Origin of the sequence: Comamonas testosteroni, from assembly GCF_014076415.1 — a bacterium.
GTDB classification, from domain to species: domain Bacteria; phylum Pseudomonadota; class Gammaproteobacteria; order Burkholderiales; family Burkholderiaceae_C; genus Comamonas; species Comamonas testosteroni_F.
The window spans coordinates 3,645,209-3,869,838 of the sequence record NZ_CP043568.1; the positions used below are offsets into that span (position 1 = coordinate 3,645,209).

Here is a 224,630-nt window from a genome sequence, read left to right on the forward strand (position 1 = left end):
GGCACGGCTGTAGTTGTCGGTCCAGATCTTGGTGGTCACAAACAGATCGCTGCGCGCCACACCGCTGTCGGCGATGGCCTGGCCGACTTCGGCTTCGTTACCGTAGATCTGGGCCGTATCGACAGCGCGGTAACCCACATCGAGTGCGTTGCGCACGGAATCGATTACGACCTGGCCGTTGAGGCGGAAAGTGCCGACGCCGAAGGAAGGAATATGGCTCATGAAATCACTCCTGGATGAGATTGAGGACTGCAGCCCGTCCGGAGCTTGCATGTCTGCTGTCCGCACCGACTTTCCCGATGCCTGAAGTTTGCCGCGTTCATATTCGCGGATTAAGCCTTGTATTTCACAAATACTCTTGAAACCAAATCAAATATAAAACCAGAATCTTGCACCGGCAGCCGCCAATTTTCCTGATCTGCGACCACCGCACACGCCATGCCCCCCTGCAGAACGCTGATCTGCGCGCCACCGGCAATCACTGGCATTAGCTCCACAGGGATGCATCCGGCAATACGCCGGTGACCAGGGCGGACCTCGCCACCGACGAGCTCCCAGGGCAGTGCACTCGGGTAATATTTGCAGATAAAGCTTGGTATTCCCTCAATTTTCTTGATCTACATTCAACAATGAAGACCACGCTCGACGAATTGCAGGCCTTTGTGGCCGTCGTGGACACAGGGTCCATCACGGCCGCTTCGGAGCTGCTGGGCCTGACGATTTCCGCCACCAGCCGTACCCTGGGGCGTCTGGAAGAAAAGCTGCAGACCACGCTGCTGCGCCGCACCACCAGACGCCTGGAGCTGACCGAGGAAGGCGCCACCTTCTTGCAGCACGCCCGCTCCATTCTTGCATCGGTCGACGAAGCGGAGGAGATGATGGCGGCGCGGCGCATGCGGCCGGCGGGAAGATTGCGTGTCGATGCTGCCACCCCCTTCATGCTGCATGTGCTGGTGCCGCTGATTGCAGGATTTCGTACGCGCTACCCCGAGGTGGAGCTGGAGCTGAATTCCAACGAAGGCATCATCGACCTGCTCGAAAGACGCACCGACGTGGCATTTCGCATCGGCGTGCTCAAGGACTCCACACTGCACGCCCGCCCAGTGGGCATCAGCCGCATACGCGTGCTGGCCAGCCCGGCCTATCTCAGGCGCCACGGCATGCCTGCCAGTCCGGCACAGCTCAGCCAACACAGCCTGCTGGGCTTTACCCAGCCCGAATCGCTCAACGACTGGCCGCTGCGCGACGCCGACGGCAACGCCGTGCATATCCGCCCGGACATTGCCTCCTCCAGCGGCGAGACACTGCGGCAAATGGCGCTGGCCGGCCTGGGCATAGCCTGTCTGTCGGACTTCATGACCCGAGCAGACCGCGAGCAAGGAAATCTGGTGCAACTGTTTGGCAAGCAGACACTGGACATCTGCCAGCCCATCAATGCGGTCTACTATCGAAACACCGCATTGGCGGCGCGCATCACCTGCTTTGTGGACCATGTGGTGGAAACGCTGGGCAGCCGCCCCTTCGGGACCTGAGCGGCGCAAGCCGGCGAATCAGGTCAGCCTGGGCGGCTTTGTCATCGCCTACTTTCCGCTGTTCTTGCTGGGCGCGGTCTTCGGCAAGCTGACGGAGGCGTCGGGGGCAGCTCACATCATTGCCCAGGGCATTGCGGCAGCACTGGGCGAGCAGCGCGCCATACTCGCCGTGGTGCTGGCCCGCGCCGTTCTCACCTATGGTGGCGTTTCCTTGTCTGTCGTGGCCTTTGCAGTGTATCCCATCGCCCAGGCGCTTTTTAGGCGTGCCGACATCCCGCGCCGTCTCATGCCGGCCACGATTGCGCTGGGAGACTTTACCTTCACCATGACGGCGCTGCCCGGCACGCCGGCCATCCAGAACGCGCTTCCCATGCCCTATTTCGGCACCACGCCGTTTGCCGCACCGGGACTGTGCCTGATCGCCACAGCCGTGATGCTGATGCCCGGCCTGTGTTGGTTGCACTGGCGCAGCGCGCAGGCGCGCTCCAGAGGCGAAGGCTTTACCGCCGAGGATGAAGCACAGCAGCTGGCAGACGAACTTGCTCCCGCGGCAGAGGCCCCCAGCCATCTGGAGCTGGGCAGCCTGCTTGGCAGCTTCTGGCCTCAGGCTCCCGGGATCAGGACCCAGGTATTTGCGCATCACGCAGGCCCGTTGGCTGCGGGAACTCCGGCCGCACCCGTATGATCCCAACCCCTATGCCTCAAAACACCGTCCAAGCATCCTCCTCGCAACATGGCTTGCGCGCCCTCTGGCGCCGGCGTGGAGCGGGTGCCTGGCTGCTGTGGCCGCTATCGCTGCTCTATGGAGTGCTGCAGGCCTGGAATGCCAGGCGCATGCTCGGCCGCCAGCAAAGCGCCGGCCTGCCTGTCATCGTTGTCGGCAATGTGATTGCGGGCGGTGCGGGCAAGACCCCTGTGACCCAGGCCGTGGTGGCCCACCTCAAGGCCAGGGGCTGGCAGCCGGCTATCATCTCGCGCGGCTATGGCCGCAGCATAGAGAGCGGGCAGGATTGCCGCGAGGCCCTGCCGGACAGCCCCGCCAGCGAGGTCGGCGACGAGCCTGCCCTGCTGGCACGCAGCACCGGCGTGCCGGTCTTTGTCGCCTCCAGGCGTCTGGAGGCGGCGCAAGCGCTGCGCCAGCGCTACCCGCAGGTCGACGTGATCGTGAGCGACGACGGCCTGCAACATCTGGCCATGGCACGCGATGTGGAGCTGTGCGTCTTCAATGATGAAGGAGTTGGCAACGGCTTTCTGCTGCCCGCAGGCCCGTTGCGCGAGCCCTGGCCTCGCCCGGTCACGGCCACACTGCATGCAGGCCAGCCGCCCCGGCCACTGGGCTCTTCACCGGCGTTCGCGCTGCAGCGCAGCCTGGCCGAGACCGCCCACAACGGTCATGGCCAGAGCATCCTGCTGCACAGCCTGGCCGCGCAGAGCCCGGAGGCCGTGGCCGCCGTGGCACGCCCCGAGTCCTTTTTTGCCATGCTGACCGCCCAGGGCATCACTCCGGCAGCAACCCAGGCCCTGCCCGATCACTATGATTTCGAGAGCTTCTCGCGCACGCTGGAAAACGACAAACCCTTGATTTGCACCGAAAAAGATGCCGTCAAACTCTGGCGCAGCCATCCTGAAGCCTGGGCCGTGCCCCTGCAGTTGCAGCTGCCGCAGGCCTTCTGGGAGCTGCTGGATGCGCAACTGGCCAAGGCCAACGCCAATATTCGCCGCGATGGCAAGCCAGCCTGACTATCATTGAGCCTACGGATCAACAGCGTTTGATCACCTCTTTTTGCAGCGCCAGCCCCCTGCTGGCGCCCTCATCCCGTTTTGCAGGAATACTCCATGGACGCCAAACTTCTCGAACTGCTGGTCTGCCCCGTCACCAAGGGCCCGCTGCGCTTTGACCGCGAGCATCAGGAGCTGATCAGCCACAGCGCGCGTCTGGCCTATCCCGTGCGCGACGGCATCCCGGTGCTGCTGGAAAACGAAGCCCGCACCCTGTCCGACGACGAGCTGGAAGAAGAAAAGCAATAAGCCATGAGCTATACGGTACTGATCCCCGCCCGCCTGTCCTCGACCCGTCTGCCCGGCAAGCCCCTGGCGGATATTGCCGGCCTGCCGATGGTGGCGCGTGTGGCCCAGCGCGCGGCTCTGGCCGGCGCAGCCCGCTGCGTGGTGGCGGCCGACGACGAGAGCATTGTGGCGGCCTGCGCCCAGCATGGCGTCCAGGCCATCCTGACGCGCAAGGATCATCCAAGCGGCAGCGACCGTCTGGCCGAAGCCTGTGCTCAACTGGGCCTGTCCGGCGACGATGTGGTCGTCAATGTGCAGGGCGACGAGCCGCTGATCGACCCCAAGCTGATCGAGGCTGTGGCACAGCTGCTGCTGGCCCGCCCCGAAGCCAGCATGGGCACGGCGGCTCATCCTATTGATAGCTTGACGGATTACCGCAACCCGAACGTGGTGAAGGTGGTCTGTGACGCCAAGGGTCTGGCCAGCTATTTCAGCCGCGCACCCATCCCCTGTTCACGCGACCACGGCGATGAAGCCTGGTGGCAGACGGCGGCCCCCAAGGCCGGTCACCCAGGTTTCACACCGCTGCGCCATATTGGCATCTACAGCTACAAGGCCGGTTTTCTGCGCGAGTTCCCGCAACTCTCGCCCGCCCCCACCGAAGCCATGGAGCAGCTGGAGCAGTTGCGCGCCCTCTGGCACGGCCACCGCATTGCCGTGCATATCACGCCCGATGCACCGGGTGCCGGCGTCGACACACCCGAAGATCTGGAGCGCGTGCGCGCCGTTTTCGCTGGTTGAAAAAAAGACCTGCGCACTTTGGCGACACCGGTGCGCAGGCTGTCTTCATCCAGGACTGCTCACGCATCAAGCCGGCAGCTGCGCAGTCCGCGCGCGCAGTCCTAAAGGGCCCTGGGCCAGTCCAGGAAAGCGCTGATCGCTATACTTTCCGCATAGTCCGAATAGCATATGTAACGGCTTCGGCACCTGGATTACAACTACAGCAATCGCGTTTGCAGCGGATACATGCCTTCAATTGGCCGCACTTGTGACAGCCTTGACTGAATTGTGTAAGCCTGTGTTGGTCTTGTGCGTGCTATCCTTGCCCGCGAAAAAATACGGCCTGGGGACTACGGACGACCACCCGTCTGCCTGGGCCAGCAAGAATTTCTACTCTCCTCAAGGATTTCCATGAAACTGATTTTGTTGGGTGCACCCGGCGCCGGCAAAGGCACTCAGGCGGCCTTTATTTGCCAAAAGTACGGTATCCCTCAAATCTCCACGGGCGACATGCTGCGCGCGGCCGTCAAGGCTGGCACCCCTCTGGGTCTGCAAGCCAAGGCCGTGATGGACGCCGGCCAGCTGGTCAGCGACGATCTGATCATCAACCTGGTCAAGGAACGCATTGCTCAGCCGGACTGCGCCAAGGGTTTCCTGTTTGACGGCTTCCCCCGCACCATTCCCCAGGCCGATGCCATGAAGGCTGCCGGCGTGAAGCTGGACTATGTGCTGGAAATCGATGTGCCCTTCGACGCCATCATTGAACGCATGAGCGGCCGCCGCAGCCACCCCGCCTCGGGCCGCACCTACCACGTCAAGTTCAACCCTCCCAAGGTGGAAGGCAAGGACGACGTGACCGGTGAAGACCTGGTGCAGCGCGAAGACGACAAGGAAGAAACCGTCAAGAAGCGCCTGGACGTCTACAGCAGCCAGACACGTCCCCTGGTGGACTACTACAGCAACTGGGCCAAGGCCGATGCAGCAGCGGCCCCCAAGTACCGTGCCATCAGCGGCACAGGCAGCGTTGAAGAAATCACCGAGCGCGCTCTGGCCGCTCTGGCTTCCTGATCGCCCAGATCACTCGCGCGTGGAGCCTTGCCGCCTTTTCGCGGCCAGGCATCTCTGGGCAAAAAAGGCCGGTGTCCTCACCGGCCTTTTTTGTTCTTGAAGCTCGTGCTCCCGCCCTTCCGGCCGACATCAGTCCGGTGCGAAAAAGCTGCACCGAGGATGGCATTGGAGCCATCAATATTCATAGCTGCCTGCGCCTACACTCATTGGATTTCAGACCCAAACAGCATAAATACTCTGTATCAATGAAGGCCAGCAGCTCTCATAATAAGAGCATCAACCTAATGCGCGAGGCCAGCCCATCAGCTCCAGCATCAGGCTGATTCTGGCCTTGGCCGCCGGCAGGCTGCTCATAAGGCTATCTCGCGCTCCCTCGGCATGCACCACCTGCCCCTCCTCGCACCGGGTCGTGATGCGCAAAGCCATGCCCTGCGCCTGCGCCCAGTCCAGGGCTGGCCCCAGCGCCTCATGGATAGTGCCATTGCCCGTGCCGACCACCACCACGGCACGCACGCCTGCCGAATTCCAGGCCTGCATCACCGCCAGCGCCACGGCGCTGCTGCAGCCCGCATGGCTATGAAGCAGCTCCACCAGGGGCCAGTGATCTGCGGGCGGTAAAGCGATTGCAGTGGAGCTGGCCGCAACGACCCGGGGCAGGCCGCCCGTTGCCCAGCGCAGCCGCCCCTCCTCCACCCAGCCCTGCGGGCCGGCGCCACTGCCATCAAAGGCATCCACACGGTAGGGATGCACCTTGCGCACCTGGCGTGCACTGAACACCCGACCCGCCACCACGGCAAGCACACCGCGGCCAGCAGCCTGCGTGTCGGCCGCACAGGCCACGGCATCGCGCAGATTGCCAGGGCCGTCGGCCGAAATCGCTGTCGCCGGGCGCATGGCGCAGGTCAGCACCACGGGCTTTGCCGGGTGCAGAACACATTGCAGAAACCAGGCGGTTTCCTCCAGGGTGTCGGTGCCGTGGGTGATGACAATACCGCTCACATCATCACGCGCGAGCAGCTCGGCACATCGCAGCGCGAGTGCATGCCAGGTCGCGTGATCCATATCCTTGCTGTCCAGCTGCGCCAGCTGCTCCGCCTGCAGCGACGCCGCAGCAACGCCTTCCAGGTCCGGCACGGCCTGCAGCAGCTGAGCCACGCCCAGCTGGGCCGCACGGTAGCCCACACTGGTGCCAGCCTGCTCGGCAACTCCGGCAATCGTGCCACCGGTGCCCAGGATGACGATATTTTTGTCACGTTCCACTTGCAGTCCTCTTCAAACTGATTAAAAATACAGGTACTGGATGAACACACAGTATTCATCATCGATCGATCAAGGAATGCCCATGGACCACCCCAAGCTCACTCCCCGCCAGCAGCAGATTCTGGACCTCATCCAGTCCACCATCGCTCGCACGGGTGCGCCCCCTACCCGGGCCGAGATTGCCAGCACCTTTGGCTTCAAGTCGGCCAATGCTGCAGAAGAGCATTTGCAGGCACTGGCACGCAAGGGCGTCATAGATCTGGTCAGCGGCACATCGCGCGGCATTCGCCTGCGCGCCGATACCGTGCGCACCATCAATGCGGCACGCGGCGCCAGCTTTGCGCTGCCGCTCACGGCCCTGGCCCCGCTGGTGCTTCCCCTGGTCGGCCGCGTCGCTGCCGGCTCGCCTATTCTGGCCCAGGAACATATCGATCAGAGCTATTCGGTCGAGCCCAGCCTGTTTGCCGCCAAGCCCGATTACCTGCTCAAGGTCCGCGGGATGTCCATGCGTGACGCGGGCATCATGGACGGCGACCTGCTCGCGGTACAGGCTACGCATGAAGCGCGCAACGGCCAGATTGTGGTGGCCCGCCTCGGTGACGACGTGACCGTCAAGCGCTTCAAGCGCACGCCTCAGGGCATCGAGCTGCTACCCGAGAACCCAGACTACAAGATCATTCACGTCGATCCTGAAGAGCCGTTCGCCATCGAAGGCCTGGCCGTAGGCCTTATCCGCAACAGCATGTTCATGTAACGGGCAGACGGCGTCCCTCCGTCTATGCAGCCGAGGCACCGAGCCTCCTTCCCTCTCAAGCCCAGGTGGTAGGCGCGAAGCCGTTGAGCTTCGCCCTGGGCGGAGCTTTGCCGAAAGAACGCAATCCTGCCCTTATCCATGCCGCGAGGTCATCAAAAGGAGTTGCCAAATGGGATTCGCCACATCACTGCAGGCTTTGACACGCCTGACCATGAAAGGCCTGCCTGCCACGCTGTCGCCCAATCCGAACTTCAGCTCCGATGACGCAAGCGAAGCCGCTGCAGAGCCCGTATCCTTCACTGCCAATCGTCCAATGGCGAAGCAGATCGGCATCCCTGTCATGCGCGCCAACCGCGGCCGCAGTCGCCTCGGCAGCAATACACTTCGCCCGCAGGCCTTTGCTGCGACCCCAGAGCTTCAATCGCCAATAATCGACCAGTCGACACAAGCAGCTTCTCCACGACTTCTCAAAATCGTGCAGCGAGAACCGCGCAGGCAACCCGAATGCCTGCTGATCTGCGGACGCATGGCCGATGTCTGCGCCGCGCTGGAGCGTATGGCACTCCATGAGCAAACGGCCCCGCAAGTCTGAAAGCACAATGAGGTTTGCCTGCCTGCACTTATGCAGCCCCGAACCCGACCCGAAATAGGCCTGCAGGCAATGTAACAGGGCTTCCATATGCATCCAACAAGAAGCCATCGCAACGCTCTTGGCCCATCGGCCGGCAGATATGGCGCCAGACAACGCTGCCAACAGTGCATAGGCGAAAAACTCGATGTCGCCAAAACAGACCCTCAGTATTGGCGCCGAACGATCTGGATCGCCATGTAAATTATTTGCTGATGCTCTGCCTGCCCCTGCCCGCCGGAGCGCATTTTGCACAAGCCTCGCAGCCTTCTAAACTCCTTGTCAGGCACGAATATCCGTCAGAACAGATACCCGGATCAGGGTATTGCGGCACCTCTTCGACAGTGGAAACATTCATATACACATGTCAACGAGGGCGTCTTATGAGTGCCTACCGCAAGCTCTTGCAGCACATACAGGCCAAAGACGCCAATGGAGACCTGCGCCTGATTCTGGTCTATCAGAGTTTTGATGAGATCGACATGCCGCATGGCGTCTCCATACGCCCGTCTGCCATTTACTTTGAAACTGCCGATCACCAGGAGGTCAACTGGCTCAATCCACAGCAGTTCGAGATAGAGGCCACTGGCGAAATCCTCAATCGCGTTCCTCCTTCGCCCGAGGAATGAGACGATTCGACGAGACCGCCCCTTGTTACAGAGTCTTACCTCCTGTCTGCAACTCTGCTGCATTCAAAAACTAGGCATTGCGCGGCTCCAGGTATTGGAATAAATTGATTTCCAGGCACATCTTCCGGCATCAGGAGGTTGAACATGTTCAAGCACCTGCTCATTCCCACCGATGGCACCAAACTGTCAGAGGCTGCCGTGCGTGCTGGCGTTCTGCTTGCGCGTGAACAAGGCGCCAAGGTGACCGGCCTGTATGTCATGCCCGATTACCGCGCCATCATCTACGGCGCAGACGCACTGCTGACTTACAACAGCGCAGAGTTCGAGCGCAGTGCCAACAGCGATGCAGATGCGGCTTTGCAGTTCGTTGACCAGATTGCCAGACCTGAAGGCGTACCCTGCAACTTTGTGCGAGTCACCCACGCCTCTGTTTACCAAGCCATTGTTCAGCAGGCGCAGGAATTGCAATGCGACCTGATTTGCATGGCTTCACACGGTCGCAAAGGTATCGGCGGAATTTTGCTGGGCAGCGAAACCCAGCGCGTTCTGACCCACAGCCATGTCCCGGTGCTGGTACACCGGCCTGCCTCAACCGGCAAACATTAAGGAGCCAGAAATATCGAATGGCAGTCCTGCCTGTCGCACGCTCGCCTCGATACAAGGCGGGCACAAGCGACTTGCAAGTCATGGCTGCAAAATGCAGGCCCGCAAGTCAGAAGTTGCTGGCCGCACCCGATGGGGCAACCTGTCAACCGTTCAAACGCGTCAGCAACAGTGCAAGAGCGATAAACGGCGATTGAGGCCAAAGTAACGCCTCTGCCAACTATTCAAATGCATTGACTGTGTGAGCTGCAGAACCGGATCGAGAGGACCCCGAAACTTGCCCGCCTTGCGCGGGCATTTTTTTGGCTGCTAGGCACATCGCTCCGATACTTCTCCCAATCGCTCACGATGCCCAGGCAAGGTGAACAGAATCTGGAGATTCTGCGAGTCCATTTGCTGCACCACGATGGAGCCGTCTTCGTGCAGATAGATCCGCACAGTGTGTTCATCATCCAGATCCCAGTGCGCAACGCTCGTATTCACCCCCCGCCAGCCATGCTCCTCGCACAGCCGACGCCGGCGCAAGGCCTTCAAAAATTCCTGCGAAGCACCAAGCTCTGCATTGGTTTGCACCCAGCTGTCGATCACCAGCTCATAAGCCATCTGCTGCGTATGGCAAGGCTTGGCCAGCTTCATATGCCTGATCCAGGCATCTAGACGGGAGGCAAAAGTGTATTGCAGGTGGTGGGACATGGGCTTTTTTTGAATTCAGTAGTGCATCGGGCCAGATCGCCGCTTGCACATCAAAATCAGAATTTTCCTACGCCCAATTTACCGAAAAGTGCAGCAGAAACAAAATCTACATCACCAAAAGGTTCAGGGTTTAACACTGCTTGATGACTGACCTGAGAGACAACTGGCAACGCGAGACTGGCCAGAGCCACGGTGAACCCTGAGCCTGCACGATGACATATCTCAGGATTGGATAAGCTGGCTCCGGGACGCTTGCCAACTGCTCAGCCACCGCATTGCCAAGTATTTCGTGAGTACCTACCGGTGACTTGCTTGTTGAAATTCAGGCAAGGCGTTTCAGCCCTGCTTTCGATGACTCAGGCCTAGAGCATCGCCATCCGGAAATTCAATGCGCCTCTCTAAAAATTGTCATCATCAGGCAATTTTTACCCTCAAGCCCATACCGGCTCAGGATAGATTTCATTAAAAAAATCTATCTTTTCACTCAGTTACTTAGCACGGCCACTTCATCAAGAAAAGATGACAGCGGCACCGGCAAAGCACCTCCTCGGCGCTTCAAAGAAGCTCACACATCAGATCTGTCCTATCCATTGGCACGATCTGTAAGTGCCTACATACTTCCTTACATCCTCTTGATACAACATCAGTCAAATGCAATGAAATGTCAGCTCGCAGGTCCTGCGGCAAGTCGTTGAGCAACAGGGAGTTTCGTCATGAGAAAAGTTAATCCTGCCGCCAAGAACGCGAACCGCGCTTTTGTCCGTCTGCACACGTATGTGACCAAGCAATTCGACTGGGATCTCTTCACCAAGGACTACCGGGTAGTCCTGCACACAGACGAGGATGGAGGCGTCACGCTCTACATCGTCAAGGTCTTCGACAAGGATGGACAGCCTGCCGCACTGGGACCAAAGATCCCTAACCAGATTACGTTCTCTTACCGCCAAGCTCCCATCATGTCGGTATGGACAGAGTTCTTCAACGACGGCAAATTCAGTTGGCGCAATGTCTCCTGCCGCTAGGGCGCGGCGGTGGTGGATGGAGGCCCGGCTGTCGGCATAGACACCCGTCGCTGCGCCAGGAGCGCCATCCTGCCCAACACATTCAGGAGAGTTGCATGACCCGCTTCCAACCGATGCTTGCAACTGCTGCCCTGCTCAGTCTCATGACGCTACATCTCAGCAGCAGCTCCATGGCACAGGCCGCCTTTACAACCCCGGGCGGCTACACCAACTCCTACAGCGGCCAGATCACGGGCAACGGTATCGTGCAATACGGGCTCGAAACTCGGCCCTTCCAGCGCATGACCGTCACGCTCAACACCAACAACCCATCCAGCCAGATGAACGTCTTCAAGGACGGCTCTGCCCAGCCTCTATGCCAAGGCTCGGCCAACAACAACATCTGCACCTTCCGCATCGAGCGTGGTGCCAGCTACCGTGTGCTGATCTTCCTCACGCGTGAAGCAGCCCTGCGCGGCGAAAGCGCACGCTTTACGCTCACCACCGAAGAAAGCACCTGACGGCCTGACGGCCGTCAAGAGCACCTCAGTCCGTAGCTTGTAAACTGGTTTCAACAGATTCAAAGTGAAAGCCCGTGACACGATATGGAAAACTTTCCCAAAGACATCTACACCGAGCCCACGCCCGATGTGAATACCCTGGCCAACCTCGGTCCCCTCACCGGCATGGCCGGCATCTGGACCGGCAAGCGCGGCCTGGACATCAACCCCAAGGCTGACGGCCCCGAGAAGCAGGCCTTTATCGAGCATATGGAATGCCAGCCCATCGATGCGCAAACCAACGGGCCGCAGCTCTTCTATGGCCTGCGCTACCACACGCGCATCGTCAAGCCCGACGACGTGGAAACCTTTCACGACCAGGTCGGTTACTGGCTGTGGGAGCCTGCCACCGGCAACATCATCCAGACCCTGACCATCCCGCGCGGGCAGACCGCCATGGCCACGGGCAAGACCACGGCCGACGCTACCAGCTTCACCCTCAGGGCCGAGCGCGGCTCCACCGTCAACGGCATCTCCAGCAACCCCTTTCTGGAGCACGCATTCAGAACCGACGCCTATACCATCACCGTCACCAAGCACTCGGACGGCACATGGTCGTATGAGCAAGAAACCACGCTGACCATCCCCGGCCGCAGCGAGCCCTTTGCCCATACCGACCGCAACACCTTGCACAAGATTGGCGAGCCAACTCCCAACCCCACGGCAAGGGCTGCAGTTGAAATCTGATTAGCGCCATCCAAGGACTCCATGCCCCGGCCGAATTCGCTGGCTCCACAGGTTGCACGCTCCTTGACTACCGCATGGCCCGCGATGGCCTTACGCTGCTGGTCATGGCCCTTATGTGCAAGAAGGCGCTTGCCTTCAAACTGGCCTGTATGGATGCCCTCAATCTGGTCGCGAAGGCTGCGGCGCACTGCGTTCAAGACCTTGATACAGGGCAATGCTCACAGATGAGCGCATAGCAGCCATTTGCCGAACCTGAATTGCGGTCGCCCACCCTGCGCCATGTACAGCCGATCGTGACCGAGCTCAGGCAGGCCTCCTTCGACAGCCTGCCGACCGGCAACAGCCGCAGGGAATGCTGCGCATGACCTTCGGTTAGTCTGCTTTTGATAGCTTCTAACGCTTTATGGATAAGGGCTTTAGGCGGCTTTTATCTGCGACTTCATGAATTTGATTTCCATCAAGAAACCGTCTGAATACTCATTTCAAGGTGTTGCATTAGCAGCCCTGGAGTGTGAGTATGAGTTCAGTGATCGATCGAATTGATTTGGCAACAAGACGCGCACCTATGCGCAAGGAGGCTGGATATGTTCAAGCACATTTTGATTCCTACGGACGGCTCTAAGCTCTCTGAGGCCGCGCTGCGCGCGGGCATACAACTGGCCAAGGAACAAGGCGCACAGGTGACGGCGCTGTATGTGATGCCGGATTACGCAGCCATGATTTACGGAGCCGAGGCGCTGATCGCCTACAACTCTGCAGAGTTCGACAAGAGCGCCCAGAAGGAAGCAGATCAGGTGTTGCAAGCTGCCCTGGACATTGCCAAGACCGAGGGCGTGGCCTGCCAGACGGTGCGGGTAACGAATATCTCCATCAATCAGGCCATCATCAAGCAGGCGCAGGAGGGTAACTGCGATCTGATCTGCATGGCATCACACGGCCGCAAGGGCATTGCCGGCATTTTGCTGGGCAGCGAGACCCAGCGCGTACTGGTCAACAGCAGCATTCCGGTTCTGGTGCATCGCCCGGTTCAAGCCTGATTGACTGCGGCGCAGCCACTTCCCGGCCGCTCTCATAATACAAACAGCGCCCCATCGCCCTCGTGCGGTGGGGCGCTTTTTCATGGCCGATCGTCGTGTAGCATCGGTGCATCAAATTGTGAGCCTTTGGTTCCATTTGTCACGCCGGCAGCGGCGTCTCTTGTTCATTTTGAAAAAAGGGAAAAGCAGATGAGTCACGCAATCGCAACCGATGCCGGCCTGACGTGGCAGACCGGCCCGATTCGCCCCAGAGCCTGCACCTGCGGCAGCGTGGTGTGCCAGTTGCTGCATGAGCGGGTGATGAGCGATATGTCGCGCCGCATGTTTGTCGGTGGTGTGGCAGCGACGATGGCTCCGTTTGTAGGCCTGCATGCGGCCGAGCCCGGTGCCGGCGGCACGCCCCAGCAGGCCGACCGCCCCGTGTTGCTGACCAATCTGCGCCTGTTTGACGGTACGGGCAAGTCGGTGCGCCAAGGCGTGCAGGTGCTGATCCAGGGCAAGCTGATTGCCGCCCTGCCCTCTGCCGGCGAGAAGGTAGAAGGTGCGCAAGTGATCGACTGCCAGGGCAAGCTGGTGATGCCGGGCATGATCGATACGCACTGGCACACCATGCTGGCGGCCGTGCCGCAAATGACGGCCATGACGGCAGATCTGGGCTATCTGTACATCTCCGCCGCACAAGAGGCGCAGCGCACGCTGATGCGCGGCTTCACTGCGGTTCGCGACGCGGGCGGCCCCGCCTTTGCGCTCAAGCGCGCGATCGACGAGGGCATGATCCCGGGCCCGCGCATCTATCCGAGCGGGGCGATGATTTCTCAGACCTCGGGCCATGGCGACTTCCGCCTTCGCAGCGATATTCCACGTGCAGCGAACGAGCCGCTGAGCATGGTGGAGCAAACCGGCGTGTCCATGATTGCGGACGGCGAGGCCGAGGTGCTGCGCCGCGTGCGCGAGCAGTTGATGCTGGGGGCATCGCAAATCAAGATGCTGGCAGGCGGCGGCGTGGCATCGCTGTACGACCCGCTGGACAGCACCCAGTTCACCGAGAAGGAGCTGCGCGCCGGCGTGGAAGCCGCCGCAGACTGGAACACCTATGTAATGTCGCATGTTTACACGCCCAAAGGCATCAAGCGGGCCATCAAGGCGGGCGTGAAGAGCATCGAACACGGCCAGTTGGCCGACGAGGAAAGCGTGCGCATGATGCGCGACGAGGGCGTGTGGTGGAGCCTGCAGCCGTTTCTGCAGGACGAGGACGCCAACCCCTACACCGATGCGGTGCGCCGCGAGAGCCAGTCGCGCGTGGCCCAGGGCACGGTGCGCGCCTATGAGATGGCGCAGAAGTACGGCATCAAGACGGGCTGGGGCACGGACATTCTGTTCAGCCCCAGGGGCACTGTCACACAAGGCAAGCAACTGGCCAAGCTGACGCGCTTTTACGACCCGATGACGCTGCTGAAGCAGGCCACAGGCACCAACGGCGAACTGCTGGCCCTGTCGGGCGAGCGCAACCCCTACCCCCAGCCTCTGGGCCGCATCGCCCCTGGCGCATTTGCCGATCTTCTGGTGGCCGATGGCGACCCGACGGTGAATCTGGACTTCCTGAGCCACCCGGAACAGAACCTGCGCCTGATCATGAAGGACGGCAAGGTACACAAGAACACGCTGTAAGGAAGACAAATGACCCAGCACATCAACACCACTCCGGGCATGGCAGCGGCGGCGCTGGCCGTGGGACTGCTGGCAGGCACGCAGGCCTGGGCGCAGGACAAGGCGGCGGCCGATGCATGGCGCTATCAGCTCACGCCCTATGTATGGATGACGGGGCTGGACGGCAGCGTCCGCCCGTTCAGAGGCGCGCCCACGGTCGACGTGAACAAGTCGTTTTCGGACATTCTGGAGAATCTGGACGCAGCAGCCTTTGTGAACGGCACGGCGCGCAAGGGAAGCTATGTGCTGCAGGGCGACTTCAGCCATGCAGCCACATCGGACCAGGCCGCCCTGCCCCTGGGTCTGAGTGCCAATGCCAAGATTCGTCAGACCTCGCTGACTATGACCGGCGGGCACAACTGGATGCTGAGCCCCCAGTCGAGCTTCGACCTGATGGCGGGTCTGCGCCTGTGGCAGATCAGGGCCGAAGTGAATGTGCCAGGGGTGGCGTCCGCGCAGTCCAACACCTCGTTCATCGACCCCGTGGTCGCCGCACGCTGGCGCTACGACATTGCGCCGCGCTGGTCCGGCTTGCTGTATGCCGATATGGGCGGGCTGGATGTGGGTTCGAAGTTCACCTGGCAGGTTCATGCCTCGGTGAACTACCAGGTCAAGGAAAACATTTTTGTGTCCATAGGCTACCGCCACCTGAGCGTGGACTACCGTGACAATGGCAAGCGACTGGACTTCAGCCAGAGCGGCCCGATCGTCGGAGCGACGCTCAGGTTCTGATCACCACCGGCGGCTGCATTGCCACATACAGCAATCGCTGCGGGCGAACTGCGCTGCGTCAGGCCCTCAATAGCGCTGGATTAACCGGTGCGCGATCTCACTCAGTTTCAGCGCATGGAGTCTCCTCAACGACATGAGGAGACTTAGCCTGAAAAAGCGCTCGCAACACCACCGCAGCGTAACTCCGGGGCGTGGGCACTCATTGCTGCAGTCCGCCTTTAGCCGCCCGCGCCGGGCGACAATGTCAAAGCCGCACCAACTGAGCAAAACAGGAAATCCGACAGGCCACGAGGCGTCAATGAATCGCACCGAATTTCTGCAACAGCCCGAAGTCATCGGCTTTACCGACTGGCTTGCAGCCACACTCCCCCAGCGACAGATTCAGTTGAACATTCGCTCTTCCAGCTACGTACCCAAGGGTTTGGCAGCCACCACCCGTTTTGCCGATCTGGTACCTCGCCACTACCGCTGGCGAGCGACCGGCCTGGCAACGGGCGACTGGGCCGAATCCTGCATCAAGACAAGCGCTCTTTCTGCCAAGCTGCGCGCTGCCGTGCAGGCCAACGATGCGGCAGCCACCCTGGCCGCCTGTAGCGATGTGCTGGACTGGGGCGGCGAACGCAACCCCAAAGAAGGCGCGCGGCCCTTTCTTGTGGGCCTTGGCACGAACATCTGCCACTACATTGCCCAGACCCATCAGGAGATGGCGCTTGGCTCGGCCAGCCTGTGCACCGGCTTTCCGACAGTGCAGCTCATGAACTCCATGCTCACCAAGGTGCACGCCTTTTATTCGGCCGAAGGCTTGCCCATCTATGACTCGCGGGTCAGTGCTGCAGCGGCTGCACTGGTGGAGTTTTGGCGCCGCAGCAGCGGCACGCGTCACCTGCCCGATACGCTGAGCTTCCCGCTGGCCGGCGGCAGCCAGAAGCCCCAGCATAAACTGGCTTGCCTCTTTGACCAGCCACCGTCGCCGGGCACCCTGCTCTACACCAGCCAGAGCACGCCCCAGCGCTGGGCTGGCGCCAAGGTACGGCTGGCCTGGGTAATGGCCGAAACCCTGCGCAAGACCCCTAGCCTGTTTTCAGGCCAGCCCGATCGCATGCGCGCCATGGAAGCTTCACTCTTCATGGTGGGTTACGACCTGAACTGCCTGGCCTGAACAGAAAAACCCCTGCCAAGCAGTAGCTGCGGGGGCTTTTTTCTCCGCACCCAGGAATCCGCGGTAAACAGGCCTCCGGCGCTTATCCATCAAGCGCCGGAAGCTATCAAAACGGCTAGTTCTGGGAAAAGCCAATGGGGCCTGTCGAATATGGACAAGGGCAAAACAGCAAGGCTGGCAGGAATCACGGCAGCGCCCTCCGCCAAAGCACAAGACCAGCCGGTGGACCCGATCCAGGGTACTGCGATTGACACGACTTGCATCAGGGCGGCAGAAACCGCAACCCTGAATGGGCCCGTAACCCACCGCATCCCGCTGCGTGTCCTGATGAATACTGTGAGGAATATCGAGAGTTCCGCCTCAAACGTAAACCAAATGCTACGTAATGGCCATGAACTCACAGAATTCAGCGTTGCGCCACCTTCTCCTACAGAAGGGTTTTCCATGACTCGGCGACCATGCACCCACAGCAAGCCAACCCGGTTTGCTGGTCACCAACCTGAAGGAGTGAAGGAAATGACGCAACAAGCGAACCAGCAGCACAGCCCCAGCCAGCAGGACAAGCAGCAACAGCAGCAGCAAAACCCCGGGCAACGCCAACCAGGCCAGAGCACCAGTCAGCCCGGCCAGCAGCAACAGCAAACCCCAGGACAGCAGAAGAACCCTGCTCAGCAACAGCAGCCAGGGCAGCAGCACAAAACTCCCCAGCAGTGAAAGGGAGCGCCTCAGCGCTGGCCCACCTAACCAGCGTTGTTATGTACCACGCAAAGAAAGGAGCAGGAATGCAATTAGCCTCACCTGTCATCTCATCCGATCGTGTCAACGGCACCAACGTCTACAACCCCAACGGCGACAAGCTGGGAGCTATCGACTCTCTGATGATCGACAAGCTCACCGGCAAGATTCGATATGCAGTGATGCAGTTTGGCGGTTTCCTGGGCATAGGCTCAGATCTCTACCCACTGCCGTGGGATAGCCTCAAATACGAACCCAGCCAAGGCGGGTACGTGGTCTCCGTTACCAAGGAGCGGCTTGAAGACGCCCCTCACTACAAGGGAGGCACATTGCCCGAATACACCGACGACTATGGCCGCCGTGTTTATGACCACTACGGTGTGCCCTTTGTCTAAACTCGGCACGCAGCCACACATGCGCTAGTGCCCATACTCAAGAAGAACCGCAGGCCGGTCAATGCCGGCCGCCAACCAGTCAAAGTTCAGCCCACCTCGCGGTCGGCTTTTTTTTCGCGGAGATTTTCAAATGTAGCCTCCTGGCCCCGCGGGCCTCAAGCGCGACCTCTCCCCGCAGGGTCAAGCGGGGCCATCCGGTGTGATTGTTCCTGGTACAAGGTATTGCCCAAAATCGAGGCTGGAAATACGCTTTGCCAATACCGTAGTGCACAAGCTGTGAGCTGCACTCTGAGCGGTCACACCAGATGGTGACGTTACCCATCGCTTTCTGCCGAGCCTGAGGTTCTCTATCCTCCCTCCGCTTCCCCAGGCACGCCGCAAGGCATCGGCCTTTACGCATAAGCCCACCCGCCAACGCCGGTGGGCTTTTTCTTTGCAGGCAGACACTCGGTGCGGCCACGCAACACATGGGGTCGACGTCTGTTGACGCGCTGTACAGGGCAAAATTAAACTACTGTACAAATGAACAGCACTGATGAAAATAACAGTAAAATTCAAAGCAACAGCTTGCTGCGCCAGAGCGCGAAGCGCATTCCCTCCATACCTTTGTTGATTTCGCCTGCTCTCAAGAGCGCTGGACTTTTTTATCCGCCCCCGCCCATCCAGCGGGCCTGCTTCTCGCCAAAAGGAGACTCCATGCTGTACAGCACCGTTCCTCAACCCGTTGATGAAGACCTCGTGCAGCGCCTGCGCGAGAAGGGAGGCCTGTGAAATGGCCACACATCCCCACCGCCCTGCTCGCGCTGCTCCTGACAGTCCTGCTTTTGATCGCCCCGGCCTTGGAGCAAAGCTACTGACCGCCGCGCAATGGGGCCTCGGCCTTCTGGGGATCATTGGCCTCATCGGCGTGGCCGTCGTCATTGCCACCACCCCGGAAGCCTGGCCGCTGTGAACGGTCAACCTCATCGATTTTGATAGCCACAGGCGTTTTCCTGACAAGCGCCAGACCGGAGAAATATCATGGAAAAGATCATCGAATCCCTGATCCTCGTCGCCGCCATCTTCATGGGCGTACTGTGGCTTGCCACCCCCAACGCCCAGGCTGACGAACCCACCACTCTCACCAAATCCGTGCGCGACGAGTTCGCTTGCCCGGGTATGCATGCCGAATGGCTGGACGCCCACACCGTCCAGTGCCTGCGTGAAAAGCCCTGATCGACTGCCCCGCTGCCCCCGCGAACAGCCCGTGCCCCATCGACACCGTACGGCAACAGCTACAGCACCGCGACAGCCAACACGGGCGACTGCTGCCTGCTATGGAAAGCAAAGCTGCTAGTTCAATCCAGACAATGCCATCAGTAGCAGCACACTTTCAAATGCAGATAGGGCAAGCGCAACGCGATCACCAATTCAGAAGTTCGGAAGCGCCCGCCAAGCAGACAAAAGCCCGCAAGGCTCAAGACCTAGCAGGCTTTTTGCCAAGTGGTTGGCATGTACTACCGCTACCTCAATCTGCTATGGCAGGCCGCAAGCACTTGAGCGAGCCTTACTCGGAAGGTTTTGCGTAGACCTCTGCACTCAGCACCTCAAGGCCGACAAAGGGTTCTGTCCCTTCGACCCAGGCATCGTGACCGGGTGGGATGGCGTAGGACTTCCCTGCGCTGAGCATTTTCTGAGAGCCGTCCTGCATTTGAACAGTGAGCTTTCCCGAGACGACGGGCCCCACATGCGAGAGTTGCCAGTATTCGGTCTTCACCACGGGCTTGATGCATTCGGACCAGCGCCATCCGGGCTCAAAGTTGAAGCGTCCAATCGTGTAGACTTGGAGCTTTGCTAGGTGTGCGAAGTTCATCGGGCTCGCTGTGTGACCTGACTTCTAGCTTCTCAACGCTGACTGGAGTGGCCATGACCTTCTCCTTCATAAGAGCTGCACCTTGAGCCCCCAAGGAATTCTTCAGGTATAGCTGGTGAGCCGAAGGACAGGTGAAAAAATTCATCACTACGTCATTCGCATGGCATTGCCAGAAGTACTTATCAGTTACCAATTGCTGCATGCGGCACGGCACTGCCCGCGCCGCCCAATCCACGGCTGGCAGCAAAAAGCATGCTTTGACATACAGGGGGCCTACGCGGCCCATCTAAAGCGCTACAAGTTCGCACAAGTTTCAACGCCCTACCCATTGCTAAAGCTGGCTGAACTGTCCAGACCCCGCCCACCCAGCCTGCGCCATATGGGCTTTTTTGTTTGCTGTTCGCGGAGGCACGATGGGACGCACCGACCCCTTGGCCTCAGCGAGGCACATGCCCGAGTCATCCGCCGCGCACCAAGAGCCTACTAGCACTTGAGCCCGCCGGCTCGGCTACTGTGCAGGGTGGTCGCGGCGGAACAGCTCCCACTCGTCGATTTCCGTGCCGTTGGGCAGCACGCAGATGCCGCGCTCTCCGGCAGCGGTCTTCTCGATGCGGGACTTGCCGTCCAGCTTGGCGCAGTACACCGATGCGGAGTTGGCCATGCCGATCACAGGCGCAGCGGACTGAGGCTGGGCGCAACCGCTGATGGCAAGTGCAGAAAGTACTGCGCTGGTGGTTCCAAGTGCTTTTTTCATGGACTCAATGTAGCAAATGCCGCCTTTTTTCATTGAGCTGCAAGAAATCCTGACTCACATCAATCCCTCGTTTCCTTCATACATATGGGCTAAGGGTTGGCACCGACGATGCTGGCGGCACTCTGTCAGCAAATGTCACTTTTAGTTATTTCACCTCCAAAAGAGGAAAAGTGAACTGTCGGAAATCGCAGGAAGTTGTTAATTTCTAATCCGGAAGATGAGCGGCTGACACATTACAGGCCGCCTTGGCATTTAGATTTGACTAGAGATATGGCCAGTCTGGCCTGTCTGTTGGTGATCACTAGCAGAAGGGCTGTGTGTATGCATACGAGCTACGACCACATCTTTGTGTTGATGCCATCTCTGTCCCTGCTCTTCCTGGCCGGCCTGCTGGGAGTGTGCTGGGCAATCCAGCCCAAGCAACGCTTTCTACTCTGGCTGTGCGCCTCTTTCCTGCTAACCGCAATGTCCATCAGCATTCGCAGCGTGCTGAAGTTTGAAGTCCTCAATCACTATGTGGTTCTCGTCAACGCACTGTTTCTGGCGGGAGCCTGGTGTTTTTCCAAGAGCTTTTCGGAGCGTCGAAGCGTACCCACATATCCGCTTGCAGCCCTTGTCTTGTGTGCCGCGACGCTGGCCTCGCTCTACTATTTCGCCAATGTGGTACAGAATCAGGCGGGTCGGCTGCACACATTCGGTATAGGCGTAGCTCTGATGCTCTTGCTGCCTGTGCCGGCAGTTCTCAAACGAGGCCTCACCAACGACTGGCTGGATAGGATTTTGCTGTGGTCCTATATATCTTATGCAGTCTTTACCATGCTGCGCCCGACGCTGATCGCAACTTTCGCGCATAACGGTCTCGGCGATGCCATGGATGCCAGCTCAACCTATTGGCTGACAACGTTGGTGAGTATTTTACTTTTTGCATTGCTCTTCACGGTTTTAGTCTGCGCAGTCACCATCAGGGACATAGTCCGTCAACTGCGCACTGAACGCGACCTGGATGCCCTGACCCAGATACTGAATCGCCGCGCATTCAGTGAAGCCGCACAGCATCGCCTGGCCGACCAGCGCCTGTATCCCATGGCGCTCCTGGCCAGCGATATTGATCATTTCAAACGCATCAACGACAACTGGGGGCATGACAAAGGTGACGAGGTCCTGCAGTTTGTCGCCAGAGCGATGCAGCACAATGTGCGCAGCAATGATCTGGTTGCACGCTTTGGCGGTGAAGAGTTTATGGTTCTACTGACAAAGATCGATTTGCAAGGCGCCGAGCAAGTCGCCAAGCGTATTGGCCTGGAGTTGAGAAATGACCAGGAGCTACTGCCGAAAGGGCCGGCCCTGACGCTGAGCTTTGGCATCACGTCAATCAGCAATGCCGACCAGCTTGAAGGTGCACTGAGGCAAGCCGACCAGTTGCTGTACAGCGCCAAAAATGCTGGCCGAGACCGCGTTCATGTGGAGGGCCGCACTTACCCAGACATCAGCTTTGAACACACCTTACCGGCAGACCACCCCATGGCATTGCTGATGTAAGCCGGTGAATTCGCTGACCAATGCCATCGCGCACTAGGCAGCTCACGTATCCAAGTTGGCCCACAATGATTCCTGCATGGTCGCTGGCAAACCAATTTGTCAGCATTGATGCACCCCGTCATGGGTGCACTTTTGTCAGTGGAATCCTTGATGCGCAGACTTCGCCATCTCACCAACCGGCATCGTACGCCGTCCACCAATATCGCACTGGGTCTGCTGCTGGCCTTTAACGCGGGCGCGGTCAACGCTGGCGGCTTTCTTGTGCTGCGGATGTATACCTCGCACATGACGGGCTTTGCCTCTCAACTGGCTGACGGCCTGGTGCTTGAGAACGCCAAGCTGCTGCTGAATGCGCTTGGTGCCATCATCGCCTTTACAACGGGCGCGGCCGTTTGCGCGTTGCTGGTGAACTGGGGGCGCAAACGCCATCTGTACAGCGTCTATGCCCTGCCGCTGATGCTGGAGGCCGTCATGCTGATTGCCTTCGGCCTGATGGGCACAGTCACCTTGACATGGAACACGCCCTTCGCAGTGCCGCTGACCGTGCTGCTGCTGTCCTTCATGATGGGTTTGCAGAATGCCGTGGGTTCCAAGACATCCGGCGGCAGCACTCGCACCACGCACATGACCGGCAATTTCACGGATCTTGGCATGGAGCTGGGCAAGATGTTCTTCTGGAGGCGCCACGCCCAGGCCGGCCTTCCATTGCCGTCCCAGATCAGACACGACTGGCGCCGCATGAAGGTTTCGGCAGGTCTGATCGTGATGTTCGTGCTGGGCGGCGTCACCGGCGCACTGGGCTTCAAGCACATAGGCTTTATCTGCGTGGTGCCGCTGGCGGCACTTTTGCTGGCGCTGTCCGTGCCGCCATTTCTGCGCGATGCCGCGCAGGCGGCCGAGCGACCGTCACTCTTCGGCAAGAAGAGCTGAGTGGATCCGGCATCTCACGCCGCTGCCGCAACGCCCTCTGCTCGATGCACGACGACCTGATCGCGCCCGAGCTCCTTGGCCTTGTAGAGTTGCTGGTCAGCCCGCATTACGGCTTCGCGCAGATCGCTGCCGAATGGACAGGCCACGATACCCATGCTCAAGGTCACGCGCTGACCATCGGGCAATGGCGCAATGATCTCGACCGCTCCGGCACGAATACGCTGTGCCACACGTTGTGCAGTCTCGATGTCTGTTTGGGTCAACAGCAGCACAAATTCTTCGCCTCCAAAGCGAGCTACTAGGTCGGCACCGCGGACACTTGCCTGCATGACTTCCGCGACGGCCTTGAGTACTCCGTCGCCATACTCGTGTCCCCAGCTGTCGTTGACCCGCTTGAAGTGATCCAGATCCGCCACCACGATGGAAAACGGTTGCGCTTTTCGATCCCGGGTCAGCGGGTCTGCAAACTCCCAGAAGCCGCGACGATTCAACACGCCAGTCAGCATGTCGTGATTGCGCTCGTCTCTGAGTGTTGCCATTGCATCCCTCATCGAAACGATGAGCATGAGGCCCGAGAACACCAGGCTGAACAATAGCGAGCCCAGCATGGTGACCAACCAGTATATGGAGCTGAGCATGTCCTGGAGCTCAGTGAATCCAAGAAACAGCACCATGATGGGCCTGAGCACCGTATAGATCGCAAAGGCCCCGTAGGACCGGTATAGCAGCTTATCCAGACCGTCACGTCTGACTTTTTTGAGCGCGATGGCAGGAAACGGAATGAAGTGAATGATGCCAAGCCCTGTGTTCAGCCACAGCACGCGCGCAGCAATGTTGTCCTGCACGATGCTGTACTCATAAAGAGCAGCAACCACAATGAACGATACCAGGGCCGAGATCTTGGGATATGAGGAGACGGAAAACTTTTGAGCGACGCCCCAGGTACAGAGCCAGGCACCAAGCAGATAAATGAGCCCGGTGTAAACAGCCCACCGAACCAGTTGTCCGTGAGGTGTCAAGCATTGCCAAGCCAAGGCAAGCCCCGTAAGTGTCAACCCACAAGCCGTCGAGAGCAGAAACACTGAGCGGCGCTGTGCAAGCCAGCAAAAAGCCATGAGTGCGCCCAGTGCCGTTATGCATACCGGCGCGACCAACAAGTAGAGTTGCAAATTGCTAGGCATGAGTCAGCCGATCAGTAAAGCTCATTCGCGCGGCTACACATTGGTGGCTATCCATGCTCTGAGGTTAGGAGGAGCAGCCCGTTTGATCAGTGGACTGTTGAATTCGGGGCGATGTTAGCAAGTGTCCAAAAGCCGAGAAATCAATTTCCCGACAAATATCAGTTACCGGCTCCGGTGCGCGGGACGGGCCAGGCGTCACGAGAGCCATCCCTGCTGCGCTCGAGTTCGTCGCCCCGGCCCGGATAGCGAGCCCTCCGGACCTGATTGCGGCCAGAACTCTTGGCTCGATACAAGGCCATGTCGGTGCGGCGCAGCAGTTGCGCAGAGGTTTCACCAGCCTGCCAGCCGCCCACGCCGAACGACATGGTGATGGTTCCTGCCGCCGCGTAGCTGTGCGATGCGATGCTGCGGCGCAGCCGCTCGGCCAGCTCCAGGGCCGCCTGCAGGCCGACGCCCGGTACGATGATCAGGAATTCCTCGCCACCCCAACGCGCAACATGCTCCGAGGACCGTACGGTGCTCCTGAGGACTTTTGCGATCTGCTGCAGAACCTGGTCGCCAGCCTCATGGCCGAACTGATCGTTGACCTGCTTGAACAGATCGACGTCGCACATGATTAGTGCATAGGGAACGCCTTGACGCTCAGCAATTCGCTGGCAATTTTCCAGTTCATAACTTCCGGCACTGCGGTTGGGCAAGCCGGTCAGATCATCCCGGTAGGCCCGTACCAGCAGTTCCTGTTCACGCTGAACCAGGTCGCTGATGTCTTTGGAAATGCTCACATAGTGCGTTATCCGGTGCCTGGCATCGCGCAGCGCCGAAATACTCTGGGCGGCATGGTAGAGCTCGCCATCCTTGCGCCGGTTGACAAAAGTCCGGCTGAAGTTTTCTCCGCGCGCCAAGGCATCGCGCAACTCGGCATAAAACTGTGCCGTATGTGAGCCGGAGTGCAGCATGGCCGGCGTGCGACCCATTACTTCGGCTGCGCAATAACCCGTCTGATGCTCAAAAGCATGATTGACAAACACGAGATAGCCATTGCGATCGGTAATGAATACCGGCGCATTGGCCGAGTTCAATGCCTGGATCATCAAATCCCGCTGCCTTTCGCCTTCCACCTGCCGCGTCACATCCTGCTGCACGGATACAAAATGCGTGATCTTCCCGTCTACATCCCGCACGGCAGAGATATTCCAGGACACGTGGTATGGCGTTCCATCCTTGCGGTAATTGACTGCACTGCCTTGAAAAAAACGTCCCTCGGCCAGGCATTGGCGCAATTGCTCAATCACCTGCGGATCCGTCTCGGGGCCTTGCAATATGCGCGGAGACCGGCCCAGCAGCTCCTCTGTGGAGTAACCGGTCATGCTGGTAAATGCCTTGTTGCAATAGCTGATGAACGGGCCACCGCCAGCCATTTCGGCATCGGTTATCACCACGGCATTAAATGCCTGGGCCACAGCCACCTCAAGCAGTTGCGATTGGGTATCCAGGCGAGAATCAGAAAGTGACGAAAGATAACTATTCTTCTCCATCGCCACATTTTCACCTTGATCGGGAACGCAGCGATATATTAATTTCTGACCGGCCCTGACACGCCCGCGCAGTCACCGATATCTGTGCCGGTATTGAGCAGGCGGCCGGCTGAGTTTTAGATGATTGGACATATATGCAATATATGGCCAGCGTTTTGCCTCCATGACCCGGTTTGCGACCGGGCTGCATTTGGCAGCGCACCGGAAATGGCTGCACGACCAGCCGACCGGACGCGCCTCCGGCTCAAGCAGAAGAGATTGCCAAGCCAGGTCACATCGGCCGGGCTCGAAAGGTCGGGCCTGGAACAGCCATGCCGCAGATGCCACGAGTGCCCGGCAGCCTGGCATTTGCGGATCGTGCTGCCTCGATGCGCTGACGCACCGGTTGTCTGCGTACCGGCGCGGGCGTACCGGCGCGGGCGTACCGGTAAACCCCAGTTTTGCCGGTCACAGCCACTGCAAGCCACAGACCGTCTCCGGCCTGGATCACAATGACATTGCAACCCTGAGCTTTTTGCTGCATCGCCATCAAGCGCCTGCAAATACCATGCGTCAGCCTGGCTTTCAAAACCGGTGCCCAACCTGAGCTAAGCTCTGGTATGTGTAGGGTGTGCACGCAGGGAATCTGGTGGCGTCGATTTGGCGTAAGTTTTCACGAGAGCAATCCTAAGCCTTTGATCGCATTGAATTTCATTCAATAAACTCAGCCACTTACTTAAGGATGCCAGTGGTGAACATCGTTATCCTGGACGATTACCAAGACGCGGTTCGCAAGCTCGATTGCGCCAAGCTGCTAGATGCCTTCAACGCCAAGGTCTACACCAACACCATCAAGGGTGTGGGACAGCTATCAGTCCGGCTGCGCGATGCGGATGTCATCGTCCTGATTCGCGAGCGCACCCAGATCTCGCGCCAGCTGCTCGATAAATTGCCCCGGCTCAAGCTGATTGCCCAGACGGGCAAGGCTGGCGCCCATATCGATGTGCAGGCCTGCAGCGAGCGTGGCGTGGCGATTGCGGAAGGCGTGGGCTCTCCCATTGCTCCGGCAGAGCTGACCTGGTCGCTGATCATGTCGGCCATGCGCCGCCTGCCGCAGTACATCTCCAATCTCAAACATGGTGCATGGCAACAGTCCGGTCTCAAGGCTGCCTCCATGCCGCCCAACTTCGGACTGGGCAGCGTGCTGCGCGGACGCATGCTGGGTATCTGGGGCTACGGCCGCATCGGGCAACTGGTGGCGGGTTATGGCAAGGCCTTCGGCATGCAGGTCTGTGTCTGGGGCAGCGAAGCCTCGCGCCGCAAGGCCGAGGCCGATGGTTACCTGAGCGCCCCGTCCAAGGAAGCTTTTTTTGAACAATGCGATGTGCTGTCGCTACATCTGCGCCTGCACGATGCGACGCGCGGTATTGTGACGGCGCAGGACCTGGCACGGATGAAGCCGACCGCCCTGTTCGTCAACACCTCGCGCGCCGAGTTGGTGGAGCCCGAAGCCCTGCTCTGCGCCCTGAACCGCGGCCGCCCCGGCCTGGCCGCCATCGATGTCTTCGAAAGCGAGCCGATACTGCAAGGCCATGCCCTGCTGAGGCTGGAGAACTGCATATGCACACCCCATATCGGCTATGTGGAACAGGACAGCTATGAGCTGTATTTCCGCGCGGCGTTCGAGAACGTGGTGAACTTTGCCAACGGCCAGCCCAGCAATATTCTGAACCCCGAGGTTTTCAACGGTCCGCTGCGCCTGAACCGCTAGGCCGGGATGCCGCGGCCAGCGGCTATCGGCTATTTCCGGGTCTGCTGAGCAAGCTCGGCCTCCACGGCCTCGTAGACCGATTGACGTACCACGGTCTCCACCTCTTCACGCAGGCGCAGCACCATGGATCGGGTCTGCGCTTCCACGACCTGCGCTATCGCTTCCCTGAGCTTCTGCTCCAGCACCAGATCCACCCGCTGCATGAGTCTGTGGACCAGATACTCTTCGGTCACCACGGCACCGTGCGCATCCGGTGTCTGCTGCAGGCCGGCTGCCCCAAAGACCGGGGCGGGTTCAACGACCTGCTCCACATCCTGTGCCTGGACGAGTGGCTCGGCAGCTTCCTCATCGAGTGCCTCAGACCCGGATTGAAGTCCTTCATCCCGGGGTTGGCCAGCGTCCGTAACGGATGGCTGCTCCGCCTGGTCTGCAAGCGGCAATGCCTCCACGAGTTCGGCAGCTACCAACTCAGTCTCAGGCTCCACCTGCCCGGCCGATATGGCTTCTACCACCTCCCCAGCCATGCTCTGCGCAAATGACTGCTGCGGCGGCAAGGAGTCCGGCAAAGGGGGCAACTGATGCGGAATACCTGCAGGCCGGCTGCGGCCGTAGAGACCATCCGCCAGCCATGAGGTGTGAAATGACGGCCTCGCCAGAGGGACAACGCTGTCTCCCAGCGTCCGCGGGCCTAGCACCTGCTGCGCAGCTACCTGAGACTGCTGCGGCGGCGCCGACTGAGCGCTGTCCGCAGTGTCTTCGAGCGCGGCAGCTTCGGGCTGAACCACCTCGGTCAGGGTAGGGACGAAGCGTGGCGGAACTTTGGATGAAGAGTTCATGACCTAGCCCTTGAGATTCAGGTCGTGCCGGACGATGGAAAAACCACGCGCTGCATAGTCGCGCCAGCGGGCACGCGCATCCTGGCGATCCATCTCATCGCCGGAAGACACGATTTCCACCACGCGCGCGAAGCGCTCAAACCCCGACGGCACCTGCGGCGTGAGATTGACCAGCACATCGTAATGAGGCAAGTCCTGCAGGTGTTCGGTCAGGATGACGGGAGAAGCAGCAAGCATCTGCGCGCCATCAGACTCAGAAGCATGCGCAAGAAAATCCGTGGCCGACACGCTCCACAAACGGGGCGAAAGCCGGCTCAGCGCAGCTCCATCGCCCAGAACCACGATGCGCGCACCATGACGCAGGGCCTTGCGCACGAATCGGCACACATAGCCCAGCTTGTCTGGTGCATTGAAATGAAAGGCAATTTCTGTCACAGCTCTTGGCGGCAGAGACGCCCTGAAATCAGGCCGCCCCTGCCGGCTTTTCTTAAGCCGAAGCCTTGGCGGTCACACGCGTGCGGCGCGAAGCTGCAGGCTTGGCAGCACTCTTGCGAGCAGCCGGGGTCTTGGCAGCCGCCGCTGCTGCAACGGCAACCCGGCCTTCCTGGCCCAGCAGATATTGCAGCAGCAGGCCTACGGGGCGACCCGTAGCTCCCTTGGCAGCACCGCTCTTCCAGGCCGTACCGGCGATATCCAGGTGCGCCCAGGGAATATCGCCCACGAACTTCTGCAGGAACTTGGCGGCCGTCACCGCACCTGCGGCGCGCCCGGCCACGTTGCCCATGTCCGCAAAACTGCTCTTGAGGCCATCGGCGTACTCCTCGTCCAGAGGCATGCGCCAGCAAGGGTCGAGCGCCGTATCGCCGGCGGTCTGCAACGCGGCTGCCAGCTCGTCGCTGGTCGAGAACAGGCCGCTGCGCAAACCGCCCAGGGCGATCACGCAGGCACCGGTCAGCGTGGCCATATCGACCAGCGCGGAGGGCTTGAAGCGCGCCGCGTAATGCAGCACATCGCACAGCACCAGGCGGCCTTCTGCGTCCGTGTTGAGGATCTCGATGGTCTGGCCGCTCATGCTGGTCACCACATCGCCGGGCTTGACGGCTGCGCCGTCGGGCATGTTTTCGCATGCAGGGATCAGGCCCACGACATTGATGGCCGGCTGCAGCCTGGCCAGCGCCTGGAACACGCCCAGTACGCTGGCAGCACCGCCCATGTCGAACTTCATCTCGTCCATCTCTGCCGCAGGCTTGAGAGAAATGCCACCGGTGTCAAAAGTAATGCCCTTGCCTACCAGCACAATGGGGGCCACGTTCTTGGCCGCACCGTTGTAGTGCAGTTCGATGAAGCGCAGGGGCTCACGCGAGCCCTGGGCCACCGCCATGAAGGCGCCCATGCCCAGCTTGGCCACTTCGGCAGGGCCGTGGATCTTGCAGCTCATGCGTGCAGCCTTGGCAATGCTCTTGGCCGCATTGGCCAGCAAGGTGGGCGTTGCATGGTTGGCCGGGCGGTTGGCCCATTCGCGGGCCGTGTTCACGCCTTCCTGCTGCGCCACGGCGGTATTGAAAGCAGCGGTAACCACAGCGGCCTTGGACGATACGCCCAGCACAACCTTGGTCAGCGCAATAGGCTTGGCCTGGGATTTGGTGTGGGTATAGAGGTAGGTCGCATCGGCAACCGCCTGCACGGCAGCCGCTACAGCCTGGGCATCGGCATCAAAGGCAAAGCTCACAACGGCCTTGGCAATGCCCTCGGTCTTGAGCACCGCACCGCAGCCGGCCAAGGCATTGCGCACGTCCTTGGGAGTACCAGCTCCCACGCCCAACAGCACCACACGACGTGCGGCAATGGCGGGCACTTGGTACAAAGGCAATTGCTTGCCGCAAGACAGGGCAAAATCACCCTGCTTCACCGCATGAGCCACCATGGCTCCGATGGCGTCGCTGCCGAATGTGCCCGATGCTGTCTGTTCAGAAACCAGCACCAACAGCAAATCACATTTTTCGCGCGCTGCAGCGGCAGCGGTCAGAGCCTTCAGTTCAAAGTTCATAATCGGTGTTTTCCTTTTAGCCAATGTTATTCGATTCATCCATACGCAAAGAGCTGGCCCGCAGCTTTGGTGCGACGGCCGTGGTTCTGATCACTGTGGTGATGACCATGATGCTGATCCGCACCCTGGGCCAGGCTTACAAGGGCAGTGTCAGCCCTTCCGACGTGATGCTGGTCATGGGTTTCACCGTGCTCGGACAACTCCCGACCATTCTGGGCCTGAGTCTGTTTGTTGCCATTGTGGGATCTCTTTCCCGCATGTACCGCGACAGCGAGATGGTCATCTGGTTTGCCGCCGGCCAGGGTCTGGCCAGTTTACTCAAGCCTCTGCTGCGCTTTGCCTGGCCGGTGATCCTCATCACGGCCGTCCTGGCCCTGGGCGTGCTGCCCTGGTCCTATCAGCAAATCGAGCAGATCAAGACCCAGTTCCAGCAGCGCAGCGACCTGGACCGCATCGCTCCCGGCGAGTTCCAGGAATCGGCGGGCGGCACACGCGTGTTCTTCGTCGACAAGGATTCCCCTTCGGACATGGCTGCCAGCAACGTCTTCGTGGTCTCGCGCGATCCCGGCAAGGAATCCGTGACCTCGGCCAAGGGTGCGCATCTGGCCGTCATCAAGGGCCAGCGCATGGTGATTCTCGAGGACGGCCAGCGCATGGAGACACGCAGTGACGACGGCTCGGTACGTATCACCGAATTCAAGGAATACGGCGTGCAGGTCGACAACGACAACCCCGTCACCATCGAAGAAATGGCTGCACGCAGCATGCCCACCAAGGACTTGATCGGCAAGGACGAACCGATTGCCCGCTCCGTGCTGGCATGGCGCCTAGGCCTGCCCTTTGCCGCGCTGAATTTTGTCATCCTGGGCCTGGCCATCTCCAGCGTGAACCCGCGTGCGGGCAATAGCAGCAGCCTGATGATCGCCCTTTTCGCCTTTATCGTTTACTACAACCTCATGACCCTGGGCGAGAGCTGGGTCAGCGCCAACAAGATAGGCATGTGGGGCCTGCTGGGCGTGCTGCACGGCAGCATCCTCACGGTCAGCGTGCTGGTGCTGCTGGCGCGCCATTTCCGCTGGTCGCCGCGCGATCTGCTGCAGCGCTCGGGCACCCGCAAGGAGGCCGCACGATGAAAGTCCTGCGCAACCTGATCTATCGCGAAGTCATACAGGCCGTCCTGTATGTCTCGCTGGCCTTTCTGGCGCTGTTCTTCTTCTTTGACCTGGTCGATGAAATGCGCTGGGTGGGCAGCGGCAGTGCCGGCTACACCGCCACGCGCGCGCTGCTGTTTGTGGCCCTGTCCATTCCGGGCCACCTCTACGAGCTGATGCCGATTGCCGTGCTGATCGGCGCCATCTTCGTGATGGCCAAGTTCGCCCAGAGCTCGGAATTCACCATCATGCGCACCAGCGGCATGGGCCCCTGGCTGGCATTGCGCACGCTGCTGATTCTGGGCATGAGCTTTGTGCTGCTCACCGTGCTGGTGGGTGACTATATTGCCCCTGCTGCCGACAACTTCAGCCAGAAACTGCGCGTGGTCAGCAAGGGCCAGATCTCCCGGGGCGCCACCGGTGCCTGGCTCAAGGAGAAACAGGGTGATCACTCCGTCGCCATCAACGTCGGCGCCGTCAAGAGTCCTGGCGATTTCGTCAATGTGCGCATCTTCGAGTTCGACAGCAAGGGCCGCATCGCCGCGCAGATCAATGCTCAATCAGCCCAGGTCGATGAAGACAATGAACAGTGGACGTTGAAGGGTGTGCAAGGCAGCAAGGTCGCTCAAGAAGGCGATGTCACCAAGCTCAGCCCAATCAGCGAAGCCAGCATGAACTGGCCCACCAAGGTCACTGCGGCCATGGTCTCGGGCGCGCTGCTCAAGCCCGATCGCATGACCACGATTGCACTTTTCCAGTTCGTACGTCACCTGCAGGACAACGGCCAGGCGGCGCAGAAGTACGAAATCGAGTTCTGGCGCAAGGTCTTCTACCCGTTGAGCTGCCTGGTGATGGTGGTTCTCGCCCTGCCTTTTGCCTATCTGCATTTCCGCTCGGGCGGTATCACGGCCTATGTGTTTGGCGGGGTGATGGCCGGCATCAGCTTCTTCCTGCTCAACAACGTGTTCGGCTATATCGGCACCCTGCAGTCCTGGTGGCCCTGGCTGGCCGCCGCAGCGCCGGGCATGCTCTACACCGCGCTATCGCTCTCGGCCTTTGGCTGGCTGGTACTGAGGCGCTAGGCCATGGTTGATGCTGCCAACCACTCTCCAGGCCGGGCCGGTCTGATCTTGCTGGCCCATGGCTCCAGAGACCCGCTCTGGCGCCAGCCCATAGAGGCCGTGCACCAACTGCTACAGGCAATGCAGCCCGGCCTGCCCTGCATCTGTGCCTATCTGGATGCCTGCGCCCCGGATCTGCCTGCCGCCACGCAGACCCTGATTGCCCAGGGCGTCAAACATCTGATCGTGCTGCCGCTGTTCCTCGGTACCGGCAAACATGCGCGCGAAGACATTCCGCGCCTGCTGGACGAATTGCGCCGCCAGCATCCTGGCTGCCGGTTCGATCTGCAGACTGCGGCGGGTGAGAATCCGCGCGTCACGGCCCTGTTGGCGCAGCTGGCGATAGAGGCCGCCTGCGGCACCGAAACGCTCAAACATACAGATTTCAAATAAAAAATAGCTTCTTTAGATATTTGAAGCATAATGATGCAAGTTCTTAGTCCATGCCGTCATGAACCTGCATCAATTCCGCTTCGTCCAGGAAGCCGCCCGCCGCAACCTCAATCTCACCGAGGCAGCCAAGGCCCTGCACACCTCCCAGCCCGGAGTCTCCAAAGCCATCATCGAGCTTGAGGAAGAACTGGGCATCGATATCTTTGCGCGCCACGGCAAGCGCCTCAAGCGCATCACCGAGCCAGGGCAGGAAGTCCTCAAGAGCATAGAGCTGATCATGCGCGAAGTGGGCAATCTCAAGCGCATCGGCGAGCAATACAGTGCCCAGGACAGCGGCACGCTGAGCATCGCCACCACCCACACCCAGGCCCGCTATGTGCTGCCGCCCGCCGTGGCACGCCTGCGCGAGCTCTACCCCAAGGTCACCATCAGCCTGCACCAGGCCACGCCCGCCGAAGTCGCGCGCATGGTGATCGACGAAGTGGCCGAGATCGGCATGGCCACCGAATCGCTGGCCGACTACCCCGATCTGGTGACCCTGCCCTGCTACGAATGGCAGCATGTGCTGGTCATCCCCACGGGCCACCCGCTGGCTCAGAAAGAGCGCATCACGCTGGAGGACATCGCCCAGGAGGCCCTGATCACCTACCACCCGTCCTTTACCGGACGCGGCAAGATCGACCATGCCTTCGAGATGCGCCGCCTGCATCCGCATATCGTGCTGGAGGCCATCGATGCCGACGTGATCAAGACCTATGTGCGTCTGGGCCTGGGCATCGGCATCGTGGCCGAGATGGCCATGCGCGACGACACCGTCAACGACCTGGTGGTGCGCCCCGTCGGCCATCTGTTCGGCACCAGCGTGGCCCGTGTTGCCATCAAGCGCGGCGCATACTTGCGCAACTTCGTCTACCGGTTTGCCGAGTTGCTCAGCGATCGTCTCTCGCGAGACCTCATCATGCGCGCCATGAACGGCAGCGTGGACGACTTCGGGCTCTGATCCGGCCCTGCCTAAAGGGCCGGCGCCTGTGCGCCCGGCCCATGCATTGCAAGACTATCGTGACTCCCAACTTCCCCAGCAAGCTGCCCAATGTGGGCACCACCATTTTCACCGTCATGTCGGCGCTGGCCGCCGAGCACCAGGCCGTCAATCTGGGCCAGGGCTTCCCCGACTTCGGCTGCGACCCCAGGCTGCTCGACGCTGTCAACGATGCCATGCGCGCCGGTCACAACCAGTACCCGCCCATGGCGGGCTGGCCCGCGCTGCGCGAGGCAGTGGCTGCCAAGATCGAAGCGCTGCACGGCCGCCGCTATGACGCGGGCAGCGAAATCACCATTACCGCCGGCGCCACCCAGGCCATTCTCACCGCCATCCTGGCCACCGTGCATGCAGGCGACGAAGTCATCGTGCTCGACCCCTGCTACGACAGCTATGTGCCCAATATCGAGATGGCCGGCGGCGTGGCCGTGCGGGTGCCGCTGACGCCCGGCAGCTTCCGCCCCGACTTTGCCTCGATCGCGGCCGCCATCACGCCGCGCACGCGCCTGCTGATCATCAACAGCCCGCACAATCCCAGCGCCACCATCTGGACCGATGCGGAAATGCGCCAGCTCGAGGCCCTGCTGGCACCCACCAATGTGCTGCTGATCAGCGACGAGGTCTACGAGCACATGGTCTTCGACGGCGCCCAGCATCTGAGCAGCGCCCGCTACCCGGGCCTGGCCGAGCGCGCCTTCATCGTCTCCAGCTTTGGCAAGACCTACCATGTCACGGGCTGGAAGGTCGGCACCGTGGCAGCGCCCGCTGCCCTCAGCGCCGAATTCCGCAAGGTGCACCAGTTCAATGTGTTCACCGTGAACACTCCCATGCAGGCGGGCCTTGCGCAGTACATGCAGGACCCTGCGCCCTATCTGGAGCTGTCGGCCTTCTATCAGGCCAAGCGCGATCTGTTCCTCGGCGGCCTGCAGGGCTCGCGCCTGAAGCTGCTGCCCACGGCCGGCACCTATTTCCTGTGTGCCGACATCTCCTCGGTCTCGGATCTCAACGAGGCCGAGTTCTGCCAGTGGCTGGTCAAGGAAATCGGCGTGGCCGCGATTCCGCTGTCGGCCTTCTACGGCGACGGTTTCGATCAGCGCGTGGTGCGTTTTTGCTTTGCCAAAAAGGACGAAACCCTGATCGAGGCTGCCGCGCGCCTGCGCCAGCTCTGAAACGCTGTGGCCCTTAAAAAAGGAGCGCCTACCGCGCTCCTTTTCTCGTTTTCAACATGTTTTCATACTGAATCTGTTTATCAGCAAGCGCAAGCAGCTATCAAAGTTATTAGGCTTCATGCCGTCTCTGCCAGATGGCGCAGCATCAGCACCGCCCCCAGCACAATGCCGGCCAGCGCCACAAAGCTGCCCAGGCTGAGCATGGAAATCGCACTGATGCCCTGGCCCACGGTGCAGCCCATGGCCGTCACCCCGCCCACGCCCATCATCAGTCCTCCCAGCAGATGACGGGCCAGATCGCCGCGATCGGCAAAGCCCTGCCACTGGAAGTCCCGGCGCCACTGCGCATGGACAAAGCTGCCCAGGACCACGCCTGCCACCGAGGCAATGCCCCAGGTCAGCACCTTGTTGCGGTCGCTGAAGAACATCAGCCAGTCCAGCGTGTGCGCCACCGGCGTGACAAAGCTGAAGGCCTCGATGCGCCCGCTATAGGTCGCGGCATAGACCTGCTCCAGCGTCTCGGGGTGTTCGGCCACCAGCGCCAGATGGCCGCCTAGCCACCAGGCCGCCGTCACGCACAGGCCAACCAGCAGCCCGCCCAGCAGCACGACCCGGCTGCGCTCGGCGCCGGGCCGGGGATCGAAGGCCAGCAGCAACAGCAAGGCCCCCAGACCCAGGCCCAGCACGCCGCGCAGCAGCGTCAAGGGCCAGGCCATATGGCCGGCCAGCCATTCGGGCAGCAGGGCCGGTGCCGCGAATTCCAGATGCACGCTGTCCAGCCAGCGCACCCGAGCCACGGCGGTAATGCCCTTGAGCGTGGCAAAGGCGGCCACGCCCATGACCAGCAGCACCACCAGCGCCTTGAGGCTGCCGCTGCCCAGCCGGGTCAGATTCCTGGCCCCGCAACCCGATGCCAGCACCATGCCGCCGCCAAACAGCAACCCTCCGGCCAGGGCCGACAGCCACAGCAGGCGGCGGCCGGCATACAGGGCATCGCCCACCTGCAGCTGGCCGTACAGCGCCAGTACCGTAAAACCCAGCATGCTCACGGCGATGGCCATGCACCATTGGCGCGCCCGCCCCCAGTCCTGCAGATAGACCACATCGCTGATGGCGCCCACGGTGCAAAAGCGGGTCTCGCGCATCACAAAGCCCAGCACGGCGGCCAGCAACAAAATGGCCACCAGAACGGTGGCCGTCAGGGAATCAAACTCGGCAGGACTCATGCGGGCATTGGACGGCGCGGTCCGACTTCAAGGCAATGGCATATACCCCAGCCCGCGCGCTAACACTGTCTTAATCGGCTTTCTAATAGGCTCTCCTCAGGCCTTGGCCAGCCCCTGATTGCCGCCGACATTGATCAGTCTGGGCTCGTCAAGCCGGCGCGGCCCCAGCGTCTTGCGGTCCTTGAGCCAGGGCTCGACCAGCTCCCAGATAGGCTTGTTGCCGGCAGTCCTGGCTTCTTCGGCCACCGGCGCCCAGCCGGCCACCTTGTATTTCTTGTCCGCCTCCAGCAGTTGACCGTTCAGGCGCATGTCGCTGATGCGCCGGCCCGCGCCGGCCACCGGGTCGCACTGGTATTGCAGGCCGCCCACGCGCACCATGTCGCCGCCCTGCTGGTAGTAGGGATCGGGATTGAAGAGATTGTCGGCCACGTCCTCGAGCACGGTCTTGATCGTGGCGCCCGTCATCTCGGTCACCGTGGCGTAGGAATAGGTGGTGGCCGTCATGTCCATCAGCCATTCGCGCGTGATGTCCTGCCCGGCCAGCAGCGACGTCCCCCAGCGAAAGCCCGGCGAGAAGGCAATCGGCGCATTCTGCATCTCCATCATGGCATCCAGCAGCAACTGGTCGCCCGTGCCGTTGAAGTTGCCACGGCGGTACAGCGTGCCATCGGTACGTGCCAGCACTTCGCCCAGCCGGCTTTCATAGGGCGCGCGCACCCGGGTGATCAGCGCCTGCATCTGGGCATCGGCAGGCAGGATGCTGGCGAACACCGGCAGCAGCCGGTACTGGAAGCCGCGCACCTGGCCATCCCGGACATCGAAGTCGAGCACCCCGAGAAACTTGCCGTTCGAGCCCGCGTTGGTGACGATGGTCTTGCCGCCTGCGTTCTGCACCAGCGTGGGCACGGGCATGCCGTCATGCGTGTGGCCGCCCAGGATGGCGTCCATGCCGCGAACGCGGCTGGCCATCTTGAGGTCCACATCCATGCCGTTGTGCGAGAGCACGACCACCACCCTGGCGCCCTTGGCGCGAACCTCGTCCACCATCTTCTGCAGATTGTCGTCCTGGATGCCGAAGCTCCAGTCCGCCACCATATAGCGCGGGTTGGCGATCGGCGTATACGGAAAGGCCTGGCCGATGATGGCCACGGGCACGCCGTTGATCTCGCGGATCACATAGGGCTTGAACACCGGATCGCCGAAATCGGCCGTCTTGACGTTTTGCGCCACAAAGTCGAGCTTCGTGCCGAAATCCTTGTCGATGATCTCCTGCACGCGCTGCATGCCGTAGGTGAATTCCCAGTGGCCCGTCATCACGTCCACGCCCAGCAGCTTGCAGGCATCCACCATGTCCTGGGCATTGGTCCATAGCGAAGTGGCCGAGCCCTGCCAGGTATCGCCGCCGTCCAGCAGCAATGCCCCGGGACGCGAGGCGCGCATGCGCTTGACCAGCGTGGACAGATGGGCAAACCCGCCCACCTTGCCGTAGCGCCTGGCCGCCGCCTCGAAGTCCAGATAGCTGAAGGCATGAGCCGACGCCGTGCCTGGCTTGATGCCCACCGAACGCAGCAGATGCTCGCCCACCAGATGCGGGCGCTGGTTCTTCATCGCAGCGATACCGAGATTGACACTGGGCTCGCGGAAGTGAATCGGGTTGAGCTGAGCATGGCAGTCCGTCATATGCAACAGGGACACATTGCCGAACGGCGCCACCTCATACAAGGCCTTGTCGGCCAGCGACTGATCGGCGTAGGCATAGCGCTGCAAGCCCATGCCCGAGACACTGGCGGCAGCCAGCACTTGCAGAAATTCACGTTTGGAAAGACTCATGGTGATATCCGTTGGTACTTGTGCCGACCAGGGGCAGGCACGGGCATTTCCGTCGGCAGGACGCCCCGCGCTATCCGAACTGGCACAAGCCATGTCCGCAATGCTGCATCGCCCGGTCTCGTCCCCTTGCCGGACGGCTCGGCACGGCGAGGCGGGCAAGCAGCGGCGCCGCTTCAAGAAAGCTACTTGTTGACGGGAGAGGCCGGATCGACCAGCAGCGCGACAAGATCCCGCGTCTGCGCTTCGGTGAGGATGCCGGAGTGACCAAAGCGGGGCATGCCCGAGCAGGCGTTGTAGGCCTTGGCGTTCCAGATCTTGCCCCAGGTGTACTCGACGATGGCTCTGGATTCGGGGCTGGCCGGATCCTTGATGCCGCGAATCTTGCCGTAGTTGTAGAGACTGGGGCCCAGCGTGCCAAAGGAGATTTCTTCCTTGCTGATCTGGTGGCAGTTGTAGCAGTTGCCGCCATTGGCACTGCCAGCCTTGTCGCTCCAGGTCATGCCTCTACCGTTCTGGGCGATTTTTTCTCCCTCCTTCCAGTCGCCGAGCAGCTTGCCATCCCGAGGCCATTTGACGGTCTTGAGGTTGGCAGCTTCGATGGCTTGCGCACGCGCAGGCACCAGCGGCTTGCCGGATGCATCGGCAGCGCTGCAGGCTGCATTCGATTCGTCCTGCTGCAGGCGATCGACCTTGGCGATGCCCTGATCGCGGAAAGAGGCCTGCACCATCTTGGCCGTCAAGGCATCGATGTCCGCCGCCCCGTCGACGGAGGCACAGCCCAGCACCAGCAACGATGCGGCCACGGCCAGGTACGGCATGTGTTTTTGCTTGCGCATAGGGCCTCCTTATCGCTTGATGGCCGGTGCGGTCGACATCCCGCCCTTGCCGTTGACGCCCATGAACACGCCCAGCGCCACAGTCACGTCGCTGGCGTAGCCGGGATAGGGAAAGCGCTGCTGACGGAAGCAGTCGTTGAGGCGGCGCTGCATGCTCCAAAGCTCGCCCGATGAGACCCGATAGGCGGGCCAGGCGCCAAAGCCTTCCGCTGCGCCGGGGTTCCTGGTCAGATTGGGCAGATCCTGCATGCGGATGCGCTTGCCATCCGCACCATGGCAGGAGGCACAGGCAAAGTCATGCGGGCCACCGCGCATGTAGAACATGCGCTTGCCCGCCTCGTACATCTGCCTTTCCTGCACATGGCCCTGGGGCAGATTGAACTTCATGCCTTTGGACTGCGATGAAATCCAGGCCACCAGCCCTTCCATGTTCTTTTGCTCGTCCTTGCCGAACGCTGTTGCCGCAATCTTTTGCACATCCAGCCCCTGCAGCCTGTCCATGCAGGTCAGCAGGCGCGACTCCAGATCCTGCACCTTGCCCGTGTCGGCAAAATAGCGCGGCAACTCTACAAATGCGCCCTTGACCACGCCCGGCCCCTTGCCCAGATCGCACTGCTCCATGGACGCCTTGCGGGGGCCGCGCTTTTGCTTCCACAACTCCTCGCCCTTCATCTCGAACAGCTCGGCGGGGTTGCCGTCCTGCAGCATCTCGCGGTACTCGGCAATGCCGTCGGCCGTGGACTTTTGCGCCAGCACCGGCGCGGCCATGCACAAGGCCAGCACGGCGGCAGCCGCCTGGCCCGGGGAGGAATGTCTCATGGGGCACCTCTCTGTTTTTTGATTGATTCTGGACTGGGGTGAAGGCTGGCCGGCGGCCAGCCACTGTCTGCGCCGTGCTCAGCTCACGGTCGCTTCATCCGTACGGGTCTCGCCCTTGTTGTCCTTCCAGCTCACCGAGATCTTGTCTCCCGCCTTGGCACCCTTGACCACGAACTGCAGAAACGGGTTCTTGGAAACCGCCGGCCCCCATTCGGCCTGCAGCACCTGCTTGCCGTTGTGCGCGGCCGTCACCTCCTGGATAAACCAGGCGGGCACGGTCTTGCCTTCCGCATCCTTGCGCTGGCCGGTCTCCATCTCATGGGACATCAGCACGCGCACGGTGGTCTTGTCACCCGCAGCCTGGGCACGAATACGCATTGGATCAGCCATGTTCTTCTCCTGATTCAGATGATTGCTTGCCATCAGCCGCCGCAGCCACCGAGGGTGACCTTGACTTCCTTCTTGGCATAGAAAGCCTTGCCGTCATTGGTGATGGCCACGGCATAGACATCGGAGGACTGGCCCAGCTTGGCGCGGGTCAGGAAATTGGCTTCCAGCGCCTCGTTGACGGTGAAGGCCGCCACCAGCGTGTTGGGGTTCTTTTCCACCAGCACCAGCATCTGCTTCACATTGGGCAGGCTGGTCGCTGCGCCCAGGGGCACGACGGCACCATTTTCGGCAATGTCGGGCGCCGTCAGCGTCACGTCCTTGCTCTCGACAGGTGCAGCGGCTCCCATGGCCTTGAGCACATCGGCCACGGTCTTGGCGTCGAAAGCGGCCTTGTTATAGGCCGCCTGCGCAGCCTGCGGCAGCAGGCCTGCGGCCATCAGCATGCCGAGCACGGCCGCGCTGTTCTTGAGGGCGTCTCTACGTTTCATCGTTGTCTCCTTTTCATTCACATCACACAAGCGGGCTCAGGGCTTGGCCCCGGCAGCCAGCCACTGGGCAATCACCCTGGCATCAGCATCGCTGAGATTGGGCTGGGGCGGCATGGGTGTTGATCCCCAGACGCCCGAGCCTCCTGACTTGACCTTGCCGGCCAGATAGTCCGACTGGCCGCCGTGCTTGCCGGCGATGTCGCTGAAGGCCGGGCCGACGAGTTTCTGCGTCATGCCATGGCAGGCCATGCAGGCGTTCTTTTCCAGCAAGGCCGTCGGTGCCGCACTGCCCGATTTCCCGGCGGCCGCTGGCTGCGCGGCCTTGCTGGCACCGCCATCGGTGGCGATGCCGCGCTGGGCACCGACCAGCCGGTTCTGCTGGGCCAGATTGCCGTGGTTGTTGCTGGCATGCTCGGGCAAGGCCGAGCGCAGCGTGGGTGCGGGGCCGCAGTTGCTCATGCAGGCAGTGGCCAGCACATCGGGCCTGGCGTCTTTGCCGAACTCGTTGCCGGGCCACAGCGCATGCCGGGTCGTCATGCCATTGCGGTTGGGCAGCTTCTGCTGTACTTCGGCGATATTCCTGTCGCTGAGCGTGAAGTTCTCGGGCACCACGCCGCCGAGGTTGAGCAGATAGGCCGTGACGGCATACACCTCTTCGGTGGACAGCGACTTGGGCGCATTCCAGGGCATGGCACGATTGATGTAATCCCACAGCGTGGAGACCGTGGCCACCTTCATCAAGGTCGTGCGGCCCGGAAAGGCCGGATCCTTGAGCCGCGCCACATGTCCTGTCCTGATGTCCTCGGCCGTGGTGCCGCCGATCAGCGGACTGAACACCTCGTTGGATTCGCCGAACACCCCGTGGCAGGACGCGCACTTCGCCTCCCACACGTCCATGCCTTTTTGCACGGACCCCGAGCCCGGAGGCAGCCCCTTGAAATCCGGGCGCACGTCGATATCCCAGGCCAGAACCTCCTTGCCCGTGGCATTGCGACCCACGCCGGGATAGCGGTCTTCGGCAGACTTGCCCTGCGCCGCAGCGGGCCCGGCAGCCACGCCCATGGCCAGCAGCGCCAGCAGCGCCAGCGGTTTACGCAAGCTGAACATTCGCGACCTCCCCGTTGGCACGTACCGCCCAGGACTGGATGGAATTGTTGTGATAGATGGAGCGTGTGCCGCGCGCAGCACGCAGCTGCTGGTAGCTGGGCTGCACATAGCCCGTCTCATCCATGGCGCGGCTCTGGATGATGCATTCCTCGCCATTCCAGACCCAGTCCAGATGAAAGCGCGTCAGGCACTTGTCCATCACCGGCCCTTCGAGCCGGGCCGTGCGCCAGTTGCGGCCGCCGTCCACGCTCACATCCACGCGCCTGACCTTGCCGCGCCCCGACCAGGCCAGGCCCGTGATGTTGTAGAAGCCCTTGTCCAGCAGCATCTGCCCGCCGGACGGCGTGGTGACCACGCTCTTGCATTCCTGAATGCTCGAGTACTGGCGGTGCTGTCCGTCCGGCATCAGATCGACATAGTGGATCGCCTCGTCCTTGGCTGCATAAGGCATGTCGCCCACTTCGATGCGGCGCAGGTATTTCACCCAGCTCACGCCCTGCACGCCCGGCACCACCAGGCGCAGCGGATAGCCCTGCTCGGGCCTCAGCATCTCGCCGTTCTGGCCATAGGCGACCAGCACCTCGCCGGAAGTGATCAACTCCACGGGAATGGTGCGCGTCATCGACGAGCCGTCCGCCCCCTCGGCCAGGATGAAACGGCCTTTTTTCAGATCGGCCCCGGCCATCTCCAGCAGGGTGATCAGGGGCACACCCGTGAACTCGCTGCACGACAGCATGCCGTGCGTGTACTGCACCGTGGGCACGGCCACATTGCCCCACTCCATGCCGGTGTTGGCGCCGCATTCGATGAAGTGAAAGCGCGACACCGAAGGCAGACGCATGATCTCGTCCATGGTGAAGACCTTGGGATTCTTCACCAGACCGTTGATCATCAGCCTGTGCTTGGAAGGGTCGATATCCCACCAGCCCTGATGGTGGCGCTCGAAATGCAGACCGCTGGGCGTGACGATGCCAAACAGCGACTGCAGCGGCGCAAACGATACCGAGGCCTGCTTGGTCTGGGTCAGACCAGGGCTCTGGCGGCGCTGCACATTGGCCTCGTATCTGGAGGGCTTGCCGTAGCCGTCGGTGACCACCGGCTGGCCCAGGCCCTTGCTGTGCGCGGGCAGCTCCAGAATATTGGGGTCTCCCTCAGCACTCACGGCCTGCCTACCCTGCGCATGGACGGCTGAAGCGCCGGCCGCTGCGGCTGCGAAAGCCCCGCGAATGAAGTCACGCCGACCTGCCCTGGCTTCGGCAAACACCGTACCTACATCGTCCGCCCGCACAAAATTCTCGGGTGCCTTGCGCACCTTGCCCGTCAACTGGCTTTGCATAAGCTCTCTCTTTGATCGTTGATGGCGCTTACCGGGAAAGCACGACACGCCTGTTTCATTTGGAACCCTTGAGAATCCAGGCTGCCAGCGTCTGGGTGTCGGCCTCGCTGAGTGCTGGCTGAGCGGGCATGGGCACCGGCCCCCACTTACCGGAGCCACCGGCCTTGATGCTTTTGACCAGATAGGACTGGGCATCGGCCTGGGCCGCATATTTTCTGGCCACATCCTGGAACGCCGGGCCCACCAGTTTCTTGTCCGCCGCATGGCAGGCCATGCAGGCGTTCTTCTGTGCCAGCGCCTGATCTGCCTGCGCCATTGCAGGAACAGCCAGCCCCAGCAACACCGTCAAGCCACCCAGCCAGGATGCAGTCTTCATCGCTTCGCCTCCTTATATTTATATATAAGCATGTTGTTATTTAAAGTATCCAACAGCTCGTCAGATTTGAGATCCCGCGCTAACCCTTGTTATTCCAAATAGGAACAGCGATACCCATCCCCGGCTCAGCGCCCCTGCACCGCAGCCCGGGCAATCTTCATGCGCCCATCCAGATAAGCGCCATAGAAATCGGGGATGGAGCTGCCAATCAGGCGATCAGCCACTTCCCGCCGCCCTGCCCCATAAAAAAGCACGGTGGGAGCAACCTCGATCTCCAGTTGCCTGACCATGCCGCCATGCGTGGTCGCCACGCCATTCCAGTCCCGCAAAGGCTCCGGCGACAAAAAATGAATCTGGGTCACCACAGCCCCGGACTGCTGCAACGGCAGCAGGTAATGCTCGCGCACCAGCTTGCAGAACGGGCAGCCGTGCAGGCTTGCCATCACCACCAGCGGCTGCTTGCCAGCCTGCGCCAAGGCCAGGTCGTGCTGCAGGCTCTGGCTGGTGGGCAGCAGGCGCTCCGAGGCATCGAGCGCCGCCCACGCCGGGGCCGCGCCCGCCAGCAGCAACTGCAAGCACAGTCTTCTACGGGCACGAAAGGAGCTGGCTGTTTCCATCACGGCTTTTCCTGCTCCATCAGCAAGAAGGTGTTGTAGGCATTCATGCGATTGGCTTCCTTGAATAGCGGGTAGACCGAGAACCTGGACCAGTCCGTCGCCTGATAGGCCTCGTCGAATGGGTCGAGGTTGGCTGCGGCCTTGCCCATGGCCTCGCGCAGATAGTGCAGATAGTCTCGCGTCAGCTGCATATCCTGGCGCGGCTGCTCGGAGGCCGGACCGTGGCCCGGCACCATGACCTTTACGGGCAGCTTGAGCAGCTCATCAAGTGCGGCAATCCAGTGGCGACTGTCGGCCTGGCCCACATAGGGAATGCGGTTGCGAAACACCACATCGCCAATGAACAGCACACCGCTTTGCGGCAGGAAGATGGCCGTATCCTCCGGCGTATGCGATGGCCCCATATGCTGCAGCACAAAGTCCACGCCCCCCACCTTCAGCGTGGAACTGTCGCCCGACACCCATTGACTCGCCGGCACCAGGCGCGTGCTCCGGTCGACCCAGGGTGCCAGATCCTTGCGCGAAGCCTCAAGCCGCAGATGCGCGGTTTCCGAGTTGATGTATTCACGCGCCTGAACATGGGCCACGATCTTTGCGCCCAGCGCCTCGAACACCTGCAGGCCATAGATGTGGTCGGCGTGATAGTGGGTCAGCAGCACATGGCTGATGGGCTTGGGCGTCAGCGTACGGATTTTCTGCACCAGCTCCTCGGCCAGTGCGGGCGAACCCAGCGCATCGATCACGACCACGCTGTCATGGGTGATGACAAAGCCTGCATTGGAGATGAAGTTGCGATTGGCCGGACTGCCCAGCGCCGATACACCCTGCACAAAAAACACATTGGCAGCCACCTGTTGCAACTCCATCATGTGCTTGCTGACCGCTTGCGGCATGAGCGGCCGGGGGGCTGCATCATGCGCTGCCGCTGTACCTGGCGCTGCGATGGCCGCTGCGATTGCCATTCCTGCAAAGCTCCTCAGCGCCGCCCCTGCCCAGCTTGTCATGGCTTTGTCTCCCTTGCATGGGCAGCGCGTCATGCATGAATGCCGCCACTAATGTCGCCACTAGCGCTTGCCCTATTTTTGAATGTTTGCGTCATCGTTAATATAAGCAAGTGGCAATATTTAACCAGCAGCATCTTCCCTGATGCCTACAGACACCACAGGAAACCTTCGATGAAGCGCCAACTTGTTGCCCTGAGCTTTGCCCTGTGTACGGCGATTGCCGCCGCTCAGGATGTGAAAGTGGTCTATCACGTCAACACCGGAGTGGAGACCGCGGCCGCCATACTCGCTAATATCACCAACGAACTCAATGCCTCGCCCACGGACAAGATCGTGGTGGTCACCCATGGGCCCGGCATAGACTTTCTGCTGAACAATGCCAAGGACAGCAGGGGCCGCGAGTTCAGCGGCCAGGTCAGCGCACTGGCGGGGCGCGGCGTGGAGTTCAAGGTCTGCAACAACACGCTGCAGACACGCAAGCTCGAAGCCTCCAGCCTGCTGATGGAAGCCTCGGTCGTCCCCTCCGGGGTGGCCGAAGTGGCGCGCCTGCAGGCCAGGGAGGGCTTTGTCTACCTCAAGCCCTGAGGCGCATACGGCCATGAAAAAAGGCGCCTGGTGCGCCTTTTCTTTTTCAGGGGTCAAGCCATCAGTTCTGTTCGATGGCAATCTGCACGCAGATGGTGCGGCACATATGGACGACCTTCTCGTTGGCGATGAAGTAGTAGATGCTGACCCCTTCGCGCCTGCGCCCCAGAATGCCGGACTGGTACAGCGTGTTCAGATGCTGCGACATATTGGGCTGGGTCGTGTCTATGGAGGCCAGCAGCTCGGAGACGTTTTTCTCTCCGTTGCACAACGCGCTGATGATCTTCAGCCGCATGGGCGCGGCCATGGCCTTGAACAACTCGGCCGCACTCTCGAAAACGCTGTCATCCTCAAGCTCTGACGATTCCATGAAACACTCCTGAACACCGCTTCAGACTGCAACCTTCATTCAAATAGAGGTGGCACGCCATGGTGCATGGCACCAGTTTATAGGAAGGTCATGCTGTGTCTGTCATCACCCGACGACAAACACTGGCCGGTATCAGGCAATCCCGAAAAAGAAGCAGCTAGCGCCTGACCGGCATGAATTTCAGGCACTTTCATAGCTGAAACCCATTTTTAACGTACGCAAGCAGCTATCAAAAAGTCAAGCCGGCTTCCACTCCAGGGACCAGGCACCGCTTTGCACATTCTGCAGCCACAGACAGCAGCTCAAGGTCTTGGCATCGGTGACCTGGCCGCTACGCACGCCGTCCAGCAGCTCGGCAGCCGTCATGCTGCAGACATCGAGAAACTCGTCGGCATCGAGCTGGCGCTCGCCTGCAGTCAGGCCGCGCGCGAAGAAGATGTGAATGATCTCGTCGGAGTAGCCGATCGCCAGGTGCATGGGCCCGGCATAGGCCCATTCGCGCGCGCTGTAACCGGTCTCCTCCAGCAGCTCGCGCTGGGCGCAGAGCAGCGGCTGCTCGCCCGCATCGAGCTTGCCTGCGGGAAACTCCGTCATGACCCGGCCCACGGGGTAGCGGAACTGCCGCTCCAGCAGCACGCGGCCATCGTCGAGCAGGCCTATCACCACCACGGCGCCGGGGTGCACCACATACTCACGCGTGGCCTGCCCGCCATGGGGCAGGCGCACGGTATCGAGCCTCACCTGCAGAAAACTGCCCTGATGCACCAGCTCGCTTTTGATGGGGTGCTCGATCAGATGGGCTTCCTGAGCCTGTTTGTCCTGTTGGGTCATCTCCGACTCGTCTTTCAAAGCGCTGTGGTGACAGCGCAAATACATCCAAGGTCTTAATCTTCGCAGAAGCCGGCTTCACTTTCCTGCTCTCAGACCATGATGCATCCCATCGACACAGCCCAGACAGACATACGGCGCCACCAGTTTGGCCGCGTGACGGTGTTTCGCGGCGCCAAGGGCGGCAAGTATCCGGACGGCAACCAGATCATGATTCGCGGCAGCGATACGCTGGCAGCGCTGGATACGCCTATCGTTGCCAACCATATCGGGGCCGAGTTCGATGCCGCCGAGCTGGTGGTGATGGGCCATGTGCATGAGGACCATATGGCCGGCCTGCACCGCCTGCCAGACGCACAGGTCTTTGCTCACGTCGGCGATCTGGCGGCCTTGTAAAGCTGGGAGGGTCTGGTTGCCACCTTCGGCTGGGCCGATTCTGCGCAGGCCAGCATCATGCGCAGCAAGCTGGAGAGCGATTTCTTCTACGCCCCCAGACCCGATGCCTGCGGCTACGAAGATGGAGCCGTCTGGGAGCTGGGCCAGTCGCAGATTCACGCTATTCATATGCCTGGCCATACCGCCGGCCATACCGTGCTGCTGATCGAGCCCGAGGGTGTTGCCTTTATCGGCGATATCGACCTGACGGGCTTCGGGCCCTATTATGGCGACGCCTGCTCCTGTCTGGCGGACTTTCGCCGCAGCCTGGCACGGCTGCCGGAGATCGATGCCCAGGTCTGGGTGACTTCTCACCACAAGGGCATTTACACCGAGCGTGAGACGTTTCTGCGAGACCTCAAGCGCTTTGCTGCGGTCATTGACGAGCGCGGTGCACGCATTCTCGAATGGCTGGCGCAGCGGCCCCTGACGCTCTCGCAGATGGTGGAGCAGCGCCTGCTCTACCCGCAAGGCTTTGATGCGCCCTGGGTGCTGGGGGCCGAGAAGCGCAGCATCTCCCAGCATCTGGACGAGCTGCTGGCGGCCGGAGAAATCCTGCGGGAGTGCAATGTGCGTGGCGAAGACCTTTATCTGCGGGCTTGAATCCAGAAGAATAAAAAAGCCGACTTCTCAAGGAAGTCGGCGGGGCCAGGCGCCTGGCCACGCATCCACCAGGCAAGCGTGACAAGCGCACAGCGGCTAGCCCTTGGCTGATGAGCCGGGCCCAGTCATCCGAGCTTTGAGACTCAGGCCATAGCGTCCATGGGCTTGCGCAGAAAGCCCTGGTTGGCGCCCTTGCGGTTGGGCGCGAAGCCGTTCCTGGCCAGGGTTTCGTCGGCGGTTTCGTAGAACACGCCGATCTGCTTGATCTCGCGGGCCTGCCGGGCCGTGGCAATCGGGCGACCAAACTCGCCCGCAATGCGCACCAGCTGCCTGATCTGCTCCACAGTGCTCATCTTGCCGGTGCGGGTCTGGTTCCACAACACGTCTTCGATACCGCAGCGCACATGCAGACCCAGGGCCATGCCGATCATGTTGATGGGCAGCACGTTCAGCACCGAGCTCTCCACGGTCACGATGGCGTTGTCGGGCACGGCGCGCAGCATATTGGCCAGGTTGTAGATATTGGCCTGGTCCATGCCGCCGCTGATGGCGACCCAGTTCATGACCAGCGGGCCCTTGTAGACGCCGCGGCGGATCATGCGCTCTATGGTCTCGAAACTGTTGATGTTGTAGACCTGGAAGGCGCTCTGGATGCCCTTTTCGGACAGGCGGCGGATATGTTCTTCGACAAAGCTGGGGTTCGAAGGAACAATCATGTCCTTGTAGGTCTTGTGCAGATGCGGGAAGCCGCGCGAGACACCGCGGAAGTCATCTTCGCCGGCATGCTCGGTCACGTTCATCTGCGTGGTGTTGACGGTCACCGTCACCTGATCGGGCACGGGTGTCAGCTCGGCCAGCATATGGCGGGTATCGTCGGAGAGCCACTTGGCTTCGCCGTCCGGGCCTTCAGGCGCAAAGCTGATGGAGCCGCCCACCTGGATGATCATCTCGGGCACACGCTCACGCACACCGGCAATCAGCTCGTTGAACTTGGACAGACGCTTGCTGCCCTTGCCGTCGTCTTCACGCACATGCAGGTGCAGCACGGTAGCGCCTGCCTCATAGCAGTCCACGGCCTTCTGGATCTGCTCTTCCATGGTGATGGGGATGTCCTCGGGAAAGTCCGAGGGAATCCAGCCCGGCGCGTAGGGAGCCGCAGTGATGATCAGCGGCTGCTGGTTTTCGGGATACAGGTGACCGTCGAGAAAGTTCATGGTTGTTGTCTCCGGTTTGAGTGCGAAAAATCAGTGTCTGGACAAACTGCATCAGCCGATTTCAGGCCATTGCCGATGCGTGATGCCAGTATCAAATGCCGTGTGAGATGCCACTTTGCATTTCAAGACACGCGCTTTCTCAAACGCGACAACACCGGCAAACCATGCCTGAAGGTGATTGGGGCAGGCAACAGAGAGACGACAGCGGTTCATGCACTGCAAAAGCCCAGACAAGTGCTGCGCAGCATCGGCAACCTGCTATCTCCCCCTCCTCGCAGCTCCGATTGCAAGGCGCCCATACCGCGCCTCAAGCACGCTCGAAGCCATGCAGGCTGCAGCCCAGCATCGGGTAAGTGCGGAGTACTGCAGTCATCAAATGCGAAGTCGCAGGCATGAAACGCCAAGTCACCGAACTTGCGGGCCTCCATCATGAATTGGTGCATTCCTACACCCCAAGCACAAGAGCGCAGGGACATGCCGGCAGCTTCAGCGGATCAACTATTTGTTGGGTCTGCCCCCCTGCGAGACAGAGATCGGCGTCATGCCGAATGTCTGCCCCCATGAAAAACGACAGGAGACCTCAATGACAAGCGCTGTGAATCTCGCAGACCCCGCCACACCATCACGCAAGCACCCCATGCGCAGCGTGGTTCAAAACCTGCGTTCCTGCGCCACCGTTCTATGCGCCGGCATGATGGCCATCACGGCGGCACAGGCCCAGACCCCAACACCTGTCTGGCCTACCAAACCCATTCGCCTCATCGTTCCAGCGCCTCCAGGTGGCATCACCGATGGTGTGGCGCGCCTGGTGGCCGATCATCTGCAGACCAATCTGGGCCAGCCCGTGGTCGTCGACAACAAACCCGGCGGATCGGCCGTGATTGCCGAGCGCGCCGTGATGAACGCACCTGCCGACTGGCACACGCTGATGATTGCGCCCTCCAGCATCTGGACCGACTTTCCACTCACCGTGAAGACGCCGTTTGACGTGCGCAAGACATTCACCTATGTCTCGGATGTTGCCTCCATGGTGCATATGCTGGTGGCCAACAACAGCTTCCCCCCCAACAGGATTCAGGAGGTGCTGGACTATGCAAAAAAGAGCTCCGGCACTATCAATGTCGCCAACCTGAGCCCCGGCACCCGTTCCGACATGCTGGGTGAGCTGCTGAGCGAGAAAAGCGGCGGCAAGATCACCGCCGTACCCTACAAAGGCTCGGCCCCTGCCATCGTCGACCTGATCGGCAATCAGGTACAGCTGACCTTTGAAGTGGTGACCAATGCAGCCCCGCTGGTCAAGGCCGGCAAGGTCAAGGCCCTGGGCGTAGTCTCGCCCAACCGCTCGCGCCTGCTACCCGATGTACCCAGCTTTGCCGAGCAGAACATGCCCGACTTCGTGCTGCCCGATGCCAGTGTGGGACTGTTCGTGCTCAGCAGCACGCCCCCGGCCCTGATCCAGAAGGTGCGCCAAGAAATGGACAAGGTGACTCAATCCGCCAGGTTTCAGGCGCAGCTCAAAACCCAGGGCTTTGACGCACCCCAGCCCAGCACGATGACGGAGCTGCAACAGAAAATGCTGAACACGGTGGAGCAGAACCGCAAAATTCTGAGCAAGCTCAGAATCGCCGGCACCTGAAGGACGCTGGCGTAGCCGCCCTCTCCCTGGGGGCGGTACTTTGGTAGTGTGTTTGGCGGGCCCCTGCGGCCCGCTTTTTTATGCGCCGCCTGTGCCTTCCGTCTGCCCCTTGGCACGGCTGTCCTTGGCACTGCAGCCAAACTGGCTCAGATACCAGCGTGAAAAACTGCTGGGAGCGGTAAAGCCCAGCAGCTCTGCCACTTCGGTCAGAGAGCGGTTGGTCTCGAACACATAACGCACGGCCAGCTCCTTGCGGATATCGTTCATCAGCGAGGAAAAGCTCTGGCCCTTTTCCATCAGCCGGCGCTGAATGGTGCGTGGCACCACACCCAGGTGCTCGCTGACTTTCTCAATGCTGCAGCGACCACTGGGCAACAGCAGCAAGATGGTGCGGCGCACATCGTCCAGCACTGCTTCCTCGCTGATGGGAGCCACGGACTCCAGCAGCTTCTGGGCGTAGCGCACCATGGCGGGGTCGGCAAACTCGTTGCGCGTATCGAGATCGGCCTTGGCGCAAACAATGCAGTTGAACTCTTGATTGAACTCCACGCGCGGGCCGAACATCAGGTGATGCATGCTCAGGTCCTTGGGCGCCGCGTGCTCGAAACACACCATGCGAGGCTGCCAGTCGCGACCTATCAGCTGCCGAATGGCGCGCACCATCACGCCCAGCGCCAGCTCCACGCGCTGACGCGTAGGCTCATGGGCACGGCCGGCCAGCAACAGCTCACGGATCAGCACCGTGTCGGCCTGCTCGTCCAGCTCCAGCGTCATGGCGCCGTTGAGCAGGGCCAGATGACGCACCAGCAGATTCAACGAATCGCGCAGCGTGGCCTGATCGCGAATCAGCAGGCCCACCGGCCCCATATTCGACAGCAGGCGCGAGCGCGCCATGCACAGACCGAAGCTTTCATTGCCCGACTGCGTGGCCGAGGCCTGCAGCAAACGCCCCACCTTGTCCACCGGAATCATCAGATCCGGCTCGTCGAGCACACCAGGGCTCAGGCCGGCATCGAGCAGCATGCGCGCGCCATTCAGCCCCGAAGCCTGGGCGACTTCGGCGTAATTGGTCAGGCAGGCTGCGCGAACGAGAGAGGCCATGGGGTTTCACTAACTTGGCACTAATTGCAAAGCACCAGTCATGTAATGACAAGCGCCGATCGAGGGGAGTTTTCACACTGGCGACATTGATTCTATAAGGAGACTTCCCCATGAAAAACGAGGTTGGCGCAGCACCCGCCCTTATCCGCTCCAGCTCTTTGACCCGCTCGCTGGAAGTCAATCCTCTGACCTGCTCCATCGGTGCGGAGCTGTCCAATGTTCACCTGGGAGCAGCCGCCGAGGACGAAGGCCTGATGGCCGAAATCCGCCAGGCACTGCTCAAGCACCGCGTGATCTTTTTCCGCGACCAGGACATCACACGCGCCGAGCATGTGGCGTTTGCGCGCAGATTTGGCGAGCTGGAAGACCACCCGGTGGTGGGAAGCCACCCCGAGTACCCTGGCCTGGTGCAGATCTACAAGACTCCCGACAATCCTCTGGACCGCAACGAGAACTCCTGGCACACCGATGCCACCTGGCGCGAGCAGCCCCCCATGGGTTGCGTGCTGCGCTGCGTTGAATGCCCGCCCGTGGGCGGCGACACCATGTGGGTGAACATGGTGATGGCCTATGAGAACCTGCCAGCCGACATCAAGGTCAAGATCGAGCATCTGCGTGCCCGCCACAGCATCGAAGCGAGCTTTGGTGCCGTCATGCCTATCGAAAAACGCCTGGCACTCAAGGCCCAATACCCCGACGCCGAGCACCCCGTGGTCCGCATCCACCCCGAAACCGGCGAGAAGATTCTGTTCGTCAACAGCAGCTTCACCACCCATTTCACCAACTACAACACACCTGCCAATGTGCGCTTCGGCCTGGACAAATCGCCCGGCTCCTCGCAACTGCTCAATTACCTGACCAGCCAGGCCATGATTCCCGAGTACCAGGTGCGCTTCAAATGGAGCAAAAACAGCGTGGCCTTCTGGGACAACCGCTCCACCCAGCACTACGCCGTGATGGACTACCAGCCCTGCCACCGCAAGATGGAACGCACCGCCATCATCGGCGGCCCCACGGACTGAGCCAGGAGACAGAAGATGACCTTGAAGCACACGATTCTCATCATCCCCGGCCTGCGCGACCATGTGGAAGAGCACTGGCAGACGCTGCTGGCCAAGGAGCTGACTGCGCAGTCCGTCCCCTGCGTCACCGTGCCACCGCTGGAGCAGGACAAGCTCAGTTGCCAGGCCCGCCTGGACGCGATCGACCGCGCACTGGACGGTATCGACGGCCCCGTCATCATCGTGGCACACAGCGCCGGATGCATGATGGTCGCGCACTGGGCGCTGCGCCGGGCCCGCCCCATTCTCGGAGCCTTGCTTGCAGCCCCAGCCGATGTGGAAACCCAGATGCCTGCCGGCTACCCCACCAAGGATGTGCTGGCAGCGCACGGCTGGACGCCCATCCCGCGTCAGCGCCTGCCATTTCCCACACTGCTGGCAGCCAGCAGCAATGACCCGCTGACCCAGTTGGAGCGCGCGCGTGGCTTTGCGCGCGACTGGGGCAGCGAGCTGGTGGAGCTGGGCCCCCAGGGCCACCTGAACCCGGCCTCGGGCCACGGCCCCTGGCTGCAGGCAAAACAGCTGCTCGAGGATTTGCAGGCTCGGATCGAAGCCCGACAGCCCGAGCCAACGGCCTGAGCCGCCTGAAGACCATCACGATGAATGCGCAGCCACCCACAAGATATAAAAGGTGCGCGCAGATGGGGAGCCAGATCTCCCCATTGAAGGAGACAAGCAATGAAGGCAACGACACCCGCCTCACGCAATTCAGTGGACACCGCAGGTTCTCGCGCACTGCGCCGGAAACTAGGCCTGGCCGTCATGGCCGTGGCCGCCAGCCTGGCCTTGCCCGCACAGGCCGAGCAGAACGTGGACTGGCCGACCAAGCCCATACGCCTGATCGTCACCGGGCCTGCCGGCGGCACGGCCGACACCCTGGCCCGTCTGCTGGCAGAGGGCATGCAGCAAGAGCTCAAACAGCCCGTGATCGTGGAATCCAAGGCCGGTGCCTCGGGGGCCATCGGCATCCAGGACCTCAAGTCGCATGGAAAGAGCGGCTATACCTTCCTCGTGATCCAGGACGGAGCGCTGAGCGAGGCGCCCCTGGCCCAGAAAGTCAGTTTCGACCCGTTCAAGGACCTGACGCCGCTGGCCCAGCTCACACGCACCGGACTGGTCATGGTCGCCAACAAGGATCTGCCGTTCCAGACCCTGCCCGAATTCGTCAGCTACGCCAGACAGCAACGCGACGGCGTGGACTTTGCCTCCTACGCCACGGGCCTGAAGGGTCACACCTCGGGCATGCTGCTGGGGCAGTTGGCCAAGATCAATATGCGCCATGTGGGCTACAAGGGTTCGCCCCCTGCGCTGGTCGACCTCATGGGGGGTCATATCCCGGTGATGTTCGATGGCGTCACTACTTCGCTGTCCCTGATTCGCAGCGGCAAGATCAAGGCACTGGCCGCCGTCTACCCGACCCGCCTGCAGGCCCTGCCCGACGTGCCGACGTTCACGGAGCTGGGCTATTCCCAGCTGTCCAAACCCGGCTGGTTCGCCCTGTGGTCCCACCCTCAAACCCCGGCCGTCATCCAGCAGAAGCTGCAGGATGTGGCGCTGGCACATTTCCGCAAGGAGTCCGTGCTCAGACAGCTCGCCACGGTGGGCATGGAGCCCGGCCAGCCCCTTACCACGGCAGAAATGACGGCCGACCTCAAAGAGGCCAGCCGCAAGCAGGCAGCCCTGCTCAAGTCCATAGGCTACAAGCCCGGAAACTGAGGCCCGGGCCCTTGAGCAGTTGCTCTCAAGCGGCTCCATTACTTATCTGATTCAAGACCTCTGTCCGGTGCCCCCCTTGGCACCGTGGGCAGTTGCACCCGGCTCAAGTCCTTTTGCGGGATTAGCGCTGGAGGCTTGCCTGCGCCCTCAACCCATCCCCAGGCCCGACCTTTCCATGCTGTGTTTTTCGTCGGTTTGCCATCAGGCATCTTTTTTCAACGGTTCAAGGAGACATGAATGACTACAAAAAAAATGGCTTTCAATGCACTGAGCGCTATCGCATGCACGCTGGCGCCGCTGGCGGCCTCGGCACAATCGTCCGTGCAGGTCTATGGCGTGGTGGATATGGCCGTATCCAATTACCGCGGCGCAGGTGCGGGCTCGCGCCAGATGCTGACCTCCAGCGGCAATCAGGCCAGTCGCCTGGGCTTCAAGGGTCGCGAAGACCTCGGCAGCGGCCTGGCCGCCGGCTTTGATCTGGAAGCAGGACTCAACACCGACAACGGAACCGGCCAGGCCTCCAACACCAACAACCAGCCTTCGGGAGCAGGCAGCAGCAACGGCCTGAGCTTCAACCGCAAGGCCCTGGTCTATCTGCAGAGCAAGCAATGGGGCGAAGTGCGCCTGGGCCGCGACTATGTACCCGCCTTCTGGAACATGTTCAACTACGACCCTTTCCGCCTGGGCGTGGGCATGAGCCTGCATGTGCTGCACGGCACCACGGTGACGGGCTTTCGGGCATCGAACAGCATTGGCTACCTCTCGCCCGGCTGCTCCAGCTCCAGCTGCAAGGGCCTGTTCTATCAGTTGATGACGGCATTCGGCGAAAACGATGCCGACCCCAACCGTCAGGACGGCCGCGTCTATGGTGCACGCCTGGGCTATGGAGGCGATAACTGGGATGCCGCCGTCGCCATCACGACCACCAAGAACCGCGCCGCAGACGATTACAGGCAGATCAATGCCGCCGCCTCCTACCTCTGGGAAGGCCACCGCCTCATGGTTCTGGCTGCCGATCACCGCACCGGCAACCGCCTCGCAGGCCTGGACAATGCCGACCATGTCCGCTACTGGCAGCTGGGTGCCATCTGGAAGGTCGGCAACGGCAACATTCCCATGAGCTTCATGCGCCTGACCCGCAATGACAACAGCGGCAGCAGCTCCAACAAGTACGCCGTGGGCTATGTGCACAACCTCTCCAAGCGCACCGCACTCTACGGCACCTATGCCTATGTAGACAACCGCGGCAGCATCAACCTGCCGGTAGCCACGGGCGCACTGCAAGGCCCGATTCCAGTCGCAGGCGGCAATGCTTCGGGCTTTGACATCGGCATTCGCCACACGTTCTGAGCCCCATCCATGGCAACCGGCGCCTGCCGGTTGCTGCCAGAGGACATCAATCCTGAAACCATGGAAAAAGGCCCGCAGAGAAAATCCGCAGGCCTTTTCATCGCACATCAGCGCTCGATGGCTTATCGGCAGTTGTCAGGCGGCTTGAGCCAGAGCAGTCCCTGTCTGACAAGAACTTCGTAGAGAGGGATCGTCATCTGCGGCGATGCCGTGCACTTGCCGCTGCGGATATCGAACTTGAGTCCATGCGCGGGGCAGCTCAGCACATGCGCATCGCAATTGCCGCCGGCCATGGAGGCACCCGCATGCGGGCAGCTGTTCTCCAAGGCATAGAACTCGCCTTCGACATTCAGCAGCAAGATGCTCTGGCCACCAGGCGTGAAGACCAGCTTTCGCCCGCCCGGCGGCAAATCCCGCACGGCGCCGGCGGCCAGCAATGCGGAATCAGGCGAAGATGCTGTCGGCAACACGGGCATGCTCCATGGCGCGCAGCAGCTCTGCGGGCGCCACAGCGCCCGTCACCTGCAGGCGCTGGTTGAACACCATATGCGGTACGCCGCCGGTATGGCCGGCCTCGCTTTGGTAGCGCAGCGCATCAAAGCGGGAAGGATTCCAGTCCAGTGCTGCCGAGTGCGCCAGCTGCTGCAGCACCATGACCGAGCCTATATCGCGGCCCTGCACAAAGTAGGCGGCAAAGATGGACTCCACAAAGCGGATCATGGATTCGCCGTCGAGCAGAGTCTGGGCGTAGTTGACCAACGCACAGACCAGGCGCGTGCTGGGGAAGGTCTCAATCAGCGCATGATTGATCTGCAGGCCCGCCGCGTGGGCCGCCGAGCGCACCTGGGCACGGCGAACCTCCACGGCCCTGGGACCGCCCAGTCTCGCTTCGTAGAAGGCCTGGTAAGGCACTCCATGCTCCGGGATCTGGGGCAGCAGAGCATCTGCATGCCAATGGATGGTCAGCGGCTGATCAGGGTATCTGGTCAGCAACATTTCGCGGGCGGCCAGCAGATTGCGCAGACCGATCCAGCACCAGGGGCAGATCAGGTCCAGCGAAAAGTCGACCTGCAATGTCGTTGCAGCAGAGCTTTGAGTCATGGCATTTATTTCTTTGGGCAATCACCGGGGTTGATGCAAAAAGGGCTGAATGGCTCAGCCCTTCTCATATCGCCCTGCTGCCTTCGGTATCTCAGAGCGTGAAGATGGCCGATCCCACAATCTTGCGGGCTTCCAGGTCGCGGTGAGCCTGCACGGCGTCTTCCAGCACATAGCGCTTGCTGATGTCCACCTTGATGCGGCCTTCGGCCACATGGGCGAACAGCTCGTTGGCCAGTTCTGCACGCTCCAGAGGGTCGGCGATGTAATGCGCCGATGCAGGACGCGTCAGGAAGAGCGAGCCTTTGCCGGCCAGAATCTGCGGGTTGAATGGCGCAATGGAGCCCGAGGCCGTACCCAGACAGACCATCAGCCCGCGCACCTTCAGGCTGTTGAGCGAACCCTCGAAAGTGTCCTTGCCCACGCTGTCGAAGACGGCATTCACACCCACACCGTCCGTCAGTTCACGCACGCGCTTGGCCACGTCTTCATGGCTGTAGTTGATGGTGTGAACGCAGCCGTTGGCCTTGGCCACTTCGGCCTTGGCATCGCTGGAGACTGTGCCGATCACGTTCAGGCCTTCCAGCCTTGCCCACTGCGACACCAGCAGGCCCACACCACCGGCCGCAGCATGCAGCAAAATGGTGTCGCCCTTCTTGAAGTCCCAGATGCGACGCATAAGGTAAGCCGCCGTCAGCCCACGCATGGTGATCGCTGCTGCAGTTTCAAAGCTGATGTTGTCAGGCAGACGGATCAGGGGGGCAGCAGAAATCAGGCGCTCCGTGGCGTAAGCGCCGATGGTGTTCAGTGCGCCGGTATAGGTCACGCGGTCGCCGACCTTGAAATCCGTCACGCCGTCGCCCACGGCCGTGATCGTGCCGCAAGCCTCGCTGCCCACACCCGCGGGCAAAGGAGCGGGATACAGGCCTGAGCGGAAATAGGTATCGGCAAAGTTCAAGGCCACAGCGCCTTGCTTGAGACGGACCTGGCCCGGACCGGGTTGGCCGACTTCAATTTCTTCCTGTCGCAACACCTCGGGGCCGCCAACTTCGTGATAGCGGATTACTTTAGCCATACAAACTCCCAGTCAGATACCAATCAAAAGGTGATACGGCACACGGCCTCACCTCGAACAGAAGCAATACGAATCAATGACTTAAGCCATATCCCCGGTATTCCTCCATTCAGACTGGGTTGAATTTAAGGGAATTCGTCTCCAGGACATTTCCCGGGAACGCCGCTCTCTTGTCTTTACGCGACACCACGGGTAAATACCAGGCGCAAAAAGTTAACTTCAAAGTTTCTCTTTGATTGAAAGCTTGCCGCAAGCGTTGGCCACCATATTGCGCGTCTGCGACTGCGACAAGCCCGTCTCAGCCTCTAGAATCATTCCGTTTACGTAAACGTCAAACCAATGCGAGGGCCTGGCATTCTTGTCAGGCACCGGACATGAAGTCGAGGGAAGCCCCTGCCGTCGGTGGCAGGCAACATCCCCAACAATCCAAGGCACAACCCAGGTCTGGCAGCCAGCCGGGCCAGTATTCAAGGAAACAGAGACGATGACCTACAAAGCGCCCATCAAAGACATGCTGTTCGACATGGAGCACCTGGCCCAGATCGAGCAGGTCGCCCAGATTCCCGGCTTTGAAGATGCAGGGCTGGAAACCGCGCAGGCCGTTCTCGAAGAATGCGCCAAGCTTTGCGAAGGCGTGGTCGCCCCCCTGAATGTTCCCGGCGACCTCAACCCCTCTTCCTTCAAGGATGGTGTGGTCACGACGACTCCCGGCTTCGCCGATGCCTTCAGGCAGTACGCCGAAGGCGGCTGGCAGGGTCTGCAGCATCCTGCCGACTTTGGCGGCCAGGGCCTGCCCAAGACCATTGGCGCGGCCTGCATCGAGATGCTCAACAGCGCCAACCTGAGCTTTGCGCTGTGCCCGCTGCTGACCGACGGCGCCATTGAGGCGCTGCTGACTGCGGGCAGCGACGCGCTCAAGTCCACCTACCTGGAAAAGCTGGTCACCGGCGAGTGGACCGGCACCATGAACCTGACCGAGCCCCAGGCCGGCTCCGACCTGGCCCTGGTGCGCACCAGGGCCGAACCCCAGGGCGACGGTTCTTACAAGGTCTTCGGCACCAAGATCTTCATCACCTATGGCGAGCACGATATGGCGGACAACATCGTCCACCTGGTGCTGGCCCGCGTGGCCGGCGCCCCCGAAGGCGTCAAGGGGATCAGCCTGTTTGTCGTGCCCAAGTTCCTCGTGAACCAGGACGGCTCCCTGGGCAAGCGCAACGATGTGCACTGCGTCAGCATCGAGCACAAGATGGGCATCAAGGCCTCGCCCACGGCCGTGCTGCAATTTGGCGACAACGGGGGAGCCATCGGCTACCTCGTGGGCGAGGAGAACCGCGGTCTCGAATACATGTTCATCATGATGAACGCCGCGCGCTATGCCGTGGGCCTGCAGGGCCTGGCCGTGGCCGAGCGGGCCTACCAGCACGCCGTGGCCTACGCCAAGGAGCGCGTGCAAAGCCGCCCCGTCGACGGCTCGGTCAAGGCCAGCGCCACCATCATCCACCACCCCGATGTGCGCCGCATGCTGATGACCATGCGTGCCAGCAACGAGGGCTGCCGCGCCATGGCCACCACGGCTGCTGCCGCCTACGATGCCGCCCACCACCACCCGGATGCCGAAGTGCGCCAGGCCAACCAGAGCTTCTATGAATTCATGGTGCCCCTGGTCAAGGGCTACAGCACCGAGATGAGCCTGGAGGTCACCAGCCTGGGCGTGCAGGTGCATGGCGGCATGGGCTTCATCGAGGAGACCGGCGCCGCCCAGTACTACCGCGACGCCAAGATCCTGACCATCTATGAAGGCACGACCGCCATCCAGGCCAATGACCTGGTCGGCCGCAAGACCGCACGTGATGGCGGCCAGACCGCCAAGGCCATTGCCGCCCAGATCGAGAAGACCGAGGCAGCCCTCATCGCCAGCGGAACCGATACGGCCAAGGCCGTTGCCAGGAATCTGGCCCAGGCCCGCCAGGCCTTTGTGCAGGTGGTGGACTTCATCGTGGCCAAGGCCAAGGCCGACCCCAATGCGGCCTATGCCGGCAGCGTCCCCTATCTGATGCTCACCGGCAATCTGGTCGCCGGCTGGCAGCTGGGCCGCTCGGTGCTGGCCGCGCAGGACCTGCTGACCAAGGGCCAGGACACGGCCTTCATGCAGGCCAAGCTGGCCACGGCACAGTTCTACGCCGAACATATCCTGACCCGCGTGCCCGGCCAGGCCGATGCCGTGATCAACGGCGCCGCCAGCGTGATGGCATTGCCCATGGATCTGTTCTGATCAAGCCCCTGACGGCGGGGCGGCAACGCCCTGCCCCATCATGAAATGCATGGAAATAGCGGCTGGCGCTTATGGATAAAGCGCTAGCCGCTATTTTTTTGAATCTCTACAACGCACCTGCCAGGACTTGTGCAAACAAGATTGCAGCAACGACCTGCTCCTGAGGCAGTCATCCTGCCTGAACCCGTTTTGTGTAAGTCGTGACTATGCTGCAGCCTGCTCTACCCATGCCTGCGCCAGCTGGGTTTGGGTGCGGCGCGCCTGGGTGAGCTTGTCGCGCAACCGCTGGCACAGGGCGCGTAGCTCGGTGACACGGGCGACGATGCGGGATTGTTCGGCGAGGGGGGGAATAGGAATCCGTATTGACTCAAGGATTTCTAAATTGATATTTTTCTGAGCTGTTGCAGGTGCGTAAGCACTAATTTCTGCTTTTGCCGTTTCCATAAATGCCAAGTAATAATTATTCGTCTCTTTCTCTGAAAATGGGATAAAACCAACAACACTATCCGGAAAACAAGCATCAAACCCAAGTATTGCTGCATCTGCAATATTGGCAGCGATTGTTATGCACAAAGTCCCTTTAGGCCAAAGACGACTTTGCGCTAGGCCGAAATCACTGTATTTTGAGTGAACCTCATTAATAATTCTTTTTGCTCTAGCCACCTCACCCGTTTGAATCAGTGGATATATTGGAGGATCAAAAAGCTGTGGGTCATTTCTTGGACGATGCTTTGACTTACCACGACCAAACTCACCAAGCTCAGGAAAGCTTGCCCATACCCAACCATTAGGCAAAGGGAATGGCTTTACCGATTTATCGTTCAAGCTAGTTTTTTTATCTTTCTTGATTTTCCCCTCGGTAATCAAGCGATCCTTCTCAGCCCGAATCTTCTTCAATAGTTCACTCGCAGGCTCATCGCTCGCATCCTGTTCCACCAGCAAGCCGCGCACCGCGAGTTGAAGAATGGTTTGCTCCAGCGCGTCCACGGCTTCGGGGCGGTCGATGAGCAGGTCAAAGTGCTGCGCCAGCCGCTGCCAGTGGCGCGCCAGCTCATGGGCATTGGTGGTTTGGGTAAGGCTATCCAGCAAGGCTTGCAATAGTTGCTGGTGCTGGGTGTGTTCCAGCCGGCCTTTTTCCTCCAGCGCATCGCACAGGCGCATCAGTTCTTCGACACGAGCGACGATGCGGGATTGTTCGGCTAGAGGGGGAAGTGGAAAAGCCAATGGCCTTAATTTCGCCAGTGAGATATTTGCAATATTTGTTGTTTGAGATGCGCTATCAATCAATATTGATCGTGCATAAGAGGTTCGCAGCACATTCATTACATATACCGGAGCCAAGAAATATGGCCTCAATACAGATAAAAAACCGCCAAAAGTTGCCAAGCCAGTTGGAATTCCTCGTACTAATGCAACTTTCCCAACAAGCTCCCTACTATTTGCCATTGACATGACAATATCTGCGTCTTTAAGCTCTTGTTCTTCACGAGATATAAAATCGTTTGATACATAAAGCATGTCATGCCATTCAACTTCTTGTTGAATGTTCGCAGTTCTTAGGCAAGCTATTCTTCCTTCTGCAGGCTCTCTTGTTTTTTCATTCGCTGGAAATGTTATTCCGCGAATGACATCAATTACTTCGCCCAGCGGTGTCCACTCCCACCCCACCGGCATTTCAAACGGCTTTTCCTGTTCTGTAATTGCCGCCAGCGGCTTGTCCCTTTTAATCTTGCCTATTGCAATCAGCCGGTCTTTTTCCGCCCGAATTTTCTTCAGCAACTCACTCGCAGGTTCATCATTCGCATCCTGCGGCACCAGCTTGCCTTGTACGGCCAGCGTCAAAATCAGCTCGCGCAGGCGGGCCACGCCGCCGGGGGCCTGGGCCGTGGTGGCAAATAGTTGATCAAAGTTTGGTAGCAGCTTGCGCTGGTCATTACTGGTATTCAGCATGGATTAACCTTGAAATCCTTATCTATCAAGCGCTAGCAGCTATTAATTCTTAGATCCGACAGTAGCCACACTACCACCCAAAGACTGAGCCAGCATGGCTTTCAACTGGCTGCGCAGTGCCTGCGCATCGGCTTGCAACTGGGTGTATTGCGCCAGCAGTTCGTCCGGGTCATGGCTGACTTGCTCGCCCACATGGGGGTTTTTCTGGTCCAGGTTCCAGTTGGCGGCGCGCAGGGTGTCGATGCTCACCGTCCATGCTTGCTCACTGCCTTCGCGGCTGGCGTAGCCGTCTGCGGCGCTGCCCCACCAGGCTTTTTCTGCATCAAACTCCTTGATGTTGATGGGCTTGGTTTTGTTGTAGTTTTTCACGCCCACAGGGTATGGGTGCTCGTAGTACCAGACGTCTTGCGTAGGCTGGCCCTTGGCGAAGAACAGGATATTGGTCTTGATGCCGGTGTAGGGATTGAACACGCCATTGGGCAGGCGCACGATGGTGTGCAAGTTGCACTCGGTGAGCAGCTTTTCCTTGATGCGGCTTTTGCTGCCTTCGCCAAACAAAAAGCCGTCGGGCAGCACCACGGCGGCACGACCACCGTCCTTGAGCAGCTTCATGATGAGAATCATGAACAGGTCGGCCGTTTCGCGGCTGCGCAGGTCGGCAGGAAAGCCGTCTTCAATGCCGGGCTCTTCCGTTCCGCCAAAGGGCGGGTTGGTGAGGATGACGTCCACCTGGTCGGCCCGGCCGTAGTCGCGCAGCGGGCGGCTCAAGGTGTTGTCATTCCTGATCTGGCTGGGCACTTCAATGCCGTGCAGCATGAGGTTGGTCACACACAGGCTGTGGGGCAGCGGCTTTTTCTCCACGCCGCGCACGGCGGTTTGCAGCAGGGTCTGCTGCTCGGGTGTCTGGGCTTGCTGGCGCAAATGCTCGATGGCGCAGACCAGAAAGCCGCCGGTGCCAGTGGCGGGGTCCATGACGGTTTCGCCCAGCTGGGGGTTGACGATATCGGTCATGAACTGGGTGACGGCGCGGGGCGTGTAGAACTCGCCCGCATTGCCTGCGGCCTGCAGGTCTTTGAGCAGCTTTTCGTACAGGTCGTTGAACTGGTGGCGCTCGGCCTGGCGGTTGAAGTCGATGACGGCCAGCTTGTTGATGACCTGGCGCAGCAGGTGGCCGCTTTTCATGTAGTTGTAGGTGTCATCGAACACGCTGCGCAGCACATAGGCGCGCGGGTTTTGTTCGATGCTGCCGGGCAGATTGGCGAGCGTGGGGATGAGCTGGTTGTCCACAAAGTCCAGCAAGGCTTCGCCCGTCATGCCTTCTTCGTCAGCCGCCCAGTTGCGCCAGCGCAGTGCTTCGGGGATAGGGCTTTGGTAGTTGTCTCGGGTCAACTCCAGCTCTTCTTCCAGGGCATCAAACACCTTCAAGAACAGCAGCCAGGTCAATTGGGACAGCCGCTGGGCATCTCCATCCACCCCGCTGTCCTGGCGCATGGTGTCTTGGATGGATTTGATGATGGATGACAGATTGGACATGCTGCGAACTCTGGATATCTGAATAAAAAATGCTGCCCACGCCTTTCAGAAAAGCGTGGGCAGCTATACATTTTGCAGGCTTATGGATGGCCTGGCTGATAGATGGCTTGGCCCAGATGGGCGATGGCAGTCTGGTAATTGAGCTTGGAGCCGCCAAAGCTCTTGATCAACTCCACTGGCGAGCCCATCTGGCTCAAGGGCTGGACCTTGAGCACATCGGTATTTTCAATGGCAGCAATGCCCTCGTCTGCGTACTTGTCGATCAAGGCGTCCAGCACCTTGCGGGCGGTTTCACCGTACCTGGCGTAGATGCCATCGTCGTGCAGCTTCTTCCTGGCCCGCTTGGCCCGTTCACTGCGGGTGAGTATGGGCTGGTCATAGGCAACGTGCAGCAGCACGTCGAACGGGTCAGCCCCTTGCAGGCTGCTGCCGTCGCCCTTTTCCAGTGCCAACTCTTCGGCCAGCACATCGAGCAGCACGCCATGGTGCTGCAACTCCTCGATCAAGGCCTGCTTGCGGTCGGCGCTGCTCCAGGCCTGCATGAAGGCGTCCAGCGATTCGTATTTTTTGGCCAGGTTGATGCGGGTGAAGTCGCGCAGGCTTTCTGTGACCAGCTTGCCGTTGGCATCCAGGTATTGCACGCGCTCGCGGGCAATGGCCACGGTGACGCGGCTGCCTATCTGGTATTTGCGGGGCTTGTCCGCGCCGCCTGCCGCGCCAGCGCTACCACCAGCCCCATCGCCATAGATGCCTGCCGGGTCCTTGGTGTTGCCGGCCGGCACGGAGCTGCCGTCACCCTGGCCATCGCCATCCGCGTCTGGCAACCAGTTGTCGCCGTCGGTCACGGTGCTTTCATCATCCGTGGGCGGTGGTGGTGGTGGCACCACATCGTCATCACCCGTAGGCTGGTAGATCTGCACGGGCTCACCGTCAAAGTCCTTGTCTGCAAACAGCTCCGTGGCACGCTTGAAATCCAAAATCGTGAAGAACTGCTTGCCATGCTCTTCGTTCAACCGCGTGCCACGCCCAATGATTTGCTTGAACAGCGTCATGGACTTGATGTTCTGATCCAGAACCACGAGCTTGCAGGTCTGGGCATCCACACCAGTGCTCATCAGCTTGCTGGTGACGGCAATCACAGGGTCTGGGCTGTCAGGGTCGATGAAGTTGTCCAGCTCGCGCTTGCCTACCTCGTTGTCGCCAGTGATCTGCATCACGTATTTGTGGCGGGTCGCGCAGATGTCTTTGTTGGCCTGCGCCAGCGCGGCCGTCATGCGCTGGGCGTGGTCCACGTCTTCGCAGAAGACAATGGTTTTGGCGTTGCGGTCTGTGCCCTTGAGGTATTCGGTAATTTTGCCCGCCACCACGCGGTCGCGCAGGCCCAGCACCAGGTTGCGGTTCATGTCAGCCGCGTTGTAGATACGGTCTTCAATGGGGTGTCCGTTGTCGTCCAGCATGCCCTTGGGGGGCCGCCAGCCGAAGGTGTCACGATCCAGATCGACGCGCACAACTTTGTACGGGGCCAGGAAGCCGTCTTCAATGCCTTCCTTGAGGGTGTAGGTGTAGACGGGCTCGCCAAAGTAGTGGATGTTGGAGGCATCTTCGGTTTCTTTGGGCGTAGCCGTCAGCCCGACCTGCGTAGCACTGCTGAAGTAGTCCAGAATCTCGCGCCATGCCGAATCTTCATTGGCGCTGCCACGGTGGCATTCGTCAATGATGATGAGGTCAAAAAAGTCCGCACTGAACTGTTTGTACACATCATCCGTACCGCTCTTGCCGGTAACGGCCTGGTACAGGCCCAGATACACCTCATAGGCTTTGTTGACTTGCTTGCCACCTGTGCTTTTCTTGCCTTTGGTGACTGCCAGCTCCAGCTCATCCACTGTGGTGACTCCATTGGCATCCACACGCTCAATGCCCTTGGCGTTGGGACTGAGCTTGGCCATGCCGCCCTTGAAGGGCTTGAAGTCGCCCACCATGGTCTGGTCCACCAGGATGTTTCGGTCGGCGAGGAACAACACCCGCTTTTTTGCCCCGCTTTTGAGCAGGCGCCAGATGATCTGGAAGGCGGTATAAGTTTTGCCGGTGCCAGTGGCCATGACAAGCAATACACGGTCTTGCCCTGCAGCTACCGCCTCTAGTGTGCGGTTGATGGCGTGCAACTGGTAATAGCGCGGTACACGGCCGTTGTCGCCTTGGTGGTAGGCGAAGCCATTCACACGGGTCTGTTCAGCTGACCAGCCTTTCCATTGCTGAAATAGCGCCCAAAGCCGCGCAGGCGATGGGAATTCGTCCATTCGGAGGTCGGTCAACAACTGCCCGTTGAAAAGCAAGCTGGCATCCCTGAATACAAAACCGTCGCCGTTGCTGGCAAAGGCAAAAGGCACTCCCATGCGCTCGGCATATTCAGCGGCTTGTTGCATGCCCGCGCCGACGGTATGGCAGTTATCTTTGGCCTCAATAACAGCCAAAGGCTGACCATACTGATGGCATAGCAAGTAATCTGCACGCAAAACTGACTGCAGATTACGCTGGGCCTTCTGCCCTCTGACCACAATACGCCCTGGAGCAATGGTGTACTCACGGTAGATCTGGTCCAACTCGCTCCAACCAGCATTCAGCACAGCCGGGCTGATGAATTTCGCACAAATGTCGGCTTCGCTAAGCTGCTTCTTGTCCATGCCATCCTCATTGCTTTTCACCGGGATTATGACGCGGATGTACAGGCCTTCAGTCAGGCCTCGTGGTCATTTGGATTCGCAGGAATTTCCATTTAATCCGTAGGCGTCGCCTAACTTCCCACACTCCTGCTATTTGGTAATGGCAAATGCAAGTAAATCAGTTTGGAGAAGTTGGGCAACAAATTCCTTTGAGCATTGTCTGAATTTGGAAAATGATTTCCAAATCAAATGACACTGAATGCATGCTCACTCAAAGCAGAACAATGTCATATTGCTCCTGCGCCATCGCAGTCTCGGCCTGCAGGGAGATCGGCTTGCCGATGAAGTCGGAAAGGCTGGCCAGATGCTGGCTTTCCTCGTCGAGGAACATCTCCACCACCTTGGGGGATGCCACGACGCGGAACTCATGCGGATTGAACTGGCGCGCTTCGCGCAGGATTTCACGCAGGACCTCGTAGCAGATGCTGCGCGCGGTCTTGACGTTGCCCTTGCCGGAGCAGGCCGCACAGGGCTCGCACAGCATATGGGCCAGCGACTCGCGCGTACGCTTGCGCGTCATCTCCACCAGGCCCAGCTGCGAGAAGCCGCCAGCCATGGTCTTGACGCGGTCGCGCGCCAGCTGGCGGCGGAATTCGGAGAGCACCTCGCCCTGATGCTCCTCGCGCACCATGTCGATAAAGTCCACGATGACGATGCCGCCCAGATTGCGCAGCCGCAACTGCCGCGCAATGGCGTGCGCTGCTTCCAGGTTGGTCTTGAAGATGGTGTCGTCAAAATTGCGCGCACCGACATAGCCGCCCGTGTTCACATCGATGGTGGTCAGGGCCTCGGTCTGATCGACGATCAGATAGCCACCCGACTTCAGATCCACACGCCGCCCCAGTGCACGCGCGATTTCCTCGTCGATGTTGTAGAGGTCGAAAATCGGCCGCTCGCCCTTGTACAGCGCCAGCTTGGGTACTGCCGCCGGCATGTATTCCTGGCCAAAGCTCTTGAGCAGCGCAAACTGCTCGCGCGAATCGATGCGAATGCTCTGGGTGTTCTCGCCGACCAGGTCCCGCAGCACTCGCTGCAGCAGGTTCAGGTCCTGATGCAGCACCGACATGACGGGCAGCTTCTGCGCCGCATCCTTGATGCGCGCCCAGGTCTTGCGCAGATAACGGATGTCATCGGCCAGCTCGGCATCGCTGGATTCCTCGCCATTGGTGCGCAGAATGAAGCCGCCGCCCCCGCCACCGTCCTTGGTGCCGACCAGCTCCTGCAGACGGGCCCGCAAGGCGTCGCGCTCGTTCTGGGGAATTTTCTGGGAGATGCCGATATGGTCGTCCTGCGGCAGAAACACCAGCAGACGCCCCGCAATGCTGATCTGTGTCGACAGGCGCGCACCCTTGGTACCTATGGGGTCCTTGATGACCTGCACCATGATGGACTGCCCCTCGAACACCTGCTTTTCGATGGGTGTCATCGGCTGGTCCTTGCGCGCAAACATCGGGGCTTCGCCGTTTTCCTGACGCTGCCAGACATCGGCCACATGCAAAAAGGCCGCACGCTCGAGGCCGATATCGATGAAGGCGGACTGCATGCCGGGCAGCACGCGCGAGACCTTGCCCAGATAGATGTTGCCGACGAGCCCCCGCTCCAGCGGGCGCTCCATGTGCAGCTCCTGCACGGCACCATTCTCGACAATCGCCACCCGCGTTTCCTGCGGCGACCAGTTGATCAGAATATCTTGCTGCATTGACTGTCGTTCTTTCTTTATATGTCCTGGCTTTTGCTGCGCCCAGTGTGCGACGCACGCATGGCTGGCGCAAGACAGCTGCCATGCAGAACTTCCCTCGGGGGAAGCCTCAAGAACAGAGTGTCGATTGCGCCAAAGGTTCAGAGCGGCCAGCCCAGCTGGCGCAAAAGCTCGGCAGTTTCGTAAACGGGCAGGCCCATGATGGACGAATAGCTGCCACGGATCTCTGCAATATGTGCGGCCGCCCTGCCCTGTATGCCATAGGCACCGGCCTTGCCCATGGGCTCGCCCGTGAGCACATAGGCATCGATCTGGGCCTCGGTCATGGGCGCAAAGCGCACGGTCGATACCGACAGGGCCTGCAGACGCATGGCACCGCTTTGCAGCGCCACGGCCGTCAGCACCTCATGTTCGGCCCCGGAGAGCAGACGCAGGATGCGTCGCGCATCTTCGGCATCGGCGGGCTTTCCGAGAATCTGCTTGCCCAGTGCCACGGTGGTGTCGGAGCACAGAATGGGCGCTGCCGGCAGACCGCGCCGCGCATGGCGAGCCACGGCTGCATCGAGCTTGCCGGCCGTCACGCGCTGCACATAGTCATGGGGGTCTTCCCCGGCCAGCTCGGCCTCTATGGCCTCGGCATCCTCGGCGATATCACCGGCTGCATTGGGCAGCAGCAATTCATGCGCCACGCCCAGCTGCTCGAGCAGCTGACGACGGCGGGGACTTTGGGATGCAAGATAGAGAAATGGCGCCATGATTTTGATTAAAAATGGCCTCTAGCGCCCATATATAAAGCGCAAAAGGCTATCAAAATCATAGTATCACGCACTGCGCGAAATTGCACGCAGAGTCCGGTCACAAGCGCTTATTCGCGGTGGTAGGGGTGACCGGCATTGACCGACCAGGCGCGGTAGAGCTGCTCGATCAGCAACACGCGCACCATGGCATGCGGCAGGGTCAGGTCGGAGAGACGGATGCGCTCGTGTGCCGAGGCCTTGAACTCGGGGTCCAGCCCGTCGGGGCCTCCGATGACCAGAGCCACATCATCGCTCTCGAGCTGCCAGCCCTTGAGACGCTGGGCCAGCGCCTTGGTGGTCAGATTGGTGCCGCGCTCGTCGAGCACCACGATGCGGGTGCCTCTGGGGATGGCGGCTTCGATACGCTTGCGCTCTGCCGCATACAGGGTCTCCAGCGTCTTGGAGCCGCGCGGCTCGGTCTTGACGGCCTTGAGTTCGACCTTGAGTTCGGGCGGAAAGCGCTTGGCGTAATCGTCGTAGGCCGTCTGCGCCCAGTCGGGCACATGCAGGCCTACAGCCACGATGGTCAGCTTCATTTAGGCCTTGGCGCGGGGAGCACGCTTGGCTGCGGGTTTGACCGCAACCGGCTTGGCAGTACGGGGCGTGCTGGGCTTGACGACCACGGTCTTGACCGTCTTGGCGGCGGCGGACTTGGCAGCAGGCTTCTTGGCTACAGGCTTGGCACTGGCAGCCGTCTTGGTGGCGGGCTTCTTGGCCGCAGCCTTCTTGGCGGCAGGCTTTTTCGCGACCACGGTGTTTTCCGCAGCAGCCTTTTCCACCGCCAGCTTGGCAGCCAGCTTCTTGGCGGCCACTTCGGCGGGCTTGGGCTTGGCGGCACCGATCTTCATGCGCACCGGTGTCTCGCCCCAGATTTCTTCCAGGCGGTAGTACTGGCGGATGGCCGGCTGCATGATGTGGCAGACCACCGAGCCGCAGTCCACGATGATCCATTCGCCGTTTTGCTCACCTTCCTGACGGGGCACGGGAAACCCTGCTTCCTTGACGGCTTCGCGCACGCTGGAGGCAAGTGCCTTGGTCTGGCGGTTGGAAGTACCCGAGGCCACGATCACGCGCTCGAACAGCGGGGACAGTGCTTCGGTGTTGAACACCTGGATGTCGTGGGCCTTGACGTCTTCGAGTCCGTCAACAATGGCTCGCTGGAGTTTGGTGACGTCGCGCTTGGCTGCGGAATCCGATTTGGTGGAGGTGGTCATCAGGCGATGGAATCAGTAAATGATGGGATCAATATAGCGTGTGCTGCGCCACACCCGTATCAGGGTTGGGTTAGCGTCTGCGTACAGGCCCCTAAGACCTGCGCTCTTCACGCCTTGAAAAAGGTTGACGCGCCAGTCGATAGCGCGCATCCAGCTATGGAAATTATAGTTTTCTAAAAATTTCCCTGCTGACAGGGCTTTATGCGCTGCCGGCAAGGAAACAGACTGATTACAGCCAGTCGCGGCGAATCAGGAATTTATCCAGCAAATCACGCTCAGGGGTACCCGGTGCATCCTCGCGCTGATAGCTCCAGTCCGCATGGGGCGGCATGGACAGCAAAATGGATTCGGTACGGCCGCCCGACTGCAGCCCGAAATGCGTGCCGCGGTCCCAGACCAGGTTGAATTCCACATAGCGGCCACGGCGGTAGCGCTGGAAATCCACCTGCTGCGGTGTGTACTCCGCATTCCGGCGGCGCTCCACGATGGGCAGATAGGCCTTCAGAAAGGCATCGCCAACCGAGCGCAGCATGGCAAAGCTCTGCCGCTGACCCAGTTCGCTGAAATCATCGAAGAAGATGCCGCCAATGCCGCGCTGCTCGTTGCGATGCTTGAGAAAGAAGTACTCGTCGCACCATTGCTTGAAACGCGGGTAGAGCTGCTCGCCAAATGGCGCCAGCGCATCGTGGCAGACCTGATGGAAATGCACGGCATCTTCTTCAAAGCCGTAGACCGGCGTCAAATCCATGCCACCACCAAACCAGCAGGTCTTGGGCTGCCCCTCATGCCCGGCCGAGATCATGCGCACATTCATGTGCACCGTGGGCACCAGGGGATTGCGCGGGTGAAATACCAGCGACACGCCCATGGCCTCAAACGGCGCACCCGCCAGCTCGGGCCGGTGCTGTGTGGCCGAAGGCGGCAGTTGCGGCCCGCGCACATGCGAGAAACCGCAGCCTGCGCGCTCGAACACGCGCCCGCCCTCCATGATCCTGGTGACGCCGTTGCCTTGCAGCTTTTCGCCCGGCTCCTTGTGCCAGGCGTCTGCCAGAAAACGCGCACCACCCTCGCCTTCGATCGCTTCCAGCGCCTCGGTGATGCGGGTCTGCAGACCCACCAGGTACTCACGCACCTCGGCCGCAGGCAGCTGATCAGCCACAGAAGATGAGGATGTCTGGTTCATCAGTCGGCCTTCTTGACGGCACGGAAGCCAATGTCGCGGCGATACTGGGCTCCATCGAAATGGATGCCACGTGCCACGTCATACACCTTCTGCTGCGCCTGCTTGACGCTGTCGGCCAGCACGGTCACGCACAGCACGCGACCACCGCTGGTCACTGGCTGGCCGTCATCGCCCAGCTGGGTACCGGCATGGAAGACCATGGCATCGTCGGCTGCGGCGGGCAGACCGGTGATGGCATCGCCCTTGCGCGGGTCTTCGGGGTAGCCGGCAGCAGCCATGACTACGCCCAATGCGGTACGGCGGTCCCACTGCAACTCCAGCTGATCCAGCTTGCCTTCGCAGGCTGCCAGCATCACGTCCACCAGATCGCTCTTGAGACGCATCATGATGGGCTGGGTTTCCGGATCGCCCATGCGGCAGTTGAATTCCAGCGTCTTGAGATGGCCGACCTTGTCGATCATCAGACCTGCGTACAGGAAGCCCGTATAGGGCACGCCGTCTTTTTCCATGCCGCGGATGGTGGGCAGGATGATCTCGCGCATGGCGCGGGCATGCACATCGGCCGTCACCACGGGCGCAGGCGAATAAGCGCCCATGCCGCCGGTATTGGGGCCCTGGTCGCCATCCTTGAGGCGCTTGTGATCCTGGCTGGTCGCCAGCGCCAGCACGCTCTTGCCGTCGCACAGCACGATGAAGCTGGCTTCCTCGCCTTCGAGGAACTCCTCGATCACGACGCGTGCACCGCCTTCGTTGTGCTGAACACCGTACTTGTTGTCCACCAGCATGAAGTCCACGGCATCATGGGCTTCCTGCAGCGACATGGCCACCACCACTCCCTTGCCGGCAGCCAGGCCGTCGGCCTTGATGACGATGGGAGCGCCCAGACGATCCACATAGGCGTGGGCCGCGACCGCGTCGGTGAAGGTTTCATATTGCGCCGTGGGGATGCTGTGGCGCGCCATGAAGTCCTTGGAAAAGGCCTTGGAAGACTCCAGCTGGGCTGCAGTCTTGGTAGGGCCGAAGACCTTGAGTCCGTGAGCACGGAACTCATCGACCACACCGGCCGCCAGCGGAGCCTCGGGCCCCACCACGGTCACGGCAATTTTTTCGGCCTGGGCCCATTCGCGCAGAGCCTTCACATCGGTGATGTTGAGGTTCTCCAGCTTGCCGCCAGCCAGGGCAGTGCCACCGTTACCGGGAGCCACATAGACCTTGGTCGCCTTGGGCGATTCGGCCAACTTCCACGCCAGAGCGTGCTCACGGCCACCGCCGCCAATCACAAGAATTTTCATAGTTCTGCGTTGTGGTAGACGTCCTGAACGTCATCCAAGTCTTCAATCATGTCCAGCAGCTTCTGCATACGAGCTGCATCATCGCCTTCGAGAGCGATTGTATTTTCGGGGCGCATGGTCACCTCGGCCATGTCGGCGGTAAAGCCGGCGGCCTGAAGTGCGTCACGCACGGCCTCAAAGTCGCCGGGGGCAGTCAGCACCTCGATGCCACCTTCGTCATCGGTGATCACATCATCGGCACCGGCCTCCAACGCGATCTCCATGACTTTTTCTTCGTCCGTGCCGGGGGCGAACATGATCTGACCCACATGCTTGAACTGGAAGGCCACCGAGCCTTCGGTGCCCATATTGCCACCGTACTTGCTGAATGCATGGCGAACATCGGCCACCGTACGTACGCGATTGTCCGTCATTGTGTCCACAATGATGGCGGCGCCGCCGATGCCATAGCCTTCGTAACGGATTTCCTCGTAGGTCACGCCGTCGAGGTTGCCCGTGGCCTTGTCGATATTGCGCTTGATATTGTCGGCCGGCATATTGGCGGCCTTGGCCTTGTCCACCGCCAGGCGCAGACGCGGGTTGGCACTCAGATCGCCGCCGCCTTGGCGGGCGGCAACCATGATTTCACGAATGATGCGCGTCCAGATGCGGCCACGTTTTTCATCCTGGCGACCCTTGCGGTGCTGGATGTTGGCCCATTTGCTGTGTCCTGCCACAGGGAATCCTTTGATATTTGATTTAACCTAGCGGGAGCGATTTTACTTTTGACTGCATGCCCCCCCAGAGGAAACCCGAAATGGCTTCACCCCTTTTGATTGCCCAGCACTCTGCCACAGAATGTGCCCTGCTGCCCGGACTGGCCAATCGGCATGGCCTGATCACAGGTGCCACCGGCACCGGCAAGACTGTCACACTGCAGAAACTGGCCGAAAGTTTCTCGCAGATCGGCGTGCCGGTTTTCATGGCCGACGTCAAAGGAGACCTGAGCGGCATCAGCCAGGCCGGCAAGATCGAAGGCAAGCTGGCGGCCTCGCTCAAGGATCGCGGCCTGGCTCTGCCCCAACCCCTGGCCTGCCCAGCCACGCTATGGGATGTGTTCGGCGAGCAGGGCCACCCGGTGCGCGCCACCATCTCGGACATGGGCCCGCTGCTCATCGGCCGCATGCTGAATCTGAACGAGACCCAGATGGGCGTGCTCAACCTGGTGTTCAAGATTGCGGACGACAACGGCATGCTGCTGCTGGATCTCAAGGATCTGCGTGCCATGCTGAACTTTGTGGGCGACAACGCCAAGCAGTTCACCACCCAGTACGGCAACATCAGCTCGGCCAGCGTGGGAGCCATACAGCGCGGCCTGCTGACCATTGAAAGCCAGGGCGGCGACAAGTTCTTTGGCGAGCCCATGCTCGACATCAACGATCTGATGCAGACCGATGCCAACGGCATGGGCGTGATCAACGTGCTGGCAGCCGACAAGCTGATGAATGCGCCGCGCCTGTACTCGACCTTTTTGCTCTGGCTTCTGTCCGAGCTGTTCGAGCAACTGCCGGAAATCGGCGACCCCGAGAAGCCCAAGCTGGTGTTTTTCTTTGACGAGGCCCACCTGCTGTTCAACGATGCGCCCAAGGTGCTGATCGAGCGCATCGAGCTGGTCGTGCGCCTGGTGCGCTCCAAGGGCGTGGGCGTGTACTTCGTCACCCAGAACCCACTGGACGTTCCCGACAGCGTGCTCGGCCAGCTGGGCAACCGCGTGCAGCACGCCCTGCGCGCCTTCACCCCGCGCGACCAGAAAGCCGTGGCCTCGGCCGCCTCCACCATGCGCCCCAACCCGGGCCTGGACATTGCCGCCGCCATCACCGAGCTGGCCGTGGGTGAGGCCCTGATCAGCTTCCTCGACGAAAAAGGCCGCCCCAGCGTGACCGAGCGTGTGTTCGTGATTCCGCCCGGCAGCCAGCTCGGCCCCATCACGGCCGAACAGCGCAGGGCGCTGATCGCCGGTTCCCTGGTCGCCGGCGTCTATGAGAAAGCCGTGGACCGTGAATCGGCCTTCGAGATATTGCGCGACCGCACTGCGAGCGCCACGCCCGCCAAGCCCGGCGATGCCCCTGCCGCTGCCACAGCGGCCGGAACGCCCCCGCCAGGCAGCGCCACGGACTCCATGATGGACGGACTCAAGGAGCTGCTGTTCGGTCGCACCGGCCCGCGCGGCGGCCAGCACGACGGTCTGGTGCAGACCATGGCCAAATCCACGGTACGCACCGTGGGCAACAGCCTGGGCAAGGAGATTCTGCGTGGCGTGCTGGGCGGCATTCTGGGCAACAAGAAGCGCTGATTCCAGCCCACTCTCTCGCTCCAAGGGCCTGCTTCCGCAGGCCTTTTTTGTGGCCGCCGCACAGAAAGCGCTCAAGGCGGCACGCATTATGTCGATACATAATAAATCCGGCTCCTGGTGCCTGCCACCAGTCTCTTGGACATGTGCTGTTGCCTGCAGGCACAGCCGCCTCTTTCCTCTACGCTAACCACGCTGCCCGGTCTTGCCGCAGACCACCAGTTCGCTCCGGTCGGGCAGTGCTTTTGCAAATTTTCAGCCAATGCAATTCAATCAATGGCGTGTATCCACCAAGCTGTGGTGCACTTTGGGCGGGCTTCTGGCCATGATGCTGGCCGTCTCGCTATGGAACCAGCACTCATCCACCCAGGCCCTGCAGGCCGGCATGCAGACCCTGACCGACTATGACAATCGCATCAATCTCGCCCTTCAGTGGAAAGGTGCCACCGAGACCACGGGCGAGCGCGTGCTCACCAGCAATATGACCTCCGACGAAGCGCTGACCCAGCGCATGGACGAGCGCGTCAGCGAAGGCGTGGCCGTCAATGGGGCGCTGCAGGCACAGGTCATCAAACTGGCTCAAAGCGATGCCGACAAGGCTGCCCTGCAAAAGATCGCAGCCGTGCGCGCCGAAGTTCTGGCGCTGAACAAGCAGGCGCGGGAGATCAAGCTGAGCGGCGATATCGAAGCCATGCGCGACTTCATCCGCCTGCAGTATCTGGGCGCCATCGGCCGTTATGTCGATTCGCTGCAGGACTTTGTGAAGCTGCAGGAGCAGCAGCGCGACGCTGCCAGCCTTCAGCTGCAGCAAGACCAGCAAAAAGCGATCTGGCTGTCCTGGGTGGTGCAGGCTCTGGTGCTGACCGCCGCTCTGGGCCTGGCGCTGGCCCTCACCCGCTCCATCACCCAGCCTCTGAATGAAGCCGTGGAGCTGACCCAGGCCATTGCACAGGGCGATCTCACGGTAACTGCCGGCAACGACCGCCATGACGAGTTCGGCCGCCTGCTGAGCTCCGTCTCGACCATGGCGGCCCAGCTGCGCAGCCTGGTGGCCGATGTACGCACCAGCGTGCACTCCATCAGCACCGCCTCGGCCGAAATCGCTACCGGCAACCACGACCTGTCTGCACGCACCGAGCAGACCGCCGCCAATCTAGAGGAAACCGCGGCCAGCATGGAGCAGCTGACCGCCACCGTCGCCCAGGCCTCGGACACCGCCCGCCAGGCCAACCACCTGGCAGGCAATGCCGCACAGGTGGCTCAGCGCGGCGGCCATGTGGTGCAGTCCGTGGTCAGCAGCATGGGGCGCATCAGCGACAGCGCACACCGCATCTCCGACATCATCGGCGTGATCGACTCCATCGCCTTCCAGACCAATATCCTGGCCCTGAATGCAGCTGTCGAAGCCGCCCGTGCCGGCGAGCAAGGCCGAGGCTTTGCCGTGGTCGCCGGCGAGGTGCGCGCCCTGGCCCACCGCAGTGCCGAGGCCGCCAAGGAGATCAAAGCGCTCATCACCACGTCCGTGGATGCCGCCCAGGAAGGCGCAGACCAGGTCTCCCAGGCGGGCCGCGTGATGGAAGAAATCGTCAGTAGCGTCGGCAAGGTCTCGGACATGATTGGCGAGATCAGCGCTTCGGCCATGGAGCAGCATGACGGTATCAGCCAGGTCAACCAGGCCGTGACAAACCTGGATGAGATGACGCAGCAGAATGCGGCCCTGGTCGAGGAATCCACGGCTGCCGCTGTCTCTCTGAGCGACCAGGCCCAGCGGCTCACCGGCATGGTGGCCGTGTTCAAGGTCCAGGCCGCGGATAGGGCGCCGGCGCTGACGGCCTGAACCAGCAGGGGCTTGCCGGCCACCCTGGTTTGCCCGGATCAGTCACGCTTGTGACTGGCCCGCTCGGCGCCGCAAGACACCATGCCGGCATGCCTCATACCTCTGACGACACCTTGCTGACCGCCGGTCTGAGCAGCTTTCGCCTGGACCTGGCCGACCATATCGCCCATCTGGTGCTCAACCGCCCCGATGCCTTCAACACCCTGAATCCCAGGTTCTGGCAGGAGCTGGACCTGGTGCTGGATACGCTGCAGCGCAGCGGCCAGTCGCGCGCGCTGGTCATCAGCAGCACGGGCAAGCATTTTTGCGCCGGCATGGCACTAGAGACCTTTGCCGACCCCGCCTTTGCGCCCAATGACCGTACACCCGAGGGCCGCGCCGCCATCATCGACACCCTGGCCCAGTTGCAGTCCACCTTCAACAAGATCGAAGCCCTGCGCATGCCCGTGATCTGCGCCATTCAGGGCGCCTGTGTGGGTGGAGGGCTGGATCTGGTGGCCACTGCCTGCATACGCTATGCCAGCGCCGAGTCCTTTTTCTGCGTCCAGGAGATCAATATCGGCATGACGGCCGACCTGGGCAGCCTGCAGCGCCTGCCCAAGCTGATGCCGCTGGGCATCGTCAAGGAGCTGGCCTACACCGGCCGCCGCATGACTGCCCAGGAGGCCGCCAGCCACGGCTTGGTCAATGCCGTCTACGACACGCCCGAAGCCGCCGTCACCGCAGCCCTCGCCTGCGCGCGCGAGATTGCGGCCAAGCCGCCCGTGGCCATCTGGGGCAGCAAGCAGGTGATCAACTACGCGCGCGACCACAGCGTGAGCGACTCGCTGCAGCAAATGGGCTGGGTGCAGAGCGGCATCTGGAGCAACCGCCATGTTATGGAGGCCGTGAGTGCCATGCAGGCCAAGCGCGCCGGCGATTTCCCCCCGCTGGAGCCACTGCAGGCGTTTGCACCAGCGCTGCCAAAATCAGGCAACCGATCCTGATTAGATAGCAATAATCCATCTACAGAAAAGGTCGTCATACCTTTTGCGCTGACATTCCTCAGTCTTCTCGATGGCTCGCTGGAGGCCATCGAGGTGATGGTGAGCAGCAACGCAGCAATTCGGGTTGAAGTGGACCAGGCCCCGTTATCATGGGTTCAGTCACCACCTCAGCCTGTCCTGCCATGAGCACAAACACCGCCCCCCTGCCCACTTATGACGATGTCGTGGCTGCTGCCCAGCGCCTGCAGGGCGTAGCCCATCGCACGCCGGTGCTGACCAGCCGCACCATGGACGAACAGCTGGGCGCGCGCCTGTTCTTCAAATGCGAGAACCTGCAGCGCATAGGCGCTTTCAAGTTTCGCGGCGCCTACAACGCTCTGGCGCAGTTCACGCCCGAGCAGCGCAAGGGCGGCGCCCTGGCCTTTTCCTCCGGCAACCATGCCCAGGCCATTGCCCAGGCAGCCCAGTTGCTGGACATGCCGGCCCTGATCGTCATGCCCGAGGATGCGCCGGCTTCCAAGATGGCAGCCACGCGCGGCTATGGCGCCCAGGTCGTCACCTACAACCGCTTCACCGAAGACCGCGAAGCCATCGCCCACAAGCTGGCGACCGAGCGTGGCATGACGCTGATCCCGCCTTACAACCACCGCGACGTGATCGCCGGTCAGGGCACGGCGGTCAAGGAATTGCTGGAGGAAGTGCCGGATCTGGACTATCTGTTTGTCTGCCTGGGCGGCGGCGGTCTGCTCTCCGGCAGTCTGCTGGCCGCCAACGCCCTGGCTCCGCAATGCAAGGTGATCGGCGTCGAGCCCGAAGCGGGCAACGATGTGCAGCAGTCGCTGCGCGCCGGCCATATCGTCAAGATCGATACGCCGCGCACCATTGCCGACGGTGCCCAGACCCAGGCGCCGGGCGATCTGACCTTTGCCATCATCCAGCAGCGAGTGAACGAAGTTCTTACCGTCAACGACGAGCAATTGGTCCAGGCCATGCGCTTTTATGCCGAGCGCATGAAAATCGTGGTCGAGCCCACGGGATCGCTGTCTCTGGCAGCCGCCATCCACGGCGGTTTGCCGCTCAAGGGCAAGCGCGTGGGCATTGTGATCAGCGGCGGCAATGTGGATTTAGAGCGTTTTGCCAGCCTGCTGTCCGCGTGACAGCGAAAATAGCGTCCGTTGCGGCCCGGCCCGCATCCGCCTGATCCCATTTTTTGCAAGCACGAGTCCGCCACAAGCGGGCCTGCCTGCCTTCACCACAAAGACCAAGAACATGAGCACTCTGCATTTGATCGACCACCCCCTGGTCCAGCACAAACTGACACTGATGCGCCGCAAGGAAGCATCGACCAACAGCTTTCGCCGCATGCTGGGCGAGCTGTCCACGCTGATGGCCTATGAGTTGACACGCGACTTCCCACTGCAGGATGTCGAGATCGAAACCCCCATGGAAAAGACCATGGGCAAGGTCATCGACGGCAAGAAGCTGGCGCTGGTTTCCATTCTGCGTGCCGGCAACGGCTTCCTGGACGGCATGCTCAACGTGGTGCCCGGCGCGCGCATCGGTCACATCGGCCTGTTCCGCGACCCCGAGACCCTCAAGCCTGTCGAGTACTACTACAAGATGCCCGAAAACATGGGCGAGCGCGACGTGATCGTGGTCGACCCCATGCTGGCCACCGGCAACTCGGCCGTGGCGGCCGTGCAGCAGCTCAAGGACAAGAGCGCGCCCAAGTCCATCAAGTTCATGTGCCTGCTGGCCGCCCCCGAAGGCGTGAAGACCATGCAGGCCGCCCACCCCGATGTGGACATCTATACCGCCGCCGTGGACCGCGAGCTGGACAGCCATGGCTACATCCTGCCCGGCCTGGGTGATGCGGGCGACCGTATCTTCGGCACCAAATAAGCACGGCTGCTTGCCAACAAAAAGCCCCAGGCGCAAGAACGTGTTTACGATCTAAGGCCTTGGGGCTTTTTCATGCTCAAAACAGCCTGCAGCGCTTATCCATCAAGCGCAGGCAGCTATCAATTTCAGATCAAGTCAGATCTGTTTCAGCGCCACATTGTTGAGCTTGTCCAGCCGCCCAGGCCAATTGCCCTGCCGGGCCGACTGCAGCAAGATACGCGTCCAGGCAATCCAGGCATCCCACTGCACGCGCTTGTCCCAGGCATTGCCCCAGGTGCAAAAGCACTGCAACGCACTCTCGGCGGCCCGAGCGGCCTCGGCGCAGCGGCCCGCGCTCAGGTATAGCTGGGCCAGCACCATCCGCGGCTCGCCCACCCAGGGATTGAGCGCGGCAGCCTGCTCCAGCGTGGCGGTGGCTGCATCCAGATCGACCAGCGGCTGATCGAGCTGAATCACCGACCAGTACAGCGCTACGGCCGCAGCCTCGTTGCCAGCGCTCAGCAGCTGGCTGCAGTTCGCAAAAACGGGCGGCAGCGGCAGCTGGGTCTTGAGCGCAGGATGCTGCAGCGCCTGGCCCAGGCCGCTGATCTGGCTGAGCATGCGGCTGCTCGGGCGCATGGGGCCGGGCCACAGCGACGCCGCCCAGTGCACGGCCTGCTGGCGACTGTGGTCCACGGACGGGAAGCGCGAATAGATGTCTTCCTGCCAGCTGAACCACTGCTCCATGCTGTCGGCCATGCTGACAATCGCGAACACAGCCACTTCATAGGCGGTGAGTCTGATGGTCTCGCGCGGCTCGGGGCCGTTGCGCTCCAGCTGCATGCTGCCGTCCGCCGCGATATCGCCAGCCAGCAGTTTTTGCACGAACTGGGTGCGGCTCATGGTGCAGAACAGATAGACCAGATGCTCGGCCTGCTCACCGATCAGGCGCTTGAGCTGCTCGCGCTCGTTTCCGGCATCGAACTTGACCAGATCGACAAAGGCATTGCCGTAGACACTGTGCAGCAGACCCAGCTGCCGCACCTCCCTGGGTTGTTGCCACAGCGCCAGAGAGCGCGCCACGCCTGCCAGATGGTGGCGAAAAGTGCCGGCCTTGTGCCAATCCTGGCCCACACCGCGCTCCAGCACCACAGGCAGCAGCGGCGCCAGATCGGCATCACGGCTCAGCCATTCCTCGTCCAGCAAGGTCTTGGCGCGCTCGAACAGCGCCTCATCCAGTTGATTCCAGGGCTGATTCATGCGTTCACCATGCGGTTGTGTAAGCACCCTTGAAGGTCTTTTCCACAAAGGCCTTGACCTCGGGTGACTGGTAGGCCTTCACAAACGCCTGCAGGCCTTTGCTGTTTTCATGGCCGGCACGCGTGACGATGAGAACGGTCACATAAGGCGTGTTCACATCTTCCAGCGCCAGCGAATCGCCCTGAGGGGACAGACCGGCTGCCACGGCATAGCTGCTGTTGACAGCCGCGGCGTCCAGATCATCAAGGGCTCGGGCCAGCTGGGCAGCCTCGAGCTCGACAAACCTGAGCTTTCGGGGATTGGCAGTGATGTCCAGCACCGAGGCACGCGCACCGGCATCGGCCTTGAGCGTGATCAATCCCTGCTTGGCCAGCACCATCAGAGCACGCGAGCCGTTGGTGGGATCGTTGGGAATGCCCACGCGCGCGCCGCTCTTGAGATCGGCCAGCTTTCTGACCTTTCTGGAATACACGCCCATTTGCTGGTTCACAGCCTTGGCCACGGGCACCAGCTTGTAGCCACGGTCCTTGTTCTGGGCATCGAGGAAGGGCTGGTGCTGGTAGATGTTGGCGTCGAGATCGCCGGTGGACAGCGCCGCATTGGGCTGGATGAAGTCGCCAAATTCCACCAGTCTGACCTTCAGGCCCTGCCTGGCTGCAACCTGCTTGGCCACTTCGGCAATCTGGGCGTGGGGGCCAGCCGTCACGCCGACGGTCACGGCCAGATCCTGGGCCTGGGCCAGCAATGCAGCAGGTACCAGGGCGGCAACTGCCAGGGCTTTTACGAGAGAACGCTTGTGCACCATGGGCACCTTTCAAGACAAATCCGGGAAATGCTGGTCCGCCAAGCATGTGCACGCTCAGGGACAGCAGCTTGAAACTTAACGCATAAAGCAAACCTCAGCCGCCAGGCCGGGGCCCGCCCCCATCACAAAGCGGGATGGCTGGCAGCGTGGCTCGGGAAATATCAATAAAACCAGCTCAACCCCTTAACCATCAAGCGATGAAAGCTATCAAAACAGGAATATTTAAAGCACATCGCATGCTTGACATTGAACTGCGCTTCAAGCTTAAGTTGGGAGCCACAGGAGACACCCCATGCCTCGTCGCATTCTTCACGTAGTCAGCAACGTCGCCCATTACGATGACCCTGCCGAACCCACCGGCCTGTGGCTATCGGAGCTCAGCCATGCCTGGGAAGTCTTTGCCCTGCGAGGTTATGCGCAGCACCTGGTCAGCCCGCTGGGTGGTCGCTCGCCGCTGGAACCGCGCTCGCTGAAATGGCCAAACATGGATGCCACGGCCAGGGCATGGCTGGCGGATGCAGCGCGCATGGCCCTGCTCTCCAACACGGACGCCCCTGATGCCGTGGACGCGCAAGACTTCGATGCCATTTATTTCACGGGCGGCCATGCCGTGATGTGGGACTTTCCATCCTCGCAGGGACTGCAGCGCATCACGCGCGACATCCATGAGCGCGGCGGCGTCGTTGCCTCGGTCTGCCACGGCTATTGCGGTCTGCTCGAAACCCGCCTGTCCGACGGCTCGCTGCTGGTCGCCGGACGCAGACTGACAGGCTTTTCGTGGCTGGAGGAAAGGCTGGCCGGCGTGGCCGGCAAAGTGCCGTACAACGCCGAAGCGCTGATGCGCCAGCGCGGTGCCCAATATGAGAAGGCCCGGCTGCCCTTTGTGCCCAAGGTCGTGATGGACGGCAGGCTGGTGACGGGGCAGAACCCGCAGTCGGCCCGGGCCACTGCCCTGCAGGTGGCTCAGTTGCTGGGCTGAGCGGGTCGACCCGCCGCCTCCCCGTCCCCCTCCCGCCCCAAAAAGCGCATTTGCGACAGCACACGCCGTGCGTTGCCGGCGCAGTCCATGTCTTCGGGTCTGGCCTCGATCTGGGCAATCAGCTCGCCCAGTTCGGCGCGATTTTGCGTCAGCTGTACCAGCATCAGATCGATGCTCTGCAGCTTGCGATGCAGCGTGGCCAACAATTCGTCATGCTGCCACTGCTCCAGATCCTCGGGCAGCAACTGGCGCAGCTCCTGCAGGCTGAAGCCGGCCCGCTGCGCCGTGGCAATCAGCCTGAGCGCCAGCACTGCCTGTTCGGGATAGCTGCGATAGCCATTGGCCTGACGCCGGGCAGCGCTCAGCAGGCCGATGCGTTCGTAGAAACGAATGCGCGATGCGGCAAGACCTGTGCGCTGGGCGAGTTCTCCGATCTTCATGTCCACCATTCTCGCGCAATCCGCGCTTGACCTTGAACCTGGCTTCAAGCTCACGCCTGCACCATTCCCGGTCGTTGATGCCGGCAAAGCCTATGCTTCAAGGAGTTGAAGCGCCGAGCCATATCGGGCACCAATGGTCAGATCGCCTCGCGCGGAGTACGACGATTTCTTCCTGGGCAGTCTCGGAGGATAAACGGCCAGAGATTCCAATGGAATAAACAGCGTCCTTGAACTGTTTACAGCAGGTCAACCTCAAGGAGATCTCCATGACCCGTCTCGCTTCCTTCGCCACCCTCACCTCGGTGTTCCTGGCGGCCTGCGCCGTGGCAACTGCCGCCCAGGCACAGGCGCCCGCTTCTGCCATGAATGGCGTGCTCGTGGGCCCCAACCAGATGACACTTTATGTCTTCGACAAAGACGCCGCCGGATCCGGCAAGAGCGTATGCAACGGTGGCCCCGGGTGCGACGGCTACCGGTGACTGGAGCCTGGTTGTCCGCGACAACGGTAACCAGCAATGGGCCTACAAGGGCCGTCCTCTCTATTACTGGGCCAAGGATGCCAAGCCCGGAGACAGAACGGGGGATGGATTGCTCAACAACAGCTGGCACATCGCCAAGCCCTGAGAACTCAAGCCTGGATCATCAAGAGGAAGAAACAATGAAGCTCCGAAAAATGAAGCTCGCGCTGAGCTGTGTCATGCTGGTGCCGCCGTTTTTTGCCCTGGCAGCCGAGCAGGAAGTGACGGCACTGCGGGTGGTCCAGGCTCTGGAAACGACCTTTGGCGTTCATCAGGGAGAGCGCCGCAATCACATCAAGGGGACCTGCGCAGTGGGCGAGTTCACCGCTACCGCCGAGGCCGCCAGATACTCGCGCTCTACACTGTTTTCCGGCCAAGCCGTTCCGGTGATTGCGCGCTTCTCGCTGGCAGGAGGAAACCCCAAGGTTCCAGATGTTGCCCAAAGCGCGCGTGGAATGGCCCTGCAATTCAAGCTCCCAAAGGGACAGTTGCACCAGATGTCCATGTTGAACACCCCCATGTTCGGCGCCGCCCACCCCGGAACGTTTCTGGACCTGACCGAAGCTCAGCGCCCCGATCCAGCCACCGGCAAGCCGGACCCGGAAAAGCTCAGAGCATTCAGGGCCTCCCATCCTGACAGCCTGGCTCAGGCGCAATACCTGGCAAGCCACAACCCTCCCGACAGCTACACCCGCAGCGCATTCTTTGGCATTCACACCTTCAAGTTCATCAATGCACAGGACAAGGTGACTCTGGTGCGCTGGCGCTTCATACCTCAGGAGGGAGAGAAGCCGCTAAGCAACGAGGCGCTGAAGACGGCCGGGTCGGACTTTCTGGAAACCGTATTGATCAGCAGCACATCGAAAAAACCGGCTCGCTGGGACATGCTGGTGACAGTCGGACAGCCAGGTGATGCGCAGGACGACCCCACGCAGTCATGGCCCGCACAGCGACCTGAGTTCAAGGCTGGCACCTTGACGATCACGAGCGCTTCGACTCAGAAAGGAGGCTTGTGCGAGCCGATCAACTTTGATCCGATGGTGATGGCCGACGGCATTGCGCCCACCAATGATCCGGTGCTCCGCTTTCGCTCCCAGGCCTATGCAGTGTCATTTGGCAAGCGCTTGAGTGGTCAATGAACTCCGAGGATCAAGCTCGTACATTTCTCCTTGGGCTCCAGCATGGACAAGTCCAAGCAAGGGCAAACCAGGGAGGCAAGCTTGTGGCCGATCTTCGAATGTCGTTGATCGGCCATCAGCGGTCGTCTGGCGCGAGGAAACAAAGGGCAGGTCCACGAAGGGCAGGTCCAGACTGCACTGAGACGGTCGCCTACCGTCCAGCTTCGCGTCGCAGGCTTTTTCAGGCAGATCTGCGACGCTAGCAGACGGTGTCAGGACAGCAACGATTATCCCAAAGCAGATAAGCGGCACTGGTGAGTGCCATCAACAGCTTTACTCCGCAGTCGATTGATCGACTGCACCCCCTTCAGCAAGCCTGGCTTGAACGACCTCCACGCGCGGGGCAACAGCCTTAGAGCCCCGTCACGGACGCTTGACAGCCAATCACTGCGCTGGCTTGTCGCTGTGCAGCTTTAGGTTTGTCTTGAGTTGTGCAGCCATGGGCATCGACAGGTTTACACCCTTGGGCGGAATCGGCGATTCAAACCACTTGACATAGAGCTTTGCAAACTCGCCCGAGTCCATCAATCGGGTTATGGCCCCATCAACCAGCTTCTTGAACTCTGGATCGTCCTTGCGCATCATGCAGCCATAGGGCTCGACCTGGAGTGTCTCACCGACCACTTCAAGCATATTGGAATTCTTGGAGTTGGCTTTCAAGCCAAACAACAGAATATCGTCCAGCGCCAAGGCTGACGCCTGGTCTGTCTCAAGCAGTTGCAGCCCCTCCTCATAATCCTTTCCCAGGACGAACTGGAGGTCGAGATTCTTTTCGAGACCGTAGGCCCGCAATACTTTTTCATTTGTACTGCCGCCTGTGCTGGCTACCGTCTTATGCATCAGATCGGCGTAATTCTGAATGCCAGACGCCTTCTTGACGAGCAGGCGGGTACCGGCATAGAACTAACTGACAGAAAAAGCCACATCTTTGCCCCGTGAAGAGGTGTTCGTCGTCGAACCACACTCCAGATCGTAGGCCCCGCTCATCAATAGCGGTATCCGGTTTTGGGCCGTCACTGGCATATATATGACGTCCAAATTCGGCCTGTCCAACTTCTTGCGCAAGTTGTCGACGATGGCGTCCGTCAGGTCTACGGCAAATCCGACTGCCTTGGAGGGAGCGATGAGATAGCTAAAGGGCACCGATGATTCGCGGTAGGACACGGTGATCCTGTTGCTCTGCGCAACTTTTTCCAGAGTCTGAGCAGTGGTTGGAGTGACCGCAGTAACCATAGCAATGACTGCTAGGAACCCTGTGGCATGTTTCATAGCGAGCATGGCGCGTACTCCTTTTGCGACCTGAGTCGCATGCGTTGCGTAAACCAACAAGCAAGGATTGAGCGCATTCACTGCAAGGCATGAGGCTCGCGCGGATGTATCAACACCTGCGCAGTTGATTTTAGGCACGCCAACTCAAGCGTCATTGACGGACATCAAACTAATGACGGGTCAGATTGAAGGCCTCCGAATCACGCATGAGACCCCAAAAAAGCTGATATACAAGGTTGAACTGCATAGCAGCCGCGGGCTGCAATGGGCCGTCAGCGACCGTCCCAGATCGGCCAAGAGCAGCGAAGAGCAGCGAAGAGCAGCCACTGAACCTAAATCATTAGGAGGGAGTGACGCACCACCGCTCTTCATCAGAACCAACGAAACGATACGATCCCAACGAAAACTCAGGTAAAAAATCAAGATGCTCCCTTGGTCGATTGGCGCCAGATTTCAAATCCCCTTGATTTTTTTGCCATCAATTGCAACTCCAAATCACTTGCCCGAGGTCCATCATGGGAAGAAATATACCCCTCATATTTTGAGAAAACTTTATTATTATTTGATTTTATTCGAGCCCAGCTTGTGGGTGTTTGATGCATAGGGAATAACTTTATATGCGCATGATCGACTCCGTATCCTTCCGCAATAATTCCAGTTCGCGCTACATCATCCACGCCTAAGTCAATCATTTTGCATACTTTTCTTGCTGCTAAAAATAAATCGGCAAAGCGCACATCATCTAAGTCAACTACATAGCTTGGCAGGTGCTCTTTTGTGACTACCACGGAAAAACCTGGCGTATTTGGGAAGATTGATAAAAATGCCATATGATTCTCATCTTCCCACAATATATGAGCGGGGGATTTTCCATTTATAATTTGACAAAAAATACAATCATTAACCATTTTTAAAAACCTTTCCTCCAGAGTGTCTTGGAAAACTCATCGAATTCCAATATTCTTCCATATGGTCAGATTCGGCCAATATTCCGCAAATGTGACCAATTATTAATGAACTGACAACACCTGCTATTTCCGTGTTGACTGGTCCAAAACTGGGCCCAACAAACCATGGATTTCTTTTCCATATTGAGGTTGGTGTGTCACCATTGAATTTCCCTAATCGTGTATAGTAAACGTCACTATGAATATACCCAGTATTTATTACCAGTGAATCAAAGTAATCACGGATATATTTTGTTATGCCCAATGGCTCATCAGCACCAACTACAACAGCATCGTAGTTTTTTCCAAAACTGGCAAGCCTTGGAAAACTGCGCATCCGCTTTGAAAGGCGGTTAGATATCCACGACGCATTGCTGAAACTGGCCGCAGCGATCATCTGTGCACGCTTCGTGGGCCGGTGCTGTTAGCCGCTCTAAGCCTGGTTCGGCGCGGTGTGGGTGTGGGTGCAGTCCCTCAGCATGCCATCAGCGGGATCGATCTCTGCGGCATTCCGTTGGTAGAGCCGCAGGTACTTCGCAGCATCGGCTTGATCTCGCGACGAGGCAAGGCACTTTCTGCCAGGGCTCAGGAACTCCAGAGGGCGTTGCGACTGGTTCATGCCCAGCAGTTGAACAAAGCACAAAGTTATAGGTAGACGACTGCCTGATAGGAATTGCCTGCCGAGCAGGCCTATTCCTCGCCCATTCTTGCCCTATCAAGCCCAGCATTTACGTCACCGCTGCAAGCCTGTCTGCCTTCCGGGCTGAGCGGGCGGGGCCCGCCATTCCTGCGCAATCCGCGCTTGACCTTGAACCAAGCTTCAAGCTTAGGCTTGCCTCGTTCCCGGTCATCAAGGCTGGTGAAGCTATTCATCTAGGAGCTGGAATGCAGACCATATTGGGCGCCAACGGGCAGATCGCCACCGAGCTGGCGCGCGAACTCAAGCGCAACTACAGCGATGAACTCAAGCTGGTGAGCCGCAGGCCGCGCAAGATACATGACACGGACCTGCTCGAAGTCGCCGACCTGCTCGATGCCGAGCAGACTGCCAGAGCCGTTCAGGGCAGCAGCGTGGTGTATTTCACCGCAGGCCTGTCCCCCGATACTCAGCTTTGGGAGCAGCAGTTTCCGACCATGCTGCACAACGCCCTTGCGGCCAGCACTAGGAAATTTAGTTCGAGAAAGAAAAATTAAACCAAATAAGGAATACTTTGGGGAAATTCAGAACTTGTCTTTTACTAGAAATTCATACATACTTTTCGGAGAAAACGGAAAAATAACAATAGAAATAATTTCACTTGACAATAAATGTGAAACCATCGAATTAAACAATATTGGAGACGATATTTTTAATACTTGGAAACCTCAAAAAATTGCGGAAGATACTTTTGTTGCAAGATTTAATAGCGATTTTTGGAACGGTTGGCTTACAATAAAAAGAACCAATTGTTAGAAATATTTTACAGCAAAGGAGAAAAGGCTATAAAAACTTTTTGACGAACGAAGTTTTAGCAGTTGAAAATGATAACTTAGTCGTTTCAAACTTAAACAAGACTAAAGAAAACAGTTATTCGGTTGTATTTTATCCAATGACTGACCTAGAAGACAAAAATAAAGAATTAATAATCTTAAATCGTGAAATAAAATAACAGCAGGTAACAAGAGCTTTGTATCAGGTGGTGTGAGTGCAAAATTCAACAGTAGTTTTCAATTGAACTTTAGTAGTAACATCAGCTTTTGTGCTTCGACCTCCCACCCGAACACAAAGCCCCAAGCCATTAGTGACAAGCATATAGTAGCCATAATTGAAATGGAAACGACAAAATGAACAGAAATAGAACAAATGCTAAAATATCAGGATATGCTTTGATTTTAATGGCTTTGACAGCGGGCTTTGCCATTGGCTTTGCATTTCCTAAAGTTTACGACAAAAACCAGCTTGAATTGCTTTTAAAGAATTTTACTGAGAATTACGGACTATATAAACAAATGCTAGTAGGACTTTCTACCACTCTCATTCTTGACTTTTTGGTTTCGTGGACACTTTTTCAATTTTTTAAAAACGATAATAGAAAAATTGCACTTACGTCATTTTTATTGAGAATAATCTATACTTTCATTTTTGGAATTGCGACATATTATTTATTTGCAAATCTAAAATCAGGAATTGATAATAGAACTCTATTAGAAAACTACAACTCGTTTGACAAAATTTGGACTTCGGGACTAATCATTTTCGGTGGACATTTATTCGCAATTAGTTTGCTAATGAAACTACACAAGAAAATACCAAAAGCACTTTGGATTTTGACACTGATTGCAGGTGTGGCATATATGATTATTCACTTACTAAAAGTTATGCTTCCACAACTAAATGAATTTACTCAAATATTGGACAACCTTTTTGCCTTGCCAATGGCTTTGGGAGAAATTTGTTTAGCAATCTGGTTAATTATTAAAGGCGGAAAACAACATGAAACAAAAAACGCTAGCCACTAACATCAGCTTGCAGTCAGACAATTTGAGATTGCACCGGCGGCAGTTGAGGGGAGACACAATTCCCGTTCTATTAATTGCCTGTCCGCAAGCCACAAACGATTAGTGATAACATTGCGAAACTTTACAAAAAATGACAGAACTCGAACAATATATAAAATCTTAATTTGGAGTTATTGATGCAGACGACTTAAAAAAGATAGTCGAATTATTCAAACTGACTACAATTAAAAAAGGCAACTTTTTATTGAAAGAAAGAAGACAATGTGAAAATTTAAGTTTTGTACAAACAGGACTTTTGAGAATGTATATTTCAACCGACGAAAAAGAAATTACTCAATGGATTTCAACAAAAGGGAATCTTTCAAACGACTTATCAAGTTTTGTATTTGAAACACCTTCTGTTTTATCAATTCAGGCATTGGCAGACACAGAAGTTATTTAATTACAAAGACCGATTATAAAAATTGGAGCCGCGCTGCGGGGGCCCCATTTTTCTATTTCGACAACACCTATATGTATCCGCAGAACGCGCAGCTGCAGACCGAGCAGACGGCATTCGCCCCTGTGGGGCGCAAAGGCCGGGTGCGCGCCGCCATGGCCGAGATGGTGCTGTCCGAGATGGAGCACGGCAAGATTCCCGTGCTGATTGCCCGCGCCCCCGAGTTCTACGGCCCGGCACAGACGCAGAGCATTACCAACACCTTGGTGATTGACAGGCTCAAGGCCGGCAAGACACCGCTGGCCCCGGTGCGGGACGACCGTCTGCGCACCCTGATCTGGACGCCCGATGCCAGCCGGGCTCTGGCCCTGCTGGGCAACACGCCCGATGCTTATGGCCAGACCTGGCATCTGCCATGCGACGATGAGCGCCCCAGCTACAAGCTGCTGATCGACTGGGCCAGCCAGAGCTTTGGTCGCTCTTTCCGGTCTTCCCGCCATCACAGGCTGCCCCGCTGGGCACCGAGCGCAGCCGGCCTGATCTCCAAGCCCGTGGCCGAGCTGCAAGAGCTGCTGCCCCGCTATGCCCACGACAATCTGTTTGACTCCAGCAAATTCAAGCAGGCATTTCCGGGGTTTGCCGTTACCAGCTACCAGCAGGGGCTGGCGCTGATTGCCGATGAATTTCATAGAAATCAGCAGCAATCCCTTACCCAGACTGCGAAAGATGCTATCAAATAAGCATCGATAGTTAAAAAGCTACCAGCTCAGCGCCTGGGCCAGCTGCTCGGCCCGGGTTTGCTCGCGCGGGCTTCCCACCGAGGCGCGCAGGATGGCACGGCTTGCACCCTGGTCAACGATCCAGAAGACGACGTGCTTGACGGAAGCTGCGCCCGGCCGGCTCTCCTGCGGGCTCACTTCAAACGTCCATTGGCGGCCTTCAGGCCGGCGGTCCCTGGACCGCGTTGGTGCAGCAAAGCTGCGCTTTTTCAAGCTCCCCGCCTTCAGGCGGAACTGCTTTTCCAGCGCTGCACGCAGCAGCTTTTCCTGCGCTTCGTCGGATTCGGGGATCTTCAGCTCCGTGGTCAGGCCCAGTTGCTGTCCGGTCATCAGATCGCGGTACATCATGCGCTGCGAATCCTTAGGCTCCTGCAGATGAAAGCCTGCCGCACGCATGGGCAGCACCATGCCGGTGCGGCGATTTTCCAGGTCGGCCACCTTCGGGTCCTGGGCCTGCACCCAGATGTTCTGCAGCCCACCGGCATTGCGCAGGTACTGGCGCATCAGTCGCACTGCGTCGGCGTCGCGGCCCTGCTGCGCCGCCAGCTCGGCCCCATATTGCTGGGCCTGGTCCACCAGCTCGGACTCCAGCCTGAACAGGCTGACATAGGGCCAGGCCTGCAGAGCCTGATCCAGATAGCGGCCAGCCTCGGCTTGCTGACCGGCCTTGAAGGCCGAGATGCCTGCCACCGTATTCAGGCGCGCCAGCTCGGCGGGAAACTGAGCATCGGCCAAGGCCGTGCGGGCCAGTTGACCGGCCCTGGGCCAGTCGTCATCGACCCGCCAGGCATGACTCACCTCGCGCTCCTGGCGCGGTAGCTCTGGCGGCAGCTCGGGCGCTTTGGGCCATTGCATGGCCTGCCACAGCTGGGGCAGTTGCTGCAGCGCGCTATCACGCTCGCTGTCCATTTGCTCGGCGTGCAGGCTCAGTTTCCAGTTGCCGCGCACCAGCCCCCAGTCCAGATGCAGGATGTCGGGCCTCCCCTCTTCTCTTTTCTCGCGGCTGGCCTGCTGGCTTTGCACAGCGTCGCCGAACGGCAGGGCCGGTAGCCTCAGCCCAGGCTCTGGCGTCTGCTCGCTGGCAAAAATGCTGCGCTCCTGCTGCAGCGACTTCTGCCTGGCTGCAGCGTCCATGTCTTTCAGACCATCGTCATAGCCGAGCCGCATGCGGACCCGCAGACGCCTGCCATCGGGTTTCAGATAGACGTACTCCAGGCTCGCGACATCCTTGCGATCCCTGGTCGGCTCCAGCTGGACCAGTACCCAGCGCCCCTGCACCAGCGGCACGCTGAGCTGTGCGGCCTGGTAGTGCAACTGCTGCTCTGACGTATTCCAATGCCACAGCGGCGCAAAAGCCTTGGACTCCTGCCGGAGCTCCTGCAGATAGCGAGCCAGTGCGCCCTGATCACCGGCCATCATGGCGGCGGTCAGACCGCGCTGTATCAGCGCCTGCATCTGCCCACTGACCGGGTCGTAGCCGTCGGCTGCGGCCAGAGCCATCATCTGGTCAGTCTGCAACACGGCCTGCGCGTACTGCCCTTGCTGATAGAGCAAGCCGTAGAGCAAACCCGAAGCATCGAGCTGCTCGTATGGATTGCCGCGTGGCAGTGTCATGTCCAGCAGCTTGCGCGCCTGGGCGGTGGCATCGTCCCAGCGCCTGGCCTGTGCCGCCTCGACCACGGCACGGCGCAGCCTGAAAAAAGGCGAATCCTGTTCTGCAGGCGAATCCGCCTGCCCACTCCCCCCCGCCTGCCTTGCTGGCTCAGCCGCCTGCGGCGCGGGGCCCGACAGCAGCATGACCACCGCAATGGCAGTCAGTGAAACAGGCGCGGGGATGCGAGGCAAAAAATACATGAAGGCAATCCACAAGGCAGTTCAGCAGCCTTGCAGTATAGAAAACCGCTGTCTGCCTGCAGGCCAGGGAAAAGTCAAAAAAAAAGAGCGGCCCAGGGCCGCTCTCTTTGCCAGACGGCAATGACTTCAGTCCACCAGACCAGCGTAGACATGTTGCACGTCGTCGTCGTTTTCCAGACCGGCCAGGAATTCCTGCACTTCTTCCTGCTGCTCGGCAGACAGGCTGCTCATGCTGATGGGGTTCTTGGCCTTGTAGCCCAGCTTGACCGACAGCACCTTGATGCCTTGCGCGGGCAAAGCCTTGCTCACGGCATCCAGATCGGCAATATCGGTAATGAACAGCGTCGTGCCTTCTTCTTCACCGGGCTCGAAGTCCTGGGCGCCAGCTTCGATGGCGGCCATTTCGACGTCGGCGCCGTTTTCAGGCTCGCCTTCGATCATGCCCACATGGTCAAAATCCCAGGCCACGGCGCTCATCTGGCCCTTGCGGAAGCAGACGCGCATATTCGGAGCCGTGCGATTGGGATTGTCGGTCAGGCACTCCACCATCACGGGCACGCGATGGGGGGCATAGCCCTCAAACAGCACGCTGGAGTAGTTCACGGCGTCGGCGCCAACGCCAGCGCCCTTCTTGATGGCGCGATCCAGCGTGTCCTTGGGCATGGAAGCCTTGCGGGCCGCTTCCACCGCCATGCGCAGACGCGAATTGGCTGCAGGATCACCGCCGCCCAGACGGGCAGCAACCATGATTTCCTTGACCAGCTTGCCAAACAGCTTACCCTTGGCATCGGCGACCAGCGCCTTGCCTTTTGCTTTCCATTGCGCGCCCATGGCTGCGTTCCTTGTTGAATATGGTCCAAGCCTGCGTTGTGCACACACAGGCCGCTCGCCAAACTGTGGCGAGCAAAAGCCGGATTTATACACCTGCGCGCAATCTTTTGTCGGCAAACGGCATCAAGCCCGGGTCATAAACACAGGCAAACAGCGTGCTGCCGCCCGGTCATCGAAGAGGAGAAAACATGCATCGCATTGTCGTTCAAGCCCTGAGCTGCTGCGCACTGGCCCTGCTCGGCTCGCACGCCCTGGCGGCAGCCGAGCTGGGCACGCAAACCTTGGCAACGGGGCTCGAGCACCCCTGGGCACTGGCCTTTTTGCCGGACGGGCGCTATCTGGTAACGGAACGCCCTGGCCGCATGCGCATTGTGGAGGCAGGGGGCAGGCTCAACGCCCCTCTCAAAGGCCTTCCTGCCATCGCCGTCGCCGGGCAAGGCGGCCTGCTGGACGTGGTGCTTGACAGCGACTTTGCCAGCAACCGCCAGCTCTATTTCTGCTTCTCGGAACCGGGGCAGGGACCAGACCGGGGCAAGAACAGCACGGCCATGGCCAAAGCCCGACTTTCAGCCGACTCCGGCACCCTGGAAAACGTGCAGATTCTGTTCAGCCAGCGCCCCAAGATCGATTCGGCCCTGCACTTCGGCTGCCGCATCGTGGAGCGCAAGGTGAACGGCAAACCCGACGGCTCGCTGTTTCTGACGCTCGGAGAGCGCTACAAGGCCATGCAGGAGGCGCAGAATCTGCAGACCCATCTGGGCAAGATCGTGCGCATCAACAAGGATGGCAGCGTGCCTCGCGACAACCCCTTTGCGGGCAGGCCCGATGCGCTGGCCGAGATCTGGAGCTATGGCCACCGCAACAGCCAGGGCGCCGCGCTGGGGCCCGGCGACGAGCTCTGGATGACGGAACATGGCCCGCAAGGCGGCGATGAACTCAACCGCATCGAGCCGGGCAAGAACTACGGCTGGCCCGTCATCACCTATGGCGAGAACTATGGAGGCGGCAAGATCGGTGCCGGCATCACCGAAAAGGCGGGCATGGAGCAACCCCGTCATTACTGGGTACCGTCCATTGCCACCTCGGGGCTCGCCTATCTGAGCAGCGAGCGCTATGGCATGGCCTGGAAAGGCTCGTTCATCACGGGTGCACTCAAGGCCATGCAGTTGCAGCGCCTGCAGATTGCCGATGGCAAGGTCACCGCCACCGAAGTGCTGCTGCCGCGCCTGGGCCAGCGCGTACGCGATGTACGCCAGGGACCGGACGGCCTGCTGTACCTGCTCACCGATTCATCCAACGGACAACTGCTGCGTGTGCAGGCAACGCCTTGAGTTCGGATCAGCGCAGCACGTCGCGGCTCTTGAGCCAGTTGAGATAGCCCACAATGCAGAACCAGAAGATGGCCTCTCCCAGCCACAGGCCCAGCGACAGCATATCGACCTGGCTGCCGAGCCTGCTGACATACCAGAACATGCCAGCCTGGCTGACCACGCCGAGCACCACGTAAAGAACGCACAGCAGCAGAGCCGCGCGATTGCGCGTCCACAGCAACCACACCATCGTGAAGCACATGGCCGAGTTCAGCGCCAGCATGGCCTGCAGCACCAGCGCCCACTGGATCCCGGCGGCAGTGCGCCAGCCGTCTGAAAAATCGGCCTCCAACAACATCCATCCGCTCATCAGGCCAAGAAAACCGAACAGACACATCAACAGGGCCAGCCCCTTGCCATAGGGCTGCGCCCAGAGAACTTGCTTTGCTGTCATCCGTCCACTGTCCCTGTCTGATTCAAAACATCTGAGGGCCCGCCATACTCGCCCGGGCAACCAAGGAGCCACAGTGTGCCATTGCAGCTCCGGTTTCGCGCCACAATCGGCAGCAGTACAGAACAGGCGCTCTTATGCTCAATGCCTTGTGGCTCGGTTTTTTCTTGGTGGCGGCCGTGGCGGCGCTCGCGCAATGGCTGCTCGGCGGCCAGGCCCAGGTGTTCTCGGCCATGGTGCAGGCCCTGTTTGCCATGGCCAGGCTGTCGGTCGAAGTGATGGTGCTGCTGTTTGGCACGCTCACGCTGTGGCTGGGCTTTCTGCGCATCGCAGAAAAGGCGGGCGTGGTCGAATGGCTGGCAAAAATGCTGGGCCCGCTGTTTGCCAAGCTCATGCCCGAGGTACCGCGCGGTCACCCCGCACTGGGCCTGATCACGCTGAACTTTGCCGCCAACGGCCTGGGGCTGGACAACGCGGCCACGCCCATGGGCCTCAAGGCCATGCGCGCGCTGCAGGAGTTGAACCCGAAGCCCGACACCGCGACCAATGCGCAGATTCTGTTTCTCGTGCTCAATGCCTCGTCGCTGACGCTGCTGCCGGTCACCATTTTCATGTACCGCATGCAGCAGGGCGCGGCCGATCCGACGCTGGTCTTCCTGCCGATTCTGCTGGCCACTTCCGCTTCCACACTGGTGGGCCTGTTCAGTGTCGCACTCGTGCAGCGGCTGCCCCTGTTCAGTCCCGTAGTGCTGGCCTATCTGCTGCCCGTGGGGCTGGCGCTGGCAGCCTTCATGGCCTTTCTGGCCACGCTCAGCGCAGCGGCACTGGCCCAACTATCCTCGCTCATGGGTAACCTCACGCTATTTGCGCTGATCGTGCTGTTCGTAGGCCTGGGCGCGCTGCGCAAGGTAGCCGTGTACGACAGCTTTATCGAGGGGGCCAAGGAGGGCTTTGATGTAGCCAGGAACCTTCTGCCCTATCTGGTCGCCATGCTTTGCGCCGTGGGCGTGTTTCGCGCCTCGGGGGCACTGGAATATGCGCTGTCGGCCATCCGCTGGACAGTGGACGTCCTGGGCATGGATGCCCGCTTCGTCGATGCCCTGCCCACAGCGCTGGTCAAGCCCTTTTCCGGCAGCGCGGCGCGTGCCATGCTGATCGAGACCATGCAAAGCCAGGGCGTGGACAGTTTTGCGGCTCTGGCTGCAGCCACGATTCAGGGCAGCACCGAAACCACGTTCTACGTGCTGGCCGTGTACTTTGGAGCAGTGGGCATTCAGCGCGCACGCCATGCCGTTCCCTGCGCGCTGGTGGCCGAGCTGGCAGGCGTAGTCGCTGCCATCGTGGTTTGCTATCAATTTTTTGGATAAATCTCAGAACTGGCGGTCGTTGCAAGCCGTTTTGTATCAAATCATTCAGAGAGAGCAAAGCCATGGACACTGCAACTTCCCTGTTCCAAGCCTCCTGGCAGCGCACATGGCAGGCCCTGGGCCTGACGCCCCCCGCAGATCTGCTGCAACGCCTGCTCGCAGCCTGGGCCGAACCCCAGCGCCACTATCACACCCGGCAGCATCTGGCCGAATGCCTGGGCCAACTCGACTGCGTCTGGGCACAGGCGCAGCGGCCCGGCGAAGTGGCTGTGGCACTCTGGTTTCACGATGCCGTCTACGACATCAAGGCCAGCGACAACGAGCTGCGCAGCGCCGACTGGGCGGCACAGGCACTGCAGGGCAGTGGCGCGTCCGAAGCCTGCTGGCGCCGGGTGCATGAGCTGATCATGGCCACCTGCCATACCGTCACACCCACGCAGGCCGATGCCAGGTTGCTGGTCGATATCGATCTGGCAATTCTGGGCGCCGACCCCGTACGCTTTGCCGAATACGACCGCCAGGTCGCCGCCGAATATGCCTGGGTGCCGCGTCTGCTCTATGGCTTCAAACGCAAGCAGGTGCTGCGCGGCTTTCTGGACCAGGCCTTCATCTATGCCACGCCGCACTTTCGGCAACGGCTGGAGGCCAAGGCCCGCAGCAATCTGCAGCGGGTCACCTGAGCAGGCCTACATCTCGTCAATGACCGTGCTGGCCGTGGCGCTCAACGCGGGTGCCCGGCCCTCATCGGCTTCGACGGCAAAGCGGTCGCGGCAGTTGACGTAGAAGCTCGCCCCGAAACGTCCCACGGGGAAGAACTCCTGAAGACGCACCCGCCATTTCTCGGTGTCCACCAGCCCTTCGCGCACGGCCAGCCATTGGACGCGGCCGATGAAGACATAACGGCTCTCGGTCTCCAGCGTCTCGTGCAACACGCATTCAAAGGCCACCGGCGCCTGGGCAATGCGCGGCGGCTGCACGCTCTGGGACGGGGTCGCTATTAAGCCTGTGTGCTGCAACTCGCTGTGCTCGGGCGGCAGGCTGTCGCCGCAGCGGTGCATGGCGGCGGACATCGCCTCGTCGGTGATGTGCACCACGAACTCGCCCGTGCGCAGGATATTGGTGGCCGTGTCCTTCTGCGCCATATCCTGGCGCTTGTTGATGCTGAGCATGACCACCGGCGGGTCCTCGCCCATCATGTTGAACATGCTAAAAGGCGCCGCGTTCACCGTGCCATCGACTCCCAGCGTAGTCACGAGTGCGATCGGGCGCGGCACGATCAGGCTGGCCATCAGCTTGTAGCGGGCATAGGTGTCCAGTTGCGCAAAATCAATTTCGGTCATTGCAGTCTCTCCCGGCCTTTGCGGCCGCTCTCGCCCTGGCGGCGGATCTGGTATGGATTCGATAGCAGGCTGCGCAATCAGCAGCAGCCCTGAAACTGCAAAGGACCGCAATATTCATGCCGGGCGCCTGCCAGCTGACCCGCGCTTGATCTGCGCACGGCCACGCACCATCGCAGGCGCCCCATGCACCAGAGCCGGACATGCAGGTCCGGCACGCACCGTCGCAGTGCCCTCTCCAGCGGTTCACGCTTTGTATACACATTGGCATCGATCTTGCGCACAGGCAGCAGTCCCTTCGCCATCGATAAACCAAGGAGTCATATGCGCAAACGAACCTTTCTTCAGGCCGCCACGGCTGCTGCAGCTCTGAGCTGGGGCGCTGCCCAGGCGGCAGACACGCCGCTCAAGTTCCAGCTGGACTGGCGCTTCGAAGGACCTGCAGCCCTGTTTGTCCACCCCGAGCAAAAAGGCTATTTCAAACAGGCCGGTCTGGATGTGAATGTGGAGGCCGCCAGCGGCGCAGGCGCCATCCAGCGCGTGGCCTCAGGCACCCATGATCTGGGCTTTGCCGACCTCGCCGCGCTGATGGAATTTCACGCCAACAACCCCGACGCGCCCATCAAGCCCGTGGCCGTCATGGTGATCTACAACACCACGCCGGCCTCAGTGATGGCGCTCAAGAAGTCGGGCATCACCAAGGCTGCCGACCTGACGGGCAAGAAAATGGGAGCCCCCATCTTTGACGCCGGCCGCCGCACCTTCCCTATCTTCGCCCAGGCCAATGGCGTGGGCGAGGTGCAATGGAGCACCATGGAGCCGCAACTGCGCGAAACCATGCTGGCGCGTGGCGATCTGGATGCCGTCACCGGCTACACCTTCACCAGCCTGCTCAATCTGGAGGCCCGCGGCATCAAGCGCGAGGATGTGGTGGTGCTGCCCTACGCCACGCACGGTGTTCAGCTCTATGGCAATGTAATCATCGCCAGCCCCAGGCTGATTGCGGAAAAGCCGGAAGCCGTACGCGCCTTCCTCAAGGCCTTTGCGCGGGGCGCCAGGGAAGGGATTGCCAATCCCGAAGCTGCCATTGCGTCCATGAAAGCCAAGGATGGACTGGTCAACGTGCCGCAGGAGGTCAAACGCCTGAAGCTGACGATCGAAACCGCCATCGACAGCAAGGGCGCGCGCGAAGAAGGCTTTGGCCAGTTGCGCACCGAGCGTCTGGCCAGGATGGCCGAGCAGGTCGCCAAGGCCTATGCCACCAAGAACCCGGTGCCGGCCAACGCCGTATGGAACGGCAGCTTCCTGCCCACCGCAGCAGAGCTGGACATCCTGCCCAAACGCTGATCCAACCGGAACCGGCTGGCACCGCCACAGTGAGCCAGCGTCATCGCGCCTAGCCACACATAAGGCAGACCGGACGTCATAGCGGCTGCGACTGACCTATAGCCCCCCCATTAATAAAAACCAGCTGATTCATTGCATCAGCTGGTTTTTATTAATGGGGTCGGCGGCAAGACTAGGACGTGTTGAGATTTAACGTGAATTGATCACAGCCGATGCCAGCGTGATGACAGCAGCGAAGCTGCTGTCTGTCTTGTCGCTGCGCATTGCAATGCGCTTGAACTCCTTGAGCTTGCAAAAGAAGTTCTCGATCAAGTGCCGCCACTTGTAGACCTCTATATCAATCTGCAAGGGCGCTCGACGATTGGCCTTTTGTGCAATCACCACTTGGCAACCCTGTGCCAGCAAGTGTTGCTTCAGCCAGTCTGCGTCAAACGCTTTGTCGGCCAGCAATGTCCGCAGGTCTATGCCTTCGAGCAGCTGTTCTACACCTTGAAGATCATGCCGTTGGCCTGGCAGCAACACAAATCGGATCAAGTTTCCAAGGGCATCCGTCAGCGCCAATATCTTGGTGGTCAAACCACCTCGACTGCGACCTATGGCCTGGCTCGCAGACCCCCTTTTGCACCCTGTCCATGCCTGTGCACTCGCACAATCGTTGCATCCACCATCACGTATTCCATGTCCGGTTGATCGCTGACCGCGTCAAACAGCTTTTGAAAGACATCAGCTTTGACCCAGTCGCGAAACCGTTTGAAGACGGTGTTCCACTTGCCAAATTCAGGCGGCAGATCTCGCCAAGGGCTACCTGTACGCGCAACCCAAAGCACTGCTTCCAAGAACAGTCGATTGTTGGAGCCACTGCGTCCTCGATCCCCAATCTTCCCTAAACACAATGGGCTCATACGAGCCCATTGTTCATCTGTCAAAACGTATCGCATCACAGCGCGATTGTGACGCCACCCCGGAAGGTAAAAATCAAATCTCAACAGACCCTAGCTGCCTAGTGCATCAAGAAGTTCAAGACCATGCGATTTTGCAGCGATGCGATCCCACATCTATCGACTGGTTCTGGAAGTCGCTTCAGGCGGTCTGTCTGAGGCTCTGCATCTAAATGACCGCGCCTAGCTAGAAAGAGGCGCTCCTTGCGGCATCTTGGCAAACACAGAAAAACTGCTATTCGGTGACAGCGCTATCCCACCGTTCGCCCTGCTCTTCATGCAGCATGCAGACCCCTTGAGTCGCCCAGACACCTTCGAGGCTCAAACAAACGCTTGAGTATTCCTGATCAACTCATTGATTCCTGACCTCTCAAACGCTTGTGCTAGATCCGCGATCAAATCCTGCGGGTCTTCCAAACCGATGTGCAGTCTCACGACCGAGCCACGCTGACTCCAGTCAGTGACGCTGCGAGCCTGCGTCATTTGTGCTGCAACTACCAGGCTTTCATAGCCTCCCCATGACGCACCCAGCCCAAACAGTTGCAGATTGTCGATGAAACTATCCACGCCTTCAGCGGTGATGCATGGCTTCAGCTCAAAGGAAATTAGACCATTTGTACCTGCGCAATCCCTTCGCCATAGATCATGTCCCTCATGACCAGGAAGTGCAGGACAAAAGACTGTCTGCACAAGTGGGTGCTGCTCAAGCCAGCGCGTCACGGCCAGGGCATGCTCCCCATGCATGCGTAGCCGCGCGGATAAGGTGCGCAAGCCTCGCAGCACCAGCCACGCATCGTCGGGACTGACCGTCATGCCAAAAGAATCGCAGCGCTCAGCCAGTGGCTCCCAGACAGCTTGTGTAGTGGCGACCGTACCCATCATGACATCCGAATGCCCTGACAGATATTTGGTGGCAGCCATAATGGAGATGTCGGCCCCCAGCGTCAGAGGCCGGTACTGCACGCCTGAGCCCCAGGTATTGTCGACTGCGACCAGCGCCCCCTGCGCGTGGGCCATGGCAGCCAGTGCCGGCAGATCGCACATTTCATAGACGAGCGAACCCGGACATTCGGCATACAGCATGCGGGTATTGGGGCGCATTTTGGCGGCAGCATCGCTGCCGTCTGCCGCAAAGAAGCTGTATTCAATACCGTAGGGTTGCAGAAACTGCTGCGTCAGATGCCGCACCGGCTGATAAGCACTGTCGGTGATGAGCACGTGGTCGCCCGGCTTCAGATAGCTGAGCAAAGCCATGCTTACGGCTGCCAGCCCGGTGGGCAAGAGCCGCGTGCGATAGGCGCCCTCCAGCTCGCTGACCGCATCTTCCAAAGCAAAGCTGGTCGGCGTGCCGCGCGCGCCGTAACTGAAAATGCGCTCCTGACCACGCCGAGCACGCATCTCTCGTTGCTGGGCAGTGCTTTCAAACACTACAGTGCTGGCTCGCACAATGGCTGGATTGACAGCACTGCCACCCACATAAGCGGGAGACATTCCCATGTGAGTCAGGCGCGTTCCCAAGCCAGGAGTCGACGCTTGCTGATCTTTGCTCGTCATGATGATGTCCTGAAATCCGGATCAGTCCAACTTTGCACCGGACAGTTTGACCACATGGCTCCAGCGCTTGGTGTCGCTATTGAGCTGGGCAGCAAAGGCCTCGGGGGTGCTCGCCACCACTTCACTGCCGCCATCGGTGACCAGCTTGCTGACTTCGGGCTTGCGCAGCGTCTTGACAATGGCCTCGTTCAGATAGGCAACACGCTCGGGCGGAGTCCCGGCCGGGGCAAAAAAGCCGTACCAGTCTTCAAACGTGGAGTTTTTATAACCCAGCTCCTCCAACGTGGGCACCTTGCCGAAAACACCAACCCGACGTGGACTGGTGACGGCCAGTGCGCGCACCTGACCGCCTTGAATCATGCCGGCAACCGATGAGGTCGAGGTGATCAACACATCCACCTGATGACCCAGCAAATCATTGATGGCCGGGCCGGCGCCCTTGTAAGGCACATGGGTCATGGTCACGCCGCTTTCCTTGGCCAGCACCACACCGACCAAATGCGACAAGGTACCGTTGCCGGGCGTGGCATAAGTGACCTTGCCGGGCTCAGCCTTGGACTGGGCCGCCAGATCGGCAAAACTTTTGAGTTTCGATCCAGCTGCGACCACGATGGCAAGCGGTGCCGCATTGACCTGTGTGACAGGAATGAAGTTTTTGAGTGGATCAAAGCCTGGTGCGCTGTACAGAGAGGGGTTGACCGCCATCAGCGAGACCTGCCCCGTCAACAAGGTGTATCCGTCGGCCCTGGCCTCGGTCACCGCCTTGGCGCCAATGTTGCCGCCCGCCCCGCCCTTGTTTTCTACGACGGCCGGCTGCCCAGTGAACTCTGACAAGCGTGTAGTAACCCAGCGCGTGGTTGCATCGTTGCCGCCCCCCGGAGGGAAAGGCGAGACAAAGCGAATGGGCTGGCTGGGAAAGCCATTGCGCTGCGGCAAGGTTTGCGCATGCCCCTGCGCAGCAAGCACAACGCCCATGAAAACGGTAGCCAGAGAACGGATAGCAAGCATGGTTTCTCCCGGAAAGTGCGAAACGAATTGCGCGGTCAGGCGGCGCAGGAGTGGGGGGATTCAGAGCTAGGCAGCTGAAATGCTGCGAGCTCTTGTGCATCGAGTTGCTGCACCAGCCCGGTTTCCCAAGCCAGGTACTGACGAGCGGCCTCCTTGTTGCCGTCGTGGCGGTCATGCACGAAGAACAGGTAATCAATGCAATCGTGATTCGCTGGGGTATCGGCACTGGCCACCACCGGCAAGCCAGCTTGCTGCCACGCAGCCATGCCCTCTTGCAGCAGGCTTACCGACTCCGGCAACTCCAGCGATGCCCATTGCGCCAAAGCCGGCTCATCAGACACCAGCACGATGCTGCGTTTCTCATCACGCAAGTTCTGGGCCAGTCGCGATCGAATCGACCAGACTGCCCCAGGAATATGGGCAGCCCGGTATTTCATGCTGGCCCGCAGGTCGACCAACAGCACCTCATCGCGTTCAATACGGGCTTGCAGCTCGGCAACCGTCATCCGGTGCAGTTGCGGCCTGACAGTTTCTGAAGAGCTGGCTAACTCCAGGCCGCTGTGCACGCCATCGATGAGCACGCAGGCGTCCTGTCCCATCTGGCGCAGCCAGCTGGCGATCACGGCAGCGCGCACGCCGTCGCTATCAAAAAGCACCAGCCGTGCACCGCGCACGCCGATGAATTGGTCGCCTGCCTGCACCAGTTGACCACCCGGTGTGTGCTGGGCGCCAGGCAGGCTGCCGGCGGCGAATTCCTCAGGTGTACGCACATCGCATAGAAACAGGCTGCGTTCGTTGTCCGCAGCCCATTGGCTGACCGTCTGGGCAGTGACCCAAGGCACGTCAAAGCGCTGTGCCAGCTGCTGCGCCTGAGATTGCAATGCGCCGCTGCCCGAGTCGTCGGCATAACGGCTTCTGCCGCCATGCTCCAGTGATAGGTCGTTCAGAAACCAGCCTTGCGTACCGTTCTCCAGAGCGTATACGGGGTTGGAGATTCCCAGGTTGATCAGCGTCTGCGCACCCAGGATGGAGCGCGTGCGCCCGGCACAGTTGATGACAACAGGTGTGCTGTCATCAGGAACCAGCGAGCGGATGCGATAGGCCAGCTCGCCATTGGGGCAGCATATGGCGCCAGGTATGTTCATCTTGTGGAACTCGGACACCGGCCGACCATCCAGCACCACCAGCGGTTCGCCCGAAGCCTGCTTGGCCGCCAGCTGCTGGGCCGTGATGCGTGGCGTGCCATAAGCATGCTCCACCAGCTCTCCAAAGGTTTTGGAAGGCAGGTTCACTCCTGCAAACAGCACATAGCCTGCAGCTTTCCATGCCTTGGTACCGCCTTCCAACACATGGACATCGGTATAGCCCAAAGCCTGCAGGCGCTGCGCCGCCCGCAAAGCCACGTTTTTCGTGTCGGCCTCGCCGCTGTCATACACCACCACACGCACCGGCTTGCGCGGCACCAGTCGCGGCACATCGATTTCAAGGCGGCTATAGGGCAGCGGGGTGCCGTAGAACAAATGCGACTCGCCATACTGGCCATGCTCGCGCACATCCAGCACGGCGATTTCCTGGCCATCATGTAGCCAGGACTTGAGTTGGGAAGCGGTGACAAATTGAGTCATAACACGTGATTTGGCAAATTTCAGGCAAAGCTGCGCCCGCGCACATCAAAGTGCACTACAAAGCAAAAAGGAATCAGGCTTGGCTGATCAGCAGCGCATCAGCGCCTTGTCTGCACGCCAATCGACATGGTTTGGCATGTCCCGGCCTGCAGGTCGTAGCCGGTTCGGCCATTCAGTGTCTCCAGTGCGCGGCCATACATGTGCAGATGACGGATCACCTGCTCACCTTGGATTTCCACAGAGTGGATGTCTTCCGCCATCAACGCAATCCCCGTTCCGGGCTGGACGATGACCAGGTCGACCTCCCTGAGCGTGCCCTTGCCTGGCACCGAGCCATCGTCGGTTCGCTCGTAAACCCGGTTGTGCTCCGTGCCTTGCACAGCCGCAATGCAGGCCCAGGTCGTGTGGTTGTGCGGCACGATGCGCTTGCCTGGGCGCATGACGTTCAGATACAGCGCATAGCTCTGATCCGCATCCTCGGCAATCATGTAACGCGCCTGATGCTCATCGCCCTCAGGTGGCGGAAAGTCCTCGGCTCCCCAAAGCTGGCTTTGCTCGGCCAGACCTATTAGCTGAGCCAGAACTTTTTCCAGGCTCTGGCGCGTTTCAGGGCCACTACCAATTGCGCACTTCATTGCCGAAATTGCTGTCTGTACAGCGCTATTACGTTGTTCTGTCATCGTGGTCAAAGCAAGCTCCTTGGTTGAATGACAACCAATGTAGCGAGCGACTTTAATGCGAACAATCCCAATAGTTCAACCATATACTTAAGAAAAACTTATATATGGACACACTGGATCTAGACCAACTACGCACGCTGGCGACCATTGCCCGCCAGCAGAGCTTTGCCGCTGCAGCCGTGCAACTGGGCTGCACTCAATCGGCCATCACCCAGCAGATGCAACGGCTGGAAGACAAAGTGGGCCACACGCTGTTTGAAAAACAAGGCCGGCAAAAGCGCTTGACCGAGCATGGCCAGCGCCTGCTCGGTTATGCCCAGCGAATGTTGGCGATTCACGATGAAGCGCTCAGCAGCCTTCGAAATCAGCATCTGGAAGGATTGGTGCGCATAGGCGCACCGCATGATGTTGCCGACACTCTGCTGCCACCGGTGCTGAAAGAGATCGCACTGAAATTTCCCGGCATGCTGATCGACATCCATATGGAACGCAGCCCGTTTCTGATGGAGTCGCTCAAGCAGGGTGAGCTGGACATGGTCATCTCCAACCGCGATGACACCACATTCGAAAGCTTTGCACTGCGCTCCAGCCCCACGGTCTGGCTGTGTGGTGCGAACTATGTGCATGACCCAAGCAAGCCTCTGCCCCTGGTGCTCGCGAGCGGGCCCAGCATTTTTCGCCGCCTGGCCTGCGATGCGCTAGACGCAGCGGACATTAGCTGGACACCGCGCCATACTTGTACCAGCCTGGTGGGCATACGTGCAGCCCTGCGCGCCGACCTGGGGATCACTGCGCGCGGCGTTGAGCAGTTGGACCCCGGTCTGCGTGTACTGAGCAATGGCGACGGTTTGCCTCCCCTTCCCGATCTGGTCTACAAACTCTATATACGCAGTCATGTTGTCAACCCGATCACACGCCAGGTGTTCGAAAACCTCAGGGCTCGTATGTGGTTGCCTGGTACGTGAGCCCCATCTCTGGTGCATTGAGGCGTCACTTGGGCAGTTTGAATGATGCGCAAGCCAGCGTGCGCAACATGACTGGTAGATCCGAACAAGCGACCACAAGTGACCAGCTTCCTGATCGCCTGCAACGATGGATTGGCCGCTCACTAGAGCTTCAGCCGCTAAAAATCAATGCAGAGACGAGCACCCAAGCGAGACCTCCCTACCCCTAGCTGTAAGGGCCTGCGAGCGCATCATCACTAAGCTAGAGCCAAAGATAAAAGGCTGCTGACGGTATTCAGTGGAAGCAGCCTTTCTGGATGACGATGAGCAGCAGAAATGGGTCGATCAGGCCTCGGGCACCATGGCGTCGGCATAGTCATAGAGCTCGCCCAGAATCTCCTCGGCGCGCTCGTCGGCGGTTTCGGACAGGCTGTCGATCATGGCAAACATCTGCTCGGCCGTACGTGCCCCGCCCTGGCCTTCGATCAGGCAGGCTGCGCGGTGCTCCTCCCAGCGCTGCTGCTCCCGGGCATCGAGCGTCTGCGGGAAGTTGCGCGCACGATAGCGCCAGACCAGCTCAGTCAGGCGTGCGTCATCAAAGCCGGTCTTGTCCAGCGCCAGCTCCTGGGGCGAGAGGCGCTTGATGCGCTCCAGACGGCGGCGGTCCTCGTTGCCTACAAAGCCGCCATACAGATCCTGGTCGGCGTCCAGCGGCTCACCCGCCTCGCGCGTGAAGACGGCCTTCCATTGGGCGCTCATGTCGGGCAGGTCGCGGGCCATCGCCGCATGCTGCATCGCCAGTTCCATGTCCACGCCCCATTTTTCGGCCATGGCCGGGCTCAGGGTCTTGAGGCTTCCCACCACCATGGGCGACTTGTTGACGTGGATGCTCTTGATGGGCAGACGAGTCACGCCCTCGGGCAGTTCGGCCTGACGCGTGAACAGCCGCAGGCGCAGGTCCTCGATGCTGATGCCCGAAAGCTCGGTCGGGTCGGCCGCCAGATCCCAGCAGATGACTTCGTTCTTGTTGGTCGGGTGGGTGGCCAGCGGCCACATCACGGCCAGGCAGCCGCGCGCAGGGCTGATCATGCCGGTCACATGCAGGAAGGGGCGCGCGTGCTCCTGCGTGGCGGGCAGGCCCATCTCACGCAGAGCGCCGTCCTTTTTATGCAGACCAAAGGCAAAGTCAAACAGGCGCGGCTGCTTTTCGCGGATCAGCCGCGCCAGGGCAATCGTGGCGCGCACATCACTCAGCGCATCGTGGGCCTGCTCGTGCAGCAGGCCATTGGCGCGGGCCAGGTCCTCGAGTTTGAAGCTGGGCGTGCCGTCTTCCTTGTTCGGCCACTGAATGCCGTCGGGGCGCAACGCATAGACCATGCGCACCACATCCAGCAAATCCCAGCGGCCGCAGCCGTTCTGCCACTCGCGCGCATAAGGGTCGGTGAGATTGCGCCAGAACATGAAACGCGTGATCTCGTCGTCGAATCGAATGGTGTTGTAGCCCACGCCCACGGTACCGGCCTGGGCCAGCTCGGCCTCGATCAGCGCTGCAAACTCGTGCTCGGCAACGCCTTCCTGCAGTGCACGCTGGGGCGTGATGCCCGTGATCAGGCAGGATTGCGGATCGGGCAGATAGTCATTGGCCGGCTGGCAGTACCACATCACGGGCTCGCCGATTTCGTTGAGCTGGTCATCCGTGCGTATGCCCGCAAACTGCGCGGGACGGTCATAGCGCGGCTGGGCGCCAAAGGTTTCGTAGTCGTGCCAGAAGAAGGTATGAGCCATGGGCCTGAAGTATGCCTGCGAACCGGCACAGCTTGCGGCTCAGCCTCATCAGCTTAAAGCCTTTTTGGCCCTTATCCCTTATTAATAAAGCGCAAGCAGCTATCAAAATGATTGTTTGAGCTGCTCCCAATTCAAACCAAATTTGTGCAGAAATTTGCGCAGCCGGTCTGCATCGTTGACCACGGCTTTTTGCTGGCGCGACTGGTCAAACAGTTTGCGACCTGCATCGGACAGCGTGGTCGATGCGCGGCAGACAGTGATGACGGACTGCAGTTGCAAGCGGTCAAACAGATCGATCTGGGCGATGGCGTCTTCGGACAGATAGTCGCCCAGATCCACCTCGGCCTTGGGCAGGACATGGCTATGCGCATGCTGCCACAGCCAGTCCAGGCGCTTGATCTCGGCCTCCACCTGCCTGGTCGTGATGCGACCGCTGTCGGCCAGCGTGGCCAGCCGCGTGATGCTGGCCGCAAGGTCGCGGAAGTTGCCGCTCCAGGGAGCCTGGGCAGACTTGGCAAACTGCAGATACAGCGCCCTGGCCTCGGCGTTGAAGCGCACGGAGCTGCCGGTCTCGGCCACGGCCCGCAGCAGCAGGTGGTCGATATTGGGCTCCAGATCCTCGGGGCGCTGTGCCAGGCCCGGCAAGGTATAGGACCAGAGATTGATACGCGCAAACAGGTCTTCGCGAAAGCGCCCCTCGGCCACATCGACGCGCAGGTCACGGTGAGTGCCAGCTATGAGCTGAAAGTCGCTGCTGACCTCCTTGTCGCTGCCCATGGGGAAAAAGCGCTTTTCCTCCACGGCCTTGAGCAGCATGGCCTGCTCGTCCAGACCGAGCTCGCCGATCTCGTCGAGAAACAGCACGCCTTCATGCGCGGTGCGCAGCAGGCCGGCACGGTCTGCCGCCGCCCCGGTGAACGCTCCCTTTCTGTGGCCAAACAAGGTGGAGGCCGCGCCGTCGCCACGCAAGGTTGCGCAGTTGACCTCGACAAAATCGCCAGCCACCTGGTGGCGCGATTTCTTGAGCTCGAAGATGCGCCGCGCCAGATGCGACTTGCCCGCACCTGTGGGCCCGGTGAAAAGAATCGGTGCACGCGAGCGAATCGCCACGCGCTCTATCTCTTCAATCAACTGGTTGAACTGCGGGTTGCGCGTGGCAATGCCGTTCTTGAGGAAGTCCAGCGCCTCGGTCTGGGCCTGATGGAAGCGCTGTGCCAGAGCTTCGTAGCGCGTGAGGTCCAGATCGATCAGGATCATGCTGCCCGGCGAGCCCGCCTGCTGCTTGCGCGGTGGCGAGGTCTGCAGCAGCACTCCCGGTATCTGGCGCGACTCCACCATCAGGAACATGCAAATCTGCGCCACATGGGTGCCCGTGGTGATGTGTACCCAGTAATTCTCGCGCTCGGTATCAAAGCGGTAATTACGCGCCCAGTCGTAAAGCGCGGCATACATCTCGCCAAAGTCCCAGGGGTCCTGAACATCGGAGTCCACCAGATTGACCCGGGTTTCGGGCGAGACATTGGCAATGTCCTGCACCAGGGTCTGCGCCAGCTTGTCGTAGCGGCTGGAGTACAGCAGCTCCAGCCGGTCTATCACCTGGTCTTCATGCTGCATCAGCGACACCGTAGGCCGCCACTTGCTCCAGCGCCCTGCCCCTTGCCCCGAATCGAGCTGAGTGCCCATGAAACCAATCACCACGTTCTTTTTTGACATATCTTTCCAGATAAATATCTATCTTTAATTCTAATAATCTTTCAATTCTTCTTCCAACGCATCTGCCACCCAAAGTAATTGAAATGAAATTTATCCAATTAATTCAATGACTTGAAAATTAACCACTCCACCTTCGAGAAGTTGGCACACCGCTTGCAATAACCAAAGCATCTGCAAGTTGAATGCAAACAGGAGAAGAAGAATGGTCAACACGCAATTGTTTCAAACCAGCCGCGGTGCACTGACTGCAGCCGCCAACACGGTCAATCGGGAAGGCGCCGCAGCCTATGCCTTGAGCCCCCGCCACCAGTTGGCCCAGATGGCCGTGACCGGCTGCCTGAGCCAGACTTTCTATGCAGGCGACCAGGATCAGCTGGAGCAGCTGGGCAATCTGGTACTGGAAGTGGACACGCGCTTTGCAGCCCAGACGGCCGTCTATGCCCGCCAACGCGGCTATATGAAGGACATGCCAGCCACCCTGGCTGCCGCGCTGGCTGTCTGGGATACCGCGCTGCTGAGCCAGGTGTTTGGCCGCGTGATCGACAACGGCAAGATGCTGCGCAACTTTGTGCAGATCGTGCGCAGCGGCGCCATGGGTCGCAAGTCCCTGGGCTCGGCACCCAAGAAGCTGGTGCAGAACTGGCTGCTCAATGCGAGCGAGAAGCAGCTGCTCAGCGCTGCCGTGGGCCAGCAGCCTTCGCTGGCCGATGTGGTGAAGATGGTGCACCCCAAGCCTCAGGAGGCCTGGCGTTCCGCATGGTTTGCCTGGTTGATCGGCAAACCGTTTGATGAAGCGCAGCTGCCGCCCATCACCCAGGCTTTCGAGCGCTTCAAGCGCGATGTGGCCCAGGGCCTGTTGAGTGCCGAGCTGCCTGATGTGCCGTTTCAGATGCTGACCGCACTCGAGCTGAACGCCCAGCAATGGGCGCAGATCGCCCACAGCGGCTCATGGCAGATGGTGCGCCAGAACCTGAACACCTTTGCACGCCATGGCGTGTTCGAGATCAAGGGGATGACGGCACTGATCGCCCGCAAGCTGGGAGATGCCGACGCCGTGGCCAGGGCCCGTGCCATGCCCTATCAGCTGCTGTCGGCCTACCAGGCTGCCGGTGAGAAGGTACCGGCCCAGGTGCGCGATGCGCTGCAGGACGCCATGGAGCATGCCATTGCCAATGTGCCCTGCTTTGCAGGAGCGGTAGTGGTCTGCCCCGATGTATCGGGCTCCATGCACAGCCCTGTGACGGGTTATCGCGCCGGAGCCACCACGGCGGTGCGCTGCATCGATGTGGCCGGCCTGATGGCCGCCGCCGTGCTGCGCAAGAACAGGACGGCACGCGTGCTGCCCTTCGAGCAGAAGGTGGTGAAGCTGGAACTCAACGGCCGCGACTCGGTGATGACCAATGCGAGCAAGCTGGCAAAGATCGGCGGCGGCGGCACCAACTGCAGTGCACCACTGAAGCAGCTGGCCGATGAAAAGGCACGGGTGGATGTGGTGATCATGGTCTCGGACAACGAGTCATGGGTCGATGGTGTGCGCTGCGGTGCCACCGAAACCATGCAGCAGTGGGAGCGCATCAAGCAGCACAGCCCCAATGCCCGGCTGGTCTGCATAGACATCCAGCCCTATGGCACGACGCAGGCCATGGAGCGCGACGACATTCTGAATGTCGGCGGCTTCAGCGATGCGGTATTCGATGTGGTGGCAAGTTTTGCCGAAGGCAGGCTTGGCGCGGAACACTGGGTGGGCGAGATCGAGAAGATCGCTCTCGAGTCCCAGTGAGAGTTGAAAGCACGGCCCAGCAAACCGAAGGTTTGCGTTTGAGACGAGGCGCGTAGCCGCAGGCAGTACAAAAGTACGACAAGGCTGAGCAACGACGTATCAAGGTCCGTGTTAGCAACTCGGAGTTGAAGTGATCATCTGTTGTTGGCGAATGCTGGTGGGACTACATATCCAAACTGTCCCGTCTCACCAACCCCTTGTCGCCCGCCGCAGATGTCCTGAATGAAGTTGAACGGTTTGAATGACTGGCTGCGAATGCCGGTGGAACTACATGGGTGCCCGGATTGCAGGTTCGATTCCTGCCCGCCTCGTAGGATCGAAAGATCAACGAGCGGTAGCCAAAGGTACAGCACGGGTTATGTTTCACCCAACCCTTGTCGCAGCAAGACATTCATCACCATGGTTTGAGTTTGGCGCGAATGCCAGCAGGACTACATCGGTTGCCACGGGTTCGATTCCCAAGCCGGGAAACCGGTCACGGCTATGTCTTGCTTCTCTGGTCGCGCCGCCTTTTTTGAACACGACTTGCGCAAGCGTGAGTCCAAATGAATTATCGGTTTGGCTGCCTTGTAGCGAATGCCGGTGGAACTACAGACTTTTAATCTCGTGGTCGCGGGTTCGAATCCCGCCAGCAGTTGCAAAGCTGTTGTAGCTCAGACTGGTAGAGCACGATGTTTCACCACCCCTTGTCGCTGCAGGGCAGTCATCCATGACAGGAACAACAAGGAAACGACTTACGCAAAACGGGTTCAGGCAAGACGACTGCCTCAGTCGGCAGTCCGCTGTTGCCTTCCAGTTTGCGCAAGTTCTAAAGGAAATCAAGATGTCCGAACAGAATTACCAACTGCTGGAAATCGCTGGCGGCGTGCCCGTCAAGATGTGGACCAAGGGCGTGCCCGTGGAATCCGAGGCCCAGCAGCAACTGGCCAACGCCGCGCGCCTGCCCATTGTCTTCAAACATATCGCCGCCATGCCCGATGTGCACCTGGGCATTGGTGCCACCATCGGCTCGGTGATTCCCACCGTCAAGGCCATCATCCCTGCGGCCGTCGGGGTGGACATCGGCTGCGGCATGATGGCCGCCAGGACCACGCTGCGGGCCGAAGACCTGCCCGACAGCCTGGCCACGCTGCGCTCGGCCATTGAAAAGGCCGTGCCCCATGGATCGGCGCCCAAAAGCCGTGGCCGTGACCCTGGCGCCTGGGAGAACCCTCCCGATCTGGTGGACCAGAAATGGGCCACGCTGGTGGACGAATTCGACGCACTATGCGAGCTGCACCCTCGCCTGGAAAAGACCAATAACCGCAAGCACCTGGGAACCCTGGGTAGCGGCAATCACTTTGTGGAAGTGTGCCTGGACGAAGTCGGCTTTGTCTGGTTCATGCTGCACTCGGGCTCGCGCGGCGTGGGCAATGCCATCGGCAACCATTTCATCGAGCTGGCCAAGAAGGATGCCGAGCTGCACCAGCGCAATCTGCCCGACCGGGACCTGGCCTACCTTGAAGAAGGAGCCCGCTACTTTGGCGACTATGTGCGCGCCGTGTCCTGGGCCCAGAAGTTCGCCATGAGCAACCGCGAAGTGATGATGGCCAACCTGATCGCCACCGTGCGCCAGGTGATTACCAGGCCTTTCGAGTCCCATGTGGAGGCCGTGAACTGCCACCACAACTATGTGCAGAAGGAACATCACTTTGGCGAGGATGTGTTCGTCACCCGCAAGGGCGCCGTGAGCGCCAAGCGCGGCGAAATGGGCATCATCCCCGGCAGCATGGGCGCGCGCAGCTATATCGTGCGCGGCCTGGGCAACCCCGAGAGCTTTGAAAGCTGCAGCCACGGCGCGGGCCGCGTAATGAGCCGCACCAAGGCCAAAAAGCTGTACTCGGTGGCTGACCAGATCAAAGCCACCGAAGGCGTGGAATGCCGCAAGGACGAGGGCGTGATCGACGAGATCCCCATGGCCTACAAGGACATTGACGCCGTCATGGCCGCCCAGAAGGACCTGGTGGAAGTGCTCCATACCCTCAAGCAGGTGATCTGCGTCAAGGGCTAGCAAATGCAGCGGGAGCATGGGTTCTCGCTGCCTGTAGAAGAACGAGAACCATCATGCAAACCGTTGAACAAGAATTCAAACCCCAAGAGAGCGTGCTGAGCGCACACCCGATATCCGATGCCATGCGCAGTGCCGTGCAAGCCCAGCTCAAGGCACTCGAACGCGAACACGATGTAAAGGTGCTGTTTGCCTGCGAATCAGGCAGCCGTGGCTGGGGCTTTGCTTCGCCCGACAGCGACTATGACGTGCGCTTTGTCTATGTGCCACGCCTGCCCTGGTATTTGCGCACCCGCGCGGGCCGCGATGTGATCGAGCTTCCTGTGAGCGCCGAGCTGGACGTGAGCGGCTGGGAACTGCGCAAGACGCTGCAGCTGATGCAGGCTTCCAATCCGGTGCTGCTGGAGTGGCTGCGCTCGCCCGTGGTCTATTGCAGCGAGACCGCCTGGGTCAAGCGCCTGCACGAGCTGGCGCTGCAGAGCTTTTCGCCAGTGCGCGGCTACCACCACTATCTGTCCATGGCGCGCAAGACCATGAAGAGCCACTTGCGCCCGAAAAGCGAGGTCGTGAAGTACAAAAAATACTTTTACGCGCTGCGCCCGTTGCTAGCCGCACGCTGGATACGCGAGATCGGCGGCGTGCCGCCCATGCGCTTTGCCGAGCTGGCGACGGCGCTGCTGCATGATGCCGAACTGCTGAGCGAACTCAATGCCTTGCTGACGGTCAAGATGCGCGCCGGTGAAGCGGCCACCAGCGCCCCCTGGCCTCGCATACAGGAGTTTCTGCAGACCGAGCTGGCCCTGGCCGAACAATATGCGCCGCAGGCCAAGCCATTGCGCGCCGAAACGGTGCAAGCAGCCGATGCGTTTTTGCTGGAGGCCGTTGCGCGCTTCAACACCCAATAATCGAGAAAAAAATCAAGAACAAGAGGAATAGGACAATGATAGAAATCGACGGCTCCCAGGGCGAAGGCGGCGGCCAGATACTGCGCAGCGCCTTGGCCCTGTCCATGTGCACGGGCCAGGCTTTTGCCCTGACCCGGATCCGCGCGGGCCGCTCCAAGCCGGGGCTGATGCGCCAGCACCTGACCTGCGTTCACGCAGCCATCGAAATCAGCAGCGCCCGGGTGGAAGGTGCAGAGCTGAATTCGCAGGCACTGCAGTTCACGCCCGGCACCGTGCACTGCGGCAGCTATGCGTTCAATGTGGGATCGGCCGGCAGTTGCACCCTGGTGCTGCAGACCGTGTGGCCCGCGCTGATGCTGGCCGCTGGCGAAAGCCGGATCCAGCTCAGGGGCGGCACGCACAACCCCATGGCTCCGCCCTTCCACTTCCTTGAGCGCAGCTATGCGCCGCTGCTGCGCCGCCTTGGCGCACCTGTGCAACTGACACTTCAGCGCCACGGCTTCTACCCCGCCGGAGGCGGCGAGTTCAAGGCCGTGATCGGCGGCGCCAGAGAGGTGCTGACCCCGTTTGACCTCAACGAGCGCGGCAGCGCACTCGAGGCGTATGCGGACTGCCTTGCTCCAGCCCTGCCTTCGTCGATTGCACGGCGCGAACTCAACAAGCTGGCTGCCCTCATGGACTGGCAACCCGGGCAGCTGCGCCAAGCCGGCGTGCGCCAGAACGAGGGGCCTGGCAATGCGCTGCTGGGCACGCTGGTGCACGAGCAGGTGACCGAGGTCTTCACCGAATTCGGCGAAAAAGGCGTAACCGCCGAAACCGTGGCCACCCTGCTGGCGCAGGAAATGCGCCGCTACCAAAGCAGCGACGGCGCACTGGGCCCACACCTGGCTGACCAGTGGGTGCTGCCGCTGGCGCTGGCCGTGCATTTGCGCGGGCAGCCCGCCAGCTACAGCTGTACGGAGCTGACGCCCCACGCACTGAGCAATTTCGCGGTGATTCAGCGCTTTCTGCCTGTGCGAATCACGACGAAGGCCGGGGCAAGTTCCCATCTGGTGCAGATCGCCCCGGGCTGATCCCCTTGCGCGAGCAGCTAGAGGCTCAGGCTCGTCAAGACCTGCCCCACATCGGCTTCGAGCTTGAAGTCCAGCAATGCATCGGCTCGCGTCACCCCCTGGTTGATGGCCACGATGGACTTGCCCTGCTCATGCGCTGCCAGCGCAAAGCGGTAACCCGAATACACCATCAATGAAGAGCCGGCGATCAGCACGGCGTCGGCCCTGGCCACGGCAGCCATGCAGGTCTGCACGCGTTCACGCGGCACCGTCTCGCCAAAGAACACCACGTCGGGCTTGATCAGGCCGGTACCGCAATGTGGACAGGCCGGCACGACAAAGCGGCTGAAGTCCTGGTCTTCCAGGTCGGCGTCACCATCGGGCGCTGGTGCGGCATACAGTTCAGCCCAGGCCGGGTTCAGCGCCAGCAGGCGCTGCTGCAGATCGGCGCGGGCAGAGCGCTTGCCGCAGTCCATGCAGCGCACGGTGTCGATGCGACCATGCAGGTCCACGGTGTTCAGGCTTCCGGCCGCATCATGCAGGCCATCGACATTCTGGGTAATCAGCAGCTCCAGCCGGCCTTGCTGCTCCAGCCGCGCCAGTGCCTGATGGGCGGAACCGGGCCGCGCCTGGCCCATCACGCGCCAGCCCAGCATGGAACGCGCCCAGTAGCGCTGACGCACCAGCACATCGCCAATGAAGGCCTGATAGGTCACGGGCTGCGGACGCTTCCACTGCCCGTTGCGATCACGATAGTCGGGGATACCGACTTCGGTACTGCAGCCGGCGCCGCCAATGACAACCACACGCGGGTGCGCATGCAGCCAGTCTTGCAGGCGCCACAGCGCCAGAGCGTCCACACAATGGTTCACGGTTTCACCCATTACAGCAGCGGCGATGTCAATCGGGCGACGGAACCGAACAGCCGTCGCCGCAGACCTTTTTCGCTGCGATATTGCACCATTCGAGCTTGGCCCAGGTCGGCCTCGAACTGGGCAGCGATGGCCTGATTCAGCTCTGGCCCATAGCCGATCACGCAGACCTCGTAGTTGAGGAAAAAACTGCGATAGTCAAAATTGGCCGTACCAATCATGGCCATATTGTCGTCGACCACCAAGGTCTTGGAGTGCAGCATGCTGGCTGCATATTCATAGATGTGTACGCCACAGCGAATCAGCTCGTCAAAATAGGAGCGCGCAGCGGCCGTCACCAATAGCGAATCAGACTTCTTCGGCACCAGAATGCGGACCTCCACACCGCGCAGCGCGGCATTGGTGAGAGCCGTCAGCGCGCCTTCGGTCGGCACAAAGTAAGGCGTGGTCAGCAAGATGCGTTGCTGGGCCGCGTTGATGGCCGCCAGATAAGCTCGGTAGATGGCGTCCAACTGGTCGTCAGGCCCCGAGGTCACAACCTGCATGGGGATGGGGCCGTCCTCGCAATCGGGCAACAGATCATCGAGATCGTCGGGCAGGCGGTGCGGATCCTCGTTGCGGGTGTAGGCCCAGTCCTCAAGAAAAACTGTCTGCAGCCAGTTGACGACGGAGCCTTCGACCCGGATATGCACGTCGTGATAGGCATCGTCACAAATGCGCTCGTTCTCTTCATCGGTGACGTTCACGCCGCCCGTAAAACCCACTTTTCCATCGCAGACCAGAATCTTGCGGTGGGTACGGAAGTTGACCACGGGTCGCAGCCGCCGCCCAATCTTGGCGTCGTGAAAGCGCAGCACCTCGGCCCCGGCCTGCTGCAGCGGCTCCAGGAATTTTCGCCCCAGCTTCTTGGAGCCCAGAGCATCCACCAGCAAGCGCACCTGCACGCCTGCGCGTGCTTTCTCGATCAGCAAATCACGCAAGGCCGTACCGGTCTGATCGGGCTCGTAGATGTAGTACTCCAGATGCACATGGTGGCGTGCTGCATTCACGGCCTCGGCAATCGCATCAAAGGTCGCGGCGCCCCCTGCCAGCAACTGCATGGAAGTGGCCGTGCTTACCGGGAAATCGCTGGTCATGCCAACCAGCCGCGCCACCTGACGCAGGCGCTCCTGCTGGGCGGGAATGCGTTCCCTGAGCTTTTGCATGCTGTTGCGCACACGCGAACGCTTGCGCGAGCGCAGCCGCTTGATACGCTGGCGCTTCATGCGTTGTGGACCGAAGTAGTAATAGACCAGCAGACCCACCACGGGCAGCGCTGCCATGGACAAGAGCCAGCTCAGCGTGGCAATCGGCTGGCTGCGCTGCAGCAGAATCCAGATGCCCACCACGATGACATACAGCGACCAGCCCACGGACAGCCATAGCTTGACGCTCTCGTGGCTCAGCTGCATTGCTATCCAGTCCAATTGCGCACTCCTGTTGTTCGATGAACCATCACCACCATGCCCTCGCAGTATGGCAGCGGCATGGCAGACTGCGGCGGTCCGCCTGACCGGGGAAACACTCTCCAGCAGGCGCCATGCTTTTGCACCGCGCTACAAAGAGTATATTGATACGCATGACTTCCGAACTCATCACCACTCTGGCCCAGGCCCGCAAGGCCGCCCGCATCACCCAGGCCGATCTGGCCGAACGTGCCGGCCTGTCGCGCATGGCCGTACAGCGCACTGAAACCGGCGATGTCGACCCGCGCTTTTCCACTCTGCAGGAAATGGCCCGTGTGCTGAATATGGAACTGATCGCCGTGCCCGCCGAGCTGCATGCCCAGGTGCTGACACTGATTCGGCCCCAGACCGACCAGACGGCTGCAGCCGACGACATCGCCAGACCGGTGACCGGCCAGGATTCACCTTGAAGCCTTACGTATTGTTAACTTGAGAACCCTGTTTGCTCGGCCACAATGGTCCGAGTTTTTGCGCGACATTCAGAGGTTTGAGAGATGGCGATTCACAACTGGGACTACGCACCAGAGGCACTGGAGGTACAGGTCAGCGAATTGTTGCTGGCCACGGCAGATCGAAGCGACGAACTGGTCGATGAAAACGTGCGCCTGGTCCTGCAGGAGCTGCGCCAGCACCTCAATATGGAGGTGATTTTTGTCTCCGAGATCCGCAACGGCCAACGCATGTTCCAGCATGTCGATACTGCCCCCGGCAAGGAATGGATTGCTACCGGCGGCGCCCCCCTGGAAGAGTCGTTTTGTCAGTGCGTGCTCGACGGTATTCTGCCTGGCCTGGTCCAGGATGCGACCAGCCACCCTGCCTTTGCCAAGCTGCCTGCAACTCCTTTTCGCGTGGGCGCCCATCTGAGCACGCCCATCGTGCTGGCCAGCGGCAAGGTCTAGGCACGCTCTGCTGCTTCCGCCAGGCGGCCGATGAAAGCCTGACGGCCAAGGACCTGCAAAAACTCGAATGCGTGGCCAGGATCACAGCCAGGCGAATCGATATCAAGCAGGCCCAGCAGCTCCAGCCGGCCGAAGAAAAGCGCACGCCTTCCGGCCCGGCTTCTCCCGGAAAGCTCTGAAAACCAGCTCTCCGGGAAAAAAGCTGCGTCAGTTCACTGCCACGCAGACCTGGCGTTGCTCGCCCAGTCCGTCAGCCCCCAGCCGCACCACGTCGCCGGGCTTGAGAAAGACGGGCTGCGGCTTTTGTCCCAGGCCCACGCCCGCAGGCGTTCCGGTAAGAATCACATCGCCGGCCTCCAGCGTCATGAACTGGCTGATATACGAAATGAGCGTGGGCAGGCTGAAAATGAAGTTGGCCGTATTGCCGCTCTGCATGCGCTTGCCGTTGACTTCCAGCCACAGGCCCACACGATGCGGATCGGCAATTTCGTCGGCCGTCACCAGCCAGGGGCCCAGCGGCGCAAACGTGTCATGGCTCTTGCCCTTGGTCCAGGTGCCGCCACGCTCCAATTGCCAGCCGCGCTCGGACACATCGTTGGCCAACAGATAGCCGGCCACATGGGACAGAGCCTGCTCCTCGGTCACGCGCCGCGCGCGGCTGCCGATGACAACGCCCAGCTCAACCTCCCAGTCGACCTTGTCCGCGCCCTGCGGAATCTGCACCGCATCGCCCGGACCGCAGATCGCCGTCACGGCCTTCATGAACAGCACGGGTTCGGCCGGCGCTGGCAGTCCGGCCTCGGCCGCGTGGTCAGCATAGTTGAGGCCCGCACAGACCAGCTTGCCCACCTGTGCCACGGGGCAGCCCAGGCGTGGCGCTCCGTCAACCTTGGGCAAACGACTCCGGTCCGTATACCGTATGCGCTCGAGCGCATCGGGACCTAGCTGGCCCGGGCCCCAATCGGACACCAGGGCCGATGCATCACGCAGCACGCCGTCGGCGTCCAGCACGCCCGGGCGCTCCGCACCCACGCTGCCATAGCGAAGCAGTTTCACGATGGTTGTCTCCTTATGAATCGGCCAGTGTCGCCCTCTAAGGTCTTCATCATGCAACATCGAACAGGCGGCCCCAGCCTTTGACGGCGGAAGGATCACGCCCGGCCGCGCGCAGCATGCCCCAGACCGTGGTACTCACGGTATCGAGCAGCGGCACGCCCCAACGGCGCTCCACCTCTTCGGCCAGGTGCGCAGCGCGCAAATTGGTGCAGTAAGTCACGACGGTGTCAGGTTTGCCTTCTTCGATCACGTTGCCGATGAGTTGCAGCAGTTGCTCGGGCTCCACCAGCGCAAAGCTGTGGTTGACCGAGATGTCCAGATGGCGCTCTGCCGTGGTCTCGACGCCTGCGGCGCGGTAGTTGTTGACGATGCATTGCTGCACGTCCGCCGTGTACGGGCTGACGATGGCCAGCTTCTTCACGGAGAGCTTTTCCATCAGCTCATTGAGTGCCAGGATGGCCGTCGTGGCCTTGATGCCGGTGCGCTCGGCAATACGCTCGCACAGCCGCATATCGGTCTCAAAGCCCCGCCATCCTGCGGCCGTGCCGCTCCAGCCGATCACGTCCACCTTGGCATCGGCCAGCAGCTCGGCTGCGGCCAGGATCTTGCTGTCGTCAAACTGGTTCAGTGCCCCCTCGGCCAGCGAAATCTCAGTCACCGTGAAGCGCGAAAAATGGGCCGAGCAATTGCCGGCACTGGCAGCCAGTGCGCTGGTCAGAGGCTCCAGCGCGGTGTTGGAAGAAGGCGTGAGCACGCCCAGGCATGTCGTAGTTGCAGTCATATTGCTTGTCTCCTTTGTATTGCCAGCCGGCATTGTTCACCTCGCCAAAACAAACGTCAACAATATTGTTGACAATAAATCAAAGTCAAATCGCTCAAAGTTATCTGACAAGAAAATCTTTACTTCGTCACCGCCGTTCGCCTCACAGCATATTTCAGAGAATAATTCTCAAATAGGTGTTTACGATATTGTTGACACAATTGTCGACATTTAGATTTCGACCTCACATCGAACAACCAATCAACCGATGGAGCGAGACCCGAGATGCAAAACCCAACCACACTTGCCACGCCGCAGGCGGCGGCAGCGCCGACCAAGGTGCGCTGGAAGATCTTCCTGATGATGCTTTTCCTGATCGCAGTCAATTACATTGACCGCGCATCGCTGTCCGTGGCCATGCCCATGATCGCCAAGGAGTTCGATCTCAGCCCTGCCGTTCAGGGCCTGCTGATGAGCTCCTTCTTCTGGACCTATGCCTTCATGCAGATTCCCGGAGGCATGCTGGCCGACCGTTTCGGCCCACGCGTGGTCATCGTCTGCTCCACCCTGGGTTGGGGCTTCTTCCAGGCCATCGCCGCAGCTTGCACCGGCTGGGTGTCGCTGCTGATCACCCGTCTGGGTCTGGGCGCCTCCGAGGCCCCCATCTACCCCGCAGGCGGCAAGCTCAACGGCATCTGGATGACCCAGAACGAACGCGGCCGCGGCGCCACGCTGCTGGACGGTGGCGCACCGCTGGGCGCCGCCCTGGGCGCGCTGATCATCGCCGGCCTGCTGACCCACTTCGACTCCTGGCGCGTGTCCTTCGTCGTCGCGGGCGTTGGCACCATGATCGCGGGTGTCTTTGCCTGGTGGTATATCCGCAACCATCCCCGTGAGCACGCCGGCGTCAATGAAGCCGAAGCTGCCTTCATCGAGGAAGCACATGCCGCCGACCTCGCCGCCGAGCCCGCCCATGCCAGCGGCAAGGTAATGGACTTCTTCAAGTACCGCTCGGTATGGGGCATGTTCTTCGGCTGGATGTGCTTCAACGCGCTGTTCTACGGCCTGCTGACCTGGATGCCCACCTACCTGTCCAAGGTGCATGGCATGGACATCAAGCAGATGGGCGGCGCCGTGTTCATCATGTTCTTCTCCGGCTTCGTCGGTGAGATGGTCGGCGGCTGGATTGCCGACAAGTGGAAGGCTGCGGGCGCTTCGCAAGCCAAGGTGCTGCGCACGCTGTTCGGTATCGCCTCGATCATCGCCACCATCGCCATCTACAACGTGGCCCGCTTCAAGGACCCCGTGACCATCGTGATCCTGCTGTCGGTAACGCTGTTCTTCCTGCGCTGGTGTGGTCTGTTCTGGTGCGTTCCTTCCATTCTGGGCACCCGCAAGCGCGTCGGCTTCCTGGGTGGCGTCATGAACCTGGGCGGCAACTTCGCCGGCATCGGCGTACCCATTCTGGTGGGCGTGATCGTGCAGGCCACCGGCTCCTACGACATGGCCATGATGCTCTTCGCTGCTGCGGGCGCAGGCCTCTTCGTCTGCTCGTCGATCGTGATCGACTACAGCAAGAAGATCCCGGTCTAAGTACCGCCCCCCGCCTCGCCTGGACACTTTGATGGAGAACCCCATGCCCTTGCCCACACGCCAAGCCTTGGCCCTGACCTGCGCCACGGCCATCGCCTCAACCCTGAGCGCATATGCCGCCACGCCAGCCAGCCGCAACTCCGTCGCCGTCCAGGCGAGTCACGATTTCCCTGCTGCCGCCCCCGAGTCCGTAGGCGTGGATTCGCGTCCTCTGGTGCAGTTATCCGAGATGATCCGCAAGGAAAACCTCGACGTGCGCAGCTTTCTCGTCGTCAAGGACGGCAAGCTGATCTATGAGCGCTACAGCCAGGGCCTGACGCGCAACCACAACTACGAGCAGTACTCCATCACCAAGAACGTGACGGCCCTGGCCGCCGGCGTTCTGGTGGACGAGGGCCGCAGCAAGCTCGACGAGAAAGTGGCGCCCATCCTGGCCAAGGCCCACCCCGACCTTCAGGACGCCTTCTCCGACAAGCAATCCATCGAACTGCGGCATGTGCTGTCCATGTCCACGGGCCTGGTCTATAACTTCAAGCCCACCGACGACCCCATCTACTACGGCGCCCCCGACCGTCTCAAGCTGGCGGCCGAAACTACGCCCAAAGTAGCGCCCGGCACGACCTTCGACTACACCGACGTCAACCCCATTCTGGCCAGCGCCACGCTGGGGGCCGACGCCGGTATGCCACTGCAGGACTTTGCAAAGGAGAGACTCTTCAAGCCCATGGGCATGAGCCATTACGCCTGGGAGCGGGCTGACGACAAAGGCCTGGTCTCCTCCGGCTGGGGGCTACGCCTGCGCGCAGTGGACATGGCCAAGCTGGGCCAGTTGGTGCTGACCGGCGGCCGCTGGGACGGCAAGCAGATCGTCTCCCAGGCCTGGGTCCGTACCATGACCGCGCCCGCCTCGGCGCCATGGTATGGCTATTACTGGTGGATCAACGACATCGTCGCCACCGAGCCCGAAACCCACGCCATGGGCTTCAAGGGCCAGTTCATTGTGGTTTTGCCCGAGCGCAATGCCGTGGTGGTCATGACCAGCATGCTGCCCATCGAAGGCGGCCTGCGCGAATCCCGGAACGTGCTGGCCATCCGCCGCATGGTCAATGACTACGTGCTGCCCGCGCTGAGCAACCAGGCCCATGCCAAACCCACGCCCGCCCGCCACAAGGCGTTGGCGCGCGAACTCGAACTCGCATCACAACACCAGGGCAAGTCCGGAGCACCGGCAGACCCTACCGACACCCCGAAACTCTGATATCAGCATGAAATCCAGCGAATTTGATCTCGTAGTGCGCAATGCGCGCGTTGCCACCGCCAGCGACATCTTTGAATCCGATATAGGCATCCGCGACGGCAAGATTGTCCAGCTGGGCGCCAACCTGCCCGCCGGCGCCCGCGAATATGACGCTGCCGGCCGCGTGGTCACGCCCGGCGGCATCGACGCCCACTGCCACCTGGACCAACCCATGGAGCCGCCGGTGCGCATGGCCGACGACTTCGACAGCGGCACGCGCGCCGCGGCCTGCGGCGGCACCACCACCGTGATTCCGTTCGCGGCCCAGGCCAAGGGCCAGTCGCTGCGCGCGGCCGTGGAGGACTACCACCGTCGCGCCGACGGCAAGGCCCACGTGGACTACGGTTTCCACATGATTGTCAGCGACCCCACGCCCGAAGTACTGGAAAACGAACTGCCCGCGCTGATCCGCGAAGGCTATACCTCCTTCAAGATCTACATGACCTATGACGATCTGAAGCTCAACGACGGCCAGATCCTCGACGTGCTGGACGTGGCGCGCAAGTACGACGCCACCACCATGATCCATGCAGAGAACGCCGACTGCATCCAGTGGCTGACCAAGCGCCTGGAAGCCAGCGGCCGCACCGCCCCTCGCTATCACGCAGTCTCGCGCCCCATGCTGGTGGAGCGCGAAGCCACCCACCGCGCCATCGCGCTCTCGGAGCTTGCCGATGTGCCCATCCTCATCGTCCATGTCTCGGGCCGCGAGGCCGTCGAGCAGATCCGCTGGGCACGTTCCCACGGCATGAACATCATGGCCGAAACCTGCCCGCAATACCTGTTCCTGAGCGCAGAAGACCTGGGCCTCGACGACAGCTACCATGGCGCCAAGTGCGTATGCAGCCCGCCGCCGCGCGACAAGGCGAACCAGGAGGTCATCTGGAACGGTCTGAACGACGGGCTCTTCACGGTATTCTCGTCCGATCATGCGCCATTCAACTATGACGCCCCGGAAGGCAAAAAACCGGGTGGCAACGAGGTCTCCTTCAGCCATATTCCGAATGGCATCCCGGGCATCGAGACCCGTCTGCCCCTGCTCTACACCCATGGCGTGCTGGCGGAACGCATGACGCTGAACCGCTTCGTGGAACTGACCTCCACCAACCCCGCCAAGGTCTATGGACTGCATCCGCGCAAGGGCAGCATCGCCATCGGAGCCGATGCCGACCTGGTCGTCTGGCAGGAAGGCGAGCGCACCATCAGCAACCGCGACCTGCATCACAACGTGGACCACACCCCTTACGAAGGCCAGTTGCTCAAGGCCTGGCCCTGCCTGACCCTGTCGGGCGGCCAGGTCGTCTGGGATGGCGAGAAGTTCCAGGCCCGAGCCGGCCAGGGACAATTTCTGCGACGTGGCGCCCCCACATTGCTGCCCAAGCGACATGCCCCTCGCTTCTGAACCGGAGCACACACCATGAAACTGCTCATCATCAATCCCAATATCTCCGAGAGCGTCACTTCCTTGATAGAGAAAGAGGCCAGGCTGGCCGCCGCGCCAGGCACGGAAATCACCATGCTGACCGCCCCCATGGGCGTGGCCTATATCGAGACGCGCTTCGAGGCCATGATTGCCGCCTATGCCGTGGCCGAGCTGGCCGCAACCCATGCCGCACGGCATGACGCCGTCATCGTGGCTGCATTTGGCGACCCCGGTCTCGAAGGCCTGCGAGAGGCCCTGGACATTCCCGTGCTGGGCATGACCGAGTCCGCGCTCATGAGCGCATGCATGCTGGGCAAACGCTTCTCGATCATTGCCATCTCCAGGCGCATTACCGCCTGGTACCGAGATATGGTCGAGCGCAACGGACTCATAGACCGACTGGCCAGCATTCGCTGCCTGGACGAGCCGCTGCGAGACATCGGAAGTGTGCAGGACGACCATGCAGCACGCCTGCAGGCCTTGTGCGAAGCAGCGGTCAGCGAGGATGGCGCCGACGTGCTGATCATTGCCGGCGCCCCGCTGGCGGGCCTCGCACGCTCCATCAAGCACAGTTTGCCGGTGCCGGCCGTCGATGGCGTCTCCAGCGCCGTCAACCATGCACAGAGCCTGGCCTCGCTGGCTCCCGCTCCGGCACGCGCCGGCAGCTTTGCCAAACCACCACGCAAGGACTTCAAGAACCTCCCCCCGGGGCTCACCCAGCTCTTGAATCAGCTGCCCTGAACACTCTGCGGGATAACCTCAATCGGGGCGTTCGAAGCCGACATGCCGTGTGACACTAGAATTCACCGGCATGTCGACAAAATACACTACAAAAGTGAACAATCGAAGCAACACATCTCGATCTGAAATTACCGTGGATGAAATGGCGGCTCGCATTGCCACAGCCATCCATGAGCACCGCCTGCTGCCGGGGACCAAGCTCGGCGAAGACAGGCTGGCCAATATCTTCAACACCAGCCGGGCTCGCGTGCGCGAGGTCCTTGCCCGCATGGCCCGCGACCAGATGGTGGAGCTGTTCCCGCAGCGTGGAGCCTTTGTCGCCAAACCCAGCATCGAGCAGGCGCTGGACGTCTTTGAAGCACGCCGACTGATAGAGCCAGGCATTGTGCGTCGCCTCGTTCTGAACATGGACAACAGCAAGATCCGTCGCCTGCAGACCCATCTGAAGCAGGAGCGCGAAGCACGTGCCAACTCCGACAAGCGAGCCACGGTGCGCCTGTCCGGCGAGTTTCATGTGCTGCTGGCGGAGCTGGCCGGCAACTCCGCGCTGCTGCGCAGCATGCGTGAACTGTCCACACTGACCTGCCTGACGATCTCGCTGTATGAATCGGCGGTCAATACCTGCTGCCTGGTGGATGAGCACGAAGCCGTGGTCGATGCCATCGTCGCGGGCAATGGCGAGCTGGCAGAGCAATTGATGCTCAGCCACCTGGACCACATACAGGGCAGCCTGCGCCTGGAGGCCGATGCCGACGACGCTGATCTGGAACAGATCCTGGGCGACCTCTGACCTGCGCCAGGCGTCGCGCTCCGGCAACGGGAGCCATCAAAGTGATCGATACACCCTTCTCTACTGAAGATGGCTCGAGCCAATCCGGAGACAGATGCCCGGATTAGCATCCACAGCTGACTCCGATCACTCTCTCCTTGAGACCGCCCGATGAGCTCGCCCGCCCCACCGTCCTTGCCGCTAGCCGAGCGGCCCCGTCCCCGCCATCTGCGTGAACTGTTCTGGTCACTGACTTTTCTGGCGTTGCAGGGTTTCGGCGGCGTGCTGGCCGTGGTGCAGCGCGAACTGGTCGAAAAACGCCAATGGCTGAGCAATGAGGAGTTCATGGAGGATTGGGCCGTGGCGCAGATCATGCCCGGGCCCAATGTGGTGAATCTTTCCATCATGCTGGGCGAGCGCTACTTCGGCTGGCGCGGCGCCATCGTGGGGCTGTGCGGCATGCTGACATTCCCGATGCTGGTGGTCATCAGCCTCACTTTGGTCTACACCCAGTTCGCGGCCAACCCGGCCGTTGCCGGCGCCCTGCGCGGCATGGGCGCCGTGGCGGCAGGACTGGTGGCGGGCATGGGCCTGAAGCTGTCCGGCACGCTGCGCAAGCACCCTCTGGGCAAGTGGTATTGCGCAGGGCTGGCCATCGCCGCCTTTGTGCTGGTGGCCGTGCTGCGCCTGCCGCTGTTCTGGGCCTTGTTGCTGGTGGGCGCAACAGGCTGCTTGCTGACCTACCGGAGGCTGACATGAGCCCGCTGGCGATCGGGCTGCAGACCGTGGACTGGCTGCATCTTTTTGCCTACTTCCTGACGCTGTCGCTGATGGCCGTGGGTGGAGCCATCACCGCCGCGCCCGATATGCACCGCTATCTGGTTGACGGCAACCACTGGCTGTCGGAAACCCAGTTCACCAGCTCCATCGCCATCGCCATCGCCCAGGCTGCCCCCGGCCCCAATGTGCTGTTCATCGCCCTGCTGGGCTGGAACGTGGGACTGAATGCGGGCGGCGGCGCCGGCCCTGCGGCTTGGGGACTAGGTGCACTCGGAGTTGCCGTATGCATGGTGGGCATTTTGCTGCCCAGCTCGCTGCTGACCTGGCAGGCTTCGCGCTGGGGCCAGCGCAACCGGGACAAACGCGGCGTGCGCGCCTTCAAGCAAGGCATGGCTCCGCTGGTGATCGGGCTGCTGCTGGCCACAGGCTGGCTGCTGGGCAGCGCCAGCGGCAACCCTGGCAAGGACTGGAAGCTATGGCTGCTGAGCCTTGCGTGCACCCTGCTGGTATGGCGCACCCGCATTCATCTGCTGTGGCTGCTGGCTGGCGGTGCGGCGCTGGGTGCGCTGGGCTGGGTGTAAAAGCAGTACCGCCAAGCCTCGGGTTCGGCAGATCAGGCGTCAACTGCCAAGGCAGTCTCTTTCCTGATGCTGCTGCTGGCTCCTATGCCTGCCTACTCGGAACTTTCCAGCAGCAAGGGAAGCACTTTTGCCGATGGCATGGCGATCATCTGGTCCGCCACCGAGTCCAGCTCGCTTGCATGCGGGTTGATGATGACCACTCGCGCCCGGTTGCGCCCTGCGATCTTGGCCAGACCTGCTGCCGGGTAGACTGCGCCCGACGTGCCGATCACCAGCATCAGCTGACATTGCGCTGCCGCCTGCTCTGCCCTGGCCCAGGTCTGGCTGGGCAGAGACTCGCCAAACCACACGACGGCAGGCCGCAGCAAATTGCCGCAGGCGGCGCAATGAGGCGGCTCCCCCGGGACGGCCTGCTCCAGGTCGCAGGACGCACAACGGCGATTCAGCCAGCGATTCCCGTTCAGCTCTCCATGCAGGCTCAGCACATCTTCACTGCCCGCCTGCTGGTGCAGGCCATCCACATTCTGCGTGATGAGTGTCATTCGACCGGGATGCTGCCTTGCCCAACGCGCCAGCGCCAGATGCCCCTCATTGGGCTTCACCTTGGCAACCAGCGCACGTCGGTGCTCGTACCAGCGCCAGACATGAGCCGGATCGCGGCGGTACCCCGCCTCGCTGGCCATTTCCTCAGGCTTGAACTGGGACCAATACCCGTTTGCATCCTCCCTGAAAGTGGGCACTCCCGACTCAGCGCTGACACCTGCCCCGGTAAGCACGGCCAGCCGCTGGGCCTCGCCCAGCCAGCGACGCACGCAGGCAATCGCACTGAAGGACGCCGAAGAATTGTCAATAAGTGCTTGAACCAAGGCTATAACCTCAAAAATCGAGTTGCAACGTGGAATACTTGAATTCCTATGCGGAGCTTCTTTTTTGCCTGATATTGCACCACACCAGCATATGAATGAATCGGGCCAATTGTTCGCACTTCAGCAAGCCATGACGCCAGCAGCATTGGCATGGGGTCTTGTTGATGTCCAAACATTGGAACTGCGCTTTGCCAATCCTGCATTGCGGCGTCTTCTGCAGCCCAGTCACCAGGCGCCCGGCATTCCCGAGCGCGAGATTCTGGAAACAGCCAGGCTGGCTATCAGGCAGTGCATGGAGACTGGCCTGGAAGCGACTGCAAACTTCCCCGATCACCCCGGGCTCTGGCATTTTTCGCCAATTCAAGCCAATGGCACGGCAGAAGCGGTGCAATGCTATGTATTGCCGACCGAAACCTCGTTTCGTGAACCCGATGACGAACTCGGGCTGGGGCATGTCAACCGCTTTGAGGACTTTCTGGACCACCTGCCCTATCAGGTCTGGATTGCAACACCCCATGGAGAGGTGACCTGGCTCAACCGGGCCCTGCATGAATACGCCTACCGCGAAGTACGCCCCCTGAGCCTGCGCGAAGGCATATGGATTGATATCGTGCACCCCGACGATCTGGCGACCGTCAACACCGGGCTGTCGCGCGCCCTGATCACCGAAAAGCCGACGGGATACCGGCTGCGTATCAAGCGCCATGACGGACAGTTCCACTGGTTTTTTTCATCGCTGTCTCCCGTCAAGAATGCGCAGGGAAAGATTCTCTACTGGGTCGGCGCCAACCTGGGCATAGACAGCGTCCGGCAATCCGAGAATCAGTTGCGCGACCAGATCACCACGCTGAGCCACCAGCTGAGACTCAAGCAGCAGGCGCTGGATCAGGCCGAAACCTACCTCGCCCAAGCCCAGAAAATGGGCATGGTGAACCAGTTGTCTGCCGGTGTCGCGCATGACATGAAGAACCTGCTTTTCATCACCGGCCTGCATGCCGGCATGCTGGAAAAGCAGCTGGGTGAGCCCGAGCAGCTCGAACATGTGGATGTGATACTCAACACCATCCAGAAAGCAGGCAGCCTGGCATCACATCTGACGGGGTTCAGCAGTCGCAAATCCATGCAGTTGGCTGCCGCCGACCCCCGTGCACTGGTGCAAGACCTGGAGCCGCTGCTGAGCAAGGCCGTCGGCCAGAACGCTGAACTGCAGCTGCATATGGCCAGCAGCATCTGGCCCATCAGCGTGGACAAGCTGTATTTCGAGAACTCGCTGATCAATCTCTGCATCAATGCGCGTGATGCTACCGAAGAGCAGGGCCAGATCACGCTGACAGCGGAGAACGTGCTGCTCAAGCGTGCCGGCCATACGGGCGACTACGTAATGATCAGCGTGGCCGACAACGGCACGGGCATGAGCGAAGAGATCAAGGCCCGCATCTTCGACATGTTCTTCACCACCAAGCCCGAAGGCAAGGGCGCGGGCCTGGGCCTGCCCATGGTCAAGAACTTCATGGACCATGTCCGGGGCCTGATCGAAGTGGAAAGCACCCCAGGCCTGGGAACCACCGTGAGCCTGTACTTTCCGCGCGCACAACCGGTCGTACCGCAGAGCCCGCAAGCCTCGGCACCTGCGGGCCGGCAGGAAGCGATTTTGCTCATCGAGCCCGATCTGGCCACGCGCAATGCCATGGCCCAGGTGCTCTACGGACTTGGTTATCAGGTCGTGACCGCATATTTACCCGAAGTCGCGCTGCGCTATATCAACAGCGGCATGAAGGTGGATCTCATCATTGCCGCCGATGAGTTTTCCGGTGCCTTGAGCATCGCAAAAATGCAGGAAAAGCTGGCCCGGGAGCATGTTCTCATTCCGCTCATCCTCATGACCAGCAGCGAAGAGGCCGAAGTGCCACATGCTCAGGAATGCCGCTACGTGGTGCTGAGCAAGCCCATGGAGATTGGCGAGCTGGCACGCACCGTACAGCGCATGCTGCATCCGGACTGCGCGACGCCAGCCGATCTGCCGGCCGTCTGAGAACGGTTCGGCCGGACCTTCAAAAAAGGCGTGGCTGCTTTCGCAGCCACGCCTTGCTTCAGATACCGGTAAAGCCGGCTCAGGCCTTGATCGCCACGGCCGTTGCCAGGCGCTGGCGCAACGCCTCATACAGACATACCCCGCTGGCAACCGACACGTTCAGGCTTTCCACCGCGCCCTGCATGGGGATGCTGACCAGCGCATCGCAGGTCTTGCGGGTCAGCTGACGCATGCCATCGCCCTCGGCACCCAGCACCAGCGCTGTCGGGCCGGTCAGATCCATCTGGTAGAGATGCTTGTCGGCATCGCCGCTGGTACCGATGATCCAGATACCGCGCTCCTTGAGTTCCTTGAGCGTGCGTGCCAGATTGGTGACCATGAAGTAAGGCACGGTCTCGGCCGCGCCGCTGGCCACCTTGGCCACGGTGGCATTGATGCCGGCCGCATGATCCTTGGGAGCAATCACGGCATGCACGCCGGCACCGTCGGCTACACGCAGGCAGGCCCCCAGGTTGTGCGGATCGGTCACACCGTCGAGCACCAGCAGCAGCGGGGCTTTCACACCCTCCTCCTCCAGGTCGTCGAGCAGCTCGTCGAGCGTGCGCGTGTCCTTGACCTCTTCCACGCGCGCAGCGACGCCCTGATGGCCGTGAGAGCCGGCGAGCTTGGCAATGCGCAGGGCATCGGCTTCGATCAGACGCACACCGGCTTCCTTGGCACGCTCCAGAAACTGGCGCATGCGCGCATCGCGGCGCGAAGCCTCGAAATAGACTTCGATGATGGATTGGGGGGCGGTCTTCAGACGCACGCCTACGGCGTGAAAGCCGAAAAGAACTTTGGGGGACGACATGGGGCCACATTATCCCGGCGTTTACGGCAGACCTGAGACTCGCAGGGCCATGTCTGGGCTGACAGCTGAGGTTTTCCATTGCCGCTACACTGCGCCCCCAACGGGCAAGGCACCGGATCATCAAGCAGCACCAGCATGGCTTTTTCCGAGTGCGAGTCTTTACATGAGGCTCCACTGCCACCCAGAACGACTGGCAACAGGCTTGAGCCTGCTGCCCCTGCATTCACGCATATAGCCTCTTCATGTCCGGCATGAGGAGGCTTGCGTGTTTGCATCCCCTCCAATCCCATAACGAATACCCAGCATGCTCAACGCCTTGCTCGATTGGTTCAACCGCAGCAGCCTGGTGCTGCAGATTCTGATTGCCCTGATTCTGGGCGGCCTGGTGGCCTGGCTATGGCCGGCCGCCGCCCAGTCGGTTTCCCTGTTGGGCAGCTTGTTCATTGCCGCGCTCAAGGCTGTCGCTCCGGTTCTGGTGCTGCTGCTGGTCATGGCGGCCGTCAGCAGCCACCGCCCCGGCCAGGAGACGCAAATCAAGCCCGTGCTCTTGCTGTACGTCATCGGTACGCTGGCGGCGGCCTGCGTGGCCGTTGCAGCCAGCGCGCTCTTTCCCTCGGTGATTCACTTTCGTGAAGCGCCCAAAGTCCAGAGCGTGCCCGGCGAGATCAGCCAGGTGCTGAGCACCGTCGTCCAGAGCCTGTTCGACAACCCCGTCAATGCATTGCTGAACGCCAACTACATCGGCATTCTGGCCTGGGCTATTGCGCTGGGCTTGGCACTACGCCACGCCACGCCCAACACCCGCACCATGGTGGAGGACTTTGGCCATGCCATCACCCGCGTGATTCAAGGCGTGATTCGCCTGGCCCCCTTCGGCATCTTCGGCCTGGTGGTCGCAACCTTCTCCTCCGGCGGGTTGGAAGCACTCAAGGACTATGCCCATCTGCTGGCCGTGCTGGTCGGCTGCATGGTGTTTGTGGCATTGGTGATCAACCCAGTCATTGTCTGGACTCAGACTCGCCGCAACCCCTATCCGCTGGTGCTGACCTGCCTGCGTGAAAGCGCAGTGACCGCCTTCTTCACGCGCAGCTCGGGAGCCAACATTCCCGTCAATCTGGCCTTGGCCCAGAAGCTCAGGCTCGACGAGAACACCTACAGCATCTCCATCCCGCTGGGCGCCACCATCAATATGGCCGGCGCTGCCGTCACCATCAGCGTGCTGACACTGGCCGCTGCCCATACGCTCAATATCTCGGTGGACATTCCCACGGCCATACTGCTGTGCGTGGTCTCTGCGGTCTGTGCCTGCGGTGCCTCGGGTGTACCCGGTGGCTCGCTGCTGCTGATTCCGCTGGCCTGCAGCCTGTTCAACATCCCCAACGATGTGGCCATGCAGGTAGTGGGTGTCGGCTATGTGATCGGCGTGATTCAGGACTCGACCGAGACAGCCCTCAATTCCTCGACCGACGTGCTGTTTACCGCAGCCGCCTGCCGCGCCGCAGAGCGCAGGGCCGGACTGGAAGTCGCGCGCATCTGAGGCTTGAATTCAGAGACTACCGATTTGATAGCTTCAAGTGCCTGTTTGATAAGTGCCAGACGCCAAAAAGGCCTGTGATCACACAGGCCTTTTTGTTTTTTCAGACAGAGCGTCCGGCTTCTATGGTGATGCTGCGATCACATTGCGTCGCAATCTCGCGGTCATGCGTCACCAGAATCAGGGTCGTGCCGCGCTCGCGGTTGAGCGCAAACATCAGCTCCATGATGGTCTGGCCCGTGGCGAAGTCCAGGCTGCCGGTGGGCTCATCGGCCAGCAGCACGGCCGGCTCCACCACAAAAGCACGCGCCAGGGCCACGCGCTGCTGCTCGCCACCCGACATCAGCCTGGGATAGTGATTGAGACGCTGACCCAGGCCCACACGCTCCAGCATCTGCGAAGCCCGTGCTCTCGCATCGCGCTGCCCCGCCAGCTCCAGCGGCAGCATGACATTTTCCAAAGCCGTGAGATTGCCCAGCAACTGAAAGCTCTGGAAGACAAAGCCCATCTTCTGTGCCCGCACCGCCGCCCTGTCGTCCTCGCTGAGTGCAAACAGATCCTGGCCCAGCAGGCGGACCGTGCCGTGACTGGGGGTATCGAGGCCGGCCAGAATCGACAGCAAAGTGCTTTTACCCGAGCCGGAGGCCCCCACAATGGCAACGGTTTCACCGGCCGTGAAACTCAGATTGATATCCCGCAAAATATCCAGCACGCCTGTGGAATCGCTCACCGATTTGGACAGTTGCTCAACGGCAATCAAAGGAATGGCAAGAGTTGTGGACATGAATCAATTGGATAGCAAAAACGTCAAGAGTCGCAGCCAGCACTTTGCGCTGCAGCGCCGTCACTGTATCGCTGTTGCCCTGACGCTAGCCATTTCAGGGGCTTGCGGTGCGGCAGTGGCCTCATCGCCTGCCAGGAACAAGGAGCCGGCCAAGGCCGCTCCCGGTGCGAAATCCGGCCCGGTGCTGGTGCTTGGCGATTCGCTCAGTGCCGAGTACGGGCTGACGCGCGGCAAGGGCTGGGTACAGTTGCTGCAGCAGCGCATGAATGACGAAAAAAATCCGCGCAAGGTGGTCAATGCCAGTATCAGCGGCGAGACTACGGCCGGCGGCAGAGCGCGCCTGGCGTCACTGCTCAGGCAGCATGAGCCGGGCATCGTGATTCTGGAGCTGGGCGGCAACGACGCATTGCGCGGCCTGGCGCTGCAGAGCACACAGCAAAATCTGGAAGTCATGATCAAGGCCGCCAGGGAGGCCGGGGCCCAGGTGCTGCTGGTTGGCATGCAGGTACCGCCCAACTATGGAGCAACCTATACCGAGCAATTTGCCGAGATGTTCAGGAGCATTGCCGACGCGCAAAGTCTGCCGCTGGTGCCGTTTCTGCTGTCGGGCATCGGCGATGCGGCGGATGCCGAGCGATGGTTTCAGAGCGACCGCATTCACCCCAATGCCCAGGCTCAGCCACAGATGCTGGCCAATGTCTGGCCCAAGCTGAAGCCCCTGCTGAAATAAGCGACGGCCGCGCGGCCTCAGTCGCTGCCGCCTCCTCCATCACCGCCTGCGTCACTGCCGTCCGAGCTGCAAGCGCTCCCGCTGCTGTCCGAGCCGCAGAAATAGCTGTCGTTGAAGACGTCGCGGCCATCTTCGCGGCTGCTCGCCGAAGTCCAGGCCAGCTGCGAATCGGTGCTGTGGCCCGAAGCGCCTGGCTGGGGCGCAAAGACTTTTTTCAGCCAGTTCCAGAACTCCATGGCATCCCCCTCATTGCGCCTCAAGCAGGATCCTCCTTGCTTTCGGCGCGGACGCTGGCTTTATAGGCATGCCAGCTGGCGCAACCCAGCAGCGGTCCGATGACGATCAGACCTGCACTGTAGAAGAGCAGCGAGACCATAATCAACACGGTGATGATCAGCCCCCACAACAGCATCACGCCCGTATTGGCACCTACCACGCGCATGCTGGTGATGCAGGCCGTCAAGGCATCGGTATCCAGATCAAGAATGGTTGGCAGTGAAACCACCATGCTGGCAAACACCAAGGCAGCAAATATCCCGCCCACTGCGGTGTAGCTCAGCAGGAATTCCCAGTTCTCTGGCCGCAGCAGGGTCTGCAGCAAGGTCGCCGTACTGGGCATGCCGGTATCGAACGAGATGGCGAACACCACCATGGCGGCGCGCCCCCAGAGCATCTCCAGCACCATCAGCACCATGACCAGCATGCCCATGCTGGCCAGATGCTTGTCCCAGCAAGTCAGAGATTCCGACATCAGCACGGCCTTGCCCTGCTCCAGCTGCTTGCTGATGTAGTACAGACCCATGGCCATGAAGGGTCCGACCAGCAGACAGCCGCTGGCCATGGACATCAGATATTCGGGGCTGGAGCGAAACACCCAGGCCATCAGGCGCGCCATGCCCCAGAAACACAGGCCGTAGAACAGCGCAATCATCGGTGCGCGACGCACATCGCCCAGACCGAGCAGCAGCCATTGCCAGGGCTCGCTCCAGCGCAGTTGCAGAATCTGCAGATTGCCGGACTCGGCCTTGACCTCGGAAACAGGGGAAGCTTGCATGCGAGACCCTCCTTGTCGCCCGTGCCGCACCTGGTTGGCAGCAACTGACAGGCACAAGGTACCCGCTCAACCTCGAATCTGCATTGCGGAAAGCCCGCATGCCAGCCTCCGCGCTTCACTATCAAAACAATAGCTCACAGCACTTATCTTTTATTGATTTCAGTCAATAATGACGCTGAAATCACTTCTCAACAAGCGCTGCCAGCTCCTATTTAAATAGCTTCAACCAAAGGCCTTGAGCAGAGCCTGGGCCAGATCGGCCTGCAGATCGGTCGCATCTTCGAGGCCGATGGCAAAGCGCACCACGGTCCCCGCCTGGATATGGGGTGTGGCACGGCTGCGCATCTGCGGCAGCTCATAGGGCACGACCAGGCTCACAGGCCCGCCCCAGCTGTAGCCCAGCTTGAACAGGTGCAGGCTGTCGCAGAAGCGATCCACGGCCTCCTGGTCGAAGCGCTCGTCAATGACCACGCTGAACAGACCTGCCGCCACGCCATCCTGGCCCTGCCCTTGTGCGCACAGCTGCTTCCAGCAAGCGTAGCCCGGGGCTCCAGGCATGGCGGGGTGCAGCACCTGCGCCACGGCACTTTGGGTGGCCAGCCACTGCGCCAGCTGGCGGGCCGACTTGTCCTGGGCGTGATAGCGCAGACCGATGCTGGGCAGGCTGCGCAACACGGCTTCAGCGTCATTGCCGCTCACGCCCAGGCCCAGGCGCATGTGCGCGAGCTTGATGCGCATATGCAGGGGCTGGTTGCGCGTGATGATGCTGCCCATCAGCACATCGCCGCCGCCGCTGGGGTATTTGGTCAGGGCATGGACCGTGACATCGATGCCCAGGCTGCCATCGCCCAGCAGGTCGAAGGGACGGAAAGCCAGGCCCGCGCCCCAGGTGTTGTCCAGCACCATGGTCACGCCCCTGGCCCGGCACAGGCGCACCTGCTCGACGAGATCGGGAAACTCCATGGTTACCGAGCCAGGAGCCTCCAGCCAGACCAGCTTGGTGGCTGGCGTGATCTTGGCCGCCAGATCTTCGACACTCATGGGGTCGTAGTACCGATGGCGAATGCCGAAATGGGCCAGCTCGCCCTCGGTCAGCGTCTTGTTGGGACCGTATACGTTATCGGGCAGCAGCACCTCGTCGCCCGTCCTGAGCAGCGCCAGCGACACCGTGGCAATCGCGGCCAGGCCGCTGGGTACCAGCAGGCATTGCAGACCACCCTCCAGCGATGCCAGACGTTCTTCCAGGGCATAGGTCGTGGGCGTGCCATGCAGGCCGTAGGTGTAGCTGCTCTTGTCCAGCCAGCGGCGCTCGCGCATGGCCTGCACATTCTCGAAGTACACGGTCGAGGCCTTGTGCACGGCAAGCTGCGGGCCTTCGAAGTCCGTGGGTGGCTTGTAGGGATGATGGATCAGGTGGGTGGAAAGCTTGTGGTCGGCTTGGGTCATGCCCTGATCTTAGTGCCATGCAGCCACAAAAAAGCCAGAGGGCTTGCGCGCTCTGGCTTCATGCGGGTTGGCGGCCTAGGAGTATCAGCCGGCCTTCACGGTCAGATTGTTGTTGACCGAGGTCACGCCCTTGGCAGCCTTGGCGATCTCGCCGGCCTGGGTCTTGACGGCTTCGCTGGGCACGGTGCCGGTCAGGGTCACTGCGCCGCCCTTGGTGTCCACATTGATCTGCAGGGCGCTGATTTCCGGGGCCTTGATCAAATCGGTCTTGACGGCAGCGGTGATGCCGGCGTCATCGAGGGCAGCCCCCGCCTTGGCTGCGCCTTCTTCCATCTTGTTGCCAGCCTTTTCCATGGCGGCACCGGTAGCTTCACCAGCCTTGGCCAATGCATCGGCAGCTGCATCGCCGGCCTTGGCCGTACCTTCTTCAATCTTGCTGCCAGCATTTTCCGCAGCCTTCTCGGTCTGGGAAATGGCGGAATCGAGCTTCTGGCCAGCGGTCTTGTTGTCGTCGGACTTGCCGCAGGCAGCCAAGCCAAAGGCCAAGGCGGTAATGGCCAGAACTTGAGCGGAACGCTTGAACATAGTGGTCATATCGATTTCTCCCTTAATGCTTGCAAAAACATGACGGTCAACTGTAACGAACCACCATTTTGGCTCGGATACGAACTTTTCCAGCATCTCTGTAGGACAAATTTGTCCGAATTTGTGACATTTGATTAATAAGTGTTTTCTTCTGTGATTTACAGAAACTCTATGCAAGCCATGCGCTAGTCCGCAACCCCTTGCATGCGCGGATGGCGCGCAAATGCCAACCCCAGCAGGGTAGCCAACAGCATGACGAAGCAGGCAAACAGACTCACGGCCAGCTTCACGCTCCAGTGGTCGGCAATCCAGCCCACTGCCATCATGGGCAGCATGGATCCCAGCAGACCGATGGTCTGATAGCTGGACAACATGCCTGCCCGGTTGTCGGGCCTGGCAAGACGGCCCACCATGGTCATGCCGGCCAGCATGCACATGCCATGCCCCAGTGCCGTCAAACACACGCCCAAGATGAACAGCAGCGCCGAGCGCATCTGCAGATTCAGCAGCAGCATGCCGTTGCTGAGCGCCAGCAGCGCCATGCCGGCAAAACCGCAGCGGTGCAGCGGCAAGCTGGCAGCCACCAGCTGAATGCCCGCAGAGACGAGCAAAATCACCGCAATGGCCGTACCGCTGACCGCAGGGCCGCTCCAGGGAATCATCTGCTGCAGAAACAGCGGCGCCATGGAGGCATACAGCCCGAATACGCCGAACGCCACGAACGGGTAGCCGCAGGTCAGTGCAAAAGCCAGGGAATCCTCGCGCACAGGCCAGATCAGCCGCGGCAGGCAGTCCCGCCAGTGCAGGCGGCCCGATGCCTGCCCCGGTTGGCCCGCGTCCTGCTGCACCGATTCCGGCAGCTTGAGCGTGACAACGCCCGCCACACCGATGCAGCCCAGCACCAGCGGCACCAGATAGGCCGTCGTCAAGGGCTGAGGCAGCCACTGCCCCGCCACGCCACCGATCAAGGGCCCCAGACCAAAGCCCAGCACATTGAGAAAGCTGGCCATCATGGCCACCCGCTGAGGCTGCAGATGGGTGCTTCCGCTGGCCGCCAGCAGTGTCAGGCCCGTGGTGGCGCTGATGGTGATGAGGCTTGATGACACCCCCACCATGAAACGCCCGACGATCAGACTGGGCAGATTCCAGGCCAGCATGGAGATCAGGGTGCCTGCCAGCGTCAGACACAGGAAACACAGCATCACGCGCTGAAAGCCGATGCGGTCGGGCAGGCGCCCCAGAAACAGCAGGGCGCACAGGCCACCGCACATATAGAGCACATAGATCAGCGAGATATCGCTGGGCCGCAACTGCCAGGCTTGCTGATAGAGCGCATAAAGCGGACTGATCAGCGCCGCCCCCAGCACTCCCACCACCAGGCCGAAGCCCACCCACCAGACCGAGACCTGTGCCGTTGTGGCACCGGCCTGCCATGTATTGCTTTGCGACATTTGCTGCCTCTTGATCGTGCCAGGCCTGCGACAGGGACAGAGCGGACAGGGCGGACAGGCGTTCGTCCTGCCGCGCCGTCAGAGCGTGCCGGCTACTTGCTTGTAATGAGAACATTGTCTGCAAAGCCGCATCGGCACACATAGGCCAAACAAAGGATACATGTCCCAAACTATTTGCCATCAAGCACAGGAAGCTATGCTTTTTGACGATCAAAACCAGTACGTCAACGCATCAAACACCCGTCGCTATACTTTGCGCCCTAATGACAGCAGGATTTCCCGGCATGCGCCTGAATGCTTTTTTGCGCCCCTTGGTCTGTTTGAGTCTGCTTGGCCTTGCCGCCTGCGGCAGCAATCCCTCCAGCCCCGCAGCGACACCCGAGCCGCCCACCGCAACCACATCAGCCCCCCCGATCAAGATCGGCCTGGCGCTGGGCGGTGGTGCGGCCAAGGGCTTTGCCCATATCGGCGTCATCAAGATGCTCGAGGCCAATGGCCTCACGCCCTCGTTCGTGGCCGGCACCAGTGCGGGCAGCGTGGTGGGTGCGCTCTATGCAAGCGGCATGAACGCCTTTGAGCTGCAGGAAAAAGCCGTGGCCCTGGATGAGGCCAAGATCCGCGACCTGCAGCTTTCTGCGGGAGGCCTGGTGCTGGGCCAGAAGCTTGAGGACTATGTGAATGAACAAGTCCACCGCAAACCGCTGGAGCAGATGGCCAAGCCCTTTGTCGCCATCTCCACGCGCCTGGAAGACGGTGAACGCACGGTGTTCGCACGTGGCAATGTGGGCCAGGCCGTGCGCGCCTCCAGCAGCGTGCCGGGCGTGTTCCAGCCCGTCACCATCGGCAAGTACCACTATGTGGACGGCGGCATTGTCAGCCCCGTGCCGGTGGATGCCGTGCGCAATCTGGGGGCCGACATCGTGATTGCCGTGGACATCTCCAACAAGGCCAGCGGCAAGACCCCGGCGAATATGCTCGGAGCACTCAATCAGTCGATTGCCATCATGGGCCAGAAGCTGGGCCAGGCCGAGCTGGCACGTGCCGACATCATCATTCGTCCCAAGGTGCTGGACATCGGCCCGGCCGACTTCGCGCAGCGCAGCCATGCGATTGTGGAAGGTGAGAAGGCCGCTACCGCACTGATGCCGCAGATTCGCGAACGCATCGCCCAGCTGCGTGCCGAACGCGCCAAGGCCACTCAGGTAGCGCAGCAAAAGGCCGCCGAAGCCAGCTATCAGGACTGCCTGAAGCAGCGTTCCAGCCTTCAAAAGCTGTCCGGCATGGTGGGCATGAGCGGCAACTGCGAAAAGCCCTGAGCTGAACCTGCCCCATGAAAAAGGCCCGCGTCAGCGGGCCTTTTTGCAGCGCGGCGAGGCTCAGAACGCCTCTTCCTCCATCCCAGCACAGGTCATGTCGCGCGCCTTGACCACCTGCAGCCAGGCGCCGATGCGCGGCAACTCGTAATGGAAGAAGTAACGCTGCGCGGCCATGCTGCCGCGATGAGCGGCAATTGCCAGATCCTTGTCCATGGCCAGTACGGCCAGCGCCACATCCAGCCAGATCCAGGCCAGTACCAGATGGCCGAAGGCCTGCATATAGGGCACGGCATTGGCCAGTGCCTCCTGCGGATTGCCGGTGGCCCAGGCCGCCTTGGTGGTTGATCCAACATCGGCCAGCGCACGCGCCAGCTGGTTGGCATAGGTGCCCAGCTTCTCATGCTGCATGGCTCGCTGGATGGTGGCATTGATGCGTGCAGCCAGCAGCTGCAGGCCCTTGCCGCCATCCATGACGACCTTGCGGCCCAGCAGATCCATGGCCTGGATGCCGTGCGTGCCCTCGTGGATCATGTTCAGGCGGTTATCACGCCAGTACTGTTCGACCGCGAAGTCACGCGTGTAGCCATAGCCGCCATGGATTTGGATGGCCAGCGAATTGGCTTCCAGGCAGAACTCGCTGGGCCAGCTCTTGGCCACCGGCGTCAGCACCTCCAGCAGCAGCCGGGCTTCTGCCGCCTCCTGGCTCTGGCCGGTGTACTGCTCGTCCACCAGTCTTGCGCACAGCAGATTCAGGGCCAGCGCGCCTTCGCAATAGGCCTTCTGCGCCAACAGCATGCGCTTGACGTCGGCATGCTCGATGATGCGCGACTGCGGCCGGCTCGCATCCTTGCCGCCCTCGCCTATGGGCCGACCCTGGGGGCGGCTCTGTGCATATTCCAGACTGGCGTGGTAGCCCGCCATGCCCAGCATGGAGGCCGCCATGCCGATGGAGATGCGCGCCTCGTTCATCATGTGGAACATGCATTTCAGGCCCTCGCCGGGCTTGCCGACCAGATAGCCGATCGCACCCGCACCGCAGCCGTCCAGCCCCCCGCCATGCTGTCCGCGCACGGGGTATCTGCCTTCGCCGAAATTGAGCAGGGTATTGGTCGTGCCGCGCCAGCCCAGCTTGTGGTTGAGCCCCGCCAGGGCCACATCGTTGCGCTCGCCAGTCAGCCGGCCCTCGGAATCGACCAGCCTCTTGGGCACGATGAACAGCGAGATGCCCTTCACGCCGGCAATGGTCTTGCCGTCGGCGCCGGGAATCTTGGCCAGCACGAGGTGCACGATGTTCTCGGTCATCTCGTGGTCGCCCGAGCTGATCCACATCTTGTTGCCCTTGAGGCGATAGCGCGGCCCCAGCGCATCGCTCTCGTACTCGACGCCATCGGGCTCGGCGCGTGTGGCGATATCCGACAGCGACGAGCCCGCCTGAGGCTCGGACAAGGCCATGGTGCCGGCCCAGCGACCGTTGAACTCATTGGCCGCAAAGACCTTTTTCTGCCGCTCGGTGCCATGGGCCATGATGGCATTGGCATTGCCCGAGGTCAGCATGTTCGAGCCAATGCTGATCGAGGCCGCTGCAAAAAAACAGTTGGCCGCCGCCTCCACGGCATAGGGCAGTTGCATGCCGCCCATCTCGTAGTCCTGGGCCGCGCTGAGCATGCCCGATTCGGCATAGGCCTCGCGGGCTTCATAGGTGCATTGGGGCAGGATGACCTTCTCGCCATCGAATTGCGGCTCCTGCAAGTCCACCGTGCGGTTGAAGGGCGCGTATTTCTCGCGCGCAATGCGCTCGCAGGTATCCATCACCGCATCAAAGGTATCACGCGAATGATCGGCAAAGCGTGCGCGACTGGTCAGGCCTTCAGCCTGCAGCCAGTCGTAGAGCAGAAAGTCAATGGTGGAACGCAGGCGCATAGATTACCTATCAAAACAGGCTGCAAGCGCTCTATGCACCAGAGCGAGCAGCTATCAAAAGAAGAGCATCAACTAGGCGGGCGCGCCCTCGGGCCGCTCGGGCAGCACCGCGATCGTGCCCTGCGCCACGGCGCACAGCCTTTCCTGCCCGTCGGCCAGCACCACGAGCACCTCGCAGCGGCACACCGCCTGCGAGCGGCCGGCGTGCACGGCCTCGGCGCGTGCAAGCAGGCGCTCGCCCACGGCCGGGCGCAGGTAGTTGATCTTGAATTCCGACGTCACCACGGGCCGGCCCAGCGCGCTGCCGCCGGCATAGGTGAGCGCGTTGTCGGCCAGGTAGCTCAGCACACCACCGTGCGCGAAGCCGTGCTGCTGCTGCAGTTCGCGCCGCATCGGCAGCGCGAGCGTGCAGCGCCCGGGCTCGAAGGCTTCCAGCGCGGCGCCCAGCAGGATGCTGAACGGCTGGGCCGCCAGCACCTGCCGGCCCATGGCCAGGAAGGCTTCGGGCGACACTGCGGCGGGCGCCGCGCCGGTAGCGCCAGCCATGTCAGAGCACCTCGAACACGCCTGCCGCACCCATGCCGCCGCCAATGCACATGGTCACGCAGACACGCTTGGCGCCGCGGCGTTTGCCCTCGATCAGTGCATGGCCCGTCAGGCGCTGGCCCGAGACGCCATAGGGGTGGCCCACGGCAATCGCGCCGCCGTTGACGTTGAGCCTGTCGGCCGGAATGCCCAGTTTGTCGCGGCAGTAGATGACCTGCACGGCAAAGGCTTCGTTGAGCTCCCACAAGTCAATGTCATTGATCGACAGACCCAGCTTCTTGAGCACCTTGGGGATGGCGTAGATGGGGCCGATGCCCATCTCGTCGGGCTCGCAGCCGGCCACGGCAAAGCCCAGGAAACGGCCCAGGGGCTTGAGGCCCTTGCGCGATGCGTATTCCTCGCTGACCACGGCGCAGGCGCCGGCTCCGTCGGAGAACTGGCTCGCGTTGCCGGCGGTAATCACCCCGCCGGGCAGCGCGCTGCGCAGACCGCTGATGCCTTCCTTGGTCGTGCCCTCGCGAATGCCTTCGTCCTTGCTCACGGTCACCTCCTTGGTGACCATGCCGCGCACCTTGTCCACCACGCCCATGACGGTCTTCATGGGGGCAATTTCCGCGTCGAACAGGCCGGCAGCCTGTGCCGCAGCGGCTTTCTGCTGGCTGGAGGCGCCGTACTCATCCTGGGCATCGCGGCTGATGCTGTAGCGCTTGGCCACCTGTTCGGCAGTCTGCAGCATGCTCCAGTAGATCTCGGGCTTCATGGCAGTCAGCTCGGGATCGAAAGCCATGTGCTGATTCAGGTGAGGCTGCACGCAGGAGATGCTCTCCAGGCCGCCAGCCACCAGCACATCGTTCTCGCCCGCGATGATGCGCTGGGCAGCCAGCGCAATCGCCTGCAGGCCCGAGGAGCAGAAGCGGTTGATGGTCAGACCCGATGTCGTGACCGGCAGGCCTGCACGCATGGCGATCAGACGGGCGACGTTGCCGCCGGTCGTGCCTTCGGGCAGCGACATGCCCATGATCACGTCCTCGACCTCGGCACCCTCGATGCCTGCGCGCTCCACTGCCGCCTTGACGGCGTGGGCGCCCAGGGTGGGGCCATAAGTCATGTTGAAAGCGCCCTTCCAGCTCTTGGCCAGCGGAGTGCGCGCGGTAGAAACAATCACTGCGGATGTCATGTTCTGTCCTTTGATTCTGGGTATTTCCTGGCAAATCGCCGTTCACACAGCCCAGCAAATCGAAGATTTGCGTTGGAGACGAGGCGCGAAGCCGCAGGCAGTACGAGCAGTACGCCAAGGCCTCGCAACGACGTTTCAAGGTCTGTGTGCGCGGCGCCTAGCTGAACTGCTTGCCTTCGGCGGCCAACTTGGCCAGCAGCGGAGCAGGCTGCCAGAACTTGGCATCGTCGTTGGGGTTCCGGGCAAAGCGGCCCATGGCCTGAACCACGTTGAACAGGCCGACTTCGCCCGCATAGTGCATGGGGCCGCCGCGCCACAGCGGAAAGCCGTAGCCGGTCAGATACACCATGTCGATATCGCCGGACTTGCTGGCAATTCCGTCCTCCAGGATGTGCGCACCTTCGTTGACCAGCGCATAGACCAGGCGCTGCACGATTTCCTCGTCGGAGATCTTGCGCGGCGTGATACCCAGGCTCTTGCGGTGCTCGTCGATCATCTTGGCCACCACCTCCGAAGGGATGGCATCCCGCTTGCCAGGCACATAGTCATACCAACCCGCACCGGTCTTCTGACCGAAGCGGCCCAGTTCGCACAGACGATCCGCACTGGCGCTGTACTTCATATCGGGTTTTTCGACATAACGGCGCTTGCGAATCGCCCAACCGATATCGTTGCCCGCCAGATCGCCCATGCGGAACGGGCCCATGGCAAAGCCGAACTTCTCGATGGCCTTGTCCACCTGCTGTGGCGATGCACCTTCGTCCAGCAGGAAGCCGGCCTGGCGCGAGTACTGCTCGATCATGCGGTTGCCGATGAAGCCGTCGCAGACGCCGGAGACCACGGCGGTCTTCTTGATCTTCTTGCCGACCTTCATCACCGTGGCCAGCACATCCTTGGCCGTGGCCTTGCCGCGCACCACTTCCAGCAGCTTCATCACATTGGCGGGACTGAAGAAATGCATGCCCACCACGTCCTGCGGACGCTTGGTAAAGGCGGCAATCCTGTCCACATCGAGTGTGGAGGTGTTGGATGCCAGAATCGCACCGGGCTTGGCCACTTCATCGAGCTGCTTGAAGACCTGCTCCTTCACGCCCAGCTCCTCGAACACAGCCTCGATGATGAGGTCGGCATTCTTCAGATCGCCATAGTTGAGCGTGGTGGACAGCAGGCTCATGCGCTGCTCGTACTTCTGCTCGGAGAGCTTGCCCTTTTTGACCTGGGCTTCGTAATTCTTGCGGATGGTCGCCACACCGCGATCCAGGGCTTCCTGCTTGGTCTCCAGAATCGTGACGGGAATGCCCGCATTCAGGAAGTTCATGGAGATGCCGCCGCCCATGGTGCCGGCACCGATCACACCCACGGTGCGGATCTCGCGCACCGGTGTATCGCCGGGCACGTCAGGGATCTTGGAAGCCGCACGTTCGGCCATGAACAGATGACGCAGCGAACGCGACTCGGGCGTCATCATCAGCTGCATGAAGGCTTCGCGCTCGGCCACCATGCCGTCGTCGAATTTCTTGGTCGTGGCGTTCTTGACGGCTTCCAGGCAGCGCATGGGCGCTGGGAAGTTCTTGGACATGCCCTGCACCATGGTGGCGGCAAACTCGAAATAGGCCTCGCCCTGGGGATGCTTGCAGGACAGATCGCGCACACGCGGCAGCGGGCGGACATCGGCGACCTCCAGCGCCAAGGCCTTGGCCTCGGCCAGCAGCGTCTCGGCAGATGCAGACATCTTGTTGAACAGGTTCTGGCCGGGCAGCATGGCCAGCATTTCGCTCATCACGGCCTCGCCGCTGACGATCATGTTGAGAGCGGCTTCCACACCCAGTACGCGCGGCAGGCGCTGGGTGCCGCCGGCGCCCGGCAGCAGGCCCAGCTTGACCTCGGGCAGCGCCACGGCCGTGCCGGGGGCCGCAATGCGGTAATGGCAGCCCAGCGCCAGCTCCAGCCCGCCCCCCATGCAGACGCTGTGAATCGCGGCAATCACAGGCTTGGTCGACAGGTCCAGTTGCTGGATGACCGAGATCAGGTGCGGCTCACGGTAGGCATCATCCTTGCCGAACTCGGTGATATCGGCTCCGCCCGAGAAGGCCTTGCCGGCTCCGGTGATCACAATGGCCTTGACGGCATTATCGGCCAGAGCCTCGCGCAAACCCTCAACCACACCTCGTCTGGTGGCCAGACCCAGGCCGTTGACCGGCGGGTTGTTCAAGGTAATGACGGCGATGGCTCCGTCCACTTTGTATTCAGCAGTCATGCTGTTGTCCCCTGTTCAATAAATAGAAAAGAACGGTCGTGCGTTTTTATTTTGCGAATTTTGCTGCGTTGCGCAACTGATGCTTGTCCTGAGCGAGACAGCTCACACAATGAGCACACCTCATGTCAAAGACATCAAGCAAGGGCCTGGGCGGCCCCACCGCCCCGCAGCAAGGATGTCGTCCCCCTCCCGCAAAGCGAGAGAGGGGGAAGCGGCAAAGCCGCTCAAGGGGTGTGTCAGCTCACACCTCCAGCCACTCCTTGCGAACCTTTTCGTTCGCTCTGAGGGTCTCGGGAGTGCCGTCAAACACGATATGTCCATGGCCCATGACCAGGGCCCGATCAGAGATATTCATGGCAATGGTGAGCTTTTGCTCGATCAGCAGCACGGACACGCCACGATCCTTGATCTTCTTGAGGTATTCGCCCACCAGTTCCACGATCTTGGGTGCCAGCCCTTCCGTGGGCTCGTCGATGATGATGAGATCCGGGTCGCCCATCAGCGTGCGGCAAAGCGTGAGCATCTGCTGCTCGCCGCCCGACATCACGCCGGCCTCGGTGTGCTGGCGCTCCTTGAGGCGCGGAAACATGGCATACATGTCGTCAAAACCCCAGCGACTGCCTTTGCCCTTGCCTTTTTGCCCCAGCATCAGGTTCTGATGTACGGTCAGATTGGGGAATACGTCACGACCTTCGGGCACATAGCCGATACCCAGATGGGCCACCTCATAGGCTTTCTTGCCATGCAGGTTCTTGCCTTTCCAGTCCAGTGCCCCCTCCCAGTGCACCAGTCCCATGATGGCCTTGGCTGTGGTGGAGCGGCCCGAGCCGTTACGCCCCAGCAAGGCCACGATCTCGCCCGCATGGACCTCGAAGTCCACGCCATGCAGCACGTGGCTTTTGCCATAGTAGGCATGCAAATCGTTGATCTTCAGCATCTCAATGCGCTCCTGCCTGTTGGTCTGCGACGGAAGATCCCAGATATGCTTCTTGCACTCTGGCGTTGGCACGCACGGCTTCGGGAGTGTCATAGGCGATGACCTCGCCATAGACCACCACGGCAATCTTGTCCGCGAGTCCGAAGACCACCCCCATGTCGTGCTCCACGGTCAGCAGCGTCTTGCCTTCAGTGACCTTCTTGATCAGCTGGATGAAATGTGCGGTTTCGCTGTTGCTCATGCCTGCCGTGGGTTCGTCCAGCAAGATGACGCTGGCACCGCCGCCGATGGTGATGCCGATCTCCAGCGCGCGCTGCTCGGCATAGGTCAGGTTCACCGCCAGCGTGTCGCGCTTGCGGTGCAGACCGATCATCTCCATCAGCTCGTCGGCGCGTTCGTTGGCGTCATGCAGATTGGAGAGAAAGCGCCAGAAGCTGTAGCGGTAGCCCAGACTCCAGAGCACGCTGCAGCGCAGGTTTTCAAACACCGAAAGCTTGGGAAAGATGTTCGTGATCTGGAAGCTGCGCGACAGCCCCATGCGGTTGATCTCGAACGGCTTCTTGCCGTTGATGCGCTGGCCGTGCAGCAGCACCTCGCCGCTGCTGGGCTCGAAACGGCCGCTGATCAGATTGAACAGCGTGCTCTTGCCTGCACCGTTGGGGCCGATGATGGCGACACGCTCGCCGGCATTGACCGCCAGGTTGGCGCCGCGAATGATTTCGGTCTTGCCGAAGCTCTTGCGCAGATCGCGCAGCTCCAGCGCATGAGAGGACTGCTGCACCGCTTGCGCAGCCGGTTGATGGATGGCGATGCTGGACATGGTTCAGCCCTCCCCTTTCTTGATGCTTTCTTCGATCGCTTCCTGTATGCGACCCCAGCGACGGGCCGTCAGTCGGCGCACGCCCTCCAGCAGGCCCAGGCCCACCACGAACACCACGATCGCCACGGTCCAGGTGGCAGCAGCACCGGTGTCCAGCTCGGCTCCCATGAACGGCACCTTGGGGCCCAGGGCCGCATTGAGCTGCATGTGATAGATCATCTCGATCAGCGACGCGGCACCAATCACTGTCACGATGCCCGCCGCCAGAATGCCCAGATAGGGCATGAGCAGGCGCTTGAAATGGCCGAACTTGGCGACGCGCAGATTCATCATGATCAGGCTGGCCACACCGCCGGGGGCATACATGACCATGAGCAGGAACACCAGGCCCAGATACAGCAGCCAGGCCTTGGTCAGCTCGGACAGCAGCACCGATGCCAGCACCAGCAGCACGGCACCGATGATGGGGCCGAAGAAGAAGGTGGCGCCGCCCAGGAAGGTGAACAGCAGATAGCCGCCCGAGCGCACCACGCTGACACTGTCCATGGCCGTGATGATCTCGAAATTGATGGCCGTCAGCCCGCCGCCGATGCCCGCAAAAAAGCCTGCAATGATGAAGGCGAAGTAGCGCACGCGCTGGGTGTTGTAGCCCACGAATTCCACGCGCTCCGGGTTGTCGCGCACGGCGTTCAGCATGCGTCCCAGCGGCGTGCCGGTGAAGGCAAACATGGCAGCCGTGCAGACAAAGCAATACACGGCAATCAGGTAGTACACCTGCAGGCCCGAGCCGAAATCCAGCCCGAAGAACTTGCTGTAGACCCGGTCCGTGGTGATGCCGCCCTCGCCGCCGAAGAACTCTGGAAACATCAGCGCCATGGACGCCACCAGCTCTCCCAGTCCCAAGGTGATCATGGCAAAGGTGGTGCCGGATTTCTTGGTCGTCACATAGCCGAAGAGCGCGGCGAAGAACATGCCCGCCAGGCCGCCCACAACGGGAATCAGCACCAGCGGAATGGCCATCTCGCCTGCAGCGGCCTTGTTCATGGCATGGATGGCCAGGAACGAGCCCAGGCCGGTATAGACCGCATGCCCGAAGCTCAGCATGCCGCCCTGCCCCAGCAGGATGTTGTAGGACAGGCAGATGATGATCAGATAGCCGATCTGGCTGAGCATGGTCAGAGCCAGCGAGCTGGTGAAGATCAGCGGTGCCACGATGAGCGCCAGCGCAAACAGGCCCCAGATCAGAACTCGCCCTATGTTCAAGGGCTTGAAGCGGTAATGTCCCTGGGTCCGAGCCTTGTCGGCAGCAGAAGAATTCATGGATGTTTTTGCAATCGAAGACATGGCTCAATCCCCTCTGGTACCCAGCAAGCCCCTGGGGCGGAAAATCAGAATCAGCACCAGGAACAGGTAAGGCAGAATCGGCGCAACCTGCGACAGTGTCAGCCGCAACACGGGCCAGCCGAAGGTGGACTCATTGACCTGATGACCCATGGAGGCGAACAGGCCGGCCAGAGACCAGTCCAGTGCCACGGCAAAGGTCTGCACCACGCCGATCAGCAGCGAGGCAACGAAAGCCCCGGCCAGCGAACCCATGCCGCCGACCACCACCACGACGAAAATGATGGAGCCGACGGAGGCCGCCATGGCGGGCTCGGTCACATAGGTGTTGCCGCCGATCACTCCGGCCAGCCCGGCCAGCGCGCAGCCGCCGCCGAACACCAGCATGAACACGCGCGGCACGTTGTGGCCCAGCGCCTCCACCATCTCGGGGTTCTTGAGCGCGGCCTGAATCACCAGACCGATGCGTGTGCGCGTCAGCAGCAACCAGACAGCCACCAGCATCAGCAGCGCCACCAGCATCACAAAGGAGCGCGACTTGGGGAACTGTGTGCCATACAAGGTGAAAAGCGGCCCCTGCAGCGCCGATGGCAGCGCATAAGGCACGGTGCCGCGCCCCCAGACCAGTTGCACCACCTCAAGAATCAGATAGGACAGGCCAAAAGTCACCAGCAACTCGGGCACATGGCCATATTTGTGCACGCGGCGCAGGCTGTGGCGCTCGAACAGCGCCCCCAGCACGCCCACCAGCAAGGGGCAGAGAAAGAGCGCGGGCCAGAACCCGATGACGCCGCTGAGCGTGTATGCGAAGTACGCACCCAGCATGTAGAAACTGGTGTGAGCGAAATTAAGCACGCCCATCATGCTGAAGATCAGCGTCAGGCCCGAGCTGAGCATGAAGAGCAGCAGCCCGTAGCTCACGCCGTTGAGCATGGATATGGTGAAAAATTCAGGCGTCATCGACTTGCCTTGTTCTCATGAGCAAAAAGACCGCTGCAGCACTGCACCTGTTATGCGCTCTTGTGGGTGCGGATGCTGCAGCACGAGGGAAGGTGAGAATATGCGGGTCCGGCTCAGGACGGACGCTTCATCTGGCAACTGGTGGGCGTGCTGGCCACATAGGGCTCGTAGTACTTCACGGGGGCGAAGGTGTAGCCGGTGTTTTCCGCGTCATAGGGGAACTTGCCGCCCGCCTTCTGCCACTTCGAGATATACAGGCCCTGCTGCAGCTGGTGGTCGCTCTTGCGCATTTCGACATCGCCATTGAAGCTCCTGAGCTTCATGCCCTCGAGAGCCGCCGCCACCTTGACCGGGTCGGTGGAGCCCGTCTTGACAAAGGCCGCATCCAGCAAGGCGAAGACATGGTAGATCGAGCTTTGCGTCAGGTCGTCGTTGAACTTCTTCTTGAAGCTGTCCATGCTGGCCTGAATCGGCGCGCCCATGTTGTAGTGCCCGTAGGTCACGGTATAGACCTTGCCATCGGAGGCAGCACCCATGGCCGTGGGAGCGCCGGCGCCAAACGCGTAATAGGTATAGAACTTGACGTTGTTCAGGCCCGCGTCGTTGGCCGCCTTGAGCAGCAGTGACAGATCTGCGCCCCAGTTGCCGGTGATCACCGTATCAGCACCCGACTGCTTGATCTTGGCCACATAGGGCGCGAAGTCGCGTACCTGGGCCAGCGGAGAAAAGTCATCGCCCACGATCTGCACATCGGGACGCTTTCTCTTGAGCAAGTCCTTGGCGAACTTGGACACCTGCTGACCATGCCCGTAGTTCTGGTTGATCAGATAGACCTTCTTGACCTCGGCATCGTCCTTCATGAAGGTGGTCAGCGCCTCCATCTTCATGGAGGTATCGGCATCGAGTCGGAAATGCCAGTAGCTGCACTTGCTGTTGGTCAGGTCGGGATCCACGGCCGCGTAGTTGAGATAGAGCAGCTCCTTGCCCTTGTTGCGCGCATTGTGCTTTTCCAGTGCATCCATGATGGCCAGCGCCGGGCCCGAGCCATTGCCCTGCGTCACATAGCGCACACCCTGATCCATGGCCGAGCGCAGCGCAGCCGTGGTCTCCTGCGGGCTGAGCTTGTTGTCCAGCGCCACGACCTCGAACTTCACGCCCGAGGCGTTTTTCTTGTTGAACTCTTCCGCCAGCAACTGAAAAGTCTTGAGCTGATTCGTTCCCACGGCAGCCATCAGACCCGACAGGGGATCAATCCAGGCGACCTTGACGATTTCACCCTTCTGAGCCCAGGCACCACCTGCACTTACTGCCATAGCCGACAGGGCCACCGCGCGCATAACCCATTTCATACTTGTCTCCTTTCATTGTTTTTGCTAGCGACTGCCGCCAATCTACCGGCCGGTAGACTTTTTCCCGCTGGGGAAAGCCTTAGTAACTATCACGCATGCGACTTCCAAGGCAGATTCGCGGCAATTGGCGACACTTGCGCGACAGCTGCTCGCACTTGCAGACGAATGAAACCCGGCAATAAAAAAGGGACGCCACCAGGACGCCCCGAATATCGACCCCGCCTCCCCGCTCAGGAGGGGCGTTTCATCTGGCAGCTGGTGGGAGTGCTGGCCACATAGGGCTCGAAGTACTTCACAGGTGCAAAGGTATAGCCCGTGTTCTCGGAGTCCATGGGGTATTTGCCGCCGGCCTTCTCCCAGCGCGCGATGTACAGGCCCTGCTGCAACTGGTGATCGCTCTTGCGCATCTCGACCTCGCCGTTGTAGTTCTGGAACTTCATGCCCTCCATGGTCGCGGCGACCTTGACCGGGTCGGTGGTCTTGGCTTTGGCAAAAGCCTGGTCGAGCATGTTCAGCCCCGTGTACACGGTGCCGGTGTACATGTCCTCGTTGACCTTGGCCTTGAAGCCCTTGACGATCTTGTCCATGGCACCAGGCATGTTCAGGTGACCATAGCCCACCATATAGACCTTGCCTGCCGCCGCTGCGCCCATGGCCGTGGGCGCGCCCGTGGCAATGGCGTAATAGGTGTAGAACTTGACGTTGTTCAGGCCCGCATCGTTGGCAGCCTTGATCAGCAGCGCCAGGTCCGAACCCCAGTTGCCCGTGATCACCGTGTCGGCGCCCGACTGCTTGATCTTGGCCACATAGGGCGCAAAATCACGTACCTGAGCCAATGGCGAGAAGTCATCACCCACGATCTCCACATCGGGGCGCTTGCGCTTGAGCATCTCCTTGGCGTACTTGGACACCTGCTGGCCATGCGAGTAGTTCTGGTTGATCAGATAGACCTTCTTGATCTCAGGCACGTCCTTCATATAGGTGGTCAAGGCCTCCATCTTCATGGAGGTATCGGCATCGAGGCGGAAATGCCAGTAACTGCACTTGCTGTTGGTCAGATCAGGGTCCACGGCCGCATAGTTGAGGAACACGACCTCCTTGCCCTTGTTGCGCGCATTGTGCTTTTCCAGCGCATCCATGATGGCCAGCGCCGGGCCCGAGCCATTACCCTGGAACACATAGCGCACGCCCTGGTCCATGGCCGAACGCAGCGCGGCCGTGGTCTCCTGCGGACTGAGCTTGTTGTCGATGCCGATGATCTCGAACTTCACCCCCGAAGCATTGCTCTTGTTGAGTTCCTCGGCCACGTACTGCAGGCTTTTGAGCTGATTGGATCCCAGCGCTGCCATCAGGCCCGAGAGCGGGTCAATCCAGGCGACCTTGACGGTCTCACCCTTCTGCGCCATTGCACTCCCCGCGCACGCCAGGATCACCGATGCTGTCAAAGCCTTGATTGCAAACTTCATAGAGCGTCTCCGTTGGTGGTTATGAGCGACGCCCAGCCTAAAGGGCAAGCCAGCGCCTGCGGCCTGGGGGTTGCCCTAGCGCATATCACATTGGTGACTACAGGGTTTACCTCAGGCCACAACTTCAGAAACCATAGCAGGCTTCTCTCACCCATAAAGGTCTAGAGGCACTTTAGACTTCAGCACAGTCTAGGGTGGTAGCTGGCTTTCCGTCAGCGGCAGGCCGCTGGAGCTGCTCAGCACCTGAGGCTCGGGCAACTCCCGGCCATCCAGAAGCGGGCCTATCTCGCGCATCAGCTGGTCGAAGCTCAGCCTGCCGGCCTTGACCCCGGCCAAAAGCTCCTTCACGCCGGGCAGCTGATCAAAGCGCGCGCCCGCCATCAACGCCAGGCACAGATAGTTGAGCAGGTCACGTGTACCCGATAGCCCCTGGCGGCGCGCAAACACCAGTTGCTGACGCGTAAACCAATGCATTGCCAGCGGCGGCAATCTGTCGCGCAGATGGGTCTGATTCAGATTGAGATAGTAGATCAGCAGATCGGGCACATTACCCTTTACCAGCGCATCGACCTGAGCGGTGCCGAGTTGCAGCGGCAGGGGCGCCGCAGGCCCGGCAAAATCAGCCACCGCATATTCATGCAAACGGCCCGATCGGCTCCAGCACCACCAGCGTGCGACCGGCCCCAGCAAGGCCCGGCACTGCGCGGGCTGGAGCACGGGATCGATGCCGGATTGCGTGTCCGGATCACTCTGCCCCAGCAAGGCCGCCAGCACGACCGGATCCCAGAAGGCCAGATAACTGCTGTGGCCTCCAGGCAGTCTTGGATCCATGGCCAGGCGCAGATGGGCCAGCAGCACCGGCATCTCGCACTCGCTGGCCAGCAAGCTGGCACAAGGGCTGGCCTGCACCACATCGAGCACGGCATCGAGAAAGTTCTGCTGCGGCATTTTCAAGACCTGGGCACTGCTGCCCAGGTGCACCAACCAGGGGCTGAGCTTGCCCTCCTTGCTCGCGCGCGTGAAAGCAAACAAGGCCTCGGCACCGCTTTGCGGCACCTGCGCCAACAAGTCACGGTTCTGTGCCGCATCCAGCAACAGATACAGCTGCATGGGCTTGCCTGCTGGCTTGCCGGTCGAATTGAGCTGCGACCAGCACAGAGGCCAGCTCTTGCGTGCAGGTCTTGCTTGCGGCCAGAGCGGCCCGGCGCTCATGGCAACTCCTTGTTCACAAAGGCCGAGCGCTGCTGCGCCCGGCGTGCCAGACACTCCAGACACACATTGCGCGGTGCAGCCGGGGCGACAGTCTCTGGCCCGCAGGCTGCTGCAGGCAGACTCCAAGCACCCAGCCCGCCTAGCAAGGCGGCTCCGAGAAGCTGGCGTCGCAGCAAGTCGTGGGCGCGACCTCCATCCGGTACCGAGGGTGGCGAGCAATCGCAAAAACCGGGAGCTGAAGGCATGGATGTCAAGCAATGGAGCCAGAAGAGGCACAGGCAAAAAAGCCATCATCTCACGATGATGGCTTGGCTCCGGCCGGGCCGGGGGGCGTTCAGACAGCCGAAGGCAGCTTGTAGTCCTTGAGTTCCTCGCGCAGACGGGTCTTGAGCATCTTGCCCGTGGCACCGATCGGTATGGCCTCCACAAACACCACATCATCGGGAATTTGCCACTTGGCCGTCTTGCCCTCGTAGAACTCCAACAGCTCCTCACGCGTGATTTCTGCGCCTGGCTTCTTGACCACGGCCACGATGGGGCGCTCATCCCACTTGGGATGCGGCATGCCTATGCAGGCAGCCATGGCCACGGCCGGGTTGGCCATGGCGATGTTTTCAATATCGATGGAGCTGATCCATTCGCCGCCGGATTTGATCACATCCTTGCTGCGGTCGGTGATCTGCATATAGCCGTCGGGATCTATCGTCGCCACATCCCCTGTCGGGAACCAGCCGTGGCCGTCGGCCCCTCGCACCAGGGGGCTGCCGCTGCCTTTGTAGTAGCTGTCGATGATCCAGGGGCCGCGCACCAGCAGGTCGCCATAGCTTTTGCCATCCCAGGGCTGCTCGTCGCCGGCATCATTGACGATCTTCATCTCCACACCATAGATCGCACGCCCCTGCTTCTGCCGGATCTTCATTTGCTCTTCCTTGGGCAGTTCCAGATGCTTGTTCTTGAGCGTGCACAGCGTGCCCAGCGGACTCATCTCCGTCATGCCCCATGCGTGCAGCACCTCCACGCCGTAGTCATCCTGGAAGGCCGTGATCATGGCTGGCGGGCAGGCGGAGCCGCCGATCACCGTGCGGTTGAGCTTGGAAAAACGCAGGCCGCCTGGCTTCATATAGCCGAGCAGCATCTGCCAGACGGTGGGCACGCCGGCGGCAAAGGTCACGCCCTCGGCCTCGATCAGCTCGTAGACCGACTTGCCGTCGAGCGCCGGGCCCGGGAAGACCATCTTGCAGCCCGTGAGCGCCGCCGAATAGGGAAGGCCCCAGGCATTGACGTGAAACATGGGAACCACGGGCAGCACCGAATCACGGGCCGACAGGCACATCACATCGGGCAGCGCTGCGGCATAGGCGTGCAGCGTGCTGGAGCGGTGGCTGTAGAGCACGGCCTTGGGGTTGCCCGTGGTGCCGCTGGTGTAGCACATGCTGGAAGCGGTGTTCTCGTCGAACTGCGGCCAGCGGTATTGATCGGACTGACCCGCAATCCAGCTCTCGTAGCTGACGAGACCTGGGATGCCGCTGTCTGCCGGCAGCCGGTCTGCATCGCAGAGCACCACCCATTGCTGCACCTGCGGGCACTTGGCATGCACGGCCTGAATGATGGGCAAAAAAGTCAGGTCAAAGCACAGCACCTTGTCTTCGGCGTGGTTGACAATCCAGGCAATCTGCTCGGGGTGCAGGCGCGGGTTGATGGTGTGCAGCACCCGGCCCGAGCCGCTGACGCCGAAATACATCTCCATATGGCGATAGCCGTTCCAGGCCAGGCTGGCCACGCGCTCGCCCTCGGCCAGCCCCAGGGAGTCGAGCTTGTTGGCCAGTTGGCGCGAGCGGGCCGCCAGATCCTTGTAGGTGTAGCGGTGGATATCCCCCTCCACACGGCGGGAGACTATCTCTCCATCGGCATGGTTGCGTGCGGCGAACTCGATCAGGGAAGAAATCAACAGCGGCTGGCTTTGCATCAGACCCAACATTGGCAGTCTCCTGGATATCGTTGTGAAGATCGGGAAGCATCCTAGCGCGGGCTTCCAGGCCGTCATCTGAGGACTGTCACCAATGCGTAACCTTGGCGACCTTTGTCGGCATCCTCCCTCTGAACGATGTGTGCGCACTCAGGGAAAAACCTAGGCTACTCTCCAACGGGAACCGACTCAACAACCCTGCAAGCCCTGTCCCTGATGCCGCTCAAGCACAATGCCTGGATGAGCGAATCCCCTGCCCCGCAATGGCGCAAGCCCGGCCGATTTGAAGCCCTGGGCCCGGCTTTTTTCACCTATCTGCAACCCACGCCCGTACCCGAGCCGCACTGGATTGCTACCAGCACCAACACGGCCCGCTGGATGGGTCTGAACCCCGAATGGCTGCGCAGCGCCGAAGCACTGCAAATCCTCAGCGGCAATGCCGTCTTCGGCCAAGGCAGCGGCGGCAGCAAGCCGCTGGCCACTGTCTATAGCGGTCACCAGTTCGGCGTCTGGGCCGGCCAACTCGGCGACGGCCGTGCCATCCTGCTGGGCGAGACGGAGCAGGGCTTTGAAGTCCAGCTCAAGGGCGCAGGCCGCACCCCCTATTCACGCATGGGTGACGGCCGGGCCGTGCTGCGCTCGTCGATTCGCGAATTTCTCTGCAGCGAAGCCATGACAGCCCTGGGCATTCCCACCACGCGCGCGCTGGCGCTGACGGGCTCGCCCCTGTCCGTGGCGCGCGAGACCATGGAAACCGCCGCCGTCGTGACCCGTGTGGCCGAGAGTTTCATCCGCTTCGGCCATTTCGAGCATTTCGCCGCACGCGACATGCAGGCCGAACTCAAAGCCCTGGCCGATCTGGTCATAGATCAGCACTACCCCCAGTGCCGCGCGGCCACTGCACTGAACGGCAATCCCTATGCCAACTTTCTGCAGGCAGTGAGCGAGCGCACGGCCCGGCTGCTGGCCCAGTGGCAAGGCGTGGGCTTCTGTCATGGTGTGATGAATACCGACAATATGAGCATTCTGGGCTTGACCATCGACTACGGCCCCTTCCAGTTTCTCGACGCCTTCGACCCCGGCCATATCTGCAATCACAGCGACAGCCAGGGCCGCTATGCCTTTAACCGCCAGCCCCAGGTGGCCTACTGGAATCTCTATTGCCTGGGCCAGGCCCTGCTGCCGCTGATCGGCGACGAAGAGCTGACGATCGCCGCGCTGGAGTCGTACAAGACCGTCTTTCCTGCAGCCTATGCACGCCAGATGCTGGCCAAGCTGGGCCTGCCCGAGAACGAAGCCGGCACGCCCGCCACCGAAGGCCGCTTTGCCCTGCTGGTCAACCCGCTGCTGCAGATCCTGGCCGACAGCAAGGTGGACTACACCATCTTCTTTACCCGCCTGACCGATGCCGTTGCACAGGGGCAGCAAACGGAAATCGACTTTGAGCCACTGCGTGACATCATTCTGGATCGCGCCAGCTTTGATGCCTGGTCACTCGGCTATTCAGCTCAACTGGCACAAGTGGATCAAGCGCAAGCCGTCGATTTGATGCAAAAATCCAATCCGCGCTTTGTGCTGCGCAACCATCTGGGCGAAACCGTGATTCGTACCGCCCAGTCAGGCGACTTTGCGCCTGTGCAGCAAATGCTGGCCGTGCTGCAAGCGCCCTATGAATCGCACCCGGACCACGCTGACTGGGCCGGCTTCCCGCCCGACTGGGCTTCCTCGATTGAGATCAGCTGTTCATCATGAGCTTCCCTGTCCAGAAATCCGACCAAGAATGGCAAGCCCTGTTGCAGGACAAGGGCGCCGAAGCCGCGGCCTTCCAGGTCACGCGCCACGCTGCCACCGAGCGGCCTTTCACCGGCAAATACGAGCAGTTCTGGGCCGATGGCAGCTATCACTGCATCTGCTGCGGCAACAAGCTGTTCGACTCCCATACCAAGTTTGACGCCGGCTGCGGCTGGCCCAGCTTTGACCAGGCCCTGCCCGGCGCCATCACCAATATCGTGGACCGCAGCCACGGCATGGTACGCACCGAGACTGTGTGCAGCAACTGCGGAGCCCATCTGGGCCATGTCTTTCCCGACGGTCCCACCGACACTGGCCTGCGCTACTGCATGAACTCGGCCTCGCTGGATTTCCAGAACGAGTCTCAGAAATAAGAGCTGGCAACGCTTGGGCAGCAAGGGCCACGCTTCCAAGCGGGCTTGCTGCGCTGGCGTTGCGCATCAGCTTTGATAGCTGATTCCGTCCGGCGCACAAGGCTTTGCCCACGGAATGACCTGGGCTTTGGTGCATGATGCGGCTTTACTCACAGCGCCGGGAACCTTGTCGGTGCTGCGCAGTCTGAATTCCAGAACGACTACCATTTCGCGCATGAAGCTGCTGATTGATTTCTTCCCCATCATCCTGTTTTTCGTGGCCTTCAAGGTCTGGGGCATTTACACCGCCACAGCCGTGGCCATTGCCGCCACCGTGGCGCAGATCGCCTATCTGCGCTTGAAGACCGGCAAGATCGAGCCCATGCAATGGATGAGCCTGGGCGTCATCGTACTGTTTGGCGGCGCCACTTTGCTGGCCCATGACGACAACTTCATCAAATGGAAACCCACGGTGCTGTACTGGCTCATGGGCGGCGCGCTGCTGATCGGCCAGTTGGTGTTCAAAAAGAACCTGCTGCGCTCCGTCATGGGCGCGCAACTGCAACTGCCCGACGCCATCTGGCTCAAGCTCAACTGGGCCTGGACTGCTTTCTTCGCCGCCATGGGCGGGCTCAACATCTGGGTAGCCTACAACTTCGACACCGATGCCTGGGTCAACTTCAAGCTGTTTGGCGGCATGGGACTGATGGTGGTGTTCGTGATTGCACAAGCCATCTACATGAGCCGCTACCTGCCCCAGGACGGCGTGCCCAACACGGCCGAAACCAAGGACAAGCAGCCATGAGCATGACCATCAGCGCCCAGGCAATGGACGCAGCCCTGCGCCAGCGTCTGGCCCCGACCCGACTCGAAGTCATCGACGAGAGCTATCAGCATGCCGGTCATGCCGGTGCCAACGACAGCGGTGTGGGCACGCATTTTCGCGTGCGCATCGCTGGCCCGGCCTTTGATGGAAAAACCCGCGTGGCACGCCACCGGCTTGTGTATGATGCACTGCAAGACTTCATTGACCAGGGTGTTCATGCCATCGCCATTGAAGTACTTTGAGAACGCACTGTTCTAGCCACAGGCTCCTTGACGGGAGCCTGTTGCGTATGGACTGAACTTCACTCACTTTTCTCAATCACAACTCGAATGAGCATGAAACAAAAGCAACTGGCCCGCATCGTGGCCGCCGCTGTTCTGGGCGCTGCCGCCCTGTCCGCCTCGGCCCAGAATGTGGCCATCGTCAATGGCAAGGCCGTTCCCATGGCCCGTGTCAATGCCCTGAAGACCCAGATCGAAGCCAGCGGCCAGCCCGTTGTGCCCGAGATGGAAAAGATGATCAAGGATGAAGTCATTGCGCGTGAAATCTTCATGCAGGAAGCCAACCGCCGCGGTCTGGCCGGCTCCGAAGCCTACAAGCAGCAGATGGAAATGGCACGCCAGACCGTGCTGATCCGCGCGCTGTTTGACGACTTCCGCAAGAAGAACCCCGTGACCGATGCCGAAGCCAAGGCCGAATACGACAAGTTCGTCGCAGCCAATGGCGGCAAGGAATACAAGGCCAGCCACATCCTGGTGGAATCCGAAGACCGCGCCAAGGCCATCATTGCCGAAGTGAAGGCCGGCAAGAAGTTTGAAGACATCGCCAAGAAGGAATCCAAGGATCCTGGATCGGGAGCCCGTGGCGGCGATCTGGATTGGGCCAACCCCAACAACTACGTACCCGAGTTCACCGAAGCCCTGGTCAAGCTCAAGAAGGGCGAGATGACCGACGCGCCCGTCAAGAGCCAGTTCGGCTGGCACATCATCCGAATGGATGACGAGCGTCAGGCCGAAATGCCCAAGTTCGAAGATGTCAAACCACAGATCATGCAGCAGCTGCAGCAGCAAAAAGAGCAGCAGTTCCAGGATCAGCTGCGCAAAAGCGCAAAAATCCAGTAACATGATCTAACGTCAGTACCCAAAAGTACTGGCCAGACCATCACCCAAGCCCGCGTCAAGCGGGCTTTTTTTGTCTCACGGTGCTGGATATGCTATATATTTAGAAGCACTCTTCTCAGACTTGGCATCATCCATCTGCGTTTCCCCCTGCTTTCGCGGGCGGCAATGCAGGGGCTTACCTGCGATGCCAGAGGCTTTGCCTGCATCCTCTTTTGCAGCTTGCGTGTTGCGATGCACCTCAGCCTTCAAGGGACATAGCGACAATTGCGCGCCTGGCCTGGAGCTCTGCGCCATGGCCTCCGCCGGGGCAGCAGGTTGTGTGGCCTCATCGCTGCGGGATGGCTCTTTGGCAGCCGGCTTTGCGGAGCGCGCCAGGCTTGCAGAGGCTGCCGCACCAGGGGCCGGAGCAGCCTCTGGCCGCGACACAGGGGCTGATGCAGCTATAGATGCTTCCATATCCATGGCATCCGGTGCTTTCTCTGCCATAGTTCGAGTCTTTTTTTCCGTGGATTTCTGCGCCAGCGCCGCCTCGGTCGGTGCCAATTCCGCCACGGCGGCACGATCTGCATCCGCTGCAGCCGGAACCGGCTGCGATTCAGCTGGCAGGGCCACGGCTTCGGCCCTGGAATCTCGCTCGCCCTCCTTGCCCTTGTCCGGCCCACTCCACCAGGCGGCATGCTGCAGCATCAGCCAGCCCACCAATCCGACGGCCGCCATTCCGCCCAGCGCATGACGCAGCCAGAAGCGGTCATTGGCGGCAGGCTTGCCCATCGGCTCCGAGGGCTGCTGCCCCACACCTGCCGCACGCTGGCGCGCGCGCTCCAGAACAGCGGCACTGCTTTGCACACTGGGGCCACGGTCCTCTGACACGGCCTCGTGGTAGAGCTCGCGCAGCGCATCGGGCTTGTGGTCGCCAGACGGGGTTTCGGGGTGCATATTCATGCCAGTTCCTCCAGCGCGGCGCGCAGTTTGGCGCGCGCATAGCGCAAGCGGCTTTTGGCCGTTTCCTCGGCAACGCCGGTGGTCTGGGCAATTTCAGCCACCGTCAGATCAGCCTCGACCTGCAGCAGAAAACACTCGCGCTGCTCGGCCGGGAGCCGGGCCAGCGCAGCCAGAATGGCCTGAGCCATGAGCTGGCGATCGAGCTGCTGCTCGGGCTCGAAGCCCGAGGCTGCAAACAGGCTTTCGGCCAGCCGCATGGACTCTTGCGTGTCTGCCGACAGGCTGGTGCCCGGCCGCTGCCTGCGCCAATGGTCGACGAGTCGGTGATGCGCCATGGTGAACAGCCAGGTCGTGAACTTGCTGCGCACCTCATAGCGGCAGGCGCTGTCCACCACAGCAAACCAGAGGTCTTGCGCCAGATCGTCGGCCAGCGCCGCATCGCCCGTATTGCGGTAGAAATAGCGCCACATACGCAGGCTGTGCCGGGCATAAAGCGTCTCGAAAGCCGTGGCCTGCCCTGCAGCATAGCTGCGCATCAGGGCTTCATCGGCGGGTTGGGCTTGGGCAAGCGGCGGTGCAAGCATGCCCGCGATTATGCAAATTCCGGCGACAGCGCAACCAACTCAGTTGCGGGGTGGATCCGGCACAAAGCCATTGTCCCCGGGAAAGGGGTTGGGCGCGCGCGGCTGGGACGGCCGTGGACGAGGCTCGCGAATCACGCCTCTGGCAACCAGATTGGCATAGCTGTCGTAGCGGATACGCACCATCTGACGGGGCTGGTCGGTGTCGGCCTCGAATTCCACCTGGGTGACTTGGGAGCGCTCCACCGTGCCATGGCCCGTGCCCAGTGAAGGGGCCGGCAAGGCCGAAGGTGCACGACGCTCGGCGCTGCGGCTCTTGCTGGCGGCCTGCGGCATGGCACTATCGGCCGCGGCAGACTCGGCAGCCGATGCAGCGCTCGCGGCGTCCGACTCGTAAACTGGCCCTTGATATCTGGCCGGCTCGGGCAGCTTTTCACGGTACAGAGCCACGCCAATCACGCCGACATCCTGCGGCCTGCCGGTTCTGGCGGCATAGGACATATCGCTTTGCGAGAAGTAGAACGCAGCCACGTTGTCATTGCTCTTGCGCCAGCCCCGCACGTCATAGCTGTCGCCTGCATCCAGCACATAGCCACCCTCGGCGCGGGAGCTCGCCGCCCGGCCGTTGATGGCATTGACCCCGTCGACGCTGATGACGCCCATGATGCGTCGGCTCTCGAGGTTGCGGATGCGCACCGCATAGTTGGCACCGGGGCGACCCACCACCCACAGCTCTCCCTCGTGACTGTACTGGGGCAGTACCCGCCCCGTGGCACGTTCGACGATGCTGATCTGGGCCAGCTTGTGGTTGCCACGCGTCCAGGCCGAAGCCGGCGCAGCGGCGACCATCGCGGCAGCACAGAGCAGCGAAGCGCGCAGTAGGCGGCCGCGCGACAGCAAGAAAACTGGAACCCGGGGTTCGATACGGACAGACAGCATGGACAAGGCCTCCTCAAGATACAGCCACAGCGGCGTGAAACAAACTTGTCGGAGGCTGAAACGCAGCAGCAGGCCCAACGGGGTCAAGACAGGCGCTCTGATTTGCAAGCATTTGCAACACCATTGGCAACACCGCTTCGCGCCGCAGTCCTGCTCCGGCCCGGCATGTCTGGCACAATCGCGATCGCTGCAGCCCAAGGCAGGCAGCAATGCTGGGGGTGTCCTGACCATGACCGGTCAGGGCTGAGAGAGTCCCTTTGAACCTGATTGCGCAGGCGGTCTCTTGACGGCCGCTTGCCCGAGATCATCCTCGCGCAGGGAAGCTGTCCAAGGTGTCAGACCGCGACTCGCCATGTCTTCGATGGCCTGCCGTGCAAACCATGCGGCCCCTGCTTCGTTTTTCTGGCGGAGCATTCATGAATTCATCTTCTTCCACATCGGCCAATCGGGCCCTGGCCCCGGTGACGGGGCAGGAGCGCGTCTTTGCCTGGCGCGACCATGCCTCGCTGTGGTTCAGTCTGGGCGTGGGCCTGCTGGTCATGCAGATGGGCGCCTATCTGCTGCCCGCGCTCAGCCCGCTGCATGCGCTGGTTGCTATCGGCATCGGCTCCCTGATCGGCGCCGGCCTGCTGGGCTGGGTGGGCAAGCTGGGCTGCGACAGCGGCCTGTCCAGCGCCGGACTGATGCACTGCGTCTACGGCCGCCACTTCGCACGGCTGCCTATCGTGCTCAACATCATCCAGTTGCTGGGCTGGGGCAGTTTCGAGCTGGTGGTGATGCGTGACGCCACCGTGGCGCTGGGCAAACAAGGCGGCACCATGGGCGCTGCCTACTGGCCCTGGCTGGCCACGCTGCTCTGGGGCGGCGTGATCCTGCTGCTGATGAGCGGCTCCATGACCACCCTGGTGCGCCGCATCATCTCGCGCGTGGCCTTGCCGCTGGTGATTGCCTCGCTGCTGTGGCTGAGCTGGCAATTCCTGAAAATGGCTGGCACCACCGGCCTCGGGACCTTGCTGGCCCGCGAGGGTGCCGGCGGCATGAGCATGCTCGGCGCCGTCGATCTGGTGATCGCCATGCCCATCAGCTGGCTGCCGCTGGTGGCCGACTATGCGCGCCACGGCAAGAGCGGCAAGTCCGCGCTGACGGGTGCCTGGACCGGCTTTGCCCTGGCCAATATCTGGTGCTACTCCCTGGGCGTGCTGGTGGCCCTGACCCTGCCCAGCGAAGACCTGGTCACGGCCCTGCTGCTGGCCCAGGGCGGACTGATCGCCCTGTCGCTGATTCTGATCGACGAGGTGGACAACGCCTATGGCGATGCCTACTCGGGTGCCATGTCGGCCCACAGCCTGCTACCGGGCTGGAGTATTCGCCGCTGGGGCCTGCTGATCGCATCCCTGTGCACGGCGCTGGCCATGGTGCTGCCCATGCACAGCCTGGAGCCGTTTCTGCTGTTGCTCAGCTCCTGCTTTGTGCCGCTGTTCGGCGTGATGCTCGGTCGCCTGGCCTTTGGCACCGATGCCGTGGAGCTGATGCAAAAAGCGCCCGCCGTGCGCTGGGATGCTGTGGCCATCTGGGTGCTGGGCATTGCCTTCTATCACCTGCTGCCCTATGTCAGCGCGGCCCTGGGCTCGGCCCTGCCCACGCTGGCGCTGACCTTTGTGGTGGCCGTCGCCACACGCCAGCTGCAGCCGCGCTCCGTTGCCGCCTGAGAAAAAATCAAACTCAATAGCGACAAACGCCTTTTAACAGGGCGATTCAGCCATTTTTCTGTTTTTTTACCTGGCGCCCGCCGCCTGCAGCAGCTGCACCACGGCCTGCTGCCCGCGCTGGCGTGCATGGGCCAGGGCCGTCACCCCATCCTTGTCGGGCAGGTTCAGATCGGCCTTGGCATCGATCAAGGCCTGGATGATGGCCTGATGGCGCGGCCCGCCATCGCCGAGCACCACGGCTTCCATCAGACAGGTCCAGCCCAGCCGGTTGACATGATTCACATTCACGCCGGCGGCGATCAGTGCCTGGGCTGTTTCCAGATGGCCGCGCTCGCAGGCTGGAATCAGGGCCGTGCCCCCATAACGGTTGGTGCTCTTGAGATCGGCGCCATAGGAAATCGTCATGCGCACAATCTCCAGCCGGCCCTGCGCGCCGGCCAGCAAATAAGCGCTGTCCTGCATCTGGTTCTCGATATTGGGGCTGGCACCATGCATCAGCAGCGATCGTGCTACCTCGATATGGTTGGCCGCCGTGGCCAGCAGCAAGGGGGTATTGCCCCGGGCATCCTGCACGTCGACAGGCGCGTTGTCAGCCAGCAGATTGCGCACCGTCACGGCATCGCCCTGCGCGGCAGCGGCCAGCAATTGCTGGCCCAGCATCTGCAGGTCCCCGGCTTTTGCCGCCGCAGCGGCAGGTGTTGCAGCCGAAGCATTCGCCAACGCCCTACTCTGGCAGGCGGTCAGCAGCGTCGCTGCTGCCAGAGCCGTCAATGCAAGCGTCAATCGGGTAGTCAACGAGGCGCTCCCATGGGCGCGGACTGGCTGGTTCATGGCATTCCTTTATGGCTGTCAGGTGTTCAGCCCCTGTCAGCTTTCTACAGGAACTATAGCTAGCCACGCAAGTCCGATGAGGGTTACAGCCTGTTTTCAATCGATAAAGGAGAATCTGCCCCGTGCCTTGTAACCGCTGGATCCGCACCGCCGCCACTTCAAGCCTGATCGCGCTGGGCGCGCTCACCGCCGGCCTGCTGCCGGCCCTCGCACAAGCCCAGGAATTTGTCAGCATCAAGGGCAAGACCGTGAATGTGCGCGAGCAGCCCAACACCCGCTCCGCGACCCTCTGGGAACTGAGCAAGGGCTACCCGCTGCAAGTCACCCAGCGCAAGGGCCAGTGGCTGCGCGTCAAGGACTATGAGTCCACGCTGGGCTGGGTCCACGCCCCGCTGACCAGCAAGAGCCCGCATATGGTGGTGACGGCGCGCACGGCCAATCTGCGCTCCGGCCCTGGCCAGAAGCACAACCGGGTAGGCAAGCTGGAGCAGCATGAGGTGCTGCAGACGCTGAAAAAGCAAGGCAGCTGGGCCCAGGTCCAGCGCAGCAACGGCCAGAGCGGCTGGGTGGCCAAGAATCTGGTCTGGGGCTGGTAATCCCCGAGCCCGGGCCCACCAAAGCCAAAGGCCTGCAGCAGCAGGCCTTTTTTGCGGGCGTCGGCAATCAGCCTTCGACGATCAGCTGTGCACGCGGCGCATAGCCATGATTGAGGGGGCCGTGGCCCTGGCCCGTATAGACCTCGGCTCCCGCCTCGATGGCGCCCAGAATATAGCGGCGCGCCTCGGTCACTGCGGCCTCCAGCTCCAGCCCCTGGGCCAGGAAAGATGCAATCGCCGACGACAGCGTGCAGCCAGTGCCATGGCCGTTATGGGTGACGATGCGCTGCGACTGCAGGCGCAGATAGTCGCCTGCCTGCCGGCCTTGCCGGCCCAGCACATCCATGACCAGATCGCCGCTCAGATGCCCACCCTTGAGCAACACCGCCGGCGCCCCCATGGCCAGCAGATCGGCCACGGCCGCATCCAGCGCTCCAATGCCGTCGATGTTGCGACCCAGCAGCAAAGCTGCTTCATCCAGATTGGGGGTAATCACCGTCGCCAGAGGGAACAGCTCCTGGACCAGTGCCTGAGCCGTCTCGGGAACGATCAGGCGATCGCCGCTGGTGGCCACCATCACGGGGTCCAGCACCACGTTCCTGATCCCGTGGCGACGAATCGCATCCGCCACCACACTCACCACATCGGGGGTTGCCAGCATGCCGATCTTGACGGCATCGACGCCTATGTCCTGCACAACGGCATCGATCTGGCCGCGCACGGTATCCAGCGGAATGCCATGAATGCCCGTCACACCCAGCGTGTTCTGCACGGTGATGGCCGTGATTGCCGTCATGCCGTAGCAGCCCAGAGCCGCGCAGGTCTTGAGGTCGGCCTGGATGCCGGCGCCACCGCCGCTGTCCGAGCCGGCGATGGAGAGCACGCGTGCATAGCGCTTTTTTGCGGCGCCGGGGATGGAGGATGAAGCAATCACAGTCATGGCAAAAATTATCGCCCATGCGCATGGTCAATGCGCGCAGTTTGCGGTTGTGCTGTAATGTCCAACGGACGAAACAGGGGTGTCCCGCAGGCAAGCAGCCTGCGTGGACTGAGAAACACCCTGGGGCCGCGACAGCCACCGGCTGCGCACCAGAGCACCATCCGTGCCCTGTGCCCCCTGCACCCGATCCAGGTCATGCTGGCGTGGGGAGTTTCACAAGCCGCAAGGCATGCCGCGTTTTGTCCTGCACATGGCCCTGTTCCTGTGTCCGGATGGAAAACGATTTGCACATGTCATTGCTACAAGCTTCTTCAAAGATCGCAATTCTCGGCGGCGGCCTCATGGGCCGTCTGCTGTCGCTGGCCCTGGCCCAGCGCGGTCATGCCGTCGACCTCTATGACGCCCACGGCCCGCTAGGCGATGGCGCAGCCGCGCGCGTGGCGGCCGCCATGCTGGCTCCGCTGGCCGAGTCGGCCATTACCGAGCCCGGCGTGGTGCGCATGGGCCAGCATGGGCTCAAGCGCTGGCCCGAGCTGATAGCCCAGCTTGAGCAGCACGTGTTCCTGCAGCAAAACGGCACGCTGATTCTCTGGCACCGTCAGGACCAGGGCGACGCGGCGCGCTTTTTCGGCCTGCTGGAGAAAAACCGGCGCATCAACCCCAGCCTGCCGGCCATGCAGGAGAAGACTGGCGCGGCACTGCAGGACTGCGAGCCCGCGCTGCAGGGACGCTTCAACCAGGCCGTCTATCTGCCCGGCGAAGGCCAGCTGGACAACCGCCAGCTGCTGACGGCGCTGGTCGACAAGCTCACCGCGCTGGGTGTGAAGCTGCACTGGGACAGCCCACGCGAAATCAGCGACTTCCGCCCCGGCGAGGCTGGCCAGCCGGACTTCGTGTTCGACTGCCGGGGCCTGGGGGCCCGCACCCAGTGGAAGCAGCTGCGCGGCATTCGCGGCGAGGTGGTGCGCATCCATGCGCCCGAAGTTACGCTGCAGCGGCCCACACGCCTGATCCATCCACGCTACCCCATCTATATCGCGCCCAAGGAAGATCATCTGTTCGTGATTGGCGCGACCGAAATCGAGTCCGACGATATGTCGCCAGCCAGCGTGCGCTCCACGCTGGAGCTGCTGAGCGCGGCCTATACCGTTCACTCCGGCTTTGCCGAAGGCCGCATTGTGGAGATCGCCACCCAGTGCCGCCCCACCCTGCCCGATAATCTGCCCGCCGTGCGTCTGCTGACTCCACGTGTCATGGAAGTCAACGGCCTCTACCGTCACGGCTTCATGATCTCGCCCGCCATGCTGGACGTGGTGCTGGAGCTGCTGGACCACAATGACTCGCCACTGGCGCGCGAGTTCGATGTCGCCGTGCATCGTGGCTGAACTGCGAGCCCGAACTTTGGCGCACAGCACTTGCACCCCTGGCGCACGCAAGCGCCGCCGTGCAGAGGTTTAACTTAGCACCCGCTTTATTTTCCGTTTCCATGCCATGAAGATCACTCTCAACCAGCAAGCCACCGAGCTGCCAGCCCATGCCACCGTGGCCGATGCGCTGGCGCAGATGCAGGCCAGGCCCCCGTTTGCCGTGGCGGTCAACACGGTGTTCGTGCCCAAGACGCAGTACGCCGACCATGCGCTCAATGAGGGCGACAGGATGGAAGTCATCTCTCCGGTGACAGGCGGCTAGACATGAATCCCCCTGAGTCACTTCGCGCCTTCCCCCAGGGGACGACACCCTCGCGGCGAGGCGGCTCTTGCTCGGTGTCACTGACTTGGCACATGCCTTTTTGAGGCTCACTGGGCTTCACGCGCATTGCGGTACAAAGACAAGAGATATAGATAAATCATGAATACCAAAACTACCGACGACGCGCTGGTTCTCTACGGCCAGCGTTTTGAAAGCCGCTTGCTGCTGGGCACCTCGCGCTACCCCTCGCCGGCGATTCTCGAAGCCGCTGTAGAACGCTCCAGGCCCGCCATGGTCACGGCCTCGCTGCGCCGCCAGGGCAGCAATGCTGCCGAGACAGGTGCCAGCTTCTGGGAGCTGCTGCGCAAGCTCAACGTGCCCGTGCTGCCCAACACGGCAGGCTGCATGACCATCCAGGAGGCCGTGACCACGGCCCAGATGGCGCGTGAAGTCTTCGACACGCCCTGGATCAAGCTGGAGCTGATCGGTGACGACTACACGCTGCAGCCCGACACGCTCAATCTGGTGGAAGCCGCCTCCATCCTCATCAAGGACGGCTTCCAGGTCCTGCCCTATACCACCTACGACCTGGTGCTGTGCCAAAAGCTCGTCGATGTGGGCTGTCAGGCCGTCATGCCCTGGGCTGCGCCCATAGGCACCGGCCGCGGCCCCGTCAATCCCTATGCCATGCAGATGCTGCGCGAGCGCCTGAAGGTGCCGCTGATCGTCGATGCCGGCCTGGGCCGCCCCTCCCACGCCTGCACCGTGATGGAATGGGGCTATGACGCCGTGCTGCTGAACACCGCCGTGGCCCTGTCCGAAGACCCCGTGGCCATGGCCGGCGCATTCTCCGATGCCGTCAATGCCGGTCACGCCGCCTGGCGCGCAGGCGCCATGGCAGAGCAAAATGCCGCCCAGCCCAGCACCCCCGTGCTGGGCACCCCTTTCTGGCATCAGGAATAAAGGCCGGACCATGGACTCCGCAGAAATCAAGGCCCTGGCGCAAGCCATCATCCACCAGCACAGTGCCAACTTTGGTGCCCAGCTCCACCATGATGCCAACTCGGTCGAGCTGACTCCCCAGCCCGTTCCACCCGCGCTGCGTGGCGAGCCCGCCTATCTGGCCGCACTGCAGGCCTGCAGCCTGCTGGGCTTTATTGCCGTGGATGCGGAGACACTGGCCCAGGCCTGGCAGTGCCAGAGCGAGCGCAACAATCATTTCGATGCCACCCACTGGCCCGACGACCCACGCGACTTCGGCCTCGGCAAGGCCGACCCGGCCCAGGCCTTTGCCCATTGCCCGCGCGAGCTGGGCCTGTATGGCGTGCTGCCCACGGCCGAATGGGTGGGCCGCATGGCCCGCGCGGGCGTGCCCACGGTGCAGCTGCGCTTCAAGTCCGACGACAAGGCTGCCATTGCCCGTGAAGTCAAAGCGGCTGTTGAAGCCGTCAAGGGCACACATGCACGTCTATTCATCAACGACCACTGGCAGGCCGCGCTGGACGCAGGCGCCTACGGCATTCATGTGGGCCAGGAAGATCTGGACGTGATCGGCCAGCGCGATCTGGAGACCATCCGCAGCTCGGGCACGCGCTTGGGCGTGTCCACCCATGGCTATGCCGAAATGGTGCGCGCCCATGCGGTCCAGCCCAGCTATATCGCCCTGGGAGCGGTGTTCCCCACCACGCTCAAGAAGATGGCGACGGCCCCGCAAGGTCTGGCGCGTCTGGCGGCCTATGTGCGCCTGATGCAGCAGTACCCGCTGGTGGCGATTGGCGGTATTTCCGAAGACCTGTTCCCCGCCGTGCGCGCCACGGGCGTGGGCTCGGTCGCCGTGGTGCGCGCCCTGGTCAACGCCCCCGATCCGGAAGCCGCTGCCCAGCATCTGCTGCAACACATGCAGGCTGCAGCCTGAGCGTATCGAAGCGCATCGACTTCCCATTCAATAGCCGCCGGCGCTTGATGCACAAGCGCCGGCGGCTATTTTCATTGAGAGATTCAAAACTCCAGCCTAGCCTGGTCTGCCGGGCACAGAAAACACCGGAAATGAGCAGAAAAAATGCCCGCAGCCAGCGAGCTTTTTTTCTGGAGCGCTGCTGCGCAGGCCGCATGGCTGCTGGGTTTTCTTGATTGACGCAAGCCCTATTCGCCGTAAAAGCGGACACACAGGTGACAACCCTGAGTCCCACAGCTTCAGCATGGCCGGTCCCACACGCGACAATGGGGCGGTTACCAGTCACGCATAAGACAGAACATGGACGAGCCAATTCTTAGTATGGAAGAACGTGAGGCGATCAACTCTGGTCGCTGGTTTTCATCCCTTTCGCCCTCTTTGCGGCACGACATTCTTCGATGCGCTTACGTCAAACGATACAAAGATGGCATGCTCATCTGCGCTCGCGGCGAACCGCCCGAGGAGTGGATTGCCTGTGCACGTGGCGCGGTGCGAGTCAGCTCCACCTCCATCACGGGCAAGCAGATCACGCTGACCTATGTGGAGCCGGGCATCTGGTTCGGGGATGTGGCGATTCTGGATGGCGACAAGCGCACGCACGACGCCTATGCACATGGCGAGACCACGCTGCTGTGCGTATCCAAGGCGGACTTCAGGCGCATTCTGGCAGAGCATGTGGAGTTTTCCGAAGCGATCCTGCGCCTCAATGCGCGCCGAGTACGCCAGCTCTACGGCCTGGTGGAAGACCTCAACACCTTGCCGCTGCGAGCGCGCCTGGCCAAGCAGCTGCTGCACCTGACACGCAGCTATGGCGTGATGAGTCTGTCGGACAGCAACGAGATCCGCATCGGCCTGCATCTGGCGCAGGAAGAGCTGGCGCAATTGCTGGGCGCCTCACGCCAGCGCGTGAACCAGGAACTCAAGTCCATGGAGCGCGAGGAGGTCATTCGCATCGAGCCGGGTGGCCTCATCGTGCGCGACCGGGTGACGCTGCTGCGTATTGCAGACACGGATCACTGATTCACCCCCTGAGCGGCTTTGCCGGGGGCGGCCCCGCCGCTTCCCCCTCTCCCGCTTCGCTGCGCTTGCGGGAGGGGGACGATGCCATCGCCGCGAGGCGGCTCTTGCTCGGCATCTCTGGCTGGAATCACGCCAGTTTTCACCTTCGTTTCTCTCTTGCCGCATTCTGCGGCAGCACTCCCCTTTCACGCGTTTGCTCGCTGCACTTTTGTGCGGCGTGGCGGGCTGCGCCTTGCCCATCACAAATCGAACAAAGGACTGAGACAACATGAGCACTTATGAGCATTTCGTCGGCACCCGCGCGGTATCCGACCAGCATGCGTTTGATATCGATGCCATAACCGACTGGATGAGCCGGCATGTCCAGGACTTTGAAGGTCCGCTGCAGGTGGAGATGTTCAAGGGCGGCCAGTCCAACCCCACCTACAAGCTGATCACGCCCGGCTGTAGCTATGTGATGCGCGCCAAGCCCGGTCCCGTGGCCAAGCTGCTGCCTTCGGCCCATGCGATCGAGCGCGAATACCGCGTCATGAAGGGCCTGGCCGGCACCGATGTGCCCGTGCCGCACATGTATGCGCTGTGCGAGGATGAATCCGTCATCGGCCGCGCCTTCTACATCATGGAGTTCATGGAAGGCCGCGTGCTTTGGGACCAGTCCCTGCCCGGCATGACGCCTGCGCAACGCGCCGAGATCTACGACGAGATGAACCGCGTGATCGCGGCTCTGCACAGCGTGAAGTTTGCCGAACGTGGCCTGGCTGACTACGGCAAGAGCGGCAATTACTTCGAGCGCCAGATCGGCCGCTGGAGCAAGCAGTATGTGGCCTCCGTCACCCAGCCGATCCCCGAGATGGACAAACTGATGGAGTGGCTTCCCGCTCATATGCCGGCCAGCGCACGCGACGAGGGACGTGTCTCCATCGTGCATGGCGACTACCGTCTGGACAACCTGATGTTCCACCCCACCGAGCCACGCGTGATTGCCGTGCTGGACTGGGAGCTGTCCACGCTGGGCCACCCGCTGGCCGACTTCAGCTACCACTGCATGAGCTGGCATATCCCGGCCGAGCTGGGCCGCGGCATTGCGGGGCTGGACATCGCGGGCCTGGGCATCCCTGCCGAGCACGATTACATGCAGCGCTACTGCCAGCGCACCGGCATTGCCGATGTGGCCACACTGCAGCGCGACTGGAACTTCTACATGGCCTACAACATGTTCCGCATCGCCGCCATCCTGCAAGGCATTGCCAAGCGCGTCGAGGCCGGCACGGCCTCCAGCGCCCAGGCCAAGGCCTCGGGCGACACCGCCCGCCCCATGGCCGAACTGGCCTGGTCCTTTGCTCAGCGCGCCTGATTTTCCACCACCACGCAACCGACCGTCCCACAACAAAAGGAGCACTCATGGACTTCGACTACTCGCCCAAAACCAAGGACCTGCAGCAGCGCCTGCTCAAGTTCATGGACGACCACATCTACCCGGCAGAAAAGGAATATGCCGACGAGATGCAGGCCAACACGGCCGCCGGCAAGCGCTGGACGCCGCTGCAAACCATCGAAAAGCTCAAGCCCAAGGCCCAGGCCGCGGGTCTGTGGAATCTGTTTCTGCCGGTGGACAGCGCCGAAGCCTCGGGCTACCACGGCGCGGGCCTGACCAATCAGGAATACGCACCGCTGGCCGAGATCATGGGCCGCGTGCCATGGGCTTCCGAAGTCTTCAACTGCTCCGCGCCGGATACCGGCAATATGGAGACCATTGCCCGCTACGGCAGTGCCGAGCTCAAGGAGCGCTGGCTCAAGCCCCTGCTGGAAGGCAAGATCCGCTCGGCCTTCGCCATGACCGAGCCCGAAGTTGCCTCCTCCGACGCCACCAATATCTGCACCCGTATCGAGCGCCAGGGCGACGAATACGTGATCAACGGCCACAAGTGGTGGATCTCGGGTGCCGGCGATCCTCGCTGCCAGGTCTTCATCACCATGGGCAAGACCGACCCCGAAGCGGCCAAGCATTCGCAGCAGAGCATGATCATCATCCCGGCCGATGCCAAGGGCATCCGCATCGCGCGTCCGCTGAACGTGATGGGCTATGACGATGCGCCCCACGGCCATATGGAGATGTATTTCGAGAACGTGCGCGTTCCCGTCGGCAATATCTTGCTGGGCGAAGGGCGCGGCTTCGAGATCGCCCAGGGCCGCCTCGGCCCGGGCCGCATTCACCACTGCATGCGCCTGATCGGCCTGGCCGAGCGCGCGCTGGAGCTGATGTGCAAGCGCGCCAGCAGCCGCGTGGCTTTCGGCAAGAGTGTGGCCCAGCAGACCGTGACGCAGGAGCGCATTGCCGAAGCGCGCTGCAAGATCGACATGGCGCGCCTGCTCACGCTCAAGGCCGCCTGGCTGATGGATGTGGCCGGCAACAAGGTGGCCAGGACCGAGATCGCCATGATCAAGGTCGTGGCCCCCAGCATGGCCTGCCAGGTCATCGACTGGGCCATGCAGGTGCATGGCGGCGGCGGCATGTGCGATGACTTCCCGCTGGCCTATGCCTATGCCGCAGCACGCACGCTGCGCTTTGCCGACGGCCCCGACGAGGTGCACCGCAACGCGATCGCCAAGTGGGAGCTGGGCAAATACGGCAGCTACGGCAAGAACGCCGAAGTGCCGATCACACGCGGCAGCTGATGCAGGCAAGCGGGAGCGCATCGCGTCGCTCCTGCCCCCGTCAACAAAAAACACCCCGTCAGCCACGGCTGCGGGGTGTTCTTGTTTCAAAGACGGGCTTGTCACTCACTATCAATAAGAAAGCTTATACCGCTATACACCAATATATTTCAGATAAAAAACACCTTGAAATTCAATATAGTCAAGCGGCAATAGCTTCTTTATCAATAGCAACCTAACTGACGGCACCGGGCCCGGCACCGCGCGCTTACCGGCTTAGAAGCTCTCCCATTCACCATCGTCTGCCGTCGCGGCCTTTTGCGGCCGGGGCGCTGCTGCGTTTTTCGCGGGGCTGAGGACCGGCGGCTTGCTCGCCGCCGACATCGCGGGGCGCCTGAGCGCAGCCGAAGAGGCCTTGAGCGGGGCCGGAGCCTTGATCGCAGCCCTGGCAGGCGCGGGCTTGAAAGTCGCAGGAGCCAGGGCCGGCGCGGCTTGCTGACCGGACTGGGCACCGAGCTTGAAGAAGCTCACCGTCTCGGCCAGCGCGGCAGCCTGACCGCGCAGCGCGTCGGTCGCGGCCGCCGCCTCTTCCACCAGGGCGGCGTTCTGCTGGGTCATCTGATCCATCTGCGTCACTGCCTGCGTGACCTGCTCGATGCCCGAGGTCTGCTGATGGCTGGCCACCGAGATCTCGCCCATGATGTCGGTGACGCGGCGCACGCTCATCACGATCTCGTCCATGGTCTTGCCGGCCTCGCCGACCTGGGTGCTGCCTTCCTGCACCTTGCTCACGGAGTCGTCGATCAGCTGCTTGATCTGCTTGGCCGCCTCGGCCGAGCGCTGGGCCAGGGTGCGCACTTCGGACGCCACCACGGCAAAGCCGCGGCCCTGGTCACCCGCACGGGCGGCTTCCACGGCTGCGTTCAGCGCCAGAATATTGGTCTGGAAGGCGATGGAGTCGATCACCCCGATGATGTCCACGATCTTGCGCGAAGACTCGTTGATGGCCGACATGGTCTGCACCACCTGGGCCACGGTGGCACCACCGCGTACGGCCACCTGGGACGCTGCAGACGCCATCTGATTGGCCTGCTGGGCATTGCCGGCGTTCTGCTGCACGGTGGCGGTCAACTCCTCCATGGAGGCTGCCGTCTGCTCCAGCGAGCTGGCCTGCTCTTCGGTGCGCGAGGACAGATCCTGGTTGCCGCTGGCAATCTGGCTGCTTGCCGAGGCAATCGAGTCCGTGCCCTGGCGCACCTGACCCACGATGCGCTGCAGGCTGGTGTTCATGTCCATGAGCGCCTTGAGCAGCTGACCCACCTCATCCTGGCTTTGCACGGTGATGCTGGCGCTCAGATCGCCCGCAGCCACGGACTGGGCCAGTTGAACGGCCGACTGCAAAGGACGCGAGATGGAGCGTGCGATCAGCACCGCCAGCAGTACACCGATCAGGATGGATCCCAGCAGCAGCGCCATCACCCACCAGCGTGCAGCGGCATACAGGTCATCGCCGGCCTGATTGGTTTCCTCGGTCGCCTGATGGTTGATCTCGCTGAGAGCATCCAGACGTGTATTGATGCCGCGGCTGATCTTGAGCGACTCGCCGCGCAAGATTTCGCTGGCCTCATCGTTGAGCAGCTGATGCGACAGATCTACCACCTTGGCCGTCTGCACGGCATAGGCCTTGAGCTCCTCGCCGATTTCGGCCAACAGGGCGCGCTCCTTGTCGGTTCTCACGTACTTGACATACGACTGCTGGTTCCGGACCAGCTCATCCCAGAGCTTGGGCATGCTCTTGTCATAGACCGCCATTTCCTCGGACGACTGCGCCATCACATGCTGCATGGTCTGCGAGCGATAGCGCTGAAGCTGATAACGCATGTCCTGCAGGTTGCGTGCCGCCGGCAGCCACTGGCGCGCCAGATCGGTGGCCGTGGCATTGACACGCTCCATCTGGACCAGGCCGTACAGACCCGATACCGCACTGATCAGCAGGATCAGCACAAAAGACACCAGCAGCTTGTTGGCCAGCTTGAGGTTGCGAAAGAAGTTCATGGGGGAATTGGGCGCCTGGGCGACCTGCAAGGTCTGGCGCCTGCGAGATGGGGAATAGGGAAAACTGCCTGAAAAGCGCGTACACACTGCGCGCGCCTGCGAATTCTATTCAGTATTTGTTACTTCGAGTAACGGCATCCATGAATAAAACCGATGGTGGCATCAGGGGCATAGCTGGGCTCAAAAAGACACCCCGATGAAGCACTCAAAAACCCTGTCGAAGGCCATTGCATCCTTACAGCCGTCCGGCATGAGAAAATCAGCCCTTATTTATCAGCAAGAACAACGGATTCACCATGGAAGCAGAACGCGTCAACTCTATCGGCAACACCCTCCAAGATCTGGCCGAGCGCACGGCCGATCTCCGGAGGTATCTTTGACTACGATGCCAAGTACGAACGCCTGCGCACGGTAAACGCCTCGCTGGAAGACCCTGCCGTCTGGAACGACCCCAAGAAGGCACAGGACCTGGGCAAGGAAAAGAAGTCGCTCGACTCCGTCGTGCTGACCCTGGAGAAGCTCACCACCGAACTGGCCGACAATTCCGAGCTGTTCGAGATGAGCAAGGAAGAAGGCGATGATGCCGGCCTTGAAACCATTGAAGCCGAAACCGCCAAGCTCAAGCCGCTGATCGAGGAGCTCGAGTTCCGCCGAATGTTCGGCGGCGAAGCCGATCCGCTCAACTGCTTCATCGACATCCAGGCTGGCGCCGGCGGCACCGAAGCCTGCGACTGGGCCAGCATGCTGCTGCGCCAGTACCTGAAGTACGCCGAACGCAAGGGCTTCAAGGCCACCGTCGAAGAAGAGACTCCGGGCGACGTAGCCGGCATCAAGAGCGCCACCATCAAGGTCGAAGGCGAGTATGCCTACGGCCTGCTGCGCACCGAAACCGGCGTGCACCGCCTGGTGCGCAAGTCGCCCTTCGACAGCTCGGGCGGCCGTCACACCAGCTTTTCATCGCTGTTCGTCTACCCCGAGATCGATGACTCCATCGAGATCAACATCAATCCGTCGGATGTGCGCACCGACACCTACCGCGCCTCGGGCGCCGGCGGTCAGCACATCAACAAGACCGATTCGGCCGTGCGCCTGACCCACATCCCCACGGGCATCGTGGTGCAGTGCCAGGACGGTCGCTCTCAGCATAGCAACCGTGACGTGGCATGGCAGCGCCTGCGCTCCAGGCTGTACGACTTCGAGATGCGCAAGCGCATGGAAGAGCAGCAAAAGCTCGAGGACACCAAGACCGATGTGGGCTGGGGTCACCAAATCCGCTCCTATGTGCTGGACAACAGCCGCATCAAGGACTTGCGCACCAACGTTGAAGTCTCGGCCACCCAGAAGGTGCTGGACGGCGACCTGGATGTGTTTATCGAAGCCTCGCTCAAGCAAGGCCTCTGATCCTAGAAAGGAATCGATATGCTGCAACTGCGTGACGGGCAAGCCCCGGCCACCGCCATTTACCGTGCCGACTACGAGGCCCCGGCCTGGTGGATCGACACGGTGGACCTGACTTTTGACCTGGACCCGGCCAAGACGCGCGTGCTCAGCAAGATGCGCGTGCGCCGCAACCCCGAGGTGCCGGCACAGGCGCTGCGCCTGGACGGCGACGAGCTGAATCTGGCGCGGGTGATGGTCAACGGCGGTGGTACCTCCTTCAAGATGGATGGCGACCAGCTGGTGCTGGAGAACCTGCCCGAGGGCAACGAGCCCGTGGAGCTGGAGATCTTCACCACCTGCGCCCCCATCAAGAACACCAAGCTCATGGGCTTGTATGTGAGCGAGGACACGTTCTTCACGCAGTGCGAGGCAGAAGGTTTCCGCCGCATCACCTACTTCCTGGACCGCCCCGACGTGATGGCCATGTACACCGTCACGCTGCGCGCCAGCAAGGCCCAGTACCCGGTGCTGCTGTCCAACGGCAATCTGGTGGAGTCCGGTGACCTGGAGGATGGCCGCCACTTTGCCAAGTGGGTCGATCCGCATAAAAAACCCAGCTATCTGTTTGCGCTGGTGGCCGGCAATCTGGTCGCGCGCGAGCAGAAGATCAAGAGCCGTGCCGGCCGGGATCACCTGCTGCAGGTCTTTGTGCGCCCCGGCGATCTGGAAAAGACCGAGCACGCCATGAACTCCCTCATGCACTCCGTTGCATGGGACGAGGCCCGCTTTGGCCTGAGCCTGGATCTGGACCGCTTCATGATCGTCGCCACCAGCGACTTCAACATGGGCGCCATGGAGAACAAGGGCCTGAACATCTTCAACACCAAGTATGTTCTGGCCAGTCAGGCCACGGCCACCGACACCGATTACGCCAATATCGAATCCGTCGTCGGTCATGAATACTTCCATAACTGGACGGGTGACCGCGTCACCTGCCGCGACTGGTTCCAGCTCAGCCTCAAGGAAGGCCTGACGGTGTTCCGCGATCAGGAGTTCAGCATGGACATGGCGGGCACGGCTTCGGCCCGTGCCGTCAAGCGCATCGACGATGTACGCGTACTGCGTACCGTGCAGTTTCCCGAGGATGCCGGCCCCATGGCCCACCCCGTGCGCCCCGACAGCTATATCGAGATCAACAACTTCTACACGGTCACGATCTACGAAAAAGGCGCGGAAGTCGTGCGCATGCAGCACAACCTGGTTGGCCGCGAAGGCTTTGCCAAGGGCATGAAGCTGTACTTCGATCGTCATGACGGTCAGGCCGTGACCTGCGATGACTTCTCGCAAGCCATTGCAGATGCCAACCCGGGCTCTGCCCTGGCTCAGCATCTGCAGCAATTCCGCCGCTGGTACAGCCAGGCCGGCACGCCTGTGCTCAAGGCTGTTGGCCAATACGATGCCGCAGCCCAGACATATACGCTGACGCTGTCGCAAAGCTGCGCGCCCACCGTGGGTCAGGCCGAGAAACTGCCGTTCGTCATTCCCGTGCAAATGGGTTTGCTCACCGCCAGCGGCCAGCCCATCGCCCTGCAACTGCAAGGCGAAGACGCGGCCCAGGCAGTCACCAGCCGCATGCTGGTGTTGACCGAAGCCGAGCAGAGCTTTGTCTTCAGCAATGTGAGCGAAGCCCCCGTGCCCTCGCTGCTGCGCACCTTCAGCGCACCCGTGGTGCTGGAGCATGAATTCAGCGATACCGATCTGCTGACCCTGCTGGCTCATGACAGCGACCCGTTCAACCAATGGGAAGCCAGCCAGCGTCTGGGCCTGCGTTATGCCCTGAAGGCCGTCGCTGCCAGCGGTGAAGCCAGCGCCGAAATCCTGCCTGCAGCCTTTATCGACGCCATGCGCCGCGTGCTGCGTGACGACAAGCTGGACGCAGCGTTCAAGGACCTGGTGCTCACGCTGCCGTCGGAGAGCTATATCGCCGAGCAGCTGGCCGAGGTCGATCCGCAGCGCGTTCATGCGGTGCGCGAAGCCATGATCTTGCAGCTGGCGACCGCTCTGCAGCCCGAGTGGGAAGCCGCCTGGGAGGCCAACCGCGACACCGGCGCCTACCGCCCCGACCATGTCAGCGCCGGCCGCCGTGCACTGGCAGGCCGCGCTCTATCCATGCTTTGCCTGCATGCTGCCCGAACTGGTGACACGGTCTGGCCCGGCAAGGCCTACCAGCGCTGCAAGGACGCAGGCAACATGACGGACCGCATGGCCGCCCTCTCCGCCCTGGTCTACAGTGCCAGCCCGCTGGCCGAACAGGCGCTGCAGCGCTTCCACGCGCTGTTCAAGCAAGATGCACTGGTGCTGGACAAATGGTTTGCCCTGCAGGGTGCTGCCAGCGACCGCGGTGGCGATGTGCTTCCCGCCGTCAAGGCGCTGATGAAGCATGCCGACTTCCAGATCAAGAACCCCAACCGCGCACGCAGCCTGATCTTCAGTTACTGCAACAATGCCGGCGCCTTCCACCGCGCCGACGCGGCTGGCTATGTGTTCTGGGCCGATCGCGTGATCGAGATCGACGGCTTCAACCCTCAGGTGGCCTCCCGTCTGGCCCGGGTGATGGATCGCTGGAAAAAGCTGGCCGAGCCTTACCGCTCTGCGGCCCGCGAAGCCATCGCCCGTGTGGCTGCCAAGCCCGATCTGTCCAACGACGTGCGCGAGGTCATCACCCGTGCCCTGGCGGACTGATGGGTCTGAACATGCTGGCTCGACACGCGGCTCGGGGCGTGAAGGCCCTTGCCGTCGCCGCGGCGAGCATGTCGCTGAGCACTCAGGCTGCAAAGCCTGATGCGGGATTCGAAGCTCGTTTTGCGCCCCTCTATGCCACTGTCTTCAGCGAAGGCGGCAGCTTCAGCGGGCGAGCCATGAGTGCCGATCTGCAGGCGCTGGAGCCGCTGTTGAAAAAGCCGGGATTTGCTGCACGCGATATCTTCCGGCTCTACTACACACAGGCCAGCGTCTACGCCCGCCGCGGCATGCCCAAAGAGGCAGCCGAAGCAGCGCAGACGGCACTGACGGCTTTGTCCGGCACTCAGGACCCGGAGCTGTCATACGCTCATTTTTTCCTGCGCTACTCAAGCATCCGCTGGCTGGCAGATGCCGGGCGACATGAAGCGGCGCTCAAGTGGGTCAAAGCCTTTCAGGCTGAATATCCGCTGCCGCAAATTGCCGTGCTACCTGCCGAAATGCGCTGGGACGAGGGCGTGAGGCCTGCACGGGCTCTGGATTTTCCGAGCCAGATGCAGATTCTCGGCGTCTATGAGGACGAAGGCTATCTGCTGCATGAGCTGGGGCGATTTCGCGAGGCAAGGCATGCCAACGAGCGACTGCTGCCTGTAGCGCGTGAGCGCCTCAAAGCCATGAGCAAGCTGCAGCAGATACGCGGCGTGCTCACCAATATTGCGCAGAATTGCTATGAGCTGGGCGATCTGAAGCAATCTGCAGCCTATCTTCAGGAGCGTCTGCAGATTGCGCAGGCGGCGCAAGACCATGCCACCGTCTACGACAGCTATTTCCAGCTCATGGTCCTTGCCCATGAGCAAAAGCATGACCCGCAGGCCCGCCAATGGCTGGCCCGCTATGAACAATACGCGCTGAACCACAAAGACAGCCAGCAGCAAACCCGCGTCAAGGAGCTGCTGGCGGAACTGGAGCAGCGCACTGCGGGGCGTCATCCATGAAGGCAGATGCCCTGCCCTGTTTTCTACCCATTTCAGATTTGCATCGAATATCAAGGAGTTGAAGCATGAAGAAAAACATCAGCCTGACCCGCTATCTGGTCGAGCAACAACGTGTTGACGGGCTCATCCCCGGCCAGTTGCGCCTGCTGCTGGAAGTGGTGGCCCGCGCCTGCAAGCGCATCAGCTTTGCCGTGAACAAAGGTGAGCTTGGCGACGTCATGGGTACGGCCGGCAGTGAAAACGTGCAGGGCGAAGTGCAGAAAAAGCTGGACATCATCGCCAACGAGACCCTGATTGAAGCCAATGAATGGGGCGGTCACCTGGCCGCGATGGCATCGGAGGAAATGGAAGGCATCTATGTGGTGCCCAACCGCTACCCTCAAGGCGAATACCTGCTGATGTTCGACCCCCTGGACGGCTCGTCCAATATCGACATCAACATGTCCATCGGCACCATCTTCAGCGTGCTCAAGAAGCCTGAAGGCCACCCTGGCGTGCACGACAGCGACTTCATGCAGCCCGGCACCCAGCAGGTGGCTGCCGGCTACTGCATCTACGGCCCCCAGACCACCCTGGTGCTGACCGTGGGCGACGGTGTCTCCATGTTCACGCTGGACCGCGAGCAAGGTTCGTTCGTGCTCATCGAGGAAAACGTCAAGATCCCCGAAGACACCAAGGAATTCGCCATCAACATGTCCAATATGCGCCACTGGGATGCCCCTGTGAAGCGCTACGTGGACGAATGCCTGGCGGGTGTAGACGGCCCTCGCGGCAAGAATTTCAACATGCGCTGGGTTGCTGCCATGGTGGCCGACGTCCACCGCATCCTGTGCCGCGGCGGCATCTTCATGTACCCCTGGGACAAGCGCGAGCCGCAAAAGGCCGGCAAGCTGCGCCTGATGTACGAAGCCAATCCCATGAGCTGGCTTGTCGAGCAGGCCGGTGGCATGGCCACCAACGGCCGTCAGCGCATCCTGGACATCCAGCCAACGCAATTGCACGAGCGCGTGAGCGTCGTCCTCGGCTCCAAGAACGAAGTGGAACGCGTGACCAGCTACCATCTCGAGGCCGATGAAAAAGCGCTATAATCTATAGCTTATCGCCGGTGTAGCTCAGTCGGTAGAGCAGCTCATTCGTAATGAGAAGGTCGCGTGTTCGATTCATGTCTCCGGCACCAATAAATTCAACGACTTACGAGTCGTGATTGTTCAAAGTGTCGTCTCCTGTCACACTCAAGTCACAGTAGACGGCACAACTGAACAACACTGCGCAGTAGCGCTTTCTCTCTCCAGCCAGTTCTTGTGCCGTCACATTTCGCTGACCACACACAAGATGCATCATGGCTGCAATCCGCGAACGAAAAGATCAGAACGGCAAGGTGAGCTATCAAGCTCAAGTCCGTATTCAAGGCTATCCGCCTCAGTCTAAGACGTTTCTGAGGAAAACCGACGCCAAGCAATGGGCAATCCAGACGGAAACTGAAATCCGTACTGGTATGACTATCCGTAAAAGCACCGCCAGCAAGCACACTGTGCGCGAAATGCTGGAGCGCTACCGCGACAATGTGCTGATCGACAAAGCCAACGGCGGCAAAGATCACAAGACGCACATTGCATGGTGGATTGATGAGCTTGGCCACTACGCCCTGTCTGAAGTCACAACAGACCTTGTGACACGGAGCATAGATAAGCTCAAAAAGTCCAAGACACGGTTGGGCACCCCCCCTGCCCCTGCGACCGTGCTGCGCTACTTGATGGCGCTCTCTCACGCATTCAATGTGGCACGTAAGCAGTGGAACTGGTGCGAGTCATCGCCAGTCGAGAATGTTCAGCGCCCCAAAGTCAAAAACGAGCGCACCCGCTATCTGACAGATGCCGAGCGGGAGGCTCTGCTGCATGCATGCAAGAACTCTCCAAACGCCGACCTCTATTTGGTTGTGCTTCTGGCAATTTCCACTGGTATGCGCAAAGGCGAAATCATGGGCATGCGCTGGCAGGACATTCACACTCCACCGGATCAGAGCTTCACTCGCGTACACCTGACCAAAACCAAGAACGACAAAGCTCGCTCGGTCTTGCTGACCTCCCCTGCCCTGGAGTTGCTGGAAGAGCGGCGCACAAAGCTGCTTGATAGCCTGCAAGCAAAGACTGCTACCGGGCTCATTTTCCCGAGTGCTGTGAACGCAGATCAGCCCGTCGATCTTCGCAAACCATGGGGAAGTGCACTTCAAGCTGCTGGCATTGAGGAGTTCCGCTTCCACGACCTACGTCACACAACAGCTAGCTATCTTGCGATGAATGGAGCCAGCCTTCTGTCCATCAGCAAAGTGCTGGGCCACCAAACTACCAAGATGACGGAACGGTACTCCCATCTGGCTACGTCTCACGTTGATGAGATCGTGCGCAGCATGAATGCAAAGAAGTTTGGAAAGCCTTGAGATGACAATTTAATCGAAGCTTCACACGATAACTTTTGGTCGAAGCCACGTGAGGCCTCGAAAAATTCGCGCTTTTGAGTCAGCGCAAAAAATTCCCGAGGTGCTGGAACTAGCCAGCGAAGCCATCTGCAACCGCGTGGAACTCTCACCATCCATAGACCGAAGTATCTATTCTTCACACATTGGTTACATCATGTATCCTCTAGGCTTTGGTTACGCAATGGTGCGACTTCAACTTAAGAGTGACTTGGGGTTTCGATGGACTGGTCTGAAATTGGAAAGTACGTAGGAATTTTGGCTGCGGCTATTGGCGGTGCCGGCTTAGTGCTCAAGTTTTCTTCCTCAAGAAGCTCGAAATCCAAAAAAAATACCCGCGTTATTATTCAAAAAAATAATACCGCTGGTGGCGATATTATCGGCGGCGACAGCAAGAAAACTGTAAAGAAGTGAGCAATGTTTACTTCACAGGCTGGCAATACTGCCGAAGGTGACATTGTTGCCGGCAATCAAACGAAGACAGTAAATGTTTATCGTTATAGCTCGCCGCTCGGAAGGCTTTATGAGAAATTTCGCTTAGCAAGTGAAGGACAACCTCACATTGCAGAAATTTCTGAGCAGCTTCAGCACTACTGCACTGTAGACACTGATGGTGACGTACGTGGCTTGGAGGAAAAATTGACTGCAGCCAACCGAGCCGATTTACTACGACAAGCGAGTAAGCTAAAAGAATCGGCTGCTAAAACAATCATGAAATGGCAGACCTCTGGCGTTGCACAAGATATTTTAACTTATATCTTGGGTCAGCTTTACTCTGCATTTATGCTAAATGTCGTTCCTGCCATTGAGGCAGGCAAAGATAGAGCCGAGGTGGACGCAATCATTAGCGAAAAGGTCATTGCGCCCACGGCCGATATGCTGGGAGACAATGACTTAATGCTTACTCCAGCCGATATTTTGGGACTTCTTTTCTTTTTGGGTGGAAACTGTCATATTAGGTGGGATAAATGCTAATTTATCACCCTGCATACGATGCATATCATTGCATTTTCCGAGCCTTAATGGCTACAGATAAAATAAAAAAACTTGAGCTGCAAAAGCTCCGAATTCTGGATTTCTTTCTTTGCTTCCCTGCCGAGTTGCAAAAAATCAGGCTCCCAGAAAATCTGAAAGATGTGAGAAAAACGGCTCAAGGCTTTGCCAATGAATATCATGGCCCGGTGAGTATGATGCAATCTTTCCGAGACCTAGAACACATTCAGTTAACCGCATATCGAACCCTGGCAGCGTCTGGAATATTCGATCCTCAAGAATTTGAAGCCGGCGTAATTTTTCGTACAGAAAAAGAGCTTCCCGAAAAAATTAGCCAAGCCGTTGCCAATGCACGTATGATTACACCTAACGCTGCAGAATTAGTTCTCGATAGGGTTGCATCCATTCCATTAACAGGCGTTGACGGCCTGAAACACCGAAGCGGTTTATTAGATTATCGTTATGATGTTATTTGAGCCAACCCTATCCCTTCGTCGCTTAACAGTCTTAAAAGATAACCGAGTCGTCTTTGATACATCCTTTCATAGTGGTGTAAACATTGTCCGTGGACACAATAGTTCTGGCAAAACTACCATACTCGACTTCATTGCCTATGCTTTAGGAGCAGAGAATATCCCTTGGAAACAAGAGGCACTGCTATGTGACTGGGTAATAGCCGAAGTTCTCCTCAATGGGCGCGCGGTTACTTTGCGCCGTTCGGTGGAGAATAAGCCACTTATCCCTATGTATATATTTTGGGATAGCTATGAAAATGCACTTTCAGCACCAACAGATAGCTGGGAGTTTTACGGATTTCGTCGAGGTGCATCAAGACTAAGCTTTACTCAGGCCTTACTCTTAGCACTCGGGTTGTCTGAAGCTCAAGGGGACGGCGCATCAAATTTAACGATGCATCAACTTTTGCGAGTACTGTATGCTGACCAACCATCACTGCACAGCCCAATATTTAGAACTGACTCGTTTGACAGCGCACTAAATAGAGAGACCATAGGCGCATACCTTACTGGTGTATATGATGACAACCTATACACTGCGCAGTTAAACAAAAGGGAAACAGAGAAAGAAATCTCTTCTCTAGATTCAGAGCTAAAAAGCATCTTTAAGGTTCTTGCACGATCTGAGCAAAATGCAAACGTAGAAAGTATTGGTTCTGAAATTTCTCATCTTGAGCGGATGAAACAAGAAATTCTTACAGAACTTTCTCGACTGAGGACACAGCGTAGTGTCGAGAATTCAACGAAGAGAATAAATGCCGACATTAATTTACGCTCAGAGCTTGATCGTGCAAAGAAGGCATTATTTAATGCTCAGGAAGAAATATCTCGTGGTGAGCTCGATGTAGCCGACTCACGTAGATTTATTCAGGAGCTTGAACTCCGGCTACGTTCATTAGGGAACCTCTGCATAACCCGATTCCAAGCGTCACAGTGCTTGAACGAGTGTGATGTTCTCTTGCCCCTAGCACTCAAGATGCCCGCGTTTCGCGGGCATCTTGCTTTTTAAGCCCCCACAACAGGCTTGTATTGGCTGCTTTCTAGCAAACGGCCACGAGCCATCCATAAGTTCGCCAAGGCAAACAAGGTATGCAGTTGCTGTGTGTTCTTTCTCAAGCCTCGGTAGCGAACTTTGACGTGGCCAAACTGACGCTTGATGACTCTGAATGGGTGTTCGACCTTGGCCCTGATCTTGGACTTCACCTGCTCAAGCTGCTCTTGCAGGGCCGATATCGGGTGCTGATGATCTAGCGCCTTGCGCTGGCTGCGCTTCATGGCGATATGCCATTGGAATTTGCGCTCAGGTTCTGGCTTTGGCATATCGGGGCGTTTGTCCGCTCCTTGGTACCTGCATCTCCATAGCCAGCAACCTCTTTTCCATGCAGCAGGCTGTTGGCTTCAACGACATCATTGACGTTGGCTGATGTGCCCCGCACGGTATGCACCAAGCCAGAGTCCGCATCCACGCCAATGTGGGCCTTCATGCCGAAGTACCACTGGTTGCCCTTCTTGGTTTGGTGCATCTCAGGATCACGAGATTTGGTGCTGTTTTTGGTTGAGCTGGGCGCTGCAATCAGTGTGGCATCCACGATGGTTCCCGTGCGAAGCAGCAGCTTTTTACTCTCCAGCAAGTCCGTGACCGTCTTCAGAATTTGCTCGGCCAGCTTGTGTGTTTCCAATAGATGACGAAACCGCAGGATAGTGCTCTCATCAGGCGTGGCACTACCCCATGACAGGCCAACGAATTCCCGAAACAAGGGCATGTCATGCAGCGCTTCTTCCATGGCTGGATCACTGAGGTTGAACCACTGCTGCATGAAGTGAATACGCAGCAGCATCTCCACAGGAAACGGAGGCCGTCCTTTGCGACCTTCCGGGGCGTAAGGAGCAATCAAGTCCACCAACTCTTGCCATGGAACGACTTGCTGCATCTGCTCCAGGAATTCGCGTTTACGTATTTTTTTGGTGGAAAGGTTCAAGCCAAGATCAAATTGCTGCATAGGCCGGGATGCTGCCGCACCCGGCACGCATGTGCAAGCACATGCGTTGGGGATTTATGCAGAGGTTCCCTAGAGCGCCTTATAGCTGGAGAGTTCGGACGGGAGGACAAGGCGTGATCCTGTTCCTCGACTTCGACGGCGTGCTGCACCTGGCGCGGGCTGTCATGGGTCAGTATAGGCCGGAGTTGGCCGGGGACGGCTCGCTGTTCATGTGGGCGGACAACTTGACCCCAGTGCTGGCAGCGCATCCACACGTCCAGATCGTGCTTTCGACGAGCTGGGTTCGTCACCTGCCCTTTGAGCAGGTGCGCGACTTCCTGCCCGTGCTGGTGCGCCGCCGTGTCGTCGGTTCGACGTGGCACCGCATCCAGACCGACCCAGACTTCTCCCGAGGTTTGCAGTTTTCCTACTGGCAGGACGCAAGCCGCTATCAGCAAGTGAAGCGCCGGGCCAACGTCCACCGCCTTCGGCGCTGGGTTGCCATCGACGACGACGCCGAAGGCTGGGGCGATGCCGACCGCGCCCGGCTCATCCAGACCGATCCCGAGCGCGGGCTGGGCGATCCTGCGGCAGTGGCCCGGCTGCGAGCATTTGTTTGTGTTTCATCGTAACCCTGCCGACTGTTCAGCAAACGGTGGTTTGCTGGACAAGTCAAAGTAGCGCGCTTTTGTCATTTTCAGAAGACGACTGCACCAGTTGATTGGGCGTAATGGCTGTTGTGCAGCCAGCTCCTGACAGTTCAATATCAGAAGTGATCTGCACCAATCTCGACTATGCTCAATACTCGTGTGCACCAAAGCGAGGTGAGCATGGCGACGGAGGCTCTGTTGCAAAGATTGGCGGCAGTCAGAGGTAGGCTGTCGCTCTGCGCCGATCAGGCGGCTGCTGCGAAATGGTGGTTGAGCATGCCCATGGCCTCCGTCAGCGCCGAGGGCCCAATGCCAAAAGCTCTCTCCACAAGGCGCACCTCGCCCCTGATGCCGGGCTGCAGGCACCAGGGGCGAGCCTGTCCTTTGCGCAGGGCTCGCATGACTTCGAATCCCTTGATCGTGGCATAGGCCGTGGGGATCGATTTGAAACCGCGCACCGGCTTGATCAGTATCTTGAGCTTTCCGTGATCGGCCTCGATCACGTTATTGAGGGCTCTGTTGCAAAGATTGGCGGCAGTCAGAGGTAGGCTGTCGCTCTGCGCCGATCAGGCGGCTGCTGCGAAATGGTGGTTGAGCATGCCCATGGCCTCCGTCAGCGCCGAGGGCCCAATGCCAAAAGCTCTCTCCACAAGGCGCACCTCGCCCCTGATGCCGGGCTGCAGGCACCAGGGGCGAGCCTGTCCTTTGCGCAGGGCTCGCATGACTTCGAATCCCTTGATCGTGGCATAGGCCGTGGGGATCGATTTGAAACCGCGCACCGGCTTGATCAGTATCTTGAGCTTTCCGTGATCGGCCTCGATCACGTTATTGAGATACTTCACCTGCCGGTGGGCCGTCTCCCGGTCCAGCTTTCCTTCGCGCTTCAATTCGGTGATCGCTGCACCATAGCTCGGCGCTTTGTCGGTATTGAGCGTGGCAGGCTTTTCCCAGTGCTTCAGGCCTCGCAGGGCCTTGCCCAGGAACCGCTTCGCTGCCTTGGCGCTGCGGGTCGGCGACAGGTAGAAATCGATCGTGTCGCCCCGCTTGTCGACTGCCCGGTACAGGTAGGTCCACTTGCCCCGCACCTTGACGTAGGTTTCATCCAGGCGCCAGCTCGGATCAAAGCCACGCCGCCAGAACCAGCGCAGCCGCTTCTCCATCTCCGGGGCGTAGCACTGGACCCAGCGATAGATCGTCGTATGGTCGACCGAAATGCCGCGTTCCGCCAGCATTTCCTCAAGGTCGCGATAGCTGATCGGATAGCGACAATACCAGCGCACCGCCCACAGGATCACATCACCCTGGAAATGGCGCCACTTGAAATCCGTCATCGTTCCGTCCGTCCAATCTCCGCCAAGCATGCTCAAGCTTCACGATTTTTGCAACAGAGCCCACACGAGTATTGAGCATAGTCGAGATTGGTGCAGATCACTTCTGATATTGAACTGTCAGGAGCTGGCTGCACAACAGCCATTACGCCCAATCAACTGGTGCAGTCGTCTTCTGAAAATGACATTTGGTATCTCTCATAAACGGATGTTTTTGAGAGAACTATCTTCGGCCTTCACACGCACGAAAGGCGGCGAAGCTCCGCCGTTAATCCGTCCGCCGGAGATCTCGCCCAGGCAGGCTGAAGGCCGAGCAAGCCTGACAGGCCCGAAAAGCCCGGCACGGGCGTCGGCGGCGATGACGGCGGCGGCATTATCCAGGGTTGATGATGGAAGTGGAGGATATCGACAACCTCTCGCGCAACCAAGACATCGCGGTCGGACTGCAAGTGATCTTGAAGCCACGGGCCCGTCCCACCCCGACATGGACCTCGATGCCCGAACGGACGTTAGATTTCGAGTTCTAGGCGTTCTGCGATGAAGGTTGGATCCCAGCCGGGATTGAAAGTGTCGACGTGGGTGAATCCGAGCCGCTCGTATAGGCCACGCAGGTTCGGGTGGCAGTCGAGCCGCAGCTTGGCGCACCCCTGCGTTCGCGCGGCATGGCGGCAAGCCTCGATCAGCGCGGAGCTGACACCCCGGCCCGCATGTGTCCGTCGCACCGCGAGCTTGTGCAGATATGCGGCCTCCCCCTTGAGGGCGTCGGGCCAGAACTCGGGATCCTCGGCCGACAAGGTGCAACAGCCGACGATGCCGTCGCTGCAACTCGCGACTAGGAGCTCGGATCTCAGGACGAAGGTCTCCGCGAATGTCCGGTCGATCCGCGCGACGTCCCAGGCGGGCGTTCCCTTGGCGGACATCCACGCCGCAGCGTCGTGCATCAGCCGCACAACCTCGTCGATATCACCCGAGCAGGCGACCCGAACGTTCGGAGGCTCCTCGCTGTCCATTCGCTCCCCTGGCGCGGTATGAACCGCCGCCTCATAGTGCAGTTTGATCCTGACGAGCCCAGCATGTCTGCGCCCACCTTCGCGGAACCTGACCAGGGTCCGCTAGCGGGCGGCCGGAAGGTGAATGCTAGGCATGATCTAACCCTCGGTCTCTGGCGTCGCGACTGCGAAATTTCGCGAGGGTTTCCGAGAAGGTGATTGCGCTTCGCAGATCTCCAGGCGCGTGGGTGCGGACGTAGTCAGCGCCATTGCCGATCGCGTGAAGTTCCGCCGCAAGGCTCGCTGGACCCAGATCCTTTACAGGAAGGCCAACGGTGGCGCCCAAGAAGGATTTCCGCGACACCGAGACCAATAGCGGAAGCCCCAACGCCGACTTCAGCTTTTGAAGGTTCGACAGCACGTGCAGCGATGTTTCCGGTGCGGGGCTCAAGAAAAATCCCATCCCCGGATCGAGGATGAGCCGGTCGGCAGCGACCCCGCTCCGTCGCAAGGCGGAAACCCGCGCCTCGAAGAACCGCACAATCTCGTCGAGCGCGTCTTCGGGTCGAAGGTGACCGGTGCGGGTGGCGATGCCATCCCGCTGCGCTGAGTGCATAACCACCAGCCTGCAGTCCGCCTCAGCAATATCGGGATAGAGCGCAGGGTCAGGAAATCCTTGGATATCGTTCAGGTAGCCCACGCCGCGCTTGAGCGCATAGCGCTGGGTTTCCGGTTGGAAGCTGTCGATTGAAACACGGTGCATCTGATCGGACAGGGCGTCTAAGAGCGGCGCAATACGTCTGATCTCATCGGCCGGCGATACAGGCCTCGCGTCCGGATGGCTGGCGGCCGGTCCGACATCCACGACGTCTGATCCGACTCGCAGCATTTCGATCGCCGCGGTGACAGCGCCGGCGGGGTCTAGCCGCCGGCTCTCATCGAAGAAGGAGTCCTCGGTGAGATTCAGAATGCCGAACACCGTCACCATGGCGTCGGCCTCCGCAGCGACTTCCACGATGGGGATCGGGCGAGCAAAAAGGCAGCAATTATGAGCCCCATACCTACAAAGCCCCACGCATCAAGCTTTTGCCCATGAAGCAACCAGGCAATGGCTGTAATTATGACGACGCCGAGTCCCGACCAGACTGCATAAGCAACACCGACAGGGATGGATTTCAGAACCAGAGAAAGAAAATAAAATGCGATGCCATAACCGATTATGACAACGGCGGAAGGGGCAAGCTTAGTAAAGCCCTCGCTAGATTTTAATGCGGATGTTGCGATTACTTCGCCAACTATTGCGATAACAAGAAAAAGCCAGCCTTTCATGATATATCTCCCAATTTGTGTAGGGCTTATTATGCACGCTTAAAAATAATAAAAGCAGACTTGACCTGATAGTTTGGCTGTGAGCAATTATGTGCTTAGTGCATCTAACGCCTGAGCTCAGCCGACCGAAACCGCGTAGCGGTTTTGGGTCGGCTGCAGCGATTTGTTGGGCGATAGCTTGCCACATTCTCTCAACGATTGGGATTTGATGTACTTTCCGCACTTTGTAGCGCGACCACATCATGCTCCCCCTGGCCGCGAGAGCCCTTCACTCGGGAAACACAAGACAGACCGAGCACGACTGTTGCAAGGGTCAAACAGTACACGACAACCGGCCAAGCCGTGTTGCGCGGCAACAGCGAAATGATCAACGTTCCGATGCTTCCTAGCAGTACACCGCCCAAGCAGAAGTAGACTGCCGTGACCGTTCCAGCAACATGGTCGAATCCTCGAAGAGCGCCATTGGGCGCCACAGATACCGCTGTGGCGACACCAATACCCACTAGCCACATTGGAGCAATAAAGCCTAACACGGACTGCAAAGCCCATATTTCGGTGATGGCAAGCAATACTGCTCCAGCTATCAGGCATCCCATTCCCATTCGCAAGACACTTGGGCTGCCCCACTTGGGTATCACACGCCCCATAAAACGAGCCGTAAACACCATGGCAATTGCCACTGTGGCGAACAGCAGGCTGAAGCCAAGCTGAGACACACCTTGCCTGCCCATCATTAGTCCGGGCGCAATGGAGAAAAAGACGAAGAAGCTACCCATTCCAGCGGCGTAACACAACGTGTACAACCAGAAGTTCAGGCACTTAACGGGGAGTAGCAGCTGCGACCATTGCAAGCCCGCAACTCGTTGCACCCGGGTTTCAGGCCAGAATCGCCACGCTGCTGCAGATGCAGCGATCATGCCCAAACCTAGAAACGCAAAGATAGCCCGCCACCCAAGCCACATGTCGACGAGCGCTCCGAGCAATGGGCCTACCGCCGGGACTATGGCCAGCATGGATCCGAGTATGCCGTAAATGACATTACTTTCCTCGCGACCTGCGTAAATGTCACGTACTGTTGCAAATGTGGAAACAAGGCACGCCGAGGCACCACAAGCCTGAAGAATCCGAAGCCCCAGAAAGACTTCAGCCGATGACGTAAGAGCGAGGCCCATTGACGCCACAACGTAGGCGAGGCCACCTCCCAGTAGAACGGGGCGGCGCCCCAGTCGGTCCGATAGCGGTCCAAACAAGAGCTGACCGGCACCAATCATGACCAAGTACGTTGTCAGCGTAAGCTGAATTGTGCTCGCTGTCGTACCAAGCGCGTTTGGCATAAACGGCACTGCTGGCAAGTACATGTCCATGCCGAGTGATGCCAATAAATCGAACGGTGATAACAACAACACCGTGGCGGCAAGGGAGTACCGCCAACTAAAGTTTTTTGAGCGCACGAAACCATCTCCTTGAACAAAGGATTTGGCGGCGCTCCCGTAGAGCAAAAGGATTCATGAGAACGCCGCAACAACCGAAAAATGAAGGTTGCTGCGGCTTACTTGTCTGCGTTCTTGGAAGTGCTCATCTGCTGACTATCTCATGATTAAATTTGAATCGTAACAACTTTCAAGCAACTCTGCAAGGAGCCTTATTGTGCGCCCAACGCCGGAGTTAAGCCGCCGCGCGTAGCGCGGTCGGCTTGAACGAATTGTTAGACATCATTTACCAACTGACTTGATGATCTCGCCTTTCACAAAGCGAATAAATTCTTCCAAGTGATCTGCGCGTGAGGCCAAGTGATCTTCTTTTTGTCCCAGATAAGCTTGCTTAGCTTCAAGTAAGACGGGCTGATACTGGGCAGGTAGGCGTTTTATTGCCCAGTCGGCAGCGACATCCTTCGGCGCGATTTTGCCGGTTATTGCGCTGTACCAAATGCGGGACAACGTAAGCACTACATTTCGCTCATCGCCGGCCCAGTCGGGCTGCGAGTTCCATAGCTTCAAGGTTTCCCTCAGCGCCTCGAATAGATCCTGTTCAGGAACCGGGTCAAAGAATTCCTCCGCTGCCGGACCTACCAAGGCAACGCTATGTTCTCTTGCTTTTGTAAGCAGGATAGCTAGATCAATGTCGATCATGGCTGGCTCGAAGATACCCGCAAGAATGTCATTGCGCTGCCATTCTCCAAATTGCAGCTCGCGCTTAGCCGGATAACGCCACGGGATGATGTCGTCATGCACGACAAGGGTGACTTCTATAGCGCGGAGCGTCTCGCTCTCGCCAGGGAAAGCCGAAGCCTCCATAAGGTCATTGAGCAATGCTCGCCGCGTCGTTTCATCAAGCTTTACGGCCACAGTAACCAACAAATCAATATCGCTGTATGGCTTCAGGCCGCCATCCACTGCGGAGCCGTACAAATGCACGGCCAGCAACGTTGATTCCAGATGGCGCTCAATGACGCTTAGCACCTCTGATAGTTGGTTCGAAATTTCGATGGTCACCGCTACCCTCATGATGTCTAACGCCGCCATAAGTTGCGGCTTTGGAGTTGATTGTTTTGTGGTAGCGTAGCGTTAAACCACAAAACAAGCGACGGAAAAGCCGTCAACTTGATGGCCTTGTTAGCCTTATCAGCGCGACTGTGATGTATAAACGTCAAAAATTGAATGACCAATTTTAACAATCGCATCATTTCGCTCTGCCATTGAAGCCTGTGTTTGAGCTAGATAGATGCTCACAATAATTGGGGCTTGATGCTCACTCCACACAACTGCTGTAATACTCCGAGCACCAAATCCGCCAGCACCTGAGCGATCCGCAATGTTCCATCCCGCCGGCAATACTGAACGTAGTAAATTACCAGTGACTTGATTGTTCACCATCCAAGACTCTAATTTTTTCTGGTTCATTTCAGATAGCGCGGAACCAAATAAAAATTTATTCAAAGTACTGGCTATTGCCTTAGGAGTTGTCGTATCCCTCAAATCACCGAGCTTACCTTCATTTAAATCAGGCTCAATACGGTCTAGACGAGTCTCTTTGTCCCCAATTTGTCTTAAAAAATCAGTAACGCCTTTGGGGCCACCTACAGCACTTAGGATGATATTTGCCGCAGTATTATCACTTGTAGTCATAGTTGCGAAGCACGCATCATCGAGTGTGATTGCCTGCCCTACTTGCTTTTCTATTACAGGGGAATAGGTCACAAGATCTGCTTTCTTAATCTCGACTGTACTATTGGGATTAACTTTTCCTTGCTCAGCATCATATAGTAATTTAGCGCAAGCTATTGTTTTAAAAGTACTTGTTAACGGGAAGCGCTGATTGCCATTGTAATCCCAATATTCTCCATTTTGAGTATCAAGAACGGAAACACCTATACGAGCAGAAAGAGAAACTTCAATTGCCTTAACGTCTTGTTCAACTTGCTGAAACTTTGAACTACTTGCAAAAACCACGGATGGTATTAAAAGCGAAAATGCCAATAAAAACTTCATGTAAGTAACCCCATAATTTTGATTGTCACACATTTTATATAAAAGCATGAGGCTCCATAATATGGCTAACGCCCGCCTCAACTGCCGGAGGTTAATGGCGCCTTTTTTGCAGCTCCACCGCAAAAAAAGGTGACAGTAACCGGAGGTCAGATTGCAGGCGCTTGTTAACTCTTTTGCCAGATTTGATAACAATAGTTAATGTTAGACTCGAAATCTTGCTCAAATACCAACTTGAATGTATCTGGGATTTCAGGAAAAACTATGTCTCCATCTCGCTCGATGTCGACTGTTGAAATATGCAAAGTATCTACTTTGGAAATCAAGCTTTTGTATATTTCACCACCACCAGAAACGATAACATGATCCGTGATTTCCTCTAAATTTATTAAGGCATCCTGAATTGAGGAGAAAACCATTACACCCTCATCATTCGTAGAAAAATTAGAGCGAGTTACAACTGCATACTTTCGATTTGGGAGAGCGCCCATTGACTCAAAAGTTTTGCGTCCAACTAAAAGCCATTGATTATATGTAATTGCCTTAAATAGAAGTTGCTCGCCTTTGGCGCTCCATGGAATATCTGGTCCATTACCGATAATACCGTTCTTCGACTTGGCAGCCATTAGTGATAACTTCACGATTTCTCCCTCGAGTTAACTTTGTTTTAGGGCGACTGCCCTGCTGCGTAACATCGTTGCTGCTCCATAACATCAAACATCGACCCACGGCGTAACGCGCTTGCTGCTTGGATGCCCGAGGCATAGACTGTACAAAAAAACAGTCATAACAAGCCATGAAAACCGCCACTGCGCCGTTACCACCGCTGCGTTCGGTCAAGGTTCTGGACCAGTTGCGTGAGCGCATACGCTACTTGCATTACAGCTTACGAACAGAACAGGCTTATGTCCACTGGGTTCGTGCCTTCATCCGTTTCCACGGTGTGCGTCACCCGGCAACCTTGGGCAGCAGCGAAGTCGAGGCATTTCTGTCCTGGCTGGCGAACGAGCGCAAGGTTTCGGTCTCCACGCATCGTCAGGCATTGGCGGCCTTGCTGTTCTTCTACGGCAAGGTGCTGTGCACGGATCTGCCCTGGCTTCAGGAGATCGGAAGACCTCGGCCGTCGCGGCGCTTGCCGGTGGTGCTGACCCCGGATGAAGTGGTTCGCATCCTCGGTTTTCTGGAAGGCGAGCATCGTTTGTTCGCCCAGCTTCTGTATGGAACGGGCATGCGGATCAGTGAGGGTTTGCAACTGCGGGTCAAGGATCTGGATTTCGATCACGGCACGATCATCGTGCGGGAGGGCAAGGGCTCCAAGGATCGGGCCTTGATGTTACCCGAGAGCTTGGCACCCAGCCTGCGCGAGCAGCTGTCGCGTGCACGGGCATGGTGGCTGAAGGACCAGGCCGAGGGCCGCAGCGGCGTTGCGCTTCCCGACGCCCTTGAGCGGAAGTATCCGCGCGCCGGGCATTCCTGGCCGTGGTTCTGGGTTTTTGCGCAGCACACGCATTCGACCGATCCACGGAGCGGTGTCGTGCGTCGCCATCACATGTATGACCAGACCTTTCAGCGCGCCTTCAAACGTGCCGTAGAAGGCACTGTTGCAAAGTTAGCGATGAGGCAGCCTTTTGTCTTATTCAAAGGCCTTACATTTCAAAAACTCTGCTTACCAGGCGCATTTCGCCCAGGGGATCACCATAATAAAATGCTGAGGCCTGGCCTTTGCGTAGTGCACGCATCACCTCAATACCTTTGATGGTGGCGTAAGCCGTCTTCATGGATTTAAATCCCAGCGTGGCGCCGATTATCCGTTTCAGTTTGCCATGATCGCATTCAATCACGTTGTTCCGGTACTTAATCTGTCGGTGTTCAACGTCAGACGGGCACCGGCCTTCGCGTTTGAGCAGAGCAAGCGCGCGACCATAGGCGGGCGCTTTATCCGTGTTGATGAATCGCGGGATCTGCCACTTCTTCACGTTGTTGAGGATTTTACCCAGAAACCGGTATGCAGCTTTGCTGTTACGACGGGAGGAGAGATAAAAATCGACAGTGCGGCCCCGGCTGTCGACGGCCCGGTACAGATACGCCCAGCGGCCATTGACCTTCACGTAGGTTTCATCCATGTGCCACGGGCAAAGATCGGAAGGGTTACGCCAGTACCAGCGCAGCCGTTTTTCCATTTCAGGCGCATAACGCTGAACCCAGCGGTAAATCGTGGAGTGATCGACATTCACTCCGCGTTCAGCCAGCATCTCCTGCAGCTCACGGTAACTGATGCCGTATTTGCAGTACCAGCGTACGGCCCACAGAATGATGTCACGCTGAAAATGCCGGCCTTTGAATGGGTTCATGTGCAGCTCCATCAGCAAAAGGGGATGATAAGTTTATCACCACCGACTATTTGCAACAGTGCCCATAGGCTTCATCAGCGCCTGACTGGCGAGCACGATTCCGGCCCTAGCCGCAGGATCGCGCAGGACGACCTAGTTACGAACCAGGCCGAGTGTTCCTGACATCCATCGGCACCATAGTTCTGCTTATCCGGCACGCGCGCGTCAGGGGTGTGGTGAACTACAAAGCAGACCCGTTGAGGTTATCAGTTCGATGCACAATCAGCAGCGCATAAAATATGCACAAGAACAGGAGCACCCTTCGCATTAAGCTGTGGTGGTAACAAGTAGTGCCGGGCTACCATCAGCGAGCATGATGCGCTCCCACAGCATTCGCCTTGGCAGTATGGAAGTTCCTCGCTCCAGTTCGGGCCGGTATCCACCTCGAGTGACCCCAGCCGCCCCTCATGCCAACCGAGCCCATTAAGCGCAGAGTCGGCCGCAACTATCTCGGGGACGCATAAACACGCAGCGATTTACCAAGGAGTTCGGCTAGGTCAATCCGCAATTCCCTTTGCCTGGCCGGAGATGCCGCGAGCAAACAATGTGTCCGGTCGCTACCAGATGGACTTTGTGGGCGGAGGATTGCACCAGACGCTTCAGCGCAGCGTCGTACGATGAATCGGAAGGCCCGGTAAGCAATTGAAGAACCGCTGACCACCTCCCATCCGACAATGCAAGGGTGCCCCGCTCCCAGCGCGACACGGTTGCCTGATCCACACCCATTAATTCAGCTAGGTGACTTTGCTTCATATGACGAAGCAACCGCGCCCTCCGCACCTGCCGCCCCCTGTCATTCGTCAACATTCTTCAGCACCTCAATGTCGTTCGTAGTGAGCCTCATTTTTTCAAGACCGCCGATGATGAGAGCCAGGCCTCGCTCGAATGCCGCGTCCGGACCGCCTTCGTAGACGATTTTCATCGCGCTCTGTAGGCGCGCCGGCATCGTAGACGCTGAGGTGGTCAACTGATCTTCGCCCCGCTCCTCGGCGTCTGCCTCGCTAGCTTGCTGCTCAAGAACAGCGCCGACGGTGAAGTAGCTGATTGCCATCAACGCATAGGTCGCGTCACCTGCCGAAAAGCCAGCATCGCAAAGGAAGCGAAGCTGCGCGTCGGCTTTTTCCATCTGCGGCGCGGCTGGCCGCGTCCCGGCATGAATACGCGCGCCATCGCGATAAGCGAGCAACGCCCGTCGAAAACTGCATGCATTGCCCTTCAGGAACGAACGCCAGTCGTCGTCATCCCTTGGCGTCGAATGCGTGTGATTTATCGTCAGCATGGCTTCGGCAAGTGCGTCGAGCAACGCACGCTTGTTCTTGAAATGCCAGTAGAGCGCTGGCTGTTGCACCCCGAGGCGCTCAGCCAGTCGGCGCGTCGTTAGACCTTCCATGCCCACGTCGTTAAGCAGTTCGAGCGCGGTTCGGATCACGGCCTCGCGTTGGAGCTTGTTCATTCGCGAATTCTCATGGTTGACAGCTTATCATCGATAAGCTTTAATGCGGTAGTTTATCACCGTTAAATTGCTAACGCAGTCAGGCACCGTGTATGAAATCTAACAATGCGCTCATCGTCATCCTCGGCACCGTCACCCTGGATGCTGTAGGCATAGGCTTGGTTATGCCGGTACTGCCGGGCCTCTTGCGGGATATCGTCCATTCCGACAGCATCGCCAGTCACTATGGCGTGCTGCTAGCGCTATATGCGTTGATGCAATTTCTATGCGCACCCGTTCTCGGAGCACTGTCCGACCGCTTTGGCCGCCGCCCAGTCCTGCTCGCTTCGCTACTTGGAGCCACTATCGACTACGCGATCATGGCGACCACACCCGTCCTGTGGATCCTCTACGCCGGACGCATCGTGGCCGGCATCACCGGCGCCACAGGTGCGGTTGCTGGCGCCTATATCGCCGACATCACCGATGGGGAAGATCGGGCTCGCCACTTCGGGCTCATGAGCGCTTGTTTCGGCGTGGGTATGGTGGCAGGCCCCGTGGCCGGGGGACTGTTGGGCGCCATCTCCTTGCATGCACCATTCCTTGCGGCGGCGGTGCTCAACGGCCTCAACCTACTACTGGGCTGCTTCCTAATGCAGGAGTCGCATAAGGGAGAGCGTCGACCGATGCCCTTGAGAGCCTTCAACCCAGTCAGCTCCTTCCGGTGGGCGCGGGGCATGACTATCGTCGCCGCACTTATGACTGTCTTCTTTATCATGCAACTCGTAGGACAGGTGCCGGCAGCGCTCTGGGTCATTTTCGGCGAGGACCGCTTTCGCTGGAGCGCGACGATGATCGGCCTGTCGCTTGCGGTATTCGGAATCTTGCACGCCCTCGCTCAAGCCTTCGTCACTGGTCCCGCCACCAAACGTTTCGGCGAGAAGCAGGCCATTATCGCCGGCATGGCGGCCGACGCGCTGGGCTACGTCTTGCTGGCGTTCGCGACGCGAGGCTGGATGGCCTTCCCCATTATGATTCTTCTCGCTTCCGGCGGCATCGGGATGCCCGCGTTGCAGGCCATGCTGTCCAGGCAGGTAGATGACGACCATCAGGGACAGCTTCAAGGATCGCTCGCGGCTCTTACCAGCCTAACTTCGATCATTGGACCGCTGATCTTCACGGCGATTTATGCCGCCTCGGCGAGCACATGGAACGGGTTGGCATGGATTGTAGGCGCCGCCCTATACCTTGTCTGCCTCCCCGCGTTGCGTCGCGGTGCATGGAGCCGGGCCACCTCGACCTGAATGGAAGCCGGCGGCACCTCGCTAACGGATTCACCACTCCAAGAATTGGAGCCAATCAATTCTTGCGGAGAACTGTGAATGCGCAAACCAACCCTTGGCAGAACATATCCATCGCGTCCGCCATCTCCAGCAGCCGCACGCGGCGCATCTCGGGCAGCGTTGGGTCCTGGCCACGGGTGCGCATGATCGTGCTCCTGTCGTTGAGGACCCGGCTAGGCTGGCGGGGTTGCCTTACTGGTTAGCAGAATGAATCACCGATACGCGAGCGAACGTGAAGCGACTGCTGCTGCAAAACGTCTGCGACCTGAGCAACAACATGAATGGTCTTCGGTTTCCGTGTTTCGTAAAGTCTGGAAACGCGGAAGTCCCCTACGTGCTGCTGAAGTTGCCCGCAACAGAGAGTGGAACCAACCGGTGATACCACGATACTATGACTGAGAGTCAACGCCATGAGCGGCCTCATTTCTTATTCTGAGTTACAACAGTCCGCACCGCTGCCGGTAGCTATTGACTATCCGGCTGCACTAGCCCTGCGTCAGATGGCTCTGATCCAAGGCAAACTGCCAAAATATCTGCTGGCACCGGAAGTCAGCGCCCTGCACCATTATGTTCCGGATCTGCATCGCAGGATGCTGCTGGCTACCCTGTGGAACACCTACATCTGTATTAACGAAGCGCTGGCATTGACCCTGAGTGATTTTTCTCTGGTGCCGCCTTATCACTGTTGAAGGCCACCGCTCATCACGCGTTTGCTGACATTGAGCCCTGCCGGCCGATCGGCCTGAGACTCTCAGCACAGGAGACGGCGGGTGACGAGCGTATACTTTTTCGACGCTTGGTTGCGGTCGCGCTAGGCGTGGCCGCCGACGAACCCGCTGGTGTCGCCCTTGCGGAGCAGCGCAAGGCGGACCTTGCCACGACATCCCCTCGCCCGCCGATCGTCTAAATTCGTCGAGGTTAAGAAATTCCCGCTCCGGCGAGGCCATCACCATCACCGGCGTCAGGTAGTGGACATGGCAGCAGCGCACGCAGGGGCACTGTTGCAAAGTTAGCGATGAGGCAGCCTTTTGTCTTATTCAAAGGCCTTACATTTCAAAAACTCTGCTTACCAGGCGCATTTCGCCCAGGGGATCACCATAATAAAATGCTGAGGCCTGGCCTTTGCGTAGTGCACGCATCACCTCAATACCTTTGATGGTGGCGTAAGCCGTCTTCATGGATTTAAATCCCAGCGTGGCGCCGATTATCCGTTTCAGTTTGCCATGATCGCATTCAATCACGTTGTTCCGGTACTTAATCTGTCGGTGTTCAACGTCAGACGGGCACCGGCCTTCGCGTTTGAGCAGAGCAAGCGCGCGACCATAGGCGGGCGCTTTATCCGTGTTGATGAATCGCGGGATCTGCCACTTCTTCACGTTGTTGAGGATTTTACCCAGAAACCGGTATGCAGCTTTGCTGTTACGACGGGAGGAGAGATAAAAATCGACAGTGCGGCCCCGGCTGTCGACGGCCCGGTACAGATACGCCCAGCGGCCATTGACCTTCACGTAGGTTTCATCCATGTGCCACGGGCAAAGATCGGAAGGGTTACGCCAGTACCAGCGCAGCCGTTTTTCCATTTCAGGCGCATAACGCTGAACCCAGCGGTAAATCGTGGAGTGATCGACATTCACTCCGCGTTCAGCCAGCATCTCCTGCAGCTCACGGTAACTGATGCCGTATTTGCAGTACCAGCGTACGGCCCACAGAATGATGTCACGCTGAAAATGCCGGCCTTTGAATGGGTTCATGTGCAGCTCCATCAGCAAAAGGGGATGATAAGTTTATCACCACCGACTATTTGCAACAGTGCCCTACAGACTGCCATGGTTGCCCGCTATGGCGACATGATTTGCTTAGTTGATACTGCCAATGAAATTCTCACGGACAACCCATTCACACTCTATCGAGCAATTCGTCGTGGCAAAGTGAATTTGCAGGAGTTGCATATTAAGGGTCGTCGGCTCCAGAACGCGCAGCCTTTCTTTAGAACTGCAGATGTGGTTGCCTTCATAAAGTCCGAAGTCATGCCTGTCATCTCCAAACTTTCGCCAGCAAGAAGGTCAAAGTACCGACTGCATTTAGAGCCTGTGTTTCGGATTTAGTGAGCCTCTGACTGGCACTCTTATGTGCTTATCAGATTGCCTATCCAGCGAATGTCTGCTCTATTTCAATTGCTTTCACTTCCATTTGCGCCCCACCTGTGGGGCTTGGAAGCTAAATAAGCATGATTGCTTATTTTGTTGCGCCCCACTTGTGGGGTTTACGGTGAAAGTAGAAAACGCCTGCTGAGAAGCAGGCTTTTTTCTTTCTGGTGTTGTCTTGATGCCATCTGCTCAGTCCTGCAGCGTCACCAGATTCAACCATTACCGCCGACTTGCACCATGGTCGGATGCAGTCCTTGTGCTTCTGCAATCAAGCCCTTGAGTTCTGCACTCAGACCTTCTTCACGATTAACGTCGATAGCAGCCAGTCTTGCTGTGATGCTCCAAGCGTGCTGCAGGCTCAAGTCATCATCATCCAGATCGTCCATTTCATACCTCTCAAAACTGAGTTAGAGCTTGATTCTTGCGATGATTGCTGCAACCAAGGGGAATGCCACGCTGCCGTAAATAGCAATGCGTGACACCCACGTACCTCGCATAAGCAGCTTTCTGGAACGCCACGCTGCTACAGCTCCAGCTAACAACGCACCAGGCACGGCATAGAGCAGAAACCCAATGACGTTCCAGCCATAGCCCCACCCTTCGCCACCCGGCTGGATAGCCAGCAGCGCAACGTACAGGGCTATGACCACCGCTGCCATTGTTTTTAGCACCCAGTCACCACGCACCATGGCTCTCCTTGCTTAACCAGTCTCAGACCTACCAAACAAAAAAGCCCGCTTTCGCGGGCTTGTCGGTCAGGCTTAATCCTTGATGGCAAAAGCCTCGCGGTCAGCAGCTCCTGCAATCCATGCAGGAGCTTTGCCACGGCCAGTCCAAGTCTGTCCTGTTGCTGGATCGCGGTACTTGGGAGCCACTTTTCCAGTTGGCTTGCGTGTGCCACCCTTACCGCCTCCAAACACATCATCAGCAGTCAAGCCGTACTCCGCAACGATGGCACGAACATCCGAAATCGCTTTCGACAGTTCTTCTTTGCGCGCCTTGTTGATTGCGTCCTCCAGAGCTTGTCTTTGTGCCAGGAGTTCTTTGTAAGTGGACATTGCAGTTGCCTTTCATCTAGTTAATCAATTAAGTCAGCCATCTCATCGTCGGCTGGCTTCGTGTCCCCGTTCGCCAACAGATCACCGAACTCGCTCATCAGCTTGTCCAGTCGCTCCCGAAGTTCCTCTGAGATGTACTCATAGCCGGGGTCACTTTTCACATCACGCATGACGTTGAAAAGAGTCGGTGCGGCCTTCGTCACCTTCTTCTTAAAAATCTGTTCAGGTAGGTGCTTCTTGGTGAGCTTCTTGCCACCAGTACCTTGCACCTTGTCCAGCTCCGCTTGCAGCACTTGAGCAGCTTTAATGCCGTGCTTGCGAAGCATGTCAATTGCAATGCCTGCGGCCACCAGATCGTTCATCACCATCTCACGCAGCTTTATGTCAGCAGACATAAGTGCCAGCAGGTCATCGGTGTACTTCTCTCCGATCTCAAGCCGGTCGGCAATTTCTTTGGTGTCCATGCCCATCTTAGACAGGCGCTTGCACAACAACGCCAGCTCATAGGGTGCGAGCTTTTCACCGCCTTCGTTGTGCCGGTACAGGCTGACCTGCAAATCTTCTTGTGACGTACCAGGCGGCACGATCACCATGGGCAGGCGTCCAAGCTCTGCACCTTCGCTAACTGCAAGATCGTAGGCTTCCAGTCTGCCGTGTCCGTCAGTTAGATAGATGATCTGCTTTCCATCAACGTCAGCTACATAACCTTCCAAAGCCTTCGACTGAATGTAGCCTTCCTTCTTCATCGAGTCGGCTAGATAGCGAATCTTCTTCTTGTAGCGTTCCGTGTTGGTCAGACGCACGTTGAAGTTCGGCAGGACATGAATATGGTCACGCTCAACTTGCCAAAGGTCGCGGCTTTTTGCACCGGCCTGCTGCATGGCCTTCTTAGATGAATCTAAGGCTGCGCGCGACTATTTCGGGAAACTTAGCTTCTCCCTATGTCCTTGTTGTTTGAATGAAATTAAAAGTGCTGATGATGGTGAGTCATGCACTTTATGCAAAAGCCCTATTAATGCAACTGCGGCGGATGCTCAAATTCTGCGGATGCGCAATGAACTCAACGTCCAGCTAGCTGAGTCAAAAGGACTGATTGCAGATAGAGAAAAAGAATTGCGAAAGCTTCACAGCTATCAACCATCTTTGAAGCAGAACTTGCGAGTGCTTGAGCGCAGATTTACCGAACTCAGCGAGACCTGGTCATCAGAAGTAGAGTCTGCAATTGAAGGTGCTGCGCGAAAACTAGGGGCAGTTGAGCAGGAAATTAGGAGTTTGTATGAAACTCAGCGCCTTGCGGATGTTATCAGGCAGCTTCAATTGAAACGTGATGAGCTAGCTTCAAATCTCATCATTGTGAATTCGACTATCGAATCACTTATTGATTCGCAAGAACATAGAAAAAAGAAGGTACAACTTGTAATTGCTGAGACGCTTAGCGGACTGCTGCGGAAGGACCTTCATCGCCAGTCTGAATTTGTCAATGCCAATAATGTTCAGTTTAGTTTTTCCGACAATGAAGTTTCTGTCGAGGGTGCTACCCAGTTCTCAGAAAGTTCAACAGTAGTTCTGCGTCATTTATTTCATTTAGCAATGTTGAGTGCATCGACACGATTACCCGAAATGCGGCTTCCACGATTTATGATGCTTGACGGGATTGAAGATGGGGGCATGGAATTAGAGCGCTCTTATCGTCTCCAAGAAATTATTATCGAGGAATGCTCAAAATTCGATTGCGATTACCAGCTGATATTTGCGACATCCCAGATTGCTCCAAATCTAGAAAATGAAAATTATGTTGTTGGGAAACAGTATTCCGAAGAATCTCGTTCATTGAATTTACTCTAAGTAATAATTACGACAATTAAAGAGTAATAGTAGAAAGCCACTGATCCAGACATAAATATGACTGGTTTCAGTGAGCGCTATTACTTCTACAATTTAGGCCATTAATTAAAGTACGCTGGGTATCGTCTGTTGATTTTTTCTGCGTATGTAATTACCTAACATCACATCTGACTTGTGGCCAGTCTGCGCTCGCAACTGCCAAGACTGCAACCCTTGCTCTGCAGCACTAGTGCAATACCCGGCCCGCAAACTATGTCCACTGATGTTCTTTGTATCTGCCCCAACTTGAGCAACAGCTGCTTTCACAATGAGTGAGACTGATTGCGCTGTCAAACCATGCTTAGCAACACCGTCGTGGCGGTTGACAGACCTAAACACATGACCATAACTGATGCTAGCAGTCTTAAGCCAGCCCATTAGCGCATTGACTGGACAGTGATTGCCACTGGCTCGAGGAATAAATACGGATCGTCCGCGCCTTTCTTGATCAGTCTTGCTAACCGGCAGCTCAATCACCAATCCTTCTGAGTTAAAACTTAGATGTTCCACGCATATACCAACCAGCTCTGACCGCCGCATAGCTGATGCAAAGCCGATAAGCAGCAATGCTTGGTCGCGCGAAGCTCTTACGGGCATGCAGCTGACCTGGATTGCGTCCAGTACAGATAACAGTTCATTTTTCAGCAATGGCTTCGCTTGCCTCTGCTTGGTGCCGAGAGTACGACGTATGCCCTGCAGCACTTGTCTCACGATTTCAGCACGTGCTGGTGACTGATGATGCCTGTCTACATGGGCTTGATGGATAGCGACAACACGGCGCTCAATGGTGGCTACAGCTAGCCCGTCATTCGCAGACTCGGCCAAGTACTTGGCCAAATGCTTGGGAGAGCATGGCACACATCCGCCATGCGCCAGAAAATGCCGCAAGTCTGAGGCATAGGCACGCTTAGTCGAGGTCGCCTGACTGGCATTGATATATTCTTTAATATATTTCTCAATATTCTTTGGGCCTACATTCTTTTTATTTTTCTTGAGCTTCATCGACTTAGACAAATTAATATTTTCCAAGAACAATTTTTCCGAAATTTTCTTACTCATGAGAACTCCAGTTTAATTATTGATAACTGTGACTTATCACTACCTAGAATCTAGTTGAAGATTCATAGGCAGCAGCGAGGATTTCATGGCGCAGAAAATCGTTGCTGCCGATTGATTCCCTTGAATTTTTCTGCGGTGCGGGTGAGTCGCTGAATGGAGAGCGGATGCACTGGTTTTTTTATTTACTCAGCGAATCGCATCTGAATTTATAACTTCGCGACATTTAGTTTACGACAATGTTGCGAAATTAATAAAATACAGCACTTTTTGGTGTTTTGTATATAATAACACCATGCATTAATTAAACAAATTTTCTGATGAATTTATGTATCAGTAAATATCGCTGATTTTTATTATGTGCGCAGAGCATTATTCGCTGAATCATTGCCTGATTCCTGAGTTGAATCACCCGAGCAATTTGGCATTTCGCCGCCACCACCGCATCGTGCTGCTGCAGCGCTTTTTGCCGGTTCTGGCCGACATGCTCAGTGCGGAGCAGCTGGTTGATGTGTCGAGTGAGCTGGAGATGCTGTACTGGCCAGCACTGGGACGTGCGCAAAGTCCGTGCTTCTTTGAAGTGCCTGCGTTTCTTGGCTCCGTGACCCCGGATCAGCCGATGGAGCCTGCGGTGGTGTTCGAGCGCTTGATGGCGTTGCCGTGTCCACCGTTGCCGTTGGATGTGGCCCCGGTGGCTTGCAACTTGGAGCGTCTGGGCAAGCAGCTGGATTTGTCAGCCGTCGAGCAACTGCATCTGCTGTGCGCTTATCTGAATTACGGCGGTGGTGCGTGGCCGTATCTGCAGTTGCCAGAGCGTTCACAGCACGCTTTGCTGGCTACATGGTGGGCCACCGATCTGGCTGCGGTCAATGCCACGTTGAATGGCCGGTTGGGCACACTGCGCTTGCTGGAGCTGCCAAGCTGGCAGTACTCTGATGGCACGCAATCGCTGTGCTGCACATTGGCGGCGCTGCTGCCCATGTCTGCGGATGTGGTGCGGATTGTGAGCCAACACCATGCGACCGATGCCGCGTTGCTAAATGCTCTGCAGCACCTGCCGTAGAACGCCTGCACTGGTGGTGTGAAGTCACTGCCACTTTGAATTCTTGATCTCTCCATGGACCGCTTTGAAGGTCCTTTTTTTTATCCGTTTCCACGCATGCGGAGGACAGTGCTCGCCCATGTGGGGCAGCGGTGTCGGTGGTTCGCACGTGGAGTTCTTGCGTCTGACGTTCAACCAAGGAGTAATTCCATGTCAGCAAATCCTTCTCAACCCACAGCAGCTCGCCGCATGACGTTGATGAGCAATGCCCCGCGCTTTGCTCTCGGCCAGATGGTCGCCACACCAGGCGCTTTGGCGCTGCTGGATCAAACCGGCTTTAGTGCGCTGGCATTGATCTCACGCCATGTGCATGGCGACTGGGGCGACTGCTGCGCCGAAGACAAAGCCACCAATGAGCTGTCGGTCCAGCAGGGCATGCGTGTGATGAGTGTCTACCGGCTGGTGGACGCCGAAAGACTGCAGCAGACGCCGCAAGACAAGCGCAGCAGCTTGCCCACGATCTGGATCATCACCGAAGCCAATCGCAGCGTGACCACGCTGCTCTTGCCGGAAGACTACTGATGGCGGCACGTGTATCTGGAATCGCTTACGGCTTCCAGCGCGTGCATGCGGCATTGCAGACCGGACATGTGCTGACCGTACAGCAACAGCGCCAAGAGCCGGTGCGCTGCTTCATGCAGCAGTCCATGCTTGATGGCGCTTGCGGCACGCATGTGCTGGCCATGATCTTGGTGATCTTCGATTTGGCCAAGGCCTCCGCCATGCACGACATGAGCCAGCGCAAGCATGGAGTGGCGGCTGCGGTCTGGAAAGCCTTCGGCCCCAAGTACTTTGCTGGCATTTACGCCAATGAGTGGGCAGAGTTAGTCAACAGCTTGGCTTTACCACTGAAGCTGACGGCCAAGTACGGAGCCACAGAGCATGTAGATCGGCATGCATTGGATTGGCTGATGCGTGGCGAGTTGGTGGCGCTGGCTTTTGCATCAGTCAAGCATCAACGTACCAGGCATTGGGCGCTGGCAGTCGGCGTGGAAGGCATCGCAACTGGATCAAAGCATCAACCGCAGCGCATCTTGTTGCTGGACCCTGGCGGTGGCGAACCGAGCTTCCAAGCATTCAATGCACGGCTGCGATTGCCGACCACGGGTCTTGGTAGTCGCCGCGCCAAGCAACTGCATCTGGCGGCTGATGGTGCCAAGCCATGGACGGTGTTCTGGCATTACGAATCGGAGTCGTGGACTGCGGAGCTGGTGCGACTGTTGGCAGCGGTGCGCGTGCGCAAGCTGCAGTGACTGGCCTATGCTTTAGAGCGTTTGGCGCGGTGATCGGTGTCGATCGCTTTGGATGGCGCTGGAATTTTTTCGGCATGCGCCTGGTTGCGGCGGCGCAGTTCACCGCCTTGTGATGCCGGTGGCAGCGTGGCCGTCACGCCATCAAAGAGCTCTGCCAGCGTGATGCCCAAGCAGTGGCACAACGTGGCGAGCGTGAGCAGCGATGGATTGATGTGGCCGTTCTCCATCTTGGAGATACGCGAGCGCTCCACCTCGGCGTCATGCGCCAATTGTTCTTGCGACTTTTGCGCCAGCTCGCGGTAGCTGCGCAGCTTGGCCCCCAGTGCCTGTGTGACGGCATTGGGCAGCTTCACCACTGGCGTGGTGCTCAGCTGCGACGGGGCGGACTCCTTGGCTTTCATGGCCACAGAGGGTCTGCCAATGTGCTTTTTGAGCCAACGTCTTATACGACACAATGCTTTAAGATTTGAGTCGTATAAAACACATAAAACAGGAGAGAGAAGTAATGAGAAAGACTCTAATGAGTGGCGCATGCGCGGCTGCAGCCGTGCTTGCTGGATGTGGCAGCAAGACGCCAACTTGTGCGGATGCGGAGACAGTCAGCTTGGTCAAACAGATATACCAGCAGCAGTTTGACAAGCAGCACAAGGACATGAGCGAGGAGCGCCAAAAGCGCGTCCAGTTCACGGTCAAGGACACCGCTGTTACCCTTGAGAACATCACCACCGACGCCAGCAATCCCGACACTGGAAAAGCTATGTGCTCAGCACAGCTGACAACCGTCTTGCCGGAAGATGCTGTGAAAGCTGAGCCGCAGATGGAGCAATACATGCGGGCCATCTATGAACGGCAAGGTGCTGTATTGGAGGGCACCAAACTCCGTGGCAATGTGGAGTACACCGCGCAACGAACGGAAGACACAGGTGTACTGCAAGTTGCACTGAGCGGTTTCATGCCGTTCATGGGCTACTTCCATGACATAGCCATGGATCGCTATGACCGCATGCTGCGCGCACAAGCAGCAGCAAAGAAGTCAGTCGAGGCTCAAATGTCTGCCGCACCATCTGCCAGCATGGCTGAGATGGAAGCCGAGACCGAAGGAGTACCTTCGGAGTCAGCGCCGTCAGCTGCAGCACCACAGCAGTCACAAGCGACGATCAACGAGCAAATCCAAGCCGCGCAGCCTGTACCTGGCCAGACGGCTGCAGTGCCCACGCTGTGTTCAGCCGACGAGACCCCGGTGTTTGCCTGCTCGACCGGCAAAAAGCGTGCATCGCTGTGCATGGCCAGCAGCGGTAGTCAGCTGACGTACCGACTGGCCCCGCTGGACGCAGCGCCAGAGATGGTCTACCCGGCGAATGCTGCGACTGCAAGCACCGCGTTCAAACAGGGCACGCACACTGGCTCCACTGAGCAGGCACTGCCTTATGTATCGTTTGACAAGGGCAACTACCGCTATGTCGTGTATGGCCGGACAACCACGGAGCAAGGCATCTTGGTAGAGCAAAGTGGCAAGCGCATTGCAGACCTGCACTGCCAAGGGGAGCGACTGTCTGAGCTGGGCATGTCGAAGATGCAAAGTTTGAGTCTGAATCAAGACACGCGACCGTTGCAGCTCCCATAAATCCGCAGCAGTGGCATTCAAGCCTCAATCATGCCCGTTTGTGCCGTGCCGACTTGCTCAGCCAGTGCTGCAATGGGCATGATTTCAGAAAAATAGAGAAAGAGAGTGAGACATGATCTCCAAGCCTATTGCTCCAGCCTTCAAGCACCTCTGGCGAAGCTTCTGTGCAGGTGCGGCTTTAATGGCCGCGACATTTGCAGTACATGCCCAGGGCTCCACATTCAAGCTTCCGACTCGCGAAGGGGTGAGCACCACGGTGTTTTGGAAAGCGACTCCGGATGCCAAAGCCACGGTGCTACTGTTTCCCGGTGGTGGCGGTGGCTATGGGCGGGTGGAAAACGGCAAAGCCACTAGCAGCAATTTTTTGGTGCGCTCAGCGCCGTACTTCACAGCCAACGGCTTCAATGTGGCAATCCTTGGCCGCCCCAACGGCAAGGAGCTGGACTTTGCGGACAGAGTCACGGCCGAGCACATGACGGACCTCGCCAAAGTGCTGGAGTTCGTGAAGCAAAAAAGCGACCGTCCTGTCTGGCTCGTTGGCACCAGCCGGGGCACGGTGTCAGCGACGGCCATGGCGATCAAGGTGCCCGATCCGGCCATCGCCGGCCTGGTGCTGACCTCCAGCATCGTGCGCTATGCCACCCCTGGTGCTGTGCCGCTCCAGGACCTGAAAGCCATCCAAATGCCGGTGCTGGTCTACCACCATGCCAAGGATGCTTGCAGGCACTGCCAGCCGGTGGAAACGTCCTGGATTCTCAAGGGGCTGAGCAATGCGCCCGTCAAGAAACTGATGATGGTGGATGGCGGCTCCGACCCCACTGGCGATGAATGCGATGCGCAGCACTGGCATGGCTTTATCGGCATGGAGCGTGAAGCGGTGGATCAGATCGCAGGCTGGATCAGAAATCCAGTGAACTAAGCCAACAAGGCTGTCCACGTCACTCGTCTTCGCTGGCTCAGCGGATGTGCCGGTGGGCAAGCCTCTATCCAAAAGCAAAGATAACAAGAGAGCAACATGAACACAAAGCGTTGTATGCACACGCTGACGGCCACTGCAATCGCCGTGCTGTCGGCCTTCTCGGTGCAGTTCGGTTATGCACAGAACAACCCTGTGGCCGGTAACGGCGGAGCTTCCGCACCAGACGATTGGCTACTGACGCCCAAAGGGCCAAAGTGGTGGTATCAAACCATCCCGAGTCCGCAGCCTAAAGCGTTGAACGTCAGATCAGCCAAAGCGGCTGAGCAAACCGTCATCAATGAAGCCCGCACGCTGATGGCCAATCGTCCGGCCAAGGCTTTTGCATTGCTTGATGGTGACAACGTGCTGCACACCGAATTCAAAGCGCCCGCCGATGCCAATTCATTGTTTTTTGGCTTCTCGATGGGGAAGACGGTCACAGCCATGGCAGTTGGTCGAGCCATTTGCGCTGGCAAGCTCAGTCTGCAAACCAAAGCCAGTGAGTTGATACCGAAATTACAGGGCAAGGCTCTTGGCGAAGCGACAGTCCATGATCTGTTGCGCATGTCGTCCGGCACGGCCCAGATCAATGCGGACAGCACCATTTGGAACAAGGAGCAGGTTCAAGACTGGAGAGTCGGTCTGCTGAACCTGGAGGACCTGGTTTCGTCAGACCCAGTGACGCAAGCTGCCCGTGGTGTGTTCTCGACATACAAACCAGGCGAAGTCTTTGCATACAAGTCCACCGACCCCCTGACGCTGGGTATCATGGTCAGCCGCGCTACGAACACGCCTTGGAACCAGTGGATTCAGGAGCAAGTCCTCAATCCTATGGGGGCAGCGCATGCTGGTCTCTACGTCCAAGATCGGGCGCAGAACGGTCTTGCAGATTCCGGCATGCGCTTGCGCCTTGAAGACTGGATGCGCTTTGCGGTGTGGGTCAAAGAATCATCCAAGCAGCAAGACTGCTTTGGTGACTTCGTGCGCACAGCCATGAGCAAGCAAATCGCCAATGGCACAACACCGGCCACGCGCAAGAACGGCAAGCTGTTTGCCAGCTACGGCTACCTCACTTGGACCGACAACGACATTGCGCCGAACACGGCTTGGGCTGTCGGCTGGGGCGGCCAGCGTATCGGCTGGAACAAGGGCAACGACCGCATGGTGCTGGTATTTTCCAATGAGGAGTCATGGCTAGCCGATGCATATGTGCTGGCCAAGAACTGGGGGCAACTGCAATGAGCTTTAGTCACCTCCCCAAAAACATGTCCGGCAAATGTGTTCAGGCTCTGCTGGCTTCGGTTCTTGGTATCGTAGCTGCCAGCAGTCACGCCGAGCCATTTGATGATCTCAGCGCAGGCCAAACCGGCCGCATTGAGTTCAACTCCAAGACACCAGACCATCGCTGGGCACTAATACGTGGCCGGTTAGGGGCAGATACCCCCATCTTTGGTGATCTGCTGATGCCAGCCAATGCGCTGGGCAAAGTTCCGGCAGTGGTGTTTTCTCACGGCAGCGAAGGTGTCAGCAGCCTGTACTTCGATGTATGGGCCAAAGCACTCAACGCGGCAGGCTATGCAGTCTTTGTTGTTGACAGCTTCAAGCCTCGTAACGAAGAGCGGGTCACGGGCGCTACCAAGCAACTGACATGGAACACCACTGCCAATCTGGCGGATGCGCTGTACGCCCTCAAGCTGCTGGCAACTCATCCGCAAATCGATAGCCAGCGTATCTATCACATGGGCTGGTCACGGGGTGGGCAAGCCGTGCTGGACGCTGCATGGCCTACCTACCAGCAGCACGTTGTGCCAGTTACGGTGAAGTGGGCTGGCAGCATTGCGGTCTATCCCGGCTGCAATATGCGCTACCGTGTCGATCAGCACAGCAAACTGCCGTCGCCGCTGCTGATGTTGCTGGGTGAGAAAGACGATATGACATTGCCCAAGCCATGCATGGAGTTGGCCGATGAACTGGCGGTCAACGGCAATCCGGTCACGTACAAGGTCTACGTGGGCGCTACGCATGTTTTTGACCGACTCAACCAGAAGTGGGCGCAGTACCGGGAAGGCAACTACAACAAGTGCTCGATGGACGTGCGCATGCCCTATGGCGCCAACGATCGTTCCTGGGGCCCGGCACATGACAAGTATTCCGGCAAGACCTTCACTGACGTGAATGAGTGGAACGGCTTTCTGATAACCTGCCAACAGGCATCGTTCATCAACATAGAGAGCAACGACAAGGCCAGGGAGCAAGCTATCAAGGATGTGCTGGCATTCCTGTCGACACGCTAGGTGCCTCCCCGCCAGCACTGCCTAGACATGTCATGCGACTTACCGCTAAAGAAAATTAAGCGGAAGTCTGGGGGCCAATGTGCATCTGCAGGCCCAATGCATGCATCACCTTCATGACGGTGGACAGGCTGGGGTTGCCTTGCTCGCCAAGCGACTTGTACAGGCCCTCACGGGTGAGGCCGGTATCTTTGGCAAGCTGCATCATGCCGCGAGCGCGGGCAATGTCGCCAAGAGCTTTGGCGAACACAGATGCATCATCTGGCGCCTGCTCCAGGCAGGCTTGTAGATAGGCCGCGCAATCCTCATCGGACTGCAGATACTCGGCGGCATCAAAAGGCTTGATGCCCAGCTTTTCATAGGTAGCACGGTTCATAGCTTTACCCTTTCAAGTCTTTGACCATCGCCTGAGCCTTGGCAATGTCTTTTTGCTGGGTGGACTTGTCGCCACCACCAAGCGCAACAACAACCACATCTCCATCGCGCCAGCAGTACACGCGGTAGCCGGGGCCAGAGTCGATGCGCAACTCGGTCACTTCGCCTCCAACAGGCTTGCAGTCACCCCAATTTCCGAGCGACAGCCGAGTGAGTCGAGCTAAAACCTGTCGCTGGCCCACTTTGTCGCGCAGGGCCTGGAGCCAACCGTCAAAGGCCGCAGTACGTAGAACTTGGATCATTTTGTGAACTACAGTTTACATCATTCAATAGAAATACGCTTGACAGACGAAGTCCGGGAAGCGCTGAAGACGCTTGTAGGCCAACATGGCTCCCCAGCATGAAGCTCAATTCCATCAAATATATTCATACTTTATTAATTTGGTTTCGGTTAACGTAACTGAATTTATTTTCATAAGACTGCGTTTTTCACAATAAAAATTTAATAATTAAAAATTCTCACTATGCAACCATGCACGCTCATACTGCGTGGCATCAACAAAACCATTCCAACGCTTAGGCTCATAAACGAATCCACTTTCTAGAGCCCACTCCGGTGGCTCCTTGATATTAGCGGGGTCTGTCAGCGACTTCCATGAAATTCCATCTACCATCAAAGCCGGCACTGACAAGTTAATACCATATTTTTCCAGAATATCCTTGCGATAGCGATAGTAGGTTGCAGGGCTTGCGCAAAAGGCTTTAGGGTCTCGACCAGCCAACCACAAAGCTATCAACGTACGGTTTTTCAAGTCCGCCTTTTGCAGTATCAACTCACGCACATCCAGCGGAGGCAGGTCTTGCAGCGGAATATCTTTGACCGTTTCTATATGGAGAGTACGAGCCACATCTGGGTTCCAGGCAACCCCCTTACTCAAAGATAAATTTTTATTCTTCAGATCACGTTTATGCCTGGTTTCAATCCGTACGCCATGAGCAAGATATTGATCCATCATCTGATCGAAATACAATCCTGTCCCGATTCTCTCAAAATTCATAGCCATATTCCCAAGCAGCTTATGCTTGTGGCGCAAGAGCTTATCCATAAAATAATTCTGCTTGTCATAAATCAGGACTTCACGGTCCCGCGACCCAGGCCACAAACGCACTCCAACACCGGGAGAAATCGGAGTTGCTTTAAGTGAAGCAGTGCCATAACGCCGTATATCATCACACAGTTTAGCGATCAAGCTTGCAGGCATTGCATAGTGTTCTGCAATATGCACCTCATCTACAGCATAGTTACCAGAAATTATCGCCTTAGAAACTGAGGCAGGACAATCCATCTCCAGAGTTTCAAAAACCAAATGAATAGTCTTTTTAACTAGACCTCGGAAATCATTGGAACCCATACCATTATGACCTTGCAGCCACTGAGCAGGCGACCCATGAAAACGCATGCGTTGACCATTGGTTTCTAAACGCACATTGAAATTCGGAGCATATTTACCAGCAATTACCTTAACCTCGGTAAAAGATTTATTTTTAACACCGCTAGGCTGACGAACCACGACTTTCTTTCCGATTTCAGGAAAGTCATCACCATCAATGGTTATGTTGAAATAGTCGATCATGGTTTTATATTCAACTGCTGCAAATGTGCAGCCATATAGAGAAATGATTCAATAGTGATAGTGGTCTCCACAGCTCTACTTCGCTGGCGACACCGTGCACAGCCGCTGCAACGTGAAGGCGTGCAGGGGTGTGCAACAGTGCAAGCGCTAGCGGATGCACATATGCATCAGCTGGCGTACTTGAGCCAGCGGCCAACAGTGGTGCGATCAACACCGAGCTTTTTCGCCACCTCAGCTTGACTCAATCCGGACTCCATCAACTCTTTCGCTTCCTGCGCGCGAGAGTTCTTGTGCACGCCATCAGATTGGCTCCAAGTCAAACCGCCCTCTTCGTCTTTGCCCATCGTGACCGCTATGGGCTTGGCATCCGCAGAAGACAAATGGCGATTTTTTTCCCAGACCAGATTGAAGCGTAAAGCTCCGTCACTGAATACACCATCAGCCGGCTTCAATGCCACAGACCAATCCAAAGCATCCTCATGACTGCTGCTGCCGCGCTGCTTGCCTGTTTTACCTGTGTGATGAATAACGATAATCGTGCGACCTGCGCGCTTATGGCCCAACATCCAACGCATCATGGGTGCCCAGGCTTCAGCCGTTTCACGGCCATCGCCACTCCATGCAGAATAATTGTCAATAAAGAGCACATCCCATTCCGTACCAATCAGTGCATCAATTTCTCCTTGACCATCAAACGTATTGATTGAAGGCAACAAACCAGTGAACGTTTCAGGGGTGAAAATTTTCAAACCATCAGGTGGATTAGTCTTCAGACTTTTGCACAATGCAATAGTGCGACTCTTGAGAGTGACGAGGTCCATCTCTCCATCCATATAAATGACCTTACGGGCTTTGCGCGGCTTCTTATTCAAAAAATCCACACCAGTACTCATGGATACAGCGATACCCAATGCCACCCATGTTTTCCCGTGCCCTCGAGGGCCGAACAGCATGCCAATTTGATTGGACTGGATGGGTTCACCCCAGTGCTTCTTGCGCGTCCTGGCATTCAGCTTTGCCAATTCTGCTGCAGAAATCAACTTCATTTTATCAAACGGCTGGAAATAATTCGACTCACCGGAATCAGCTTGATATTTGGAATTTTTCATATACTCTTTTAGTAAAATTTTCTCGATGATTTTTGCCTTCTAAATATGCACTCTTAATTCAAAGATGATGCAGAAACCAAAAATCATTTTTTATTTACACTCAATCAGCTTGCAGATTGAGAGTTAATCCATTCAGCGAAGGCACACTCATCAATTAACACACGACGCCCCACTTTACGGATTGCATGCGCCAAACCATTGCCAGGAACATATTCCTCACCATTTTTTGACTTAGCACGCAAGCGAGGTTTGGATGCGTAGATAAGAGCACGAATTGAATTTTCAGAGAACGCTGGAAATTTTTGACTCAGCTGATAAACAGTCAACCAGCTCTTCATAAAGGATTCGTAATCCTGCTTTGAAATTTTCACTTCAACTTTTTCCTCAATCACCTTCACTCTCCTTATTTGATGAATGTGCATCGCTGCGCATTGATGGCAAATATATTTCGAGCAATCAGCCAAGCCGGGAAAGCATAAAAAACTATAATTTCCCGGATTTTTTTATTTAAATTCAATGACTTAGGAAAATTTCAGAAAATCAACCCAAATAGCCACTCATAACACATGGAATTTCATTTAAAGATTTCGGAATTCAAATGTTGCTGGTCTACCAGCGGTCTACCCAACGCCAACCGGCCCGAGCGCCACGCAGACCCACAGGAAGGGCTGCTGAAGTGGGTCACAATCGCTGGTTAAGGAAATAAGCGACCACCCATGGCTATCAAGAAATCTGAGCTCTATTCGTCCCTCTGGGCATCGTGTGACGAACTGCGCGGCGGCATGGATGCCAGCCAGTACAAGGATTACGTGCTGGTGCTGCTGTTCATCAAATACGTCAGCGACAAGTACGCCGGGCAGCCCTTCGCGCCCATCACCATCCCTGCTGGTGCCAGCTTTGCCGACATGGTGGCGCTCAAGGGCAGCACCGACATTGGAGACCAGATCAACAAGCGCATCGTGGGCCCGCTGGCTGCAGCCAACAAGCTGGCCGACATGCCGGACTTCAATGACGCCACCAAGCTCGGCACTGGCAAAGAGATGGTGGATCGGCTCACCAACCTGATCGCCACGTTTGAAAACCCGGCGCTGGACTTCTCCAAGAACCGTGCCGATGGCGACGACATTCTGGGAGATGCTTATGAGTATCTGATGCGCCACTTCGCCACTGAAAGTGGCAAGAGCAAGGGGCAGTTCTACACCCCAGCCGAAGTTAGCCGCGTCATGGCCAAGATCATTGGCATTGGGGGCGCGCACACCACTAGCGCTACGACGGTGTACGACCCCACCTGCGGATCGGGCTCACTGCTATTGAAGGTGGGCGATGAAGCCTCAGCCAAGGTCACGCTCTACGGCCAGGAGAAAGACTCAGCCACCAGCGGCTTGGCGCGCATGAACATGATCTTGCACGACAACCCCACGGCAGAAATCCACCAGGGCAACACGTTGGCGGACCCGAAGTTCAAGGTCAGCATGGGCGGGCAAGACGTGCTCAAGACCTTTGACTATGTAGTGGCCAATCCGCCCTTTTCCGACAAGCGCTGGAGCACCGGCATCGACCCTCTTCACGACCCCTATGGCCGGTTTGACACCTTTGGCGTGCCACCCGCCAAACAGGGTGACTTTGCCTATCTGCTGCATATCATCCGCTCACTCAAGAGCACCGGCCAAGCCGCGTGCATCTTGCCGCACGGCGTGCTATTCCGTGGCAATGCCGAAGCCGACATTCGCAAGAACCTGATCCGCCATGGCTACATCAAAGGCATCATCGGCCTGCCCGCCAACCTGTTCTATGGCACCGGCATTCCGGCTTGCATCATCGTCATCGACAAGCAAAACGCACAGGCGCGCAAAGGCATCTTCATGCTGGACGCCAGCAGCGGCTACATGAAAGACGGCCCCAAAAACCGGCTGCGCGAGCAAGACCTTCACAAAATCGTGGATGTGTTCACCAAGCAAACCGACGTGCCCAAACTTGCACGCATGGTGAGCCTGGAAGAAATCGAGAAAAACGACTTCAATCTCAACCTGCCGCGCTATATCGACAGCAGCGTGGCCGAAGACCTGCAAGACATTGCCGGGCATCTGCAAGGCGGCATTCCGGTTGCAGACATAGATAGTCCTGCGCTCAAGCCCTACTGGGCTGTGTGCCCAACACTACGCCAGTCACTGTTCAGCACGCTGCGGCCCGGCTACCTGTCTCTGGCAGTGGATAAGACCACGATCAAGACCACGATCCACGCACATGCCGAGTTCACAGCCTTTGTGCAGCGCATGAACACCTTGTTTGCCGACTGGCAGACACGCACTACGCCCACACTCAAGGCACTGCAGCCAGGTTTTCACCCCAAGCAATTGATTGCCGAGCTGTCCGAAAACCTGCTGGCCCATTACACCGGCCAGCCGCTGATCGACGAATACGCCGTGTACCAGCACCTGATGGACTACTGGGCCACCACGATGCAGGACGATGCCTATCTGATTGCCGCCGATGGCTGGAAGGCAGAAACCTACCGCATCATTGAAGTCAAGAAAAACAAAGACGGCAAAGTCACCAAAACCACGGACAAGGGCTGGGCATGCGACCTGGTGCCCAAGCCGCTGATCGTGGCACGCTACTTTGCCCAGGATCAAGCCGCCATTGATGAATTGGCGGCCAACCTCGAAAGCATCACCACCCAACTCACCGAGCTGGAAGAAGAACACAGTGGTGACGATGCAGCGTTCTCCGGCTTTGACAAGATCAACAAGGCCGGCGTGACCGACCGGCTGCGCGAGATCAAGGGCGACGCGGATGCCAAGGAAGAAGCCGAGGTACTGAACCACTGGCTCAAGCTTGCCAAGCAAGAGGCCGACCTGAAAAAACAGCTCAGAGATGCCGAGGCCGCGCTGGACGCCAAGGCACTGGCCCAATACCCCAAGCTCAGCCAAGCAGATACTCAGACGCTGGTGGTAGATGACAAATGGCTGGCTGCGCTGCGTACTGCGATCCACGGCGAAATGGATCGCATCAGCCAGGCACTGACACAGCGGGTCAAGGAACTGGCGGACCGCTACGACACGCCCATGCCGCAGATGGCCAGTCACGTGGCGAAACTAGAAGCCAAGGTGAACCAGCATCTGGCGAAGATGGGGTTCGTATGGAACTGAAGACGGGATACAAGCGTACCGAAGCAGGCATCGTTCCAGCAGACTGGCTTGATTGCACCGTTGGCGATTTGATTAAATTTGAAGGTGGATCACAGCCTGACAAAAGTCACTTCAAGCAATCATGGATTCCTGGATACACAAGGCTTATCCAAATACGAGATTACAAATCGAACAAGTACGAAACCTATGTACCCTCAAAGCTAGTACGTAGGTTTTGTGATGAGAGCGATATTATGATTGGCCGCTATGGGCCTCCAGTCTTTCAGATATTAAAAGGAATTTCGGGCGCATATAACGTAGCACTGATTAAAGCAATACCGGAAAGCCAGATAAACAAAGAATATGCCTACTATTTTTTAAAGCAAGATTCTTTATTCACATTCATAGACAAACTTTCACAGCGCTCATCTGGGCAAACCGGCGTTGACCTTAAAGAATTAAAGGCTTATCCACTCTCACTTCCGCCGACCCAAGTCGAACAAGAATCCATTGCCGAAGCTTTGAGCGATGCCGATGCCCTCATCGAATCCCTGGATCAACTCATCACCAAAAAGCGCCAAATCAAACAAGGTGCCATGCAGGAATTACTTACCGGCAAGCGGAGGCTGCCGGGGTTTAGTGGGGAGTGGGAGGTTAAGCAGCTGGGTGATGTAGTTGAGAAGTTCGTTGGAGGCGGAACGCCCAGCCGTACAAATTCTGGCTATTGGGGCGGGGAAATACCTTGGGTGACCGTTAAGGACTTCGCCACCTTTAACTCACGTGAAACACAAGAGTCAATTACGAAAATAGGATTAAATAGCAGTGCGTCAAATTTGATTGCCAAAGGGACTCTCATCACTTCCACACGAATGGCTCTTGGGAAAGCTGTCATATATGAAGTGGATGTTGCCATCAACCAAGACCTTAAAGCACTCTTTCACAAATCCACTTTAGATGTGCGCTACTTATTTTTTTGGTTCCAATACCACAGTCAAACAATTGATGGTCTAGGGAGTGGAAGTACAGTGAAGGGAATTTCTCTTCCAGAACTGAAGAAGATTGAATTTCAGCTTCCCCCAAAATCGGAGCAAACCGCTATCGCCGCGGTCCTCAGTGATATGGACACCGAACTCGAAGCCCTGGAGTCCCGCCTCGCCAAAGCCCGCCAGATCAAGCAAGGCATGATGCAGGAGCTGCTGACCGGCAGGATTCGTTTACTATAAATCGCGTAGCTTCTTGCGCTTGATGGATAAGCGCTAGAGGCTATTTTGACTACATATCTTCTGTATCCCCCCATGACGCCCCCATCCACCATGAGCGAAGCATCCATGCAGAACATGGAAGCCCGCATCCCCTCGCTGGCGCAAATCGCTGTGCGGCAGGCACGCCGACAGGCGCTCACCACCAGCGGCAAGGTGCTGGAGGCCCGCGATGGTCACTTGGTGGAGATAGCTGCCAATGGCACGGTGCGGGTGCTTCGCCACATCGCCAAGCCCATTCCCGTGGCTCTGGGCTCCAAGCAATTCCGCGCACACAGGGCTCCATGACAGACCGCTACGCCGTTCATGGCACCCAGGGTGAGTTCCAGCCAGGCTCGAATGACCTGGTACTGGCCAACAAGCTGGGCATTCAGTCTGTGGAAGACATGGATGACTTGGAGCTGGAGCTGCTGCAGCGGTTGTATGAGGAGGTGCTGGTCAAACACCTGCCCAATCGGGTTTTGACAGCGGAGGATTTGAAGACCTGGCACCGCCGCTGGTTGGGCAATGTCTTTGAATGGGCGGGTCAGGAGCGCTCGGTCAACATGGGCAAGGACGGTTTTATGTTTGCGGCTTCCGCGCAGATTCCCCGCTTGTTGGCTGATTTCGAGCGGTCTTGTCTAGCCCGCTGGACACCTTGCCACGACATGGACACTGATGCGCTGGTGGACGCTATTGCCATCACGCACGTGGAATTTATTTTGATTCACCCGTTTCGCGAGGGGAACGGGCGCTTGTCACGCCTGCTGGCGGACGTAATGGCCGTGCAATCAGGCAGGCTGCCACTGGACTACAGCACGTGGAATACCGACAAGCCCGCCTACATTCGGGCGATTCACCAAGGTTTTCTAGGAAACTACGCGCCGATGAAACGGCTCGTGGAGCAAGCGCTGAGCGGTGGCGCGACTTGAGTCAGGCCGCTAGCTTGATGTGCGCAAAACGGTGCTGACTGCGATTTTGCAGCTTCTGCTCCAGCTGTTGCACGGTCAGCCCTGTTTCCAGCGCAGTGGAACTGGCCACGGCGCGGCGCACGGCTTGTGGGCTGGGCTTGGCAGGCTTCTTGGCAGAGGTGTTGTGTTTGAGCATGGTCACAGTATGTGGCTATCTGTACAGTGTACCGGGTTGATCTGGCGGAGAGGGAGAAAACATCCATATGAGCGATATTGGCAAGCCTGAGCGCGCCACGCAAAACCGCGTGGTCAAGCTGTTTTGTGACGAACTGGGGTACAGCTACCTGGGCGACTGGACCGACCGCGCGGGCAACAGCAACATCGAAGAAGGCTTGCTGACCGAGTATCTGACCAGCGCTGGCTACAGCCCAGCCCAGATCAGCACGGCGCTGTACAAGCTGCGCACCGAAGCCAATCACCCCGACCGCAGCCTGTACGGCAACAACCAGGCCGTATACCAGTTGCTGCGCTATGGCGTGCCGGTGAAGACCGAAGCGGGCAAGGTGACGGAAACCGTGCACCTGATCAACTGGAAAGCACCCGCCAGCAATCACTTTGCGATTGCCGAAGAAGTTACGCTCAAGGGCAAGCAACAGCGGCGACCCGATGTGGTGCTGTATATCAACGGCATCGCCATCGGTGTGCTGGAGCTCAAAAACAGCCGGGTCAGCATTGGCGATGGCATCAGGCAAAGCCTGTCAAACCAGCAGCCGGAATTCAACGCCTGGTTCTTCAGCACCGTGCAGTTGGTGATGGCGGGTAACGATTCCGAAGGCATGCAGTACGGCACCATTGGCACGCCGGAGAAATTCTTCCTGACCTGGAAGGAAGACGAGGCCGACAACAGCCGCTACAAGCTGGACAAGTACCTGCTGAGGATGTGCAGCAAGGCCCGCCTCATCGAGTTGATGCACGACTTTGTACTGTTCGACGGCGGTGTGAAGAAGCTGCCCCGCGTGCACCAGTATTTCGGCATCAAGGCCGCGCAAGAGCATGTGCACCAGCGCCAGGGCGGCATCATCTGGCATACGCAGGGGGCTGGCAAAAGCATTTTGATGGTGCTGCTGGCCAAGTGGATTCTGGAGAACAAGCCGCAGGCGCGGGTGGCCATCATCACCGACCGCGATGAACTGGACAAACAGATCGAGCGGGTGTTTACCGATGCCGGTGAAACCATCTGCCGCACCAGCAGTGGCCGCGACTTGATGAGCCAACTTGGCCAGGCTACGCCCCGGCTGCTGTGCTCGCTGGTGCACAAGTTTGGCGCGACCGCCAAAAATGCCGATGTGGACTTTGACGCCTTCATCAAAGACCTGCAGGCGCAGCCCAGCCCCACAGTGGGCGAGGTGTTTGTGTTTGTGGACGAATGCCACCGCACACAGGGCGGCAAGCTCAACCGCGTGATGAAGGCGCTGATGCCCAATGCGGTGTTCATCGGCTTCACTGGCACGCCTCTACTCAAGAAAGACAAGGCCAGCAGCTTGGAAGTGTTTGGCGGCTATATCCACACCTATAAATTCAGCGAAGCCGTGGAAGATGGCGTGGTGCTGGACCTAGTGTACGAGGCCCGCGACATTGACCAAAAGCTGGGCTCACAAGACAAGATCGACCAGTGGTTTGACGCCAAAACCAAGGCGCTGAACGACTGGCAAAAAGAAGAGCTGAAAAAGCAATGGGGCACGATGCAGAACGTGCTCAGCTCCAAAGCCCGCATGGACCGGGTGGTGGCGGACATTATTTTTGACTTCAGCGTCAAACCGCGCCTGTCCAGCGAGCGGGGCAATGCCATTCTGGTGGCATCGAGCATCTACGAGGCCTGCAAATACTTCACGCTGTTCCAGAAGACGCTGTTCAAGGGCCGATGCGCGGTCATCACCTCATACAACCCGCAGGCCAAGGATGTGACGCTGGAAGAGATTGGCGCCGGTACAGAGACCGACAAGCAGTTCATCTACAACACCTATACCGAACTGCTGAGCAATGTGCAGCCCAAGCCGGGCAAGTCCAAAACAGAAACCTACGAAGACCAAGCCAAGGCCCTATTCATCAAGGAACCTGCCAACATGCGCCTGCTTGTCGTTGTGGACAAGCTGCTGACCGGCTTTGATGCGCCGCCCTGCTCTTACCTGTACATCGACAAGTCCATGCAGGACCATGGTCTGTTCCAGGCAATTTGCCGTACCAACCGACTGGACGGCGATGA

218 protein-coding genes, 1 tRNA gene, 10 pseudogenes and 1 riboswitch (2 of these 230 running past the window's edge) are annotated in these 224,630 nt (G+C 59.6%); of the genes and pseudogenes, 117 read left to right on the plus strand and 112 right to left on the minus strand.

Translation table 11 applies throughout. From position 1 onward, the window contains the following. Positions 1–222 carry the 5' portion of a 2,5-didehydrogluconate reductase DkgB gene (gene dkgB, locus F0P97_RS16750; RefSeq protein WP_182283195.1) on the minus strand. Its footprint begins 585 nt before the window's first position, so the window shows 222 of its 807 coding nt (coding positions 1–222); the start codon lies at positions 220–222; its stop codon lies beyond the left edge, outside the window. Between the two features lie 110 nt (positions 223–332). Then, positions 333–488 carry a hypothetical protein gene (locus F0P97_RS16755; RefSeq protein ID WP_182283196.1) on the minus strand — a complete coding sequence of 52 codons (156 nt, stop codon included), beginning with the start codon at positions 486–488 and terminating at the stop codon, positions 333–335. 141 nt (positions 489–629) lie between these two features. Between F0P97_RS16755 and F0P97_RS16760 the strand changes: the two genes are divergently transcribed. The 6 genes from F0P97_RS16760 to adk all read left to right on the plus strand — a co-directional run bounded on the left by F0P97_RS16760 (position 630) and on the right by adk (position 5,387). Beyond that, positions 630–1,532 carry a LysR family transcriptional regulator gene (locus tag F0P97_RS16760; RefSeq protein ID WP_182283197.1) on the plus strand — a complete coding sequence of 301 codons (903 nt, stop codon included), beginning with the start codon at positions 630–632 and terminating at the stop codon, positions 1,530–1,532. After that, entirely contained in the window at positions 1,492–2,217 is a 726-nt protein-coding gene (locus F0P97_RS16765) for a hypothetical protein (protein WP_420093889.1), read from the plus strand. The genes F0P97_RS16760 and F0P97_RS16765 overlap by 41 nt, the downstream gene beginning before the upstream one ends. Before the next feature lie 11 nt (positions 2,218–2,228). After that, positions 2,229–3,272 carry a tetraacyldisaccharide 4'-kinase gene (gene lpxK / locus F0P97_RS16770; RefSeq protein WP_182283198.1) on the plus strand — a complete coding sequence of 348 codons (1,044 nt, stop codon included), beginning with the start codon at positions 2,229–2,231 and terminating at the stop codon, positions 3,270–3,272. Positions 3,273–3,368: 96 nt separating this feature from the next. Then, complete coding sequence (locus tag F0P97_RS16775; protein WP_003054006.1) at positions 3,369–3,560, plus strand: Trm112 family protein; 192 nt, start codon at positions 3,369–3,371, stop codon at positions 3,558–3,560. A 3-nt stretch (positions 3,561–3,563) separates the two neighbouring features. Further along, complete coding sequence (kdsB, locus tag F0P97_RS16780; protein WP_182283199.1) at positions 3,564–4,340, plus strand: 3-deoxy-manno-octulosonate cytidylyltransferase; 777 nt, start codon at positions 3,564–3,566, stop codon at positions 4,338–4,340. 390 nt (positions 4,341–4,730) lie between these two features. After that, entirely contained in the window at positions 4,731–5,387 is a 657-nt protein-coding gene (gene adk, locus F0P97_RS16785) for an adenylate kinase (protein ID WP_003062884.1), read from the plus strand. A 276-nt stretch (positions 5,388–5,663) separates the two neighbouring features. On the opposite strand, the gene F0P97_RS16790 is transcribed toward adk, so the two are convergent. Beyond that, positions 5,664–6,647 carry an asparaginase gene (locus F0P97_RS16790; RefSeq protein ID WP_182283200.1) on the minus strand — a complete coding sequence of 328 codons (984 nt, stop codon included), beginning with the start codon at positions 6,645–6,647 and terminating at the stop codon, positions 5,664–5,666. An 82-nt stretch (positions 6,648–6,729) separates the two neighbouring features. On the opposite strand from F0P97_RS16790, the gene lexA reads away from it, so the two are divergent. The 4 genes from lexA (at position 6,730) to F0P97_RS16810 (ending at position 9,264) form a co-directional block, all read left to right on the plus strand. Beyond that, on the plus strand, positions 6,730–7,401 hold the full coding sequence (gene lexA / locus F0P97_RS16795) for a transcriptional repressor LexA (RefSeq protein WP_003053998.1): 672 nt from the start codon (positions 6,730–6,732) through the stop codon (positions 7,399–7,401). 169 nt (positions 7,402–7,570) lie between these two features. Further along, positions 7,571–7,993 carry a hypothetical protein gene (locus tag F0P97_RS16800; RefSeq protein ID WP_182283201.1) on the plus strand — a complete coding sequence of 141 codons (423 nt, stop codon included), beginning with the start codon at positions 7,571–7,573 and terminating at the stop codon, positions 7,991–7,993. Between the two features lie 419 nt (positions 7,994–8,412). Beyond that, positions 8,413–8,658 (plus strand): hypothetical protein, encoded by a 246-nt coding sequence (locus F0P97_RS16805; RefSeq protein ID WP_182283202.1) that lies wholly within the window; start codon positions 8,413–8,415, stop codon positions 8,656–8,658. 144 nt (positions 8,659–8,802) lie between these two features. After that, on the plus strand, positions 8,803–9,264 hold the full coding sequence (locus F0P97_RS16810; protein ID WP_045839521.1) for a universal stress protein: 462 nt from the start codon (positions 8,803–8,805) through the stop codon (positions 9,262–9,264). Between the two features lie 306 nt (positions 9,265–9,570). On the opposite strand, the gene F0P97_RS16815 is transcribed toward F0P97_RS16810, so the two are convergent. Then, positions 9,571–9,954 (minus strand): hypothetical protein, encoded by a 384-nt coding sequence (locus tag F0P97_RS16815; RefSeq protein ID WP_182283203.1) that lies wholly within the window; start codon positions 9,952–9,954, stop codon positions 9,571–9,573. A 308-nt stretch (positions 9,955–10,262) separates the two neighbouring features. Between F0P97_RS16815 and F0P97_RS16820 the strand changes: the two genes are divergently transcribed. From F0P97_RS16820 to F0P97_RS16880, 13 genes are all read left to right on the plus strand, one after another. Further along, positions 10,263–10,649, plus strand: coding sequence for a hypothetical protein (locus F0P97_RS16820; RefSeq protein ID WP_182283204.1), 387 nt, complete (start codon positions 10,263–10,265; stop codon positions 10,647–10,649). An 18-nt stretch (positions 10,650–10,667) separates the two neighbouring features. After that, positions 10,668–10,976, plus strand: a complete 309-nt coding sequence (locus F0P97_RS16825) for a hypothetical protein (protein ID WP_003053988.1) — start codon at positions 10,668–10,670, stop codon at positions 10,974–10,976. Positions 10,977–11,071: 95 nt separating this feature from the next. Further along, positions 11,072–11,476: a DNA breaking-rejoining protein gene (locus F0P97_RS16830; protein ID WP_182283205.1), complete on the plus strand. Its 405-nt coding sequence runs from the start codon at positions 11,072–11,074 to the stop codon at positions 11,474–11,476. Between the two features lie 84 nt (positions 11,477–11,560). Next, a complete protein-coding gene (locus F0P97_RS16835; protein ID WP_182283206.1) occupies positions 11,561–12,202 on the plus strand; it encodes an FABP family protein in 642 nt (213 codons plus the stop codon). Positions 12,203–12,786: 584 nt separating this feature from the next. Continuing rightward, positions 12,787–13,239 carry a universal stress protein gene (locus F0P97_RS16840; protein ID WP_182283207.1) on the plus strand — a complete coding sequence of 151 codons (453 nt, stop codon included), beginning with the start codon at positions 12,787–12,789 and terminating at the stop codon, positions 13,237–13,239. Positions 13,240–13,428: 189 nt separating this feature from the next. Further along, complete coding sequence (locus F0P97_RS16845) at positions 13,429–14,907, plus strand: metal-dependent hydrolase family protein (RefSeq protein WP_182283208.1); 1,479 nt, start codon at positions 13,429–13,431, stop codon at positions 14,905–14,907. Between the two features lie 9 nt (positions 14,908–14,916). After that, complete coding sequence (locus tag F0P97_RS16850; RefSeq protein WP_182283209.1) at positions 14,917–15,678, plus strand: hypothetical protein; 762 nt, start codon at positions 14,917–14,919, stop codon at positions 15,676–15,678. A gap of 298 nt (positions 15,679–15,976) precedes the next feature. Continuing rightward, entirely contained in the window at positions 15,977–16,837 is an 861-nt protein-coding gene (locus tag F0P97_RS16855; protein ID WP_182283210.1) for a hypothetical protein, read from the plus strand. A 516-nt stretch (positions 16,838–17,353) separates the two neighbouring features. Then, the gene (locus F0P97_RS16860) at positions 17,354–17,551 is read left to right on the plus strand and encodes a hypothetical protein (protein ID WP_034368207.1); all 198 of its coding nucleotides are present in this window, start codon (positions 17,354–17,356) and stop codon (positions 17,549–17,551) included. Positions 17,552–17,619: 68 nt separating this feature from the next. Further along, on the plus strand, positions 17,620–17,967 hold the full coding sequence (locus tag F0P97_RS16865) for a PRC-barrel domain-containing protein (RefSeq protein WP_182283211.1): 348 nt from the start codon (positions 17,620–17,622) through the stop codon (positions 17,965–17,967). A 522-nt stretch (positions 17,968–18,489) separates the two neighbouring features. Continuing rightward, complete coding sequence (locus F0P97_RS16870) at positions 18,490–18,738, plus strand: hypothetical protein (RefSeq protein WP_182287332.1); 249 nt, start codon at positions 18,490–18,492, stop codon at positions 18,736–18,738. Between the two features lies 1 nt (position 18,739). After that, on the plus strand, positions 18,740–18,919 hold the full coding sequence (locus tag F0P97_RS16875; RefSeq protein ID WP_182287333.1) for a hypothetical protein: 180 nt from the start codon (positions 18,740–18,742) through the stop codon (positions 18,917–18,919). Between the two features lie 68 nt (positions 18,920–18,987). Further along, entirely contained in the window at positions 18,988–19,182 is a 195-nt protein-coding gene (locus F0P97_RS16880; RefSeq protein ID WP_003053971.1) for a hypothetical protein, read from the plus strand. A gap of 331 nt (positions 19,183–19,513) precedes the next feature. Here the strand turns inward: F0P97_RS16880 and F0P97_RS16885 are convergent, their stop codons facing one another. Together F0P97_RS16885 and F0P97_RS16890 are read right to left on the minus strand one after the other, a co-directional pair. Further along, positions 19,514–19,819: a cupin domain-containing protein gene (locus F0P97_RS16885; protein WP_232537969.1), complete on the minus strand. Its 306-nt coding sequence runs from the start codon at positions 19,817–19,819 to the stop codon at positions 19,514–19,516. Positions 19,820–20,327: 508 nt separating this feature from the next. Continuing rightward, positions 20,328–20,573 carry a DUF333 domain-containing protein gene (locus F0P97_RS16890; protein WP_182283212.1) on the minus strand — a complete coding sequence of 82 codons (246 nt, stop codon included), beginning with the start codon at positions 20,571–20,573 and terminating at the stop codon, positions 20,328–20,330. 321 nt (positions 20,574–20,894) lie between these two features. On the opposite strand from F0P97_RS16890, the gene F0P97_RS16895 reads away from it, so the two are divergent. Next, entirely contained in the window at positions 20,895–22,112 is a 1,218-nt protein-coding gene (locus F0P97_RS16895; RefSeq protein ID WP_182283213.1) for a GGDEF domain-containing protein, read from the plus strand. Between the two features lie 150 nt (positions 22,113–22,262). After that, positions 22,263–23,042 carry a YoaK family protein gene (locus F0P97_RS16900; RefSeq protein WP_182283214.1) on the plus strand — a complete coding sequence of 260 codons (780 nt, stop codon included), beginning with the start codon at positions 22,263–22,265 and terminating at the stop codon, positions 23,040–23,042. A 14-nt stretch (positions 23,043–23,056) separates the two neighbouring features. On the opposite strand, the gene F0P97_RS16905 is transcribed toward F0P97_RS16900, so the two are convergent. Together F0P97_RS16905 and F0P97_RS16910 are read right to left on the minus strand one after the other, a co-directional pair. After that, positions 23,057–24,223, minus strand: a complete 1,167-nt coding sequence (locus tag F0P97_RS16905; protein WP_182283215.1) for a GGDEF domain-containing protein — start codon at positions 24,221–24,223, stop codon at positions 23,057–23,059. A gap of 158 nt (positions 24,224–24,381) precedes the next feature. Beyond that, entirely contained in the window at positions 24,382–25,758 is a 1,377-nt protein-coding gene (locus F0P97_RS16910) for a sensor domain-containing diguanylate cyclase (RefSeq protein WP_182283216.1), read from the minus strand. Positions 25,759–26,488: 730 nt separating this feature from the next. Here F0P97_RS16910 and F0P97_RS16915 point away from each other — a divergent pair. Further along, positions 26,489–27,508: a D-2-hydroxyacid dehydrogenase family protein gene (locus F0P97_RS16915; protein ID WP_182283217.1), complete on the plus strand. Its 1,020-nt coding sequence runs from the start codon at positions 26,489–26,491 to the stop codon at positions 27,506–27,508. Positions 27,509–27,537: 29 nt separating this feature from the next. Here the strand turns inward: F0P97_RS16915 and F0P97_RS16920 are convergent, their stop codons facing one another. The 3 genes from F0P97_RS16920 to F0P97_RS16930 are packed head-to-tail and all read right to left on the minus strand — an operon-like array spanning position 27,538 to position 30,391. Beyond that, positions 27,538–28,344 (minus strand): hypothetical protein, encoded by an 807-nt coding sequence (locus F0P97_RS16920; protein ID WP_182283218.1) that lies wholly within the window; start codon positions 28,342–28,344, stop codon positions 27,538–27,540. 3 nt (positions 28,345–28,347) lie between these two features. Beyond that, positions 28,348–28,779 (minus strand): DNA polymerase III subunit chi, encoded by a 432-nt coding sequence (locus F0P97_RS16925; RefSeq protein ID WP_182283219.1) that lies wholly within the window; start codon positions 28,777–28,779, stop codon positions 28,348–28,350. 52 nt (positions 28,780–28,831) lie between these two features. Continuing rightward, entirely contained in the window at positions 28,832–30,391 is a 1,560-nt protein-coding gene (locus tag F0P97_RS16930) for a leucyl aminopeptidase (protein ID WP_182283220.1), read from the minus strand. A 23-nt stretch (positions 30,392–30,414) separates the two neighbouring features. Between F0P97_RS16930 and lptF the strand changes: the two genes are divergently transcribed. The 5 genes from lptF to F0P97_RS16955 are packed head-to-tail and all read left to right on the plus strand — an operon-like array spanning position 30,415 to position 35,264. Continuing rightward, entirely contained in the window at positions 30,415–31,524 is a 1,110-nt protein-coding gene (gene lptF, locus F0P97_RS16935) for an LPS export ABC transporter permease LptF (RefSeq protein WP_182283221.1), read from the plus strand. After that, positions 31,521–32,624, plus strand: a complete 1,104-nt coding sequence (lptG, locus tag F0P97_RS16940; protein WP_182283222.1) for an LPS export ABC transporter permease LptG — start codon at positions 31,521–31,523, stop codon at positions 32,622–32,624. The genes lptF and lptG overlap by 4 nt, the downstream gene beginning before the upstream one ends. A gap of 3 nt (positions 32,625–32,627) precedes the next feature. After that, positions 32,628–33,056: a sirohydrochlorin chelatase gene (locus F0P97_RS16945; RefSeq protein WP_182283223.1), complete on the plus strand. Its 429-nt coding sequence runs from the start codon at positions 32,628–32,630 to the stop codon at positions 33,054–33,056. A 58-nt stretch (positions 33,057–33,114) separates the two neighbouring features. Continuing rightward, entirely contained in the window at positions 33,115–34,056 is a 942-nt protein-coding gene (locus tag F0P97_RS16950; protein WP_003075706.1) for a CysB family HTH-type transcriptional regulator, read from the plus strand. A gap of 41 nt (positions 34,057–34,097) precedes the next feature. Next, complete coding sequence (locus F0P97_RS16955; RefSeq protein WP_182283224.1) at positions 34,098–35,264, plus strand: pyridoxal phosphate-dependent aminotransferase; 1,167 nt, start codon at positions 34,098–34,100, stop codon at positions 35,262–35,264. 116 nt (positions 35,265–35,380) lie between these two features. Here F0P97_RS16955 and F0P97_RS16960 read toward each other — a convergent pair whose 3' ends face one another. The 11 genes from F0P97_RS16960 to F0P97_RS17010 all read right to left on the minus strand — a co-directional run bounded on the left by F0P97_RS16960 (position 35,381) and on the right by F0P97_RS17010 (position 45,293). Further along, positions 35,381–36,490, minus strand: coding sequence for a YeeE/YedE family protein (locus F0P97_RS16960; protein WP_182283225.1), 1,110 nt, complete (start codon positions 36,488–36,490; stop codon positions 35,381–35,383). Between the two features lie 96 nt (positions 36,491–36,586). After that, positions 36,587–38,320 carry a thiosulfohydrolase SoxB gene (gene soxB, locus F0P97_RS16965; RefSeq protein WP_182283226.1) on the minus strand — a complete coding sequence of 578 codons (1,734 nt, stop codon included), beginning with the start codon at positions 38,318–38,320 and terminating at the stop codon, positions 36,587–36,589. A 182-nt stretch (positions 38,321–38,502) separates the two neighbouring features. Continuing rightward, entirely contained in the window at positions 38,503–39,156 is a 654-nt protein-coding gene (gene soxX / locus F0P97_RS16970; protein ID WP_182283227.1) for a sulfur oxidation c-type cytochrome SoxX, read from the minus strand. A 9-nt stretch (positions 39,157–39,165) separates the two neighbouring features. Beyond that, positions 39,166–39,975 carry a sulfur oxidation c-type cytochrome SoxA gene (gene soxA, locus F0P97_RS16975; RefSeq protein ID WP_182283228.1) on the minus strand — a complete coding sequence of 270 codons (810 nt, stop codon included), beginning with the start codon at positions 39,973–39,975 and terminating at the stop codon, positions 39,166–39,168. A gap of 78 nt (positions 39,976–40,053) precedes the next feature. Further along, a complete protein-coding gene (gene soxZ, locus F0P97_RS16980) occupies positions 40,054–40,365 on the minus strand; it encodes a thiosulfate oxidation carrier complex protein SoxZ (RefSeq protein ID WP_003053938.1) in 312 nt (103 codons plus the stop codon). A 32-nt stretch (positions 40,366–40,397) separates the two neighbouring features. Then, positions 40,398–40,853 (minus strand): thiosulfate oxidation carrier protein SoxY, encoded by a 456-nt coding sequence (gene soxY / locus F0P97_RS16985; RefSeq protein WP_182283229.1) that lies wholly within the window; start codon positions 40,851–40,853, stop codon positions 40,398–40,400. Positions 40,854–40,889: 36 nt separating this feature from the next. Then, positions 40,890–41,960, minus strand: a complete 1,071-nt coding sequence (locus F0P97_RS16990; RefSeq protein ID WP_182283230.1) for a c-type cytochrome — start codon at positions 41,958–41,960, stop codon at positions 40,890–40,892. After that, on the minus strand, positions 41,944–43,296 hold the full coding sequence (soxC, locus tag F0P97_RS16995; protein ID WP_182283231.1) for a sulfite dehydrogenase: 1,353 nt from the start codon (positions 43,294–43,296) through the stop codon (positions 41,944–41,946). The genes F0P97_RS16990 and soxC overlap by 17 nt, the downstream gene beginning before the upstream one ends. A gap of 55 nt (positions 43,297–43,351) precedes the next feature. Continuing rightward, the gene (locus F0P97_RS17000) at positions 43,352–43,672 is read right to left on the minus strand and encodes a c-type cytochrome (RefSeq protein ID WP_182283232.1); all 321 of its coding nucleotides are present in this window, start codon (positions 43,670–43,672) and stop codon (positions 43,352–43,354) included. A gap of 125 nt (positions 43,673–43,797) precedes the next feature. Next, positions 43,798–44,289, minus strand: coding sequence for a hypothetical protein (locus tag F0P97_RS17005; RefSeq protein ID WP_182283233.1), 492 nt, complete (start codon positions 44,287–44,289; stop codon positions 43,798–43,800). Continuing rightward, positions 44,289–45,293 carry an MBL fold metallo-hydrolase gene (locus F0P97_RS17010; RefSeq protein ID WP_182283234.1) on the minus strand — a complete coding sequence of 335 codons (1,005 nt, stop codon included), beginning with the start codon at positions 45,291–45,293 and terminating at the stop codon, positions 44,289–44,291. The genes F0P97_RS17005 and F0P97_RS17010 overlap by 1 nt, the downstream gene beginning before the upstream one ends. A 171-nt stretch (positions 45,294–45,464) precedes the next feature. Between F0P97_RS17010 and F0P97_RS17015 the strand changes: the two genes are divergently transcribed. Beyond that, the gene (locus tag F0P97_RS17015; RefSeq protein ID WP_182283235.1) at positions 45,465–45,878 is read left to right on the plus strand and encodes a DsrE family protein; all 414 of its coding nucleotides are present in this window, start codon (positions 45,465–45,467) and stop codon (positions 45,876–45,878) included. A 61-nt stretch (positions 45,879–45,939) separates the two neighbouring features. On the opposite strand, the gene F0P97_RS17020 is transcribed toward F0P97_RS17015, so the two are convergent. Beyond that, a complete protein-coding gene (locus tag F0P97_RS17020; protein WP_003053925.1) occupies positions 45,940–46,248 on the minus strand; it encodes an ArsR/SmtB family transcription factor in 309 nt (102 codons plus the stop codon). A gap of 237 nt (positions 46,249–46,485) precedes the next feature. Beyond that, a complete protein-coding gene (locus F0P97_RS17025; RefSeq protein ID WP_182283236.1) occupies positions 46,486–47,079 on the minus strand; it encodes an NUDIX domain-containing protein in 594 nt (197 codons plus the stop codon). 96 nt (positions 47,080–47,175) lie between these two features. Here F0P97_RS17025 and F0P97_RS17030 point away from each other — a divergent pair. Next, positions 47,176–48,114: pseudogene (locus F0P97_RS17030) on the plus strand (MBL fold metallo-hydrolase). A 143-nt stretch (positions 48,115–48,257) separates the two neighbouring features. Here F0P97_RS17030 and F0P97_RS17035 read toward each other — a convergent pair. Then, positions 48,258–49,328: a 3-keto-5-aminohexanoate cleavage protein gene (locus F0P97_RS17035; protein ID WP_182283237.1), complete on the minus strand. Its 1,071-nt coding sequence runs from the start codon at positions 49,326–49,328 to the stop codon at positions 48,258–48,260. A 583-nt stretch (positions 49,329–49,911) separates the two neighbouring features. On the opposite strand from F0P97_RS17035, the gene F0P97_RS17040 reads away from it, so the two are divergent. Then, the gene (locus tag F0P97_RS17040; protein WP_232537970.1) at positions 49,912–50,964 is read left to right on the plus strand and encodes a Bug family tripartite tricarboxylate transporter substrate binding protein; all 1,053 of its coding nucleotides are present in this window, start codon (positions 49,912–49,914) and stop codon (positions 50,962–50,964) included. Between the two features lie 78 nt (positions 50,965–51,042). Here the strand turns inward: F0P97_RS17040 and F0P97_RS17045 are convergent, their stop codons facing one another. Next, the gene (locus F0P97_RS17045) at positions 51,043–52,065 is read right to left on the minus strand and encodes an AraC family transcriptional regulator (protein ID WP_182283238.1); all 1,023 of its coding nucleotides are present in this window, start codon (positions 52,063–52,065) and stop codon (positions 51,043–51,045) included. A 110-nt stretch (positions 52,066–52,175) separates the two neighbouring features. On the opposite strand from F0P97_RS17045, the gene F0P97_RS17050 reads away from it, so the two are divergent. The 4 genes from F0P97_RS17050 to F0P97_RS17065 all read left to right on the plus strand — a co-directional run bounded on the left by F0P97_RS17050 (position 52,176) and on the right by F0P97_RS17065 (position 56,192). Continuing rightward, complete coding sequence (locus F0P97_RS17050) at positions 52,176–53,087, plus strand: TauD/TfdA dioxygenase family protein (RefSeq protein WP_182283239.1); 912 nt, start codon at positions 52,176–52,178, stop codon at positions 53,085–53,087. Positions 53,088–53,102: 15 nt separating this feature from the next. After that, complete coding sequence (locus F0P97_RS17055) at positions 53,103–53,705, plus strand: RBBP9/YdeN family alpha/beta hydrolase (protein WP_182283240.1); 603 nt, start codon at positions 53,103–53,105, stop codon at positions 53,703–53,705. Positions 53,706–53,804: 99 nt separating this feature from the next. Next, entirely contained in the window at positions 53,805–54,842 is a 1,038-nt protein-coding gene (locus tag F0P97_RS17060; RefSeq protein ID WP_182283241.1) for a Bug family tripartite tricarboxylate transporter substrate binding protein, read from the plus strand. Positions 54,843–55,079: 237 nt separating this feature from the next. Then, on the plus strand, positions 55,080–56,192 hold the full coding sequence (locus F0P97_RS17065) for a porin (protein ID WP_232537971.1): 1,113 nt from the start codon (positions 55,080–55,082) through the stop codon (positions 56,190–56,192). A gap of 122 nt (positions 56,193–56,314) precedes the next feature. On the opposite strand, the gene F0P97_RS17070 is transcribed toward F0P97_RS17065, so the two are convergent. The 3 genes from F0P97_RS17070 to F0P97_RS17080 all read right to left on the minus strand — a co-directional run bounded on the left by F0P97_RS17070 (position 56,315) and on the right by F0P97_RS17080 (position 58,365). Next, positions 56,315–56,668, minus strand: coding sequence for a Rieske (2Fe-2S) protein (locus F0P97_RS17070; RefSeq protein WP_182283242.1), 354 nt, complete (start codon positions 56,666–56,668; stop codon positions 56,315–56,317). Beyond that, positions 56,637–57,293: a DsbA family protein gene (locus F0P97_RS17075; RefSeq protein ID WP_182283243.1), complete on the minus strand. Its 657-nt coding sequence runs from the start codon at positions 57,291–57,293 to the stop codon at positions 56,637–56,639. Before F0P97_RS17075 ends, F0P97_RS17070 begins: the two co-directional genes overlap by 32 nt. 91 nt (positions 57,294–57,384) lie before the next feature. Beyond that, the gene (locus tag F0P97_RS17080) at positions 57,385–58,365 is read right to left on the minus strand and encodes a quinone oxidoreductase family protein (protein ID WP_182283244.1); all 981 of its coding nucleotides are present in this window, start codon (positions 58,363–58,365) and stop codon (positions 57,385–57,387) included. Positions 58,366–58,849: 484 nt separating this feature from the next. On the opposite strand from F0P97_RS17080, the gene F0P97_RS17085 reads away from it, so the two are divergent. Continuing rightward, positions 58,850–60,640: an acyl-CoA dehydrogenase gene (locus tag F0P97_RS17085; protein ID WP_182283245.1), complete on the plus strand. Its 1,791-nt coding sequence runs from the start codon at positions 58,850–58,852 to the stop codon at positions 60,638–60,640. 204 nt (positions 60,641–60,844) lie between these two features. Here F0P97_RS17085 and F0P97_RS17090 read toward each other — a convergent pair whose 3' ends face one another. The 10 genes from F0P97_RS17090 to F0P97_RS17135 form a co-directional block, all read right to left on the minus strand. After that, the gene (locus tag F0P97_RS17090; RefSeq protein WP_182283246.1) at positions 60,845–62,590 is read right to left on the minus strand and encodes a restriction endonuclease subunit S; all 1,746 of its coding nucleotides are present in this window, start codon (positions 62,588–62,590) and stop codon (positions 60,845–60,847) included. Positions 62,591–62,632: 42 nt separating this feature from the next. Next, positions 62,633–64,123, minus strand: a complete 1,491-nt coding sequence (locus F0P97_RS17095) for a type I restriction-modification system subunit M (RefSeq protein WP_182283247.1) — start codon at positions 64,121–64,123, stop codon at positions 62,633–62,635. A gap of 80 nt (positions 64,124–64,203) precedes the next feature. Next, positions 64,204–66,804, minus strand: a complete 2,601-nt coding sequence (gene hsdR, locus F0P97_RS17100; protein ID WP_182283248.1) for an EcoAI/FtnUII family type I restriction enzme subunit R — start codon at positions 66,802–66,804, stop codon at positions 64,204–64,206. Between the two features lie 250 nt (positions 66,805–67,054). Continuing rightward, positions 67,055–68,542 carry a ribonuclease G gene (gene rng, locus F0P97_RS17105; protein ID WP_182283249.1) on the minus strand — a complete coding sequence of 496 codons (1,488 nt, stop codon included), beginning with the start codon at positions 68,540–68,542 and terminating at the stop codon, positions 67,055–67,057. Between the two features lie 140 nt (positions 68,543–68,682). Next, positions 68,683–69,297, minus strand: a complete 615-nt coding sequence (locus F0P97_RS17110) for a Maf family protein (RefSeq protein WP_182283250.1) — start codon at positions 69,295–69,297, stop codon at positions 68,683–68,685. Between the two features lie 110 nt (positions 69,298–69,407). After that, positions 69,408–69,875 (minus strand): 23S rRNA (pseudouridine(1915)-N(3))-methyltransferase RlmH, encoded by a 468-nt coding sequence (gene rlmH, locus F0P97_RS17115; RefSeq protein ID WP_003075623.1) that lies wholly within the window; start codon positions 69,873–69,875, stop codon positions 69,408–69,410. After that, entirely contained in the window at positions 69,876–70,553 is a 678-nt protein-coding gene (gene rsfS, locus F0P97_RS17120) for a ribosome silencing factor (RefSeq protein ID WP_182283251.1), read from the minus strand. Between the two features lie 229 nt (positions 70,554–70,782). After that, positions 70,783–71,736, minus strand: a complete 954-nt coding sequence (gene hemF / locus F0P97_RS17125; RefSeq protein ID WP_182283252.1) for an oxygen-dependent coproporphyrinogen oxidase — start codon at positions 71,734–71,736, stop codon at positions 70,783–70,785. Continuing rightward, a complete protein-coding gene (purD, locus tag F0P97_RS17130; protein ID WP_182283253.1) occupies positions 71,736–73,028 on the minus strand; it encodes a phosphoribosylamine--glycine ligase in 1,293 nt (430 codons plus the stop codon). Before purD ends, hemF begins: the two co-directional genes overlap by 1 nt. Then, positions 73,025–73,744: a YebC/PmpR family DNA-binding transcriptional regulator gene (locus tag F0P97_RS17135; RefSeq protein WP_003053891.1), complete on the minus strand. Its 720-nt coding sequence runs from the start codon at positions 73,742–73,744 to the stop codon at positions 73,025–73,027. Before F0P97_RS17135 ends, purD begins: the two co-directional genes overlap by 4 nt. 80 nt (positions 73,745–73,824) lie before the next feature. On the opposite strand from F0P97_RS17135, the gene F0P97_RS17140 reads away from it, so the two are divergent. From F0P97_RS17140 to upp, 5 genes are all read left to right on the plus strand, one after another. Next, the gene (locus tag F0P97_RS17140) at positions 73,825–75,360 is read left to right on the plus strand and encodes a helicase HerA-like C-terminal domain-containing protein (RefSeq protein WP_182283254.1); all 1,536 of its coding nucleotides are present in this window, start codon (positions 73,825–73,827) and stop codon (positions 75,358–75,360) included. A gap of 259 nt (positions 75,361–75,619) precedes the next feature. Continuing rightward, on the plus strand, positions 75,620–77,194 hold the full coding sequence (locus F0P97_RS17145; RefSeq protein ID WP_182283255.1) for a methyl-accepting chemotaxis protein: 1,575 nt from the start codon (positions 75,620–75,622) through the stop codon (positions 77,192–77,194). Positions 77,195–77,283: 89 nt separating this feature from the next. Further along, entirely contained in the window at positions 77,284–78,180 is an 897-nt protein-coding gene (locus F0P97_RS17150; RefSeq protein WP_182283256.1) for an enoyl-CoA hydratase-related protein, read from the plus strand. A 182-nt stretch (positions 78,181–78,362) separates the two neighbouring features. After that, complete coding sequence (locus F0P97_RS17155) at positions 78,363–79,337, plus strand: threo-3-hydroxy-L-aspartate ammonia-lyase (RefSeq protein ID WP_182283257.1); 975 nt, start codon at positions 78,363–78,365, stop codon at positions 79,335–79,337. A gap of 112 nt (positions 79,338–79,449) precedes the next feature. Further along, entirely contained in the window at positions 79,450–80,082 is a 633-nt protein-coding gene (gene upp, locus F0P97_RS17160) for a uracil phosphoribosyltransferase (protein WP_003062768.1), read from the plus strand. A 135-nt stretch (positions 80,083–80,217) separates the two neighbouring features. Here upp and F0P97_RS17165 read toward each other — a convergent pair whose 3' ends face one another. Then, positions 80,218–81,321, minus strand: coding sequence for a DUF6817 domain-containing protein (locus F0P97_RS17165; protein ID WP_182283258.1), 1,104 nt, complete (start codon positions 81,319–81,321; stop codon positions 80,218–80,220). Between the two features lie 4 nt (positions 81,322–81,325). Continuing rightward, complete coding sequence (locus tag F0P97_RS17170) at positions 81,326–82,126, minus strand: MetQ/NlpA family ABC transporter substrate-binding protein (protein ID WP_003075612.1); 801 nt, start codon at positions 82,124–82,126, stop codon at positions 81,326–81,328. Between the two features lie 292 nt (positions 82,127–82,418). Between F0P97_RS17170 and F0P97_RS17175 the strand changes: the two genes are divergently transcribed. Continuing rightward, positions 82,419–83,105 carry a type 1 glutamine amidotransferase domain-containing protein gene (locus F0P97_RS17175; RefSeq protein WP_182283259.1) on the plus strand — a complete coding sequence of 229 codons (687 nt, stop codon included), beginning with the start codon at positions 82,419–82,421 and terminating at the stop codon, positions 83,103–83,105. Here the strand turns inward: F0P97_RS17175 and F0P97_RS17180 are convergent. Continuing rightward, positions 83,090–83,545: a MerR family transcriptional regulator gene (locus tag F0P97_RS17180; protein WP_182283260.1), complete on the minus strand. Its 456-nt coding sequence runs from the start codon at positions 83,543–83,545 to the stop codon at positions 83,090–83,092. The two genes, F0P97_RS17175 and F0P97_RS17180, sit on opposite strands and share 16 nt — an antisense overlap. Before the next feature lie 266 nt (positions 83,546–83,811). Between F0P97_RS17180 and F0P97_RS17185 the strand changes: the two are divergent. Together F0P97_RS17185 and F0P97_RS17190 are read left to right on the plus strand one after the other, a co-directional pair. After that, a pseudogene (locus tag F0P97_RS17185) lies at positions 83,812–84,169 on the plus strand (hypothetical protein). Between the two features lie 34 nt (positions 84,170–84,203). After that, on the plus strand, positions 84,204–85,202 hold the full coding sequence (locus F0P97_RS17190; protein ID WP_232537972.1) for a catalase family peroxidase: 999 nt from the start codon (positions 84,204–84,206) through the stop codon (positions 85,200–85,202). Between the two features lie 423 nt (positions 85,203–85,625). Here F0P97_RS17190 and F0P97_RS17195 read toward each other — a convergent pair. Next, positions 85,626–86,474, minus strand: a pseudogene (locus tag F0P97_RS17195) (amino acid ABC transporter substrate-binding protein). Between the two features lie 455 nt (positions 86,475–86,929). Further along, positions 86,930–87,418, minus strand: a complete 489-nt coding sequence (locus F0P97_RS17200) for an HIT family protein (protein WP_182283261.1) — start codon at positions 87,416–87,418, stop codon at positions 86,930–86,932. Between the two features lie 350 nt (positions 87,419–87,768). Between F0P97_RS17200 and F0P97_RS17205 the strand changes: the two are divergent. From F0P97_RS17205 to F0P97_RS17225, 6 genes and pseudogenes are all read left to right on the plus strand, one after another. Beyond that, positions 87,769–87,885: pseudogene (locus tag F0P97_RS17205) on the plus strand (IS5/IS1182 family transposase); the annotation flags it as partial. A 32-nt stretch (positions 87,886–87,917) separates the two neighbouring features. Further along, positions 87,918–88,112, plus strand: coding sequence for a hypothetical protein (locus F0P97_RS27920; protein WP_332839859.1), 195 nt, complete (start codon positions 87,918–87,920; stop codon positions 88,110–88,112). 230 nt (positions 88,113–88,342) lie between these two features. Continuing rightward, a pseudogene (locus F0P97_RS17210) lies at positions 88,343–88,618 on the plus strand (NAD(P)H-binding protein); the annotation flags it as partial. Between the two features lie 663 nt (positions 88,619–89,281). Continuing rightward, positions 89,282–89,956: a DUF4386 domain-containing protein gene (locus F0P97_RS17215; RefSeq protein ID WP_182283262.1), complete on the plus strand. Its 675-nt coding sequence runs from the start codon at positions 89,282–89,284 to the stop codon at positions 89,954–89,956. A gap of 223 nt (positions 89,957–90,179) precedes the next feature. Then, complete coding sequence (locus F0P97_RS17220; protein ID WP_269780134.1) at positions 90,180–90,398, plus strand: cyclic nucleotide-binding domain-containing protein; 219 nt, start codon at positions 90,180–90,182, stop codon at positions 90,396–90,398. 26 nt (positions 90,399–90,424) lie between these two features. Next, positions 90,425–91,135 (plus strand): annotated as a pseudogene (locus F0P97_RS17225) (NAD-dependent epimerase/dehydratase family protein); the annotation flags it as partial. Between the two features lie 18 nt (positions 91,136–91,153). On the opposite strand, the gene F0P97_RS17230 reads toward F0P97_RS17225, so the two are convergent. Both F0P97_RS17230 and F0P97_RS17235 read right to left on the minus strand, forming a co-directional pair. Further along, positions 91,154–93,028: a hypothetical protein gene (locus F0P97_RS17230; RefSeq protein WP_182283264.1), complete on the minus strand. Its 1,875-nt coding sequence runs from the start codon at positions 93,026–93,028 to the stop codon at positions 91,154–91,156. Between the two features lie 126 nt (positions 93,029–93,154). Then, positions 93,155–93,859, minus strand: coding sequence for a YebC/PmpR family DNA-binding transcriptional regulator (locus F0P97_RS17235; RefSeq protein ID WP_003062751.1), 705 nt, complete (start codon positions 93,857–93,859; stop codon positions 93,155–93,157). A gap of 188 nt (positions 93,860–94,047) precedes the next feature. On the opposite strand from F0P97_RS17235, the gene F0P97_RS17240 reads away from it, so the two are divergent. Next, the gene (locus F0P97_RS17240; protein ID WP_182283265.1) at positions 94,048–95,190 is read left to right on the plus strand and encodes a PQQ-dependent sugar dehydrogenase; all 1,143 of its coding nucleotides are present in this window, start codon (positions 94,048–94,050) and stop codon (positions 95,188–95,190) included. Between the two features lie 7 nt (positions 95,191–95,197). Here F0P97_RS17240 and F0P97_RS17245 read toward each other — a convergent pair whose 3' ends face one another. Continuing rightward, positions 95,198–95,623 carry a virulence factor MviN gene (locus F0P97_RS17245; protein WP_182283266.1) on the minus strand — a complete coding sequence of 142 codons (426 nt, stop codon included), beginning with the start codon at positions 95,621–95,623 and terminating at the stop codon, positions 95,198–95,200. Positions 95,624–95,757: 134 nt separating this feature from the next. Here F0P97_RS17245 and F0P97_RS17250 point away from each other — a divergent pair, with 134 nt between their 5' ends. Continuing rightward, positions 95,758–96,987: a nucleoside recognition domain-containing protein gene (locus F0P97_RS17250; RefSeq protein WP_182283267.1), complete on the plus strand. Its 1,230-nt coding sequence runs from the start codon at positions 95,758–95,760 to the stop codon at positions 96,985–96,987. Between the two features lie 62 nt (positions 96,988–97,049). Then, the gene (locus F0P97_RS17255) at positions 97,050–97,667 is read left to right on the plus strand and encodes an N-methyl-D-aspartate receptor NMDAR2C subunit (protein ID WP_182283268.1); all 618 of its coding nucleotides are present in this window, start codon (positions 97,050–97,052) and stop codon (positions 97,665–97,667) included. A 6-nt stretch (positions 97,668–97,673) separates the two neighbouring features. On the opposite strand, the gene F0P97_RS17260 is transcribed toward F0P97_RS17255, so the two are convergent. After that, a complete protein-coding gene (locus F0P97_RS17260) occupies positions 97,674–98,327 on the minus strand; it encodes a flavin reductase family protein (RefSeq protein WP_182283269.1) in 654 nt (217 codons plus the stop codon). A gap of 321 nt (positions 98,328–98,648) precedes the next feature. On the opposite strand from F0P97_RS17260, the gene F0P97_RS17265 reads away from it, so the two are divergent. Then, a complete protein-coding gene (locus tag F0P97_RS17265) occupies positions 98,649–99,671 on the plus strand; it encodes an ABC transporter substrate-binding protein (RefSeq protein WP_182283270.1) in 1,023 nt (340 codons plus the stop codon). Positions 99,672–99,860: 189 nt separating this feature from the next. Here F0P97_RS17265 and F0P97_RS17270 read toward each other — a convergent pair. The 5 genes from F0P97_RS17270 to F0P97_RS17290 form a co-directional block, all read right to left on the minus strand. After that, positions 99,861–100,609, minus strand: a protein-coding gene (locus F0P97_RS17270) for an IS5 family transposase (RefSeq protein ID WP_420093890.1) whose coding sequence is annotated in 2 segments (ribosomal slippage) — positions 99,861–100,282 and positions 100,282–100,609 — 750 coding nt in all. Because the reading frame shifts where the segments join, the coding sequence is not laid out codon by codon here. A 321-nt stretch (positions 100,610–100,930) separates the two neighbouring features. Beyond that, entirely contained in the window at positions 100,931–102,163 is a 1,233-nt protein-coding gene (gene metC / locus F0P97_RS17275; protein WP_182283271.1) for a cystathionine beta-lyase, read from the minus strand. 21 nt (positions 102,164–102,184) lie between these two features. Next, positions 102,185–103,171, minus strand: coding sequence for a Bug family tripartite tricarboxylate transporter substrate binding protein (locus F0P97_RS17280; protein WP_420093891.1), 987 nt, complete (start codon positions 103,169–103,171; stop codon positions 102,185–102,187). A 35-nt stretch (positions 103,172–103,206) separates the two neighbouring features. Beyond that, a complete protein-coding gene (locus F0P97_RS17285) occupies positions 103,207–104,796 on the minus strand; it encodes a rhodanese-like domain-containing protein (protein WP_182283272.1) in 1,590 nt (529 codons plus the stop codon). Positions 104,797–104,894: 98 nt separating this feature from the next. Beyond that, positions 104,895–105,485: a cysteine dioxygenase family protein gene (locus F0P97_RS17290; protein ID WP_182283273.1), complete on the minus strand. Its 591-nt coding sequence runs from the start codon at positions 105,483–105,485 to the stop codon at positions 104,895–104,897. 95 nt (positions 105,486–105,580) lie between these two features. On the opposite strand from F0P97_RS17290, the gene F0P97_RS17295 reads away from it, so the two are divergent. Beyond that, complete coding sequence (locus tag F0P97_RS17295) at positions 105,581–106,441, plus strand: LysR substrate-binding domain-containing protein (protein WP_182283274.1); 861 nt, start codon at positions 105,581–105,583, stop codon at positions 106,439–106,441. A gap of 324 nt (positions 106,442–106,765) precedes the next feature. On the opposite strand, the gene sbcB is transcribed toward F0P97_RS17295, so the two are convergent. Both sbcB and rtcR read right to left on the minus strand, forming a co-directional pair. After that, positions 106,766–108,205 carry an exodeoxyribonuclease I gene (gene sbcB, locus F0P97_RS17300; RefSeq protein ID WP_182283275.1) on the minus strand — a complete coding sequence of 480 codons (1,440 nt, stop codon included), beginning with the start codon at positions 108,203–108,205 and terminating at the stop codon, positions 106,766–106,768. Between the two features lie 102 nt (positions 108,206–108,307). Next, complete coding sequence (rtcR, locus tag F0P97_RS17305) at positions 108,308–109,918, minus strand: RNA repair transcriptional activator RtcR (RefSeq protein WP_182283276.1); 1,611 nt, start codon at positions 109,916–109,918, stop codon at positions 108,308–108,310. 202 nt (positions 109,919–110,120) lie between these two features. On the opposite strand from rtcR, the gene F0P97_RS17310 reads away from it, so the two are divergent. From F0P97_RS17310 to rtcA, 4 genes are all read left to right on the plus strand, one after another. Next, positions 110,121–111,698, plus strand: a complete 1,578-nt coding sequence (locus F0P97_RS17310; RefSeq protein WP_182283277.1) for a vWA domain-containing protein — start codon at positions 110,121–110,123, stop codon at positions 111,696–111,698. 823 nt (positions 111,699–112,521) lie between these two features. After that, the gene (locus F0P97_RS17315) at positions 112,522–113,748 is read left to right on the plus strand and encodes an RtcB family protein (protein ID WP_182283278.1); all 1,227 of its coding nucleotides are present in this window, start codon (positions 112,522–112,524) and stop codon (positions 113,746–113,748) included. A 53-nt stretch (positions 113,749–113,801) separates the two neighbouring features. After that, positions 113,802–114,650, plus strand: coding sequence for a nucleotidyltransferase domain-containing protein (locus F0P97_RS17320; protein ID WP_182283279.1), 849 nt, complete (start codon positions 113,802–113,804; stop codon positions 114,648–114,650). 35 nt (positions 114,651–114,685) lie between these two features. Further along, positions 114,686–115,723, plus strand: a complete 1,038-nt coding sequence (gene rtcA, locus F0P97_RS17325; protein ID WP_182283280.1) for an RNA 3'-terminal phosphate cyclase — start codon at positions 114,686–114,688, stop codon at positions 115,721–115,723. Between the two features lie 17 nt (positions 115,724–115,740). Here rtcA and F0P97_RS17330 read toward each other — a convergent pair whose 3' ends face one another. Both F0P97_RS17330 and cls read right to left on the minus strand, forming a co-directional pair. Further along, entirely contained in the window at positions 115,741–116,586 is an 846-nt protein-coding gene (locus tag F0P97_RS17330) for an NAD-dependent protein deacetylase (protein ID WP_182283281.1), read from the minus strand. Beyond that, the gene (gene cls, locus F0P97_RS17335) at positions 116,586–118,025 is read right to left on the minus strand and encodes a cardiolipin synthase (protein ID WP_371878551.1); all 1,440 of its coding nucleotides are present in this window, start codon (positions 118,023–118,025) and stop codon (positions 116,586–116,588) included. Before cls ends, F0P97_RS17330 begins: the two co-directional genes overlap by 1 nt. Before the next feature lie 167 nt (positions 118,026–118,192). On the opposite strand from cls, the gene F0P97_RS17340 reads away from it, so the two are divergent. Together F0P97_RS17340 and F0P97_RS17345 are read left to right on the plus strand one after the other, a co-directional pair. Beyond that, positions 118,193–118,489, plus strand: coding sequence for a helix-turn-helix transcriptional regulator (locus tag F0P97_RS17340; protein WP_182283283.1), 297 nt, complete (start codon positions 118,193–118,195; stop codon positions 118,487–118,489). An 84-nt stretch (positions 118,490–118,573) separates the two neighbouring features. Then, positions 118,574–118,978, plus strand: coding sequence for a diguanylate cyclase (locus F0P97_RS17345; RefSeq protein WP_232537973.1), 405 nt, complete (start codon positions 118,574–118,576; stop codon positions 118,976–118,978). A 207-nt stretch (positions 118,979–119,185) separates the two neighbouring features. Here F0P97_RS17345 and F0P97_RS17350 read toward each other — a convergent pair whose 3' ends face one another. Further along, positions 119,186–120,034, minus strand: coding sequence for a fumarylacetoacetate hydrolase family protein (locus tag F0P97_RS17350; protein ID WP_182283284.1), 849 nt, complete (start codon positions 120,032–120,034; stop codon positions 119,186–119,188). A 49-nt stretch (positions 120,035–120,083) separates the two neighbouring features. Then, positions 120,084–120,815 carry an aspartate/glutamate racemase family protein gene (locus F0P97_RS17355; protein WP_182283285.1) on the minus strand — a complete coding sequence of 244 codons (732 nt, stop codon included), beginning with the start codon at positions 120,813–120,815 and terminating at the stop codon, positions 120,084–120,086. A gap of 264 nt (positions 120,816–121,079) precedes the next feature. On the opposite strand from F0P97_RS17355, the gene F0P97_RS17360 reads away from it, so the two are divergent. The 7 genes from F0P97_RS17360 (at position 121,080) to F0P97_RS17390 (ending at position 127,978) form a co-directional block, all read left to right on the plus strand. Further along, positions 121,080–122,387 carry an MFS transporter gene (locus tag F0P97_RS17360; protein ID WP_182283286.1) on the plus strand — a complete coding sequence of 436 codons (1,308 nt, stop codon included), beginning with the start codon at positions 121,080–121,082 and terminating at the stop codon, positions 122,385–122,387. A 31-nt stretch (positions 122,388–122,418) separates the two neighbouring features. After that, positions 122,419–123,645: a serine hydrolase domain-containing protein gene (locus F0P97_RS17365; protein WP_182283287.1), complete on the plus strand. Its 1,227-nt coding sequence runs from the start codon at positions 122,419–122,421 to the stop codon at positions 123,643–123,645. 7 nt (positions 123,646–123,652) lie between these two features. Continuing rightward, entirely contained in the window at positions 123,653–125,086 is a 1,434-nt protein-coding gene (hydA, locus tag F0P97_RS17370) for a dihydropyrimidinase (protein WP_182283288.1), read from the plus strand. A gap of 15 nt (positions 125,087–125,101) precedes the next feature. Then, the gene (locus F0P97_RS17375; RefSeq protein ID WP_182283289.1) at positions 125,102–125,848 is read left to right on the plus strand and encodes an aspartate/glutamate racemase family protein; all 747 of its coding nucleotides are present in this window, start codon (positions 125,102–125,104) and stop codon (positions 125,846–125,848) included. A 142-nt stretch (positions 125,849–125,990) separates the two neighbouring features. Further along, entirely contained in the window at positions 125,991–126,638 is a 648-nt protein-coding gene (locus F0P97_RS17380; protein WP_034358464.1) for a GntR family transcriptional regulator, read from the plus strand. A 150-nt stretch (positions 126,639–126,788) separates the two neighbouring features. Beyond that, positions 126,789–127,376, plus strand: a complete 588-nt coding sequence (locus F0P97_RS17385) for a chromate transporter (protein WP_182283290.1) — start codon at positions 126,789–126,791, stop codon at positions 127,374–127,376. Then, complete coding sequence (locus F0P97_RS17390) at positions 127,373–127,978, plus strand: chromate transporter (RefSeq protein WP_182283291.1); 606 nt, start codon at positions 127,373–127,375, stop codon at positions 127,976–127,978. Before F0P97_RS17385 ends, F0P97_RS17390 begins: the two co-directional genes overlap by 4 nt. A gap of 92 nt (positions 127,979–128,070) precedes the next feature. On the opposite strand, the gene F0P97_RS17395 is transcribed toward F0P97_RS17390, so the two are convergent. Then, positions 128,071–128,844 (minus strand): SIR2 family NAD-dependent protein deacylase, encoded by a 774-nt coding sequence (locus tag F0P97_RS17395; RefSeq protein ID WP_182283292.1) that lies wholly within the window; start codon positions 128,842–128,844, stop codon positions 128,071–128,073. Positions 128,845–128,974: 130 nt separating this feature from the next. Between F0P97_RS17395 and F0P97_RS17400 the strand changes: the two genes are divergently transcribed. Beyond that, positions 128,975–130,876 carry a hybrid sensor histidine kinase/response regulator gene (locus F0P97_RS17400; RefSeq protein ID WP_232537975.1) on the plus strand — a complete coding sequence of 634 codons (1,902 nt, stop codon included), beginning with the start codon at positions 128,975–128,977 and terminating at the stop codon, positions 130,874–130,876. Between the two features lie 79 nt (positions 130,877–130,955). On the opposite strand, the gene rlmB is transcribed toward F0P97_RS17400, so the two are convergent. Then, positions 130,956–131,726 (minus strand): 23S rRNA (guanosine(2251)-2'-O)-methyltransferase RlmB, encoded by a 771-nt coding sequence (rlmB, locus tag F0P97_RS17405; protein WP_182283294.1) that lies wholly within the window; start codon positions 131,724–131,726, stop codon positions 130,956–130,958. A 304-nt stretch (positions 131,727–132,030) separates the two neighbouring features. Between rlmB and sstT the strand changes: the two genes are divergently transcribed. Then, complete coding sequence (gene sstT / locus F0P97_RS17410; protein WP_182283295.1) at positions 132,031–133,263, plus strand: serine/threonine transporter SstT; 1,233 nt, start codon at positions 132,031–132,033, stop codon at positions 133,261–133,263. Positions 133,264–133,363: 100 nt separating this feature from the next. On the opposite strand, the gene F0P97_RS17415 is transcribed toward sstT, so the two are convergent. Continuing rightward, complete coding sequence (locus tag F0P97_RS17415) at positions 133,364–134,044, minus strand: ABC transporter ATP-binding protein (protein ID WP_182283296.1); 681 nt, start codon at positions 134,042–134,044, stop codon at positions 133,364–133,366. Here F0P97_RS17415 and F0P97_RS17420 point away from each other — a divergent pair. Then, the gene (locus F0P97_RS17420; RefSeq protein WP_182283297.1) at positions 134,043–134,774 is read left to right on the plus strand and encodes an arylesterase; all 732 of its coding nucleotides are present in this window, start codon (positions 134,043–134,045) and stop codon (positions 134,772–134,774) included. The genes F0P97_RS17415 and F0P97_RS17420 overlap by 2 nt on opposite strands. Positions 134,775–134,791: 17 nt before the next feature. Here F0P97_RS17420 and F0P97_RS17425 read toward each other — a convergent pair whose 3' ends face one another. The 5 genes from F0P97_RS17425 to F0P97_RS17445 form a co-directional block, all read right to left on the minus strand. Continuing rightward, positions 134,792–135,010, minus strand: a complete 219-nt coding sequence (locus tag F0P97_RS17425; protein WP_182283298.1) for a hypothetical protein — start codon at positions 135,008–135,010, stop codon at positions 134,792–134,794. A gap of 20 nt (positions 135,011–135,030) precedes the next feature. Beyond that, on the minus strand, positions 135,031–135,828 hold the full coding sequence (locus F0P97_RS17430) for a DUF2189 domain-containing protein (RefSeq protein WP_182283299.1): 798 nt from the start codon (positions 135,826–135,828) through the stop codon (positions 135,031–135,033). 222 nt (positions 135,829–136,050) lie between these two features. Next, a complete protein-coding gene (locus tag F0P97_RS17435; RefSeq protein ID WP_182283300.1) occupies positions 136,051–137,274 on the minus strand; it encodes a PLP-dependent transferase in 1,224 nt (407 codons plus the stop codon). 84 nt (positions 137,275–137,358) lie between these two features. Further along, positions 137,359–137,868 carry a BON domain-containing protein gene (locus F0P97_RS17440; RefSeq protein ID WP_003069479.1) on the minus strand — a complete coding sequence of 170 codons (510 nt, stop codon included), beginning with the start codon at positions 137,866–137,868 and terminating at the stop codon, positions 137,359–137,361. Positions 137,869–138,044: 176 nt separating this feature from the next. Beyond that, a complete protein-coding gene (locus F0P97_RS17445; protein ID WP_182283301.1) occupies positions 138,045–139,310 on the minus strand; it encodes an MFS transporter in 1,266 nt (421 codons plus the stop codon). A gap of 284 nt (positions 139,311–139,594) precedes the next feature. Between F0P97_RS17445 and F0P97_RS17450 the strand changes: the two genes are divergently transcribed. After that, positions 139,595–140,626, plus strand: coding sequence for a patatin-like phospholipase family protein (locus tag F0P97_RS17450; RefSeq protein WP_182283302.1), 1,032 nt, complete (start codon positions 139,595–139,597; stop codon positions 140,624–140,626). A gap of 60 nt (positions 140,627–140,686) precedes the next feature. On the opposite strand, the gene F0P97_RS17455 is transcribed toward F0P97_RS17450, so the two are convergent. From F0P97_RS17455 to F0P97_RS17510, 12 genes are all read right to left on the minus strand, one after another. Continuing rightward, a complete protein-coding gene (locus tag F0P97_RS17455; RefSeq protein WP_182283303.1) occupies positions 140,687–142,546 on the minus strand; it encodes an acyl-CoA dehydrogenase in 1,860 nt (619 codons plus the stop codon). A 72-nt stretch (positions 142,547–142,618) separates the two neighbouring features. Beyond that, positions 142,619–143,092 carry a PaaI family thioesterase gene (locus tag F0P97_RS17460; protein ID WP_182283304.1) on the minus strand — a complete coding sequence of 158 codons (474 nt, stop codon included), beginning with the start codon at positions 143,090–143,092 and terminating at the stop codon, positions 142,619–142,621. Position 143,093: 1 nt separating this feature from the next. After that, positions 143,094–144,269, minus strand: a complete 1,176-nt coding sequence (locus F0P97_RS17465; RefSeq protein ID WP_182283305.1) for an acetyl-CoA C-acyltransferase — start codon at positions 144,267–144,269, stop codon at positions 143,094–143,096. 157 nt (positions 144,270–144,426) lie between these two features. Next, on the minus strand, positions 144,427–146,526 hold the full coding sequence (locus F0P97_RS17470; RefSeq protein WP_182283306.1) for a 3-hydroxyacyl-CoA dehydrogenase NAD-binding domain-containing protein: 2,100 nt from the start codon (positions 146,524–146,526) through the stop codon (positions 144,427–144,429). A 241-nt stretch (positions 146,527–146,767) separates the two neighbouring features. Continuing rightward, positions 146,768–147,463 carry an ABC transporter ATP-binding protein gene (locus F0P97_RS17475; protein WP_182283307.1) on the minus strand — a complete coding sequence of 232 codons (696 nt, stop codon included), beginning with the start codon at positions 147,461–147,463 and terminating at the stop codon, positions 146,768–146,770. 1 nt (position 147,464) lies between these two features. Then, on the minus strand, positions 147,465–148,283 hold the full coding sequence (locus F0P97_RS17480) for an ABC transporter ATP-binding protein (RefSeq protein ID WP_182283308.1): 819 nt from the start codon (positions 148,281–148,283) through the stop codon (positions 147,465–147,467). A gap of 3 nt (positions 148,284–148,286) precedes the next feature. After that, positions 148,287–149,627, minus strand: coding sequence for a branched-chain amino acid ABC transporter permease (locus tag F0P97_RS17485; RefSeq protein WP_182283309.1), 1,341 nt, complete (start codon positions 149,625–149,627; stop codon positions 148,287–148,289). A 3-nt stretch (positions 149,628–149,630) separates the two neighbouring features. Then, positions 149,631–150,584 carry a branched-chain amino acid ABC transporter permease gene (locus F0P97_RS17490; RefSeq protein WP_182283310.1) on the minus strand — a complete coding sequence of 318 codons (954 nt, stop codon included), beginning with the start codon at positions 150,582–150,584 and terminating at the stop codon, positions 149,631–149,633. A 113-nt stretch (positions 150,585–150,697) separates the two neighbouring features. Then, positions 150,698–151,933 carry a branched-chain amino acid ABC transporter substrate-binding protein gene (locus F0P97_RS17495; protein ID WP_182283311.1) on the minus strand — a complete coding sequence of 412 codons (1,236 nt, stop codon included), beginning with the start codon at positions 151,931–151,933 and terminating at the stop codon, positions 150,698–150,700. A gap of 230 nt (positions 151,934–152,163) precedes the next feature. Next, entirely contained in the window at positions 152,164–153,399 is a 1,236-nt protein-coding gene (locus tag F0P97_RS17500) for a branched-chain amino acid ABC transporter substrate-binding protein (protein WP_034365895.1), read from the minus strand. A 189-nt stretch (positions 153,400–153,588) separates the two neighbouring features. Next, positions 153,589–154,611, minus strand: a complete 1,023-nt coding sequence (locus tag F0P97_RS17505; protein WP_182283312.1) for a DUF4123 domain-containing protein — start codon at positions 154,609–154,611, stop codon at positions 153,589–153,591. A 334-nt stretch (positions 154,612–154,945) separates the two neighbouring features. Next, a complete protein-coding gene (locus F0P97_RS17510; RefSeq protein ID WP_182283313.1) occupies positions 154,946–156,589 on the minus strand; it encodes a 3-(methylthio)propionyl-CoA ligase in 1,644 nt (547 codons plus the stop codon). A gap of 204 nt (positions 156,590–156,793) precedes the next feature. On the opposite strand from F0P97_RS17510, the gene F0P97_RS17515 reads away from it, so the two are divergent. The 5 genes from F0P97_RS17515 (at position 156,794) to F0P97_RS17535 (ending at position 160,668) form a co-directional block, all read left to right on the plus strand. Then, on the plus strand, positions 156,794–158,329 hold the full coding sequence (locus F0P97_RS17515; protein ID WP_182283314.1) for a protein adenylyltransferase SelO: 1,536 nt from the start codon (positions 156,794–156,796) through the stop codon (positions 158,327–158,329). Beyond that, positions 158,326–158,742 (plus strand): peptide-methionine (R)-S-oxide reductase MsrB, encoded by a 417-nt coding sequence (msrB, locus tag F0P97_RS17520; protein ID WP_182283315.1) that lies wholly within the window; start codon positions 158,326–158,328, stop codon positions 158,740–158,742. The genes F0P97_RS17515 and msrB overlap by 4 nt, the downstream gene beginning before the upstream one ends. 214 nt (positions 158,743–158,956) lie before the next feature. Further along, positions 158,957–159,526, plus strand: a complete 570-nt coding sequence (locus F0P97_RS17525) for a septation protein A (protein ID WP_182283316.1) — start codon at positions 158,957–158,959, stop codon at positions 159,524–159,526. Then, on the plus strand, positions 159,523–159,789 hold the full coding sequence (locus F0P97_RS17530) for a BolA family protein (RefSeq protein ID WP_182283317.1): 267 nt from the start codon (positions 159,523–159,525) through the stop codon (positions 159,787–159,789). The genes F0P97_RS17525 and F0P97_RS17530 overlap by 4 nt, the downstream gene beginning before the upstream one ends. Before the next feature lie 93 nt (positions 159,790–159,882). Further along, positions 159,883–160,668 (plus strand): peptidylprolyl isomerase, encoded by a 786-nt coding sequence (locus F0P97_RS17535; RefSeq protein ID WP_182283318.1) that lies wholly within the window; start codon positions 159,883–159,885, stop codon positions 160,666–160,668. 75 nt (positions 160,669–160,743) lie between these two features. On the opposite strand, the gene F0P97_RS17540 is transcribed toward F0P97_RS17535, so the two are convergent. The 3 genes from F0P97_RS17540 to F0P97_RS17550 are packed head-to-tail and all read right to left on the minus strand — an operon-like array spanning position 160,744 to position 163,130. Then, on the minus strand, positions 160,744–161,610 hold the full coding sequence (locus tag F0P97_RS17540) for a hypothetical protein (RefSeq protein WP_182283319.1): 867 nt from the start codon (positions 161,608–161,610) through the stop codon (positions 160,744–160,746). Further along, positions 161,607–162,194 carry a sigma-70 family RNA polymerase sigma factor gene (locus tag F0P97_RS17545; protein WP_182283320.1) on the minus strand — a complete coding sequence of 196 codons (588 nt, stop codon included), beginning with the start codon at positions 162,192–162,194 and terminating at the stop codon, positions 161,607–161,609. The genes F0P97_RS17540 and F0P97_RS17545 overlap by 4 nt, the downstream gene beginning before the upstream one ends. Before the next feature lie 39 nt (positions 162,195–162,233). After that, positions 162,234–163,130 (minus strand): hypothetical protein, encoded by an 897-nt coding sequence (locus tag F0P97_RS17550; protein ID WP_182283321.1) that lies wholly within the window; start codon positions 163,128–163,130, stop codon positions 162,234–162,236. Between the two features lie 416 nt (positions 163,131–163,546). Between F0P97_RS17550 and F0P97_RS17555 the strand changes: the two genes are divergently transcribed. Further along, positions 163,547–164,839, plus strand: coding sequence for a purine-cytosine permease family protein (locus F0P97_RS17555; RefSeq protein WP_182283322.1), 1,293 nt, complete (start codon positions 163,547–163,549; stop codon positions 164,837–164,839). Between the two features lie 66 nt (positions 164,840–164,905). On the opposite strand, the gene F0P97_RS17560 is transcribed toward F0P97_RS17555, so the two are convergent. Continuing rightward, entirely contained in the window at positions 164,906–165,670 is a 765-nt protein-coding gene (locus F0P97_RS17560) for an ankyrin repeat domain-containing protein (RefSeq protein WP_182283323.1), read from the minus strand. Between the two features lie 122 nt (positions 165,671–165,792). Here F0P97_RS17560 and F0P97_RS17565 point away from each other — a divergent pair, with 122 nt between their 5' ends. Then, positions 165,793–166,266, plus strand: coding sequence for an SH3 domain-containing protein (locus F0P97_RS17565; protein ID WP_003077863.1), 474 nt, complete (start codon positions 165,793–165,795; stop codon positions 166,264–166,266). 67 nt (positions 166,267–166,333) lie between these two features. On the opposite strand, the gene thiD is transcribed toward F0P97_RS17565, so the two are convergent. Next, the gene (gene thiD, locus F0P97_RS17570) at positions 166,334–167,206 is read right to left on the minus strand and encodes a bifunctional hydroxymethylpyrimidine kinase/phosphomethylpyrimidine kinase (protein WP_182283324.1); all 873 of its coding nucleotides are present in this window, start codon (positions 167,204–167,206) and stop codon (positions 166,334–166,336) included. A gap of 65 nt (positions 167,207–167,271) precedes the next feature. After that, positions 167,272–167,433, plus strand: a riboswitch (TPP riboswitch). Positions 167,434–167,496: 63 nt separating this feature from the next. Here thiD and F0P97_RS17575 point away from each other — a divergent pair. The 7 genes from F0P97_RS17575 (at position 167,497) to F0P97_RS17605 (ending at position 174,545) form a co-directional block, all read left to right on the plus strand. Further along, positions 167,497–168,591, plus strand: coding sequence for an FAD-dependent oxidoreductase (locus F0P97_RS17575; RefSeq protein ID WP_182283325.1), 1,095 nt, complete (start codon positions 167,497–167,499; stop codon positions 168,589–168,591). A gap of 106 nt (positions 168,592–168,697) precedes the next feature. After that, positions 168,698–168,895, plus strand: a complete 198-nt coding sequence (gene thiS, locus F0P97_RS17580; RefSeq protein WP_182283326.1) for a sulfur carrier protein ThiS — start codon at positions 168,698–168,700, stop codon at positions 168,893–168,895. A gap of 159 nt (positions 168,896–169,054) precedes the next feature. Then, entirely contained in the window at positions 169,055–169,858 is an 804-nt protein-coding gene (locus F0P97_RS17585) for a thiazole synthase (RefSeq protein WP_053281721.1), read from the plus strand. A 10-nt stretch (positions 169,859–169,868) separates the two neighbouring features. Next, positions 169,869–170,810: a thiamine phosphate synthase gene (gene thiE / locus F0P97_RS17590; protein ID WP_182283327.1), complete on the plus strand. Its 942-nt coding sequence runs from the start codon at positions 169,869–169,871 to the stop codon at positions 170,808–170,810. A 339-nt stretch (positions 170,811–171,149) separates the two neighbouring features. After that, positions 171,150–171,869, plus strand: coding sequence for a Crp/Fnr family transcriptional regulator (locus F0P97_RS17595; protein WP_182283328.1), 720 nt, complete (start codon positions 171,150–171,152; stop codon positions 171,867–171,869). A 268-nt stretch (positions 171,870–172,137) separates the two neighbouring features. Next, a complete protein-coding gene (locus tag F0P97_RS17600; RefSeq protein WP_182283329.1) occupies positions 172,138–173,223 on the plus strand; it encodes a phosphotransferase in 1,086 nt (361 codons plus the stop codon). Positions 173,224–173,270: 47 nt separating this feature from the next. Next, on the plus strand, positions 173,271–174,545 hold the full coding sequence (locus F0P97_RS17605) for an acyl-CoA dehydrogenase family protein (protein ID WP_182283330.1): 1,275 nt from the start codon (positions 173,271–173,273) through the stop codon (positions 174,543–174,545). A 255-nt stretch (positions 174,546–174,800) separates the two neighbouring features. Here F0P97_RS17605 and F0P97_RS17610 read toward each other — a convergent pair whose 3' ends face one another. Further along, the gene (locus F0P97_RS17610; RefSeq protein ID WP_182283331.1) at positions 174,801–176,579 is read right to left on the minus strand and encodes a methyl-accepting chemotaxis protein; all 1,779 of its coding nucleotides are present in this window, start codon (positions 176,577–176,579) and stop codon (positions 174,801–174,803) included. Positions 176,580–176,875: 296 nt separating this feature from the next. Here F0P97_RS17610 and prfB point away from each other — a divergent pair. The 10 genes from prfB (at position 176,876) to F0P97_RS17660 (ending at position 186,683) form a co-directional block, all read left to right on the plus strand. Further along, positions 176,876–177,980, plus strand: a protein-coding gene (gene prfB, locus F0P97_RS17615; protein WP_182283332.1) for a peptide chain release factor 2 whose coding sequence is annotated in 2 segments (ribosomal slippage) — positions 176,876–176,956 and positions 176,958–177,980 — 1,104 coding nt in all. Because the reading frame shifts where the segments join, the coding sequence is not laid out codon by codon here. Between the two features lie 18 nt (positions 177,981–177,998). Then, entirely contained in the window at positions 177,999–180,701 is a 2,703-nt protein-coding gene (gene pepN / locus F0P97_RS17620) for an aminopeptidase N (protein WP_182283333.1), read from the plus strand. A gap of 11 nt (positions 180,702–180,712) precedes the next feature. Beyond that, on the plus strand, positions 180,713–181,693 hold the full coding sequence (locus F0P97_RS17625) for a hypothetical protein (protein ID WP_232537977.1): 981 nt from the start codon (positions 180,713–180,715) through the stop codon (positions 181,691–181,693). A 65-nt stretch (positions 181,694–181,758) separates the two neighbouring features. Further along, positions 181,759–182,781: a class 1 fructose-bisphosphatase gene (locus tag F0P97_RS17630; RefSeq protein WP_087082189.1), complete on the plus strand. Its 1,023-nt coding sequence runs from the start codon at positions 181,759–181,761 to the stop codon at positions 182,779–182,781. 13 nt (positions 182,782–182,794) lie between these two features. Next, positions 182,795–182,870 (plus strand) — tRNA-Thr (locus F0P97_RS17635). A gap of 162 nt (positions 182,871–183,032) precedes the next feature. Then, complete coding sequence (locus F0P97_RS17640) at positions 183,033–184,130, plus strand: tyrosine-type recombinase/integrase (RefSeq protein WP_182283335.1); 1,098 nt, start codon at positions 183,033–183,035, stop codon at positions 184,128–184,130. 258 nt (positions 184,131–184,388) lie between these two features. After that, the gene (locus F0P97_RS17645; RefSeq protein WP_182283336.1) at positions 184,389–184,580 is read left to right on the plus strand and encodes a hypothetical protein; all 192 of its coding nucleotides are present in this window, start codon (positions 184,389–184,391) and stop codon (positions 184,578–184,580) included. 3 nt (positions 184,581–184,583) lie between these two features. Further along, positions 184,584–185,141 carry an ABC-three component system protein gene (locus tag F0P97_RS17650; RefSeq protein WP_182283337.1) on the plus strand — a complete coding sequence of 186 codons (558 nt, stop codon included), beginning with the start codon at positions 184,584–184,586 and terminating at the stop codon, positions 185,139–185,141. 47 nt (positions 185,142–185,188) lie between these two features. Continuing rightward, positions 185,189–185,635 carry an ABC-three component system middle component 5 gene (locus tag F0P97_RS17655; protein WP_182283338.1) on the plus strand — a complete coding sequence of 149 codons (447 nt, stop codon included), beginning with the start codon at positions 185,189–185,191 and terminating at the stop codon, positions 185,633–185,635. Next, a complete protein-coding gene (locus tag F0P97_RS17660; protein WP_182283339.1) occupies positions 185,622–186,683 on the plus strand; it encodes an AAA family ATPase in 1,062 nt (353 codons plus the stop codon). Before F0P97_RS17655 ends, F0P97_RS17660 begins: the two co-directional genes overlap by 14 nt. Here the strand turns inward: F0P97_RS17660 and F0P97_RS17665 are convergent. Further along, positions 186,680–187,674, minus strand: a protein-coding gene (locus F0P97_RS17665; RefSeq protein WP_269780048.1) for an IS5 family transposase whose coding sequence is annotated in 2 segments (ribosomal slippage) — positions 186,680–187,023 and positions 187,023–187,674 — 996 coding nt in all. Because the reading frame shifts where the segments join, the coding sequence is not laid out codon by codon here. The two genes, F0P97_RS17660 and F0P97_RS17665, sit on opposite strands and share 4 nt — an antisense overlap. A gap of 113 nt (positions 187,675–187,787) precedes the next feature. On the opposite strand from F0P97_RS17665, the gene F0P97_RS17670 reads away from it, so the two are divergent. Continuing rightward, a complete protein-coding gene (locus F0P97_RS17670) occupies positions 187,788–188,285 on the plus strand; it encodes an HAD domain-containing protein (RefSeq protein ID WP_198424700.1) in 498 nt (165 codons plus the stop codon). Positions 188,286–188,548: 263 nt separating this feature from the next. Here the strand turns inward: F0P97_RS17670 and F0P97_RS17680 are convergent. The 9 genes and pseudogenes from F0P97_RS17680 to dfrA16 all read right to left on the minus strand — a co-directional run. Next, positions 188,549–188,815 (minus strand): annotated as a pseudogene (locus F0P97_RS17680) (DDE-type integrase/transposase/recombinase); the annotation flags it as partial. 54 nt (positions 188,816–188,869) lie between these two features. Next, positions 188,870–189,634, minus strand: coding sequence for an IS6-like element IS6100 family transposase (locus F0P97_RS17685; protein ID WP_001389365.1), 765 nt, complete (start codon positions 189,632–189,634; stop codon positions 188,870–188,872). 506 nt (positions 189,635–190,140) lie between these two features. Next, positions 190,141–190,641 (minus strand): GNAT family N-acetyltransferase, encoded by a 501-nt coding sequence (locus tag F0P97_RS17695; RefSeq protein ID WP_000376623.1) that lies wholly within the window; start codon positions 190,639–190,641, stop codon positions 190,141–190,143. A 127-nt stretch (positions 190,642–190,768) separates the two neighbouring features. Next, complete coding sequence (gene sul1 / locus F0P97_RS17700; protein WP_000259031.1) at positions 190,769–191,608, minus strand: sulfonamide-resistant dihydropteroate synthase Sul1; 840 nt, start codon at positions 191,606–191,608, stop codon at positions 190,769–190,771. Continuing rightward, complete coding sequence (locus F0P97_RS17705; RefSeq protein ID WP_000679427.1) at positions 191,602–191,949, minus strand: quaternary ammonium compound efflux SMR transporter QacE delta 1; 348 nt, start codon at positions 191,947–191,949, stop codon at positions 191,602–191,604. The genes sul1 and F0P97_RS17705 overlap by 7 nt, the downstream gene beginning before the upstream one ends. A gap of 191 nt (positions 191,950–192,140) precedes the next feature. Continuing rightward, positions 192,141–193,400: a chloramphenicol efflux MFS transporter CmlA6 gene (locus F0P97_RS17710; protein WP_001256773.1), complete on the minus strand. Its 1,260-nt coding sequence runs from the start codon at positions 193,398–193,400 to the stop codon at positions 192,141–192,143. A 214-nt stretch (positions 193,401–193,614) separates the two neighbouring features. Continuing rightward, positions 193,615–194,453, minus strand: a pseudogene (locus F0P97_RS17715) (AadA family aminoglycoside 3''-O-nucleotidyltransferase). A gap of 117 nt (positions 194,454–194,570) precedes the next feature. Continuing rightward, positions 194,571–195,437, minus strand: coding sequence for a PSE family carbenicillin-hydrolyzing class A beta-lactamase CARB-2 (locus F0P97_RS17720; RefSeq protein ID WP_001931474.1), 867 nt, complete (start codon positions 195,435–195,437; stop codon positions 194,571–194,573). A 164-nt stretch (positions 195,438–195,601) separates the two neighbouring features. Continuing rightward, entirely contained in the window at positions 195,602–196,075 is a 474-nt protein-coding gene (dfrA16, locus tag F0P97_RS17725) for a trimethoprim-resistant dihydrofolate reductase DfrA16 (RefSeq protein ID WP_032490158.1), read from the minus strand. A gap of 155 nt (positions 196,076–196,230) precedes the next feature. Between dfrA16 and intI1 the strand changes: the two are divergent. Beyond that, positions 196,231–197,028: pseudogene (gene intI1 / locus F0P97_RS17730) on the plus strand (class 1 integron integrase IntI1); the annotation flags it as partial. A 52-nt stretch (positions 197,029–197,080) separates the two neighbouring features. On the opposite strand, the gene F0P97_RS17735 reads toward intI1, so the two are convergent. From F0P97_RS17735 to tetR(C), 3 genes are all read right to left on the minus strand, one after another. Further along, a complete protein-coding gene (locus tag F0P97_RS17735; RefSeq protein WP_001067855.1) occupies positions 197,081–197,785 on the minus strand; it encodes an IS6-like element IS26 family transposase in 705 nt (234 codons plus the stop codon). 531 nt (positions 197,786–198,316) lie between these two features. After that, a complete protein-coding gene (locus F0P97_RS28085) occupies positions 198,317–198,631 on the minus strand; it encodes a helix-turn-helix domain-containing protein (RefSeq protein ID WP_061342203.1) in 315 nt (104 codons plus the stop codon). After that, positions 198,618–199,277, minus strand: a complete 660-nt coding sequence (gene tetR(C) / locus F0P97_RS17745; protein ID WP_001038045.1) for a tetracycline resistance transcriptional repressor TetR(C) — start codon at positions 199,275–199,277, stop codon at positions 198,618–198,620. Before tetR(C) ends, F0P97_RS28085 begins: the two co-directional genes overlap by 14 nt. A 92-nt stretch (positions 199,278–199,369) precedes the next feature. Here tetR(C) and tet(C) point away from each other — a divergent pair, with 92 nt between their 5' ends. Continuing rightward, on the plus strand, positions 199,370–200,560 hold the full coding sequence (gene tet(C) / locus F0P97_RS17750) for a tetracycline efflux MFS transporter Tet(C) (protein WP_000841446.1): 1,191 nt from the start codon (positions 199,370–199,372) through the stop codon (positions 200,558–200,560). Between the two features lie 91 nt (positions 200,561–200,651). Here the strand turns inward: tet(C) and F0P97_RS28090 are convergent. Continuing rightward, positions 200,652–200,741: pseudogene (locus tag F0P97_RS28090) on the minus strand (type VI secretion protein); the annotation flags it as partial. 268 nt (positions 200,742–201,009) lie between these two features. Here F0P97_RS28090 and F0P97_RS17765 point away from each other — a divergent pair. After that, the gene (locus tag F0P97_RS17765) at positions 201,010–201,288 is read left to right on the plus strand and encodes a tyrosine-type recombinase/integrase (RefSeq protein ID WP_000015696.1); all 279 of its coding nucleotides are present in this window, start codon (positions 201,010–201,012) and stop codon (positions 201,286–201,288) included. A gap of 357 nt (positions 201,289–201,645) precedes the next feature. On the opposite strand, the gene F0P97_RS17770 is transcribed toward F0P97_RS17765, so the two are convergent. After that, positions 201,646–202,350, minus strand: a complete 705-nt coding sequence (locus tag F0P97_RS17770; protein WP_001067855.1) for an IS6-like element IS26 family transposase — start codon at positions 202,348–202,350, stop codon at positions 201,646–201,648. Between the two features lie 75 nt (positions 202,351–202,425). Here F0P97_RS17770 and F0P97_RS17775 point away from each other — a divergent pair, with 75 nt between their 5' ends. Beyond that, positions 202,426–202,704: a hypothetical protein gene (locus tag F0P97_RS17775; protein ID WP_182283340.1), complete on the plus strand. Its 279-nt coding sequence runs from the start codon at positions 202,426–202,428 to the stop codon at positions 202,702–202,704. 254 nt (positions 202,705–202,958) lie between these two features. Here F0P97_RS17775 and F0P97_RS17780 read toward each other — a convergent pair whose 3' ends face one another. The 4 genes from F0P97_RS17780 to F0P97_RS17795 form a co-directional block, all read right to left on the minus strand. After that, complete coding sequence (locus F0P97_RS17780) at positions 202,959–203,132, minus strand: hypothetical protein (RefSeq protein ID WP_182283341.1); 174 nt, start codon at positions 203,130–203,132, stop codon at positions 202,959–202,961. 21 nt (positions 203,133–203,153) lie between these two features. Further along, positions 203,154–203,435, minus strand: coding sequence for a hypothetical protein (locus tag F0P97_RS17785; RefSeq protein ID WP_182283342.1), 282 nt, complete (start codon positions 203,433–203,435; stop codon positions 203,154–203,156). 72 nt (positions 203,436–203,507) lie between these two features. After that, complete coding sequence (locus tag F0P97_RS17790; RefSeq protein WP_182283343.1) at positions 203,508–203,804, minus strand: H-NS family nucleoid-associated regulatory protein; 297 nt, start codon at positions 203,802–203,804, stop codon at positions 203,508–203,510. A gap of 20 nt (positions 203,805–203,824) precedes the next feature. Then, positions 203,825–204,685: a hypothetical protein gene (locus F0P97_RS17795; RefSeq protein WP_182283344.1), complete on the minus strand. Its 861-nt coding sequence runs from the start codon at positions 204,683–204,685 to the stop codon at positions 203,825–203,827. On the opposite strand from F0P97_RS17795, the gene F0P97_RS27720 reads away from it, so the two are divergent. After that, a complete protein-coding gene (locus F0P97_RS27720; protein ID WP_182283345.1) occupies positions 204,684–205,649 on the plus strand; it encodes a hypothetical protein in 966 nt (321 codons plus the stop codon). The genes F0P97_RS17795 and F0P97_RS27720 overlap by 2 nt on opposite strands. A 105-nt stretch (positions 205,650–205,754) precedes the next feature. Here the strand turns inward: F0P97_RS27720 and F0P97_RS17805 are convergent, their stop codons facing one another. After that, entirely contained in the window at positions 205,755–206,747 is a 993-nt protein-coding gene (locus F0P97_RS17805) for a site-specific integrase (RefSeq protein ID WP_182283346.1), read from the minus strand. A gap of 418 nt (positions 206,748–207,165) precedes the next feature. Between F0P97_RS17805 and F0P97_RS17810 the strand changes: the two genes are divergently transcribed. From F0P97_RS17810 to F0P97_RS17820, 3 genes are all read left to right on the plus strand, one after another. Further along, the gene (locus F0P97_RS17810) at positions 207,166–207,807 is read left to right on the plus strand and encodes a hypothetical protein (protein WP_232537978.1); all 642 of its coding nucleotides are present in this window, start codon (positions 207,166–207,168) and stop codon (positions 207,805–207,807) included. Positions 207,808–207,996: 189 nt separating this feature from the next. Then, entirely contained in the window at positions 207,997–208,368 is a 372-nt protein-coding gene (locus F0P97_RS17815) for a type I restriction endonuclease subunit M (RefSeq protein ID WP_232537979.1), read from the plus strand. After that, positions 208,368–209,099 (plus strand): hypothetical protein, encoded by a 732-nt coding sequence (locus tag F0P97_RS17820; RefSeq protein ID WP_182283347.1) that lies wholly within the window; start codon positions 208,368–208,370, stop codon positions 209,097–209,099. Before F0P97_RS17815 ends, F0P97_RS17820 begins: the two co-directional genes overlap by 1 nt. A 5-nt stretch (positions 209,100–209,104) precedes the next feature. On the opposite strand, the gene F0P97_RS17825 is transcribed toward F0P97_RS17820, so the two are convergent. Then, positions 209,105–209,500, minus strand: a complete 396-nt coding sequence (locus F0P97_RS17825; RefSeq protein WP_182287235.1) for a helix-turn-helix domain-containing protein — start codon at positions 209,498–209,500, stop codon at positions 209,105–209,107. 104 nt (positions 209,501–209,604) lie between these two features. Here F0P97_RS17825 and F0P97_RS17830 point away from each other — a divergent pair, with 104 nt between their 5' ends. The 4 genes from F0P97_RS17830 to F0P97_RS17845 all read left to right on the plus strand — a co-directional run bounded on the left by F0P97_RS17830 (position 209,605) and on the right by F0P97_RS17845 (position 213,975). Beyond that, positions 209,605–210,723 (plus strand): hypothetical protein, encoded by a 1,119-nt coding sequence (locus F0P97_RS17830; RefSeq protein ID WP_232537980.1) that lies wholly within the window; start codon positions 209,605–209,607, stop codon positions 210,721–210,723. A 112-nt stretch (positions 210,724–210,835) separates the two neighbouring features. Then, positions 210,836–211,642 carry an alpha/beta hydrolase gene (locus tag F0P97_RS17835; protein ID WP_182283348.1) on the plus strand — a complete coding sequence of 269 codons (807 nt, stop codon included), beginning with the start codon at positions 210,836–210,838 and terminating at the stop codon, positions 211,640–211,642. 96 nt (positions 211,643–211,738) lie between these two features. Further along, a complete protein-coding gene (locus tag F0P97_RS17840; protein ID WP_232537981.1) occupies positions 211,739–212,923 on the plus strand; it encodes a serine hydrolase domain-containing protein in 1,185 nt (394 codons plus the stop codon). Next, entirely contained in the window at positions 212,872–213,975 is a 1,104-nt protein-coding gene (locus F0P97_RS17845; RefSeq protein WP_232537982.1) for a dienelactone hydrolase family protein, read from the plus strand. Before F0P97_RS17840 ends, F0P97_RS17845 begins: the two co-directional genes overlap by 52 nt. 55 nt (positions 213,976–214,030) lie before the next feature. Here the strand turns inward: F0P97_RS17845 and F0P97_RS17850 are convergent, their stop codons facing one another. From F0P97_RS17850 to F0P97_RS17870, 5 genes are all read right to left on the minus strand, one after another. Next, on the minus strand, positions 214,031–214,348 hold the full coding sequence (locus F0P97_RS17850; RefSeq protein ID WP_182283349.1) for an addiction module antidote protein: 318 nt from the start codon (positions 214,346–214,348) through the stop codon (positions 214,031–214,033). 4 nt (positions 214,349–214,352) lie between these two features. Continuing rightward, entirely contained in the window at positions 214,353–214,649 is a 297-nt protein-coding gene (locus tag F0P97_RS17855; protein WP_182283350.1) for a type II toxin-antitoxin system RelE/ParE family toxin, read from the minus strand. A gap of 207 nt (positions 214,650–214,856) precedes the next feature. Continuing rightward, on the minus strand, positions 214,857–215,981 hold the full coding sequence (locus F0P97_RS17860) for a phage/plasmid replication protein, II/X family (RefSeq protein ID WP_182283351.1): 1,125 nt from the start codon (positions 215,979–215,981) through the stop codon (positions 214,857–214,859). 167 nt (positions 215,982–216,148) lie between these two features. Next, positions 216,149–217,090, minus strand: coding sequence for an AAA family ATPase (locus F0P97_RS17865; protein ID WP_182283352.1), 942 nt, complete (start codon positions 217,088–217,090; stop codon positions 216,149–216,151). A 104-nt stretch (positions 217,091–217,194) separates the two neighbouring features. Then, positions 217,195–217,482, minus strand: a complete 288-nt coding sequence (locus tag F0P97_RS17870) for a hypothetical protein (protein WP_182283353.1) — start codon at positions 217,480–217,482, stop codon at positions 217,195–217,197. 324 nt (positions 217,483–217,806) lie between these two features. On the opposite strand from F0P97_RS17870, the gene F0P97_RS17875 reads away from it, so the two are divergent. From F0P97_RS17875 to F0P97_RS17890, 4 genes are all read left to right on the plus strand, one after another. Continuing rightward, positions 217,807–220,239, plus strand: coding sequence for a type I restriction-modification system subunit M (locus F0P97_RS17875; RefSeq protein ID WP_182283354.1), 2,433 nt, complete (start codon positions 217,807–217,809; stop codon positions 220,237–220,239). After that, positions 220,230–221,441 carry a restriction endonuclease subunit S gene (locus tag F0P97_RS17880; RefSeq protein WP_182283355.1) on the plus strand — a complete coding sequence of 404 codons (1,212 nt, stop codon included), beginning with the start codon at positions 220,230–220,232 and terminating at the stop codon, positions 221,439–221,441. Before F0P97_RS17875 ends, F0P97_RS17880 begins: the two co-directional genes overlap by 10 nt. A gap of 72 nt (positions 221,442–221,513) precedes the next feature. Next, entirely contained in the window at positions 221,514–221,765 is a 252-nt protein-coding gene (locus F0P97_RS17885) for a hypothetical protein (protein ID WP_182283356.1), read from the plus strand. Continuing rightward, complete coding sequence (locus F0P97_RS17890; RefSeq protein ID WP_182283357.1) at positions 221,762–222,388, plus strand: Fic/DOC family protein; 627 nt, start codon at positions 221,762–221,764, stop codon at positions 222,386–222,388. The genes F0P97_RS17885 and F0P97_RS17890 overlap by 4 nt, the downstream gene beginning before the upstream one ends. Before the next feature lies 1 nt (position 222,389). Here F0P97_RS17890 and F0P97_RS17895 read toward each other — a convergent pair whose 3' ends face one another. Then, on the minus strand, positions 222,390–222,563 hold the full coding sequence (locus F0P97_RS17895; protein ID WP_182283358.1) for a hypothetical protein: 174 nt from the start codon (positions 222,561–222,563) through the stop codon (positions 222,390–222,392). 67 nt (positions 222,564–222,630) lie between these two features. On the opposite strand from F0P97_RS17895, the gene F0P97_RS17900 reads away from it, so the two are divergent. Further along, positions 222,631–224,630, plus strand: the 5' portion of a protein-coding gene (locus F0P97_RS17900; protein ID WP_182283359.1) for a type I restriction endonuclease subunit R. 1,135 nt of this gene lie beyond the right edge of the window; the window shows 2,000 of its 3,135 coding nt (coding positions 1–2,000); the start codon lies at positions 222,631–222,633; its stop codon lies beyond the right edge, outside the window.

What these genes read in the sequence shown, in the direction of transcription:
- F0P97_RS16755 (WP_182283196.1), bottom strand. Translation starts at nt 488, where the DNA reads ATGCCAGTGATTGCCGGTGGCGCGCAGATCAGCGTTCTGCAGGGGGGC.
- F0P97_RS16760 (WP_182283197.1), top strand. Translation starts at nt 630, where the DNA reads ATGAAGACCACGCTCGACGAATTGCAGGCCTTTGTGGCCGTCGTGGAC.
- F0P97_RS16765 (WP_420093889.1), top strand. Translation starts at nt 1,492, where the DNA reads ATGTGGTGGAAACGCTGGGCAGCCGCCCCTTCGGGACCTGAGCGGCGC.
- lpxK (WP_182283198.1), top strand. Translation starts at nt 2,229, where the DNA reads ATGCCTCAAAACACCGTCCAAGCATCCTCCTCGCAACATGGCTTGCGC.
- F0P97_RS16775 (WP_003054006.1), top strand. Translation starts at nt 3,369, where the DNA reads ATGGACGCCAAACTTCTCGAACTGCTGGTCTGCCCCGTCACCAAGGGC.
- kdsB (WP_182283199.1), top strand. Translation starts at nt 3,564, where the DNA reads ATGAGCTATACGGTACTGATCCCCGCCCGCCTGTCCTCGACCCGTCTG.
- adk (WP_003062884.1), top strand. Translation starts at nt 4,731, where the DNA reads ATGAAACTGATTTTGTTGGGTGCACCCGGCGCCGGCAAAGGCACTCAG.
- lexA (WP_003053998.1), top strand. Translation starts at nt 6,730, where the DNA reads ATGGACCACCCCAAGCTCACTCCCCGCCAGCAGCAGATTCTGGACCTC.
- F0P97_RS16800 (WP_182283201.1), top strand. Translation starts at nt 7,571, where the DNA reads ATGGGATTCGCCACATCACTGCAGGCTTTGACACGCCTGACCATGAAA.
- F0P97_RS16805 (WP_182283202.1), top strand. Translation starts at nt 8,413, where the DNA reads ATGAGTGCCTACCGCAAGCTCTTGCAGCACATACAGGCCAAAGACGCC.
- F0P97_RS16810 (WP_045839521.1), top strand. Translation starts at nt 8,803, where the DNA reads ATGTTCAAGCACCTGCTCATTCCCACCGATGGCACCAAACTGTCAGAG.
- F0P97_RS16815 (WP_182283203.1), bottom strand. Translation starts at nt 9,954, where the DNA reads ATGTCCCACCACCTGCAATACACTTTTGCCTCCCGTCTAGATGCCTGG.
- F0P97_RS16825 (WP_003053988.1), top strand. Translation starts at nt 10,668, where the DNA reads ATGAGAAAAGTTAATCCTGCCGCCAAGAACGCGAACCGCGCTTTTGTC.
- F0P97_RS16830 (WP_182283205.1), top strand. Translation starts at nt 11,072, where the DNA reads ATGACCCGCTTCCAACCGATGCTTGCAACTGCTGCCCTGCTCAGTCTC.
- F0P97_RS16835 (WP_182283206.1), top strand. Translation starts at nt 11,561, where the DNA reads ATGGAAAACTTTCCCAAAGACATCTACACCGAGCCCACGCCCGATGTG.
- F0P97_RS16840 (WP_182283207.1), top strand. Translation starts at nt 12,787, where the DNA reads ATGTTCAAGCACATTTTGATTCCTACGGACGGCTCTAAGCTCTCTGAG.
- F0P97_RS16845 (WP_182283208.1), top strand. Translation starts at nt 13,429, where the DNA reads ATGAGTCACGCAATCGCAACCGATGCCGGCCTGACGTGGCAGACCGGC.
- F0P97_RS16850 (WP_182283209.1), top strand. Translation starts at nt 14,917, where the DNA reads ATGACCCAGCACATCAACACCACTCCGGGCATGGCAGCGGCGGCGCTG.
- F0P97_RS16855 (WP_182283210.1), top strand. Translation starts at nt 15,977, where the DNA reads ATGAATCGCACCGAATTTCTGCAACAGCCCGAAGTCATCGGCTTTACC.
- F0P97_RS16860 (WP_034368207.1), top strand. Translation starts at nt 17,354, where the DNA reads ATGACGCAACAAGCGAACCAGCAGCACAGCCCCAGCCAGCAGGACAAG.
- F0P97_RS16865 (WP_182283211.1), top strand. Translation starts at nt 17,620, where the DNA reads ATGCAATTAGCCTCACCTGTCATCTCATCCGATCGTGTCAACGGCACC.
- F0P97_RS16870 (WP_182287332.1), top strand. Translation starts at nt 18,490, where the DNA reads ATGAACAGCACTGATGAAAATAACAGTAAAATTCAAAGCAACAGCTTG.
- F0P97_RS16875 (WP_182287333.1), top strand. Translation starts at nt 18,740, where the DNA reads ATGGCCACACATCCCCACCGCCCTGCTCGCGCTGCTCCTGACAGTCCT.
- F0P97_RS16880 (WP_003053971.1), top strand. Translation starts at nt 18,988, where the DNA reads ATGGAAAAGATCATCGAATCCCTGATCCTCGTCGCCGCCATCTTCATG.
- F0P97_RS16885 (WP_232537969.1), bottom strand. Translation starts at nt 19,819, where the DNA reads ATGAACTTCGCACACCTAGCAAAGCTCCAAGTCTACACGATTGGACGC.
- F0P97_RS16890 (WP_182283212.1), bottom strand. Translation starts at nt 20,573, where the DNA reads ATGAAAAAAGCACTTGGAACCACCAGCGCAGTACTTTCTGCACTTGCC.
- F0P97_RS16895 (WP_182283213.1), top strand. Translation starts at nt 20,895, where the DNA reads ATGCATACGAGCTACGACCACATCTTTGTGTTGATGCCATCTCTGTCC.
- F0P97_RS16900 (WP_182283214.1), top strand. Translation starts at nt 22,263, where the DNA reads ATGCGCAGACTTCGCCATCTCACCAACCGGCATCGTACGCCGTCCACC.
- F0P97_RS16905 (WP_182283215.1), bottom strand. Translation starts at nt 24,223, where the DNA reads ATGCCTAGCAATTTGCAACTCTACTTGTTGGTCGCGCCGGTATGCATA.
- F0P97_RS16910 (WP_182283216.1), bottom strand. Translation starts at nt 25,758, where the DNA reads ATGGAGAAGAATAGTTATCTTTCGTCACTTTCTGATTCTCGCCTGGAT.
- F0P97_RS16920 (WP_182283218.1), bottom strand. Translation starts at nt 28,344, where the DNA reads ATGAACTCTTCATCCAAAGTTCCGCCACGCTTCGTCCCTACCCTGACC.
- F0P97_RS16930 (WP_182283220.1), bottom strand. Translation starts at nt 30,391, where the DNA reads ATGAACTTTGAACTGAAGGCTCTGACCGCTGCCGCTGCAGCGCGCGAA.
- lptF (WP_182283221.1), top strand. Translation starts at nt 30,415, where the DNA reads ATGTTATTCGATTCATCCATACGCAAAGAGCTGGCCCGCAGCTTTGGT.
- lptG (WP_182283222.1), top strand. Translation starts at nt 31,521, where the DNA reads ATGAAAGTCCTGCGCAACCTGATCTATCGCGAAGTCATACAGGCCGTC.
- F0P97_RS16945 (WP_182283223.1), top strand. Translation starts at nt 32,628, where the DNA reads ATGGTTGATGCTGCCAACCACTCTCCAGGCCGGGCCGGTCTGATCTTG.
- F0P97_RS16950 (WP_003075706.1), top strand. Translation starts at nt 33,115, where the DNA reads ATGAACCTGCATCAATTCCGCTTCGTCCAGGAAGCCGCCCGCCGCAAC.
- F0P97_RS16955 (WP_182283224.1), top strand. Translation starts at nt 34,098, where the DNA reads ATGCATTGCAAGACTATCGTGACTCCCAACTTCCCCAGCAAGCTGCCC.
- F0P97_RS16960 (WP_182283225.1), bottom strand. Translation starts at nt 36,490, where the DNA reads ATGAGTCCTGCCGAGTTTGATTCCCTGACGGCCACCGTTCTGGTGGCC.
- soxB (WP_182283226.1), bottom strand. Translation starts at nt 38,320, where the DNA reads ATGAGTCTTTCCAAACGTGAATTTCTGCAAGTGCTGGCTGCCGCCAGT.
- soxX (WP_182283227.1), bottom strand. Translation starts at nt 39,156, where the DNA reads ATGCGCAAGCAAAAACACATGCCGTACCTGGCCGTGGCCGCATCGTTG.
- soxA (WP_182283228.1), bottom strand. Translation starts at nt 39,975, where the DNA reads ATGAGACATTCCTCCCCGGGCCAGGCGGCTGCCGCCGTGCTGGCCTTG.
- soxZ (WP_003053938.1), bottom strand. Translation starts at nt 40,365, where the DNA reads ATGGCTGATCCAATGCGTATTCGTGCCCAGGCTGCGGGTGACAAGACC.
- soxY (WP_182283229.1), bottom strand. Translation starts at nt 40,853, where the DNA reads ATGAAACGTAGAGACGCCCTCAAGAACAGCGCGGCCGTGCTCGGCATG.
- F0P97_RS16990 (WP_182283230.1), bottom strand. Translation starts at nt 41,960, where the DNA reads ATGTTCAGCTTGCGTAAACCGCTGGCGCTGCTGGCGCTGCTGGCCATG.
- soxC (WP_182283231.1), bottom strand. Translation starts at nt 43,296, where the DNA reads ATGCAAAGCCAGTTGACGGGCAAGGTGCGCAAGGCACCCGAGAATTTT.
- F0P97_RS17000 (WP_182283232.1), bottom strand. Translation starts at nt 43,672, where the DNA reads ATGAAGACTGCATCCTGGCTGGGTGGCTTGACGGTGTTGCTGGGGCTG.
- F0P97_RS17005 (WP_182283233.1), bottom strand. Translation starts at nt 44,289, where the DNA reads ATGGAAACAGCCAGCTCCTTTCGTGCCCGTAGAAGACTGTGCTTGCAG.
- F0P97_RS17010 (WP_182283234.1), bottom strand. Translation starts at nt 45,293, where the DNA reads ATGACAAGCTGGGCAGGGGCGGCGCTGAGGAGCTTTGCAGGAATGGCA.
- F0P97_RS17015 (WP_182283235.1), top strand. Translation starts at nt 45,465, where the DNA reads ATGAAGCGCCAACTTGTTGCCCTGAGCTTTGCCCTGTGTACGGCGATT.
- F0P97_RS17020 (WP_003053925.1), bottom strand. Translation starts at nt 46,248, where the DNA reads ATGGAATCGTCAGAGCTTGAGGATGACAGCGTTTTCGAGAGTGCGGCC.
- F0P97_RS17025 (WP_182283236.1), bottom strand. Translation starts at nt 47,079, where the DNA reads ATGACCCAACAGGACAAACAGGCTCAGGAAGCCCATCTGATCGAGCAC.
- F0P97_RS17035 (WP_182283237.1), bottom strand. Translation starts at nt 49,328, where the DNA reads ATGAACTTTCTCGACGGTCACCTGTATCCCGAAAACCAGCAGCCGCTG.
- F0P97_RS17040 (WP_232537970.1), top strand. Translation starts at nt 49,912, where the DNA reads ATGACAAGCGCTGTGAATCTCGCAGACCCCGCCACACCATCACGCAAG.
- F0P97_RS17045 (WP_182283238.1), bottom strand. Translation starts at nt 52,065, where the DNA reads ATGGCCTCTCTCGTTCGCGCAGCCTGCCTGACCAATTACGCCGAAGTC.
- F0P97_RS17050 (WP_182283239.1), top strand. Translation starts at nt 52,176, where the DNA reads ATGAAAAACGAGGTTGGCGCAGCACCCGCCCTTATCCGCTCCAGCTCT.
- F0P97_RS17055 (WP_182283240.1), top strand. Translation starts at nt 53,103, where the DNA reads ATGACCTTGAAGCACACGATTCTCATCATCCCCGGCCTGCGCGACCAT.
- F0P97_RS17060 (WP_182283241.1), top strand. Translation starts at nt 53,805, where the DNA reads ATGAAGGCAACGACACCCGCCTCACGCAATTCAGTGGACACCGCAGGT.
- F0P97_RS17065 (WP_232537971.1), top strand. Translation starts at nt 55,080, where the DNA reads ATGACTACAAAAAAAATGGCTTTCAATGCACTGAGCGCTATCGCATGC.
- F0P97_RS17070 (WP_182283242.1), bottom strand. Translation starts at nt 56,668, where the DNA reads ATGCCCGTGTTGCCGACAGCATCTTCGCCTGATTCCGCATTGCTGGCC.
- F0P97_RS17075 (WP_182283243.1), bottom strand. Translation starts at nt 57,293, where the DNA reads ATGACTCAAAGCTCTGCTGCAACGACATTGCAGGTCGACTTTTCGCTG.
- F0P97_RS17080 (WP_182283244.1), bottom strand. Translation starts at nt 58,365, where the DNA reads ATGGCTAAAGTAATCCGCTATCACGAAGTTGGCGGCCCCGAGGTGTTG.
- F0P97_RS17085 (WP_182283245.1), top strand. Translation starts at nt 58,850, where the DNA reads ATGACCTACAAAGCGCCCATCAAAGACATGCTGTTCGACATGGAGCAC.
- F0P97_RS17090 (WP_182283246.1), bottom strand. Translation starts at nt 62,590, where the DNA reads ATGCTGAATACCAGTAATGACCAGCGCAAGCTGCTACCAAACTTTGAT.
- F0P97_RS17095 (WP_182283247.1), bottom strand. Translation starts at nt 64,123, where the DNA reads ATGTCCAATCTGTCATCCATCATCAAATCCATCCAAGACACCATGCGC.
- hsdR (WP_182283248.1), bottom strand. Translation starts at nt 66,804, where the DNA reads ATGGACAAGAAGCAGCTTAGCGAAGCCGACATTTGTGCGAAATTCATC.
- rng (WP_182283249.1), bottom strand. Translation starts at nt 68,542, where the DNA reads ATGCAGCAAGATATTCTGATCAACTGGTCGCCGCAGGAAACGCGGGTG.
- F0P97_RS17110 (WP_182283250.1), bottom strand. Translation starts at nt 69,297, where the DNA reads ATGGCGCCATTTCTCTATCTTGCATCCCAAAGTCCCCGCCGTCGTCAG.
- rlmH (WP_003075623.1), bottom strand. Translation starts at nt 69,875, where the DNA reads ATGAAGCTGACCATCGTGGCTGTAGGCCTGCATGTGCCCGACTGGGCG.
- rsfS (WP_182283251.1), bottom strand. Translation starts at nt 70,553, where the DNA reads ATGACCACCTCCACCAAATCGGATTCCGCAGCCAAGCGCGACGTCACC.
- hemF (WP_182283252.1), bottom strand. Translation starts at nt 71,736, where the DNA reads ATGAACCAGACATCCTCATCTTCTGTGGCTGATCAGCTGCCTGCGGCC.
- purD (WP_182283253.1), bottom strand. Translation starts at nt 73,028, where the DNA reads ATGAAAATTCTTGTGATTGGCGGCGGTGGCCGTGAGCACGCTCTGGCG.
- F0P97_RS17140 (WP_182283254.1), top strand. Translation starts at nt 73,825, where the DNA reads ATGGCTTCACCCCTTTTGATTGCCCAGCACTCTGCCACAGAATGTGCC.
- F0P97_RS17145 (WP_182283255.1), top strand. Translation starts at nt 75,620, where the DNA reads ATGCAATTCAATCAATGGCGTGTATCCACCAAGCTGTGGTGCACTTTG.
- F0P97_RS17150 (WP_182283256.1), top strand. Translation starts at nt 77,284, where the DNA reads ATGCCTCATACCTCTGACGACACCTTGCTGACCGCCGGTCTGAGCAGC.
- F0P97_RS17155 (WP_182283257.1), top strand. Translation starts at nt 78,363, where the DNA reads ATGAGCACAAACACCGCCCCCCTGCCCACTTATGACGATGTCGTGGCT.
- upp (WP_003062768.1), top strand. Translation starts at nt 79,450, where the DNA reads ATGAGCACTCTGCATTTGATCGACCACCCCCTGGTCCAGCACAAACTG.
- F0P97_RS17165 (WP_182283258.1), bottom strand. Translation starts at nt 81,321, where the DNA reads ATGAATCAGCCCTGGAATCAACTGGATGAGGCGCTGTTCGAGCGCGCC.
- F0P97_RS17170 (WP_003075612.1), bottom strand. Translation starts at nt 82,126, where the DNA reads ATGGTGCACAAGCGTTCTCTCGTAAAAGCCCTGGCAGTTGCCGCCCTG.
- F0P97_RS17175 (WP_182283259.1), top strand. Translation starts at nt 82,419, where the DNA reads ATGCCTCGTCGCATTCTTCACGTAGTCAGCAACGTCGCCCATTACGAT.
- F0P97_RS17180 (WP_182283260.1), bottom strand. Translation starts at nt 83,545, where the DNA reads ATGAAGATCGGAGAACTCGCCCAGCGCACAGGTCTTGCCGCATCGCGC.
- F0P97_RS17190 (WP_232537972.1), top strand. Translation starts at nt 84,204, where the DNA reads ATGAAGCTCCGAAAAATGAAGCTCGCGCTGAGCTGTGTCATGCTGGTG.
- F0P97_RS17200 (WP_182283261.1), bottom strand. Translation starts at nt 87,418, where the DNA reads ATGGTTAATGATTGTATTTTTTGTCAAATTATAAATGGAAAATCCCCC.
- F0P97_RS17215 (WP_182283262.1), top strand. Translation starts at nt 89,282, where the DNA reads ATGAACAGAAATAGAACAAATGCTAAAATATCAGGATATGCTTTGATT.
- F0P97_RS17230 (WP_182283264.1), bottom strand. Translation starts at nt 93,028, where the DNA reads ATGTATTTTTTGCCTCGCATCCCCGCGCCTGTTTCACTGACTGCCATT.
- F0P97_RS17235 (WP_003062751.1), bottom strand. Translation starts at nt 93,859, where the DNA reads ATGGGCGCGCAATGGAAAGCAAAAGGCAAGGCGCTGGTCGCCGATGCC.
- F0P97_RS17240 (WP_182283265.1), top strand. Translation starts at nt 94,048, where the DNA reads ATGCATCGCATTGTCGTTCAAGCCCTGAGCTGCTGCGCACTGGCCCTG.
- F0P97_RS17245 (WP_182283266.1), bottom strand. Translation starts at nt 95,623, where the DNA reads ATGACAGCAAAGCAAGTTCTCTGGGCGCAGCCCTATGGCAAGGGGCTG.
- F0P97_RS17250 (WP_182283267.1), top strand. Translation starts at nt 95,758, where the DNA reads ATGCTCAATGCCTTGTGGCTCGGTTTTTTCTTGGTGGCGGCCGTGGCG.
- F0P97_RS17255 (WP_182283268.1), top strand. Translation starts at nt 97,050, where the DNA reads ATGGACACTGCAACTTCCCTGTTCCAAGCCTCCTGGCAGCGCACATGG.
- F0P97_RS17260 (WP_182283269.1), bottom strand. Translation starts at nt 98,327, where the DNA reads ATGACCGAAATTGATTTTGCGCAACTGGACACCTATGCCCGCTACAAG.
- F0P97_RS17265 (WP_182283270.1), top strand. Translation starts at nt 98,649, where the DNA reads ATGCGCAAACGAACCTTTCTTCAGGCCGCCACGGCTGCTGCAGCTCTG.
- metC (WP_182283271.1), bottom strand. Translation starts at nt 102,163, where the DNA reads ATGACGAGCAAAGATCAGCAAGCGTCGACTCCTGGCTTGGGAACGCGC.
- F0P97_RS17280 (WP_420093891.1), bottom strand. Translation starts at nt 103,171, where the DNA reads ATGCTTGCTATCCGTTCTCTGGCTACCGTTTTCATGGGCGTTGTGCTT.
- F0P97_RS17285 (WP_182283272.1), bottom strand. Translation starts at nt 104,796, where the DNA reads ATGACTCAATTTGTCACCGCTTCCCAACTCAAGTCCTGGCTACATGAT.
- F0P97_RS17295 (WP_182283274.1), top strand. Translation starts at nt 105,581, where the DNA reads ATGGACACACTGGATCTAGACCAACTACGCACGCTGGCGACCATTGCC.
- sbcB (WP_182283275.1), bottom strand. Translation starts at nt 108,205, where the DNA reads ATGGCTCATACCTTCTTCTGGCACGACTACGAAACCTTTGGCGCCCAG.
- rtcR (WP_182283276.1), bottom strand. Translation starts at nt 109,918, where the DNA reads ATGTCAAAAAAGAACGTGGTGATTGGTTTCATGGGCACTCAGCTCGAT.
- F0P97_RS17310 (WP_182283277.1), top strand. Translation starts at nt 110,121, where the DNA reads ATGGTCAACACGCAATTGTTTCAAACCAGCCGCGGTGCACTGACTGCA.
- F0P97_RS17315 (WP_182283278.1), top strand. Translation starts at nt 112,522, where the DNA reads ATGTCCGAACAGAATTACCAACTGCTGGAAATCGCTGGCGGCGTGCCC.
- F0P97_RS17320 (WP_182283279.1), top strand. Translation starts at nt 113,802, where the DNA reads ATGCAAACCGTTGAACAAGAATTCAAACCCCAAGAGAGCGTGCTGAGC.
- rtcA (WP_182283280.1), top strand. Translation starts at nt 114,686, where the DNA reads ATGATAGAAATCGACGGCTCCCAGGGCGAAGGCGGCGGCCAGATACTG.
- F0P97_RS17330 (WP_182283281.1), bottom strand. Translation starts at nt 116,586, where the DNA reads ATGGGTGAAACCGTGAACCATTGTGTGGACGCTCTGGCGCTGTGGCGC.
- cls (WP_371878551.1), bottom strand. Translation starts at nt 118,025, where the DNA reads ATGCAGCTGAGCCACGAGAGCGTCAAGCTATGGCTGTCCGTGGGCTGG.
- F0P97_RS17340 (WP_182283283.1), top strand. Translation starts at nt 118,193, where the DNA reads ATGACTTCCGAACTCATCACCACTCTGGCCCAGGCCCGCAAGGCCGCC.
- F0P97_RS17345 (WP_232537973.1), top strand. Translation starts at nt 118,574, where the DNA reads ATGGCGATTCACAACTGGGACTACGCACCAGAGGCACTGGAGGTACAG.
- F0P97_RS17355 (WP_182283285.1), bottom strand. Translation starts at nt 120,815, where the DNA reads ATGACTGCAACTACGACATGCCTGGGCGTGCTCACGCCTTCTTCCAAC.
- F0P97_RS17360 (WP_182283286.1), top strand. Translation starts at nt 121,080, where the DNA reads ATGCAAAACCCAACCACACTTGCCACGCCGCAGGCGGCGGCAGCGCCG.
- F0P97_RS17365 (WP_182283287.1), top strand. Translation starts at nt 122,419, where the DNA reads ATGGAGAACCCCATGCCCTTGCCCACACGCCAAGCCTTGGCCCTGACC.
- hydA (WP_182283288.1), top strand. Translation starts at nt 123,653, where the DNA reads ATGAAATCCAGCGAATTTGATCTCGTAGTGCGCAATGCGCGCGTTGCC.
- F0P97_RS17375 (WP_182283289.1), top strand. Translation starts at nt 125,102, where the DNA reads ATGAAACTGCTCATCATCAATCCCAATATCTCCGAGAGCGTCACTTCC.
- F0P97_RS17380 (WP_034358464.1), top strand. Translation starts at nt 125,991, where the DNA reads ATGGCGGCTCGCATTGCCACAGCCATCCATGAGCACCGCCTGCTGCCG.
- F0P97_RS17385 (WP_182283290.1), top strand. Translation starts at nt 126,789, where the DNA reads ATGAGCTCGCCCGCCCCACCGTCCTTGCCGCTAGCCGAGCGGCCCCGT.
- F0P97_RS17390 (WP_182283291.1), top strand. Translation starts at nt 127,373, where the DNA reads ATGAGCCCGCTGGCGATCGGGCTGCAGACCGTGGACTGGCTGCATCTT.
- F0P97_RS17400 (WP_232537975.1), top strand. Translation starts at nt 128,975, where the DNA reads ATGACGCCAGCAGCATTGGCATGGGGTCTTGTTGATGTCCAAACATTG.
- rlmB (WP_182283294.1), bottom strand. Translation starts at nt 131,726, where the DNA reads ATGTCGTCCCCCAAAGTTCTTTTCGGCTTTCACGCCGTAGGCGTGCGT.
- sstT (WP_182283295.1), top strand. Translation starts at nt 132,031, where the DNA reads ATGCTCAACGCCTTGCTCGATTGGTTCAACCGCAGCAGCCTGGTGCTG.
- F0P97_RS17420 (WP_182283297.1), top strand. Translation starts at nt 134,043, where the DNA reads ATGAATCAATTGGATAGCAAAAACGTCAAGAGTCGCAGCCAGCACTTT.
- F0P97_RS17415 (WP_182283296.1), bottom strand. Translation starts at nt 134,044, where the DNA reads ATGTCCACAACTCTTGCCATTCCTTTGATTGCCGTTGAGCAACTGTCC.
- F0P97_RS17425 (WP_182283298.1), bottom strand. Translation starts at nt 135,010, where the DNA reads ATGGAGTTCTGGAACTGGCTGAAAAAAGTCTTTGCGCCCCAGCCAGGC.
- F0P97_RS17430 (WP_182283299.1), bottom strand. Translation starts at nt 135,828, where the DNA reads ATGCAAGCTTCCCCTGTTTCCGAGGTCAAGGCCGAGTCCGGCAATCTG.
- F0P97_RS17435 (WP_182283300.1), bottom strand. Translation starts at nt 137,274, where the DNA reads ATGACCCAAGCCGACCACAAGCTTTCCACCCACCTGATCCATCATCCC.
- F0P97_RS17440 (WP_003069479.1), bottom strand. Translation starts at nt 137,868, where the DNA reads ATGACCACTATGTTCAAGCGTTCCGCTCAAGTTCTGGCCATTACCGCC.
- F0P97_RS17445 (WP_182283301.1), bottom strand. Translation starts at nt 139,310, where the DNA reads ATGTCGCAAAGCAATACATGGCAGGCCGGTGCCACAACGGCACAGGTC.
- F0P97_RS17450 (WP_182283302.1), top strand. Translation starts at nt 139,595, where the DNA reads ATGCGCCTGAATGCTTTTTTGCGCCCCTTGGTCTGTTTGAGTCTGCTT.
- F0P97_RS17455 (WP_182283303.1), bottom strand. Translation starts at nt 142,546, where the DNA reads ATGCGCCTGCGTTCCACCATTGACTTTCTGCTCTACGACTGGCTGCAG.
- F0P97_RS17460 (WP_182283304.1), bottom strand. Translation starts at nt 143,092, where the DNA reads ATGGCTGGCGCTACCGGCGCGGCGCCCGCCGCAGTGTCGCCCGAAGCC.
- F0P97_RS17465 (WP_182283305.1), bottom strand. Translation starts at nt 144,269, where the DNA reads ATGACATCCGCAGTGATTGTTTCTACCGCGCGCACTCCGCTGGCCAAG.
- F0P97_RS17470 (WP_182283306.1), bottom strand. Translation starts at nt 146,526, where the DNA reads ATGACTGCTGAATACAAAGTGGACGGAGCCATCGCCGTCATTACCTTG.
- F0P97_RS17475 (WP_182283307.1), bottom strand. Translation starts at nt 147,463, where the DNA reads ATGCTGAAGATCAACGATTTGCATGCCTACTATGGCAAAAGCCACGTG.
- F0P97_RS17480 (WP_182283308.1), bottom strand. Translation starts at nt 148,283, where the DNA reads ATGTCCAGCATCGCCATCCATCAACCGGCTGCGCAAGCGGTGCAGCAG.
- F0P97_RS17485 (WP_182283309.1), bottom strand. Translation starts at nt 149,627, where the DNA reads ATGTCTTCGATTGCAAAAACATCCATGAATTCTTCTGCTGCCGACAAG.
- F0P97_RS17490 (WP_182283310.1), bottom strand. Translation starts at nt 150,584, where the DNA reads ATGACGCCTGAATTTTTCACCATATCCATGCTCAACGGCGTGAGCTAC.
- F0P97_RS17495 (WP_182283311.1), bottom strand. Translation starts at nt 151,933, where the DNA reads ATGAAATGGGTTATGCGCGCGGTGGCCCTGTCGGCTATGGCAGTAAGT.
- F0P97_RS17500 (WP_034365895.1), bottom strand. Translation starts at nt 153,399, where the DNA reads ATGAAGTTTGCAATCAAGGCTTTGACAGCATCGGTGATCCTGGCGTGC.
- F0P97_RS17505 (WP_182283312.1), bottom strand. Translation starts at nt 154,611, where the DNA reads ATGAGCGCCGGGCCGCTCTGGCCGCAAGCAAGACCTGCACGCAAGAGC.
- F0P97_RS17510 (WP_182283313.1), bottom strand. Translation starts at nt 156,589, where the DNA reads ATGTTGGGTCTGATGCAAAGCCAGCCGCTGTTGATTTCTTCCCTGATC.
- F0P97_RS17515 (WP_182283314.1), top strand. Translation starts at nt 156,794, where the DNA reads ATGCCGCTCAAGCACAATGCCTGGATGAGCGAATCCCCTGCCCCGCAA.
- msrB (WP_182283315.1), top strand. Translation starts at nt 158,326, where the DNA reads ATGAGCTTCCCTGTCCAGAAATCCGACCAAGAATGGCAAGCCCTGTTG.
- F0P97_RS17525 (WP_182283316.1), top strand. Translation starts at nt 158,957, where the DNA reads ATGAAGCTGCTGATTGATTTCTTCCCCATCATCCTGTTTTTCGTGGCC.
- F0P97_RS17530 (WP_182283317.1), top strand. Translation starts at nt 159,523, where the DNA reads ATGAGCATGACCATCAGCGCCCAGGCAATGGACGCAGCCCTGCGCCAG.
- F0P97_RS17535 (WP_182283318.1), top strand. Translation starts at nt 159,883, where the DNA reads ATGAAACAAAAGCAACTGGCCCGCATCGTGGCCGCCGCTGTTCTGGGC.
- F0P97_RS17540 (WP_182283319.1), bottom strand. Translation starts at nt 161,610, where the DNA reads ATGAATATGCACCCCGAAACCCCGTCTGGCGACCACAAGCCCGATGCG.
- F0P97_RS17545 (WP_182283320.1), bottom strand. Translation starts at nt 162,194, where the DNA reads ATGCTTGCACCGCCGCTTGCCCAAGCCCAACCCGCCGATGAAGCCCTG.
- F0P97_RS17550 (WP_182283321.1), bottom strand. Translation starts at nt 163,130, where the DNA reads ATGCTGTCTGTCCGTATCGAACCCCGGGTTCCAGTTTTCTTGCTGTCG.
- F0P97_RS17555 (WP_182283322.1), top strand. Translation starts at nt 163,547, where the DNA reads ATGAATTCATCTTCTTCCACATCGGCCAATCGGGCCCTGGCCCCGGTG.
- F0P97_RS17560 (WP_182283323.1), bottom strand. Translation starts at nt 165,670, where the DNA reads ATGAACCAGCCAGTCCGCGCCCATGGGAGCGCCTCGTTGACTACCCGA.
- thiD (WP_182283324.1), bottom strand. Translation starts at nt 167,206, where the DNA reads ATGACTGTGATTGCTTCATCCTCCATCCCCGGCGCCGCAAAAAAGCGC.
- F0P97_RS17575 (WP_182283325.1), top strand. Translation starts at nt 167,497, where the DNA reads ATGTCATTGCTACAAGCTTCTTCAAAGATCGCAATTCTCGGCGGCGGC.
- thiS (WP_182283326.1), top strand. Translation starts at nt 168,698, where the DNA reads ATGAAGATCACTCTCAACCAGCAAGCCACCGAGCTGCCAGCCCATGCC.
- F0P97_RS17585 (WP_053281721.1), top strand. Translation starts at nt 169,055, where the DNA reads ATGAATACCAAAACTACCGACGACGCGCTGGTTCTCTACGGCCAGCGT.
- thiE (WP_182283327.1), top strand. Translation starts at nt 169,869, where the DNA reads ATGGACTCCGCAGAAATCAAGGCCCTGGCGCAAGCCATCATCCACCAG.
- F0P97_RS17595 (WP_182283328.1), top strand. Translation starts at nt 171,150, where the DNA reads ATGGACGAGCCAATTCTTAGTATGGAAGAACGTGAGGCGATCAACTCT.
- F0P97_RS17600 (WP_182283329.1), top strand. Translation starts at nt 172,138, where the DNA reads ATGAGCACTTATGAGCATTTCGTCGGCACCCGCGCGGTATCCGACCAG.
- F0P97_RS17605 (WP_182283330.1), top strand. Translation starts at nt 173,271, where the DNA reads ATGGACTTCGACTACTCGCCCAAAACCAAGGACCTGCAGCAGCGCCTG.
- F0P97_RS17610 (WP_182283331.1), bottom strand. Translation starts at nt 176,579, where the DNA reads ATGAACTTCTTTCGCAACCTCAAGCTGGCCAACAAGCTGCTGGTGTCT.
- pepN (WP_182283333.1), top strand. Translation starts at nt 177,999, where the DNA reads ATGCTGCAACTGCGTGACGGGCAAGCCCCGGCCACCGCCATTTACCGT.
- F0P97_RS17625 (WP_232537977.1), top strand. Translation starts at nt 180,713, where the DNA reads ATGCTGGCTCGACACGCGGCTCGGGGCGTGAAGGCCCTTGCCGTCGCC.
- F0P97_RS17630 (WP_087082189.1), top strand. Translation starts at nt 181,759, where the DNA reads ATGAAGAAAAACATCAGCCTGACCCGCTATCTGGTCGAGCAACAACGT.
- F0P97_RS17640 (WP_182283335.1), top strand. Translation starts at nt 183,033, where the DNA reads ATGGCTGCAATCCGCGAACGAAAAGATCAGAACGGCAAGGTGAGCTAT.
- F0P97_RS17645 (WP_182283336.1), top strand. Translation starts at nt 184,389, where the DNA reads ATGGACTGGTCTGAAATTGGAAAGTACGTAGGAATTTTGGCTGCGGCT.
- F0P97_RS17650 (WP_182283337.1), top strand. Translation starts at nt 184,584, where the DNA reads ATGTTTACTTCACAGGCTGGCAATACTGCCGAAGGTGACATTGTTGCC.
- F0P97_RS17655 (WP_182283338.1), top strand. Translation starts at nt 185,189, where the DNA reads ATGGCTACAGATAAAATAAAAAAACTTGAGCTGCAAAAGCTCCGAATT.
- F0P97_RS17660 (WP_182283339.1), top strand. Translation starts at nt 185,622, where the DNA reads ATGATGTTATTTGAGCCAACCCTATCCCTTCGTCGCTTAACAGTCTTA.
- F0P97_RS17685 (WP_001389365.1), bottom strand. Translation starts at nt 189,634, where the DNA reads ATGACGGATTTCAAGTGGCGCCATTTCCAGGGTGATGTGATCCTGTGG.
- F0P97_RS17695 (WP_000376623.1), bottom strand. Translation starts at nt 190,641, where the DNA reads ATGGACAGCGAGGAGCCTCCGAACGTTCGGGTCGCCTGCTCGGGTGAT.
- sul1 (WP_000259031.1), bottom strand. Translation starts at nt 191,608, where the DNA reads ATGGTGACGGTGTTCGGCATTCTGAATCTCACCGAGGACTCCTTCTTC.
- F0P97_RS17705 (WP_000679427.1), bottom strand. Translation starts at nt 191,949, where the DNA reads ATGAAAGGCTGGCTTTTTCTTGTTATCGCAATAGTTGGCGAAGTAATC.
- F0P97_RS17720 (WP_001931474.1), bottom strand. Translation starts at nt 195,437, where the DNA reads ATGAAGTTTTTATTGGCATTTTCGCTTTTAATACCATCCGTGGTTTTT.
- F0P97_RS17735 (WP_001067855.1), bottom strand. Translation starts at nt 197,785, where the DNA reads ATGAACCCATTCAAAGGCCGGCATTTTCAGCGTGACATCATTCTGTGG.
- F0P97_RS28085 (WP_061342203.1), bottom strand. Translation starts at nt 198,631, where the DNA reads ATGTTGACGAATGACAGGGGGCGGCAGGTGCGGAGGGCGCGGTTGCTT.
- F0P97_RS17765 (WP_000015696.1), top strand. Translation starts at nt 201,010, where the DNA reads ATGAGCGGCCTCATTTCTTATTCTGAGTTACAACAGTCCGCACCGCTG.
- F0P97_RS17770 (WP_001067855.1), bottom strand. Translation starts at nt 202,350, where the DNA reads ATGAACCCATTCAAAGGCCGGCATTTTCAGCGTGACATCATTCTGTGG.
- F0P97_RS17775 (WP_182283340.1), top strand. Translation starts at nt 202,426, where the DNA reads ATGGTTGCCCGCTATGGCGACATGATTTGCTTAGTTGATACTGCCAAT.
- F0P97_RS17780 (WP_182283341.1), bottom strand. Translation starts at nt 203,132, where the DNA reads ATGGACGATCTGGATGATGATGACTTGAGCCTGCAGCACGCTTGGAGC.
- F0P97_RS17785 (WP_182283342.1), bottom strand. Translation starts at nt 203,435, where the DNA reads ATGGTGCGTGGTGACTGGGTGCTAAAAACAATGGCAGCGGTGGTCATA.
- F0P97_RS17790 (WP_182283343.1), bottom strand. Translation starts at nt 203,804, where the DNA reads ATGTCCACTTACAAAGAACTCCTGGCACAAAGACAAGCTCTGGAGGAC.
- F0P97_RS27720 (WP_182283345.1), top strand. Translation starts at nt 204,684, where the DNA reads ATGGCCTTCTTAGATGAATCTAAGGCTGCGCGCGACTATTTCGGGAAA.
- F0P97_RS17795 (WP_182283344.1), bottom strand. Translation starts at nt 204,685, where the DNA reads ATGCAGCAGGCCGGTGCAAAAAGCCGCGACCTTTGGCAAGTTGAGCGT.
- F0P97_RS17805 (WP_182283346.1), bottom strand. Translation starts at nt 206,747, where the DNA reads ATGAGTAAGAAAATTTCGGAAAAATTGTTCTTGGAAAATATTAATTTG.
- F0P97_RS17815 (WP_232537979.1), top strand. Translation starts at nt 207,997, where the DNA reads ATGTCAGCAAATCCTTCTCAACCCACAGCAGCTCGCCGCATGACGTTG.
- F0P97_RS17820 (WP_182283347.1), top strand. Translation starts at nt 208,368, where the DNA reads ATGGCGGCACGTGTATCTGGAATCGCTTACGGCTTCCAGCGCGTGCAT.
- F0P97_RS17825 (WP_182287235.1), bottom strand. Translation starts at nt 209,500, where the DNA reads ATGAAAGCCAAGGAGTCCGCCCCGTCGCAGCTGAGCACCACGCCAGTG.
- F0P97_RS17830 (WP_232537980.1), top strand. Translation starts at nt 209,605, where the DNA reads ATGAGAAAGACTCTAATGAGTGGCGCATGCGCGGCTGCAGCCGTGCTT.
- F0P97_RS17835 (WP_182283348.1), top strand. Translation starts at nt 210,836, where the DNA reads ATGATCTCCAAGCCTATTGCTCCAGCCTTCAAGCACCTCTGGCGAAGC.
- F0P97_RS17840 (WP_232537981.1), top strand. Translation starts at nt 211,739, where the DNA reads ATGAACACAAAGCGTTGTATGCACACGCTGACGGCCACTGCAATCGCC.
- F0P97_RS17845 (WP_232537982.1), top strand. Translation starts at nt 212,872, where the DNA reads ATGGCTAGCCGATGCATATGTGCTGGCCAAGAACTGGGGGCAACTGCA.
- F0P97_RS17850 (WP_182283349.1), bottom strand. Translation starts at nt 214,348, where the DNA reads ATGAACCGTGCTACCTATGAAAAGCTGGGCATCAAGCCTTTTGATGCC.
- F0P97_RS17855 (WP_182283350.1), bottom strand. Translation starts at nt 214,649, where the DNA reads ATGATCCAAGTTCTACGTACTGCGGCCTTTGACGGTTGGCTCCAGGCC.
- F0P97_RS17860 (WP_182283351.1), bottom strand. Translation starts at nt 215,981, where the DNA reads ATGATCGACTATTTCAACATAACCATTGATGGTGATGACTTTCCTGAA.
- F0P97_RS17865 (WP_182283352.1), bottom strand. Translation starts at nt 217,090, where the DNA reads ATGAAAAATTCCAAATATCAAGCTGATTCCGGTGAGTCGAATTATTTC.
- F0P97_RS17875 (WP_182283354.1), top strand. Translation starts at nt 217,807, where the DNA reads ATGGCTATCAAGAAATCTGAGCTCTATTCGTCCCTCTGGGCATCGTGT.
- F0P97_RS17880 (WP_182283355.1), top strand. Translation starts at nt 220,230, where the DNA reads ATGGAACTGAAGACGGGATACAAGCGTACCGAAGCAGGCATCGTTCCA.
- F0P97_RS17885 (WP_182283356.1), top strand. Translation starts at nt 221,514, where the DNA reads ATGACGCCCCCATCCACCATGAGCGAAGCATCCATGCAGAACATGGAA.
- F0P97_RS17890 (WP_182283357.1), top strand. Translation starts at nt 221,762, where the DNA reads ATGACAGACCGCTACGCCGTTCATGGCACCCAGGGTGAGTTCCAGCCA.
- F0P97_RS17895 (WP_182283358.1), bottom strand. Translation starts at nt 222,563, where the DNA reads ATGCTCAAACACAACACCTCTGCCAAGAAGCCTGCCAAGCCCAGCCCA.